The sequence below is a fragment of the Rhodopseudomonas pseudopalustris genome (genome assembly GCF_900110435.1).
GTDB lineage: Bacteria > Pseudomonadota > Alphaproteobacteria > Rhizobiales > Xanthobacteraceae > Rhodopseudomonas > Rhodopseudomonas pseudopalustris.
Genome location: NZ_FODT01000008.1, coordinates 54,648 through 225,579, shown reverse-complemented (window position 1 = coordinate 225,579; position 170,932 = coordinate 54,648). Strand labels below are relative to the sequence as shown.

General features: G+C 64.6%; 184 protein-coding genes, 3 tRNA genes and 2 pseudogenes (1 of these 189 running past the window's edge). 124 read left to right on the top strand and 65 right to left on the bottom strand.

Annotated features, from left to right (window positions below):
* Nucleotides 1-294 precede the first annotated feature (294 nt).
* Complete coding sequence (locus tag BMY71_RS17165; protein WP_092685352.1) at nt 295-1,080, bottom strand: SDR family NAD(P)-dependent oxidoreductase; 786 nt, start codon at nt 1,078-1,080, stop codon at nt 295-297.
* A gap of 153 nt (nt 1,081-1,233) precedes the next feature.
* On the opposite strand from BMY71_RS17165, the gene BMY71_RS17160 reads away from it, so the two are divergent.
* Together BMY71_RS17160 and BMY71_RS17155 are read left to right on the top strand one after the other, a co-directional pair.
* Entirely contained in the window at nt 1,234-1,989 is a 756-nt protein-coding gene (locus tag BMY71_RS17160; protein WP_092685323.1) for a histidine phosphatase family protein, read from the top strand.
* A 119-nt stretch (nt 1,990-2,108) separates the two neighbouring features.
* On the top strand, nt 2,109-2,876 hold the full coding sequence (locus tag BMY71_RS17155) for an SDR family NAD(P)-dependent oxidoreductase (protein ID WP_011503599.1): 768 nt from the start codon (nt 2,109-2,111) through the stop codon (nt 2,874-2,876).
* 155 nt (nt 2,877-3,031) lie between these two features.
* On the opposite strand, the gene BMY71_RS17150 is transcribed toward BMY71_RS17155, so the two are convergent.
* Nucleotides 3,032-4,255 carry a serine hydrolase domain-containing protein gene (locus tag BMY71_RS17150; protein ID WP_092685321.1) on the bottom strand — a complete coding sequence of 408 codons (1,224 nt, stop codon included), beginning with the start codon at nt 4,253-4,255 and terminating at the stop codon, nt 3,032-3,034.
* Between the two features lie 174 nt (nt 4,256-4,429).
* On the opposite strand from BMY71_RS17150, the gene tuf (BMY71_RS17145) reads away from it, so the two are divergent.
* The 14 genes from tuf (BMY71_RS17145) (at nt 4,430) to BMY71_RS17075 (ending at nt 26,272) form a co-directional block, all read left to right on the top strand.
* A complete protein-coding gene (gene tuf / locus BMY71_RS17145; protein WP_011503581.1) occupies nt 4,430-5,620 on the top strand; it encodes an elongation factor Tu in 1,191 nt (396 codons plus the stop codon).
* A gap of 399 nt (nt 5,621-6,019) precedes the next feature.
* Nucleotides 6,020-6,095 (top strand) — tRNA-Trp (locus BMY71_RS17135).
* A gap of 308 nt (nt 6,096-6,403) precedes the next feature.
* Nucleotides 6,404-6,592, top strand: coding sequence for a preprotein translocase subunit SecE (secE, locus tag BMY71_RS17130; protein ID WP_011503596.1), 189 nt, complete (start codon nt 6,404-6,406; stop codon nt 6,590-6,592).
* 16 nt (nt 6,593-6,608) lie between these two features.
* Entirely contained in the window at nt 6,609-7,139 is a 531-nt protein-coding gene (nusG, locus tag BMY71_RS17125) for a transcription termination/antitermination protein NusG (RefSeq protein ID WP_011503595.1), read from the top strand.
* Between the two features lie 262 nt (nt 7,140-7,401).
* A complete protein-coding gene (gene rplK / locus BMY71_RS17120) occupies nt 7,402-7,830 on the top strand; it encodes a 50S ribosomal protein L11 (RefSeq protein WP_092685317.1) in 429 nt (142 codons plus the stop codon).
* Nucleotides 7,831-7,835: 5 nt separating this feature from the next.
* A complete protein-coding gene (gene rplA, locus BMY71_RS17115) occupies nt 7,836-8,525 on the top strand; it encodes a 50S ribosomal protein L1 (protein WP_011503593.1) in 690 nt (229 codons plus the stop codon).
* A 114-nt stretch (nt 8,526-8,639) separates the two neighbouring features.
* Nucleotides 8,640-9,590: a 2-hydroxyacid dehydrogenase gene (locus tag BMY71_RS17110; RefSeq protein WP_092685316.1), complete on the top strand. Its 951-nt coding sequence runs from the start codon at nt 8,640-8,642 to the stop codon at nt 9,588-9,590.
* A gap of 718 nt (nt 9,591-10,308) precedes the next feature.
* Nucleotides 10,309-10,827, top strand: coding sequence for a 50S ribosomal protein L10 (rplJ, locus tag BMY71_RS17105; RefSeq protein ID WP_011503591.1), 519 nt, complete (start codon nt 10,309-10,311; stop codon nt 10,825-10,827).
* A gap of 55 nt (nt 10,828-10,882) precedes the next feature.
* Nucleotides 10,883-11,254 (top strand): 50S ribosomal protein L7/L12, encoded by a 372-nt coding sequence (rplL, locus tag BMY71_RS17100; protein ID WP_092685314.1) that lies wholly within the window; start codon nt 10,883-10,885, stop codon nt 11,252-11,254.
* A 473-nt stretch (nt 11,255-11,727) separates the two neighbouring features.
* Nucleotides 11,728-15,852, top strand: coding sequence for a DNA-directed RNA polymerase subunit beta (gene rpoB, locus BMY71_RS17095; RefSeq protein WP_092685312.1), 4,125 nt, complete (start codon nt 11,728-11,730; stop codon nt 15,850-15,852).
* Nucleotides 15,853-16,001: 149 nt separating this feature from the next.
* Entirely contained in the window at nt 16,002-20,204 is a 4,203-nt protein-coding gene (rpoC, locus tag BMY71_RS17090) for a DNA-directed RNA polymerase subunit beta' (RefSeq protein ID WP_092685310.1), read from the top strand.
* A 294-nt stretch (nt 20,205-20,498) separates the two neighbouring features.
* A complete protein-coding gene (locus BMY71_RS17085) occupies nt 20,499-22,568 on the top strand; it encodes an FAD-dependent oxidoreductase (protein WP_092685308.1) in 2,070 nt (689 codons plus the stop codon).
* A 213-nt stretch (nt 22,569-22,781) separates the two neighbouring features.
* The gene (locus BMY71_RS17080; RefSeq protein ID WP_175557699.1) at nt 22,782-24,896 is read left to right on the top strand and encodes an ABC transporter ATP-binding protein; all 2,115 of its coding nucleotides are present in this window, start codon (nt 22,782-22,784) and stop codon (nt 24,894-24,896) included.
* A 218-nt stretch (nt 24,897-25,114) separates the two neighbouring features.
* Nucleotides 25,115-26,272 (top strand): hypothetical protein, encoded by a 1,158-nt coding sequence (locus tag BMY71_RS17075; protein ID WP_244526087.1) that lies wholly within the window; start codon nt 25,115-25,117, stop codon nt 26,270-26,272.
* 135 nt (nt 26,273-26,407) lie between these two features.
* On the opposite strand, the gene BMY71_RS17070 is transcribed toward BMY71_RS17075, so the two are convergent.
* Nucleotides 26,408-27,259 carry a hypothetical protein gene (locus tag BMY71_RS17070; RefSeq protein WP_244526086.1) on the bottom strand — a complete coding sequence of 284 codons (852 nt, stop codon included), beginning with the start codon at nt 27,257-27,259 and terminating at the stop codon, nt 26,408-26,410.
* A gap of 1,155 nt (nt 27,260-28,414) precedes the next feature.
* Here BMY71_RS17070 and rpsL point away from each other — a divergent pair.
* From rpsL to rplQ, 31 genes are all read left to right on the top strand, one after another.
* Entirely contained in the window at nt 28,415-28,786 is a 372-nt protein-coding gene (rpsL, locus tag BMY71_RS17065; RefSeq protein ID WP_008969396.1) for a 30S ribosomal protein S12, read from the top strand.
* Nucleotides 28,787-28,801: 15 nt separating this feature from the next.
* On the top strand, nt 28,802-29,272 hold the full coding sequence (gene rpsG, locus BMY71_RS17060) for a 30S ribosomal protein S7 (protein ID WP_011503583.1): 471 nt from the start codon (nt 28,802-28,804) through the stop codon (nt 29,270-29,272).
* Nucleotides 29,273-29,302: 30 nt separating this feature from the next.
* On the top strand, nt 29,303-31,375 hold the full coding sequence (gene fusA, locus BMY71_RS17055; protein WP_092685302.1) for an elongation factor G: 2,073 nt from the start codon (nt 29,303-29,305) through the stop codon (nt 31,373-31,375).
* A gap of 39 nt (nt 31,376-31,414) precedes the next feature.
* Entirely contained in the window at nt 31,415-32,605 is a 1,191-nt protein-coding gene (tuf, locus tag BMY71_RS17050) for an elongation factor Tu (RefSeq protein WP_011503581.1), read from the top strand.
* A gap of 84 nt (nt 32,606-32,689) precedes the next feature.
* Nucleotides 32,690-32,998, top strand: coding sequence for a 30S ribosomal protein S10 (gene rpsJ, locus BMY71_RS17045; protein ID WP_002712302.1), 309 nt, complete (start codon nt 32,690-32,692; stop codon nt 32,996-32,998).
* Between the two features lie 49 nt (nt 32,999-33,047).
* Nucleotides 33,048-33,773 carry a 50S ribosomal protein L3 gene (gene rplC, locus BMY71_RS17040; protein WP_011503580.1) on the top strand — a complete coding sequence of 242 codons (726 nt, stop codon included), beginning with the start codon at nt 33,048-33,050 and terminating at the stop codon, nt 33,771-33,773.
* A 1-nt stretch (nt 33,774) separates the two neighbouring features.
* Nucleotides 33,775-34,395: a 50S ribosomal protein L4 gene (gene rplD / locus BMY71_RS17035; RefSeq protein ID WP_011503579.1), complete on the top strand. Its 621-nt coding sequence runs from the start codon at nt 33,775-33,777 to the stop codon at nt 34,393-34,395.
* The gene (locus tag BMY71_RS17030; protein WP_011503578.1) at nt 34,392-34,691 is read left to right on the top strand and encodes a 50S ribosomal protein L23; all 300 of its coding nucleotides are present in this window, start codon (nt 34,392-34,394) and stop codon (nt 34,689-34,691) included. The genes rplD and BMY71_RS17030 overlap by 4 nt, the downstream gene beginning before the upstream one ends.
* A 13-nt stretch (nt 34,692-34,704) precedes the next feature.
* On the top strand, nt 34,705-35,541 hold the full coding sequence (rplB, locus tag BMY71_RS17025) for a 50S ribosomal protein L2 (RefSeq protein WP_011503577.1): 837 nt from the start codon (nt 34,705-34,707) through the stop codon (nt 35,539-35,541).
* An 11-nt stretch (nt 35,542-35,552) separates the two neighbouring features.
* Nucleotides 35,553-35,831 carry a 30S ribosomal protein S19 gene (gene rpsS, locus BMY71_RS17020; protein ID WP_011503576.1) on the top strand — a complete coding sequence of 93 codons (279 nt, stop codon included), beginning with the start codon at nt 35,553-35,555 and terminating at the stop codon, nt 35,829-35,831.
* A 10-nt stretch (nt 35,832-35,841) separates the two neighbouring features.
* Nucleotides 35,842-36,228 (top strand): 50S ribosomal protein L22, encoded by a 387-nt coding sequence (rplV, locus tag BMY71_RS17015; RefSeq protein ID WP_011441190.1) that lies wholly within the window; start codon nt 35,842-35,844, stop codon nt 36,226-36,228.
* Nucleotides 36,229-36,251: 23 nt separating this feature from the next.
* The gene (gene rpsC, locus BMY71_RS17010; protein WP_011503575.1) at nt 36,252-36,950 is read left to right on the top strand and encodes a 30S ribosomal protein S3; all 699 of its coding nucleotides are present in this window, start codon (nt 36,252-36,254) and stop codon (nt 36,948-36,950) included.
* 33 nt (nt 36,951-36,983) lie between these two features.
* Nucleotides 36,984-37,397 carry a 50S ribosomal protein L16 gene (gene rplP / locus BMY71_RS17005; protein WP_011503574.1) on the top strand — a complete coding sequence of 138 codons (414 nt, stop codon included), beginning with the start codon at nt 36,984-36,986 and terminating at the stop codon, nt 37,395-37,397.
* 10 nt (nt 37,398-37,407) lie between these two features.
* Nucleotides 37,408-37,617, top strand: coding sequence for a 50S ribosomal protein L29 (gene rpmC / locus BMY71_RS17000; RefSeq protein WP_092685348.1), 210 nt, complete (start codon nt 37,408-37,410; stop codon nt 37,615-37,617).
* A gap of 11 nt (nt 37,618-37,628) precedes the next feature.
* Nucleotides 37,629-37,877, top strand: coding sequence for a 30S ribosomal protein S17 (rpsQ, locus tag BMY71_RS16995; protein ID WP_011441194.1), 249 nt, complete (start codon nt 37,629-37,631; stop codon nt 37,875-37,877).
* Between the two features lie 60 nt (nt 37,878-37,937).
* Nucleotides 37,938-38,306 carry a 50S ribosomal protein L14 gene (rplN, locus tag BMY71_RS16990; RefSeq protein WP_011441195.1) on the top strand — a complete coding sequence of 123 codons (369 nt, stop codon included), beginning with the start codon at nt 37,938-37,940 and terminating at the stop codon, nt 38,304-38,306.
* Nucleotides 38,306-38,620: a 50S ribosomal protein L24 gene (gene rplX, locus BMY71_RS16985; protein ID WP_011503572.1), complete on the top strand. Its 315-nt coding sequence runs from the start codon at nt 38,306-38,308 to the stop codon at nt 38,618-38,620. Before rplN ends, rplX begins: the two co-directional genes overlap by 1 nt.
* Nucleotides 38,613-39,170: a 50S ribosomal protein L5 gene (rplE, locus tag BMY71_RS16980; protein WP_011503571.1), complete on the top strand. Its 558-nt coding sequence runs from the start codon at nt 38,613-38,615 to the stop codon at nt 39,168-39,170. The genes rplX and rplE overlap by 8 nt, the downstream gene beginning before the upstream one ends.
* A 43-nt stretch (nt 39,171-39,213) precedes the next feature.
* Complete coding sequence (gene rpsN, locus BMY71_RS16975; protein WP_011503570.1) at nt 39,214-39,519, top strand: 30S ribosomal protein S14; 306 nt, start codon at nt 39,214-39,216, stop codon at nt 39,517-39,519.
* Between the two features lie 12 nt (nt 39,520-39,531).
* Nucleotides 39,532-39,930, top strand: a complete 399-nt coding sequence (gene rpsH / locus BMY71_RS16970; RefSeq protein WP_011441199.1) for a 30S ribosomal protein S8 — start codon at nt 39,532-39,534, stop codon at nt 39,928-39,930.
* A gap of 113 nt (nt 39,931-40,043) precedes the next feature.
* Complete coding sequence (rplF, locus tag BMY71_RS16965; protein WP_011503569.1) at nt 40,044-40,577, top strand: 50S ribosomal protein L6; 534 nt, start codon at nt 40,044-40,046, stop codon at nt 40,575-40,577.
* An 11-nt stretch (nt 40,578-40,588) separates the two neighbouring features.
* Nucleotides 40,589-40,951 carry a 50S ribosomal protein L18 gene (gene rplR, locus BMY71_RS16960; protein ID WP_011503568.1) on the top strand — a complete coding sequence of 121 codons (363 nt, stop codon included), beginning with the start codon at nt 40,589-40,591 and terminating at the stop codon, nt 40,949-40,951.
* A gap of 62 nt (nt 40,952-41,013) precedes the next feature.
* Complete coding sequence (gene rpsE, locus BMY71_RS16955) at nt 41,014-41,589, top strand: 30S ribosomal protein S5 (protein WP_011503567.1); 576 nt, start codon at nt 41,014-41,016, stop codon at nt 41,587-41,589.
* Between the two features lie 56 nt (nt 41,590-41,645).
* The gene (gene rpmD, locus BMY71_RS16950; RefSeq protein WP_011503566.1) at nt 41,646-41,840 is read left to right on the top strand and encodes a 50S ribosomal protein L30; all 195 of its coding nucleotides are present in this window, start codon (nt 41,646-41,648) and stop codon (nt 41,838-41,840) included.
* A gap of 12 nt (nt 41,841-41,852) precedes the next feature.
* On the top strand, nt 41,853-42,338 hold the full coding sequence (rplO, locus tag BMY71_RS16945) for a 50S ribosomal protein L15 (RefSeq protein WP_011503565.1): 486 nt from the start codon (nt 41,853-41,855) through the stop codon (nt 42,336-42,338).
* Nucleotides 42,339-42,487: 149 nt separating this feature from the next.
* Nucleotides 42,488-43,819, top strand: a complete 1,332-nt coding sequence (secY, locus tag BMY71_RS16940) for a preprotein translocase subunit SecY (protein ID WP_092685300.1) — start codon at nt 42,488-42,490, stop codon at nt 43,817-43,819.
* Nucleotides 43,816-44,901 (top strand): adenylate kinase, encoded by a 1,086-nt coding sequence (locus tag BMY71_RS16935; RefSeq protein WP_092685298.1) that lies wholly within the window; start codon nt 43,816-43,818, stop codon nt 44,899-44,901. Before secY ends, BMY71_RS16935 begins: the two co-directional genes overlap by 4 nt.
* Nucleotides 44,902-45,089: 188 nt before the next feature.
* Complete coding sequence (gene rpsM / locus BMY71_RS16930) at nt 45,090-45,458, top strand: 30S ribosomal protein S13 (RefSeq protein ID WP_011503562.1); 369 nt, start codon at nt 45,090-45,092, stop codon at nt 45,456-45,458.
* Nucleotides 45,459-45,580: 122 nt separating this feature from the next.
* Nucleotides 45,581-45,970, top strand: a complete 390-nt coding sequence (gene rpsK, locus BMY71_RS16925; RefSeq protein WP_011503561.1) for a 30S ribosomal protein S11 — start codon at nt 45,581-45,583, stop codon at nt 45,968-45,970.
* Nucleotides 45,971-46,105: 135 nt separating this feature from the next.
* A complete protein-coding gene (locus BMY71_RS16920) occupies nt 46,106-47,125 on the top strand; it encodes a DNA-directed RNA polymerase subunit alpha (protein ID WP_011503560.1) in 1,020 nt (339 codons plus the stop codon).
* A gap of 119 nt (nt 47,126-47,244) precedes the next feature.
* Nucleotides 47,245-47,658 (top strand): 50S ribosomal protein L17, encoded by a 414-nt coding sequence (rplQ, locus tag BMY71_RS16915; RefSeq protein WP_092685297.1) that lies wholly within the window; start codon nt 47,245-47,247, stop codon nt 47,656-47,658.
* A gap of 513 nt (nt 47,659-48,171) precedes the next feature.
* Here rplQ and BMY71_RS16910 read toward each other — a convergent pair.
* Nucleotides 48,172-49,188, bottom strand: coding sequence for a zinc-binding alcohol dehydrogenase family protein (locus tag BMY71_RS16910; protein WP_092685295.1), 1,017 nt, complete (start codon nt 49,186-49,188; stop codon nt 48,172-48,174).
* A 119-nt stretch (nt 49,189-49,307) separates the two neighbouring features.
* On the opposite strand from BMY71_RS16910, the gene BMY71_RS16905 reads away from it, so the two are divergent.
* The 3 genes from BMY71_RS16905 (at nt 49,308) to BMY71_RS16895 (ending at nt 52,716) form a co-directional block, all read left to right on the top strand.
* Complete coding sequence (locus tag BMY71_RS16905) at nt 49,308-49,700, top strand: winged helix-turn-helix transcriptional regulator (protein ID WP_011503557.1); 393 nt, start codon at nt 49,308-49,310, stop codon at nt 49,698-49,700.
* A 104-nt stretch (nt 49,701-49,804) separates the two neighbouring features.
* A complete protein-coding gene (locus BMY71_RS16900; RefSeq protein ID WP_092685293.1) occupies nt 49,805-51,199 on the top strand; it encodes a DegQ family serine endoprotease in 1,395 nt (464 codons plus the stop codon).
* Between the two features lie 185 nt (nt 51,200-51,384).
* Complete coding sequence (locus tag BMY71_RS16895) at nt 51,385-52,716, top strand: replication-associated recombination protein A (protein WP_092685291.1); 1,332 nt, start codon at nt 51,385-51,387, stop codon at nt 52,714-52,716.
* Between the two features lie 213 nt (nt 52,717-52,929).
* Here BMY71_RS16895 and BMY71_RS16890 read toward each other — a convergent pair whose 3' ends face one another.
* Nucleotides 52,930-53,607, bottom strand: a complete 678-nt coding sequence (locus BMY71_RS16890) for a nitroreductase (protein WP_092685289.1) — start codon at nt 53,605-53,607, stop codon at nt 52,930-52,932.
* 182 nt (nt 53,608-53,789) lie between these two features.
* Here BMY71_RS16890 and BMY71_RS16885 point away from each other — a divergent pair, with 182 nt between their 5' ends.
* Nucleotides 53,790-54,545, top strand: a complete 756-nt coding sequence (locus tag BMY71_RS16885; RefSeq protein ID WP_092685287.1) for a tetratricopeptide repeat protein — start codon at nt 53,790-53,792, stop codon at nt 54,543-54,545.
* 34 nt (nt 54,546-54,579) lie between these two features.
* Here BMY71_RS16885 and BMY71_RS16880 read toward each other — a convergent pair whose 3' ends face one another.
* From BMY71_RS16880 to BMY71_RS16860, 5 genes are all read right to left on the bottom strand, one after another.
* Nucleotides 54,580-55,404, bottom strand: coding sequence for a phosphodiesterase (locus BMY71_RS16880; RefSeq protein ID WP_092685285.1), 825 nt, complete (start codon nt 55,402-55,404; stop codon nt 54,580-54,582).
* Between the two features lie 153 nt (nt 55,405-55,557).
* Nucleotides 55,558-56,838: an ABC transporter substrate-binding protein gene (locus BMY71_RS16875; RefSeq protein ID WP_092685283.1), complete on the bottom strand. Its 1,281-nt coding sequence runs from the start codon at nt 56,836-56,838 to the stop codon at nt 55,558-55,560.
* A gap of 31 nt (nt 56,839-56,869) precedes the next feature.
* Nucleotides 56,870-57,706 (bottom strand): carbohydrate ABC transporter permease, encoded by an 837-nt coding sequence (locus tag BMY71_RS16870; RefSeq protein WP_175557698.1) that lies wholly within the window; start codon nt 57,704-57,706, stop codon nt 56,870-56,872.
* A complete protein-coding gene (locus BMY71_RS16865; protein ID WP_092685281.1) occupies nt 57,703-58,650 on the bottom strand; it encodes a carbohydrate ABC transporter permease in 948 nt (315 codons plus the stop codon). The genes BMY71_RS16870 and BMY71_RS16865 overlap by 4 nt, the downstream gene beginning before the upstream one ends.
* Nucleotides 58,643-59,797 carry an ABC transporter ATP-binding protein gene (locus tag BMY71_RS16860; RefSeq protein WP_092685279.1) on the bottom strand — a complete coding sequence of 385 codons (1,155 nt, stop codon included), beginning with the start codon at nt 59,795-59,797 and terminating at the stop codon, nt 58,643-58,645. Before BMY71_RS16860 ends, BMY71_RS16865 begins: the two co-directional genes overlap by 8 nt.
* A 169-nt stretch (nt 59,798-59,966) precedes the next feature.
* Here BMY71_RS16860 and BMY71_RS16855 point away from each other — a divergent pair, with 169 nt between their 5' ends.
* On the top strand, nt 59,967-60,839 hold the full coding sequence (locus BMY71_RS16855) for a LysR family transcriptional regulator (RefSeq protein WP_092685278.1): 873 nt from the start codon (nt 59,967-59,969) through the stop codon (nt 60,837-60,839).
* Between the two features lie 36 nt (nt 60,840-60,875).
* Here BMY71_RS16855 and BMY71_RS16850 read toward each other — a convergent pair whose 3' ends face one another.
* Together BMY71_RS16850 and BMY71_RS24955 are read right to left on the bottom strand one after the other, a co-directional pair.
* Nucleotides 60,876-61,352: a cupin domain-containing protein gene (locus BMY71_RS16850; protein WP_092685276.1), complete on the bottom strand. Its 477-nt coding sequence runs from the start codon at nt 61,350-61,352 to the stop codon at nt 60,876-60,878.
* Between the two features lie 187 nt (nt 61,353-61,539).
* Nucleotides 61,540-61,680, bottom strand: coding sequence for a hypothetical protein (locus BMY71_RS24955; protein WP_175557697.1), 141 nt, complete (start codon nt 61,678-61,680; stop codon nt 61,540-61,542).
* Between the two features lie 212 nt (nt 61,681-61,892).
* On the opposite strand from BMY71_RS24955, the gene BMY71_RS16845 reads away from it, so the two are divergent.
* Entirely contained in the window at nt 61,893-62,312 is a 420-nt protein-coding gene (locus BMY71_RS16845; RefSeq protein ID WP_092685274.1) for a secondary thiamine-phosphate synthase enzyme YjbQ, read from the top strand.
* Between the two features lie 115 nt (nt 62,313-62,427).
* Here BMY71_RS16845 and BMY71_RS16840 read toward each other — a convergent pair whose 3' ends face one another.
* Nucleotides 62,428-62,808, bottom strand: a complete 381-nt coding sequence (locus BMY71_RS16840; RefSeq protein ID WP_092685272.1) for a YybH family protein — start codon at nt 62,806-62,808, stop codon at nt 62,428-62,430.
* Between BMY71_RS16840 and BMY71_RS16835 the strand changes: the two genes are divergently transcribed.
* Entirely contained in the window at nt 62,801-63,229 is a 429-nt protein-coding gene (locus tag BMY71_RS16835; RefSeq protein WP_244526085.1) for a winged helix-turn-helix transcriptional regulator, read from the top strand. The genes BMY71_RS16840 and BMY71_RS16835 overlap by 8 nt on opposite strands.
* A 122-nt stretch (nt 63,230-63,351) precedes the next feature.
* Here BMY71_RS16835 and BMY71_RS16830 read toward each other — a convergent pair whose 3' ends face one another.
* Both BMY71_RS16830 and soxR read right to left on the bottom strand, forming a co-directional pair.
* Nucleotides 63,352-63,741, bottom strand: a complete 390-nt coding sequence (locus BMY71_RS16830) for a VOC family protein (RefSeq protein ID WP_092685268.1) — start codon at nt 63,739-63,741, stop codon at nt 63,352-63,354.
* A gap of 381 nt (nt 63,742-64,122) precedes the next feature.
* The gene (soxR, locus tag BMY71_RS16825) at nt 64,123-64,602 is read right to left on the bottom strand and encodes a redox-sensitive transcriptional activator SoxR (RefSeq protein WP_175557696.1); all 480 of its coding nucleotides are present in this window, start codon (nt 64,600-64,602) and stop codon (nt 64,123-64,125) included.
* 157 nt (nt 64,603-64,759) lie between these two features.
* Between soxR and BMY71_RS16820 the strand changes: the two genes are divergently transcribed.
* Together BMY71_RS16820 and BMY71_RS16815 are read left to right on the top strand one after the other, a co-directional pair.
* The gene (locus tag BMY71_RS16820) at nt 64,760-65,791 is read left to right on the top strand and encodes an efflux RND transporter periplasmic adaptor subunit (protein WP_244526084.1); all 1,032 of its coding nucleotides are present in this window, start codon (nt 64,760-64,762) and stop codon (nt 65,789-65,791) included.
* Nucleotides 65,791-68,829, top strand: a complete 3,039-nt coding sequence (locus tag BMY71_RS16815; protein ID WP_092685264.1) for an efflux RND transporter permease subunit — start codon at nt 65,791-65,793, stop codon at nt 68,827-68,829. The genes BMY71_RS16820 and BMY71_RS16815 overlap by 1 nt, the downstream gene beginning before the upstream one ends.
* A gap of 442 nt (nt 68,830-69,271) precedes the next feature.
* On the opposite strand, the pseudogene BMY71_RS16810 reads toward BMY71_RS16815, so the two are convergent.
* Nucleotides 69,272-69,693 (bottom strand): annotated as a pseudogene (locus BMY71_RS16810) (PIN domain-containing protein).
* Between the two features lie 13 nt (nt 69,694-69,706).
* Entirely contained in the window at nt 69,707-69,961 is a 255-nt protein-coding gene (locus BMY71_RS16805; protein WP_011503537.1) for a FitA-like ribbon-helix-helix domain-containing protein, read from the bottom strand.
* Between the two features lie 231 nt (nt 69,962-70,192).
* Here BMY71_RS16805 and BMY71_RS16800 point away from each other — a divergent pair, with 231 nt between their 5' ends.
* From BMY71_RS16800 to BMY71_RS16770, 7 genes are all read left to right on the top strand, one after another.
* Nucleotides 70,193-70,381 carry a hypothetical protein gene (locus BMY71_RS16800; RefSeq protein ID WP_092685262.1) on the top strand — a complete coding sequence of 63 codons (189 nt, stop codon included), beginning with the start codon at nt 70,193-70,195 and terminating at the stop codon, nt 70,379-70,381.
* 513 nt (nt 70,382-70,894) lie between these two features.
* Nucleotides 70,895-71,332 (top strand): HIT domain-containing protein, encoded by a 438-nt coding sequence (locus BMY71_RS16795; RefSeq protein WP_092685260.1) that lies wholly within the window; start codon nt 70,895-70,897, stop codon nt 71,330-71,332.
* A 372-nt stretch (nt 71,333-71,704) separates the two neighbouring features.
* Nucleotides 71,705-73,057 (top strand): substrate-binding protein, encoded by a 1,353-nt coding sequence (locus BMY71_RS16790; protein WP_092685259.1) that lies wholly within the window; start codon nt 71,705-71,707, stop codon nt 73,055-73,057.
* Between the two features lie 228 nt (nt 73,058-73,285).
* Nucleotides 73,286-74,293: a branched-chain amino acid ABC transporter permease gene (locus BMY71_RS16785; protein WP_011503534.1), complete on the top strand. Its 1,008-nt coding sequence runs from the start codon at nt 73,286-73,288 to the stop codon at nt 74,291-74,293.
* 4 nt (nt 74,294-74,297) lie between these two features.
* Nucleotides 74,298-75,533, top strand: coding sequence for a branched-chain amino acid ABC transporter permease (locus BMY71_RS16780; protein ID WP_092685257.1), 1,236 nt, complete (start codon nt 74,298-74,300; stop codon nt 75,531-75,533).
* Entirely contained in the window at nt 75,530-76,300 is a 771-nt protein-coding gene (locus BMY71_RS16775) for an ABC transporter ATP-binding protein (protein ID WP_011503532.1), read from the top strand. The genes BMY71_RS16780 and BMY71_RS16775 overlap by 4 nt, the downstream gene beginning before the upstream one ends.
* Nucleotides 76,297-77,049 (top strand): ABC transporter ATP-binding protein, encoded by a 753-nt coding sequence (locus BMY71_RS16770; RefSeq protein WP_011503531.1) that lies wholly within the window; start codon nt 76,297-76,299, stop codon nt 77,047-77,049. The genes BMY71_RS16775 and BMY71_RS16770 overlap by 4 nt, the downstream gene beginning before the upstream one ends.
* 101 nt (nt 77,050-77,150) lie before the next feature.
* On the opposite strand, the gene BMY71_RS16765 is transcribed toward BMY71_RS16770, so the two are convergent.
* The 33 genes from BMY71_RS16765 to BMY71_RS25575 form a co-directional block, all read right to left on the bottom strand.
* On the bottom strand, nt 77,151-77,693 hold the full coding sequence (locus BMY71_RS16765; protein WP_244526083.1) for an AAA family ATPase: 543 nt from the start codon (nt 77,691-77,693) through the stop codon (nt 77,151-77,153).
* 36 nt (nt 77,694-77,729) lie between these two features.
* Nucleotides 77,730-77,864 (bottom strand): hypothetical protein, encoded by a 135-nt coding sequence (locus BMY71_RS25315; protein ID WP_430715340.1) that lies wholly within the window; start codon nt 77,862-77,864, stop codon nt 77,730-77,732.
* 473 nt (nt 77,865-78,337) lie between these two features.
* Nucleotides 78,338-79,180: a DNA adenine methylase gene (locus BMY71_RS16760; RefSeq protein ID WP_092685255.1), complete on the bottom strand. Its 843-nt coding sequence runs from the start codon at nt 79,178-79,180 to the stop codon at nt 78,338-78,340.
* Nucleotides 79,181-79,362: 182 nt separating this feature from the next.
* Complete coding sequence (locus BMY71_RS16755; protein WP_092685253.1) at nt 79,363-80,130, bottom strand: phage head morphogenesis protein; 768 nt, start codon at nt 80,128-80,130, stop codon at nt 79,363-79,365.
* Nucleotides 80,123-81,757 (bottom strand): DUF935 domain-containing protein, encoded by a 1,635-nt coding sequence (locus BMY71_RS16750; RefSeq protein ID WP_092685251.1) that lies wholly within the window; start codon nt 81,755-81,757, stop codon nt 80,123-80,125. Before BMY71_RS16750 ends, BMY71_RS16755 begins: the two co-directional genes overlap by 8 nt.
* Before the next feature lie 239 nt (nt 81,758-81,996).
* Complete coding sequence (locus BMY71_RS16740; protein ID WP_092685247.1) at nt 81,997-83,622, bottom strand: hypothetical protein; 1,626 nt, start codon at nt 83,620-83,622, stop codon at nt 81,997-81,999.
* Nucleotides 83,619-84,206, bottom strand: coding sequence for an ASCH domain-containing protein (locus BMY71_RS16735; protein WP_175557695.1), 588 nt, complete (start codon nt 84,204-84,206; stop codon nt 83,619-83,621). The genes BMY71_RS16740 and BMY71_RS16735 overlap by 4 nt, the downstream gene beginning before the upstream one ends.
* Nucleotides 84,207-84,234: 28 nt before the next feature.
* Nucleotides 84,235-84,450, bottom strand: coding sequence for a hypothetical protein (locus tag BMY71_RS16730; protein WP_092685245.1), 216 nt, complete (start codon nt 84,448-84,450; stop codon nt 84,235-84,237).
* Between the two features lies 1 nt (nt 84,451).
* Nucleotides 84,452-85,081, bottom strand: a complete 630-nt coding sequence (locus BMY71_RS16725) for a phage protein Gp27 family protein (RefSeq protein WP_092685243.1) — start codon at nt 85,079-85,081, stop codon at nt 84,452-84,454.
* Nucleotides 85,082-85,085: 4 nt separating this feature from the next.
* A complete protein-coding gene (locus BMY71_RS16720) occupies nt 85,086-85,382 on the bottom strand; it encodes a VpaChn25_0724 family phage protein (RefSeq protein ID WP_092685241.1) in 297 nt (98 codons plus the stop codon).
* Nucleotides 85,379-85,759: a DUF2730 family protein gene (locus BMY71_RS16715; protein WP_092685239.1), complete on the bottom strand. Its 381-nt coding sequence runs from the start codon at nt 85,757-85,759 to the stop codon at nt 85,379-85,381. The genes BMY71_RS16720 and BMY71_RS16715 overlap by 4 nt, the downstream gene beginning before the upstream one ends.
* 4 nt (nt 85,760-85,763) lie before the next feature.
* Complete coding sequence (locus BMY71_RS16710; protein ID WP_092685237.1) at nt 85,764-85,946, bottom strand: hypothetical protein; 183 nt, start codon at nt 85,944-85,946, stop codon at nt 85,764-85,766.
* 7 nt (nt 85,947-85,953) lie between these two features.
* Nucleotides 85,954-86,502, bottom strand: a complete 549-nt coding sequence (locus BMY71_RS16705) for a hypothetical protein (RefSeq protein WP_092685235.1) — start codon at nt 86,500-86,502, stop codon at nt 85,954-85,956.
* Nucleotides 86,499-87,383, bottom strand: coding sequence for a glycoside hydrolase family 108 protein (locus BMY71_RS16700; RefSeq protein ID WP_139202664.1), 885 nt, complete (start codon nt 87,381-87,383; stop codon nt 86,499-86,501). The genes BMY71_RS16705 and BMY71_RS16700 overlap by 4 nt, the downstream gene beginning before the upstream one ends.
* Nucleotides 87,384-87,506: 123 nt before the next feature.
* Nucleotides 87,507-87,914: a hypothetical protein gene (locus tag BMY71_RS16695; protein ID WP_092685231.1), complete on the bottom strand. Its 408-nt coding sequence runs from the start codon at nt 87,912-87,914 to the stop codon at nt 87,507-87,509.
* Nucleotides 87,911-88,141 (bottom strand): hypothetical protein, encoded by a 231-nt coding sequence (locus BMY71_RS16690; protein ID WP_092685229.1) that lies wholly within the window; start codon nt 88,139-88,141, stop codon nt 87,911-87,913. Before BMY71_RS16690 ends, BMY71_RS16695 begins: the two co-directional genes overlap by 4 nt.
* Nucleotides 88,138-88,308 (bottom strand): hypothetical protein, encoded by a 171-nt coding sequence (locus BMY71_RS24950; RefSeq protein ID WP_175557694.1) that lies wholly within the window; start codon nt 88,306-88,308, stop codon nt 88,138-88,140. The genes BMY71_RS16690 and BMY71_RS24950 overlap by 4 nt, the downstream gene beginning before the upstream one ends.
* A gap of 5 nt (nt 88,309-88,313) precedes the next feature.
* Nucleotides 88,314-89,006, bottom strand: coding sequence for a regulatory protein GemA (locus BMY71_RS16680; RefSeq protein WP_092685225.1), 693 nt, complete (start codon nt 89,004-89,006; stop codon nt 88,314-88,316).
* Nucleotides 89,003-89,335, bottom strand: coding sequence for a LexA family protein (locus BMY71_RS16675; protein WP_092685223.1), 333 nt, complete (start codon nt 89,333-89,335; stop codon nt 89,003-89,005). The genes BMY71_RS16680 and BMY71_RS16675 overlap by 4 nt, the downstream gene beginning before the upstream one ends.
* On the bottom strand, nt 89,332-89,877 hold the full coding sequence (locus tag BMY71_RS16670; RefSeq protein WP_092685221.1) for a host-nuclease inhibitor Gam family protein: 546 nt from the start codon (nt 89,875-89,877) through the stop codon (nt 89,332-89,334). Before BMY71_RS16670 ends, BMY71_RS16675 begins: the two co-directional genes overlap by 4 nt.
* Before the next feature lie 2 nt (nt 89,878-89,879).
* Nucleotides 89,880-90,239 (bottom strand): hypothetical protein, encoded by a 360-nt coding sequence (locus tag BMY71_RS16665; protein WP_092685219.1) that lies wholly within the window; start codon nt 90,237-90,239, stop codon nt 89,880-89,882.
* A complete protein-coding gene (locus BMY71_RS16660) occupies nt 90,236-90,505 on the bottom strand; it encodes a hypothetical protein (protein WP_092685217.1) in 270 nt (89 codons plus the stop codon). The genes BMY71_RS16665 and BMY71_RS16660 overlap by 4 nt, the downstream gene beginning before the upstream one ends.
* A gap of 2 nt (nt 90,506-90,507) precedes the next feature.
* The gene (locus tag BMY71_RS16655; protein ID WP_092685215.1) at nt 90,508-90,891 is read right to left on the bottom strand and encodes a transcriptional regulator; all 384 of its coding nucleotides are present in this window, start codon (nt 90,889-90,891) and stop codon (nt 90,508-90,510) included.
* A complete protein-coding gene (locus BMY71_RS16650) occupies nt 90,888-91,490 on the bottom strand; it encodes a hypothetical protein (protein WP_092685213.1) in 603 nt (200 codons plus the stop codon). The genes BMY71_RS16655 and BMY71_RS16650 overlap by 4 nt, the downstream gene beginning before the upstream one ends.
* The gene (locus tag BMY71_RS16645; RefSeq protein ID WP_092685211.1) at nt 91,487-92,266 is read right to left on the bottom strand and encodes an AAA family ATPase; all 780 of its coding nucleotides are present in this window, start codon (nt 92,264-92,266) and stop codon (nt 91,487-91,489) included. Before BMY71_RS16645 ends, BMY71_RS16650 begins: the two co-directional genes overlap by 4 nt.
* 31 nt (nt 92,267-92,297) lie before the next feature.
* A complete protein-coding gene (locus BMY71_RS16640) occupies nt 92,298-94,463 on the bottom strand; it encodes a DNA-binding protein (protein ID WP_139202663.1) in 2,166 nt (721 codons plus the stop codon).
* Nucleotides 94,464-94,484: 21 nt separating this feature from the next.
* A complete protein-coding gene (locus BMY71_RS16635) occupies nt 94,485-94,685 on the bottom strand; it encodes a hypothetical protein (protein WP_092685207.1) in 201 nt (66 codons plus the stop codon).
* Entirely contained in the window at nt 94,682-95,005 is a 324-nt protein-coding gene (locus tag BMY71_RS16630; RefSeq protein WP_092685205.1) for a hypothetical protein, read from the bottom strand. Before BMY71_RS16630 ends, BMY71_RS16635 begins: the two co-directional genes overlap by 4 nt.
* A complete protein-coding gene (locus tag BMY71_RS24455) occupies nt 95,002-95,388 on the bottom strand; it encodes a hypothetical protein (protein WP_139202662.1) in 387 nt (128 codons plus the stop codon). Before BMY71_RS24455 ends, BMY71_RS16630 begins: the two co-directional genes overlap by 4 nt.
* Nucleotides 95,385-95,849, bottom strand: coding sequence for a hypothetical protein (locus tag BMY71_RS16625; RefSeq protein WP_430715339.1), 465 nt, complete (start codon nt 95,847-95,849; stop codon nt 95,385-95,387). Before BMY71_RS16625 ends, BMY71_RS24455 begins: the two co-directional genes overlap by 4 nt.
* Nucleotides 95,846-96,115 (bottom strand): hypothetical protein, encoded by a 270-nt coding sequence (locus BMY71_RS16620; RefSeq protein ID WP_139202661.1) that lies wholly within the window; start codon nt 96,113-96,115, stop codon nt 95,846-95,848. Before BMY71_RS16620 ends, BMY71_RS16625 begins: the two co-directional genes overlap by 4 nt.
* A complete protein-coding gene (locus BMY71_RS16615) occupies nt 96,112-96,402 on the bottom strand; it encodes a phage protein Gp27 family protein (protein ID WP_092685199.1) in 291 nt (96 codons plus the stop codon). The genes BMY71_RS16620 and BMY71_RS16615 overlap by 4 nt, the downstream gene beginning before the upstream one ends.
* Entirely contained in the window at nt 96,399-96,668 is a 270-nt protein-coding gene (locus tag BMY71_RS25575; RefSeq protein WP_430715342.1) for a helix-turn-helix domain-containing protein, read from the bottom strand. Before BMY71_RS25575 ends, BMY71_RS16615 begins: the two co-directional genes overlap by 4 nt.
* On the opposite strand from BMY71_RS25575, the gene BMY71_RS16605 reads away from it, so the two are divergent.
* The 37 genes from BMY71_RS16605 to BMY71_RS16425 all read left to right on the top strand — a co-directional run bounded on the left by BMY71_RS16605 (nt 96,550) and on the right by BMY71_RS16425 (nt 125,002).
* Nucleotides 96,550-97,620, top strand: coding sequence for a S24 family peptidase (locus tag BMY71_RS16605; RefSeq protein ID WP_430715341.1), 1,071 nt, complete (start codon nt 96,550-96,552; stop codon nt 97,618-97,620). The two genes, BMY71_RS25575 and BMY71_RS16605, sit on opposite strands and share 119 nt — an antisense overlap.
* A gap of 17 nt (nt 97,621-97,637) precedes the next feature.
* The gene (locus BMY71_RS16600; protein ID WP_092685193.1) at nt 97,638-98,219 is read left to right on the top strand and encodes a hypothetical protein; all 582 of its coding nucleotides are present in this window, start codon (nt 97,638-97,640) and stop codon (nt 98,217-98,219) included.
* Nucleotides 98,220-98,564: 345 nt separating this feature from the next.
* Nucleotides 98,565-99,635 (top strand): phage protease, encoded by a 1,071-nt coding sequence (locus BMY71_RS16595; RefSeq protein WP_092685191.1) that lies wholly within the window; start codon nt 98,565-98,567, stop codon nt 99,633-99,635.
* A gap of 198 nt (nt 99,636-99,833) precedes the next feature.
* Nucleotides 99,834-100,607 carry a hypothetical protein gene (locus tag BMY71_RS25310; RefSeq protein WP_244526081.1) on the top strand — a complete coding sequence of 258 codons (774 nt, stop codon included), beginning with the start codon at nt 99,834-99,836 and terminating at the stop codon, nt 100,605-100,607.
* A 37-nt stretch (nt 100,608-100,644) separates the two neighbouring features.
* On the top strand, nt 100,645-101,538 hold the full coding sequence (locus BMY71_RS16580; RefSeq protein ID WP_092685189.1) for a Mu-like prophage major head subunit gpT family protein: 894 nt from the start codon (nt 100,645-100,647) through the stop codon (nt 101,536-101,538).
* 8 nt (nt 101,539-101,546) lie between these two features.
* Nucleotides 101,547-102,008: an HI1506-related protein gene (locus BMY71_RS16575; protein ID WP_092685187.1), complete on the top strand. Its 462-nt coding sequence runs from the start codon at nt 101,547-101,549 to the stop codon at nt 102,006-102,008.
* Nucleotides 101,999-102,075, top strand: a tRNA-Met gene (locus BMY71_RS16570). The genes BMY71_RS16575 and BMY71_RS16570 overlap by 10 nt, the downstream gene beginning before the upstream one ends.
* A 129-nt stretch (nt 102,076-102,204) precedes the next feature.
* Entirely contained in the window at nt 102,205-102,537 is a 333-nt protein-coding gene (locus tag BMY71_RS16565) for a hypothetical protein (protein ID WP_092685185.1), read from the top strand.
* Complete coding sequence (locus BMY71_RS16560; protein WP_092685183.1) at nt 102,534-102,962, top strand: gp436 family protein; 429 nt, start codon at nt 102,534-102,536, stop codon at nt 102,960-102,962. Before BMY71_RS16565 ends, BMY71_RS16560 begins: the two co-directional genes overlap by 4 nt.
* Nucleotides 102,962-103,525 carry a phage virion morphogenesis protein gene (locus BMY71_RS16555; RefSeq protein ID WP_092685181.1) on the top strand — a complete coding sequence of 188 codons (564 nt, stop codon included), beginning with the start codon at nt 102,962-102,964 and terminating at the stop codon, nt 103,523-103,525. Before BMY71_RS16560 ends, BMY71_RS16555 begins: the two co-directional genes overlap by 1 nt.
* Complete coding sequence (locus BMY71_RS16550) at nt 103,522-103,968, top strand: phage tail terminator protein (protein WP_092685179.1); 447 nt, start codon at nt 103,522-103,524, stop codon at nt 103,966-103,968. The genes BMY71_RS16555 and BMY71_RS16550 overlap by 4 nt, the downstream gene beginning before the upstream one ends.
* Nucleotides 103,965-104,114 (top strand): hypothetical protein, encoded by a 150-nt coding sequence (locus BMY71_RS24945; RefSeq protein ID WP_175557692.1) that lies wholly within the window; start codon nt 103,965-103,967, stop codon nt 104,112-104,114. The genes BMY71_RS16550 and BMY71_RS24945 overlap by 4 nt, the downstream gene beginning before the upstream one ends.
* 2 nt (nt 104,115-104,116) lie before the next feature.
* A complete protein-coding gene (locus BMY71_RS16545) occupies nt 104,117-105,058 on the top strand; it encodes a phage tail tube protein (protein ID WP_092685177.1) in 942 nt (313 codons plus the stop codon).
* Nucleotides 105,059-105,068: 10 nt separating this feature from the next.
* Nucleotides 105,069-105,398 (top strand): hypothetical protein, encoded by a 330-nt coding sequence (locus BMY71_RS16540; RefSeq protein ID WP_092685175.1) that lies wholly within the window; start codon nt 105,069-105,071, stop codon nt 105,396-105,398.
* A 101-nt stretch (nt 105,399-105,499) separates the two neighbouring features.
* A complete protein-coding gene (locus tag BMY71_RS16535; RefSeq protein ID WP_092685173.1) occupies nt 105,500-105,838 on the top strand; it encodes a DUF1799 domain-containing protein in 339 nt (112 codons plus the stop codon).
* A 2-nt stretch (nt 105,839-105,840) separates the two neighbouring features.
* On the top strand, nt 105,841-107,880 hold the full coding sequence (locus BMY71_RS16530) for a hypothetical protein (protein WP_092685171.1): 2,040 nt from the start codon (nt 105,841-105,843) through the stop codon (nt 107,878-107,880).
* Nucleotides 107,880-108,503 (top strand): hypothetical protein, encoded by a 624-nt coding sequence (locus tag BMY71_RS16525; protein WP_139202660.1) that lies wholly within the window; start codon nt 107,880-107,882, stop codon nt 108,501-108,503. The genes BMY71_RS16530 and BMY71_RS16525 overlap by 1 nt, the downstream gene beginning before the upstream one ends.
* Entirely contained in the window at nt 108,500-109,174 is a 675-nt protein-coding gene (locus BMY71_RS16520) for a hypothetical protein (RefSeq protein WP_092685167.1), read from the top strand. The genes BMY71_RS16525 and BMY71_RS16520 overlap by 4 nt, the downstream gene beginning before the upstream one ends.
* On the top strand, nt 109,171-109,641 hold the full coding sequence (locus tag BMY71_RS16515) for a GNAT family N-acetyltransferase (RefSeq protein ID WP_092685165.1): 471 nt from the start codon (nt 109,171-109,173) through the stop codon (nt 109,639-109,641). The genes BMY71_RS16520 and BMY71_RS16515 overlap by 4 nt, the downstream gene beginning before the upstream one ends.
* Before the next feature lies 1 nt (nt 109,642).
* The gene (locus BMY71_RS16510; RefSeq protein ID WP_092685163.1) at nt 109,643-112,294 is read left to right on the top strand and encodes a phage tail protein; all 2,652 of its coding nucleotides are present in this window, start codon (nt 109,643-109,645) and stop codon (nt 112,292-112,294) included.
* Nucleotides 112,291-112,683: a hypothetical protein gene (locus BMY71_RS16505; protein WP_139202659.1), complete on the top strand. Its 393-nt coding sequence runs from the start codon at nt 112,291-112,293 to the stop codon at nt 112,681-112,683. Before BMY71_RS16510 ends, BMY71_RS16505 begins: the two co-directional genes overlap by 4 nt.
* Nucleotides 112,680-113,114 (top strand): hypothetical protein, encoded by a 435-nt coding sequence (locus BMY71_RS16500; RefSeq protein ID WP_139202658.1) that lies wholly within the window; start codon nt 112,680-112,682, stop codon nt 113,112-113,114. The genes BMY71_RS16505 and BMY71_RS16500 overlap by 4 nt, the downstream gene beginning before the upstream one ends.
* Complete coding sequence (locus tag BMY71_RS16495) at nt 113,111-113,545, top strand: hypothetical protein (RefSeq protein WP_092685157.1); 435 nt, start codon at nt 113,111-113,113, stop codon at nt 113,543-113,545. Before BMY71_RS16500 ends, BMY71_RS16495 begins: the two co-directional genes overlap by 4 nt.
* Before the next feature lie 4 nt (nt 113,546-113,549).
* On the top strand, nt 113,550-113,981 hold the full coding sequence (locus BMY71_RS16490) for a hypothetical protein (RefSeq protein ID WP_092685155.1): 432 nt from the start codon (nt 113,550-113,552) through the stop codon (nt 113,979-113,981).
* Nucleotides 113,978-114,325, top strand: coding sequence for a hypothetical protein (locus BMY71_RS16485; RefSeq protein WP_092685153.1), 348 nt, complete (start codon nt 113,978-113,980; stop codon nt 114,323-114,325). The genes BMY71_RS16490 and BMY71_RS16485 overlap by 4 nt, the downstream gene beginning before the upstream one ends.
* Nucleotides 114,318-115,292 (top strand): hypothetical protein, encoded by a 975-nt coding sequence (locus BMY71_RS16480; protein WP_092685151.1) that lies wholly within the window; start codon nt 114,318-114,320, stop codon nt 115,290-115,292. Before BMY71_RS16485 ends, BMY71_RS16480 begins: the two co-directional genes overlap by 8 nt.
* Nucleotides 115,293-115,307: 15 nt before the next feature.
* Entirely contained in the window at nt 115,308-115,751 is a 444-nt protein-coding gene (locus BMY71_RS16475; RefSeq protein ID WP_092685149.1) for a hypothetical protein, read from the top strand.
* Nucleotides 115,748-116,086, top strand: coding sequence for a hypothetical protein (locus BMY71_RS16470; RefSeq protein WP_092685147.1), 339 nt, complete (start codon nt 115,748-115,750; stop codon nt 116,084-116,086). Before BMY71_RS16475 ends, BMY71_RS16470 begins: the two co-directional genes overlap by 4 nt.
* Nucleotides 116,087-116,476: 390 nt before the next feature.
* Nucleotides 116,477-116,926, top strand: coding sequence for a hypothetical protein (locus tag BMY71_RS16465; protein WP_092685145.1), 450 nt, complete (start codon nt 116,477-116,479; stop codon nt 116,924-116,926).
* A 13-nt stretch (nt 116,927-116,939) separates the two neighbouring features.
* Nucleotides 116,940-118,271, top strand: a complete 1,332-nt coding sequence (locus tag BMY71_RS16460; protein ID WP_092685143.1) for a hypothetical protein — start codon at nt 116,940-116,942, stop codon at nt 118,269-118,271.
* Between the two features lie 4 nt (nt 118,272-118,275).
* The gene (locus BMY71_RS16455; RefSeq protein ID WP_139202657.1) at nt 118,276-118,662 is read left to right on the top strand and encodes a hypothetical protein; all 387 of its coding nucleotides are present in this window, start codon (nt 118,276-118,278) and stop codon (nt 118,660-118,662) included.
* Between the two features lie 790 nt (nt 118,663-119,452).
* Nucleotides 119,453-120,787: an RluA family pseudouridine synthase gene (locus tag BMY71_RS16450; protein ID WP_092685139.1), complete on the top strand. Its 1,335-nt coding sequence runs from the start codon at nt 119,453-119,455 to the stop codon at nt 120,785-120,787.
* Nucleotides 120,784-121,158 (top strand): hypothetical protein, encoded by a 375-nt coding sequence (locus tag BMY71_RS16445; RefSeq protein WP_011503528.1) that lies wholly within the window; start codon nt 120,784-120,786, stop codon nt 121,156-121,158. Before BMY71_RS16450 ends, BMY71_RS16445 begins: the two co-directional genes overlap by 4 nt.
* Nucleotides 121,159-121,230: 72 nt before the next feature.
* Nucleotides 121,231-122,016 (top strand): ATP12 family chaperone protein, encoded by a 786-nt coding sequence (locus BMY71_RS16440; RefSeq protein ID WP_092685137.1) that lies wholly within the window; start codon nt 121,231-121,233, stop codon nt 122,014-122,016.
* A 59-nt stretch (nt 122,017-122,075) separates the two neighbouring features.
* Nucleotides 122,076-123,857: a flagellar hook-length control protein FliK gene (fliK, locus tag BMY71_RS16435; protein ID WP_092685135.1), complete on the top strand. Its 1,782-nt coding sequence runs from the start codon at nt 122,076-122,078 to the stop codon at nt 123,855-123,857.
* The gene (locus BMY71_RS16430) at nt 123,854-124,120 is read left to right on the top strand and encodes an EscU/YscU/HrcU family type III secretion system export apparatus switch protein (RefSeq protein ID WP_092685133.1); all 267 of its coding nucleotides are present in this window, start codon (nt 123,854-123,856) and stop codon (nt 124,118-124,120) included. Before fliK ends, BMY71_RS16430 begins: the two co-directional genes overlap by 4 nt.
* Nucleotides 124,121-124,186: 66 nt before the next feature.
* A complete protein-coding gene (locus BMY71_RS16425) occupies nt 124,187-125,002 on the top strand; it encodes a penicillin-binding transpeptidase domain-containing protein (RefSeq protein WP_092685341.1) in 816 nt (271 codons plus the stop codon).
* Between the two features lie 6 nt (nt 125,003-125,008).
* Here BMY71_RS16425 and BMY71_RS16420 read toward each other — a convergent pair whose 3' ends face one another.
* Entirely contained in the window at nt 125,009-125,431 is a 423-nt protein-coding gene (locus BMY71_RS16420) for a DUF4260 domain-containing protein (RefSeq protein WP_092685339.1), read from the bottom strand.
* 299 nt (nt 125,432-125,730) lie between these two features.
* Here BMY71_RS16420 and BMY71_RS16415 point away from each other — a divergent pair, with 299 nt between their 5' ends.
* From BMY71_RS16415 to BMY71_RS16400, 4 genes are all read left to right on the top strand, one after another.
* On the top strand, nt 125,731-127,263 hold the full coding sequence (locus BMY71_RS16415; RefSeq protein WP_011503522.1) for an acyl-CoA carboxylase subunit beta: 1,533 nt from the start codon (nt 125,731-125,733) through the stop codon (nt 127,261-127,263).
* Nucleotides 127,264-127,548: 285 nt separating this feature from the next.
* The gene (locus BMY71_RS16410; protein WP_092685131.1) at nt 127,549-128,604 is read left to right on the top strand and encodes a Tle-like phospholipase domain-containing protein; all 1,056 of its coding nucleotides are present in this window, start codon (nt 127,549-127,551) and stop codon (nt 128,602-128,604) included.
* 149 nt (nt 128,605-128,753) lie between these two features.
* The gene (locus tag BMY71_RS16405; RefSeq protein WP_092685129.1) at nt 128,754-129,296 is read left to right on the top strand and encodes a hypothetical protein; all 543 of its coding nucleotides are present in this window, start codon (nt 128,754-128,756) and stop codon (nt 129,294-129,296) included.
* 167 nt (nt 129,297-129,463) lie between these two features.
* Nucleotides 129,464-130,273 (top strand): DUF1295 domain-containing protein, encoded by an 810-nt coding sequence (locus BMY71_RS16400; RefSeq protein WP_092685127.1) that lies wholly within the window; start codon nt 129,464-129,466, stop codon nt 130,271-130,273.
* A gap of 87 nt (nt 130,274-130,360) precedes the next feature.
* Here the strand turns inward: BMY71_RS16400 and BMY71_RS16395 are convergent, their stop codons facing one another.
* Together BMY71_RS16395 and BMY71_RS16390 are read right to left on the bottom strand one after the other, a co-directional pair.
* Nucleotides 130,361-130,639, bottom strand: coding sequence for a GCG_CRPN prefix-to-repeats domain-containing protein (locus BMY71_RS16395; protein ID WP_011503518.1), 279 nt, complete (start codon nt 130,637-130,639; stop codon nt 130,361-130,363).
* 235 nt (nt 130,640-130,874) lie between these two features.
* On the bottom strand, nt 130,875-131,306 hold the full coding sequence (locus BMY71_RS16390) for a RodZ family helix-turn-helix domain-containing protein (RefSeq protein WP_011503517.1): 432 nt from the start codon (nt 131,304-131,306) through the stop codon (nt 130,875-130,877).
* Between the two features lie 324 nt (nt 131,307-131,630).
* Here BMY71_RS16390 and BMY71_RS16385 point away from each other — a divergent pair, with 324 nt between their 5' ends.
* The 8 genes from BMY71_RS16385 (at nt 131,631) to BMY71_RS16350 (ending at nt 145,080) form a co-directional block, all read left to right on the top strand.
* Complete coding sequence (locus BMY71_RS16385; RefSeq protein WP_092685337.1) at nt 131,631-135,116, top strand: indolepyruvate ferredoxin oxidoreductase family protein; 3,486 nt, start codon at nt 131,631-131,633, stop codon at nt 135,114-135,116.
* A gap of 203 nt (nt 135,117-135,319) precedes the next feature.
* Nucleotides 135,320-136,468 carry a thiolase domain-containing protein gene (locus BMY71_RS16380; RefSeq protein WP_092685125.1) on the top strand — a complete coding sequence of 383 codons (1,149 nt, stop codon included), beginning with the start codon at nt 135,320-135,322 and terminating at the stop codon, nt 136,466-136,468.
* Nucleotides 136,468-136,860, top strand: coding sequence for a Zn-ribbon domain-containing OB-fold protein (locus tag BMY71_RS16375; RefSeq protein ID WP_011503514.1), 393 nt, complete (start codon nt 136,468-136,470; stop codon nt 136,858-136,860). The genes BMY71_RS16380 and BMY71_RS16375 overlap by 1 nt, the downstream gene beginning before the upstream one ends.
* A gap of 184 nt (nt 136,861-137,044) precedes the next feature.
* Nucleotides 137,045-137,905 (top strand): MaoC family dehydratase, encoded by an 861-nt coding sequence (locus BMY71_RS16370; protein WP_092685123.1) that lies wholly within the window; start codon nt 137,045-137,047, stop codon nt 137,903-137,905.
* Nucleotides 137,906-138,071: 166 nt separating this feature from the next.
* Nucleotides 138,072-139,025 (top strand): dihydrodipicolinate synthase family protein, encoded by a 954-nt coding sequence (locus BMY71_RS16365; RefSeq protein WP_092685121.1) that lies wholly within the window; start codon nt 138,072-138,074, stop codon nt 139,023-139,025.
* A 4-nt stretch (nt 139,026-139,029) separates the two neighbouring features.
* Entirely contained in the window at nt 139,030-139,824 is a 795-nt protein-coding gene (locus BMY71_RS16360) for an NUDIX hydrolase (RefSeq protein WP_092685119.1), read from the top strand.
* A 155-nt stretch (nt 139,825-139,979) separates the two neighbouring features.
* Entirely contained in the window at nt 139,980-142,160 is a 2,181-nt protein-coding gene (locus BMY71_RS16355; protein ID WP_092685117.1) for a PQQ-dependent dehydrogenase, methanol/ethanol family, read from the top strand.
* 214 nt (nt 142,161-142,374) lie between these two features.
* Nucleotides 142,375-145,080, top strand: a complete 2,706-nt coding sequence (locus BMY71_RS16350) for a PAS domain S-box protein (RefSeq protein WP_092685115.1) — start codon at nt 142,375-142,377, stop codon at nt 145,078-145,080.
* Between the two features lie 20 nt (nt 145,081-145,100).
* On the opposite strand, the gene BMY71_RS16345 is transcribed toward BMY71_RS16350, so the two are convergent.
* The 6 genes from BMY71_RS16345 to BMY71_RS16320 form a co-directional block, all read right to left on the bottom strand.
* Complete coding sequence (locus BMY71_RS16345) at nt 145,101-145,451, bottom strand: GrlR family regulatory protein (RefSeq protein WP_092685113.1); 351 nt, start codon at nt 145,449-145,451, stop codon at nt 145,101-145,103.
* Between the two features lie 182 nt (nt 145,452-145,633).
* Nucleotides 145,634-147,658 (bottom strand): methyl-accepting chemotaxis protein, encoded by a 2,025-nt coding sequence (locus tag BMY71_RS16340; RefSeq protein ID WP_092685111.1) that lies wholly within the window; start codon nt 147,656-147,658, stop codon nt 145,634-145,636.
* Nucleotides 147,659-148,341: 683 nt separating this feature from the next.
* Nucleotides 148,342-149,469 (bottom strand): acyl-CoA dehydrogenase family protein, encoded by a 1,128-nt coding sequence (locus BMY71_RS16335; RefSeq protein ID WP_011503506.1) that lies wholly within the window; start codon nt 149,467-149,469, stop codon nt 148,342-148,344.
* Nucleotides 149,470-149,484: 15 nt separating this feature from the next.
* Nucleotides 149,485-150,672, bottom strand: a complete 1,188-nt coding sequence (locus BMY71_RS16330; protein ID WP_092685109.1) for an acetyl-CoA C-acyltransferase — start codon at nt 150,670-150,672, stop codon at nt 149,485-149,487.
* 45 nt (nt 150,673-150,717) lie between these two features.
* Entirely contained in the window at nt 150,718-151,482 is a 765-nt protein-coding gene (locus BMY71_RS16325) for a 3-hydroxyacyl-CoA dehydrogenase (RefSeq protein ID WP_092685107.1), read from the bottom strand.
* A gap of 36 nt (nt 151,483-151,518) precedes the next feature.
* Nucleotides 151,519-153,207, bottom strand: coding sequence for an acyl-CoA synthetase (locus BMY71_RS16320; protein ID WP_011503503.1), 1,689 nt, complete (start codon nt 153,205-153,207; stop codon nt 151,519-151,521).
* Nucleotides 153,208-153,360: 153 nt separating this feature from the next.
* On the opposite strand from BMY71_RS16320, the gene BMY71_RS16315 reads away from it, so the two are divergent.
* Complete coding sequence (locus BMY71_RS16315; protein ID WP_011503502.1) at nt 153,361-154,353, top strand: AraC family transcriptional regulator; 993 nt, start codon at nt 153,361-153,363, stop codon at nt 154,351-154,353.
* Between the two features lie 226 nt (nt 154,354-154,579).
* Here the strand turns inward: BMY71_RS16315 and BMY71_RS16310 are convergent.
* Nucleotides 154,580-154,656, bottom strand: a tRNA-Arg gene (locus BMY71_RS16310).
* 213 nt (nt 154,657-154,869) lie between these two features.
* On the opposite strand from BMY71_RS16310, the gene BMY71_RS16305 reads away from it, so the two are divergent.
* On the top strand, nt 154,870-155,316 hold the full coding sequence (locus BMY71_RS16305) for a hypothetical protein (protein ID WP_011503501.1): 447 nt from the start codon (nt 154,870-154,872) through the stop codon (nt 155,314-155,316).
* Between the two features lie 86 nt (nt 155,317-155,402).
* The gene (locus BMY71_RS16300; RefSeq protein WP_092685105.1) at nt 155,403-156,278 is read left to right on the top strand and encodes a DMT family transporter; all 876 of its coding nucleotides are present in this window, start codon (nt 155,403-155,405) and stop codon (nt 156,276-156,278) included.
* A gap of 1,072 nt (nt 156,279-157,350) precedes the next feature.
* Here BMY71_RS16300 and BMY71_RS16295 read toward each other — a convergent pair.
* Together BMY71_RS16295 and BMY71_RS16290 are read right to left on the bottom strand one after the other, a co-directional pair.
* On the bottom strand, nt 157,351-157,749 hold the full coding sequence (locus BMY71_RS16295) for a hypothetical protein (RefSeq protein ID WP_092685103.1): 399 nt from the start codon (nt 157,747-157,749) through the stop codon (nt 157,351-157,353).
* Nucleotides 157,750-157,839: 90 nt separating this feature from the next.
* Nucleotides 157,840-159,303 carry a cryptochrome/photolyase family protein gene (locus BMY71_RS16290; RefSeq protein ID WP_092685101.1) on the bottom strand — a complete coding sequence of 488 codons (1,464 nt, stop codon included), beginning with the start codon at nt 159,301-159,303 and terminating at the stop codon, nt 157,840-157,842.
* Nucleotides 159,304-159,419: 116 nt separating this feature from the next.
* Between BMY71_RS16290 and BMY71_RS16285 the strand changes: the two genes are divergently transcribed.
* Both BMY71_RS16285 and BMY71_RS16280 read left to right on the top strand, forming a co-directional pair.
* Nucleotides 159,420-159,818 carry a DUF2177 family protein gene (locus BMY71_RS16285; RefSeq protein ID WP_092685099.1) on the top strand — a complete coding sequence of 133 codons (399 nt, stop codon included), beginning with the start codon at nt 159,420-159,422 and terminating at the stop codon, nt 159,816-159,818.
* Between the two features lie 345 nt (nt 159,819-160,163).
* Nucleotides 160,164-160,739, top strand: a complete 576-nt coding sequence (locus tag BMY71_RS16280) for a hypothetical protein (RefSeq protein ID WP_041806027.1) — start codon at nt 160,164-160,166, stop codon at nt 160,737-160,739.
* 106 nt (nt 160,740-160,845) lie between these two features.
* Here BMY71_RS16280 and BMY71_RS25305 read toward each other — a convergent pair.
* Nucleotides 160,846-161,385, bottom strand: a pseudogene (locus tag BMY71_RS25305) (alkaline phosphatase family protein); the annotation flags it as partial.
* A gap of 433 nt (nt 161,386-161,818) precedes the next feature.
* On the opposite strand from BMY71_RS25305, the gene BMY71_RS16270 reads away from it, so the two are divergent.
* From BMY71_RS16270 to BMY71_RS16240, 7 genes are all read left to right on the top strand, one after another.
* Complete coding sequence (locus BMY71_RS16270; RefSeq protein ID WP_092685097.1) at nt 161,819-163,834, top strand: acetyl-CoA carboxylase biotin carboxylase subunit; 2,016 nt, start codon at nt 161,819-161,821, stop codon at nt 163,832-163,834.
* A 6-nt stretch (nt 163,835-163,840) separates the two neighbouring features.
* Entirely contained in the window at nt 163,841-164,710 is an 870-nt protein-coding gene (locus BMY71_RS16265; protein WP_092685096.1) for an isocitrate lyase/PEP mutase family protein, read from the top strand.
* 7 nt (nt 164,711-164,717) lie between these two features.
* Entirely contained in the window at nt 164,718-165,017 is a 300-nt protein-coding gene (locus BMY71_RS16260) for an acylphosphatase (RefSeq protein WP_092685094.1), read from the top strand.
* A gap of 233 nt (nt 165,018-165,250) precedes the next feature.
* Nucleotides 165,251-165,793, top strand: a complete 543-nt coding sequence (locus tag BMY71_RS16255) for a MarR family winged helix-turn-helix transcriptional regulator (RefSeq protein WP_011503490.1) — start codon at nt 165,251-165,253, stop codon at nt 165,791-165,793.
* Complete coding sequence (locus BMY71_RS16250) at nt 165,790-166,236, top strand: hypothetical protein (RefSeq protein ID WP_092685092.1); 447 nt, start codon at nt 165,790-165,792, stop codon at nt 166,234-166,236. The genes BMY71_RS16255 and BMY71_RS16250 overlap by 4 nt, the downstream gene beginning before the upstream one ends.
* Before the next feature lie 69 nt (nt 166,237-166,305).
* Nucleotides 166,306-166,848 carry a cytochrome b gene (locus BMY71_RS16245; RefSeq protein ID WP_011503488.1) on the top strand — a complete coding sequence of 181 codons (543 nt, stop codon included), beginning with the start codon at nt 166,306-166,308 and terminating at the stop codon, nt 166,846-166,848.
* A gap of 327 nt (nt 166,849-167,175) precedes the next feature.
* A complete protein-coding gene (locus tag BMY71_RS16240) occupies nt 167,176-169,719 on the top strand; it encodes a PAS domain-containing hybrid sensor histidine kinase/response regulator (protein WP_244526080.1) in 2,544 nt (847 codons plus the stop codon).
* A gap of 16 nt (nt 169,720-169,735) precedes the next feature.
* Here BMY71_RS16240 and BMY71_RS16235 read toward each other — a convergent pair whose 3' ends face one another.
* Together BMY71_RS16235 and BMY71_RS16230 are read right to left on the bottom strand one after the other, a co-directional pair.
* Nucleotides 169,736-170,662 carry a cation diffusion facilitator family transporter gene (locus tag BMY71_RS16235; protein WP_011503486.1) on the bottom strand — a complete coding sequence of 309 codons (927 nt, stop codon included), beginning with the start codon at nt 170,660-170,662 and terminating at the stop codon, nt 169,736-169,738.
* Nucleotides 170,659-170,932, bottom strand: the 3' end of a protein-coding gene (locus tag BMY71_RS16230) for a TetR/AcrR family transcriptional regulator (RefSeq protein ID WP_092685090.1). The gene runs 398 nt beyond the window's last position; 274 of the gene's 672 nt are visible here — the last part of the coding sequence; the start codon falls outside the window, past its right edge; it ends in the stop codon at nt 170,659-170,661. Before BMY71_RS16230 ends, BMY71_RS16235 begins: the two co-directional genes overlap by 4 nt.

Genomic DNA, 170,932 nt, shown 5'->3' with positions numbered 1-170,932 from the left:
GCCGGGGAGAGCACGACATAAGCCGTTAACACCATCGCGTGCGGAACGCCGGACGATGTTCGGCGTGACCGTGGTGACTAACTCGTGTGCTTTTTTACTATGCACACGAGGCCGCGGACGCGTCGTGCGTCCGGCGTTCCGCACGCCCTCTTGTTCGAGAGGGCGGAACGAACCTCGCAAAGCCCGGGCGCAGATGCGCCGCGGAAACGCGATCCCATGTCTGCAATCACGGGGCTGTTTGAAATCTGAAGATCGTTTGCGCGCGAGCCGATCCGCAACGCGCGCGTTCGTCGCTCAGATCGGCTTGCCCGCATAGGGCATCGAGGCTGTCAGTCCGCCGTCGACCGGGAACGCCTGGCCGTGGACGTAGGAGGCCTCGTCGCTGAGCAGGAACAGGCCCATGGTGGCGAGCTCGTGCGGCTGGCCGGCGCGCTTCAGCGGGTTGAGCTGGCCGATCTTGTGGTCGGTGCCGCGGGCGCGGGCGCCGTCGAACACCGGTTTGGTCATGCCGGTCTCGATCAGGCCGGGACACACCGCGTTGATGCGCACGCCGGTGCCCGATAGCGAATAGGCGGTGGTCTGCACCAGGCTGATGACGCCGGCCTTGGAGGCCGCATAGGGGTGGCCGGACGCGCCGCTCTTCAGACCCGCGACGGAGGCCGTGCACAGAATGGCGCCATGGCCCTGTTTGATCAGGTGCGGCGTCGCATATTTGATCGCGAGGAACGGCCCGATCAGATTGATGCGCAGGATGTCCTGCCAGTGCTCGACGGTCTGGTCGGCGAGCGGCACCAGGCCGCCGCTGACGCCGGCATTGGCCCAGATCGCATCGAGCTTGCCGTAAGATGCGATCGCCTTCGCGATGAACGCCTTGACGTCATCCTCCGACCCCGCATCCGCCGTCACCGCTTCCGCCGTGCCGCCGGCCTTGCGCACCTGCTCGACGGTCTCGTGCACGCCGTCGGTGCGATCGACCGCGATCAGTCTTGCACCTTCCTGCGTGAACAGCAGCGAGGCCGCGCGGCCGATGCCGCTGCCGGCGCCGGTGATGATGACGGATTTGCCTGCGAGGCGGCCCATGCGTTGCTCCCTGATGATCGTGCGGCGTTTGCCGCTTGACGGAATTCGGCCGATCGATTGAACGGTCCGCATCGCGCACGGACACACAAGTGACTTGAGGCGATGCGAGCTCTGACGTACAGCGACTTGAAACGGGAATGAAGGATTTTCTGCATGTCGAACGCGCCGCCTTCCGCCGATGAAAAACCCTTCGTCGCCCAGCACTCCGTTCCTGCGGGCGTCGTCGCGACGCGATGGTGGTGGGTGCGGCACGCGCCGGTGCGCAGCGACGGCGGCAATATCTACGGCCAGAGCGATATCGACTGCGACTGCAGCGACAGAGTGGTGTTCGATGCTGTCAGCCGGGTGCTGCCGCGCAATGCGGTGTGGTACGCGAGCAAGCTGAAGCGCACGCATATGACCGCCGACGCGATCTTCGCAGCCGGCTTTCCGCGGCCGTCGACGATCACCCACGACGCCGACCTGAACGAGCAACATCTCGGCGACTGGCAGGGTGCCAACCGCGTTGCGTTCTTCGCCAATCTGCCGATCAATCTCTCGACCTTCTGGTTCGCGCCGATCGACGAGCGCTCGCCGAACGGTGAGAGCTTCATGGATCTCTACGAGCGCACCAAGCGGGCGATCGTGCGGATCACCGCGGCGCATCCCGGCCAGGATATCGTCGCGGTCGCGCATGGCGGCACGATCAAGGCGGCGATCGGCGTGGCGTTGCGCGATCAGCCGGAGCGCGGGCTCGCTTTCACCGTCGACAATTGTTCGATCACGCGGCTCGACCACATGGCCTCCGACGGCCAGGAGGGCTGGCGGATTCCGATGGTCAATCAGCAGCCGTGGATCGCCGACGCCTCGCACGCCGCGATGCATCAGCCGGCCGGACCCGAAGTCGCCACCCCGACCAAGCTCGCCTAGCCGTCATTGCGAGCCGCGAGGCGACGACGCACTCCGTCGACACCGCGCACGCCGCTCGGGATTGCTTCGCTCCGCTGGCAATGACGCACCATCAATCACCAACATATCGGGAGAAACACATGACGTTGTTCGATCTGACCGGAAAAGTCGCGGTGATCACCGGCTCGTCGCGCGGCATCGGCCGCGCCATCGCCGAGCGGATGGCCGAGCACGGCGCCAAGGTGGTGATCTCGTCGCGCAAGCAGGACGCCTGCGACGAGGTCGCCAAGGCGATCAACAATCAGCGCGGGGCAGGGACCGCGCTGGCGATCGCCGCCAACATCTCCAGCAAGACGGATCTCGAGCGCCTCGCCAATGAAGCGACGGCCGCGTTCGGCAGGATCGACGCGCTGGTCTGCAACGCGGCGTCGAACCCGTATTATGGACCGCAGGCGAACATCAGCGACGATCAGTTCCGCAAGATTCTCGACAACAACATCGTCGCCAATCATTGGCTGATCAGCGTCGTCGCGCCACAGATGATCGCGCGCAAGGACGGCTCGATCACCATCGTCTCCTCGATCGGCGGCCTGAAGGGCTCCACCGTGATCGGCGCCTATTGCATCTCCAAGGCCGCCGACATGCAGCTCGCGCGCAACCTCGCCTGCGAATACGGCCCGCACAACATCCGTGTGAACTGTATTGCGCCCGGCCTGATCAAGACCGATTTCGCCCGTGCGCTCTGGGAAAATCCCGAGACGCTGAAGGCCTCGACCGCGCGCTCGCCGCTGCAGCGGATCGGCGAACCCGACGAAATCGCCGGCGCCGCGGTGTTCCTCGCCTCCGCAGCGGGCAGCTTCACGACCGGCCAGACATTGGTGATCGACGGCGGCGCGACGATCAGCTGAGGCGTTCCTCCTCGCCACGCAACGTCATTCCGGGATGCGCGCCGCTGGCGCGCAGACCCGGAATCCCGAAGTTGTGGGGGGAGCGTCGCAGAACAGCTCGGGATTCCGGGTTCGCTCGCTTGCGCGAGCGCCCCGGAATGACGAACTCGTAGTAATCACTCCACCGCCGCGTACACCAGATTGCGGAGCAGCGTGCGAAAATACTCGCGCTGGCCCGGGCCCTGCGACATGAACACCGCGAACAGGTCCTCTGCCGGATCGATCCAGAAGAACGTCCCGGCGATGCCGCTCCAATAGAACTGGCCGACCGAGCCGGGGAACGGCGCAATGCCCGGCTCGGTGCGCACCGCAAAGCCGAGCCCGAAGCCGTGGCCCGGCGGCAGGATGTAGTTGTCCGGCGGAATGTGCGCGGCGAGGTGATTGCTCGCCATCAACTGCAGCGTCTTGCGACCGATGATGCGGGCGCCGTCGAGCGAGCCGCCACTCAGCAGCATCTGGCAGAATCGCGCGTAGTCCATCGTGGTCGATACCAGCCCGCCGCCGCCGGATTCCATCGCCGGCTTCTCCAGCATGTCGAACAGCGCCACCGGATCGCCGGTCCACGGATCGGTCGGGAAGGCTTGGGCGAGACGGCCCTTGTTCGCGGCGTCGGTGTGGAACGCCGTTTCGGCCATCTGCAGCGGCGCGAGAATCCGCTCGTTCAGGAACGCGCCGAGCGTCTTGCCGGAGATGACTTCGATGACGCGCCCGAGAATGTCGGTGGAGCGGCTGTAGTTCCACCCGGCGCCCGGCTGACACACCAGCGGCATCGCTGCAATCAGGCTGGCGTGCTCCTCGTTGGTGATCTTGCGGCTGCGGACCCGGGACTCGCGATACATCTTCTGGATCGGGCCGTCGCTGACGTGATCATAGGTGATGCCGGAGGTGTGGCGGAGCAAATCCTGAATGGTAATCGGCCGCACCAGCGGCACCAGATCGAGCTTTCCCTGCTCGACGACACCGACGTTGGTGTTTTCGAACTCCGGAATGAATTTCTGCAGCGGATCGTCGAGCTGCAGGTGGCCGTCCTCGACGAGCTGCATGATCCCGACCGAGACGATCGGCTTGGTCATCGAGAAGATCCGGAACAGGCTGTCCCGACGCATCGGCGCCTCCAGGCCGGGCGCCTGCCGGCCGAGCGCCTCGAACCAGCCGATATGACCGCGACGTGACACCAGCACCGTGACGCCGGGAATGCTGCCCTTGTCGATCTCGCGCTGGAAGGCGTCGGACATCGCCTGCAGGCGGGCGGAGGACAGCCCGATCGTCTCCGGCTTGGCCTGTGCGAGCGGCGGTGTCTGCGCGGCTGGGGCGGGTTTGGCGGCGGCGTGCGCGGTCATGGCGTCTCCCGATTGATCTTTGCGTACGAGGCCTTACATGGCTTCCATGCGGCCTTTCTCGAAACGGCGCAGCGAGATTGGACCAGAACTTCCAGCTTGAACAGGGTGCTTTTCCGCAGTAACCAGCCGCGGGCTTCGCCGCATAGTGTGCTGCGCCGACAAGGATGGACATCGATGGCCAAAGCAAAGTTTGAACGAAACAAGCCGCATTGCAACATCGGGACGATCGGTCACGTCGACCATGGCAAGACGTCGCTGACGGCGGCGATCACCAAGGTTCTGGCGGAGACGGGCGGCGCGACGTTCACGGCGTATGACCAGATCGACAAGGCGCCGGAAGAGAAGGCGCGTGGCATCACGATCTCGACGGCTCACGTCGAGTACGAGACGACCAATCGCCACTACGCGCATGTCGACTGCCCCGGCCACGCCGACTACGTGAAGAACATGATCACCGGTGCGGCGCAGATGGACGGCGCGATCCTGGTGGTTTCGGCGGCTGACGGCCCGATGCCGCAGACCCGCGAGCACATCCTTCTGGCGCGCCAGGTCGGCGTTCCTGCGCTGGTGGTGTTCCTGAACAAGTGCGACATGGTCGACGATCCGGAACTGCTCGAGCTGGTCGAGATGGAAGTCCGCGAGCTGCTGTCGAAGTACGACTTCCCGGGCGACGACATTCCGATCGTCAAGGGCTCGGCGCTCGCCGCGCTCGAGAACTCGGATGCGAAGCTCGGCCATGACGCGATCCTGGAGCTGATGAAGGCGGTCGACGCCTACATTCCGCAGCCGGAGCGTCCGATCGACCAGCCGTTCCTGATGCCGGTGGAAGACGTGTTCTCGATCTCGGGCCGCGGCACCGTGGTGACCGGTCGCGTCGAGCGCGGCATCGTCAAGGTCGGCGAGGAAATCGAGATCGTCGGCATCCGCGACACGCAGAAGACCACCTGCACCGGCGTCGAAATGTTCCGCAAGCTGCTCGATCAGGGCCAGGCCGGCGACAACATCGGCTGCCTGCTGCGCGGCACCAAGCGTGAGGACGTCGAGCGCGGCCAGGTGCTGTGCAAGCCGGGTTCGGTGAAGCCGCACACCAAGTTCAAGGCCGAGGCCTACATCCTGACCAAGGAGGAGGGCGGTCGTCATACTCCGTTCTTCACCAACTACCGTCCGCAGTTCTACTTCCGCACCACCGACGTGACCGGTGTGGTTCATCTGCCGGAAGGCACCGAGATGGTGATGCCGGGCGACAACATCGCGATGGAAGTGCACCTGATCGTGCCGATCGCGATGGAAGAGAAGCTGCGCTTCGCCATCCGCGAAGGCGGCCGCACCGTCGGCGCCGGCGTCGTCGCTTCGATCATCGAGTAAGATCCATCGCCACCGCAATGCGAGGGCCGCGAGCGCAAATTGTCGCGCTCGCGGCCCTTCTGCTTTTCGGGGCAGGGTTCGCGACGCCGGTCGCGGCGGCCTGTCTCGATCGGCCGCCGTGCAAGGGCTGCGGCTGCAAGGGCGGTCCGGGCTATCGCGGGCCGGAGGGGACCTGCGTCGGCTTCAGGGAACTGGATCGGGTCTGTGGAAAACCGCCGACGCGCTGCGTCTTCGAGAACGCGCCGGGCACGGGCGCCAACAAGGACTGCGCTTTGGTTCCGCGTGCGAGCCAAAAAGTGACCCAGCCGCTCCCATAGACCAAAGCCTTAGCGCGTATCCCACTTGCCAGCAGGGCACTGCTTATGCTTCAAACGCGCCAACCGACGGCGACGTCGGCGTAGGAGTGTAGCTCAATTGGTAGAGCACCGGTCTCCAAAACCGGGGGTCGCAGGTTCGAGCCCTGCCACTCCTGCCAGCCGACCCTCGATAGATCCCGCCAGCCGATTGTAATATCTTGGATTTCCGTCCGCGTCCCGGCGACGCGGAAGGTGTTTTCCGGGACGCCCCGGAGCCCGGCCAGCTTGACGTTTCAGCGGACTCGCCATAAAAGGCGTCACTCGCTGCCGGCCCGCTTCGACGGATTTCCGGCGCGGCTTTGATTTCCCGAAAACAGGGCCCGGTTGGCGGCTCATCCTTGGCGAAGGGGTTCCTTGGCACAGGTTGGGCGCAACAGGGCTGTTCGGATTTCTGAAACAACCACATTCGACTGATCTGGATCACACGATGGCTTTCAGCCCGTTCAAATTCCTGCAGGAAGTGCGGAGCGAAACCGCCAAGGTGACCTGGCCTTCGCGCCGCGAGGTCACCATCACCACGATCATGGTGTTCGTGATGGTGGCGCTCGCCTCGATCTTCTTCTTCGTCGCCGACCAGGTGATCAGGGTTCTGATCACCTTCGTGCTCGGCGTTTAATGGCAGGCCCCTCAACATGAGCATGCGCTGGTACATCGTCCACGCCTATTCGAACTTTGAAAAGAAGGTCTCCGAATCGATTCGGGAGCAGGCCAAGCAGCGCGGCCTGGAGGACCTGTTCGAGCAGGTGCTGGTGCCGACCGAGAAGGTCACCGAGGTCCGCCGCGGTCGCAAGGTCGACGCCGAGCGCAAATTCTTCCCGGGCTACGTCCTGGTGAAGATGAACCTCACCGACGAAGCGTTTCATCTGATCAAGAACACCCCGAAGGTCACCGGATTCCTCGGCGCCGAGAACAAGCCGATGCCGATCTCGGAATCCGAGGCGATGCGCATCCTGCATCAGGTGCAGGAAGGCGTTGAACGTCCGAAGCCCTCGGTGTCGTTCGAAATCGGCGAGAACGTCCGCGTCGCCGACGGCCCGTTCGCGTCGTTCTCCGGCGTGGTCGAGGAAATCGACGAGGCCCGTTCGCGCGTCAAGGTCGCGGTGTCGATCTTCGGCCGCGCAACGCCGGTGGAACTGGAATTCGGTCAGGTCGAGAAGGTCTGATCGGTTGTCGTCATTGCCGGGCATAGCCGTTCGAAGAACGGCGTTCTAAAGAACGCCTATGCCCCGGCAATCCATCCTCTTCGCAAACAGTCTTGCAAAGACGGATGGGTGCCCGGATCAAGTCCGGGCATGACGGAAGAGGGTGGGGCCAAGGCCTTGCTCAGAAGCGACGTGGGAGGCGTGCCGGTGATCGCCAGTCATCGGAATGCGCCCCACCACGAAACCTGAAACCGCCGGTATGCGCCGGCAACAGGAGTTGTAGATGGCAAAGAAAGTGACCGGATACCTGAAGTTGCAGGTGCCGGCCGGTGCGGCGAATCCTTCGCCCCCGATCGGTCCCGCGCTTGGTCAGCGCGGCCTCAACATCATGGAGTTCTGCAAGGCGTTCAACGCGCAGACTCAGAAGGAAGAGAAGAACACCCCGATTCCGGTGGTGATCACGATCTACGCCGATCGTTCGTTCACCTTCGAGTTGAAGACCCCTCCGATGTCCTTCTTCCTGAAGCAGGCGGCCAAGATCCAGTCCGGATCGAAGCTGCCGGGCCGCGATTCGGCCGGCAAGGTGACCTCGGCGCAGGTGCGCGAGATCGCCGAGAAGAAGATGAAGGATCTGAACTGCGACTCCATCGATTCGGCCATGCGTATGGTCGAGGGCTCCGCCCGTTCGATGGGCCTTCAGGTTGAGGGGTAACGGACATGGCAATCGGTAAGCGTTTGAAGAAGGCCCGCGAGGGTGTCGATCGCACCAAGCTGTATCCGCTCGACGAAGCGGTGAAGATGGTGAAGGAGCGCGCGACCTCGAAGTTCGACGAAACGATCGAAGTCGCGCTCAATCTCGGCGTTGATCCGCGTCACGCCGACCAGATGGTCCGCGGCGTGGTGATGCTGCCGAACGGCACCGGCCGTACCTTGCGGGTCGGCGTGTTCGCGCGCGGCGCCAAGGCCGACGAAGCCAAGGCGGCAGGCGCTGACGTCGTCGGCGCCGAGGACCTTGTCGAGCAGGTCCAGGGCGGCAACATCAACTTCGACCGCTGCATCGCCACCCCCGACATGATGCCGCTGGTCGGCCGTCTCGGTAAGGTGCTCGGTCCGCGCGGCATGATGCCGAACCCGAAGATCGGTACGGTGACGATGGACGTCGCCGGTGCGGTCAAGGGCGCCAAGGGCGGCTCGGTCGAGTTCCGCGTCGAGAAGGCCGGCATCGTGCAGGCCGGCGTCGGCAAGGCCTCGTTCACCGAGGAGAAGCTGGTCGAGAACATCAAGGCGCTCGCGGACGCGGTCACCAAGGCCAAGCCGACCGGCGCCAAGGGCACCTACATCCAGCGCGTCGCGGTGTCGTCGAGCATGGGCCCGGGCGTCAAGGTCGAGCCGGGCTCGATCCACTAAGCTCGTTGTCGCCTTGCGGAGACGTTGAGGCAAACCAGGGGCGGATGGGGCAAACCCGTCCGCCCCTTTGTTTTTGCTTCCAAAATCAAGAAACCAAAAAGGAAGGACCGCAGCATGGCGGACAAGGTTCTGGTGTTTTCGCGATTCGCGAAGTCGATGCTGGCGCGGTTCGCCGAAAAGTTCGAACTGCTCGAGACCGGCGGCAAGCCCGCGAACGAAGTCTTCAGTGCCGCCGAGCTCGCCGACGTCCGCGCGCTGCTCACCATGGGCGCTCAGCCGCTCGGCCGGGAAACGCTCGACGCGCTGCCGTCGCTCGGGGCCATCGTCTGCTACGGCACCGGCTATGACGGCGTCGATCTCGACGCCGCGGCCGAACGGAAGATCGCAATCGGCAACAGCCCGGCGGCGAACGCCTCCGCGGTCGCCGATCTGGCGATGACGCTGCTGCTCGGGCTGATGCGGCGGCTGTTGCCCGCCGACGCTTATCTGCGCGGCGGTGGATGGTCGGGCGCGCGGCCGTCGCCGCTGCTGCGGCCGCCGCGCGGACTGACCAATGCCCGGGTCGGCGTCTACGGCATGGGCGAGATCGGCCGCAAGATCGCGGCGCGCGTCGCCGCGTTCGAGACCGACGTCGCGTATCACAGCCGCAGCCGCCACGACGTGCCGTATCGCTATGTCGGCAGCTTGGGCGAACTGGTCGAGTGGTGCGACGTGCTGCTGATCGCGGTCCGCGCCGGTCCGGACACGGAGCGCATCATCGACGCGGCGATGCTGAAGCGGCTCGGCGCGGACGGCGTGCTGGTCAACATCTCGCGCGGCTCGGTGATCGATCAGCCGGCGCTGATCGCGGCGCTGGCCGACAAGACCATCGCAGGCGCAGGGCTCGACGTGTTCGAGCGGGAGCCCTATGCGCCGGACGCGCTCAGCGAGTTCCCCAACGTGGTGCTGACGCCGCATATCGGCGGCCACACTTTGGAAGCCCATGTGGCGATGCAGGATTGCGTGATCGCCAATCTGGCGGCGTTTTTTGCAGGCAAGCCGTTGCCATATCTGGTCAAGCGTTGAGGCGACTGGCTGCAGCCGAAACGCAACGCCCGGGACTGGGCAGAACGGGATTTCTTCCAGGGCGTCGCTATTCGCGCCGCTGGCTGCGTGGCTTGCTGCAGCCGGCAAGGCATAACTCGCGCCTTGCTCGGGTCTTACACCCGCCCTGCATAAAAGATGCCGGTTGGCCGAAAACGGCCTTGGCAAGCGCGGTAAGACTCGTTAAAGAGTTCCTTCCGGGCGTGCTGGCCGTAGCTAGCGCGCCTCTGCGCGCATTCCGATCACCGGTATCGATAGGAGACCAATCCTTCAAGTCGTCCATCTCAGGATCGCTCGAAGGAAAGGAAGACCGTCGTTTCGGGGAATGTGGGCGGGAGTCGCAGGATGGTTGTTCCGGTTCGCCGGGCTTCTTTCCGACCGACTTCGGTCCTGTCCAAGACTGCAGGCGCTGACGTTGAAACATCGTGTTTCTTCAGAGGCTTAATCGCATGGCCTGCATAGACGGGTGAAGACCGGATTTTGTGTCCTGCCGCTTGCGGTGGGCACGGATAGGGTTCGAACCTCGACACCCCGCGAGGGCAATGGCTTCGGCCGGCGTCCGCTCGGGAGGGCAGGCTGTTCAAGATCGTCTTGCCCTTGGTGTCTGAAGACTGTGTGTCTTGAGGTCAGGTAGGGGTAGGACGGTGGGTGCAACCCGGCGGTCCTGTTCGCAGAGACCGCCAACCGGAGAGAGCTTGCTGTGGAAAGAGCGGCAAAAAAAGAGGCGGTCGAATCGCTGAATGGTCTGTTCCAGACCACCAGCGTCGCGGTCGTCGCTCATTATTCCGGCCTCACCGTGGCCCAGATGCAGAAGCTGCGTTCGCAGATGAAGCAGGCGGGCGCCTCGGTGAAGGTCTCGAAAAACCGTCTCGCCAAAATTGCTCTTGAAGGCACCGACGTCGTTGCAATCGGCTCCCTGTTGAAGGGGCCGACCGTGATCGCGACTTCGAGCGATCCTGTGGCGGCGCCGAAAGTTGCCGTCGAATTCGCCAAGGCGAACGAGAAGTTCGTCATCCTCGGCGGTTCGATGGGCAAAACTGTCCTGAACGTCGACGGTGTGAAGGCTCTGGCCTCGCTGCCGTCGCTCGATGAACTGCGTGGCAAGCTGGTCGGCCTTCTGGTCGCGCCGGCCACCAAGATTGCGCAGCTCACCACAGCTCCCGCGGCCAAGGTCGCGCGCGTGGTTCAGGCCTATGCCTCCAAAAGCGAAGCGGCCTGACGCTTCAATCTCATTCAACCCTGGTTCGAACTGATACCCGTAAGGAACTGATTCAATGGCTGATCTGCAGAAGATTGTTGACGACCTCTCGAGCCTCACCGTGCTCGAAGCCGCCGAGCTCGCCAAGCTCCTCGAAGAAAAGTGGGGCGTGTCCGCCGCCGCCGCCGTGGCTGTTGCCGCTGCTCCGGGCGCCGCTGCCGCCGCCGTCGAGGAGAAGACCGAGTTCACCGTCGTGCTTGCCTCCGCCGGCGACAAGAAGATCGAAGTGATCAAGGAAGTGCGCGCGATCACCGGTCTGGGCCTCAAGGAAGCCAAGGACCTGGTCGAAGGCGCCCCGAAGCCGATCAAGGAAGGCGTCAACAAGGACGAGGCCGACAAGCTCAAGGCCCAGCTCGAGAAGGCTGGCGCCAAGGTCGAGCTCAAGTAAGCCGTCAGGCTTTCCCGAGCCCGGGTTCGCCCGGGTTCGGTGCGATGCGGTTGGGGCCGGTTCGCCGGCCCCGGTCGCGGCGGTGGGGGGCGATGGGATCCATCGGCCTTGGACGACCGTCACAGGATTGTGTGGGGAGGAGAGGGATAACCCCTCGAATCACCACATTGACGTCCCATATTGGTGCGGTAGCACGAAAGCGCAGGCGCGATGGACATGGTAACATTCCGCGCAGCCTTCAGGAGAATAAGCAATTTCGGGCTTTTTCGGTCTGTGACGAGATGGTTTTGACGGGCGGGTGCGTCTAGCGCCCCGCACGTCGTTTTGCGTTCGGAATTGGTGTTGTGCGGATTTAGGATTTAGTTCCTGACATTCGGCTTCTGAATTTCGGATGTGCGGTAATTCAACCCGGGGGCGATGCGGATCGCGCTTCGGAAGGTTCGCCCCGCCGGGCGACGACATGAGAGGCCACGATGGCGCAGCAGACGTTCACCGGTCGCAAACGCGTTCGCAAGTTCTTCGGTCACATTCGGGAAGTCGCCGAGATGCCGAACCTCATCGAGGTTCAAAAGGCGTCTTACGACCAGTTCCTGATGGTCGCCGAACCTCCCGGAGGTCGGGATGACGAGGGCTTGCAGGCGGTCTTCCGGTCGGTGTTTCCGATCTCGGACTTCTCCAACGCCTCGATGCTGGAATTCGTTCGTTACGAATTCGAGCCGCCGAAATACGACGTCGACGAGTGCCGCCAGCGCGGCATGACCTACGCCGCGCCGCTGAAGGTGACGCTGCGCCTCATCGTGTTCGATATCGACGAGGAAACCGGCGCCCGTTCGGTCAAGGACATCAAGGAGCAGGACGTCTACATGGGCGATATTCCGCTCATGACGATGAACGGCACCTTCGTGGTCAACGGCACCGAGCGCGTCATCGTCTCGCAGATGCACCGTTCGCCGGGCGTGTTCTTCGATCACGACAAGGGCAAGACCCATTCGTCGGGCAAGCTGCTGTTCGCCGCCCGCGTCATCCCCTATCGCGGCTCCTGGCTCGACATCGAGTTCGACGCCAAGGACATCGTGTTCGCGCGTATCGACCGTCGCCGCAAGATTCCGGTGACGTCGCTGATGTTCGCGCTCGGGCTCGACGGCGAAGAGATCCTGTCGACCTTCTACAAGAAGATTCTCTACAAGCGGATCAAGGAAGGCTGGCGCGTGCCGTTCGACGCCAACCGCTTCCGTGGCTACTCGACTGTCAACGACCTGATCGACGCCGACACCGGCAAGGTCGTGCTCGAGGCCGGCAAGAAGCTGACCGTGCGCGCGGCGCGCCAGTTGCAGGAAAAGGGCCTCAAGGCGCTGCGGCTGTCCGACGAGGAACTGGTCGGCAACTATCTCGCCGAAGATCTGGTCAACCCGAAGACCGGCGAGATCTATGCGGAAGCCGGTGAGGAAATCACCGAGAAGTCGCTGAAGGCGCTGAACGAAGAGGGCTACAAGGAGCTGCCGCTCCTCGACATCGACCACGTCAATATCGGTCCCTACATCCGCAACACGCTCTCCGCCGACAAGAACATGACGCGCGAGGATGCGCTGTTCGACATCTACCGGGTGATGCGCCCGGGCGAGCCGCCGACGCTCGACTCCGCGCAGAACATGTTCCAGTCGCTGTTCTTCGATAGCGAGCGCTACGACCTGTCCGCGGTCGGCCGCGTCAAGATGAACATGCGCCTCGACCTCGACGCGCCCGATACCCATCGCACGCTGCGCAAGGAAGACATCCTCGCCGTGATCAAGACCCTGGTCGGCCTGCGGGACGGCAAGGGCGAGATCGACGACATCGACCATCTCGGCAACCGCCGGGTGCGCTCGGTCGGCGAGCTGATGGAGAACCAGTACCGCATCGGCCTGCTCCGCATGGAGCGCGCGATCAAGGAGCGGATGTCGTCGGTCGATATCGACACGGTGATGCCGCAGGACCTGATCAACGCCAAGCCGGCGGCCGCTGCGGTGCGCGAGTTCTTCGGTTCGTCGCAGCTGTCGCAGTTCATGGACCAGACCAACCCGCTGTCGGAGATCACCCACAAGCGCCGTCTTTCGGCGCTTGGCCCGGGCGGTCTGACCCGCGAGCGCGCCGGCTTCGAAGTCCGCGACGTGCATCCGACCCACTACGGTCGGATCTGCCCGATCGAGACGCCGGAAGGCCCGAACATCGGTCTGATCAACTCGCTGGCGACCTTCGCCCGCGTCAACAAGTATGGCTTCGTCGAGACGCCCTACCGGAAGGTCAAAGAAGGCCACGTCACCGACGAGGTGGTCTACCTCTCGGCGATGGAAGAGGGTCGCTACGCGGTGGCCCAGGCCAACATCTCGCTCGACGCCAAGGGCCGCTTCACCGATGATCTCATCGTCTGCCGCGCTGGCGGCACGCGTGACGTCGTGCTGATCCCGGCCGACCAGGTCGACTACATGGACGTGTCGCCGAAGCAGCTCGTTTCGGTCGCCGCGGCGCTGATCCCGTTCCTCGAGAACGACGACGCCAACCGCGCGCTGATGGGCTCGAACATGCAGCGCCAGGCGGTGCCGCTGGTTCGCGCTGAGGCGCCGTTCGTCGGCACCGGCATGGAAGGCGTGGTCGCCCGCGACTCCGGCGCGGCGATCGCCGCGCGCCGCACCGGCGTGATCGACCAGATCGACGCCACGCGTATCGTCATCCGCGCTACCGAAGACCTCGATCCGACCAAGTCGGGCGTCGATATCTACCGGCTGATGAAGTACCAGCGCTCCAACCAGTCGACCTGCATCAACCAGCGCCCGCTGGTGAAGGTGGGCGACAGCGTCGCCAAGGGTGACATCATCGCGGACGGTCCGTCGACCGACCTCGGCGAACTCGCGCTCGGCCGCAACGTGCTGGTCGCGTTCATGCCGTGGAACGGCTACAACTTTGAAGACTCGATCCTGCTCTCCGAGCGGATCGTGAAGGAAGACGTCTTCACCTCGATCCACATCGAGGAATTCGAAGTGATGGCCCGCGACACCAAGCTGGGCCCTGAGGAAATCACCCGCGACATTCCGAACGTCTCGGAAGAAGCGCTGAAAAACCTCGACGAAGCCGGCATCGTCTATATCGGCGCCGAAGTCCGCGCCGGCGACATCCTGGTCGGCAAGATCACGCCGAAGGGCGAAAGCCCGATGACGCCGGAAGAAAAGCTTCTACGCGCCATCTTCGGCGAAAAGGCCTCGGACGTTCGCGACACCTCGCTGCGGGTGCCGCCCGGCGTGCAGGGCACCATCGTCGAAGTCCGCGTCTTCAACCGCCACGGCGTCGACAAGGACGAGCGTGCGCTGGCGATCGAGCGGGAAGAAATCGAACGCCTCGCCAAGGACCGCGACGACGAGCAGGCGATTCTGGACCGTAACGTCTACGGCCGTCTCGCCGACCTGCTCGATAACCGTCAGGGCGTCTCCGGCCCGAAGGGTTTCAAGAAGGACACCAAGATCACCCGCGCGGTGCTCGAGGAATATCCGAAGTCGCAGTGGTGGCTGTTCGCCGCGCCGAACGACAAGCTGATGGCCGAGATCGAGGCCATGCGGAAGCAGTACGACGAGTCGAAGAAGGGCCTCGAACAGCGCTTCCTCGACAAGGTCGAGAAGCTGCAGCGCGGCGACGAACTGCCGCCCGGCGTGATGAAGATGGTCAAGGTCTTCGTCGCGGTGAAGCGCAAGATCCAGCCGGGCGACAAGATGGCCGGCCGCCACGGCAACAAGGGCGTGGTGTCGAAGATCGTGCCGATCGAGGACATGCCGTTCCTCGAAGACGGCACCCATGCCGACATCGTGCTGAATCCGCTCGGCGTGCCGAGCCGCATGAACGTCGGTCAGATCCTCGAGACCCATCTCGGCTGGGCCTGCGCCGGCATGGGCAAGAAGATCGGCCAGACCATCGACGCCTATTATCAGAGGCAGGATCTCAAGCCGCTGCGCGAGACCCTGAAGAAGATCTACGGCGACGACGAGACCATCAAGTCGCTCAACGACGGCGAACTGATCGAGCTCGGCCGTAACCTCAGCCATGGTGTCCCGATCGCCACTCCGGTGTTCGACGGCGCCAAGGAAGCGGACATCGAGGAGATGCTGAAGCTCGCGGGCTTCGACGCCTCCGGCCAGTCGACCGTCTATGACGGCCGCACCGGCGACGAGTTCGATCGCAAGGTCACGGTCGGCTACATCTACATGCTGAAGCTGCATCACCTCGTGGACGACAAGATCCACGCCCGGTCGATCGGTCCGTACTCGCTCGTCACCCAGCAACCGCTGGGCGGCAAGGCGCAGTTCGGCGGCCAGCGCTTCGGCGAAATGGAAGTGTGGGCGCTCGAAGCCTACGGCGCCGCCTACACGCTGCAGGAAATGCTGACGGTGAAGTCCGACGACGTCGCCGGCCGCACCAAGGTGTACGAAGCGATCGTGCGCGGCGACGACACGTTCGAGGCCGGTATTCCGGAATCGTTCAACGTGCTCGTGAAGGAAATGCGCTCGCTCGGCCTCAACGTCGACCTGCACAACTCCAAGCTGGGCGTGCCGCCCCCGGCCGAGGCGGCCGAGTAACACCAAGCGTCATGCCCGGCGGGACGCGCGAATGATCTTCGCGCGACCCGGCCGGGCCCCCGCCGCGCAGGCGCGATGCGCGCGGACGGGAGCGACCCTGAGAAATTCGAATTTGCTGCCGGTGACGATCGGTACGCGAGGAGAAGACGATGAACCAAGAAATCATGAATCTGTTCAATCCGACGACGCCGGCTCAGGTCTTCGACCAGATCCGGATCTCGATCGCGTCGCCGGAGAAGATTCTGTCGTGGTCCTACGGCGAGATCAAGAAGCCGGAAACCATCAACTACCGCACCTTCAAGCCCGAGCGTGACGGCCTGTTCTGCGCCCGCATCTTCGGGCCGATCAAGGACTACGAGTGCTTGTGCGGCAAGTACAAGCGGATGAAGTACAAGGGCATCATCTGCGAGAAGTGCTCGGTCGAAGTGACGCTCTCCCGCGTCCGTCGCGAGCGCATGGGCCACATCGAGCTGGCCGCGCCGGTCGCCCACATCTGGTTCCTGAAGTCCTTGCCGTCGCGGATCGGGCAGTTGCTCGACATGACGCTGAAGGATCTCGAGCGGATTCTGTATTTCGAATACTACGTCGTGCTCGAGCCGGGCCTGACCGACCTCAAGGAGCGTCAGCTCCTGTCCGAGGAAGAGTATCTGCGCGCCCAGGACCAATACGGCCAGGACAGCTTCACCGCCATGATCGGCGCCGAAGCGATCCGCGAATTGCTGAAGGGGCTCGAGCTCGAAAAGATCGATGCGCAGCTGCGCGTCGAGATGGCCGAGACCGACAGCGACATCAAGCACAAGAAGCTCGCCAAGCGGCTGAAGATCGTCGAGGCGTTCCGCTACTCCGGCAACAAGCCGGAGTGGATGATCCTGACCGTGGTGCCGGTGATTCCGCCGGACCTGCGGCCGCTGGTGCCGCTCGACGGCGGCCGCTTCGCGACCTCCGATCTCAACGACCTGTACCGCCGCGTCATCAACCGTAACAACCGCTTGAAGCGGCTGATGGAGCTGCGCGCGCCGGACATCATCATCCGCAACGAAAAGCGTATGCTGCAGGAGGCCGTCGACGCGCTGTTCGACAACGGCCGCCGCGGCCGCGTCATCACCGGCGCCAACAAGCGTCCGCTGAAGTCGCTGGCCGACATGCTGAAGGGCAAGCAGGGCCGGTTCCGTCAGAACCTGCTCGGCAAGCGCGTCGACTATTCCGGCCGTTCGGTGATCGTGGTCGGTCCGGAGCTCAAGCTGCACCAGTGCGGCCTGCCGAAGAAGATGGCGCTCGAACTGTTCAAGCCGTTCATCTATTCGCGGCTCGACGCCAAGGGTCTGTCGACCACCGTGAAGCAGGCGAAGAAGCTGGTCGAGAAGGAGCGTCCCGAGGTCTGGGACATCCTCGACGAGGTGATCCGCGAGCATCCGGTGCTGCTCAACCGCGCGCCGACGCTGCATCGCCTGGGCATCCAGGCGTTCGAGCCGGTGCTGATCGAGGGCAAGGCGATCCAGCTTCACCCGCTGGTCTGCGCCGCGTTCAACGCCGACTTCGACGGCGACCAGATGGCCGTGCACGTCCCGCTGTCGCTCGAAGCGCAGCTGGAAGCGCGCGTGCTGATGATGTCGACCAACAACATCCTGCATCCCGCGAACGGCCAGCCGATCATCGTGCCGTCGCAGGACATCGTGCTCGGCCTGTACTATCTGTCGATCCTGCGGGAAGGGCTGCCGGGCGAGGGCAAGGTGTTCGGCGATCTCGCGGAGCTGGAACACGCGCTGCACGCCAAGGTCATCCACCTCCACACCAAGATCAAGTATCGCTGGGATTCCCTCGACGACGAGGGCAAGCCGTACAAGCGTCTGATCGAGACCACCGCGGGCCGCATCCTGCTCGGTCAGGTTCTGCCGAAGTCGGTGAAGCTGCCTTACGAGACCATCAACAAGCTGATGACGAAGCGCGAGATCTCGAGCGTCATCGATCAGGTCTATCGTCACTGCGGCCAGAAGGAGACGGTGATCTTCTGCGACCGCATCATGGCGCTCGGCTTCTTCAACGCTTTCAAGGCGGGCATTTCGTTCGGCAAGGACGACATGGTCGTGCCGGCCTCGAAGTGGAAGATCGTCGACACCACCCGTACGCTCGCGAAGGATTTCGAGCAGCAGTACAACGACGGTCTGATCACCCACGGCGAGAAGTACAACAAGGTGGTCGACGCCTGGTCGAAGGCCACCGAGGAAATCGCCAAGGAGATGATGAAGGAAATCTCCGCGGTCCGGAAGAGTGCTTCGGGCGCGGAGAGCCAGGTCAACTCGATCTACATGATGGCCCACTCCGGTGCGCGTGGTTCGCCGGCGCAGATGCGTCAGCTCGCCGGTATGCGCGGCCTGATGGCCAAGCCGTCGGGTGAGATCATCGAGACGCCGATCATCTCGAACTTCAAGGAAGGCCTCTCGGTTCTCGAATACTTCAACTCGACCCACGGCGCCCGTAAGGGTCTCGCCGACACCGCGTTGAAGACCGCGAACTCGGGTTACCTGACCCGCCGTCTGGTCGACGTGGCGCAGGACTGCATCATCACCCAGGATGATTGCGGCACCTCGCTCGGCATCAAGATGCGGGCGATCATCGACGCCGGCACCGTGGTGGCGTCGCTCGGCTCCCGCATCCTCGGCCGCACCGCGGGCGAAGACGTGCGCGATCCGCAGACCAACGAGGTGATCGTCAAGAAGGGCGAGCTGATGGAGGAGCGCGATATCGAAGCGATCCACCAGGCCGGCGTCCAGGAAGTGAAGATCCGCTCGGCGCTGACCTGCGAGCTGGTCAACGGCATCTGCGGAAAGTGCTATGGGCGCGATCTCGCCCGCGGCACGCCGGTCAACCACGGCGAGGCGGTCGGCGTCATCGCGGCGCAGTCGATCGGCGAGCCGGGCACGCAGCTCACGATGCGTACCTTCCACATCGGCGGTGCGGCGCAGATCAACGAGCAATCGGTGATCGAGTCGAACTTCGAGGGTAAGGTCGTCATCAAGAACAAGGCGATCGCCCGGAACGGCGAGAACCACAACGTGGCGATGGTCCGCAACATGGTCGTTGCGATCGTCGACCCGGATGGCACCGAGCGTGCGACCCATCGCATCCAGTACGGCGCGCGGATGCACGTCGACGAGGGCGATACGATCAAGCGCGGCCATCGCATCGCCGAGTGGGACCCGTACAGCCGACCGGTTCTGACCGAGGTCGAAGGTACGATCGATTTCGAGGATCTGATCGAAGATCAGTCGATCTCGGAAACGCTCGACGAATCCACCGGTATCGCCAAGCGTATCGTGATCGACTGGCGCTCGACCCGCGGCGGCGCGGATCTGCGTCCGGCGATCGTGATCAAGGGCAAGGACGGCAAGGTGCTGAAGCTGGCGCGCGGCGGCGACGCCCGCTACATGCTGTCGGTCGACGCCATCCTGTCGGTCGACGTCGGCGCCAAGGTGAAGCCGGGCGACATTCTCGCGCGTATCTCGACCGAGAGCGCGAAGACCCGCGACATCACCGGCGGTCTGCCGCGCGTTGCGGAACTGTTCGAGGCCCGCAAGCCGAAGGACGCCGCGATCATCGCCGAAATCGCCGGCACCATCCGGTTCGGACGCGACTACAAGAACAAGCGTCGGATCTCGATCGAGCCGATGGACAAGGAAGAAGAGGCGCGCGAGTACCTGATCCCGAAGGGCAAGCACATCCACCTTCAGGACGGCGACATCGTCGAAAAGGGCGACTTCATCGTCGAAGGCAACCCGGCGCCGCACGACATCCTGGCGATCAAGGGCATCGAGGAACTCGCTGCCTATCTGGTCAACGAAATCCAGGAGGTCTATCGACTCCAGGGCGTGTTGATCAACGACAAGCACATCGAGGTGATCGTTCGCCAGATGCTGCAGAAGGTCGAGATCACCGACCAGGGCGAGACCGACATGATCTCGGGCGAACAGATCGACAAGATCGAGTTCGACCAGCTCAACGTCAAAGCGAGGGACGAGGGCAAGAAGATCGCCACGGGAACGCCGGTTCTGCTCGGCATCACCAAAGCGAGCTTGCAGACCCGCTCGTTCTTCTCGGCGGCGTCGTTCCAGGAGACCACCCGCGTGCTCACCGAAGCCGCCGTCAACGGCAAGGTGGACCCGCTGGAAGGCCTCAAGGAAAACGTCATCGTCGGCCGGCTGATTCCGGCTGGCACCGGCGCCTCGATGGCCAAGATCCGCGAAGTCGCGATGAAGCGGGATCGCATGATCCTCGACGAGCGCGAGAAGCAGGCGACCATCGTACCGCCGGCCGCTCCGGAAGCCGAGCCGCTGGCGCTGCCGCCGGCCGAGTAACACCGCTTCTGCGAAGCAAACCTGAAAAGGCCGGCGAAAGCCGGCCTTTTTCATGCCAAATCGGCTTTTCGGCGCGCTTTGGCGCTCCGTTCATCTTCCCTTCAGGTGAAAAGCGCCTTGCTGTTCATGAATGATGCGATCCTTCGATCAGGAACCTCGATTCGACGTCAGAATCAGTTAAGCCATTGAACGAAAGCTGATTTTCGCAGAGAATCGATTGCCCGGGCGCCGGCGAAGCGGATCGGAACTTGGCAGCGCGGCCGAGCGGCTTGCGCCGAGCGTTGAAAGATTCAGATGTTTGACCTTGCAATCGTAGGTGGTGGCCCCGGCGGTCTGATGAGCGCCTGGTACCTGAAGAAGAAGCTCGGCCCGCTGTGCCGTGTCACGATCTTCGAGGCGTCCGACCGGCTCGGCGGCAAGATCGTCTCCCGAACCTTCGATACTGCGCCCGCGCTCTACGAAGCCGGCGTCGCCGAACTATACGATTACTCGATGACCGGGCCGGACCCGTTACGCGAACTGGTGCAGCATTTCGGGTTACAGACCATCCCGATGGACGCCGAGCAGGTTCAACTCGATGGCGAATTGCTCGGCGACGTTCCCGGGATGCGCAAGAAGTACGGCGACAAGACCGCCGACTCGATCCTCGCCTTCCGCCAGAAGTGCAGCGAGATGGTCTCGCCGCTGCACTATTACGAGGGCGTCGGCGCGCACGATAACGAGCATCCCTGGGCCTGGACCAGCTGCGAGCAGCTGCTCGACAAGGAGATCGACGATCCGATCGCCAAACGCTTCATCAAGGTGATGGCGAAGTCCGATATCGCGACCGAGAGCCACAACACCAACGGCCTCAACGCCCTGAAGAATTTCGTGATGGATATCGAAGGCTATATCGGCCTGTATTCGATCCAGAACGGCAACGAGCAGCTGATCGAGGGGCTGCGCTCCGAGGTCGACGCCGAGATCCAGCTCAACCACCGCATTCTCAAGGTCGGCAAGACCGAGAGCGGCCGCTACGCGCTGAACATGATGAACGGCAAGGGGCCGGAGACGCGAGACTTCGATCTCGTGCTGATGTGCCTGCCGCACAATTGGCTCGCCACCATCGGCTGGGGCGACGAGCAGCTGCGCAAGGCGATGGTCAAGCACGTCGCCTATTTCGACCGCCCGGCGCACTATCTGCGGATTTCGATCCTGTTCGACCAGCCTTTCTGGGGCGACCAGATCGAGGGCTCGTGGTTCATGTCCGAGGCGTTCGGCGGCTGCTGCGTCTACAACGAAGGCTCGCGCCACGACGTCGGCAAATATGGCGTGCTGAACTGGCTGGTGGCCGGCTCGGACGCGCTGGCGTTCTCGAATCTGAACGATCAGGAACTGATCGATCTGGCGCTGAAGTCGCTGCCGACCGCGTTCGGCGATGCGCGCGACCACTTCCTCGAGGGCAAGACCCATCGCTGGCTGTCTTCCGTGAACTGCATTCCCGGCGGCCTGCCGGTGCGCGACGTGATGACCAATCACCGGCCGGAACCGAAGAACCATCCGGGCTTCGTGGTGGTCGGTGACTATCTGTTCGACTCGACGCTGAACGGGCTGCTGGATTCGTCCGACGCCGCCACCGACATCATCGTCACCGAGACGATGAAGCTGCGCCGCGCCCGCTCGCTCGCGGGCAAGGCTTCTTCGGACAAGGCCTGGTCCGACAAGATCGACGCGTCGTATTTCGAGAATTATCGCAATCAGGGGCCTTATCGCGAGGTCTGGAACCGGTTCACCAATCCGGACTATCTGCTGGAGATGATCCAGACCGTCTGGGACAAGCCGCAGGGCAAGAAGCTGCTGGTCGCCGGCTCCGCCAGCGGCGAACTGGTCGGCGCGCTGCGCGAGCGCGGCATCGACGCCTACGGCGTCGAGAACAACCGCGGCATTCTCGCCAAGACGCCGGAGGCGCTGAAGCCGTTCAACACGTTCGGCTCGATCGCCGACTTGCCGTTCGCGGACGACGAATTCGACTTCGTGTTCGAGACCTGCCTGTGCCACGTCCCGGACAACCGCGTGGTCAAGGCGATCCGCGAACTGAACCGGGTGACCCGCACCGGATTGGTGTTCGGCTCGGTGACCAGCGACATGGATCCCGGCGTCATCGACCGCTACGACCTGCTGCGCGGCGTGAAGAAACTCGGCACCTGGTGGGAGTGGTCGGAACTGTTCTTCAACAACGGCTTCGATCTCGCTCTGCATCGCAACGACTGCAGCGACAGGCTGTGGGAAGCCACGCTGAAGGCCGGCAAGGGGCCGGGGCAGTGGTACGGCGACGCCGACAGCCTGCGCTATTCCTTTTTCGACAAGGTTGACGACGAAGACTAAGCGCTTTGCCGGCCCCGAGATGATAGCTCAGAACTCCGGTTCTGATAGAATCAGAACCAGAGCTCTAACTTTTTTCTGACGCGTTTTCTTCACGCGAACCGGTACCCACTTCGCGCGAAAACGCTATAGGATACGCCGTGGCTCGACGAGTCACGGCGTTCGTCATTGCGGTCGTGCTGGCCGTTCCCCACGGTTCGATCCACGGTTCGATAAATGGCCCGAAAGCCGCCTGCCAAGCCACCGACCGATCCGGCCGAGACGCCGGCCGCTGATCCCGCTGGTGCCGTCGTAAAGCCCGGGGAGGGCGATGCCGCGGCGTCGCCGCTCGACGAGAAGTTCGCGATGCCGGTCGGCAAGACCGCGGCCGTGATTCCCAGCACCAAGCCGCCGGTGAAGCCAGCGCTCGACAAGAAGGCCCCGCCGCCGAAACCGGCCGTCGATGACGACGACGATGAGGATGACGACGACGACGACAAGCTGGGCGACGATGACGACGATGAGGAACTCGTCGTCTTCACCGCGCGCGAGGCCGCCGGCGCGCTCGCCACCGTCGCTCGCTTTGTTCGGCCGATCCTGCCGAACTATCGGAAGATGATCGCGTTCGTGCTGTTCGGCGTCCTCGTCGAGACGCTGTTCAACGTGATCATGCCGCTCAGCCTCAAATTCCTGATCGACGACGCGCTCGGCGAGGAGGACTTTCAGGAACTGATCAAGATCCTGTCGGTGCTTGCGGTCGCCGGCATCTTCACCTCGATCGTCGCGGTCTGGTACGAGCGCTGGGATGCGCGGCTGTCGGCGTCGATCGTCGCCGATGTCCGCAACCGGCTGTTCGACCACGTCCAGCGGCTGCCGTCGTCGTATTTCGGCAAGACCAAGCGCGGCGAGATCCTGTCGCGGTTCTCGATCGACATGGCGGCGTTCGAAAGCGCCGTCCAGATCTTCGCCAACACCGCGCTGCTGCCGCTGCTCGAACTCGTCGCCGGCATCATCCTGATGCTGTTCTTGAACTGGCAGCTCGCGGTGGTCGCGCTGCTGATCTTCCCGATCACGCTGATCGGTCCGCGAATTCTGACGCCGAAGGCGGTTCAGGCGAACTACGAGCGCAAGGTGCAGGAAGCCGGACTGCTCGGCGTGGCGCAGGAGAACGTCGGCGCGCAGGCGGTGGTCAAGGCGTTCAGCCTGCAGCGCAAGATGTTCGGCTTCTTCACGCTGCGCAACGACGCCGCCCGCAACAAGACGGCGCAGGCGGTGTTTCTGTCGTCGATGGTGGAGCGTTCGGTCACCGTCTCGGTGCTGTTGCTGCATTTGGTCGTGCTGGCGATCGGCGCCTATCTGGCGACCAAGGGCCAGATCACCATCGGCACGTTCGTCACCTTCGAAAGCGCGTTCTGGGAGGTGTCCTACAACATCGCGCATCTGATGCATTTCATCCCGGTGGCGATCCAGGCCGCCGCCGCGGTGCGCCATATCGAGGAACTGCTCGACGAGCCGACCCCGGGCGCCGACCGGCCGGGCGCGGCGGAGCTGCCGCGCATCACCGACAACATCGCGTTCGAACGCGTGACCTTCTCCTATGAGGGCGCGCAGACGCCGGTGCTGGACAATCTCAGCCTCAAGCTCAAGGCCGGCAGAACGATCGCCATCGTCGGTCCCAGCGGGTCGGGCAAGAGCACGCTGCTCAATCTGATGCTGCGGCTGTACCAGCCGGACGACGGGCGGGTGTCGGTCGACGGCGTCGACGTCCGCAAGGTGACGATGGAGTCGCTGCGGAAGAGCATGGCGGTGGTGTTCCAGGAGAACATGCTGTTCAACATGTCGATCCGCGAAAACATCCGGCTCGGCAAGGAAGGCGCCACCGACGCCGAGGTCGAGCAGGCCGCCAAGAAGGCGGAGATCCACCGCTACATCATGAGCCTGCCGGCCAAATACGACACGCTGGTGGGCGAGCGCGGCGACACGCTGTCGGGCGGCCAGCGCCAGCGCATCGCGATCGCGCGCGCGATCGTGCGCGATCCCTCGGTGCTGCTGCTCGACGAGGCGACCTCGGCGCTCGACCAGACCACGGAGGCCGCGATCAACAAGACGCTGCTGAAGCTGGCGCGCGGCCGCACCATGATCTTCTCGACCCACCGGCTCGCCTCGGTGGTCGAGATGGACGAGATCATCGTCATCTCCAACGGCCAGGCGATCGAGCGCGGCTCCCACAAAGAACTGCTGGCCAAGGACGGCGTCTACCGCAAACTGTGGGACGACCAGACCCACAGCAACCGCGGCGGCCGTCACGATGACGACGACGATGATGATGAGGACGATGACGATGAGGAGTGATCGGGACGGATCGACTGATCCGACCCGGAGACACGCGCCGCATCATCGCCTCCCGAATTTCAATCGGCTCGGTCGAAGTAGGTAGACGCACGAGGAACCGAATCGGGCCTCGTCGATGTAAGGATGTGTGCCTTAGCGGCTGCGGCGAGGGGATCCGGCCGATGGCAGGGTGCCGGACTGACAGGTCCTCGGGCCAAACGATTTGTGGACGCGCGCCGGTGGTACTGGTGTCGGCGGTGTTGTCCGCGACGGCTGCGCTGCTGCTTCCGTCCGCGGTGCACGCCGAGGACCTGAAGGCCCTGGCGGCAGAGACGGCCACGACCGCTGATCCGCTGCGCGTTCGTCCGTTACGACCGGGTCAGCCGATCAATGGCCCGCGCTGGACGGTGTCGGCCGAAGCGCTGTTTCTCGGCCGCTCCGGCGCAGGCCGTCAGCCGCTGGTCTCGCTCGTTCCCGGCGACGTGCCGTGGTGGACGCCGGTCGGCCCGAACACCACCAACGTGGCTGGTGTGGAAGCCCTGAACAGCGGCCAGCTCGATCAGCGTCTCGCGGCCGGACAGAAGGTTGGACTCGCCTATCGCGATCCGTCCGGCGTCGGCGCCGAGCTGTCGTATTTCAGCGTTCTCGGGCTGAAGGCCGTCAAAGCCACGGGGCCCGAGAGCCCGGCGCAATGGCTGGTGATGAAAGCCCCCGGCACGTTCTGGCAGACCCAGGACTACGCCTATCAATCGATGGTGTGGCGGGACGACACAAGCCTGCACAGCATCGAAGCCAATGCGCGGGTGGAACTGTCGCCGCGAGTCACGCTGCTCGCGGGCGTCCGCTGGTTGCGGCTGCGCGACAGGCTGGAGGGCACGCTGGAACCGGCCGATCTCGGCCAGCCGCTGTGGAAGTTCAGAATTCCGAGCCGGCTGCCCGATGCGGTGCCGGTCCCCGGCAGTCCGGTCGTCGTCAATCCGCCGTTCTGGACGACCGAGACCACCAACAATCTCTACGGCATCCAGATCGGCGCCAGCGCGTCGCTGTGGGAGGCCGGCCGGTTCTCGCTCGGCGGATCGATCAAGGCGGGCGTTTACGACAATCGCGCCAGACAGCTCACGCTGGTGAGCATGCAGAAGCAGATCTACCCGGCAGAGGCCGCTACCAGCGCTGCGGCTTTCGTCGCCGAGAGCGGGCTGGTGGCGAAATATCGTCTCACCGAAGCGGCCTCCCTCAAGCTCGGTTACGAGGCGCTGTGGTTCGACGGCGTTGCGCTCGGTCCGCGGCAGATTCAGCAGATGTGGACGACTCCAAACACGGTCAGCGCGCGTGGCGTCGATCGCCGCTCCAGCACTCTATTTCAGGGGCTGACGTTCGGCCTGGAGTATTCGTTCTAGAGCCGGAGAAGCGATCAAAGCCGGCGTTGATGTCATTTCAAAAGCGTTGAAGCGACGAGGTGCGCGCGCTCTCGCGTCCGCGGAGACAGCGGCAACTCTGTTTGAAGATCGCCGTAAAACGGATTTTGTCACCGCTCAGTTCTTCGTCAGATACAGCGGCGTCCGCACGGTCAGCTGATAGGCCGGCTTCGGCGTCCAGGCGATCTGTGCGGTGACGCCGAACAGCCGGTTGTCGTTGTCGTCCATGCGATCGAGATCGAGCCGCAGGATCGGCTGGGTGAACGGCTCGATCGGCGCAAGTCTGAGAAGCTGCGCGCCGCCGAACGACTGCAGGCCGGCGCGGGCCGTTGCTTTCCAGTTGTTCTCCCACTGATAAAAGCCGCCGAGCCAGCCGACCCAGTTCGGCCGCAGTGACGCGAAATCCGAATCGACCGCGATCAGCGTGGACTGCACGCCGGCGAGAAATCCGCGGGTTTCGTCGGCGTCGAGCGCGTAGGTTGCCTCCAGGATCGTGTTCAGCGCCGTGGTGGCGAGCGGTCCGGACGGCACCACGCGGGTCAGCGTCGACTGCACGGTGAGCGTCGGGATCGCGCCGCCGTTCTGCTGATAGATATCGGCCTGGAGTCCGACGTTCCAGCTCGTGACCGCAAGCGCTGTCCAGTCGAAATCGCCTGCCTTGGAGGCGGTGGCGCTGAAGCCGCCATAGAGCGAAACCTGATCGTTCAGGTCGACGGTCAGCGGCACATCGAACCCGACGCCCTGGGTCGACGGCAGAGACCGAGAGTGCAGCGACGCTAATTGCGACAGTGCGCCCGGCGGATTGCTCAAGCCGATCGACAGCACGCCGGACGGCACCCGCGAATAATAGCTCCGCAGATCAAGATAGACCCGAGGCGCGCTCGGCTTGGCCGCGTCCTGGTCCTCGCCGTCGTCGCCATCCTTGCCGAATGCGAGGCCTGCTAGTTGAAGCGAAACAAGCGTCGCCAAAGCGAAACGCGCTGCAACGCCAATGCGCGGCGCGCGCGCGCCGGACGCTTGCTTCCTGCTGATCTGAACGCATCGCCACGCGTCCGCCACGGATTGTCCTGCCTTCCGACGGTCGGCACGTTACAGAGGCCGCCCGGCGCCGATCAGTAAGCACGGTGGCGCGATCGGCCGCAATGCCGCCGGTTCCAAATGATGCGCCGAGATCCGGCCGACCGGCGGGCGTCTTGGGCGCTTCCCGGCCTTCAGCGCGGTCGCCAGGCGCGTTCCTGGCCGAGCCGGGAACCAGGACCGCACCAGAGCGACGCGCGCCTGGCGAGGCTGTGTGACGTCGACAGCGCGCGCAGGTGGAAGGCGTCGTCTGCACTTCGGTCCCGGGCCTGGGAATCCTCGGTCCCGCGCGCGGGTCAGACCCTGGCGACGGGCGATTCGCGGTCGTACCAAGGGAATGGTGCAGATTTACCCGGGTAAAACCGCTCTTACCGAATCGTTAACCCGATTCGTGCTGCATCGCGGCGCCGAGTCGACCGCAGCGTGCCGCGATTCTGCCCAAACCGGTCGTTTTCGACTCGAATCCAGCGATCGCCGAACGTCGCAATGCAGCGATAGGTTCGGTTTTGTGGTTTCGCGTGACCTCACGAAAACCCGCTTATGGCGGGCATTTTGTATATTATAGGTCGGAGCGGGGGCGCGACGTCAGAACAACGCCATCGCCGCGGTTTTGCCTTGACTTGAGTGGGGCGCACCGATAAAAACCGCGCACTTCAAGACAGGCGGTGAGCTTCGCCAACGTCGGAACGGATCACCCGGATGTCCTCTTCGGATTTCGGGCACCAACCTCGACCCAAGACGCTCAAACGCTGTCTCTATAAGCCAGGCAATGCCAGGACGTTCAGCGTTCTCTTGAGCAGTTTGCTCCTGAGGACAGTTTTGGAAGCATGACCTCGGTACGGGTCGGTCAGCGAATGCTGTCCGGTTCACGCTGCGGTCCTCTGTTGCATGGAAGCGCTTTCCGCTCAGAAATGAGTGGCTGGCGCGATTTCGCTTTGCGTGGTCGGGCGTGCCTGATCGATGTGAGGCGGCCGCTGGGGCGGGTGCCCCGAACGAATTTTGCGAGGCCCGTCAGGGTTTCGCGCGAAGCTAAGGATGAAGGCGAAGATGCCGACGATCAACCAGCTGATCGCAAATCCGCGCGTTGTGCAGAAGTCGCGCAAGAAGGTTCCGGCGCTCCAGCAGTCGCCGCAGAAGCGCGGCGTCTGCACCCGCGTCTACACCACGACTCCGAAGAAGCCGAACTCGGCGCTCCGTAAGGTCGCCAAGGTTCGTCTGACCAACGGCTTCGAGGTGATCGGTTACATCCCGGGTGAAGGCCACAACCTTCAAGAGCACTCGGTGGTGATGATCCGCGGCGGCCGCGTCAAGGATTTGCCGGGCGTGCGCTACCACATTCTCCGCGGCGTCCTCGATACCCAGGGCGTCAAGAACCGTAAGCAGCGTCGTTCGAAGTACGGCGCGAAGCGTCCGAAGTAAGCGGGAAACTGAACCATGTCTCGTCGTCATGCGGCCGAAAAGCGCGAAGTTCTTCCGGATCCGAAGTTCGGAAACATCGTCGTAACCAAGTTCATGAATTCGGTGATGTACGCCGGCAAGAAGTCGGTCGCCGAGCGCATCGTCTATGGCGCGCTCGATCTGATCGAGGCCAAGACCAAGCAGCCGCCGCTGGGCGTGTTCGAGCAGGCGCTCGACAACGTCATGCCGGCCATCGAGGTCCGCTCCCGTCGCGTCGGCGGCGCCACCTATCAGGTGCCGGTCGAAGTGCGCAGCACCCGGCGTCAGGCGCTCGGCATTCGCTGGCTGATCACTGCGGCCCGCGGTCGTAACGAGAAGACCATGACCGAGCGGCTGTCTGCTGAGTTGCTCGATGCCTCGAACAATCGCGGCAACGCCGTGAAGAAGCGTGAAGACGTGCACAAGATGGCGGAAGCCAACCGTGCGTTCTCGCACTATCGCTGGTAACGGCGAAGCAACGGAATCAAGGAAGACGTCATGCCCCGCGTTCACGCCATCGAGGACTATCGCAATTTCGGCATCATGGCTCACATCGATGCTGGAAAGACCACGACGACCGAGCGCATCCTGTATTACACCGGCAAGAGCCACCGAATCGGCGAAGTGCACGAAGGTGCCGCGACGATGGATTGGATGGAGCAGGAGCAGGAGCGTGGCATCACGATCACGTCCGCTGCGACCACTGCGTTCTGGAACGGCAAGCGTCTGAACATCATCGACACCCCCGGCCACGTCGACTTCACCATCGAAGTCGAGCGTTCGCTGCGCGTGCTCGACGGCGCGGTGTGCGTGCTCGACTCCAACCAGGGCGTCGAACCGCAGACCGAGACCGTCTGGCGCCAGGGCGATAAGTACAAGGTTCCGCGGATCGTCTTCGCCAACAAGATGGACAAGACCGGCGCCGACTTCTTCAAGTGCCTGCAGGACATCATCGACCGCCTCGGCGCCAAGCCGGTTGCGATCCAGCTGCCGATCGGCTCGGAGAGCAACTTCAAGGGCTTGATCGATCTCGTCCGCATGAAGGCTGTGGTGTGGACCGATGAATCGCTCGGCGCCAAGTTCGAGGACGCCGAGATTCCGGATGACCTGCTCGAGCAGGCCAAGGAATATCGCGAGAAGATGATCGAGGCCGCAGTCGAGCTCGATGACGACGCGATGGCCGCGTATCTGGACGGCAACGAGCCGGAAGAGGCGACGCTGAAGCGGCTGATCCGCAAGGCGGTGCTGACCGGCGCGTTCTATCCCGTGCTGTGCGGCTCGGCCTTCAAGAACAAGGGCGTGCAGCCGCTGCTCGACGCCGTGGTCGATTACCTGCCGTCGCCGGTCGACGTGCCGGCGATCAAGGGCATCGACGATGACGGCAACGAAGTCGTGCGCCAGGCGGACGACAAGGAGCCGCTGGCTCTGCTCGCGTTCAAGATCATGGACGACCCGTTCGTCGGCACCATCACTTTCTGCCGCATTTACTCGGGCGTTCTGCAGAGCGGCACCGGCGTGGTGAACTCGACTCGCGAGAAGAAGGAGCGCATCGGCCGCATGTTGCTGATGCACGCCAACAACCGCGAAGACATCAAGGAAGCCTATGCCGGCGACATCGTCGCGCTGGCGGGCCTCAAGGAAGCCCGCACCGGCGACACGCTGTGCGATCCCGCGAAGCCGGTCATCCTCGAAAAGATGGAATTCCCGGAGCCGGTGATCGAGATCGCGATCGAGCCGAAGTCGAAGGCCGACCAGGAAAAGCTCGGCGTCGCGCTGGCGAAGCTCGCTGCGGAAGATCCGTCGTTCCGGGTGTCCACCGATATCGAGTCGGGTCAGACCATCCTCAAGGGGATGGGCGAACTGCATCTCGACATCAAGGTCGACATCTTGCGCCGGACCTACAAGGTCGATGCGAACATCGGTGCGCCGCAGGTGGCGTTCCGCGAGCGCATCACCAAGCGCGCTGAAGTCGACTACACCCATAAGAAGCAGACCGGCGGTACCGGTCAGTTCGCTGCGGTGAAGTTCATCGTCGAGCCGAACGAGCCCGGCAAGGGCTACGAGTTCGAGTCGAAGATCGTCGGCGGCGCGGTGCCGAAGGAATACATCCCCGGTGTCGAGAAGGGCATCGAGAGCGTGCTGTCGTCCGGCGTGGTCGCGGGCTTCCCCGTGGTCGACGTCAAGGTGTCGCTGATCGACGGCAAGTATCACGACGTCGACTCGTCGGCGCTGGCCTTCGAAATCGCCTCGCGTGCTGCGTTCCGTGAAGCTCTGCAGAAGGGCAAGTCGGTTCTTCTCGAGCCGATCATGAAGGTCGAGGTCGTGACGCCGGAAGACTACACCGGCTCGGTGATCGGCGACCTCAACTCGCGGCGTGGCCAGATCCAGGGTCAGGACATGCGCGGCAATGCCAACGTCATCAATGCGATGGTGCCGCTCATGAACATGTTCGGTTACGTGAACAACCTGCGCTCGATGAGCCAGGGTCGCGCGACCTTCACGATGCAGTTCGACCACTACGCGGAAGCCCCGGCCAATGTGTCGGCGGAAGTCCAGAAGAAGTTTGCCTGATTGTCGCCGGCGTAAGCTGCGACTGAACGGAGAAGAGCGATGGCCAAAGCAAAGTTTGAACGAAACAAGCCGCATTGCAACATCGGGACGATCGGTCACGTCGACCATGGCAAGACGTCGCTGACGGCGGCGATCACCAAGGTTCTGGCGGAGACGGGCGGCGCGACGTTCACGGCGTATGACCAGATCGACAAGGCGCCGGAAGAGAAGGCGCGTGGCATCACGATCTCGACGGCTCACGTCGAGTACGAGACGACCAATCGCCACTACGCGCATGTCGACTGCCCCGGCCACGCCGACTACGTGAAGAACATGATCACCGGTGCGGCGCAGATGGACGGCGCGATCCTGGTGGTTTCGGCGGCCGACGGCCCGATGCCGCAGACCCGCGAGCACATCCTTCTGGCGCGCCAGGTCGGCGTTCCGGCGCTGGTGGTGTTCCTGAACAAGTGCGACATGGTCGACGACCCGGAACTGCTCGAGCTGGTCGAGATGGAAGTCCGCGAGCTGCTGTCGAAGTACGACTTCCCGGGCGACGACATTCCGATCGTCAAGGGCTCGGCGCTCGCCGCGCTCGAGAACTCGGATGCGAAGCTCGGCCATGACGCGATCCTGGAGCTGATGAAGGCGGTCGACGCCTACATTCCGCAGCCGGAGCGTCCGATCGACCAGCCGTTCCTGATGCCGGTGGAAGACGTGTTCTCGATCTCGGGCCGCGGCACCGTGGTGACCGGTCGCGTCGAGCGCGGCATCGTCAAGGTCGGCGAGGAAATCGAGATCGTCGGCATCCGCGACACGCAGAAGACCACCTGCACCGGCGTCGAAATGTTCCGCAAGCTGCTCGATCAGGGCCAGGCCGGCGACAACATCGGCTGCCTGCTGCGCGGCACCAAGCGTGAGGACGTCGAGCGCGGCCAGGTGCTGTGCAAGCCGGGTTCGGTGAAGCCGCACACCAAGTTCAAGGCCGAGGCCTACATCCTGACCAAGGAAGAGGGCGGTCGTCACACTCCGTTCTTCACCAACTACCGTCCGCAGTTCTACTTCCGCACCACCGACGTGACCGGCGTGGTTCATCTGCCGGAAGGCACCGAGATGGTGATGCCGGGCGACAACATCGCGATGGAAGTGCACCTGATCGTGCCGATCGCGATGGAAGAGAAGCTGCGCTTCGCCATCCGCGAAGGCGGCCGCACCGTCGGCGCCGGCGTCGTCGCTTCGATCATCGAGTAAGGCGAATAGCGAATAGAGAGTGGCGGACGGAGGTTCGTTCGCCACTCACTACTCACCATTGGCTCACTGAAGAAAGATACGGCAATGAACGGCCAAAATATTCGCATTCGCCTCAAGGCGTTTGACCATCGGATTCTCGATACGTCGACGCGTGAGATCGTCAACACCGCGAAGCGAACCGGTGCGCAGGTGCGCGGGCCGATCCCGCTGCCGACCCGGATCGAGAAATTCACTGTCAACCGTTCGCCGCACGTCGATAAGAAGAGCCGCGAGCAGTTCGAGATGCGCACTCACAAGCGCCTTCTCGACATCGTCGACCCGACCCCGCAGACCGTCGATGCTTTGATGAAGCTCGACCTCGCTGCCGGCGTCGACGTCGAAATCAAGCTCTGAGATTGGACCGTCCGGTAGTTAACGGACAGAAAGAACAGGAAGCACGCCGATGCGCTCCGGAGTGATCGCACAGAAGGTCGGGATGACGCGGGTCTTTACAGAGGCCGGCGAACATATCCCCGTGACCGTGCTGAAGCTGGGCAACTGCCAGGTGGTTGCCCACCGCACCACTGAAAAGAACGGCTACGTTGCGCTGCAACTGGGCTCGGGTGCGCGCAAGACCGTTTATATGCCGAAGGCCGAGCGCGGCCAGTTCGCCGTCGCAAAGGTCGAACCGAAGCGCAAGGTTGCGGAATTCCGCGTGTCCGAGGACGCGCTGATCCCGGTCGGCGCCGAGATTCAGGCTGACCATTTCGTCGTCGGCCAGTTCGTCGACGTCACCGGCACTTCGACCGGTAAGGGTTTCGCCGGCGGCATGAAGCGCTGGAATTTCGGCGGTCTGCGCGCCACTCACGGCGTGTCGGTGTCGCATCGTTCGATCGGTTCGACCGGTGGCCGTCAGGACCCGGGCAAGACCTTCAAGAACAAGAAGATGCCCGGCCATATGGGTGTCGACCGCATCACCACGCTGAATCTGCGTGTGGTGCAGACCGACGTCGAGCGCGGCCTGATCCTCGTCGAGGGTGCCGTTCCCGGCAGCAAGGGCGGCTGGATCTCGGTCCGCGACGCCGTGAAGAAGGCGCTGCCGGCCGACGCGCCGAAGCCGGGCAAGTTCCGGCTCGCCAATGGCGGCGACGAAGTAGCGGCTCCGGCTGCCGAGCAGGAGGGCGCGTGAGATGGAACTGAAAGTCACCACTCTCGAAGGTAAGGAAGCTGGCTCGGTCCAGCTTTCCGACGCCATCTTCGGTCTCGAGCCGCGTCAGGACATTGTGCAGCGCTGCGTGATCTGGCAGCTCGCCAAGCGTCAGGCCGGCACTCACAAGGCCAAGGGCCGCGCCGAGATTTGGCGCACCGGCAAGAAGATGTACAAGCAGAAGGGCACCGGTGGCGCCCGTCACGGTTCGCAGCGCGTTCCGCAGTTCCGCGGCGGTGGCCGTGCGTTCGGTCCGGTGGTTCGTTCGCACGCCATCGACCTGCCGAAGAAGGTCCGGGCCCTGGCGCTGAGGCATGCGCTGTCGGCGAAGGCCAAGGGCGGCGGGCTGATCGTGATCGACAAGGCCGAACTCGAAGCGGCGAAGACCAAGGCTCTGGTCGGCGCTTTCTCGGGCCTCGGTCTGACCAACGCGCTGATCATTGACGGCGCCGAGGTCAATAACGGGTTCGCCACGGCGGCCCGCAACATCCCGAACATCGACGTGCTGCCTGTCCAGGGCATCAACGTCTACGATATCGTGCGCCGTCGGAAGTTGGTTCTGACGAAGGCCGCTCTCGATGCGTTGGAGGCGCGCTTCAAATGAAATCGATCGATCCGCGCCACTACGACGTGATCGTCTCGCCTGTCGTGACTGAAAAGGCCACGATGGCGTCCGAGCACAACAAGGTGGTGTTCAAGGTGCTGAGCGGCGCCACCAAGCCGCAGATCAAGGAAGCCGTCGAGAAGCTGTTCGACGTCAAGGTCAAGAGCGTGAACACGTTGGTACGTAAGGGCAAGTCGAAGTCCTTCCGCGGCACCTTCGGCACGCAGTCGGACGTCAAGCGCGCGGTCGTGACCCTGGAAGAGGGTCACCGCATCGACGTGACCACCGGACTGTAAGGCGGGACCGACCATGGCATTGAAGAAATACAATCCTACGACGCCGGGCCAGCGCCAGCTGGTGTTGGTCGATCGTTCGGCGCTCTACAAGGGCAAGCCGGTCAAGTCGCTCACCGAGGGCAAGATCTCGAACGGTGGTCGTAACAACACCGGTCGGATCACCGTGCGGTTTCGCGGCGGCGGTCACAAGCAGACCTATCGTATCGTCGACTTCAAGCGCACCAAGGTCGACGTTCCGGCCAAGGTCGAGCGGCTGGAGTACGATCCGAACCGCACCGCGTTCATCGCGCTGATCAAGTACGAGGACGGCGAGCAGGCCTACATCCTGGCTCCGCAGCGTCTGTCGGTCGGCGACAGCGTGATCGCCGGTTCGTACGTCGACGTGAAGCCGGGCAACGTGATGCCGCTCGGCAACATGCCGGTCGGCACCATCGTGCACAATATCGAGCTGAAGATCGGGAAGGGCGGCCAGATCGCCCGTTCCGCCGGCACTTACGCCCAGCTCGTCGGTCGCGACCATGACTACGTGATCGTTCGCCTGAATTCGGGCGAGCAGCGCCTGGTGCACGGCCGCTGCACCGCGACCATCGGTGCGGTGTCGAACCCGGACCACATGAACATCTCGATCGGCAAGGCTGGCCGTAAGCGCTGGCTCGGCCGTCGCCCGCACAACCGCGGCGTCGTGATGAACCCGATCGACCATCCGCACGGCGGTGGTGAAGGCCGCACCTCGGGCGGCCGCCACCCGGTTACTCCGTGGGGCAAGCCGACCAAGGGCAAGAAGACCCGCTCGAACAAGTCGACCGACAAGTTCATTCTCATCAGCCGCCACAAGCGGAAGAAGAAGTAAGGAAGCCGGACATGGTTCGCTCAGTCTGGAAGGGCCCGTTCGTCGAGGGCTCGCTGCTGAAGAAGGCGGATGTCGCTCGCGCGTCGGGCCGTCACGACGTGATCAAGATCTGGAGCCGTCGCTCCACCATTCTGCCGCAGTTCGTGGGGCTGACCTTCGGCGTCTACAACGGCCAGAAGCACGTCCCGGTGGCGATCAACGAGGAAATGGTGGGTCACAAGTTCGGCGAGTTCTCGCCGACCCGCACGTTCCACGGCCATTCCGGCGACAAGAAGTCGAAGAAGGGTTGAGGACGAAGTCATGAGCAAACCCAAGCGCGAACGGGTCCTCCCCGATAACGAGGCCAAGGCCGTCGCCCGGATGCTTCGCGTCAGCCCGCAGAAGCTCAATCTGGTCGCTCAGCTGATCCGCGGCCGCAAGGCTGCGGCGGCGCTCGCCGACCTGCAGTTCTCGCGCAAGCGGATCGCGGTCGACGTCAAGAAGTGCCTTGAATCGGCGATCGCCAACGCCGAGAACAACCATGACCTCGACGTCGACGCGCTCGTCGTGTCCGAGGCCCATGTCGGCAAGGGCATCGTGATGAAGCGTTTCTCTCCGCGCGGCCGCGGCCGCTCGGGCCGTATTCTTAAACCATTCGCGCAGCTGACGATCGTCGTTCGTCAGGTCGAAGCCGAAGCAAGCGCTTAACGCCAGGGCGCGGGAGACTATCGATGGGTCAAAAGATCAATCCGATCGGGCTGCGCCTGGGCATCAACCGGACGTGGGATTCCCGTTGGTTCGCCGGCAAGAACGAATACGGCAAGCTGCTGCATGAAGACGTCAAGATCCGCGCGATCCTGCACAAGGAATTGAAGCAGGCCGCGGTGGCGCGCATCGTGATCGAACGCCCGCACAAGAAGTGCCGGGTGACGATCCACTCCGCGCGGCCGGGCGTCGTGATCGGCAAGAAGGGCGCCGATATCGACAAGCTTCGCAAGAAGGTCGCCGACATCACTGCGTCGGACGTCGTCATCAACATCGTCGAAATCCGCAAGCCGGAGCTCGACGCGACGCTGGTCGCCGAGTCGATCGCGCAGCAGCTGGAGCGCCGCGTCGCGTTCCGCCGCGCGATGAAGCGGGCGGTCCAGTCGGCGATGCGTCTCGGTGCCGAAGGAATTCGTATCAATTGCTCGGGCCGCCTGGGCGGCGCCGAAATCGCGCGCATGGAGTGGTATCGCGAAGGTCGCGTGCCGTTGCATACGCTGCGCGCCGACATCGATTACGGCGTCGCGACCGCGTTCACCACCTTCGGCACCTGTGGCGTCAAGGTGTGGATCTTCAAGGGCGAGATCCTCGAGCACGATCCGATGGCGCAGGACAAGCGTATGGCCGAAGGCGATAACTCGCGTCCGCGCCGCGACGCGGCCTGATCTGCTGCAGAATAAGGTTTGAGGGCGTAAGCCATGATGCAACCAAAGAAGACCAAGTTCCGCAAGGCGCACAAGGGCCGCATCCACGGCGTTGCGTCGTCGGGCGCGACTCTGGCGTTCGGCCAGTTCGGGTTGAAGGCGATGGAGCCTGAGCGCGTCACCGCGCGTCAGATCGAAGCCGCCCGTCGTGCGCTGACCCGCCACATGAAGCGCGCCGGCCGCGTCTGGATCCGGATTTTCCCGGACGTTCCGGTGTCGAAGAAGCCGGCCGAAGTCCGCATGGGCTCCGGCAAGGGCGCGCCGGAATTGTGGGTCGCCCGTGTCAAGCCTGGCCGGGTGATGTTCGAGATCGACGGCGTCAACCAGCAGATCGCCCGCGAAGCGCTGACGCTGGCCGCCGCCAAGCTGCCGATCAAGACGCGCTTCGTCGCGCGCATCGCGGAATAGGAGGTCGATGATGGCTGAGATGAAACCCGGCGACATCCGCGCGATGAGCGACGACCAGATGGACGACGCGATTCTGAATTTGAAGAAGGAGCGCTTTAACCTGCGCTTCCAACGCGCTACGGGCCAGCTCGAGGATACCTCGCGTCTGCGCGAAGCCCGGCGTGACATCGCCCGGATCAAGACCATCGCCGCGCAGAAGCGCGCCGGCAAGACGAAGTAAGGACCTGAGACATGCCGAAGAGGACCCTGCAGGGCGTGGTCGTCAGCGACAAGCAAGCCAAGACCGTGGTGGTGCGCGTCGACCGTCGCTTCACCCACCCGATCTACAAGAAGACCATCCGGCGCTCGAAGAACTACCACGCGCACGATGAGAACGATCAGTTCCATCCGGGCGACATGGTGTGGATCGAGGAGAGCAAGCCGATCTCCAAGTTGAAGCGCTGGACGGTTGTCCGGGGCGAACCCAAGAAGACCGCCTAAGCGCATTCGCGCATCAGTTGAGAGCGCATCTGCGCATTAGAGAGAGGACGAGGTGCATCAATGATCCAGATGCAGACCAACCTCGACGTGGCCGATAATTCCGGCGCACGCCGTGTCATGTGCATCAAGGTACTTGGGGGCTCCAAGCGCCGCTATGCGACCGTTGGCGACGTCATCGTGGTGTCGATCAAGGAAGCGATTCCGCGCGGTAAGGTGAAGAAGGGCGACGTCATGAAGGCCGTGGTGGTCCGGGTCCGCAAGGACATCCGCCGCCCCGACGGCTCCGTGATCCGCTTCGACCGTAACGCCGCCGTGCTGATCAACAATCAGTCGGAGCCGGTCGGGACCCGTATCTTCGGGCCGGTGCCGCGCGAGCTGCGCGCGAAGAACCACATGAAGATTATTTCGCTGGCGCCGGAGGTGCTGTGATGGCCGCCAAGATTCGCAAGGGTGACAAGGTGATCGTGCTGAGCGGCCGTGATAAGGGCCGCACGGGCGAAGTGTTCGAGGTCCGTCCGGACGCCGATGTGGCGCTGGTTCGCGGCATCAACATGATCAAGCGACACCAGAAGCAGACCCAGACCCAGGAAGGCGGCATCATCTCGAAAGAGGCGCCGATCCACCTGTCCAATATCGCGATCGTCGGCAAGGACGGCAAACCGACCCGGGTCGGTTTCAAGGTTCTCGCGGACGGCAAGAAAGTTCGCATCGCCAAGAGCTCGGGAGCAGAGATCGATGGCTGAGACGGCATACGTTCCGCGCCTTCGCACGGAATACGACAAGAGCATCCGCACCCAGCTGACTGAAAAGTTCGGCTACGGCAACGTCATGCAGGTTCCGCGGCTCGACAAGGTCGTGCTGAACATGGGCATCGGCGAAGCGGTCAACGATCGCAAGAAGGCGGAGCAGGCGGCCGCCGACATGGCGCTGATCGCCGGTCAGAAGCCGATCATCACCTATTCGCGGGTGGCGATCTCGACCTTCAAGCTGCGCGAGAACCAGCCGATCGGCTGCAAGGTCACGCTGCGCAAGGCCAAGATGTACGAGTTCATCGACCGCCTGATCACGGTCGCGCTGCCGCGCGTCCGCGACTTCCGCGGCTTGAACCCCAAGAGCTTCGACGGCCGCGGCAATTACTCGCTCGGCATCAAGGAGCACATCATTTTCCCCGAAATCGACTTCGACAAGTCTGGCGAGTCGTGGGGCATGGACATCACCGTTTGCACGACCGCGCGCAGCGACGACGAAGCGCGCGCTCTGTTGACCGCATTCAATTTCCCGTTCCGGCAGTGAGAAGCTGAAAAGCCTCTCAAACGCGGAAACCCAGGAGCCTGGCATGGCAAAGAAGAGTTCGATCGAGAAGAACAATCGTCGGCGGAAGATGACCAAGAACGCGGCGCCCAAGCGCGCCCGTCTGAAGGCCATCATCGCCGACAAGGACCTCCCGATGGAGGAGCGTTTCGCGGCGACCTTGAAGCTCGCCGAGATGCCGCGCAATTCGTCGGCGACCCGGATTCGCAACCGTTGCGAAATCACCGGCCGTTCGCGCTCGGTCTACCGCCTGAACAAGCTGAGCCGTATCGCGATCCGCGATCTCGGTTCCAAGGGCTTGGTTCCGGGCCTCGTCAAGTCGAGCTGGTAAGGAGGGGCGGAGATGTCGACGCACGATCCGATCAGCGATCTCATCACCCGCATCCGCAATGCGCAGATGCGTTCGAAGTCCAAGGTTTCGACTCCCGGCTCGAGGATGCGCGCAAGCGTGCTCGAAGTGCTGAAGAGCGAAGGCTACATCCGCGGCTACGCCAGCGTCGAGCACCCCTCGGGGCGCAGCGAGCTGGAGATCGAGCTGAAGTATTTCGACGGCGAGCCTGTGATCCGCGAAATCGAGCGCGTGTCCCGTCCTGGTCGGCGGGTTTACGCTTCGGTGAAGAACTTGCCGCGCGTCAACAACGGCCTCGGCATTTCGGTGCTGTCGACCCCGAAGGGGATCATGGCCGATCACGATGCGCGCGACGCCAATGTCGGCGGCGAAGTTCTGTTCACGGTGTTCTAAGCGAGGTGCGCGAACGGCCGCACGAGGCGGCCGGGACGCGCAGATAGAACGGGAATTGGCGCATCTTCCGAGGCGGCTTACGCCGGAAGATGTTTGGTTAGGAAGGATCGACCATGTCACGCGTTGGCAAGAAGCCCGTCACGGTCCCGTCCGGCGTGACGGCGACCGTCGAGGGTCAGACCGTCAAGATGAAGGGACCGAAGGGTCAGCTTCAGTTCGTCGTGCACGACGACGTCGACGTCAAGTTCGAGGACGGCTCGGTGAAGGTTGCGCCGCGGTTCGAGACGAATCGTGCGCAGGCGTTGTATGGCACCGCTCGCGCACAGATCGCGAATCTGGTGGACGGCGTCACCAAGGGCTTCGAGAAGAAGCTCGAGATCACGGGCGTCGGCTACCGCGCGTCACTGCAGGGCAAGAAGCTGCAGCTCGCGCTCGGCTACAGCCACGACGTGATCTACGACATCCCGGAAGGGATCACCATCACGGTGCCGAAGCCGACCGAGATCAACGTCGTCGGCATCGACTCGCAGAAGGTGGGCCAGGTGGCTGCGGAGATCCGCGACTATCGTCCGCCGGAGCCCTACAAGGGCAAGGGTGTGCGCTACTCTGACGAGTTCATCTTCCGCAAGGAAGGCAAGAAGAAGTAACGGAGCCGGTCATGTCGAAGTTGAATGTCACGAATGCCCGGCGGAAGACTCGGGTCCGGATCGCGCTGCGGCGCACCGCCAACGGCCGTCCTCGGCTGTCGGTGTTCCGCTCGTCGAAGCATATTTACGCCCAGGTGATCGACGATCTGAAGGGCGAGACGCTCGCTTCGGCTTCGTCGCTGGAGAAGTCGCTGCGCGACGCCGGCAACACCGGCGCGAACATCGATGCGGCCAAGGCGGTCGGCAAGCTGCTCGCGGAGCGCGCGGTTCAGCAGGGCGTCAAGGAAGTCGTGTTCGATCGCGGCGGCTACCTGTATCACGGCCGCGTCAAGGCGCTGGCGGATGCGGCCCGCGAGAGCGGCCTGAGCTTCTGAGTTTTTGGAATTGAACGGATACCAGGATCGGGGCGAAAGCCTCGCAAAGATTGGAAAACACCATGGCAGCTGAACGCGAACGCGGTGGACGCGAACGGAGCAGGGATCGCGAGGAGCGCGACAGCGAGTTCGTCGACAAGCTCGTGCACATCAACCGTGTGGCGAAGGTCGTTAAGGGCGGTAAGCGTTTCGGTTTCGCAGCGCTGGTCGTGATCGGCGACCAGAAGGGCCGGGTCGGGTTCGGCCACGGCAAGGCGCGCGAAGTTCCGGAAGCGATCCGCAAGGCGACCGAAGCTGCGAAGCGCAACCTGACGCGCGTTGCTCTGCGCGAAGGCCGCACTCTGCATCACGACATCGCAGGCCGTCACGGCGCTGGCCGCGTCTATCTGCGCGCCGCTCCGGCGGGTACCGGCATCATCGCCGGCGGCCCGATGCGTGCGGTGTTCGAGACGCTCGGTATTCAGGACGTGGTTGCGAAGTCGATCGGCTCGTCGAACCCCTACAACATGGTTCGCGCCACCTTCGACGCGCTGAAGCACCTCGACTCGCCGCGTGCGGTCGCGGCGCGCCGCAATATCAAGGTCTCCACCCTGCAGTCCCGCCGTGTCGGCGGCGACGCGGAAGTGGTTGCCGAATAACGGCGTGATCGCGGGATCACGCTGACAGAGACAAGACGCGATCTGGAGTGAAGACGATGGCCAAGGCCGCAAACATCATCAAGGTCGAGCAGATCGGCAGCGCAATCCGCCGCCATCACTCGCAGCGTGCGACGCTGGTCGGCCTCAAGCTCAACAAGATCGGCCGAGTCACCGAGCTTCAGGATACGCCTGAGGTTCGCGGCATGATCGCCAAGGTTCAACACCTCGTTCGCGTCGTCGACGAGAAGTAAGAGGGCAGGGCGATGAAGCTCAGCGAGATTTCTGACAATCCCGGCGCGCGCAAGAAGCGTATGCGCATCGGCCGCGGCATCGGCTCCGGCAAAGGCAAGACCGGCGGCCGTGGCGGCAAGGGCCAGACCGCGCGCTCGGGCGTGCGCATCAAGGGCTTCGAAGGCGGCCAGATGCCGCTGCATCGGCGCCTGCCGAAGCGTGGCTTCAACAACATCTTCCGGCTCGAATTCTCCGAGATCAATCTCGACCGGCTGCAGGACGCGATCGATGCCAAGACGATCGACGCCAGCGCGGTGATCAACGCGGAGTCGCTGGTGGCGGCTGGCGTGTTGCGTCGTTCGCGCGACGGCGTGCGGCTGCTCGGCCGCGGCGAGCTCAAGTCGAAGCTCACCATCGAAGTGCACGGCGCGACCAAATCGGCGATCGAAGCGGTCGAAAAGGCCGGCGGTTCGGTGAAGATCCTCGCCCCGAAGGAAGACAAAGGCGAGGCTGCGTAACATTGCCGTCATCGCCCGCGAAAGCGGGCGCTGACCTTGACGGGTCAGTGGAATTTACGACAGTTGCGCACCAAATTGATGCCCGGCACTGACTCGGCCGCCCGCATCCTGCGGCACCACGGGACGAGTAGCGCGGGAGAAAGCCGGACATGGTCTCTGCAGCGGAACAATTAGCGGCAAACCTTAATTTTTCGGCGCTCGGCAAGGCCGAGGAGCTCAAGAAGCGGATCTGGTTCACGCTCGGCGCGCTGCTGGTCTATCGACTCGGCACGTACATCCCGCTGCCCGGTATCGATCCGACCGTCTGGGAACAGGTCTTCAAGTCGCAGGCCGGCGGCATTCTCGGCATGTTCAACATGTTCGCCGGCGGTGGCATTCACCGCATGGCGATCTTCGCGCTCAATATCATGCCGTACATCTCGGCATCGATCATCGTGCAGCTGCTGACCACGGTGTCGCCGCAGCTCGAGGCGCTGAAGAAAGAAGGCGAGTCCGGCCGCAAGACGCTGAACCAGTACACCCGCTATCTGACGGTGATCCTGGCTGCGTTCCAGTCCTACGGCATTGCCGTCGGCCTGCAGGGCGCCGGCAACGTGGTGTCGGAGCCCGGCGCCTTCTTCCTGCTGTCGACCGCGATCACGCTGACCGGCGGAACCATGTTCCTGATGTGGCTTGGTGAACAGATCACCTCGCGCGGCATCGGCAACGGTATCTCGCTGATCATCCTCGCCGGCATCGTCGCCGAGCTGCCCTCTGCGCTGGCCAACATGCTCGAGCTCGGCCGTCAGGGCGCGCTGTCGACCGGTCTGATCCTGGTCGTGCTGGTGATGGCCGTCGTCGTGATCGCCTTCATCGTGTTCATGGAGCGGGCGCAGCGTCGGCTGCTGATCCAGTATCCGAAGCGCCAGGTCGGCAACAAGATGTTCGAGGGCCAGTCCTCGCATCTGCCGCTGAAGCTGAACACCTCGGGCGTGATCCCGCCGATCTTCGCATCGTCGCTGCTGCTGCTGCCGACCACGATCGCGAGCTTCAATTCCGGCACCGGCCCGGATTGGTTCCAGTGGATCGTCACCCAGTTCGGGCACGGCCGTCCGCTGTTCCTGCTGTTCTACATCGCGATGATCGTGTTCTTCGCATTCTTCTACACCGCGATCGTGTTCAACCCGACCGAGACCGCGGACAATTTGAAGAAGCACGGCGGCTTCATTCCGGGCATCCGTCCCGGCGAGCGCACCGCCGAGTACATCGACTTCGTACTGTCGCGTATCACTGCGGTCGGCGCTATCTATCTGGCGATCGTCTGTCTTATTCCGGAAGTTCTCATCTCTTACGCCTCGGTGCCGTTCTACTTCGGCGGAACCTCGCTTCTGATCGTGGTCAGCGTCACGATGGATACTGTGGCCCAGGTCCAGGGCTATCTGTTGGCGCACCAGTATGAAGGCTTGATCCGGAAGTCGAAACTCAGGGGCCGCAAGAAATGAGACTGATCCTTCTCGGGCCGCCTGGAGCGGGCAAGGGGACGCAGGCGGCTCGTCTGGTTCAGCAGTACGGCATCGTTCAGCTCTCGACCGGTGACATGCTGCGGGCCGCCGTCGCTGCGGGAACGCCGGTCGGACTGAAGGCCAAGGACATCATGGCGAGCGGCGGCCTGGTGCCGGACGAGGTCGTGATCGGAATCATCTCGGATCGAATCGAGCAGTCTGACGCTGCCAACGGCTTCATCCTCGACGGCTTTCCGCGCACCGTGCCGCAGGCCGAGGCGCTGGATCGGCTGCTGAAGGACAAGCGGATCGGCCTCGACGCAGTGGTCGAACTGCGCGTCAACGAGAGCGCGCTGCTGGCCCGCGTCGAGACCCGCGTCGCCGAGATGCGGGAACGGGGCGAGGAGCCGCGCGCCGATGACAACGCCGAGGCGCTGTCGAAGCGACTCAGCGCCTACCGTGCCCAGACCGAACCGCTGGTCGAGTATTATTCGGAGAAGCGCAAGCTTCTGACTGTCGACGGCATGATGACGATCGACGAGGTCACCCGCGAGATCGGCCGCATCCTCGGCGCGCTCGGCCAGGCCAACGACAAAAAGGCCGCCAAGACCGCCGCCGCCAAGCGTTCGGTGAAGAAGAGCGTAAAGCAGCCGGCCGGCAAGGCATCAGCCAAAAAAACATCGAAGGATAAGTCGGTTAGCGACAAGACTTCGAGCAAGAAGGCATCTGCGAAGAAGGCTGCCAAGAAGGCTCCGGCCAAGGCCGTAACCGCCAAAAAGGCCGCCAAGAAGGCCGCGGCCGGTGTGAAGAAGCCGGCGAAAGTGACGAAAAAGACTGCTAAAAAGCCCGCTAAGGCGCCGACCAAAAAGGCGACTGGCAAGAAGGTGACTGGCAAGAAGGTGACTGGCAAGGCTCCGGCCAAGGCCAAATCTCAGGCCAAGGTTGATTTGAAGGCCAAGTCCAACGCGAAGGCCAAGGCTGCGACCCCGAAGGGCGGGGCCAAGGCCGGAAGCAAGTCAGGCAAGAAGGCAACCGTGCCCGTCGCGAAGAAGGCGAAGAAGGTCACGAAAAAGCGAGCTTGAAACTGGATTCGGTTGACGAAACGAAACGGAATCCTTTAATAGGGCCCGATATCCCGTCGGATAGGTTTCAGACGATGCCGGGCCCCAGAACGACCAAGGGGATGGCGTCGTGTTCGCGTTTGTGAACGCCAGCCCGAGATAGCAAAAGATCAGCCGGCCCGGTGCGGTCGGTGACAGGAGAGAAGTCTGTGGCCCGTATAGCCGGCGTGAATATCCCGACCAACAAGCGCGTGCTGATCGCGCTCCAGTACATCCATGGCATCGGCCAGAAGAATGCCGCTGACATCATCGAGAAGGTGAAGATCCCTGTGGATCGTCGCGTCAATCAGCTCAGCGACGCCGAGGTTCTTCAGATTCGCGAAGTCATCGACCGTGACTATCTGGTCGAGGGCGACCTTCGCCGCGAGACCGGCATGAACATCAAGCGTCTGATGGACCTCGGCTGCTATCGCGGCCTGCGTCATCGCCGCGGTCTGCCGGTGCGTGGTCAGCGCACCCATACCAACGCGCGCACCCGCAAGGGTCCGGCCAAGGCGATCGCCGGCAAGAAGAAGTAATTTTGCGAATAGCGGATGGTGCGTGGCGAATAGGGCTCTATTCGCGACGCACTTTTCGCCATTCGTTTTTTGGTGGAGCCGCTGGCGTTACGGCGGCGTTGAGATCACGGGAAAGGTAGACTATGGGCAAGGAAACCACACGCATTCGTCGTCGCGAACGTAAGAACATCGCGTCGGGAATCGCGCATGTGAACTCGTCGTTCAACAACACGACCATCACCATCACCGACGCGCAGGGCAATGCGATCGCCTGGTCGTCGGCCGGCACGATGGGTTTCAAGGGCTCGCGCAAGTCGACCCCTTACGCTGCGCAGGTCGCGGCGGAAGACGTCGCCAAGAAGGCTCAGGAGCACGGTATGCGCACCCTGGAAGTCGAGGTGGCGGGTCCGGGTTCTGGTCGTGAGTCGGCGCTGCGCGCGCTGCAGGCGGCGGGCTTCACGGTGACTTCGATCCGCGACGTCACCACCATCCCGCACAATGGCTGCCGGCCGCGCAAGCGCCGCCGGGTGTGATTTTTCCATCGCGGGTGGCCCCAGGCCGCCCGCGACGGCTTTCGATACTTTGGCGCGGATTGATCCGCAGTTTCCATCGCTAGTGACCGCGCCTGTAATTTTCGGCGGCGCTCGGCTGGCCAGGAAGGTGAGACAGTGACGATCCAGAAAAATTGGCAAGAACTGATTCGACCGAACAAGCTTCAGGTTTCGCCGGGCAGTGATGCGACGCGGTTCGCGACGCTGGTCGCCGAGCCGCTCGAGCGCGGCTTCGGCCAGACGCTGGGCAACGCGCTGCGGCGCGTGCTGCTGTCCTCGCTGCAGGGCGCTGCGGTGCAGTCGGTGCAGATCGACGGCGTGCTGCACGAGTTCTCCTCGATTGCCGGCGTGCGCGAGGACGTCACCGACATCGTGCTGAACATCAAGGACATCTCGCTGAAGATGCAGGGCGAAGGCCCGAAGCGGATGGTCGTCAAGAAGCAGGGTCCGGGCGTCGTCACCGCCGGCGACATCCAGACCGTCGGCGATATCGTCGTGCTGAACCCCGACCTGCAGATCTGCACCCTGGACGAGGGCGCGGAGATCCGCATGGAGTTCACCGTCAACACCGGCAAGGGCTACGTCGCCGCCGAGCGTAACCGTCCCGAGGACGCGCCGATCGGCCTGATCCCGGTCGACAGCCTGTATTCGCCGGTTCGCAAGGTGTCGTACAAGGTCGAGAACACCCGCGAGGGCCAGATCCTCGACTACGACAAGCTGACCATGACGGTCGAGACCAACGGCGCGCTGACGCCGGATGACGCGGTGGCGTTCGCCGCCCGCATTCTGCAGGATCAGCTCAACGTCTTCGTCAACTTCGAAGAGCCGCGCAAGGAAGTCACCCAGGAGATCATTCCGGATCTCGCCTTCAACCCGGCTTTCCTCAAGAAGGTGGACGAGCTCGAGCTGTCGGTGCGTTCGGCGAACTGCCTGAAGAACGACAACATCGTCTATATCGGCGATCTGGTGCAGAAGTCGGAAGCAGAGATGCTGCGCACTCCGAACTTCGGCCGCAAGTCGCTGAACGAGATCAAGGAAGTGCTGGCGCAGATGGGCCTGCATCTCGGCATGGAAGTGCCGGGCTGGCCGCCGGAGAACATCGACGAGCTCGCCAAGCGCTTCGAAGATCACTACTGAGAACGAAGAGGGGATGGCGAATAGCTGAGGCTGTTCGCCGTTCTCGCTTCCGGGCGAACGCAGGCTGCCCACCTGAGCTACTCCGACGAACCGTCGGGACAAACTGAAGGAAGTTCACAATGCGTCACGGCAAGGTTCATCGGAAGCTCAACCGCACCGCCGAACACCGCAAGGCGATGTTCGCCAATATGTGCGCCGCGCTGATCAAGCACGAGCAAATCGTCACCACGCTGCCGAAGGCCAAGGAATTGCGGCCGATCGTCGAGAAGCTGGTCACGCTCGGCAAGAAGGGCGGCCTCGACAAGCGCCGCCAGGCGATCAGCGAGATGCGCGACCTCGATCAGGTCAGGAAGCTGTTCGGCGTGCTGGCGCCCCGCTACAAGGATCGCAACGGCGGCTACACCCGCATCATCAAGGCGGGCTTCCGCTACGGCGACAACGCCCCGATGGCGGTGATTGAATTCGTCGACCGCGACGAAGACGCCAAGGGCAAGGACTCCGGTCCTGCGCAGGACGGCGCCGAAGCGGCATAAATCCAGCGACAACGTTTGAGTTTCAAAAGGCGGCGCCGCAAGCGCCGCCTTTTTTGTCGCTGGCGGCCGCCATCGAGATCGTCGCAGCCATAATGAGTGTAGCTTCGTAAGGCCGTGTGATCAGGACGGGGACGTCGTACCGTTCCAGCCGTCATCCCCGCGAAAGCGGGGACCCAGTATTCCAGAGCGCCGGAGATACTCACGATCGCTCTGGGATACAGGGGCGCCGGTCGAGCCGGGCGATGACGGTAGTTGTGTGTCGAGCTGCAGGTCCGGTTCTGATCGAATCAGAACCGGAGCTCTTAATTTTTGTTCTGACGCGTTTTCTTCACGCGAACCGGTCTCCACTTCGCTTGAAAACGCTCTAACCCCGTCATTGCGGGGCGCTCGCGAAAGCGAGCGAACCCGGAATCCCGAGGTGTTTTGCGTGGCGTGAGACACGTCGCGCAAGGAGGGAGATTCCGGGTTCGTGAGCTGCGCTCGCGCCCCCGAATGACTCGCGGAGTGCAGGGGCTACTCCCACCCCTCCAGCACGATCTTGCCGACCGATTTTCCGCTCTCGAGCAACGCGTGGGCGCGCTTGAGATTCGCTGCGTTGATGGCGCCGAAGGTCTGCTCCAGCGTGGTGCGCAGCACGCCGGCTTCGATCAGATCGGCGACTTCGTTCAGGAGATCGTGCTGCGCGATCATGTCGGCGGTCGTGAAGGTCGAGCGCACAAACATCGCCTCCCAATGCAGCGATGCGGATTTCAGCTTGAGCAGCATCGGATTCAGCGACGCCGGATCGTCGATCAATGCGATCTTGCCCTGCGGCGCGAGAATCTCCACCAGCGCCGGAAAGTGTTGCTCGGTGCCGATGAGGCTGGCGATCAGCGCCACCGGCGGCAGCTTCAGCGCGTCGATCTGCGGCTTCATCGGCTTGGAATGATCGATCACCGCATTGGCGCCGAGCGCGCGGCACCATGTCTCGGTCTCGGGCCGCGATGCGGTCGCGATCACGGTCAGCGACGTGAGTTTTCGCGCGAGTTGGATCAGGATCGAGCCGACGCCGCCGGCCCCGCCGGTGATCAGCAATGTGCGCGGATCGTAGGCCTTGCCCGGCCGCACGCCGAGCCGGTCGAACAGCAATTCCCACGCGGTGATCGAGGTCAGCGGCAGCGCCGCGGCCTGCGCGAACGAGAGGGTGGTCGGCTTGCGGCCGACGATGCGCTCGTCGACCAGATGAAATTCGGCATTGGTGCCGGGGCGCTGGATCGAGCCTGCGTAGAACACTTCGTCACCCGGCTTGAACAGCGAGACGTCGCTGCCGATCGCTTCGACCACGCCGGCGGCGTCGTAGCCGAGGATCTTGGTCTCGCCTGCCGGCGGTGCGGCCCGGTTGCGGACCTTGAAGTCGACCGGGTTGACCGAGATCGCCTTCACCGCGACGCGCAGATCGCGCGGGCCGGGCTCGGGCCGCGGCGTATCGAAATCGATCAGGGCATCAGCGTCGTCGATCGGAAGGGGTTTCGTATAGCCGATAGCTTTCATCGTTCGCTCCATTCTCTGTCAGCGCAGTCGCCACGGCTAAGTGTCTCCATGCAGTCGACATTGCAAGTACTGTCATTTCGGGGATATAGTCACCGATCGGATACTATTGGACGAAGCTCATGAAACGTCGCGATGTCAGCTGCGGACCCGGCTGCCCGGTGGAGGTCACGCTCGACCTGATCGACGGCAAATGGAAGGGCATCATCCTGTACCATCTGCAGGAGGGCCGGCTGCGGTTTGGCGAGTTGCGCAAGCGGATGCCGGGCATCACGCAGCGGATGTTGACCAAGCAATTGCGGGCGCTCGAGGAGGACGATCTGGTCACCCGCCAGGTGTTCGCCGAAGTGCCGCCGCGGGTCGAATACGCGCTGTCCGAGACCGGACTGCGGCTGCGGCCGGTGATCGACGCGCTGAAGCGCTGGGGCGAGGATCACCGCGCCCGGCAGCAACAGCTCACGGGGCAGCCGCCGTCGTCCGCAACCCAAGCCGCCGACCAGGCGACCACCGTCTGATCGCCTCGTGCCAGACAGGCTTTTGCCGGCCTTATCCTTCTCCTTTGCGGACATGCGGACTATATCTGCTGCGCCGCTGACGAGCCTCGAATGGATTCACAAACATGATCTCGATCCGAACGCTGACCGCACTTTGTTTGTCGATCGCGCTGGCGACGCCGGTCGCGGCGCAGGAGCGGCGGCTGCCGTCGTCGCTGGGCGAGGTCAAGCTGAGCTACGCGCCGATCGTCCAGCACGCCCAGCCGGCTGTGGTGAACGTCTACGCCGCCAAGGTGGTGCAGAACCGCAATCCGCTGCTCGAAGATCCGATCTTTCGCCGCTTCTTCGGCGGCGGCGGCCCGCAGCCGGAGCAGATCCAGCGCTCGCTCGGCTCTGGCGTGATGGTCGATCCGTCGGGTCTGGTCGTCACCAACAATCACGTCATCGACGGCGCCGATCAGGTCAAGGTGGCGCTCGCCGACAAGCGCGAGTTCGAAGCCGAGATCGTGCTGAAGGACAGCCGCACCGATCTGGCGGTGCTGCGGCTCAAGGACACCAAGGAAAAATTCGCGACACTCGAACTTTCGAATTCCGATGATCTGCTGGTCGGCGACCTCGTCCTCGCAATGGGCAATCCGTTCGGCGTCGGTCAGACCGTGACGCACGGCATCGTCTCGGCGCTGGCGCGCACGCAGGTCGGCATCACCGACTATCAGTTCTTCGTTCAGACCGACGCCGCGATCAATCCCGGCAATTCCGGCGGCGCGCTGGTCGATATGACCGGCAAGCTGGTCGGCATCAATACCGCGATCTTCTCGCGCTCCGGCGGCTCGCAGGGCATCGGCTTTGCGATCCCGGCCAACATGGTGCGCGTGGTGATCGCCTCGGCCAAGGGCGGCGGCAAGGCGGTGAAACGGCCATGGCTCGGCGCGCGGCTGCAGGCGGTGACGCCGGAGATCGCCGAGACGCTCGGCCTGAAGCGGCCGAGCGGCGCGCTGGTGGCGAGCGTCACCAAGGGAAGTCCCTCGGAGAAGGCCGGTTTGAAACTGTCCGATCTGATCGTCGCGGTCGACGGCTTCCCGATCGATGATCCGAATGCGTTCGACTATCGCTTCGCGACACGGCCGCTCGGCGGCACTGCGCTGATCGACGCGCAGCGCGCCGGCAAGCCGGTGAAGCTCACCATCGCGCTCGAAACCGCGCCGGACACCGGCCGCGACGAGATCGTGCTGACCGCGCGCTCGCCGTTCCAGGGCGCCAAGATCGCCAACATCTCGCCGGCGATCGCCGATGAGATGCGGCTCGACCCGAGCGTCGAAGGCGTGGTCGTCACCGAACTTGCCGACGACGCCACCGCCGCGAATGTCGGTTTCCAGAAGGGCGACATCATTGTCGCGGTCAACAACAAGCGGATCGGCAAAACCAGCGATCTCGATCGTATCACCAACGAATCCGCGCGACTGTGGCGCATCACGCTGGTTCGCGGCGGCCAGCAGATCAACGTCACGCTCGGCGGATGAGGAGGACCGCATGATCCCGAAAAGTGGTTAGCGGCTTTCGGAACAGATCATGCGCCTTCAAGGCACAACGTCATTCTGAGATGCGAGGGCGCAGCCCGAGCCTCGAAGGATGCTCACGATGCGCGGCCATCCTTCGAGGCTCGTTTTGCCGGGCGAGCACTTCAGGATGACGCCAGGACAAGCGGATGAGCCCGAAGCGCCCGACGCAGACCAGCAACCTGTTCGCCGCCGCCGGCCTCGAGCGCGACGCGCCGCGTCCGCTGCCGGACCGGTTGCGGCCGCGCGCGCTGGGCGATGTCGTCGGCCAGGATCACATCCTCGGCCCCGACGGCGCGCTGACCCGGATGCTGGCGACGCGCACGCTCGGCTCGCTGGTGTTCTGGGGGCCGCCCGGTACCGGCAAGACCACGGTCGCGCGGCTGTTGGCCGATGCCACCGAACTGCACTTCGAGCAGATCTCCGCGGTGTTCTCCGGCGTTGCCGACCTCAAGAAAGTGTTCGACGCCGCGCGGGCGCGCCGCGAGATGGGCACCGGCACGCTGCTGTTCGTCGACGAGGTACATCGTTTCAACAAGGCGCAGCAGGACTCGTTTCTGCCGGTGATGGAAGACGGCACCGTGGTGCTGGTCGGCGCCACCACCGAGAACCCGTCGTTCGAACTCAATGCCGCGCTGCTGTCGCGCGCGCGCGTGCTGGTGTTTCAGTCGCTCGATGCCGCGGCGATCGAGCAGCTGTTCGCGAATGCCGAGCGCGTCGAAGGTCGCGCGCTGCCGCTCGACGCCGAGGCGAGGGCGGTGCTCGTGCGGATGGCGGACGGCGACGGCCGCGCCTCGCTGACGCTCGCCGAAGAGGTCTGGCGTTCGGCCCGTGAAGGCGAAATCTTCAACGCCGCGCAGTTGCAGGAGATCCTGCAGCGCCGCGCGCCGATCTACGACAAATCCGCCGACGGCCACTACAACCTGATCTCGGCCTTGCACAAATCGGTGCGCGGCTCCGATCTGGATGCGGCGCTGTACTATCTGTGCCGGATGTTCGACGCCGGCGAGGACCCGCTGTTCCTCGCGCGCCGGGTGGTGCGGATGGCGGTCGAGGACATTGGCCTCGCCGATCCGCAGGCGCTGGTGATCTGCAACGCGGCGAAGGACGCCTATGATTTTCTCGGCAGCCCCGAAGGCGAACTCGCGATCGCGCAGGCGGTGATCTATCTCGCCACCGCGCCGAAATCCAACGCTGCCTACACCGCCTACAAAGCCGCGATGCGCGCCGCGAAGCAGGGCGGCTCGCTGCTGCCGCCCAAGCACATCCTCAACGCGCCGACCGGCCTGATGAAATCCGAAGGCTATGGCGGCGGTTATCAATACGACCACGACACGCCGGAAGGCTTCTCCGGCCAGGAGTACTTCCCGGACGCGCTCGGGCACCAGATCTTCTACGATCCGCCGGACCGCGGCTTCGAGCGCGAAATCCGCAAGCGGCTGGATTATTGGGCGAAGCTGCGCGCCATGAAAGACCTGTAGCTCGCATGAGCATAGCGACATGCGGGGAAGACCCCGGCTGTCGCTGCGCTCACCCGGGCTACGCGGCACTGTTCCATACACCGTCATTCCGGGGCGCATGCCGGCAGGCATGCGAACCCGGAATCTCGAGATTCCGGGTTCTACGATCACGCACCTGCGGTGCGTGCTGGCCGCCCCGGAATGACATTGCGTGTGGGAACCGTCCGTGCGCGATTAGGTCTCGAATCCGACGAACACCGCGGCTTCGTCGACCAACTTGCGTTCCGACACCACCGCGTTTGCGGGAAAATCGTCATCCGGCCAGCCCAGCGCGATGCTCTTCATGATGATCTGATCGTCGGCGATGCCGGCGTGTTCGCGCACCACCGGCGACTGCATGATGCCCTGGCTGTTGATCACGGCGCCCAGCCCGCGCGACCATGCGGCATTGACCAGCGCATTCGCCACCGCGCCGCAATCGAACGGCGTGTCGTCGCTGCCGTCCAGCACGCGGTCATAGGTCACGATCACGCAGACCGGCGCGTCGAATTGACGGAAGCCGCGCAGCACCCAGTCCTGCCGCGCATCCTTGTCGTCGCGCGCGATCCCCATGGCGGAGAATAATTGCTTGGCGACGCCGACCTGCCGGTCGCGGTGCTGGCCTGCAAACGGCTGCCCAATGCGGAATTCGCGCGACTGCGGGACGCCGGCCACCATCCGCTCGGTGTTGCCGGCGCGGATCCGATCCAGCGGTTCGCCGGTGACGACGTAGAAATTCCACGGCTGGCTGTTCATCGACGACGGCGCGCGCATCGCCAAAGTAATGATCTCCTCGATCAACGCCCTGGGGACCGGATCGGGTTTGTAACCGCGGATGCTGCGTCGACCGAGAATCACGTCATCAAACTGCATCTGTCTAAGCTTCCCCCGGATGGTTTCTGAATTGGCCCGGATATTCGCGGTTTCCCCATCGGCACGCAAGGCAGGCGTAACGCTGCTATTCCGCGTGACGGGAGCACTGCGCAGCGGCGCGCGCGCAGCCGACATGCTAGACTCGTGCGGGCATGACAGGCGCAATGGCCGGGACATCATCAATGCGACGCTTCTCCACGATACCGAACAACGCGTCGGCCACGCGCCGAAGTCAGCGGCTCGCCTCGGTCGCGGCAATCGCCTTCGTTGCAGCGGCATTGCTGATCGCCGCGCCGCCCGCGCGCGCCGACGCTGTCGAGGTCGCGCCGGGCGTGCAGGTGACGCGCAAGACCTATTCGGCGCCGGTCAATCAGCAGCCGTTCTTCGGCTTTGCCGCCAAGACGCCCGAGCAGCGCGCCGCCGACGAGAAATTCGTCAGCGCTCTCGTCGCGGCGACCGGCTCGCGGCAGAAGGCGTTCGAGGAGACCAGCCTGCGCGGTTGGCGCGCGATCAGCAAGGGCAATGCCTCCGAAGCCGCGCTCCGCTTCAACCAGGCCTATCTGCTGGCGCCGGACGAGAGCGCCGTCTATCACGGCTTCGCAATCGTCGCGATGATGCGCTTCAACGACATCGACTACGCCGACGAATTGTTCAAACGCGCGCGCAAGCAGCCGCATCCGCTGAAGCCGCTGCTGGCCGATCACGGCCGTGCGCTGCTGATCGCCAAGCGCCCGCAGGAGGCGCGCGCGGTGCTGGAGCAGGCGATCGCGGATACGCCCGATCTCGCCGACGCGTGGTCGAATCTCGGCTTCGCGCGGTTGCAGGCCGGCGATGCCGCCGCCGCCTGCGCCGCGGCCGATGAGGCCGGCAAGCGCAAGCCCTCCAGCAACGTCGCCAGCGATCTCGCGCTGCTGCGCAACACCGCGCAATGCAAGTAACGACGCCGGGGAACCCGGCCGTCGTTGTGAGGTTTCAGAACGCCGCGCGATCGAGTGCGGCCTTGTCGTGCAGCGAGAACAGCGGACCGTCGTAGAGAAAGGAGCGCTGGTGGATCACGATGCGGTCCGCCTCGACGCTGACATGCGAGTAGTCCGGCGCTTCGTGCGAGCCGGGGATATGGCCCTCGGCGACCAGATCGAACGCGACCTGATGCGCCAGCGCGCGCTGGATGTGGAACGGGATGCCGCGCCAGACGCCGGCGATCGGCCGGTGCAGATGGCCCATGAACAAATAGTCGGGCCGCCGCGTCCGGGCGATCACGTCCCATTCGGCCTCCGGATTGGCGAGCCGGATCGTGTCCATGTAGCGCAGCCCGGTGTCGAACGGCGGGTGATGCTGGAACAGCAGCAGCGGCCGGTCGGTCGGCGCCGAGCTCAGCGCGTGCGCGAGGAAATCCAGCCGGGCGTCGCACAGAAGCCCCTCGTGATTGGGCGCGGCTTCGTTCAGCGTGTCGAGCGTCACGATGGTGGCGGCGTCGAACACCTGCATGGTCTGGAAGAAGCCGCCGGCATCGTGCGCGGCGCCGGGGAAGTAACGCGAAAAACCGTCACGCTTGTCGTGATTGCCCATCAGCAGCAAGGTCGGCGCGCGCAATTCGCCGAGCACGGCGGCGAGCGCGTCATAGGCGGCGTCCTCGCCCCAATGCGCGAGATCGCCGGTGACGATCACGAATGCGATCTCGGGATGGTCACGGTTGATGCAGGCGATCGCCGCGCGCAACCGTTCGGCGGGATCGAGCCCGTAGATGCGGCGGCCGGCCGCGACGAAATGAGTGTCGGTCAGGATGACGAACTTCATCGGATCATGGTCTCCCGGTTCCAGGCTTTGTCGTCGGGCGAGCCTTCCACCCCGGCGTCGTCTGATGGATATCGCTGAGCTCGATCAGTTTCATGGCGTCCTCGTGAAATGAAAGCGGAGCGGGCTGGCCCGCTCCGCTCAAATCGTTGCGTGTCAGCGCGCGGCGCCGACCGATTTCGGCAGTAGTTTCTGGACGTCCTTCGTCATGTCGGCGAGCACCGCCTCGGGCTCCTTGGCCCGCGCGCCGTTGACGATCGAGTTGAGGTGGTCCTTGATCACGTCGGTGATCTTCAGGCCGTTGTCGCCGGGGAACGCGTACCATTTGGTCAACAGGGCGAGCTGGCTGACCGCGGTGTAGTTGTTCGGGTTCTTCGCGTAGAAGTCCGTCAGATAGACGTCGTTGGCGAGCTTGTTCGGCGGCATGTAGCCGGTGGTCTCCGCCATGATCGCGGCGCCCTTCGGCCCGGTCCAGAACTTCACGACTTCCCAGGCAGCGTCACGCTTGGCCTTGTCCTTGGCGGTGATCAGCACCACGTTGCCGCCGGCCGGCAGCCGGCCGTTCGGCGTCACCACGTCCGGGAAAGTGTGGGTCTTCAGCGCGAACTTGCCGGCGATCATCTGCGTGGTCTTGTTGAGATCGGAGGTCGAGGTGATGTGGATGCCGGTCTTGCCCGCCGCGAAGGTCGCGCGCATCGACGGCTGGTCGAGGTTCGGCATGCCGCCCTCGGTGACCAGGCGAGCGATCTGTTTCATCGCGAACTGGCCTTCCGGACCGTCGAACGCCACCCTGGTCTCGTCGGCGTTCAGCATGCTGCCGCCGCGGGAGAACACCGGCGCCTGCCACAGCCAGTTGCCGGTGATGTCCCAGGCATAGGTGATGCCATTGGTTTCCGGACCCAGCGCCTTGATCTTCTTGGCCAGATCGATCAGGCCGTCCCAGCTCGTCGGCAGATTGTTCGGATCGCCGCCGGCCTGTTTCACCAGATCGAGGTTGACGTAGACGATCGGCAGCGAGATCGCGAACGGCAGCGCGTAGACCTTTCCGCTGGCGGTGCCGATGTCGTACATCGCCTGATGGAAGCCCTGCTTGTCGAAGTCCTTTTCGGCGGCGATGTAGCCGTCGAGCTCGGCTGGAATGTTCTTGTCGACCAGCACGCGAACGCGGTTCAGGCCCTGGAAGGTGACGTCGGGGAGCTGATTGGTGACGGACTCGCGCAGAATCTTCTGGGTGCCTTCCTCGTAGGATTCATAGGGCGCGCGCAGCGTGACCTTGATCTCCGGGCGCATCTTGGCGAATTCGGCTGCGATCTGCTTGTGGGTCTCGGTGAACAGCTCGGGATAGGGATATTGCAGCACGACTTCGGTCTGCGTCTGCGCGTGGGCAACACCGGCGGCGAGCGAGAAGGCCGCCGCCACCATCCAGTTTCGTAGCATCGATAGATCTCCTTGTGTGAGAGGGACGTGGTTACTTGAGGCCGGTGAAGGTGATGCCTTCGATGAAGCGGCGCTGCGCGAGCAGAAAGGCGATCACCAGCGGGGTGATGATCACCAGCGCCGCCGCCATCAGCGGGCCGTAATTGGTTCCGGCCTCGGCGTTGCGGAAATGCGCCACCGCGAGCGGCGGTGTGTAGAATTGCTGGCTGTTGAGCACGATCAGCGGCCAGAAATAGTCGTTCCAGTGCGCCACCACCGAGAAGATGCCGAAGGCGGTGACCGCCGGCAGCGCGGTCGGCAGCATCACCCGCCAGACGATGCCGAATTCGGAGATGCCGTCCATCCGCGCCGCGTCGATCAGATCGTCGGGCACGGTCATGAAGAACTGCCGCATCAGGAAGATGCCGAACACCGAGATGGTGAAGGGCAGTACCAATGCTGCGTAGCTGTCGAGCGCGCCGATCTGGTGCAGTAGCAGGAACACCGGGATCGCGGTGGCCTGCGGCGGGATCAGGATGCCGAACAGCACCAGCGCGAACAGCGTCTTGCGACCGACGAAGCGCAGCTTGGCCAGCGCATAGGCCGCCGGCAGCGCGATCAGCAGCTGCAGCACGAAGATCGACACCGTGACGATCAGGCCGTTGAGCAGGAACCGGCCGAGATCGGCCTTGGCGAAGGCTTCACGCAGATTCTCCCACAGCGCGAAATGATGCGGGATCAGATGCACGTCGCTGGAGTAGATTTCCGACGGCGGCTTCGACGCGGTCGAGATCATCCAGATGAACGGCGTCAGCACGATCAGTGCTCCGCACAGCAGCACGGCATGGCGCAGCATCGCCCAGGGGTTCGGTCTGATGGAGGTGATCATGAGGTGTGGACCTGTCGGGCGGCGAGGCGGGCCTTGACCAGGGTCAGCGCCAGCACGAACACCAGGAACACCACGGTCAGCGCTGCGGCGTAGCCGGAGCGGAAGAACTCGAAGCCTTCCATGTACATGGTGTGGATGAGCACGTCGGTGGATTTCGACGGCCCGCCCTTGGTCAGGACGTGGACGGTGTCGAACACCTGAAACGAACGGATGCCGGTGATGACGACGACGAACACCGTGACCGGTCCGAGCAACGGCCACGTCACCAGCCGGAACCGCGACCACGCGCTGCCGGCGCCGTCGATCTCGGCGGCGTCGTAGAGCGATTTCGGGATCGATACCAGGCCGGCGAGGAACAGCACCATGTTGAAGCCGAGCGCCTGCCAGATCCCGATCACGCACAGCGACAACAGCGCCGTATCGCGATCCTGCAGCCAGCTATGCGCGGGCAGGCCGACGCTGCGCAGTAGCCCGTTCACCAGCCCGAACTGCGGATGCAGCATGAACTCCCAGACGATCGCCATCGCGATCAGCGTCGCCATCACCGGCAGGAAATACACGGTGCGATAGAAGCCGCGCAGCCCGTCGCCGCTCTGGATCAGCAACGCGACGCCGAGGCCGAGGCCGACCGCGCCCGGCACCACGATCACCACATAGGTCAGCGTGTTGGTCAGCGAGATCCAGAACACTTTGTCGGCGACCATCTCCTGATAGTTGGCGAGCCCGGTCCAGGCGAACGACGGCGCGCCGAGCTGATAGTCGGTGAACGACAGCGCGATCACGCCGGCGAGCGGCCCGAGCAGCATCAACAGCATCAGCACGAAAGCCGGCCCGACCAGCCCGTAGGCGGCGGCGTTGCGCAGTCGCGGCCGGTGGCGGGCGACGGCGGTCGGCGCGGGGCGGGCGAGCGTGATCGGGCCGAGCGTAGAGGCGACGTCAGACAACCGCCACCTCCCGCGCGCGCTGCGGCGCTGCCGTAAGCCGGGTCTCGATCCGCTTGCCGGCGGCGTCGAACAGCCGCACGGCGTCGGGCGCGAAGCCGAACCGCGCGCTGCTGCCGAGCGGCGGCAGTTGCCGGACATCGCCGATCCGCGCCAGCACCGGGGTCGCGAGGCCGTCGACGCCGAGATGCACGAAGGCCTCGGCGCCCATGTTCTCGACATGCACTACGGCGCCGCAGAATGCGCCGGCGCCGAGTTCGATCCGCTCGGGGCGGACGCCGGCGCGGCAGGGACGCGCGAGACCGGAGCCGGCGAGGCCGAGCGGGTACCCCAGCATTTCGACCTGACCATCGGCGCGGAGATGGCCCGGCAAAATGTTGATCTTCGGGCTGCCGACGAACTCGGCGACGCGGATGTCGCGCGGGTCGTCATAGACTTCGGCTGGACGGCCGACCTGCACCAATTCGCCGCCGATCATCACCGCAATCCGGCCGGACATCGTCATCGCCTCGGCCTGATCGTGGGTGACGTAGACGAAGGTGGTGCCGAGCCGGCGATGCAGCTGGGCGATTTCGGCGCGCATGTGCACGCGCAGCTTGGCGTCGAGATTCGACAGCGGCTCGTCGAACAGAAACGCCACCGGTTGGCGCACGATCGCGCGGCCGACCGCGACCCGCTGGCGCTGCCCGCCGGAGAGCTGCCCGGGCTTGCGCTTCAGAAAGGCCGACAGTTCGAGCTGGTCGGTGACGCGTTCGACTTCGCCGCGGATTTCGCGCTCAACGCGGTGGCGGTTCGGCAGCAGCCGGCCGAGCACCGGCATCCGCTCGAGCGTCGACAGCCGCTTCATCCGCAGCGGCACTGCGATGTTGTCGTAGACGCTGAGATGCGGATACAGCGCGTAGGATTGGAACACCATCGCGAGATTGCGCTGGCTCGGCCGCACGCCATCGACGGGCCGGCCGCCGATCCGCACTTCGCCGGTGCTCTGCTGTTCGAGTCCGGCAATGATCCGCAGTAACGTCGATTTGCCGCAGCCGGACGGCCCGACCAGCGAGACGAATTCGCCGTCCTCGATCGCCAGATCGACGCCCTTCAACACGTCCGTGGTGTCGAAAGATTTTCGGATCGCGTTGAGTTCGATCCTTGCCATGCCGCCGTGCTCCTCGATTGAGATCGATGTGCACGTGGCTAAGGCCGGCCTCTGACAGTCACATAACGGTCAACAGCTTCTCTTATGGTTCTCGCGAGATTTTCTTGCGAAGCTCGCGGCGTTGTCGCGGAGTCGATCGCAGGGCCGGAGAGGGCGGGGCGTTGCCGGCATGGCGCTGACATCGGCGCGGATGCGCGCAGTGAACGCGGTGTTCGAGACCGGCAGCTTCGCCGCGGCCGCGCGCCACATCGGCGTGTCGCAATCGGCGATCGCCCAATTGGTCCGCGAGCTGGAGGCCGAATTCGATGTGGCGCTGTTCGAACGCCACGGCGCCAGTCTGATCCCGACTGCATTGTGCCGCCAGCTCTACGGCGCCACCAGCAAGATACAGGCGGTCGAGGCCGACGCGTTGTCGATCCTGCAGCAGCGCGGCGAACCGGCGGGCGGCGAGCTCCGCGTCGGCCTCGGCAATTCGATGCCCGGCATGGCGCTGATCGCGGCGTTCAAGCGGCTGTATCCCAAGGTGCAGATCGCGATCGAGATCGGCAGCTGGTCGGCGATCGTCGCCGCGGTGGTCGAGCAGCGCGTCGATATCGGCGTGCTGCCCGAAGTGCCGGCGGACACCCGCTTCCGCCGCGAGATCTGTCTGCAGCAGCGCGTAGTCGCGCTGTGCCATCCCGGCCATCCGCTGCAGCGGCGCAAGCAGGTCGCGATCGCCGAACTAGCGCACTATCCGCTGGTGTTCCGGTCGCGCGATTCCTCGACGCAGCGCACCGTCGACCGCGCCTTTCGCGAGAAAGGCTTGCGTCCGGCGCCGTCGCTGATCGTCAACACCCGCGAAGGGATGCTCGAAGCCGTCGCCAATCAGCTCGGCATCGGTTTCATGTGGGAGCAGGGCTCCAGCCGGCGCGACGGCATCGCGCGAATCCCGGTGCCGGAGCTGGATGCGGAAGTGCCGGAATGCATCTTCGCGCTCGCCGGCAAGAAGGGCCGCCTGGTCGAACTGTTCTTCCTGGCGCGTGGCACGCCCGACATCGCGTGACCGGCGCGCGCCTCTGCGCTCAGTGTCTGTCCGATCTCAGTGTTTGTCGGACGCATGTTTCGGCTGCACCGACCATGCCGCCGGTTCGTCGTTGGTGTCGGCTTTAGCGGCTGCCGCCGTGGCCTGCACCTTGCCGGGCGCGTGGTGGGCAGGCGCATAGATCGTATAGACCTGCATCGGCGTCACCCCGATATTGGTGACGTTGTGCCACGTCCCTGCCGGAACGAGGACGCACCAACCATCCGAAACGTCCTTTTCAAAAGTCAGCCTGTCCTTCGCGGCGCCCATCTGCACGCGACCGTTACCGGCGTCGAGGCGCAGGAACTGATCGGTTTCCGGATGCGCTTCAAGGCCGATCTCCCCGCCGGGCGGGATCGACATCAGTGTCACTTGCAGATAGCGCCCGCTCCAGGCGACGGTGCGGTAGTTGTTATTGTCCTTGGTTGCTCGTTCAATGTCGAACGATTGCGGCTGTGGCCCAACGTCCTGGATTGTCTCGACAATGTTGCTCACGACGTGGCTCCTCGAGCTTCCCTGCGAGCACGTCTCGCACCGGTAGGACAGGGGCAAGCTATTGTGATGGGAACAGTTCCGCACCATCACGCCCGCGTCGTCGCATTTCGACGGTCCGGTCCATGGCGGTGTCGACCGCCTACGAGCGGACGCGGCGCATCCACGCGCCGTTGTCGCTAGCGTTCTGCTAACGGCCCATCTGGTTTCTCAGCGAGGTGAGGCCGAGGATCGCCTGCTGGGCGTTGTCGAGATAGCGCCCTTTGAAATAGACCGCATCGATCACTGCGCCGAGCGCAAACAGAAGTGCAAATACCACAAGGCCACGCATTTCAATCAATTCCAACCTCGCCGAAATGTCGCGAAAAATCGGCGCGCGGCGAATAGCGATAGACTACAACGTCGCGGGCGGGACGAAAAGCCGCGACTGTCTGCCCAGATTGTCGCACCGCGAGCGCACTTACCGTCAATGCCCGGGAGTTATTTGGGAGGCGCGGTGTCTCGCGATAGATCGGCTCTCGGAGATGGAGGAGAAGGTTAACGATGAAGTCGTTCCGCAAGGAGCTTTGGTTCGAAACTCCCGGCCGCCGAGCGTTCATCAACATCACCCGCGAGGTCGAGGCCGCGTTGAAGCAAAGCGGCGTGCGCGAAGGCTTGGTGCTGGTCAACGCCATGCACATCACCGCCTCGGTGTTCATCAATGACGACGAGAGTGGCCTGCATGCCGACTACGAGCTGTGGCTGGAAAGACTGGCGCCGCACGAACCGGTCTCCGGCTATCGTCACAACCGCACCGGCGAGGACAATGCCGACGCGCATATGAAACGTCAGGTGATGGGCCGCGAAGTCGTCGTCGCGATCACCGAGGGCAAGCTCGACTTCGGCCCGTGGGAGCAGATCTTCTACGGCGAGTTCGACGGCGGCCGCCGCAAGCGCGTGCTGGTCAAGATCATCGGCGAGTAGTTGCAGGGCGTCGGGCGCGGTGGCCGCAGGCGTCACACGCTGGCCGGCGGTGGATGAGTTGGCGGATGATGCTGCGCTGATCGGCTCTACGGCTATGAGCTACGGCAGGCTGGTCTCAAACCGACGGCAGGCTCGCGCCGGCTGCATGGTCGATCGCGTAGAGCCATGAACCGTCGGCCTGCCGGCGGATCACTTCGGCCGTGCTGCCCGATGCGATGATAGTTGCGCCGTCGCGCAAGACGAAATCGGCGCGCAGAAGCGCCATATCACCGAGAACGACGCAGAAATTATTCTTGGACACCATGGTTCCCGGCGCTTGCAGCAGCTTGGCGAGCTCGCGGCCGATCGCCTCGAGACCGGCGGCGCGTTCACCGCTTCCATCCACCAGCAGAATTGCATTCGGCTCGTACAGCGAAACGAGGTTTTCGAGTGTCCTGCTGTTGAACGCTCGCGCGAATGTCTCGTTCATCTCGCTCGGCGTGTAGACCTTGAACATTGCCATCTCCTGCACAATCGTTCATGAGCCTAATCACATGCCGTTTGTACTATCCAAATGGAAAGGATCGGGGATGTACCCGGATTCCGAAAGCGCTGTTCTCGACACGCCGTCGCCGCGTCACCCGACAGAGTGTCCGGTCGAGGATTGGCTGTCGTTCCTCGGCCATCGGTGGAACGCGCTGATTCTCTGGCACCTTTCGACAGGCGCGAAACGGTTCTCCGAGATCATGGCGCTGTTGCCCGGCATCACGCCCAAGGTGATGACCGACAGATTGGAGCTGCTGGTCGAGCGAGAGCTCGTCTCCCGCTCGTCACAGAATACATTCCCGCGCGTGACCGCCTACCAGCTGACAGAATCCGGAAACGCCATCGTGAGTATCCTCGACCAGATCGAGCGCTGGACGAAGAGAGACAAGTAGAGGCTGCGGCGCGCTCTCGCCGGGTTGTTCAGGGCCGAAGGAGCTGTCGCGATCCCGTTGGAGGGCGCTGAGTGCGGCCCGTAGGGCGGCGCGGCCGGTTCAGGCGATCCGGCCGACTGGTCTCAGCTGCAATACTGCTTGAACTCCGGCGCCGGTTCGCGGTCCGAATAGATGTAGAGCATGATTCCGTTCGGGTCGCTGATGGCGAAGCCGCGGTCCCCCCACGGATGATCCTCGATCGGCATCACCGGATCGACATTCAGCGCCGCCAGCCGGCGATACTCCTCATCGACATCGGCGACGCAGAAATTATAGGTCAGCCCCGCCGTCGCGCAGGTCGGCTGGTCGCCTTGCGGCTGCATGAATTGCAGCGTCACGCCGTCCGCCAATGCCAGATTGACATACCAGCCGCAATCGAAGGTGATCCGCGCGTTGAATATTGTTTGGTAGAACTCACGGGTTTCCGCGATGAGCTGGGTGGTGATGCAGGGGGATGCAGATTTCGGATGCACGATTGTCTCCGGCAGGATTGTTTGAGGTGTAGGCGGCGTGGATGGCGGTCGCAGGCTGCGGGCCGGGCCAGCGCGATGAGGTCTCTGGAGGGCGGCTCGCTGCTGCGGAGGTTATAGGCGAGGCCGGGTTGTTGTTACACATTTGTCGGTGTCGGAGCGGTCGCACGGCGAATGTCGCGTTTTCCGCGCGACGGGCTTTCGCGTTGCCGTGTGAGACGGATACCGGCTCGGACGAGGAAAGCGCACGTCAGATCGAGCGGCTGAGCTTCGGTTCGGAGGCGTTCACAACCGGAAAACCGCAATCTGGCACAACATGAGAAACAGCGAGGTGATCGGAGGTGCACCGTAAGATGGCGCGACGCATGTCAGCTGATTCGCGCTTTATGTCGACGACGACGATCCAACCTCGAGTTCAAGCAGAACAGCGCCAGTGCCCGTTGCCTCGAGTTTGTCGGCCGGGTTGCGCAACGGGCAGTCTGTCATCGACAGGCATCCACAGCCGATACAGCTATCCATTTGATCGCGCAGCTGAGTCAGGCGAACTATTCGCTCGTTGAGCATCTCGCGCCATTTGCTCGACAATAACTTCCAATCCTGCGCCGTCACCACGCGGTCGAGCGGTATATCCTTCAATGCAGTCGCAATCTCGGAGAGGGAAATACCCGCTCGTTGTGCGACTTTGATGATCGCCACCCGCCGCAGTGTGTCCCGTGTGTATCGTCGCTGGTTACCGGCGTTTCGCCAGCCTGCGATGAGTCCTTTGCCTTCGTAAAAGTGGATCGTCGATACCGCGACGCCGCTTCGTCTGGCGACCTCGCCAACCGTGAGCGGACGTTTAACATCGAGCATCTGAGGCGACATTATCTTCTTGACCTCAACTAAGGTTGAGGTTCTATAGCGCGTGTCGGCTTGCGCAAGCAAGTTCCTGGTTCGCGACCGCGGACGAGGCATCCCTGGTGGAGCCGACATGGCAATGACGATAGAGACCACCCGGCACCGGGTCGGTGCGGGCAGGCCCTTGGCGATCACCATCGTCGCGATCGGCGTGGGATTTGCGCTCATCTTTGCGTGGCGACTGATGCGCCAGCCTGCGGTCAGCACAGGCGCATCCGCCCCGATCTCGGCGCCCCTCATGACAGTCAGCACCGAGAATGTGCCGCAGTCGCTCGAGGCGGTCGGCACGCTCGAGGCTGTTCGGCAAGTGACTCTGGCGGCGGAAGTCTCCGGTCGCGTTGTGGCGCTGAGTTTCGACGCGGGGGAAACGGTGGCGGCCGGCCGCACTCTCATTCAGCTCTACGATGCGCCTGAGCGTGCTGATCTGGCTGCAGCGCAGGCACGGGTCGACTTTGCAAAGCATGAATTCGATCGTTCTCAGGCGTTAGCTCCGAGCGGCTCTGAGCCGGTACGGATCTTTCAGCAGCGCAGGGCTGAGCTCGCCCAAGCACGTGCGGCGACCGAACAAATTGAAGCGCGCATCGCGCAGAAGGCGGTGCGGGCACCGTTTGCGGGTGTGATCGGGCTGCGGAAGGTGAATCTCGGTCAGTACATCAATGCTGGGGATCGGCTTGCGACGATCACGGATCTCGATCTGCTGTATGTCAATTTCACCGTGCCGCAGCAGCGGCTGGGGGAACTGGCTGTGGGCGCTCGCGTCACACTCGTAAGCGATGCGGTGCCTGGCCGTGAATTCATTGCGCGCATGAACGCGATCGAGCCTCAGGTCGGTGTCGATACCCGCAATGTTCAGGCGCAGGCGATCCTCGACAACCGCGACCACGTCTTGCGACCGGGTCTCTACGGGACGGTGCGAATGACGCTCCCGGCGTTGTCGAATGCGATCACTGTGCCCACGACGGCCATCATCACATCGCCCTCGGGCGATACCGTCCTCGTCGTGCGTGACGACGTGGCGTACTCGGTGTCCGTGATCACGGGAGCGCGTATCGGCGACAGGGTCGTCGTCGCGCGCGGACTGGTCGCCGGCGACCGCGTGATCACCGCCGGCCAATTGCGCGTTCAACCCGGTGTCCGTGTGGCGGCGGCGCGCTGATGGCCTTCACCGACATCTTCATCCGGCGGCCGATTCTTTCGGTCGTCGTCAGCGCGCTGATTTTGCTGGCCGGGCTCGCCTCGGTCTTTTCGCTGCCCGTGCGCCAGTATCCGCGCCTCGAAAGCGCGACGATCATCGTCGATACGGGGTTTCCCGGCGCGACCCAGGACGTGATGCAGGGGTTTGTCACGACTCCCATCGCACAGGCGATCGCGACCGCGAGCGGGATCGAATATCTCACCTCCATTTCGACGCAGGGCCGCAGCCAGATCAAGGCGAAGCTGGTGCTGAACGCCAATGCCGATCGTGCGCTGACCGAGGTTCTCGCCAAGGTCCAGCAGGTCAAATATCGCCTGCCCACAGGCGTCAACGATCCCGTGATCACCAAGGTCACCGACGGCGCATCGGCGGTCCAGTATATCTCGTTCGCGAGCGACAGCCTGTCGGTGCCGCAGATCACCGACTTCGCGTCGCGCGTTGCCCAGCCGCTGCTGACCTCCGTGCCGGGCGTCGCGGCGGTCGATCTCACGGGCGGACAGACGCTCGCGATGCGCATCTGGATCGACCCGGTCCGCATCGCTGCGCGCGGCCTGACCGCCGGCGATGTCGCGGCGGCGCTCCGCGCCAACAATGTGCAGGCCGCGCCTGGTCAGCTTAAGGACGGAGACACAGTCACCAACATCACCGCGCAGACCGAGCTGAAGGACGTCGATGCCTTCCGCACCATGGTGGTGAAGACCGGCACCGATGGCATCGTCCGGCTTGGCGACATCGCAGAGGTGGAGGTGGGCGGACAAAACACAAATGCGATCTCACTTGCCGATGGCAAGCGCGCCGTCATTATTGGGATCTCGCCAACGCCCGACGGCAATCCCCTTGAAATCGTCAGGGCGGCGAACACGCTGATCCCGCAGATTCAACGGGTCGCTCCGCCGGGTTTGGAGGTCAAAAGCACCTTCGACGTCGCGACGTTCGTCAACGCCGCGATCGACGAAGTGCAACACGCCCTGCTGGAAGCCGCCCTCATCGTCGTGATCGTGATCTTCCTGTTCCTCGGCTCGCTCCGCGCCGTGGTCATCCCGATCGTTACAATCCCGCTCTCCTTGATCGGGACGGCCGCACTGATGTTGATGTTCGGCTTTTCGCTCAATTTGCTGACGTTGCTTGCGATGGTGCTGGCGATCGGTCTGGTGGTCGATGACGCGATCGTCGTCGTGGAGAACATTCACCGCCATATCGAGGAAGGGCTGCCTCCGATCCAGGCCGCCCTGGTCGGCGCGCGCGAGATCGTGCGACCGGTGCTGACGATGATGATCACGCTGGCGGCGGTCTATGCGCCGATCGGGCTGATGGGAGGCCTCACCGGCGCACTGTTCCGCGAGTTCGCGCTGACGCTGGCGGGATCGGTGGTGCTGTCGAGCATGGTGGCCTTGACGCTGTCGCCCATGATGAGCGCGCGGCTGCTGAACGCGAAGATCGGTGAAGGGCGGATCGCGCGCACGATCGAGCATCGGCTGAACCAGCTGTCCGATGCCTATGGGCGAACCTTGCAGCGTTCGCTTGAGATGCGGCCGGTGGTGTTGACGATCGCCGGTGCGGTCACGGCGGCGATCATTGTCCTGTTCTCCGGCGCGGCGCGCGAACTCGCGCCGCAGGAGGATCAGGGGTATGTCTATGTCGCAAGCCGAGCGCCGCAATATGCGAGCGTCGATTACACGGCTGCTGCAACCCAGAAGATCGAGCGGCTGTTCCGGACGCTGCCTGATTATGCGGGAAGCTTTTTCGCCAATGGCACCGACGGTCAGAACAACGCCTTCGGTGGCATCCTGCTGCGTGACTGGTCGAAGCGCACCGATACAGCCGACGCGGTTCAGGGGAAGCTCTATGCCGGCGGGGCAAACGTCACCGCGGTGTCGGTGTCGTCGTTCCAGCCCGCGCCGCTGCCGGCCTCCAGCGGCGGCCTGCCGTTCCAGCTCGTCCTGCGTTCGCCGGTGGATTTCGCATCGATCCACCAGCAGATGGAGGCGCTGAAGGCGGCGGCGCGCGACACCAGATTATTCGCGTTCGTCGATAGTGACCTCGCCTTCGACAGCCCCCAGGCGCGCATCAATATAGACCGCGCCAAAGCGGGTGAGGTCGGCGTCACGATGGACGCGATCGCGCAGACCTTGGCGGTTCTCGTGGGAGAGAACTACGTCAACCGCTTCAACTATTTCGACAGATCCTATGATGTGATCCCGCAGGTCCGGCAGCAGGACCGGCTGACTCCGGACGCGCTGGGGCGCTTCTACGTTCGCGCTCGAAACGGCGCGCTGATCCCGCTCGCGACGGTGGTATCGATCGACGTCCAGCCCGCCGCCAATCGGCTGCCCCAGTTCAACCAGACGAACGCGGCGACGATGTCCGGCGTGCTGGCGCCCGGCGTCACCATGGGGCAGGCGGTGAAGGCCATGGAGGGGCAGAAGCTGGCGCCCGGCACGAGGATCGACTGGCTTTCGGATAGTCGGCAATATGTCACCGAGGGCGATCGCCTCACGGTCTCATTCGGCTTCGCGCTGATCGTGATCTTTCTCGTGCTCGCGGCGCAGTTCGAAAGCTTGCGCGATCCCCTGGTGATCCTGGTGACGGTCCCGCTCGCGATCAGCGGCGCGCTGCTGCCGCTGTATCTCGGCTACGCGACACTCAACATCTATACCCAGATCGGTCTCGTCACGCTGATCGGGTTGATCTCGAAGCACGGCATCTTGATGGTGTCGTTCGCCAACGATATCCAGCGCGCAGAGGGTGTCGCGCGCGCGGAGGCGATATTGCGCTCGGCGAAGGTGCGGATGCGGCCGATCCTGATGACGACTGCGGCGATGGTCGCGGGGCTCGTGCCGTTGATCTTCGCCAGCGGCGCCGGCGCCGCCAGCCGATTCTCGATCGGCATCGTCGTTGTGACCGGCATGCTCGTCGGCACGATGTTCACTCTGTTCATCCTGCCAACGATTTACACGCTGATTGCAGACGACCATCGCGCCGACGAGCATGTCTCGTGAGGCAGTTTTTCCTCGCGTCGCTCATTCTGGCGCTTGCCTGTGGTGCCTGCACGGTCGGGCCCGATGACGGATGCCAACGATATCTCGCAAACTAACGGCGCCGTTCGTGTCGACGGCGCCGGGCGGGATCGCCGGACGACCCGTCGTTAAACCGCCGAGGGCGAAGTGCGGTGGACGAGTTGGCGGATGCCGCTGCGCTCTTCAGCCCTGCGGGCTTGGTGGCTACGCAACTCATGCTGGCCGATTCCACACGATCGGGGGAACGATTGTGCATTTCGCGCGGGTTGCACGATACGATGGGGCCTCGTGCGGAGGCGGGGCGGAGGACGGCCACCTCGATGGCTTGAAGCTGTGGCGGATCAGGCGCGCAGCCCTCGCCAATCTGCCCTTTGCGCTTATCGAACATGTGTTGTTTGGCAGATGGCCCAACGTGTGCCGCTTCTCAGTCGCTGGCGGTCCAGGGATCGATCACGGTCAGGCCTGCGGCGTTGAACGCACTCGCGTCGCGCGACGCCACGGCGAAGCCGTGCGCGGCGGCGATCGCGGCGATATAGCCGTCGGCGTGGGGAAGCCCTTTCCGGCCGCGCGCGCCTTGACGGCGAGATCGGCATAGTGCCGCGCCGCAGGCGTATCGAACGGCAGAATACGGGCGGCAAACAGGTCCAACACATCGTCGAGCGCAGCGCCCAAGGCGTTCTTGCGCTTTCCGGCCGGCAAGGCGCTAATGCCGAACAGAAGTTCGGCGACGGTGATGCTGGACAGGAACAACGTCTCGGCCGACTGGGCATCGAGCCATTCGCGCACCCGGGGGTGCGGTTCGCGCGTCATTGCTTCTGAGACGACGTTGGTGTCCAGCACGATCATTCGACGCGTCCGGTCATTCAAACTTCATAGGCTCGGCAGGACGCGTATCTCGGACCTGTTCGATGGCTTCGATATCAGCATTGGTGATGTCGTATTTCTGCCCGATCTCCCGCAAAGTCGTGCCGAGCAGCAAGCGGCCTTCGGGGCGGACAGCGGCCTCCAGAATGGCGCGCATCTCCGCTTCCGCGCTGCGATTATGCTGCGCCGCGCGGACCTTCAGGGCGCGATGCGCCTCCTCGGAGAGGTTGCGAATGGTGACGGCGACCATGATAGCGTCCTCCGTGAAATGACTGCGACGCTATCAAAATAGGAAAAATGATAGCGTTTTTCAATGGTGATGCCAGCCCTCCCGTCCGTGCCACCGAACCTCTTGGGCGGGATGCCGAGCTCTGTTCGCTTCGTCGGCGAGGTTGTCTAGGGCGCCGTTGCCGGGGCAGCCGCTCGGGCGGATTAGCCGAAGGCGGTACCGCCGATCGGTGAAAGCTTCGGGGCAATCGACATGACTTTCAAGAAGCTGTGGCTGGTCCGCAAGCCCGACAGGGGACAGATCAAGCTCCGCGAAGGCGGCTATTACATCTACACCGCGCCGAAGGCCGCGGGAGTGGATTCATTCCAATTGCGTGTCTGCGGGACTACCAATGCGCAGGATGGATACGCCGACCTGCAATTTTCCGTCCAGGTCGATTAGTTCGAGGTTGGGATCGTGGGTAGGCCGGAGGCGTAACCCGCCATTGTGACGCTTCGGCCGGTGCAGTGGATGAGTCGGCGGACACCGCTGCGGTGATCGCGGTATGCCGGTCGTTGATATCGGGGAAGAGTAAACGCACTGCCACGTCGACCACCCGGCGAATCGCGAAGTGGAGATCCATCGGATTGTTCGACTGCATCGCGCCGCCTCGATCGAGCGATCGGACTCACTCTTTATCGAGTTGGCAACGTCTTGATCCAGGTCAATGTCATTCCATTCCGAAGCGTTGAGTCTTGTATTCGGGTGATCTTGTTGATCACCTCCCTTTGACTTGTAGCCTTGGTCCTGATGTACCAAGGCTGTTTTTTGCCGTCAGCCAGGCGCCGAAAACAGGCGCGCTCGGCGTCGTCGACGACGATCATTCAACGAGAAAGCCACTATGCAGCTCCCGGCGGGAAGCGTGCATGGTTCAGCATGAGACGGAATAATCTACCGAAAGGGAGACGATGCGCCATGGACCCATATGATCACCAGAACCTCTTTGCCAAAATACTTCGTGGCGAGATTCCGTGTCACAAAATCTGTGAGGACGAGCAGACGCTGGCGTTTATGGACATCATGCCCCGCTCGCCAGGTCACGCCCTGGTTATTCCAAAATGTGCAGCGCGCGGAATCCTCGACATCAGTGCGGATGCCTTCGCCCAAGTGGCGCGTACGAGCAAGAGGGTCGCGATGGCGGCGGTGGCGGCCTTTGGCGCGGATGGAGTCGTAATCCAACAATTCAGCGAGCCGGCCAGCGGGCAGGTCATCCTCCACCTTCACATGCATGTCATGCCGGTAACGGCGGGAGTCGAGTTGCTTCCGGCGCAATCACGGCGAGAAGATAATACGATCCTTGAGGAGCATACCGCGCGGATGATCGTCGCGCTGGGGAGCGTGCCCGTCTCGTAACGCAACTGGTTTGCGGCCGAGGCACTTTGGCGCTCTGCGCATAATTCGCGCATGTGGAAGTCATTATCGCAAAAGTAATCTGACGTCACGTCGAGCTGACAGTGGAGGCAATGATGTCACGGTCATGGCCGAAGCCATTTGGGAAAATCATCTCATAGGCGCGATATATTGCGCCGCACCATCATGGCGGATACTTCAGCTAATCCGCTGCTAATTCACGAACTAGACAATGGTAGCGGTTGACCAGGCGGGCGTCCACTCCCAACGATCAGTTGGAAAATAAGAAAAATGCCTGACTGTCATGTGCCAAAAACATGGTGCAAGGCATCAGTGTTAAATCAGCCGTCACAAATGGGACGCCTAGGAGGAAATATGGCCGACAATAAGCTCATCTTCACTCGCAGAACCGCGCTCAAGACCGGGCTTGCCGGCGTCGCCGCGCTGGCGACGCCGACGTTCTTCATCCGCGACGCCTGGGCGGATGATTTCTGCAACATGCCGAAGGGCAAGGAAGTCACGTTCGGCTTCAACGTGCCGCAGTCCGGTGCCTATGCCGACGAAGGCATGGACGAACTCAAGGCCTATCAGCTCGCCGTCAAGCACCTCAATGGTGAGGGCGACGGTGGCATGCTCAAGACCATGAAGCCGCTGGCGCTGAAGGGCAACGGCGTGCTCGGCAAGAAGGTCGCCTACGTCTCCGGCGACACCCAGACCAAGGCCGATCAGGCGCGCGCCACCGCCAAGCGCATGATCGAGAAGGACGGCGCGATCATGATCACCGGCGGCTCCTCGTCCGCCGAAGCAGTCGCTGTGCAGTCGCTGTGCCAGGACGTCGGCGTGATCTTCATGGCCGGCTTGACCCATTCCAACGACACCACCGGCAAGGACAAGCGCGCCTACGGCTTCCGTCACTTCTTCAACGCCCACATGTCGGGCGTGGCGCTCGGTCCGGTGCTGGCCGAAGCCTATGGCAAGGACCGTGCGGCGTACCACCTGACCGCCGACTACACCTGGGGCTGGACCCAGGAAGAGTCGATGAAGGAGGCGACCGAAAAGCAGGGCTGGAAGACCGTCAAGGCCGTCCGCACCCCGCTCGGCGCTGCCGACTTCTCGCAGTACATCACCCCGGTGCTGAATTCCGGCGCCGACGTGCTGATCCTGAACCACTACGGCAAGGACATGATCAACTCCTTGACCCAGGCGGTGCAGTTCGGCCTGCGCGACAAGATGGCGAACGGCAAGAAGTTCGAAATCGTCGTGCCGCTGTTCTCCGAACTGATGGCGCAGGGCGCCGGCGATGCGATCAAGGGCATTTACGGCACCGCCAACTGGGACTGGAAGCTGGAAGACGCAGCTACCAGCGCCTTCACCAAGTCGTTCGGTGCGGCCTACGGCACGCCGCCGTCCCAGGCGGCTCAGACCTGCTACGTTCAGGCGCTCCTCTACGCCGACGCCTGCGAGCGGGCCGGCAGCTTCAACCCGTCTGCCGTGATCAAGGCGCTGGAAGGCTTCGAGTTCGACGGCATGGGCAACGGCAAGACGCTGTACCGCGCCGCCGACCATCAGTGCTTCAAGGACGTGCTGGTCGTGCAGGGCAAGGACAAGCCCAAGGACAAGTTCGACCTGCTCGAGGTCCGGAAGATCGTGCCTGCGTCGCAGGTCACCTACGATCCGAGCATCTTCGGCGGCGAGCTCGGCTCCAAGGACGCCAAGAAGTGCGGGTAATCTGACCTTGTCGGATTTGCCGCAAGCAATTCGGTAGGCCTGACTCCTATTCCGGTCGGTTGCGTCCCAGCGGCGCAGCCGGCCGGCTGTGTCTTGCGAGGGTTGCGGTCGTCACGACATGGCGGCGCTCGTACGGCAGGTACCTGTTTCGGGGTGACGAGATACTCGTCGCCGGACGATTTCGTGGACACGCGCCCCGCGCGTGGCTCGATGGGAGATTGACGACGCATGGACGCCATTTTTCTGCAGATCCTGAACGGCCTCGACAAAGGAGGAGCCTATGCGCTGATCGCGCTCGGGCTGACCCTCGCTTTCGGCACGCTCGGCGTGGTGAACTTCGCGCACGGCGCGCTGTTCATGCTCGGCGCGTTCTGCGCCGTGGTGTTCAACAAGCTGCTCACGCTGGAAATCATCCGCGTCGATCCGACCAAGATGACCCCCTGGGGGTCGCCGCTGGAGGTCAAAACGCCCTACGTCCAGGCGATGCTCGGCGACTGGGGCAAATTCCTGATCGACTACTCGGTGCCGGCGTCGATCCTGCTTGCGATTCCGGTGATGCTGCTGATCGGCATCATCATCGAGCGCGGCCTGATCCGGTTCTTCTACAAGCGCCCGCATGCCGACCAGATTCTCGTGACTTTCGGCCTCGCCATCGTGCTGCAGGAGATCGTCAAGCACTTCTTCGGCGCCAATCCGATCGCGCAGTCCGCGCCGCAAGTCTTCTCTGGCAGCCTGCAGTTGACCGAGGCGATCGTCTATCCGTACTGGCGCATCGTTTATCTGGCGTTCTCGCTGGCGGTGATCGCGATGGTGTTCGCCTTCCTGCAGCTCACCACCTTCGGCATGGTGGTGCGCGCCGGCATGCAGGACCGCGAGACGGTCGGCCTGCTCGGCATCAACATCGAGCGCCGTTTCACCATCGTGTTCGGTCTTGCGGCGGTGGTCGCGGGGCTCGCCGGGGTGATGTACACGCCGATCGTTCCGCCTGACTATCACATGGGAATGGATTTTCTGGTGCTGTCCTTCGTCGTCGTCGTGGTCGGCGGCATGGGATCGCTGCCCGGCGCGGTGCTGGCCGGCTTCATGCTCGGCATCCTGCAGTCCTTCGCCTCGATGAACGAGGTCAAGAGCCTGGTGCCCGGAATCGATCAGATCATCATCTATCTGGTCGCCGTCGTGATCTTGCTGGTGCGCCCGCGCGGTTTGCTGGGGCGCAAAGGCGTGATGGAAAGCTGATCAGATGAAGCACACCTCCAAACTCGCCGACATCGCCCTCCTGGTCGGCTTCGCAATCGTGGTGGCGCTCGGGCCGGTGATCTTCACCCCGATCGGCGCCGGCTATCCCGACCTGCTGCAGAAGTTCGCGATCTACGGCATCTTCGCGATCGGCTTCAACATCCTGTTCGGTCTCACCGGCTATCTGTCGTTCGGCCACGCCGCGTTTCTCGGCGTCGGCTCCTACGCCGCGGTGTGGTCGTTCAAGCTCTTGTCGATGGACCTGCTGCCGGCGGTAGCGTTCTCCGTCATCCTCGCAGGCTTGCTGGCGCTGGCGATCGGCTTCATCAGCCTGAGGCGTTCGGGTATCTACTTCTCGATCCTGACGCTGGCCTTCGCGCAGATGTGCTATAACATGGCCTATTCGGTGCTGACGCCGATCACCAATGGCGAGACCGGATTGCGCGTGCTGCGCCAGGATCCGCGCCATCTCGACGCCATGCTCGGTTACGTGTCGCCGACGCCGTCGCTGCTCGGCCTGCCGATCACCGGCTGGACCGGTTTCTACATTTGCGGCGCGGTGCTGGTGGCTGCGTTCGGCGTGTCGATCGCGATTTTCCGTTCGCCGTTCGGCATGACGCTGCGTGCGATCAAGTCGAACCAGAACCGGATGGGCTACACCGGCTATCATACGCGGCCGTATCTGCTGTCGGCCTTCGTGATTTCCGGCATGTTCGCCGGCCTGGCCGGCGCGTTGCTGGCAGCGACCGATCCGCTGGTGGGCGCCGAGCGCATGCAGTGGACCGCGTCGGGCGAGGTGGTGCTGATGACCATTCTCGGCGGCTCCGGCACGTTGCTCGGCCCGGTGCTCGGCACCGGCCTGATCAAGTATTTCGAGAACATCTTCTCGGCCTACAACGAGCAGCAGCTCCAGCTCATCTTTGCCTTCCTTCCCGACGCCGTCCGCGACGGCGTGGTGAAGACCGCCAGCCTGTTCGTCGGCGAAGGCTGGCAACTCACCCTCGGCCTGCTGTTCATGGCGGTGGTGTGCTTCCTGCCCGGCGGCATCATGGAAGGCATCAACCGGTTGCTCGGCCTCAAGCACACGCCGAAGGTCAAGTCGCTCGGCGACTCGCCGCAGCGCGACGGTCTCGGCGAAATGGTGATCGAGGAGATGCCGGCGAGTCACGGCGCGTCGGAGGCTGGAAAGAAGGCCGCTGAGAACAAGGCCGCCGAGAAGAAGAGGGCCGTTGCGCCATGACTGCGACCAACAACATCGTCCTGCACATCGACCACGTCCACAAGACCTTCGCGGGCCTGCATGCGCTGGCCGATGTGAACCTGGATATCCGCGAGGGCGAAACCCACGCCATCATCGGGCCCAACGGCGCCGGCAAGTCGACGCTGCTCAACGTCTGCGTCGGCGTGCTGCCGCCGACCCAGGGCAAGGTGATGTTCCACGGCACCGAGCTGACCGGGCTGCGCCCCTACGAGATCAACCAGCTCGGCGTGGCGCGGGTGTTCCAGACGCCGGAGATCTTCGGCGATCTCACCGTGCTCGAGAACGTGATGATGGCGATGCTGTCGCATCGCGACGGCGCATTCCGGCTCAAGCTGGTGTCGCGGTTCGACGAGCAGGGCGAGATCGGCCAGCGCGCCATCCAGGCGCTGCGTGAGCGCGGGCTGGGCGAGCATCTGTATCATCTCGGCGGTGCGCTTTCGCGCGGAGACAAGCGCCGGCTCGAGATGGTGATCGGGCTGGTGCAGAAGCCGAAGCTGTTGTTGCTCGACGAGCCGACCGCCGGCATGGCGCGCGCCGACACCAATGCAACCATCGATATCCTGCGGCAGATCAAGGATTCGGGGATGACCATCGTCATCATCGAGCACGACATGCACGTGGTGTTTTCGCTCGCCGACCGCATCACGGTGCTGGCCGGCGGACGCGTGATCGCGCAGGGCGTGCCCGACGAGATCAAGGGCAATCCCAAGGTGATCGAGGCCTATCTCGGCGAGGAACAGGTATGAGCACGAAGACAGTCGAGCGCTCCCACGCGGGCCATACCGAGGCCGAGCCGTTCTTTTCCTGCCGTGACCTCAATTCCTATTACGGCGACAGCTACATCGTGCAGAACGTCTCGTTCTCGCTCAACAAGGGCGAGATCCTGGCGCTGCTCGGCCGCAACGGCGCCGGCAAGACCTCGACGCTGCGCTCGATTGCGCGCGCCTCCTCGCCGGAGCTGCACTCGGGCGAGGTGATCCTCGACGGCGTCAAGCTGCATGGCAAGCCGAACTATTTCGCGGCGCAGGCCGGCATCCAGCTGGTGCAGGAAGATCGCCGCATCATTCCCGGCATGACGGTGGAGCAGAACCTGCAACTGGCGATCATATCGGGTAGCGTCGGCTGGCCGTTCGAGCGCATTTACGAGCTGTTTCCTCGGCTCGCCGAACGGCGCAAGCAGGAAGGCGTGACGATGTCGGGCGGCGAGCAGCAGATGCTGGCGATCGCCCGCGCGCTGGCGCGCGACCTCAAGCTGCTGCTGCTGGACGAGCCCTATGAAGGCCTCGCCCCGGTGGTGCGCCACGACATCGCCAAGGCGCTTCGGGAAGTGCGTGCCGCCGGCATCACCAGCATCATCGTCGAGCAGAACGCCGTCGCGGCGCTGGAATTGTCCGACCGCGCCGTGATCCTCGATACCGGCGAGGTCGTGTTCGACGGTGCCGCCAAGGAGGTCCTCGAAAGTGAGGATTTGCGCCACAGATATCTAGCCATCTAGGAGAAGTAAGAGACTCGTAGCCCGCATGAGCGCAGCGATATGCGGGGCGGCGTCGGATAGTGTGATCCCGGGTATCGCTTCGCTCACCCGGGCTACGCTTGCTAAATGGTGCCGCACGAGAGTGTCGACAGAACGAAATCGGCGCGAGCTATCGCCGAGGTTTTTGGCAAGGTGACGGCTTCGTATCCCAACGCCGGTATGGCCGTCGCAAGCCGTTGATACTCGACGAGGCTCGCCTCGAATTCGTGTTGGCGCTCGCCATCCGTTACATAAATTTCGGGCCAAGGCGGGGCCATGAAGACACGCCGATGATATCGATGGGCCGCGCAAAGCCTTTTCAGTGCATCATCGCCCGTCACGGCATCCAGCGCCGATGCCGCATCGATCAGCCCACGGTCGAAAAAGACCCAACCCGAAAGCGCTCGTGCCGCCTGTCTGTCAGCCAGCGTCATCTCGATCGCTCTCCGCGCGAACGCTGCCGGATCGACCCACGGGAGCGCCTTTTGGTCGCCTGCCAATTCCTCGCATACGATGCGCCGTCCGGGCTCTTCGACGACATGGTGTCCGCGCGCGCGTAGCTCGGCCAGCAGAGTGGACTTTCCGCCTCCCGAGCAGCCGGAAAGCAGAACGAAGTTATCGTGCAATGTAGATTCCTGCAGCTCGAGGACGAGAACGCCAAGCTAAGCGGATCGTCGCGGACCTAAATACGTCGCCTGGCTGATCCCCGCCTTCGGCATCTCCGCAATCGGCGTACCAACCTCCGCCTGCCGCAGAACGAAAGCGATCTGCACCTCGGCAAACTTCGATGCCTTCATCACTCCGCTCCTTCCCAGCCGGAGGAAGTCTAGCGGAAAAACTCTTGCCAGCAATGGTCCAGACTCGTAGCCCGCATGAGCGCGGCGTGTGACGCGCCAGTTCGTATGGCACTTACGGGATTGCCCAGAACTTCCCGGAAGAACATGAGATCGTCAGCACTTTCAATGGATTGAGCGCACTCTAGGCGAACCTACCGAGCGAGACGCCGCGCCAATTCGAATGGCACCGGCCGCCGGTGGTGATCCGAGAAAGGCCCGGTTTTCCGAGAAGTCGTCGGCGAACTGGGAAAGGAAACCCGCCCGGCGCCGGATCGATTCCCAGTTCGACGGATTTGCGGAAATGCCCGAACGGCGCGGACTTCCGGGATTCTCTCGAAACACCCCCGCGTCGAACTGGGAATCGGAACTGGGAATCGGGAAGGCCCCGCAATCCCGCATTCCAGCCGCCGCTTGAACCGCTGTTCCAGCGCCATTCAATGCCTCGCCGAGCGGCCCGCAACGGCCCGCTTTCGCCGCCCGGTGATGATCAATTCCCGGGCCGCGTGCGCCTTACCGTTGCCCGGCAGCGAATAGGACAAGGACACCGGCTTCAAGGCGAACCGAGCGAAGGCCTTTCGGATCTCCGGAACGTCGTTGATCGACAGAATGAACCGGCCTTGAAGCCCGCTTAAAACCTCCGCCATCCGCTCGTATTCAGCGCGTGCGAACAGGCCCCGACCATAATCGTCCTCGCTGCCAAAATACGGCGGATCGAGATAGAACAGCGTCGTCGGTCGATCGTAGCGCGCGATGAAGTCGGCCCATGGCAGGCACTCGATCGTCACGCCGGCGAGCCTCGCATGCAGATCGTCGAGCATCGGCGCCAGCTTGGCCACATTGAACCGAGCGGCGCGCACATCGACGCCGAAGTTGCGGCCCGAGACCTTGCCGCCGAAGGCCGTGCGCTGCAGATAGAGAAACCGCACCGCGCGTTCGAGATCCGTGAGCGTCGCCGGCGGCGAAGCCTTCAGCCGCTCGAACTCCTGCCGCCCGGTGAACTGCCAGCGCAGCATATCCATCAACGGCACGTAATGCCGTTGCAGCACGCGGAAGAACGTCGCGACATCGCCTGAGCGATCGTTGATCACCTCGGCCCGCGCGGCCAGGCGACGCCGCAGGAACACGCCGCCCATGCCGACGAACGGCTCGGCATAGGTCTCGTGCGGAATCCGCTCGATCTCGGCAATGATCGTCTTTGCCAATTGTTTCTTGCCACCGATGTATCCGGCCGCCGGGCGCGTCGGCGCCACGGGCCTGTAGACAACCTTCGAACTCATATCGTCAAACCGCTCCGGTCTGCCTACGGTCGCGCTGCTGTGCAGTCCCTGTGCAGCAGCGGCGGGTCGGCGAGAACGGTAGTCATCGTCGGGCGGGTCAGTCTGCCAGGATGGGCCCGCGGCACTCAGCGTTTGCGCGCTGTGTCCCCCGCCACTGACGGGAGACGAATCACGTCGATCGATCACTCCTCCTCTCCGGAAAAGTTTGGCATCTCGCCGGGCCGATAGGCGAAGCCGGGGTCGATTCCGTCAGGCACAAAGATCGTGCGGATGCTGCCGTCAGACTGCCGCACCTGCCGCTCGACCATCACGGTCTCGGGCGCCTGGTCGACGACGCTCCAGCCGTAGCGGCCGAGGTCGCTGTCCGAGACGCTCATCACTGTGCAATGGCAGAACCACCCGTTCGGCGGGTAGTGCGTGAGCCACCACGGATCGTCGACCGGCAGGATCAGCCCGTGCCAGGCCTGATGCTGCGGCCGCGGGTTCTGCTGCCCTTCGAGATGGACGTAGCGCAGATACGGCCGGGTGCGCTTGACGCGCTGGATCTGTTCCCAGCGGCCGGCCGCATAGGCGGTCGAGACGTTGGTGTCGAAGATCACGCGCGACCGCCAGCCGCGCGAGCCGTTGTAGTCCCAGCCGTGGTCCTCGACGATGCGGTCGAAGTCGCGGCGGAAATCCTCGATCGTCAGGCCGTCGTCGATGAAGCTCTGCACCGCCTCGTGGAAGTCCTTCACCAGCGCGTCGGTCTGCGCGCCGGCGACGGTGAAGGCGGCTGAATGCTCGGTTTCCCACAGATCGGTCCAGGTCGCGGTCGGAACGTTGACCTTGCGGCGGAGGAAGTCGATCGCCTCGACCGGGGCGAGCGAGAACGGCATCACCTTCGCTTGCAGCGAGGTGATGACGCCGCCGCAGCAACTACACGCGTTCGCGGTGCCGAATCCTCTAAGCATCGGGAATGCTGGCGCGGCCAGTCAGGTTCGCAATCACCCGCGCCATCCGCATCAGCCCGGCCATCTGCGCTTCGGCGGCGCCGGGCTTCAGCGCGCGCAGCTTGTCCTGCACCTGCTGCAGCGAGGTCGAGCTTTCGATCACCGCGCGCACCTCGTCGACCAGCGCGTCGCTGCCCGGCGCGCACAGCTTCGCCGCCTGGTCGGACAGCGTGGCGATCGGGTCGCGCACGTCGTGCAGCGCCATCTCGGCGGCTGCAAGCGCGCGCTGCTGCGGCGACGCCGAAGGAAACATCGATCCGAACGGCGACGCCGTCGCCGGCGCCGTGAGCAGCTCCGGCATGCGGCCGTCCTTGCTTGGGCTCGGCACCGGAACGCCGAGTAGATCGTTCATCCAGGACCGCTCGACCTGCATGCCCATCGGCACACCGCGGCTGATCCCGTCGAGAATCTGCGTGACGTTCTTGCTTTCCGGCCGGCCGATGCGCAGCCGCGGATAGGCCTTCTGCGGCCCGTGTTCGAGCTGGACCCACGTCTGCACGAGGTCGCGGTTGAGGATCGACGACAGCGCCTTGGCGTCGGCGCGCTCGATGTCCTCCTGCACCGAGCGATGCTCCTGGCCGACCGCGTGGCCGCCGGCAATCGCATCCGTGGTGGCGGTCTGTCCCAGAACCGCCTTTGACATCTGCTGATCGAGCCAGTCGACGCGCTTCACATAAAGATCGCCGGTAGCGTTGAAGCCCTCGTTGCGGACAAACTCGATCAGCATCGATTCCGGAATGATCGCCGCGCAGTCGCCAGCGATGTTGGCGACAGCGCGGAACAGCGTGTCCTTATCCTTTTCAGACGAGCCGGCCGGATATTTGCCGACGCGCATGGGCTGGCCGTAGACCTGCGCGAAGATCGCCCAGTCGCGCTGGGTGAAAGCTTTGAACATCCAGTGCCACGACGCCACCCGGCCGAGGCCGCTGCGCACCGGCAGCCCCGACTTGGCGCGGATCGCCGCGGTGATGAACTTGAAGGTTGGCAGCGGCGTGTAGCCGGCGCCGTTCGGTCCGGGCGGCGGGAGGCCTTGAGCGAACGTGTCCTGATTGGCGTCGACGCGCAGCAGCGGCGTGACGCCGTCGCGGATATCGGGCTTGAACCAGCGTTGATCGCGACGCTCCAGCCGCGTCGGCATCCACTGGCCTTCTGAGGTGTCCCAGATGATCTCGGTGAAGCTCCAGCCCTTTCCGATCGCATCCAGGATATCGAACAGCTCGCCCTGCAGCTCGTCGCGGCCGAGCCAGGACTCGATCATGTCGGCGTGCGCCTTCGCCTCGGGCGTATCGCTTGCGGCCTCGACCGTGATGTCGAGCTGCGCGACCGATCGCTTGCGGGTGCCGAGCACGCCGAGATAATGCGCATCGCGCTCCTCGATCTGCTCGCACAATTCGAAGTAGCGCACGGGATCGCCGGCGTCGGCCTCGCGCAGGATCGACGCCAGCCGGCGCGGATTGAGCCCGTCGGCCGGATAGTCCGAGAACGGCGAGCGCACGCCGGTGATCGTCGGCCCGGCGATCTCGGCCGTCAGCACCTCGCGCCGGATCGGCTGACCATCGGGACCGTAGAGGATCGGGGCGTCGGCCATTTATTTGCGTCCCTTCGATCGCCCGTGAAACTCGTCGACGAGTTGCTGCGTGAGGTCAGGCGCCAGCACCGCGCCGGCGGCGACAGCCGCGGAGTGCATGTTGTTACAAACCGGAAGCGTGCCCTTGACGCATGCGCACTTGCCCCCGGCATAGACGCGCTGACAGATCGCGATTGCGGCTTCGTCAAGCTTGGTCCGCTTCGCCGGCTTCGGTGCAGCGCTCTTTCGAACAGGCTTCTTCACAGTCCACCTCTCAGTCCGGCACCGAGCGGCTGCCGCCACCAGTCGCGCGCCTCGTCATCGTCGGACGGGCCGTCGTCGCGCGCGCCATCGGTGGACGGCGAGCGATAGCCGGCCTCCCAATAGTCCGCGCGCGACGCCGCATAGGCGAGAATGCCGGCGATCGCGGAGTCGCCGTGCCGCGGGAATCCGTCGGTGCCCTTGAACCGGTAGTTATCCGGAACCTTGATGACGCCGCCGACGTAGGACAGCGCCTGGTGATCGCGCAGCACATCGTCGTGTTTCGGCAGCAGCACGGTGCGGTCGCTGAATGCCTCGATATAGGGCGGCGAGTTGAGCCTGTACCATTCGGCCGATAGCTTCACCTCGACGACGCAGGCGCCGTAGCGCAGCGCCGCGGCTTCGGCGATGTAGGCGCCGTTGCCGGTGGCATCGAGCCGGCCGCCGCGCCGCGGCAGGCGGTCGATCACGTAGAACAGCACGTCGCGCTGCTGATCGAACGGAACGTTGCGCAGTTCCAGCAGCAGCACGGCGCGGCGCGTGAGGTCGCTGCCGATCTCCAACACCAGCGTGTCGGCCGCGTCGCCGGTGCGGGCGAAGTCCTCGCCGAAGACGTGGCGCAGGTTCGGATCGAGCTTCTCCAGAATCGGCTGCAGCTCGCGGTCGCAGAAATCCTTCGCCGCCGCCTTGCGGGCCTCTTCCGGCTCGTTCTTGAACGAATCCGGCAACACCCAGCGGACGATCGGAATATCCGCCGCCATGCAGGATTCGATTTGCACGCGGGTCAGCGCTGCGCCCTCGGACTCCGCGGGGATGCAGTCGAGTTCCTGCTGCATCGCCGAGGTGCGGACACCGTAGGACGAGCGGATCGTGCGCTCCCACTCGATCTCGCCGTCCTTCGTCCAGGTCTTGCGCTGCTGCAGGCAAACGCGGCGATACAAGCCGTTGTCGATCGCCTTTTGAAACGGGATGAAATGCAGCTTGAAGGGGACCTTGCCGGCCTTCGCTTCGAGGATCAGTTCGTTGAACGGGTTGAGCACGCCGTTGTGGGTCGAGATCACCACGATCTTGCCGCCCCAGATCAAGAGCGCGTTGACGGCGTCCAGCACTTCGCGGACGTTCTTGTGAAACGCCGCCTCGTCGATCACCACCTTGCCCTGAAGGCCGCGGATGTTTTCCGGCCGCGACGACAGCGCCTCGACCCTGAAACCGGATGCGAACTGCACCCGGAAGGCCGAGATCAGCCGGGTCGAGCCGTCCGCTTGCTGATCCTCGAACATGTACTCTTCGATCGACACCAGCTCGCCGCCGACGATGCGCGCGAAGTGAGCGACGTAGCCGACGAACTCGCGGCCCTTGTCCTTGGTGTCGCCGATGTAGAACACGTTCATGCCGCCCGCCGAGCGGGCCTTCGCGGCGAGCAGCGCATCGTCCAGCGCTTCGGCGAAGGTGATGCCGGTGCGCCGTCCTTTCTCGCCGAGCTTGAGATCGCTGTCGTCTTCGAGCCACTCCCGTTGATGCTTCATCAGGATGCCCTCGGCCAGCGGGTCGAGGTCGGGCGGCAGTTCGCCGCCGAACTGCAGCCCTTCCGGCAGGTGATCGGAGGTGGCGTCAGGCCCGATCATTGGACGGCCTTCTTCACGCAGGCGCATCGTTCCCAGCTACTGAGGGTCTTTCCCCAATACGGGTTGCCTTTACACGTTGGGCAGTCCGCTCGCGGATCGGGCCATATCATGTCGAACTGCAGCCCTTGCGGAAGGCGATCGGTCGCCGGCAGCATCCATCGCGCCGGCGGCGGCACGATCGAGGCGTCGGCCGGCTTCCATTTGAAATAGCCGAGCGCGCCGGCGGACGGGATGAAATCGCACGGCTGCGGATCTTCGATCACCAGCCCGCGCGGGCCGAAGAACCACGGGCTCTCGCTTCTGTTCACAACGCCAGTGATCATCACTGAACCGATGATGCCGCCGCGCTTGAGGTCGGCCGGCGCCGGGCACACAATGCCGAGTTCCGACGCCATGAAGTCGCGCGCCTCCTCGTATTTCTCGCGCGTCATGCCTTTCGAAGCATGGATCGCGCGCCGCCCGGTCAGCGGCACCATCCACTTGAGCGCGCCAGCCGAACGGTTCTCGTGGGTTTTGCCGGCGTGGATCAGCGCCCAGGCCCATGGCTGGCGCACTGAGATGGCGAGTTCGGGAAAATCGGGCACGGTCCTGACTCCGTATCGGTTGCTACTATTACGGAGCCTTGCTCGTCTTCGGCGCCTTCACTTCGCTGACCGAGATGAAGATCGACTTGGCGACGGTGTAGACGTCGCCGGGGTGTCCCGCGGCGAGTTCCTCCGCCCGAGCCTTAGCTTTGTCGAGATCAGTGAAGACCTCGGCACGATCCGCATTGTCGACGTTCGGGAACGAGGTGTTGTTCTCAGGATCGATCACGAAATATTCGGCCATCTCAGATCTCCTGCTTCGGTTTGGTGTCGATGCCGAGGATCTTCGCCTTGATGGCGTCGACGGTCTCGGCGGTGAGTCCCTTGGTCTTGGCGACCTGATCGATCGCCTTCGATGCCTTGCTGTTCAACTCGGCCTCGATCTTGCGGCGACCGTCGGAGCTGATGCGCTTCGCGGTCTCGGCAGCGGCGAGCGCGCGAGCGGTCATCATCAGCATCTCGGCGGTGTCGCCGTCGGCCTGCAGCTCGCCGGCGTTGCCGAGCATCTCGCTGATCAGGGTCTTCAGCGTCTCGGCCACCATCAGCGTCAGCGAGTTGTCACCGGCCTCGTCTAGCTTCGGCGCGATCACCGCGGCGATCTCGCGTGTCTCCTCCAGCCGGCGCGACAGCACGGCGATGCGGATTGCGGTGCGGTTGAACGCCGAACGCGAGATCACCGGCGGATCGGTGATGCCCTGTTCGAACGCCGCCACCTTCAAGCGGCCGTTGAAGCCGTCGAGAATGTCGAGCTGGGTGAGCTTGCGCTCTTTCAGCTGCTCGAACGCCCACAGCTTGGCCTCGTCGGCCCACTCCGGCAGCTTGTCGAGTTCGGACAGCCGGCCGCGCTTCGCTTTCGGTCCTCGCCCCGCCGCCATCGGATCAGCTCTCCGGCGGCGACGGCCGCTTCACGCCCTCGATCACGAGCCGGCGCTCGACATGCTCGACGCCCTTGGCGGTGAGCATGGCGACCACGACGCTGCCGGCCGACACCCGGGTGACGGCGCCGACGTTGTCGAGATAGCCGATCTCCTCGCGCACCCAGTCGCGCGACCGGGCGATGCCGAAGCTTTCCAGCACCTGCTGCAGCAGCGCATCGTTCAGCGCGTAGTTGGTCTGCGCGTGTAGCTCGCGCACCATGATCAGCCGCGCCTCCTCGCGAATAATGTCCCGGCTCATCGACTGATCTCCACCGATTCCAAAATCTTTTCCTGCAGCCGGTCGGCGATTGCCGCCACCGGCCTGATGCGTTCGGACAGCACGCCGACCTCGCCACTGAGCCGCCCGATCATGCCTTCGAGGTGCTGCACGGTCTGGTGATTGGGCAGGTGCTTCAGCTCGTTCTCGACGACGGTGACCTTGTCCTCGACAATATCGACCCTTGCCTGCAGCACCTGGACCGTTTCCTTCGAGGCCTTGCTCTCGATCCAGGTCTGGTGCTCCTTGAACTTCTCATCCGTCGCCTTCGAACGGCCCGAATAGATCGAGCGCCACAGCGCGGTGCCCGACAGCGCGATCGCGGCCCACGGCGCAAGCTCGGAAAGGTCAACCTGCATCGTGCTACTTCCCCTTGGCCAGGCGCTCGCGCTGGCCGGCCTGGCACGCGCGCGTCGCATCGAGGTTGCCGTTGGCCTCGCCGAGCGCGACGGCGTATTTGCCGATCACCCGCCACGGGTCGGGCTTCTTGCCGAGCGCGGGATCGTCGACATTGCGCGCCAGAGTCTCGCAGTCGCGGGTCAGCATCACGCCGTTACGCCCGGCCGGCGGCGGCGCCGCGCCGCTGGAGCTGACGCAACCACTCGAAATAGCCGGGAGGAGGAACGCACTTGCGCACGACGCGAACACCCTTCGCCGCCGCGACCTTGCGGTCGTCGCCGCAGCCGAATGTTTTGCAGTAGTCATCGAGCTTCCCCTTGGCCGCGGCGGTCTCCGCCTCGGCGCCCTTGCGCAAACGCTCCGCATCGGCCGCCGTGGCGGCCGCGCTTTCGAGCTGAAACGTCTTGAAGGTGAGTTCGTCCTTGACCCGCGCCAGTTCGGCGCGCTGATCGGCGACGCTGAAGCCGATCAGGAACATCAGGACGGCCGCCGCGACGATCTCCACGATGTCGGCGAACCGCTGATAGGTGTTCACCGCCGGCACCAGCCGGCCGATCAGCGGCAGATGCGCCACAAAAGCCGCGGCCAGCATTACGACGCCGAGCGCCACCAGCACCGGCGTCGAGGTGACGAAATTCCAGAACAGATCCGCGGTGACATTCTTGATCAGGTCGCCGACGTCGCTGAGAAAGCGCGTGATCATGCCGGCTGTCCTTCGGGCACGTCGGCCTTGAGGTCGCCGTCGATCGCGCGCTGCGCCCGCTTGGTCTTGTGCGCCGACCACAGCGCATAGCCGAAGGCGCCGACACCGACGACGACGGACAGCAGCGTGAGCGCGGTGAAGATCTTGCCCACCAGTTCGGACGAGCCGACCAGCGGAGCGAGCTGCTCCTTGGCGCCGTCGAGCACTGCGGCGATTGTGGTGCCGCCGAGCCCGCCCTTGACCGAATTGCCGGCGTCGACCGCGGGCTGCGCGACGTCGCTCGCATAGGCCTTGGCGTCGCCGCCGATCAGGTGCACGGCGGCCGGCTGCGGCCCGACCGAGCCGTCCGCCCAGGCCTGCGCGATCCTCTTGCAGCTCGCCACGCGCGCCGCCCAGCCTTCGCCGAAGGTGCCCCACGTGTTGAGCTGCTTCAGCATGCCGAGCCGGCGCGACGCCATGTCGGCGATCAGCGCGTCATGATCGGGGTGCGCATGCAGCGCCGCCATCGTGCCTTCGCCGAGGTGACCGTCGACGAGGTTGAGTTTCAAGGCGCGTTGAAGCCACTTCACGGCCTGGAACGGGCCGGAGTTGACGGCGGCGTCGAACAGGAAAAGATCGACGCCTTCGGGCAGCTCGTCGCCGCGGATCGCATTCCAGTATTGCAGCCGATAGATATCGTTGCGCTCGGCGATCCACTCCGGCGTGCGCCGCATGTCGGCGGTCAGCGGCCGCTGCGGCAGGCCCTTGCGCGCGCGATAGCCGTCATAGACGCGCTGAATGACGCCTTCGAGGGTGACGCCGCCGGGATCGCGTCGATGGTTGGAATAACCACCCTCGTAGCGGAGGATGATCGGCATGCATTTGGTGAAGTCGGGCTGCACGATTCGGCTCCGGGATGAAACCTGACAGATGTCAGTAGGCTTCCCGTGTGTGCCAAATTCTTCCCGAAATTGCTGACCCTGACAGCTGTCAGGCCGTTTCCCGTGAAACGGGACTAATCGCCGCTAGAACAACGATCCCTGATCGTCGTTCCCGCCGCCACGATGACGCCTGCGATGGCGGTGCACCGTGCGCTGTGTCAGTCCGAGCTTACCGGCAATTTGGCCGGACGACAAACCATCGCCGTCCAGCGCGTGCACGCGCTCGGAAATCGAGCGCAGAAACTGCCGGTAGGTGCCGCCGACATGAAGCGGGATCTCGATCCGCAGGCCGCATTTGCGGTCGGCGAAGTGAGCGCAAATCTTATTGGCCGCGTCCCAGCCGACGCATTCCACCAGCCAGTGCGCAGCGGGAGCCGGCGCGGCCGGAAAATACACGCGCTTGCCGCCATACTGCGCGGCGATCTTGAGGGCCGCGGCTTCGCCCGCGACCTCCGCAATCTCCTGCAGCACCGCGGGCAGCGCCTTGGTCATCGCTTCGGCGCCTCGGTGACGGTGACGAGCGTGTTGCCCGACACCACGTAGCGCAGGCCGTCCGACACGATGACGAAGTCCTTTTCGCCGATCAGCTCGGCCCGCTCGACCGAACGGGCGAGCGCCATGGCGACCGCCGCGCGCAGCGTTTCGACGTCGACGCCGCCGGCGTGCCGCAGGATGCGCAGCAGGGCGTGGTCGGAGATCCGGAGCCGGCGGCCGGTCATGACGTGGCCCTCCGCTGGTTGGCCTTCTCGAACTCCGACTTCACCGCCCAGGCGAAGCCGGAGCCGTACTGATCCGCCAGCGCGATCAGGCGCAGGCGGCGTTCGTATTCGGTGAGTGGCTTCAGCTCTTTCAGAAGCTTCTGCATCCTCGCGTCAGCGCCGGCCATTTGCGTCATCCCTCGGTGGAAGGTTGCTGTTGTTCGAGCGCGCGCCGCAGCTTGCGGCCGAGCGCCCCCTGCACCTCGTCGAGCTTGGGGGCGTCGAGGTAACACCAGCCGTTGGCGCCGCCGACCTTGAAGGCGTAGCTGTCGAGATCGGCGAGCGGCTGATCGGACCGGACCGGATGCACGGACTTCAGTGCGATCAGCCGCAGCCACTGCGCGGTCAGCACCGCGCGCTTGGCCGCGATCACGTCGCGGCGATCGGCCGGCCAGTCGACCTTCGCGGCCCGTGCCAGCCAGGCGCGCAGGCCGTCGATCGCGGATGCGCCGGCGCCGGCGTCTTTGAGAAAGCGGGTATGCGCGACGCCGGTCTGTCGCTCGAGGAAACCGAGCATCGCCCGATCGGAGCGGTCGCGCACCACACCGAGATCATGGCCGGCGATCCACAGCGCGCGAAGCTTGGCCCCGACCGCGCTGTCGAGGCCCGAGACCGCGCCGCGCGCCAGACCGGTCTCGCCGGTCAGTTCGCGCAGCCGGTCGATGACGCGGCCGGCTTGCGTCACGCTCAGATCCCTGGCGCTGCGCCGGCCGGTGTGCTGCATCAGCAAGGCGCGATAGTTGTCGTCGTCGAGGCCAGCCTTGGCCTTGAGGGTGTGGATGACGGCGATCATCGAACTGGTGGAATTGCGGGTCGAGAGTTTCATGGGCACAGCACGACGGCGTCGACGACGACGTCGCCCGGATCGTCGCCGGTCGACGCGCAGTAGCGGCGCAGCTTCGCTTCGATGTCGTCGGGCAATTTGCCCGGCGCCCTCGGCGTCAGCGTGATGGTGCGGCTGAGGCGCGGCTGAAAGCTGATATGGCCGCGCTGCTGCAGCGCCTGGACGATGACGCTGACCCGTCCCTTCGAGCTGAGGCCGAGCTGGATGCGCAGATCCTCGATCGAGGGCGAGCACTTCTGCTCGGCGATGTACGCCTCGATCGCCGCCAGACAATCGCGCATCCGCGGCGTCAGTCCCGCCGCGGCGCTCATTGCGCCGCCTCGGCCGGAAGGTCGTCCGGGATCTTGGCGCTGTCGGGCTTGATCTGGAACGTCTCGTAGCTATCGGCGATCTCGACACCGGGCAGCTTGGCGAGCTCATCCGGATGGCGCAGCACTTCGACCCGGTTGAGTTCGAACGTCGCACGGATGAATTTCTTGAGGTCGTCGTCTTCGGAGTGGCGGATGTAGTCGACGAGCGTCTCTTCCTTGCCGTTGATCACCACCTTCTTGGGCTGGATACGCCACTCAACCTTGCCGACGCCGAAGCTGACGGTTTTTGATTTGCGGCCCTTGGTGAGATCGTCGCGATTGGCCTCGCAATACGTCTGCAGGCCTTCTTCAAGTACATCCGCCTTCTGGCGCAGCGGCAACGCTCTGTCGAAGTAGTCCTTCTTGACCTCGGCGATCAGGCCATTCATCTCGATTTCGAGCTGATCGATCTCGCGCTCGATCGCGGCGAACTCGGCCAGCGCCTTGCTGGCCTGGGCGCGATCCTGCGGAACGGGGTTGGCTTTCGACTTCTTGGGGGCCATTTCTAAGACTCCTTTGGGGATGCTTCGGTGGTGGTGGAAGGCGCGGCGGCGTAGCCGAGTCGTTCGAGCTGGGCGGCGACGTCGCCGATGTGCTGCAGCGTGACGAGGCGCAGCTGATCGCGCTGCGCGGGAGCGACCTCGGCGGCGCCCTGGCACTGCGCGAGCATGTCGAAGGTGATCGCCGCCAGAGTTTCGAGAGCAAGCAGCCGGTGCGCCATCGCGACGGTTTCGACCGTCGAGACTCCGAGCGCGGCGCGGCGCGTGCCGCGCGTGACGATGCGTTGTGCGACCTCGATCGCTTCGACGGCCGCGACCTGGTCGGCGAAGCTCGGCCGCTGCAGCATGTCGGGGGCGGCGCTCATCGGGCGCTCCCGTTCGGCTCGGCCCGCCGCACGATGGGCTGCGCCGGAAAGGCGATCAGCTCGGCGCTCGGCAGAACATCCTCGATCGGCACGTCGGTATCGAACACATGCGGATCGACGCCGAGTTCGAGCAATGCCGCCTTGGCGGCGCCGTGTTTCAGCTTGCGTTCGAAGCCCTTCGCGGCCTCGATCGTGAAGGCGTCGCCATCGCCGCGAAGCCAGCCGGCGAAGGTTGTGTAAAGGTCGCGCAGGTCATGACTGAGCATGGTCACACCTTGGGTTTGAGACGGGAGTGTTCACAGCGACCACTGCGGCATTCGCGCGCGATGGCGGCCCGGATCGCGGAGGCCCCGGTGTTGCCGAGCTTCTGGTGTTCGAGGCACTGATCGCGGCCAATCTCGCCGATGACCGGGCAGACAACCGTGGAGCCCATCAGCGCGCCGCGTACCGCGGCCTCGACACTTTCGAGATCTCCCATGTAGGAGCGCGAGAGTACGAGACTCACAACCCCGGCAGAATAGCCAAGACGTTTGGCTATCTTCCCCCCGGTGATGCGGTTGGCCTCTTTTGCTAACTCCTCGATCCAGTCGGGCAGATGGTCGCCCCAGGCGGCGCGCGCTTTGGTGAGGTAATCGTCTTTTCGACGGCTCATATCCGCCCCTCCGAGAGTCGCGAATGGCCAACTACGACTCTGGCCTCAACGAGGTTGGCCGTGCAGGTATTGAGGTCGAACACGACATCTGAAAGTGCCACGATGGTCGGCGCCATCGGGCCGCTGTTCATGGCGGGCTTCAGTCGGTAGACCGCGACCGAGTTCGCTCCAACACGCCGCTTGTTTTGAACGACGTAGCCAGATGCAATCAGGCGATTGATGTAGTTTTCGGCGATGGCCGATGAAACGGAACAGTCCGGCGTGCTTGAATCGTAGGCAAGCTCTTCCGCCGTGAAGGATTGGACGGTCCGCATGGTGGTCCAAAGCTGTTGCAGCTCCGGATTGAACGGCGGCGCGGTGTCATCGCGGGTGATTACAAATTTGGTCCCGCGCGACGTGACTCTCGATACCATTCCCCTTTTGGCCAGCGTTCGCAGATAGTCACTGATGACTGTGCTCGCAGTCTCGCAGTACTTCGCGACGTCTTCCGCTGTGAATGTTTTCGATTGCGGATCGGCGACCTGACAGATCGCCCTCCAGATCTCGGGGCCAGAAAGCGGAATACGGAACACGAGGTTCGCGGTTCTTCGACCGTTCATGCCGACCTCGCGATATTTTCCTCGATCGCCTGCGCGCTCCTCGTCTTCGGCGCAGTGCCGGTATCGTAGGCGTGGAAGCCCCACGTCGCGCGATCAAGCGTTGCGACGTTGTTGTTGCGCGCGATCTCTTTCGCGTAACCGAGATTGTTGATGATCCTTCTGGCGCGCCCGCCGGACTTGCGTCGGATTTCATCCAGCAGATCATCTGTGAGGCTGACCGCCGGCGCAAAAGCGTTGGCGAGCTGGCGCGTATCGTCCAGGTCGCACGGCTGCGCCGTGAACCAATCAAGCACACGACTATAGACCCGTTCGACACGCGCCAGTTTATCCGGGAGATTTTCCTCGCCGATCAGAATGACCGGTACGCCCGAACACTCTTGCAGTTCGAGCACAAGCTCGATCATGCGCTTGTCGACAAGTCGATCGGCTTCATCGACGAACAGCGGCCGCCGGACATCTTCGCCGAGTGCGCGGATAGCCCGCGCGGAAAGATCGGGAATCGTATCGCCTTTCGACGGCTTGACCATCAATTCTTTGAGGATCGACGTCAGCAACGTCTTCCGCGTCCAACTATCACGGACCTCGATCCGGATTGCGCCCGTTCTGTTCTGAGCGAAGATCGAGGCTTTCGTTTTTCCGTAGCCGGAGAAGCCATGGCAGACGCCGAAACCGGACTCCTGTGGCTCGCGGTCGACTAACCGCATCGTGAGCTTCATGAAGGCGGCGACGTTTTTCAGTGCTACTGGGCCTTTCGTGGAGAGTTCGTTGGTGTTCATGATGTCCTGACCTTTGTGAGCGGGTTGATACTTAAACGCTGGCGAAGCCTTGCTCCTCGGCGTCGCCGTAAGTCATTCTGAAGCCGCGATACTCCGAACCTTCGCGGTAGCCGCCGAGCCAGACCGCATCGTCCGGCTCGACAAAACTGCCCGCGGCCATTTTCGCTTCGATCTCGCGCGCCCTGTTCCAGCGCTGGTGCGCAGTCTCAACGCTGCGCAACGGACGGACGTTGACGGGCCCGGCCTCGCGCGCTGCATCCTCGGCGCGCAGCCGCTCGGCGAGCGCGGCGACGGCGTCGGAATGCGCGCTGGTTACGCCGGCGGCGGCGACGCTGCGCGCGGCGGCGAGTGACGGCGTGTCGTGCGCACTGGTCGGCTTCGGAAATTCGATCAGCGTGCCGGCATCCTTCAGCGCCTGGCGGTGGATCGCGCCGGCGAAGTCGCTGGCCTTGATCTTGCGGGCAGCCCTCTTGGCGTCCGCGATGCTGTCGTCGACCATCTGCTTCTGTTCGGCGCGCACGGCGCGCGCGGCGGCAGCCGGGTCGATGCCGAGCAGCTCGGGGGAGATCGCCTCGCCCAGATAGGTCTCGCCGTCCTGGTCGAACACATAGGCGCGGCCCATGTCGGCTTCGTCCATGCGCACCAGCACGGTGCGGCCGATATCGAGGCCGAGAAATCCCGCGCTGTAGTACGTGTCGTGAATGCGCAGCCCGCTCTTGGTGACGGTGCGCAGGCCATTCTTGCCGGCGACCGGCGCGAGCAGCATGTCGAGCGCGCGCAGATCCTCGATCCGGCGGATCGTGATGCGGCTCATCGCCGCGACGGCGATCGGCGTCTGGCCCTTGAGACCGGCATGCGGCGCGTTGCCGTAGACGTCGGCGCACCAGGCGTCGAGGCGCTGCTGCAGATCGGCTGCCGTGAGCGCGACCTTGAACATGTCTTCTGCGGTCTCGCCGAGCCGAGCCGAGAATGCTTTCCGATTTTCGATCACCTTGCGGTCGGCGACGCTGTGACCGATGAAGCCTTCGAGCGTGCGCATCAGGCCGCGCTGCAGCGTGCCGATCGCGCGCTCGACATGCCCCTTCTGTTCGGGGCTGAACGGTGCGGACGTTTCGTGCTCGATGCCGAGCGCCGCGAACAGCCGCTGTGTGGTCCGGGCGACGAAGTCCGAGCCATTGTCCGTCTTGATCCGCTCCGGCACGCCCCAGATGACGATCGCCTTGCGGATCAACAGGCCGACCGCAGAGGCGCGCGGCGTCTTGCTGACGGTGGCGATCATCCGCCGCGAATAGACGTCGAGGCAGACATAGATGGTATGGCGGCCATCGATCAGCAGCACATCCGCCGGCGATGCGTCGATCTGCCAGACTTCGTTGAGGCGCTGCGCCGGCATCGCGACGCGCGCCGCAAAGCGCATTGTCGATTTGAAGCCGTCCGGGTTGCGGATCGATTCCAGCTCGACACGGTAGCTCGCCTTCCAGCTCTTCAAGGCGTTTTGAAATGTGCGGACCGGCGGCAGCGGCTGAACCCGACCACCGACCTGCACGGTCGGGAAGCGATCGGCCGCGAGCGCGCGGATGTGATGTGCGGTCAGTTGCGGCTGCTTGGCGAGCAGCGCCAGCACATAGGTGCGAACCTCGCCGCCATTTGCCCGATCGAGTACGCCGGTGCCGCGGCGGGCGGCGGCGCGATCGACTGCGAGCCGGGACTTGTGGCCGGCCTTGGCGAACGCGCGCCAGCGCGCCAGCGTGCGCGGCGTGATGCGCTTGACTGCGGCCTTGATCCAGCCGGCGACGTCGACCTGGCCGGCATTGTAGCAATCGCAGAAATAGGCGTCGGCGCGCTTGCGGCCGATGCCGGCCTGAGTGGCGATCGAATCCGACAGCGCCAGCACCGCGAGCCGCGCATCGCGCGCCTCGGCGGCCGGCGCGCCGAGGGTCGCGGCTTCGGGCTCGGCGGCGGCTTCGCGCGCCAGTGAGACGGGTAGTTCGATATCGTCGACGTGGTGGCCGAGATAGGCGACGCGGGCTTCGGGCGGCAGCGCGGCGACCGCGTATTCGACGCCGCCGCCCTTGCCGTTGCGCTCACGCGCCGCCCAGCCGGCGCGCTCGGCCGCGAAGGCGACACCGCGCTTCGTCGCCGGCAGGCCGGGCAGCGCGAGCGCTGCGATTTCGGCGGCTGAGAGATAGTCCTTCACGGCGTGCCCCAAAATGATCCGTCAGCTCGCGCGTGCTGCGCGATGCATGGCGGCGGCTTCCTGTTCGAGTTCGTCGGCGAGGCAAGCGAGTCCCGCCGCCGCGACCGCCACGGCAATCGCTTCGAGCTTGTTGGCGCTGAGCTGCAGCCGCGTGCGAAGCCTGACGATGCGGACAACCGGCGGGATGTTGGCGGCGCGGATCTTCGGAGCTGCATCGGTCATCGGCGCGGCTCCACGATGCGAGTTGCGGCGAGCGCGGCTTCGGCGGCCTCGCGCGCCGCGTTGACGCGCGCCGAATACATCGCGCCCGCGACGTCGGTTGCCGACAGTGCGTCGTCGAAGGCCGCGGTGAGTTCGGTGAGCGCGGCTCGAAGCTCCGGCGCGGCGACCGCGAGCTTGTGATCCTGCTTCGCTTGCGGATTGATCGCGTTGCTGTAGAGCACGCCGATCTGCCGGCCATCGGCAGCGACGATGATCTCGGCGCCGAACGCGCTGCAGCGTTCCAGAAATCCCCAGGGGACGAAGGTGGATGCGGCGTTCATCGGGCGGCTCCAGAGTTGAGTACCGCAGGCGCGGGCCAGACGTAGCGGGGCAGAAGCCAGCGCTCGGTATCGACGTCAGTAACTACGGAGACTTCTTCGGGGGCGGCACTCGAAATGCGGATGACCCAGCCACGCAGTGCAAGTGCTGCGACGTGTTGTGGCTGACGGGCTAGCCGAGCAGCCAGGACGCCTGGCACGTAAGGCGTTGTCTTGCTACGTGTTGCTTGGAGTTTGTTGCTAACAGCGTGATGCTCTGCGACACCGGAAATGAAACGTCGCAAAGTCTTCTCCGGGCCTGTCGCGATCACGATGGCGATCGATGGCGACGGAACTTCTTCTCCGAACTCGATCTGGCCATCTGGCCAGCAGAAGGTTTTGGTCATCGTCCAGCCCTCCATTCCGCATCAGCGGATTCGATCTCTTGATTGAGGCGTTCGCGCAGTTCCTTCGCGACCTCGCGCCGGATCAGCGCCTCGTGTTTGCGCGAGACCGCGATCGCGTCGGTGTCTGCGAGCAGCGCGTTGATCAGGCGGATGTCGCCGGTGACGGCGAACAGCGCGACCAGGCGGTGCGCCGGGATGTTGGAATTTTCATTCGCGCCCGAGGTGTACTGATCGAGGATCTGTGGTGAGACGCGCTCGCCGAGATAGGCGCTGATCTCCGCAGCGATGGTCTCGCGCGACCGGCCAGACTCGCGCATCGTCTCTTTCAAAGCCTGTTTGATCCGCGCAGCGGCGCTCGACGCCCGCACGCGCTCGGGCGAAAATCGCTCGACCACCGGCCGCGGCTGATACTCCGCGAAAAGCTCGGAGGTCGCGGGCTCGCTGTCGGGGCGGCGGCTCACAGCCATTCCTCCGGCAGCGGCATCACGATCCAGTTCCGGCGGCGGGTGCCCGCGCCGGCGCTGTCGAGAAAATCCAGAAAGTCGACCATCAACTCGGCGACGGCGCGGCTGTCATAAGCGCGGGCCTTGTCCGGCTCCGCCGTGATCAGCGGCGATGCGAGCCCGAGCGGCGATACGGCGTCGCTGAAGCCGACGAAGAACCGCGGCTGGCCGCCGATCATCCGCGCAACGGCAAAAGTTTCGGGAGGAGTTGCCACGTCGGTCATGACAACACCCGCGTTGCGAGCGGCTGGCCGCAGGTCGGGCAGCAGCGTCCTGCCGGCGCCGACGGCGTGCGGACGGCGGCGAAGCCGTATTCGAGGCCGTCCTTCGCCCAGCGGCCGAATGCCGAATGAGAGATTTCGCGCAGGCCAAGCTGTGCCAGTTCGCGGTTGAGCCTGTTCCAGACGTCGAGCTGGCTGAAGCGGCCCGATTGCAGCGCCTCGATCGCCCACGCCCGGATCGCATCCGCCCGCGGCGGCAGCAGGTCGACGCTGTTGCGGCGGCGGGTCATGCCCGCACCCGATTCAGTTTTCGGCTGCGTTTCTGACTCGACGCCTTCTGGCGGTCCGGCCTAGCGTCCCGTGCGATCAGGTTCCCGGTGCGGTCGAACCAGCGGGGCCACAATACATGCAGGGGGACTTCGAGGAAATTGGCGATGATCCTGTTCGAAGGGGAGCGCGGTCGGGTCAGAGCGGCGCGCAGAGCTGAGTCGCAGAGTTCATGTTTGCGCGCGACTTCCGCGAGCGAGGTGCCGCGCTTGCGAAAAGCCGCTACAATGTCTGCGCGATGCCAACCGGAAGAGGTCATGGTGTCCCGAGAGAGTAGTCGCCCCGGCAAGGACGGCTATTTTTTCTGGTCATCTGTGTCACGAACGAGACCAAGATACCCGCAAATGTCTAAAAATCAACCCCACAACGGCGAGGGATCGGATCACAGAGGGGGAAATCTGCGTAAAAACACGTCGCGACGTCTAAAATATACCGACGTGAAGGCCCGGCTCGACGATTTGAGGGATGTTCCGCTCGGCGGGGAGTTGCCGGACTGGAGCGCACTGACGATCGGCAACCGATTCGCGGTGGCTCTTCGGCTGATCCCGAAGGAACTTCGTGAAAGCGCCTTGCAGAGGAGCGGAAAACAGATCGATCGCTACGAGTCGGCGGACACCGACGATCCGAAAGCGCCGAAGATTCCCGACCAGGTGCTTGCGGCGCTGGCGGCTCACGCAAAGCTGCCGGCCTCTTGGCTGGCCGACGGCCAGGCTGTCGACCGGATGCCGCCGGTGACCTCTGGGACGACAGACGAATTGCTTGCCCCGGACGGCGACGTGCCGCTGCAAAAGCTCGCCTTCAAGGTCAGCGCCGGACACGGCGCGCTGACGATCGACGAGTCGTCGCACTACGTTCGATTTCCGCGCGCGATCCTCGATCACATCGGCGTCAAGGCGGCGAATGCACGATTGATGGAGTCGAGCGGGCTGAGCATGTGGCCCACGATCGACGACGGCGACATGATGGTCGTCGATGTTTCCGATACCGCCGTGGCTGACGGACGCATCTATGTGTTTTCGAACGGCGGTGAGACCTTCGTGAAGCGGCTCTTGCGGAACAGCAGTGGCGTCGTGATGATGCGTTCCGATAATCGCGATCTATTTCCGAACGACGCGCCGGTTGATAGTAACGGCGACTTCCGCATTTTCGGGAGGGTGAGATGGACTGGTCGAAGTTTGTAGGCGCAATCTCTGCGGCGTTGCTCGCCACGGCGGCGCATGCGAGCGCTGAGAAGCCGTTCGGTCTTGCGATGGATCAACAGGTATCCGGCCTCGACATCCTGAAGCGCGAGCAGCGCTTCGTCGTACTGCGCGCCGCGCCGGCTCCTGCTGCGCCTTTCACCCACTACCTCGTTGCGGAGAACGGTCGCGGTGAGGTTTGCAGAGTGATCGCGATCGCGGAGTTCAAGTCGGTCGCGGATGCGGATAGATCTCTCGACCCGATCGTCGGCGGTCTGTCGGCCTCGTATTCGCGCCCGGAGGTAGGCGCGGACGCGATCCTGCATTTCGAGAAAGGGGCCGCACTGGTCTGGCGGCCGCTCGGTTCCTGTAGCCGCGACGATCTAGCGTCCGAAGCCGAGATCAAGATTTGCAGGTCGGCATTTCCGGCTGGGGCTGATACGGGCGTTCGCAAGGTGACGCTGGTCCGGCACGATCTCGAAAGGCCGGTCATCGTGGTCCGGTACGATTTCGTCAACCGGAATGGCTGCCCCCCAGATCCGGTTGTTCTTGCTCCATCCGAAGTGACGCTGAAGCGCCGCGGACAACCCAATTCCGAGTGACGAGCAGCCCCGTCCGTGACGGACCCTGACAGGTTTCCGGCCCGGCGGGCGCTGGGGCGCGTTCCGGCCCCTGGACCCTGCGAAGGGAGCGGGAATTTTTTAAAGATTAAATTAAAGCTCCTGAGCCCCGGCGCGGGCCTATCCGGACCGGCTGACACCCTGCGATTCCCGGCCGGAGCCGGATGGGGGTTGTTTTTCGCCAAAATCGGGTAGGATCGGCGGCGGTCGGCCCGTGCTTCGCGCGGGCGCCTGCCGCCGCCGTCGATTTGGCCCCCGTCCGGCCCGCCCGCGGCTCTGACAGATGTCAGTCTTACCGATCCCGGTTTGCGCCGCCAGTGTGGCTGCATGTCGGGACAAGCAAATCCAGTTTTGAATGTGGCGCGCGGCGTCGGGCAGCCGATCGCGCTGAATGCCGATGGCTCCGCGCCGGAGTGGATCATGCTGATCCCCGCCGGCGACGGCGGCCTGATCGGCACCGTCGACGGCCGCGGCCCGTATCGCGTCGCCAGCCCGGCGACGCTGGCGGCGCAGAGCGTCGCCGTCGCCGGCGGTCGGCTCGTGCTCGACGAAAGCCACTCTACCGATCTCGCCGCGCCGAAGGGCGAGCCGGCGCCGGCGCGCGGCTGGATCGTCGATGTCGCATCTCGTGACGGTGGCATCTGGGGCCGCGTCGAGTGGAATCCCTCCGGCGCCGCGCTGATGGCCGACAAGGCCTACCGCTTCATCTCGCCGGTGTTCACGCACGACGCGGCCGGCAACGTGCTCACGCTGCTGCGCGCGTCGCTGACCAATACGCCGAACCTGCGCGGCATGGCCGCGCTTCACCAAGTGGAGAATACCATGGACCTCCTTGCTCAGTTGCGCGCGCTGCTCGGCCTCGACGACACCGCCGATGAGGCCGCGGTGATCGCCAAGATCAAGGACCTGAAAGGCGGCGATGCGACCGCGCTGAACGCGGCGTTGTCGCCGATCGCCACCGCGATCGGGCTCGCCGCCAATGCGGACGCGGCGACGATCGTCACCAAGGTCAAGACGTTTGCCACCGACCGGATCGACGGCAGCGCCATCGTGGCGCTGCAGAGCGAACTCAGGGACGTCACCACCCAGCTCAACGCGCTGCGCGCTGACAAGTCGACGGATGCGGCCACCGCCTTCGTCGACCGCGCGATCCGCGACGGCGTCGTCGGCGTCAAGCCGCTGCGCGATCACTACATCGCCCGTCACGCCGCCGATCCGGCCGGTGTCGAGAAGGAGATCAACTCGTTTCCGCGTATCGGCGCGTCCGGCGCGCTGCAGACGGCGCCCGCCGCCGACGGCAAGGTGTCGCTCAACGCCGAGCAGCTCAACGTCGCGAAAATCCTCGGCATCAAGCCCGAGGACTACGCCAGGACGCTCGCCGCCGAACAGGCGGGCTGATCTGCGGCTCAGATCGTGGAGGTCGCCGGTTCAAGTCCGGCTCGGCGTAGCCGGTAGCTCAGTTCGGTAGAGCGCCACACAAGCGGAGGTCGCTGGTTCAAATCCAGCCCAGCGCAAGCTGGTAGCTCAGCCCGGTAGAGCGCCGCACGTTTTCGAAGTCGAACGTTGTGCTGATCGTAGCACCAGGAGAAGACGAACATGACGGCACTAACCGCCGACCGCAATACGCCCCGGTTCGAAGGCGACCTCCGCGTGGGGGCCGCCGCCGCGGTGAAGATCTTCGCCGGCTCGCTAGTGATGCGCGATGCTGCCGGGTACATCACCAAGGGGCAGACCGCGCTCGGTCTGCGCGGCGTCGGCCGCGCCGAAGAGTTCGTCGACAACTCCGCCGGCAGCGCCGGCGATCAGGTGATCAAGTATCGCGGCGGCGCGTTCCGCTTCGCCAACTCCGGATCGACCGACGAAATCACGCGGGCCGAGATCGGCAAGTTCTGCTACGCGGTCGACGATCAGACCGTCGCAAAGACCAGCGGCGCGAATACGCGTTCGGTCGCCGGCGTCGTCGCCGGCGTCGACAGCCTCGGCGTCGTGGTGTGTTTCGACGAGGACGGTCTCGCCGCCTATCTGGCCAATCGCCGGGTGTTCGTGCCACTGCGCGTCGCAACCCTGGTCGGCACCGGCGTCTATCGCACGCTTGCGCCGGTCGTCGGCCGCGTCGTCAAGGTCTGGTCGATTACCGAAGGCGTGCTGACCACCGGCGACGCCACGCTGACCGCCAAGATCAACGGCGCGGCGATCACCGGCGGCGTCATCACCATCGCGCAATCCGGTTCGGCCGCGGGCGACAAGGACTCGGCGACGCCGACCGCCGCCAACGTCACCGCAGTCGGCGACGAACTCTCGCTCACCGTCGGCGGCAGCAACGCCACCGCCAGCGCGGCGAACGCGGTGTTCGAGATCGAGACCGACTAAGCGCCCCCGCAACGCAACGCCTCAAGGAACGCAAGCCATGCTGATCAATCGCGCCAACCTCAATTCGCTCCGGGTCGGCTTCCAGACGACTTTCCAGGCGGGCCTCGGCCAGGCGCCGTCGATGTACCCGCGCGTCGCCACCGTGGTGCCGTCCAGCGTCCGCGAGGAGAAGTACGGCTGGCTCGGCAAGATCCCGAGCGTCCGCGAATGGATCGGCCCGCGCGTCGTGCAGAACATCTCGGAATACGACTACGCGATCAAGAACAAGTCGTGGGAGCTGACGATCGGCGTCGATCGCGACGACATCGACGACGACAATCTCGGCATGTACGCGCCGCTGTTCACCGAGATGGGCCTGTCGACCGGCTCGCACACCGACCAGTTGGTGTTCTCGCTGCTCAAGGCCGGCTTCACCACGGCCTGCTACGACGGTCAGTATTTCTTCGACGCCGACCATCCGGTGCTCGACGCCGGCGGCGCGCCGCAGTCGGTCGCCAACACCGACGGCGGCTCCGGCACACCGTGGTTCCTGCTGTGCCTCAATCGCGCGATCAAGCCGGTGATCTTCCAGAAGCGTAAGGACTGGCAGTTCGTCTCGCGCGACAAGCTCGACGACGACAGTGTGTTCAACAACAAGGAGTTCCAGTACGGCGCCGACGCCCGTGGCAATGTCGGCTTCGGCCTGTGGCAGCTCGCCTGGGGCTCGAAACAGACGCTCGACGCCACGCACTACAAGGCGGCGCTGTCCGCGCTCGAAGGCATGAAGGGCGATTTCGACCGGCCGCTCGGCCTGTCCAACTTCACCCTCGTGGTGCCGCCGTCGCTGCGCGAAAATGGCCAGAAGCTGATTGTCTCCGAATACGCTTCGGGCGGCGAGAGCAACCCGTGGAAAGGCACCGCCGAGCTGCTCGTCGTGCCGTGGCTGGCGTGAGGTCGGCGATGGCGAAGAAACCGAAAGCAGACGCCGTCGCCGACGCGGCCGCCAAGGCCGAAGCCGATCGGCTCGCGGCCGAGGCGCAGGCCCAAGCCGCCGCGCAAGCGGAGGCCGCGCGGATCGCCGCCGCGCAGGCCGAGGCGGATGCCAAGCTGCAGGCCGACGCCGATCGGATCGCCGCCGAAGCGGCGGCGGATGGTTCCACCCATGCGGTTGTTACCACGATTGGCGATCAGACCGCCGGAGTGCTTGTGACCAAAGCGGCGGCGAAGGCCGGCGCCGAGTTCGGCCCGCCCGCCATCTGGGTCAAGTCGAAGTCCGAACGCGGCCGGCGCCGCGCCGGCTTCGCCTTCACCCGCGAGCCGACGCTGATCTTTCTCGAAAATCTGCACGGGCCCGGAGAGCTTGAGGCGATCCTCAGCGATCCGGAACTGATCGTCACCAAGGCAAACGACACGGCGGGATAGCGCAGCCCGGTAGCGCGGCGGGCTCATAACCCGCAGGTCGGTGGTTCGAATCCACCTCCCGCAACCAACTTTGAATCCTGCGCGCCGCAAGCGTCCTGACCGCGGCTCGCACGATCGGTCGCCTCGCGCGGCCCCTTCCTGCCGCGGCGCTCGTCCGCCGCGGCAGGAGTCTCCGGATCAACCGAGGGGTGCCGACATGGCCAAACAACCGCCTTTCAAGATCGACGACGAATCCTATCGCGCGGGCCGCGACGCGTTTACCTGCGGCTGCAGCCTGCGCTCGATCGTCGAGCAGCTCGCCGCGTTCGGCGCCGACCAAGTCGAGGATCAGAAAGCCTTCAGTGGCGTGCTCGGCTTTTTCGACGCGCTGCTCGATCAGCTGCGGCCCAGGCCGCAGCTTGAACCGCGCGCCGTCGTCGAACACCCGGATGGAACGGTGACGCCGTTGAGCAGCTACCCGCTGAACGGGGTCATCCGCGGCGAACGCGCAGGCGATATCTTTAGTCGGGAACTCGGATCGCCGCGATGACCTACGCGTCGCAATCTGACCTGGTCGACCGCTTCGGTGCGCCGATGCTGGTCGATCTCACCGACCGCGCCGAGGTCGCGACCGGCGCGATCGACGCCGCGGTGATCGCGCGTGCGCTGGCCGACGCGGACGCGGCGATCGACGGCTATCTCAAGGGCCGCTATGCGCTGCCGCTGCCGACGACGCCGCCGCTGCTGCGCGACATCGCGATCGCGATCGCGGGCTACAAGCTGCACCGCGACGCGGTGTCCGAGAAGATTCGGCAGGACTATGTCGACGCCGAGAAGAAGCTGCTGCTGATCGCCGGTGGCTCGATCCGGCTCGATATCGCGGGCGTCGAGCCGGAATCGTCCGGCTCCACCGGCGTCCGGTTCACCGATCGCGAACGGCCGCTCACCGCCGACAGTCTCAAGGGCTACATCTGATGACCGGCGCGCTGATCGCGGTTTCGCTGAAAGACGCCGATGACGCGCTGGCGCCGCTCGCTGGTTACATCGCGCGCGCGGGCGATAAGCGCGGGCTGTTCGAAAACATCGGCGCGTCGGTGCAGACCTCGACGATGCACCGGTTCGAGACCTCGAAGGCGCCGGACGGCTCGCTGTGGCCGCCGTCGCTGCGCGTCAAGCAGCATGGCGGCATCACGCTGCGGCTCACCGCGCGGCTGATGCGCTCGATCACCTATCAGGCCGACAGCGACAGCGTGCAGATCGGCACCAACGTCGTCTATGCGGCGATCCATCAGTTCGGCGGCCTGATCCAGCAGGCTGCCCGCACCGCGGTGCTGCATTTCAAGACCAACAAAAAGACCGGCCAGTCGCGCTTCGCCAAGCCCGGCAAGGCCGATCGCGCGCAGAAGGCGGCGATCGGCGCGCACACGATCACGATGCCGGCGCGGCCGTTCCTCGGCCTCGACGATGACGACGAGCGCGAGATCCTGTCGATCGCCGAGCAATGGGTCGCCGGCGAACAGGGAGGCGCTCCGGCATGAGTCTGATCGTGGACGTCAAGGAACGGCTCGAGATCGAGGTGCAGGACCTCGCCGGCAAGCTCGACTATGTCGCCGAGCTGGCGGCGCTGACCAATGCGGGCGCGCCGCCGCAGCGCGAGGTCTCGGCCTTCGTGATCCCGCTCGGCCTCGACGATCGCGGCGGCTCCGGCGCGTCGGCCGCCGGGCTGCATACCCAGATCGTCGGCGAGACCGTCGGCGTGATCCTCTGTGTCAAGGCGCTGGGCGATGCGAAGGCGCGCAAGGCGCTGCCGACGATCGACACGCTGACCGATGCGGTGATCGACGCGCTCGCCGGCTGGGGGCCAGAGGACGCGGTCGGCGTGCTGATGTTCGTGCGCGGCCGGCTCGTTTCGGTCACCTCCGGCCTCGTCGTCTATCAGCTCGAATTTGCGCTCACCGATCAACTGAGGATCGCCCGATGAAACACCCTCACAAAGGCGGCAGCTATCGCCGCGACCCCGATGGCTCACTGACCAGATTGGCCGACGAAGTCGCGATCGCCACCACGCCCGCGAACGAACCGCCCGCCGACACCAAGCCGGCGCGCAAATCCCGGATGGAGAAGTAACGATGTTCGACCAGGTCTTCTTCCGGAAGATGGTGCTGCTGGCGAAACTCGAATCCGCCTATGCGGTCGACCCGACGCTGACCGGCGCGGCGAATGCCATCCTTGCAACCGATATCGCGCTGCGGCCGATGGAAGGACAGGATGTCCCGCGCGGCCTGATCCGCAATTATCTGTCGGGCGAAGCCACGGTCCCGGCCGGGCTGCACACGGTGATCGAGCTGTCGACCGAGCTGGCCGGATCCGGCACGGCCGGCGTCGCGCCCGGCTGGGGACCTCTGATGCGCGGCGCGGGCTGCGCCGAAGTGATTGTCGCCAACACGTCGGTGACGTATTCGCCGATCAGCGAGGATATGGAAAGCCTCTACATCAAGTTCTGGCTCGGCAACACGCTGCACGCGCTGAAGGGCGCGCGCGGCGACGCCACCATCGGCATCGACGCCCAGGGCATCCCGCGAATTCGCTGGACCTATACGGGGCTCTGGGTCGCGCCCTCCGAGGTCAGTCGCCCGGTCCCGACGCTGACAGGCTTCGCGAAGCCGAAGATCGCCGCCGCCGCCAACACGCCGACCTTCAACCTCAACAGCGTCGAACTCGCGCTGCGCAGCTGGAGCCTGAAGCTCGGCAACAAGGTCGAGCAGCGATTCCTGGTCAACACCGAGAAGGTGATCATCTCCGATCGCGCCGAGACGCTCGACCTGACCGTCGAGGTGACGCCGCTCACCGACTTCGATCCGTTCGCGCTCGCCGAGGCGCAGACGCGGATGCCGGCCGAGATCGTGCACGGCACCACGCCCGGCAACATCGTCACCATCGCCGCGCCGAGCTGCCAGCTGAAGCGGCCGGGCGCCGCCACCAACAATCAGGGCGTCGCCGAACGCCCGCTCAATCTCACACCGCTGCCGAGCGATGCCGGCGACGACCAGTTCTCGCTCACGCTCACGTAAAGGGACGCCGATGTTCAAGATTGTTTCAAACCCGACCTTCACCCACACCGTCACGGTGATGATGCCTGTCGACAGCGGCCATGCCGAAGAGACGCTGCTGGTGACCTACAACTATCTCGATACGGCCGAGGTAGAACAATTCGATCTCAAGAGTACGGATGGCACGTCGTCATTCCTGTCCACGCTGATCCGCAAGATCGACGGACTGACCGACTCCACCGGGCAGCCCGTCGCCTGCACGCTGGAGCTGCGCGAGAAGCTGCTGCGGATGGCCAATGTGCGCCTTGCGTTGCTGCGGCACTATTTCGACGCCGTCACCAAGGTCCGTGAGGGAAACTGACATGGGCCGCCCGGCAATGGGCGCGCGGCGCGCAGCCGGCGTCCCTGGACCAAGCGGCCCGCGACGATGCGAAGGCGCTCGCCGATGCGCGCGGCTTCGGCATGGACGAGGCGTCGATCGCCGAGCTTGCGGCCGCGCTGCGCGCGCCGGCGCCGGCCGAGACCGACTATGCGGGCGTCTGGCTGCAGCACGCGGAGACGGTCCGCGCCTTTCTGGCGGTGGCGTCGCAATGGCGGGTGGCTGCGATCGGCGGCGGCGGCTTTGCGATGATGGGCGGCGCGGCAATCGCGCCGCTGCGCCTGGTCTATGTCGCGCTCGACTACGGCGCGGTGCGAGCCGGGCTGGACGCCGAAGCGATCGCGGTCACGCCGGAGTTGTGGCGCGGCCTCCGCATCATGGAAGCCGCGGCCTGCGCGGCGCTGAACGAAAGTAGTTCCTGACGATGCGGGTCTCTCTGGTCATCGATGGCGACAGCAAGGGAGCGGTGGAAGCCGCGACCGACGCGCAGCGTGCGGTGACCGACCTCGGCAAGACCGCGACCGAGGCGTCAAAGGGCCTTGAAGAAGGTTTCAAAAAGGCCAGCGGCGCGGCCGGCGGGATGAAGGGTGGCGCGGAAGCCGCCGGCGCGGCGAACGACAATCTGATTTCGTCGACGACGACGCTGCTTTCGAAGTTCGGCGAGCTGGCGGCGAAGGCCAAAGGCTCCAGCGATGCGTTGGCGATCAACGCCAGCAGCGCGAGCAGCTTGGCGGCAAGCCTGGGCGCTCTGTCACGATCGGTCGGCGTCGTCGGTTTTCTGACCGGAGCGATCGGCCTCGCGACCGCGGCGCTCTCGGCCTACAACGAGCTTTCGGCGCGTAGCAGCCGCGAGATCGATCGCCAGCTCACAGAGCAAGCGCGCCTCATCAATGTCGTGAGGCGCGCGTATCAGAACGCCAAGACGGCGGCTGGTGATTTCTACGAGCAGAGTAAAGAGCTAACTCTGTTGCAGTCTCGACAGAGCCAGGTCGATCTGCAGAAGACGTTGCAGTCGCAGGTCGGCTCGTTCATCGGCGGTGTCACTACGTTCGGCGGCATCGCCGACGTCCTCAGCAAGACCCGGGAGGTCCGCGAAGAATTGCTGCCGTTCGAGGATGCAATCTTCAAGCTCAACGACGGGTTCAAGCAAGGCACGCCTGACGTTAAGGCATTTGTCGACGAGGTGGTGCGGATCGGACTGCTCGATCCATCGCTGCAAAAGGCAGCTAACGATCTGGTCAAGAAGATCGAGGACGCGACTAAAACCGCGAAATCGCTACTCGACAATAAATCGTCTCAATCTGTCCTCGAAGGAAAGGATACCCCGAAAGATCGCCAACGGTTAGGTCTCGATCGCGATGTCCAGGACTCCGCGGGTCAGTTCGAGCGGCTCGCGAAGTCGATGGACCGACAGGCGGCGAGCGCGGAGGCCGAGGCCGCGGCCACCGGCAAGTCGGCCGGCGCGATCGCGAAGCTGCGGATCGAGGCGGTGCTCACCGAGGCGGCGCAGCAGGCCGGCGGCGGGACGGCGGAGAAATATGCCGACCGCATCAAACAGATCGGCGACCGCGCCGGCGACGCCGCGCAGAAGCTGGCGCTGGCCCGGGTGCAGTCGGACATCGCTTTCCAGCGCAGCACTCTGGGGCTGTCGGCCGACGACGCGGCGATCGCCGAGCAGCTGCGCACCGCCTATGGCAACGACGTCTCGGCCGCGCTCGACAGCGGCGCCGGATCTGCGCTGAAGTTCAACCAAACCATGCAGCAGCTGAAGAGCACCACGCTCGACGTCAGCAGGGGCGCGTTCGCGGATTTCCGCAGCCAGATCCAGCAGGGCATTCCGGCGATGGAAGCGCTCGGCAATGCCGGCGTCAACGCGATCGGCCGGATCGCCGACAAGATTGCGAGTACGCAGCTCGACAATCTGGTGTCCGGCCTGTTCGGCGCATTCACCGGCGGCGGCGGCAGCAGCGGCGGATGGCTGTCGTCGCTGCTCGGCGGCAGCGGCAGCGCGAGTTTCGCGACCGACGGCATCGGCGGCTATGGGCCGACCTTCAAGGCGGCGGCCGGCGGCACTTTCGGTCCCGGCTGGGGCGTGGTCGGCGAGGAAGGCGCGGAGCTGATCAAGGTGCACGCCGGCGGCGTGACGGTTTTTCCGCATCACGTGTCGAAGCCCTATCTGCCGGGCTTCGCCGATGGCGGCTCGCTCGACAGCCTCGGCAATATCGCGCGGCTGCCGAGCGTTGCCGCGCCGGACCTCCCGTCGAGTACTGCCGGCGCGCAGCAGAGCCTGCATATCACCGTCGGCGTCGATGTCGACGACGGCGGCAATCTCAAAGCCTTTGTCAAGAACGTCGCGCAGACGACGGCGGCGGACGGCATCAACCGCGCCTTCAAGAGCCCGCAATTCGTCGACCACGTCGCCAGTGCGAGCAACACCGGGCGTGCGCAGTGGAAGATGCGATGATGATCAGTTTCCCCCGCATCGGCATGCTCGACGGCATCGGCTTCTCCGGCGATCCGCTGGTGCTGGTGCAGCAGCAGGAGTTGAGCCGGATGGCGAGCGGCATCGCGATCGGCAAGGATCTCGGGCCGGCGATCTGGCAAGCGAGCTTCGTCACCGAGCCGTTGCCGAATGCGCGCGCGCTCGAACTCGAAGCCGATCTCGGCACGCTCGACGGTGTTATCAATCCGTTCGAGGCCTATGACCTGCGCAGGCCCGCGCCGCGCTACCACGCCGACGGTTCGGCGCTCGACGGCGTGCTGGCATCGGTCGCGTCGAACAAGGTGATCGGGCTCACTGGTCTCGCGGCCGGACAGCTGATCGCCAAGGGCGACTATTTGTCGTTCGACTTCGCGGGCGGCCGCCGCGCGCTGCATCGCGTCTCGTCCGACACCGTCGCCGCCAATGGCGCCGGCGCCGCCACGATCGAGGTGCGGCCGCATCTGCGCCAGGGCTGGACGCTCGGGCTCGCGATCAATCTGCGCGCGCCGCGCGGCCTGTTCATCCTCAAGCCCGGGTCGGTCGCGCCCAAACAGTACAACGGCACGCAATGCGTGGTGTCGTTCGCGGCGGTGCAGATCCCATGACCCGCAGCATTTCCGAGCAGGCCTACAACGCGCTGCGCAGCGGCAGCCTGGTCGACCGCGACTTCCTCTGGTTCCAGGTGCGCCGCTATAGCGACGGCTCGCCGGTGTATGACGGGATGTGGTCCGACGTCGGCGACTACACCGCGCAGGTGATCGACCCCGACACCGGCGGCATCGCGACGCGCAGCTATGTCGGCACGTTCACGCTCGTGCGGATCTCCGACATCGCGCTGGTGTCGAACCTCACGGTGCAGACCATCACGATCGACCTCGCGCAATGCTCCGGCCGGGTCAACGACCTGCTGCGCGGCTACGATTGCAAGCAGGGCATCGTGCAGATCCATCGCGGGCTGTTCGACCCCGCCACCCGTGAGCAGGCCGGGCCGGCGTTATCCCGGTTCTATGGCCTCATCGACGACATCAAGATTCCGACGCCGAAGGCCGGCGAGGACGGCCCGGTCGAGATCATTTGCACCTCGCACACTCAGGAACTGACCCGTGCGTCGTCGGACACGCGCTCGGACGCATCGCAGCGGCGACGCGGCGCCACCGACAAATTCTATCAGGATGTCGCGAACGTCGGTGACCGCCAGCATTTCTGGGGGCGCACGAGCGGCGCGGTCGGTAGCTCGACCCGCAGCGTCACCGCCGGCGGTGGGGGCATCGGATGAAGAGCTTGCGCCGCGCCACCATCGCCGATCTGCCGCGCGCGATCGAGCTGCTGTTCGACTCCCATGTCGGCGCTGGATTCGATCGCGAAGACGGGCCGACCGGTTTTGCGGTGCCGTTCGTGGCATCCTATGCGGACCGGCTGTTTCGCACGCATATCGCCGCACCACGGATGCTGTGCCTGGCGCTCGACCTCGACGGCCAGGCGCAGGGCGTGCTGATGGCGGCGGCCTACGAGCATCGCTTCGGGCCGGTATGGCTCGCGTCCGAGACGGTGTGGTGGATCGACCCGGCGCATCGTGGCGGCAGCGCCGCGCCGCGGATGCTCGACGCCTATGAGGCCTGGGCACGGCAGCTCGGCTGCAAATTCGCCGGCATGGCCGGGATGGGCGACGATCCGCTGGTTGCGAAGCTGTATCTGCGTCGCGGCTATCGCGTCGCCGAGCGGCACTTCTTGAAGGTGCTTTGAGATGGCGATTTTCACGGCGTTCTTCGGCGCAGTCGCCTCCGTCATCGGGCTCACCGGGTTCTTCGCCACCGCCTTCGTCGCGGTGGGCACGCTCGCGGCCACGGTCGGCATCTCGTATCTTCTGAAGCAGAAAAACGACGCCGCGACGCAATCGGCCGAGAGTCATTTCTCGGCGCAGGGGCAATTGCAAGCCGCCGGCGATGTGCCGCGCAGCTTCATCGTCGGCTACAGCGTCACCGGCGGCTCGCTGGTCTACGCGAATGAATGGGGCTACGACGGCGAGACGCCGAACGCCTACCACGTCCAGGTGATCTCGCTCGCGGATCTGCCGTCCGGCCCGCTGCGTGAAGTGTGGGTCAACGGCGAGCAGTGCACGCTGCTGACCGGCGAGCCGCACGCGGAGTTCGGCGTCCCGCTCGCCGAATACAGGAAGGACGGCAAGGATCACCTCTGGGTCAAATACTACGACGGCCGCCAGACTGCCGCCGATCCGTATCTCGTCAACCGGGTGGGCTCGGCGGACTATCCCTACGAAGCGACCCGCGTCGGCTTCGGCGTCGCTTATGTGATTTGCACCGCGCTCGTCGAGGACACGCTGTTCGCGGGCTTCCCGACCTACAAATTCGTGCCGGGCGGGATCGCGCTTTACGACCCGTCGCGGGACTCCTCGGCCGGCGGCGTCGGACCGCAGCGCTGGAGTGATCCGTCGAGCTGGGGCGGCGACGGCGACGATCTGCCGGTGGTGCAGGTCTACAACATCCTGCGCGGCATCCGCTACGATTGCGAATGGGTCTACGGCCTCCAACAAATGACCGCAGCGCGGCTGCCGGCCGTGAACTGGGTAACGCAGATCGACAAATGCCGCGCCACCGTGCAGGGCGAATCCGGCGTCGAGGCGTTGTATCGGTCGGGCGGCCAGATCTCGGTCGACCAGCCGCCGCTCGCGGTGATCGAGAAGCTCAACGCCTCCTGCCAGGGCCGGCTATCGGAGATCGGCGGCTTCTATAAGTATCGCGCCGGCGCGCCGGACAGCCCGACCTTCGCTTGGACCGACGGCGACCTGCTCTCGACCGAGGAACATACTCACCGGCCGTTCTTCACGCTCGGCAAGACAATCAACGGCGTCCAGGCGCGCCATCCCGACCCTGCGCAGAACTGGGCGGTCGCGACTGCGCCGGCCTATTATAGGCCTGACTTGGAAGTCAGCGCCGGCGGCCGGCGGTTGATGGCGACGCCTATGCTCGACTTCGTGCCGTATCCCGCGCAGGTCCAGCGTCTGCAGAAGAGCGCGATCGACGAGGCGCAACGCGCCCGCACGCACGAGCTGGCGTTTCCGCCGGTGTTCTGGCTGGTCGAGCCCGGCGACGTCGGGCAATGGACGAGCGTGCGCAACGGCTACGACGCCAAGCTGTTCCGCGTCGACATGATGGTCGACCACGCCAATCTCGACGTCACCATGGCGGTGACCGAAGTCGATCCGGGCGACTACCAGTGGGATCACAACGTCGACTATCAGGGCGTGACCACAGGGCCGACCGTGATCGTGCGGCCGGCGCCGCAGGCGATCCTCGACTGGCACGCCGAGCCCTACACCATCCGCGACGCGAGCGGGCTGGAAAGGCGGCCGGCCATCCGTCTGTCGTGGGACGGCACCTTGCCGGGAATATCCGGCGTGTCGTTCCGGGTGCGCGAAGCCGAAACCGAAGACATCGTCCACAGCAACCAGACATCCTTCTACGCTGAAGGCGTGATCGTCATCTCGCAGAGCCTGCTGCCGATGACGGACTACGAGGTCGAGGGCCGACTGATCCCGAGCGCGCCGCGCGACGTCATCCCGTCGGACTGGCTCCCGGTGACGACGCCGGACGTGCGGCTGACGGCTGAGGATATATCCGCCGGTATCCGCTATCAGATCACGACGCTTCAAAACCAGTTGAAGCAAGGGTTTCAAGAGTTCGAGGCACGCTCGCTGGAGTTGATCGCTCAGGTCGCGGCGCGCGGCGTGCTCGACAAGGAGATTTTCCATCAGGAAACGGCGGACGGCCGCGCGCAGGTCACCGAGCTGGCGGGGACCGTCTCCGACCTCGATCACTCCCTGGCCTCCTACCAGCTCACCGTATCGGCTGCGTTCGGCGAGGTGAGGTCTAGCGTCCAAGCTCAGGCCGATGCGCTCTCCACCCTCAACAGCTCATTTTCTAGCTACAAGACAACGGTAAGCGCTGCGCTCGGCGCGGTCAGTGCGTCGGTCGAAACCAATTCGACGGCGATCGCCAATGTCACCGGTTATGTCGCGTCAAATTGGACCGTAAAGACCAATGCCGCTGGCGCTGTCGCCGGCCTGCAGCTCTACAACAGCGGGCCTGGAACATCGGGCTTCGTCATCCAGGCCGACAAGTGGGGATGGCAGCAACCAGGCGTGAACGGTGGAGCGCCGACGCCGATCATGTCGGCCGGGTTCGTCAACGGCGTCGCGAGCTGGGGATTCACCGGCAATATGTTCATCGACGGTTCGATCAATGTCACCGCCCTCAACACGGGGACACTGACCGCCTGGATCGCCAACCTGACCTACATCAACTCCAGCTATCAGACCTCGCCGAGCGGCAAGATGGTCGCGGTGTGGTCGGAATCCAGATTGGAGTTCTACCGGTGACGGATCGCAGCGCAGTCCTTGGACGTTGGCCCGACGGAACGTTGCGACTGCGCACGTCGCTGATCGGCTTCGACGCCTATACCGGGCCTGACGAAGGCATGTCGTTCGATTCTGAATGGGACGACATCTTGAAGGTCCACGCGATTGGCATCGCGACGCTGGGGGACTCGACTGTCGGATACCGGGATGACGTCTATTTCCCGGACCTCGGCTACTCGCCCTTCGTGGAGATACGGAAGGTCTCCGGCAACATCGTCTACGATGATTATGTCAGCGACACTCAATACGGCATCGGCGCATCGATCTTCAGCAATCGCTTCACCGCCGGCCTTCCGTTGGGTGGGTCTGTCATTTATGTGGTGTTCAAAATTCCGGTGCCGGCGCCATGAGCGATCGAAACATTGTCGCTGGCGTGCGGGCCAATGCTGATTGTGGGCTCTTTGTGGCGCCGCCCGGCGTCGACGCCTATTATGCTGCCGACGATCAGTTGCGACTGAATGTGTCGAGCCGGATATCGCAGCTGATCATGCTGGCATGGGTCTCCTCACCGCAAGTGGTCGCGCTTGGGCTGTCTAGGTCGCCTTACGTGCTTCTGTTCAGTCGCGAGCCGCTGGCCAACACCATCCTCGGCCCCGGCGGGTTAGAAGGCGCGATCCGGCCGTCGCCGTCTGGTCTGAAGAGTAGTAGCAATCAAGACGGCGGCGTGTCCTTCATCTACTATCCGCCATCCAGCGCGACGATCAATGGCGACGGCGCGTCGATGACGATCGATACGACACGCCCGACCTGCTATGCCGTCTACAACAAGGCGTTCACATGAGCCGCGGCGTGGTCTTCCAGGGTGGAGGGACCGGGTTGAAGATCGGCTCGGTCGAGCAGGATGCGGCCAGCGCAGACGTGTTCGACCTGCTGTTCAGCTCCGACATCCAGCCGCTTCGGTTGATGGGGACCGGTTATGTCGCGGTGCCTTCGCTGCGAGCCTATAATTGGTCGCCAGTATGGGCGGAAAAGAGCAGCGCGCTGATCACAACTCCGTCCGGAACCTATCCGCTGTTCATCGTCGCTGGAAAGCAATCGGGATATGGCGGCACGGGCTCGCTACAAACACCGATACACACTGGCAGCCTTGGGTTTGGCGCCGTCATTACGAGCAACCGCGAATTGTGGGGCCTCAACTTCAGCAGGGACATCGGCGAGCGGTGGCAGAATGACGCCATCGTGAACTACTGCATTCTCAAGAACTACGGGTGATCAGATGGCCCTTTACGCGATCCACAACGAGATCGGGGAAATCAAGCAGGCGAACAAGATTTTCGCGCCGACCGCAGCCTATGAACAGCAGCTCCGCGACCTGGGTCAGTCGTTCGCGGTCGACCCGACCGCGATGCTGCTATCGCCTGACGATTGGTATGTGGACGTTGCGGGCGGCGCGCTGACCGAGCGCCCGACGCTTCCGGTCGTCGCGGTGCGGACCAGGATCAAGGCCGGCGGCGGCGACAGAGGCGTGCTGATCGGTGTGCCGAAGGCCGGAAAGGTGACGATCACCACGGGCGGGATGTTGTTGTTTCAGGATACTCCCGGAGCGACCGAACTTGAGATCCCAATCCCGGTGCCGTGCGTCTATCGCGTCGCGATCGAGCTGTGGCCGTACCGGACCTATGTCGCCGAGATCGAGGCATTCGCATGACCGTGTTCACTTTTCAGATCGACCCGATGCCGGCGCTGCGTGATGCCGCCAAGGCTCGCGTTGATCGCTCCTTCAACACCGAGGCAGCTGCGATGGCGCATCAGGACGCCGCCTATGCCGCAAAACGCGATCTCGCAGCGCGGGCGCTGGCCGGAGATTTGAGCGAGCTGATGCTGGTCGAAGCCGAATTGCGCGGTGTGTCCGTCGCGGACCTCGCCAGCGACATTCTGACCAAACCCGAGACCGTCGCTGCTCGCGAGATGCGACGACAGACCGTGCTCGCCGCGATCCGCAATGCAGCGACGCCTGCCGAACTCGAGCAAGTGACGAAAATCTATGGCTGATAACCTGATCTACAATATCGGCAAGGTGAGCGTCGCTCACGGCTCGACCGCCGTCACCTTCTCGGACGGCCCGCTGCTGATGTCGAGCGCAAAGGCGTGGGACCGGCTCACGGTTGTCGGACACTATCCGGTTGAGATCGCCTCGGTCGACAGCGACAGCGCGCTGACACTGGCCGCGCCATGGCCGGCCGCCGACGTCGTCTCCGGCGACTACATCATCACCAACACCGGCCTCAACAGCTTCGCCGCTCCGCAGGTGGCGCGGGACGTTGTCGCCATTTCGCAAGCGCTGAATTCGGAAGGATATTATCGCCACGTTCGTGACGGGCTGGATGCGCCAGACCCACGAAAGGGCGACGACGGCGATTTCGCGCGGCAGTCGAGCACCAGCAAAGAATGGTACAAGGAAGGCGGCGTCTGGAAGTTCGTCGGCGTCTACGGCAACTTTGCGTTTGCCACAGACCCGTGGTCGAGCGTGACAGCCTACAGCGCGCGCACCGTTGTCCCGCACCAGGGAAAGCTGTGGGTCAGCAAGCGCGCCAGCACCGGCGTTCCGCCCGGCTCCAGCGCTGCCGACTGGTCGGTGTTCTATCCGTTTCCGACGCAATCGAGTCTGACGATTGTCTTCGACGCTGGCGGGAGCGAGATCGCAGCCGGCTCCGCGTTCGATATCGCAGTCGGCGTGCGCAGCATCATCCGGCGAATCCGGATGCGCGCCGACGGGATCGGCTCGCTCGTGCTGGATATCCGCAAGCGGGCCTTCGTCGATGGGATTCCTGCGCCGTCGGACAGCATCTGCGGAGCGGCAAAGCCGAGGCTGATCAGCAGCCGCGACTATGTCGACGCGACGCTGACCGGGTGGGCGCCGGAGATCGATGACGACGACGCACTCCGCATCGTTGTCGAATCCTGCACCGGGCTCACCAGGCTTTCAGTGACGCTCTACACCGACCGCATCTTCACCTAAGCGAGGACTACTCCCATGGCAGTCGAGTTTGACCACTTCTACAAAGCGATCGGGCATCAGGGCGCTGGCCGGATCAATCTGGAGACCGACACCTTCAAGGCCGTGTTGACCAACACGGCGCTGAATCTCGCCACGAACGAGGTGCTGGCCGATATCACTCAGATCGCCAACGGTAACGGCTATGCGACAGGCGGTGTCACACTGACGTCGGTCGTGTGGAGCGATCCGACAGCCGATGGCAAGTGGCGGTTCACATCGGCGCAGTTCAAGTGGATCGCGTCCGGCGGAGCGATCGGGCCTTTCCGCTACATCGTGATCTATTCGGATACGTCTGCGAGCGACAAGGTCGTCGGCCGCTTTGACTTCGGGAGCGCAATCACCATCCCGGATGGTTCGGAGTTCGGCATCACTCCCGGCACGGACGGAATCTTCCGCACCGGCAAGGGGACGTTGGTATGACGATCGCGGACATCAAGCAGCAGATCGACGGCCCGTCGGCGGCAAACGCCGCGGCCGTCGTGCGCAAGGCGCGCGAGGAACTCAACCAGCGTCGGCTGGCGCTCGTTGAAGAAGCGGCGGACCTCACCAAGCAGCTCGCAGAGGCCGAGGGCGCGGATCGGCCGAACGTCAAAGCGGCAACGAATATCCGGGCACTTCGGGAGGCAATACACGCGGATTGTCAGGCTGTGCAAGAAGCGGCGTGCGAAATGAACTTGCTGCTGTTGTCGATCGAGGGTGAGCCTCAACCGGCTTCGTCGGTTAAGCCCGAGTGGTCGATCAAGGAAGCGAACTAAATGGCGTGCGGGCGCATTGCTTGCGGCCGCGGTGCGTGCGGCCGCTCGGCGGTTGGCGGGGAATCGCTTTTCCTGACGCCGCCAGCGGTTGCGATCGTCATTGCGCCGGGCAGCGGTGTGCGTCCGGCGGTTGATCTCGCACCAGCGGCCGAAAGTGTAGCCATCGCCGGCGCTCCGCCTCAGGCCCTGCTCACATCTAGCGCAAGCGGGCGCGTTGCGTTTCAAGGAAGCTCGGCTTCGATCGTAGTGTCATTGGCGCCGGACTCGGGACGGCTTGCGGCTGCGGCCGTCGCGCCGCAGGCTCTTCTCTCGTCGAGCGCATCTGGCAGAACGGCATTTCAATCACCGCAGATCGCCGCCAGAGTTTCGGTTGCGGCGAGGTCTGCCACCGTGGCGATCGGACCTCGACCGGTCCGCGCGTCGGTCGACGCCTCGATTGGCTCGTCGAACCTTGTCCTGAAACCGTCGATCAACGTTGCAGCCGGCATCCCCGGCAACTTCGCGGCGGAAACCGTTGCGGTCCGTGGCGGTACGCTGCACGCGGTCATCACCGCCGTGCCGGGAGAGCGTTATCTTCTCCTGTCAGACCGGGCCTGCGGACGCGGCGCGTGCGGCCGATCGCCCACGCTCATTCTGACATTTCAGCCTTCGCGGACGGTGGCTGTCGACGTCGGCGTGGTGGTGCCGAACGTCACTGTTCGACCCAAGACGGGTGAGATGGCGCGCCGGGCCGCCACCGTCCGGGGTAGTGCGGCCGTTGTGCCGTCCCCGGAAGTCATTGCGATCGCCGCGGGCCGCTTCCCCGTCCGTCCGCGCGTCGCTCTTTTCACCTTCGATTGAAAGGCTCATAGAGATGGCCAGGAAGCTCTTTGACAACGTCCGCCACCTGATCTCGACGCCTGGAGGCGGCCAGATCACCCTCGGCACTGTACCTGCGACGTGGCAAGGATTCGCCGCCGCAGGTGCCGTCGATGGCGACAATCCGCCCTATGAGTTGGTCGACGGCAACGATCGCGAGAACGGATACCTCACGCTGGGCAACGGCGTGACTACTGCAGCGCGCGCAGTGATAACCTCGACCAATGGCAACGCGCCGATCAACCTCAGTGGCAGCGCCGTTCTGACCTGCACGCCGATCGCTAACACGTTCAACAAAGACCTATTGTCGGTCGCATCGATCCAGATTCTCTCGCCAACCGAGAAAGGGATCGGCCTCGACAATCTCGGCGCAACGACTGTCGGCAAAGCGCTCTTTGTTGCTGCCGATCAGGCGACGGCGCGGAAAAATCTTTCAGTTCTATCCCCTCCACAGGGTAGGCTGACGCTGCAAAGCGGCGTCCCCGTGATGTCGATGACGCAAGCCGCAAAAACGACGATCTACTACACGCCATATCTGGGCAATCAGATCCCGATTTACGACGGCGCATCGATGGTCATGACCGCGTTTTCAGAGCTTTCGGCAGCCACGACCGACACGACGAAAAGCCCTGCCGCCATCGGCGCGTCGAAGGTCAACGACTGGTTTATCTGGCACGACGCTGGGACGCTCCGCCTGTCGCATGGGCCGGATTGGACCAACGACACGACCCGATCGGCCGGGACGGCTCTGACGATGGTCGGTGGAATCTATCTCAACAACGCAGCGATTACCAACGGGCCTGCTGCTTCGCGCGGCACCTATGTCGGCACGACGCGCAGCAACAGTTCGTCGCAACTTGATTTCATTGTCGGAGCGTCAGGCACGGCCGGGTGGGTCGGGATCTGGAATGCCTATAATCGCAGGCCTTGCGTAATGACCGTTTCTGATGCTGCGTCCAATTGGACCTACTCGACGGGCGTGCCCCGAGCATCAAACAATGGCATTGTATCGCGTGTCAGCTTTGTCTGTGGCCTGCAGGAGGACGCGGTCGATGCGTCGTTCAATACCCGCGTTACGATCGGCGGAACTAACGGATATACGCTTCAAGGACTCGCGCTCGATTCGACGTCGACATTCTCCGCGCGGAGCCTTGTCGGCGGCACCGGCACCGCGACGAACGCATACGTCAGCCATGCCGTGCGGAGCAGCTTCAGTCCTCTGCTTGGCTATCACTACATCGCGTCGATAGAGGAAGGGGATGGGGTCACGCCGAATCTGGTGCATGGTTATGGCTACGCCAACCTCACCGTGAAGATCTGGAGCTAGGACGATGCCGCTCGCTTGTGAACTGCATATCAGGATTGCCGCCGTATGCCCCATTCACGGGGTGTCGATCGGCGCCGAAGACGATCGAGCAACGTGGACCGTGTCATTCGACGGCGCGGCAACCGACGCTCAGAAGTCCGCGGCATACGGAATCATCGCGGCCTTTGAGTCGACCGAACAGATCGAGCCTCGGCTCGTGCCGAAGCGCTACATCATCGACCGCTTGCACACGGCCGGAAAACTCGACGCGGCGATGGCCGCGCTCGCGGCGGCGGATACCTATACGCAGCAGCGCTGGATAACGCGGGACAGCGTCTATTTTAACGACCCGACATGCCTTGCCGTGCTCGCTGCAATCGGCGCGGACCCTGCGGTGATTATGGCCCCGTAGGAGGCTGCGCCTCAGGGGGTGACATTTGAAATTGCGCGCTGTGCCATTTGAAATTGCGCGCTACACGGCGATATATGCGGGGCAGCGTCGCATCCGCGAACCCGGGTATCGCTCCGCTCACTCAGGCTTCGCCCGCTTCGTGAATTCGCATTGAATCGAGGGGCGGAGTCTTGACAAAATTCCCATAGGATCATATACCCATAACCGTCCCGTCCGCGAGGGGCGCTTCATGAGGCGTCTTGGAGTGGGGCGGGGTGTGGCGCCTGCGGGTGGGGGAGGACGTATCCCCGCGCCTCCGGGAGGCTGAGGGCTACCGTCCGCCGCTAATACGAGCGGCCGCCGCTTTCGTGGCTGGACGGGGGCAGCAGAGGCGGGACGAAATCCCCGATACTCCCTGCACCCGGAAGAACGGTCCGAAGCCACAAGTCGCCACGGTGGAGCGCCGGAAGGCGTTTCCGCGGCCTCTGGGCGTCGGCGATCGGTGCTCATGCTGCGGCAACCACTCAAAGGTGCGCCTTTCGGCGCTCCGCCGCCCCTCATCGTGCGAGGGGCGGGACGTCCGCAGAGCTCGGGCGCCGCACGCGCCGCGAGAGCCTGTTTGCTTGCGCGGCCGGGGCGATGGCGAGGCGCGGGACGTCGTTGCCCGCTTGCGCGCAGCGATATGCGGGATGGTGCGCGCGGTCCCGGATTTCGCTGCGCTCATCCGGGCTACAGGCCACAGGCCTCGATTTCACGGTGACCCGATCCGGCTTTTGCGCTAGGCACAGCCTCAACCCCGGAGCGTCCCCATATGAGCCGTCGTACCAAGAAACCTCTCGCCAAGCGCGGCCCCGGCGGCGATCGCCCCAAAGCCGGCAGCCGGCCGGCCGCGAAGGCGGGTCCGGTGCGCGGCAATCGCAGCGAGGACGGGCGTCCGATCTCGGCGCGGCCCCAGCGCGAGCCGCGTGGCGAGCGCGCCGAGCGGCCTGCCGCAAAGCGCCCCGCCGCTGAACGTCCCGCCGCTGATCGGCCGCAGAGCGCGCGGCCCGGCCGACCGCCGGCGCGATCTGCGTCGTCATCGCGCCCGCCGCGCGCGCAACGCCCGGAGCCTGCGCACGAGCCGGAAAAGATCGTCCCCGAGCCGGCGCTGCTGCCGACCAAGGTCGAGACCGTCGTCGTCACCGCCGACGAGAACAACATGCGGGTCGACCGCTTCCTCGAGGCGCGGTTTCCGGGTCTGTCGTTCTCCCACATCCAGCGCATCGTCCGCAAAGGTGAGCTGCGCGTCAACGGCAAGCGCGCCGACAGCAAGGATCGGCTGGAGGAGGGCCAGAGCGTGCGGATTCCGCCGCTCAAGCTCGATACGCCGAAGCTGCCCGGGCATCTGTCCGAAGCCGAGCAGAAGACCCTGCAGGCGTTGAAGGAGATGACGCTGTACGAGGACGCCGACGTGCTGGTGCTGAACAAGCCGTTGGGGCTTGCAGTGCAGGGCGGCAGCGGCACCACGCGGCACATCGATCTGATGCTCGAGGTGATGCGCGACAGCAAGGGCCAGAAGCCGCGCCTGGTGCATCGCATCGACAAGGAGACCGCCGGCTGCCTCCTGGTCGCCAAGACCCGCTTCGCCGCCACCGCGTTGACTGGATCATTTCGCTCGCGCTCGGCGCGAAAAATCTACTGGGCGCTGGTCGCCGGCGTGCCGAAGCCGAAGCAGGGCCGGATCTCGACCTATCTGGCCAAGGACGAGAGCGAGGACGACAGCATCATGCGGGTCGCCGCCCATGGCGACGACGGCGCCAGCCATGCGGTGACCTACTACGCGGTGGTCGAGACCTCGGCGACCAAGCTCGCCTGGGTGTCGCTGAAGCCGGTGACGGGCCGCACCCATCAGCTCCGCGCCCATATGGCGCATATCGGCCACGCCATTATCGGCGATCCGAAGTACTTCAACATCGAGAACTGGAAGCTGCCCGGCGGCCTGCAGAACCGGCTGCATCTGTTGGCGCGGCGGATCGTGATTCCGCATCCGCGCGGCGGCGTGATCGACGTCTCGGCGCCGCTGCCGCCGCATATGCTGCAGTCGTGGAACCTGCTCGGGCTGGAGCACGACCGGTTCGATCCGATCGAGCATGCGCCGGAAGAATGAGCGAGCAACGAGCGCAAGCGCGGCTTGCGATTCTGCGGCGCGATGCCGACATGGGCATGATGAAACCGATCCTGACCTTGCTGCTCGCCGCGGCGCTTGTCGTCCCGCTCGGCGGCGCGGCGCTGGCGCAGTTTTCGCCGGGGGCGCTGCCATCATCGCTGCCGCCGCCCCCGCCACCTCCGCCGCCGCCTCAGGTCTATGTGCCGGTGGTGCCGAAACTCGACGCCCCCCAGCCCACCCCCCGGGCGCAACTGCCGAACCAGCGCCGCTCGTTCGGCGACCGCATCACCGATTGCCTCACCGACGGCAATGCGGCGCGGCTGTCGCCCAACGATCGCGCGGCGTATTCGCGCGGCTGCGCCAATCAGTAGGGTTTTCGAGCGGTGGGCACGATCGCGTGAAGAAGACACGTCAGTCAGATAGTGCAATCAACGGACCAGGCGATGCGTGAATTGTTCGAAGACGTCGCAGGAAAATCCCTGCTCGATCCGGAGGAAGCGGTGCGGCGCACGACGCGCACCGCGCTGCCGAAGCGGTTCTACACCGAGGCTGGTATCACCGAAGCAGCCGACGGCTTTGCGATCACGCTCGATGGTCGCGGCGTCAAGACGCCGTCGCGAAATGCACTCACCGCGCCGACGCGCGAATTGGCCGAGGCGATCGCCGCCGAATGGCAGGCGCAGCAGGAACTGATCGATCCGACCACGATGCCGCTGACGCGGCTCGCCAACAGCGTGATCGACGGCGTCGTGGGGCGCGTCGACGCGGTCCGTGACGACGTCGCCAAGTATTTCGGCTCAGACCTGTTGTTCTATCGCGCCAGCCATCCCGAGGAACTGATCGCACTGGAAGCGCAGCACTGGGACCCGGTGCTGTTCTGGGCGGCGGATGAGTTCGGCGCGCATTTCATTCTCGCCGAGGGCGTCGTGCATGTGAGCCAGCCCGAGCCCGCGATCGCGGCCGCGCGCGGGGCGATGCCGCAAGACCCCTGGTCGGTCGGCGCCTTCCATGTGGTGACCACCATCACCGGCTCGGCGCTGCTGGCGCTGGCGCTGGTCAGGGGGCTGCGCGATCCCGATCAGGTTTGGACCGCCGCCCATGTCGACGAGGACTGGAACATCGCGCGCTGGGGTCTCGATGAGGAAGTCGCGGCGCGGCGCGCTGCGCGCGAGATCGAGTTCAAGGCTGCAGCTCAGGTGCTGGCCGCCTTGACCCGGCGCGGAAGTTAACGAGGGGTTTACGGCCGTCGGTTAACATCGTCGGGATTTTCGCGCGCGACGTGGTCCTCATGGCGATTTCGGTCAATCCGAACCTTTCCGTCGTCGCCCTGCAGGGCGTGACCGCCGACGTCGTGCTGCAGCCCGGCACGGTGGTCCAGGCCAAGGTGCTGTCGGTCCTCGACAACAATCAGGTGCGCATCGCGATCGCCGGCCAGACCATCGACGCGACCGCGCAGATCCCGCTGCAGGCCGGCCAGATTTTGCAGGTTGCGGTCTCCCAGACCGATCAGGGCATCCGGCTCGCGATCGTGAATCAGCCGGCGACGACTCAGGTTCCGGCCAATCTCGCCACCGCTGGCGCCGCGCTCGATACGGTCACGCTCGCTCCCCAGGCGATCGTGCTGACGGCTCAATCCGCGCCGAGCATCGTTCCCGCCGCCAATGCGCTGACCCCGCAGCAGGCCGCGGCGCTCACCATGGCGGCGCAGGTCGCGGCCACCCAGCAGACCGGGCTGTCGACGCTGTTCGCCAATCTCGATGCCGTCACCGACCTCGCCAGCCTGCCGCAGGCGGTGCGCCAGGCCGTGACTCAGGTGCTGGCGCAGCGCTCCAGTCTCACACCGGCGCTGACCGGCGCGGACATCCAGCGCGCGTTCCAGAGTTCAGGGATCCTGCTCGAAGCGTCGCTCGCGACCGGCGCGCAGCCCGCGACCGCCGGTACCGATCTGAAGGCCGCGCTGATCGTGTTGCGTCAGGTGCTGACCACAGCGCTCGGCGGCAGTAACATGACGACGTCGCCACAGTCGGCAATCACCAATCCGCCGACGCCGTTGCTGCAGGGCGGGCAGGGGACGCAGTTACTTGCGCAAACCGCGCTGCTCGCCGCCCAGACCGAGTTGCTCAACGCGACCGGTGCAACGGCGACGCCGCTCGCGACAGCGACATCACCGGCGCTCGCGTCGCTGACGGCTTCGACAGCTGCGATGGCGGGGCTTGCGACCGACGCCCCCGAGCAGGCGCTGATCCAGAGCGTGATCAATCAGCTCACCAATGTCAACGCGTCCACGTCGAGTTCGACGCCGGCCGCGTCGCCCGCGACCACCGCCGCGACGCTGAGTGCGTTGCAGGAAGCCCTGCAGGCCAATCCCCAGACCGCTGTCGCGCTCGCCAAAGCGGGCTTCGACAACGCGCTGCTGCTGTCGCTGCTGCCGGCGACCAGCGGCGCGCGGGTCGGCAAGACCGACGACAACGCGATTGCCCGCACCAACACGCCGCCGCCGCCGATCGGCGGTGCGCTGCCGGCAGCGCAGCCGGTGATGCCGGCCAACCTCAATCCCCATGCCCCGCTCGACGCCGCGCTGCGCCGGATCCTCGCGGAGACCGAAGGGTCGCTGGCGCGGCAGACGCTGCTGCAGGTCGCCTCGCTGCCGGACCGCGCCGATGTCGGATCGCAGCGGCTCGATGCGACGCAGCCGCGCTGGAGCTTCGAAATCCCGTTCGCCACGCCGCACGGCACCGCAGTCGCGCAATTCGAAATCTCACGGGACGGCGGCGATCAGTCGGCGCAGTCCGGCGCGGCCGCGAGTCGGGTCTGGCGCGCGCGGTTCTCGCTCGATGTCGAGCCGGCCGGGCCGGTGCACGCGCTGATCTCGCTGCAGGGCGAGAAGACCTCGGTGCGGATGTGGGCCGAGCGGCCATCCACCGCGGCGCAGTTGCGCGCCGGCGCCTCGCAGCTCAGCGTCGCGCTGAGCCGGGCCGAACTTACGCCCGGCGACATCATCATCCGCGACGGATCGCCGACGCCGCCGCCGCCCGCGCCCGCCGGCCATTTTCTGGATCGCGCGCTGTGAGCGTCGAGGTCAAAAACCAGATCGCCGTCGCGCTGCATTACGACCGCGCAGGTGCGCCGCGCGTTGTCGCCAAAGGCAAGGGGACGATCGGCGCCAAGATCATCGAGGTCGCCAAACAGCACGACATTCCGATCGAGGAGAACGAGGTTCTGGCTGGCGCGCTGTCGCATGTCGAACTCGGCGAGGAGATCCCCGAGGAACTGTACAAGGCGGTCGCCGAAGTGCTGGCCTTCGTGCTGAAATTGTCCGGCCGCGGTCGTTGAGACCGGCCATTGTTTCACCACGAAGCGTCGCGCATGGTTCGAGCCTATCAATCGCATGGTGACATCGTGATTACTCGCCGTTCCGCACTCGGCCTTTGCGCCGCCGCACTGCTACCCGCCCGCGCTTTCGCCGAGGTCGCGCCGCCACGCAGTGAAATCCGCACCAGCCTCGCCAAGCGCTTCGCCGATGAAGGCACCGCGGGCACTTTCGTCGGCTACAAGACCGACGATTATCTGATCATCGCCAGCGATGCGCAGCGATCGGGCGATCCGTTCCTGCCGGCCTCGACGTTCAAAGTGCCGAACTCGTTGATCGCGCTCGAGACCGGCGTCGTCGCCGATCCCGACAAGGACATTTTCAAATGGGACGGCGTGACGCGTAGCATCGAGGCGTGGAATCGCGATCACACGCTCCGTTCCGCGATCGCGACCTCCGCGGTGCCCGTGTATCAGGAGATCGCGCGCCGGATCGGACCGGAGCGGATGCAGAAATATGTCGATCTGTTCGAATACGGCAACCGCAACATCGGCGGCGGCATCGATCAGTTCTGGCTGACGGGCGATCTGCGGATCGACTGCATCCAGCAGATCGACTTCATCGACCGTCTACGCCGCCGCGTCCTGCCGATCTCAAAGCGCAGCCAGGATCTGGTCGCCGACATCCTGCCGGTGACCAAAGTGGGCGAGGCCGTCATCCGCGCCAAGACCGGGTTGCTCGGAGCGGAGAAGGGGCAGCCTTCGCTCGGCTGGCTTGTCGGCTGGGCAGAGAAGGGTCAGGAGCAGACGGTGTTCGCGCTCAACCTGGATGCTCGCGAGCCGCGCCACGCGGCCGCCCGGATCACGCTGGCGCAGCAACTGCTGTCGGACATCGGCGCGATCTGAGCGCGCTCAGCTGGCTTCGGCGGGTTTGCGCCGGCCGATCCGGCCGAGATGGGTGAGGCGGAAGCCCGACCCGTATTTCAGGCCGAAGCCGAGCATCCGGTCGAAGCCGATATGGGCGAACCAGATCAACGCCAGCGTGCCGGCCATCGGCCACAGCACGACCATGCCGCCGATCGCCAGCAGCAGCGGCGCGACCGTCGTGTGCAGCGCGTTGTAGACGAAAGCGCCGGTGCGGGGCCCGGCCAGATAGCCGAGGAAGCCGAGATCGGGCGCGAAGAACAGCAGCGCATAAAGCTCCCAGGGCGAGTCGGAGATCAGATAGAACAGCGACGTGCCCACGAACAGGGCCGCGCCCTCGACCCGCAACAGCGCCTGAACTTGACCGTTCACCGCGCCGTCGGGGTTTGTGTCGGTCGTGCGCTCGATCATGCGAACCTCCTGCCGGGGGCACGCGATATAGGGCGGTTTGGGCTGCGGCGCCATCGCGCTTTCGCATTCAGCCGATGCAGTTTTGGATGCGGTGGTGGGTTGCCGGCGGCCCGGAGTCCGCAGATCGGCTCTGCGGACGGCCAAAACGCCTCCGAAAGGGGGTATCCGGAGCACGCCAAGGCGGTTTCCACCCTCGAAAACCCCGTGCTAGAAGGCCTTGATTGTTGCAGCGATCCGGGGGCAAAAGCTCGGCACGCCCTGCGGCGGGACATCGACATCAAGAAGCGCGGCTGAACCTCATGAAACATATCCTTGAAGCACTCGACGATCGCCGGGCAGCGGCCAAACTCGGCGGCGGCGAGAAGCGCATCGACGCGCAGCATGCGCGCGGTCGGCTCACCGCGCGGGAGCGGATCGACCTCTTGCTCGACAAGCATTCGTTCGAGGAAATGGACATGTTCGTCCAGCACCGCTCGACCGAATTCGGGATGGAGAAGACGAAAATTCCGGGTGACGGCGTCGTCACCGGCTGGGGCACCGTCAACGGCCGCAAGACCTTCGTGTTCGCCAAGGACTTCACCGTGTTCGGCGGCTCGCTGTCGGAAACCCACGCCGCCAAGATCACCAAGATCCAGGACATGGCGCTGAAGGCGCGGGCGCCGATCATCGGCCTGTACGATGCCGGCGGCGCGCGCATCCAGGAAGGCGTCGCGGCGCTGGCGGGTTATTCCTACGTGTTCCGCCGCGTGGTGCAGGCTTCCGGCGTGATCCCGCAGATCAGCGTCATCATGGGCCCGTGCGCCGGCGGCGACGTCTATGCGCCGGCGATGACCGACTTCATCTTCATGGTGAAGAACACCAGCTACATGTTCGTCACCGGCCCCGACGTGGTGAAGACCGTGACCAACGAGGTCGTGACGCCGGAGGAACTCGGCGGCGCCAGCGTGCACGCGACCCGCTCCTCGATCGCCGACGGCGCGTTCGAGAACGACGTCGAGACGCTGCTGCAGATGCGCCGACTGCTCGATTTCCTGCCCGCCAACAATGTCGGCGGCGTGCCGGAATGGCCGAGCTTCGACGACATCGAGCGCGAGGATTTCTCGCTCGACACGCTGATTCCGGACAATCCGAACAAGCCCTACGACATGAAGGAACTGATCCTGAAGGTCGTCGACGAGGGCGATTTCTTCGAATTGTCGGATGCCTTCGCCAAGAACATCATCACCGGCTTCGGCCGCATCGCCGGCCGAACCGTCGGCTTCGTCGCCAACCAGCCGATGGTGCTGGCCGGCGTGCTCGATAGCGACGCCTCGCGCAAGGCGGCGCGGTTCGTGCGGTTCTGCGACTCGTTCAACATTCCGATCGTCACCTTCGTCGACGTGCCGGGCTTCCTGCCGGGCACCGCGCAAGAATATGGCGGGCTGATCAAGCACGGCGCGAAGCTGCTGTTCGCGTTCTCGCAATGCACCGTGCCGCTGGTCACGGTCATTACCCGCAAGGCCTATGGCGGCGCCTTCGACGTGATGGCCTCCAAGGAAATCGGCGCCGACGTCAACTACGCCTGGCCGAGCGCGCAGATCGCGGTGATGGGCGCCAAGGGCGCGGTCGAGATCATCTTCCGTCAGGATATGAACGACCCGGACAAGATCGCGGCGCGGACCAAGGAATACGAGGACCGCTTCCTGTCCCCGTTCATTGCCGCCGAGCGCGGCTATATCGACGACGTCATCATGCCGCACGCCACCCGCCGCCGCATCGCCCGCGCGCTGGCGATGCTGCGCGACAAGCACGTCGACCTGCCGCCGAAGAAGCACGACAACATGCCGCTGTAACAGGCCGTCCTACGATCCGCCGGGACCACCGGGCGGATTGATCGGCTGTTTCTTGATGATCCGACCCACACGCGCCCTGCGTTTTCCGCAGCGGCGCGTGTGGTATTTCTGGGGTGTTGTTCGTTAGTTGTAGTGCGGTCCGTTCATCATCGCTGGAGTTAGCCCGCGAACAGGAACAAGATCGTCGCGCGAGAGCAACGCCTCCGCGGCGCCTGTCATCGCGGTCGACTGGGCGGGGTGCTCGATTTTGAGACGGGACTGATTGCTGATCCAGGAGGGCTGACCATGCGTGCCCTGGTGACATTCCTATTGATCGCGGCGGCGGCCTTCGCCGGCTGGCTCTATTTCCACGGCTCGTTCGACAGCTACCGGCAGAAGAGCGGTGAGACCTTCATCCGCGTCGGCGACTATCGCGCGGCGCATCTGCCGTCGCAGCGTATGGCTGGCCACTATCTGCCCTATGCGATGTTCGCGCTGTGGGCCTATGACGGCGATGGCAGCGGTACGCCGAGGCTCGACGAGTTGCTGAAGCGGCCGCCGCCGGATGACGCGGCGTTGGTGCGGGTCACCGCCGGGCTGCGCGACGCCTGGCTCGGCGGCTGGACCGTGATCGAGCAGGGCGAGGGGCCGCTGCCGTGTCCGGACGGCGAAGGGCAGTGCGGCGGCACGGCGCTGGGCGGGCTTGGCTACAAGGTGTTCAGCTCAATGACGCGCAACGAGATCGTCGTCGCGTTCCGCGGCACCGACTTCAAGGAAGCGGACGATTGGATCGCCAATCTGCGCTGGGTGACGCGGTTTCTGCCGTATTATGATCAGTACGCGCAGGTGCAGCGGCACATCGGGCCGATCCTCGACCGCGCGCTGGCCGCGCACAAACAGGCCGATCCGAAGATCGTCGCCACCGGGCATTCGCTCGGCGGCGGGCTGGCGCAGCAGGCGGCCTACAAGGACGGCCGAATTCGCTCCGTCTTCGCGTTCGATCCATCGACCGTCACCGGCTATTACGACCCCGGGGTTCCGAGTAGAGAGAACGCAGCCGGGCTGCTGATCGATCGCGTGTATCAGCGCGGCGAGGTGCTGGCCTTTCTGCGGTTCCTGATGACCCAGCTCTATCCGGTGTCGGCGTTCAATCCGCAGATCAGGACAGTGCGGTTCTCTTTCGGCGCGCATGGCAGCGGCGTCGCCAAACACAGTATGGCGGACCTCGCCGCGGGCTTGCTGGAGACCGCCGGAACGCCGGAGGCGTGGGCCGCGCGCGCCGCGCCGTTGCCCGACGCACCCGGCAGCGACCCCGGCGAGAACTGGGTTGAACGCCTGACTGCGTGGATCAACCGCAAGTAATTGAACCGGTCCGCCTCTGGCGGCGACCAAGGCGAACGCAGCATCCCGAGGGCAGACTGCTGTCCTTTCGCGGCCGGGCCGGTGCGCGATATTGAATCCCGCAGGGTTCTCGGGCACTGTTTCGGCGTCCTTCCGTAGAGTTCTTGCTCATGAAACGAGTTTTAGTCGTCGCTTTGGTCGCAACGCTGTCGCAATCAGCGCTGGCCCGCGCCGAAGAGCAACTTCTGTTGAAGCCGCCGAAGGGCTACAAGATTGTCGCCGAGTCCAAGACCGACACGACGAAAGCGGCCGTGATGGTCCCGGACGGCCAGAGCGTGGCGAACTGGACCGAGAAGCTCACTACCCAGGTCTTGTTGAATCGAGCCGAACAGTCGCCCGCCGACTATCGGGCGCGTTCCGAGAAGGCCGCTTTGGCGGAGTGCCCCGGCGCGCGCTTCGAGAAGCTGAAGGACGGCACTGAGAATCTGTACCCGATGGTCGCATGGATCGAGAAGTGTCCCCAGGCCAAGGAGAGCGGCAAGCCCGAGATCACCTGGTCGAAAGCCGTTCAGGGCCGCGAGAATTTCTATGTGATGCAGAAAGCGCATCGATTCGAGCCCAACGCGAAGCAGCTCAAGGTGCTCACCAGCCTGTTCGACGCGACGCGGGTGTGCGACACCCGGGTGCCGGGCCAGCGCTGCAAGCTGAAATGAGGCGTCTGTAGCGCACGCCCGATCTCCCGAGCGGCGGCGCCGGCGCGTGAAGCGAACGAATCCGCCTCGTCAATTGCTTGTCCGGGATTCAGACATAGAGGATGCACGAGGCCGGGCTATAACAGGCGTTGCTGACGGCTCTCATCGCATTCACGGGGCGAGGCGATATGACGATTCCATGGTATCTTGTCGGGCTTGCTTTCCTCGTCTGCCTGGCCGTGTCTGCGCCGGGCTTTCGGCGCGTCTATTACTTCGTCAGCCTGTGCTATGCCGGCGCGATCGCAGCGCAGAGCCTGGTGTTCTGGCTGGTGTTTCGCGACACGATCGGGGGATGGGCGCTGCTGCAGCTTCTGCTGCTGCTTGCCTATGGCATCCGGCTCGGCGCCTTCCTCGCGATCCGTGAGCGTAATCCCGGCTACGCCAAGGAACTCGCCGGCGCGGAGAGGCGCACCTCCGAGGTGAAGCTGTGGCAGAAGATCGTGATCTGGCTCGGCGTCAGTCTGCTCTACACGCTGCTGTTCCTGCCAGCGTTGTTGACCCTCTCGCTGCAAGCGCAAGGCGTATGGCCCGCCTCGGCACCGCTCGGTGTGCTGGTGATGATCGCGGGGCTCGCGATCGAGAGCATCGCGGATTGGCAGAAATACAATTACAAGAAGACGCATCCGTCGCATTATTGCGATGTCGGGCTGTACCGCATGGTGCGCTGTCCGAATTATTTCGGCGAGATGCTGTTCTGGTTCGGAGTCTGGCTGTCCGGTCTGTCCGCCTATACGACGGTCGCGGCCTGGCTGCTGGCGACGCTGGGGATGTTGTATATCGAGGCGCTGATGACCGCGGCGGCCGCCGGCCTCGAACGCAAGCAGGATGATCGCTACGGCGCACAGCCTGACTATCAGGACTATGTCCGGACCGTTCCGATCCTGTTTCCGGCGACGGCGATCTACTCGCTGCGCAAATTGCGGCTGGCGTTCCGCTAGCGTGGCGTGCCCGGCGATCGATGCTCGGCGTCGCAAACGAAAAAGCCCCGCGCGAGCGGGGCTTTCGTCGATGCCGGGTCGATCCGATCAGTAGCGGCGGATGCAGCGGCCGGCACGCCAGAAATAGCCGGGCGGGCAGACGCGCGGCGCGACGACGCGCGGCGGTACGACGACCACCGGCGGCCGGCGATACATCGGACGGCAGCGGCCCATCGGACCGCGCGCCCAACCCGGACCGCAGCCCTGCGCGACCTGAATGATGTCCGCCGAATTGCTCGAACCCAGCGGCGCCAGTGGCATCGCGCCGGCGGCACCGGCGCCGACGAGGGTGGCTGCTAACACGGTGGCTGCGAGTATCATCTTCATGGCTTTTCCCTCATTCGGCCGCGGTGCGGCATTGTTCGATAGTCGGCGTTCGATAGTCGGCGGGCCGGCGATGCGCTCGCTTGCCCCGGCGTTGAATCCCGCTTAGCCGATTCGTCGTGAACATGTCATGAACGCCATATGCCGCTGGATTCGCAACGGAGCGCGGGGCGCGCAACAAAGCAGCGGGTGCATTGCTGCACCCGCTGTTCGCCGATCCGCCGATCCTGATGGTGTGTTACTTGCCGGCGCCGCTCGGCGCTGCGGTGCTGCCAGTGGGCGCCGACACCGGCGGCGCCGCATTGCCGCGCGACGGCGCTGCACCGGTGGTCGTGCCAGGCTCAGCATTATTGCGGGGCGTGATGTCACGAGCGCCGGGTGCAGTCGGCGGCGAGCTCTGGGCCGTCTGGTTGGCTGCATTGTCCGGGCTGTTCTGGGTGGTGGAAATTGCCGGAGCCCCGGGGTCGGTGGAGGTCGAGTTCATTCCGTAGAACACGGCGCCGAACACCAGGATGATGGCGACAGCGAACGCCGCGATCCGCCCACCGGTCATCGGACCCGCGCGCCGTTCGGGATCTGCCTGAAGGTCGGAATCGAGCCGCGGCGCAGCGCGCGGATCATCCATCGGCATACGGGACTGATAGGGATCGTTCAGATTGCTTTGCGCCATGAGATGCTCCTTTCGACGATGGTCGCGGAGTCAATCCACCGCGCCTTGATCCGTTCCAGCAATCGCAGCGTGCTTGCGAGGTTCCCGGCTGCTGCCATCGGACGTGCTGCAGCGCGACAGACACGATCGTTCGCCGGAGGGTGGTTTCGAGACGTTATCTGCAAGCAGACGCCGCGCCGGCGGGAATGAAACTGCGAAGATCAGGACGCTGCGAAACTGCCGCTTTTTGTGATGCGCCAACGGCATGAACCGGCATAGACTGATTCCAAGAAAGACCGCACCAGCGGCCAAATGGTTGCGCGGTCCAACGCCTATGAGGGCCGTATGGGAATCGACCAGGGACCGATCAGTCTCGACCAGAAATACACCCAGCATTCCGGACACATCTTTCTCACCGGCATCCAGGCGCTGGTGCGGCTGCCGATGGCGCAGGTCCGGCGCGACCGCGCCGCGGGGCTGAACACCGCCGGCTTTGTCACCGGCTATCGCGGCTCGCCGCTCGGCGGCTACGACCAGCAGCTCGTCGCGGCGCGGCGTCATCTGGAGCAGTACAACGTCAAGTTTCAGCCCGGCGTGAACGAGGATCTCGCGGCCACCGCAATCTGGGGCTCGCAACAACTCAACCTTTCGCCCGGTGCGCAGTACGACGGCGTCACCGGGATCTGGTACGGCAAGGGACCTGGCGTCGATCGCTGCGGCGACGTGTTCCGCCACGGCAACGCCGCGGGTTCGGCCAAGAACGGCGGCGTGCTGTGTCTGGCCGGCGACGATCACGGCGCCAAATCCTCGACGGTGCCGCATCAGTCCGACCACGCCTTCATCGCGGCGCTGATGCCGTATCTGTATCCGTCGTCGATCCACGAAATCATCGAGATGGGCCTGCTCGGCATTGCGATGTCGCGCTATTCCGGCTGCTGGGTCGGCATGAAGGTGATCACCGAGACGGTGGAGACGACCGCCGAGATCAATCTCGCCGACGAGATGACGCCGTTCGTCCTCCCGACCGATTTCGAGATGCCGCCCGGCGGGCTCAATCTGCGCTGGCCCGACGATCGCTACGATCAGGACCGCCGGCTGCAGGACTACAAGGGCTTCGCGGCGATCGCTTTTGCCCGCGCCAACAAGGTCAACCGCATCACGATGGATTCGCCGAATGCGCGGTTCGGCATCATGGCGTCCGGCAAGAGCTATGAGGACGTGCGCCAGGCGCTGCGCGAACTCGGCATCGACGAGCTGGTCGCCGCGCGCATTGGTCTTCGGCTGTACAAAATCGGCATGCCGTGGCCGCTGGAGCCGGAAGGCGTGCGCAACTTCGCGCACGGCCTCGAGGAGATCTTCGTCGTCGAGGAACGCCGCGAGATCGTCGAGAACCAGCTCAAGCAGCAACTGTTCAGCACGCGCGACCGGCCGCGCGTGATCGGCAAGATGGACGAGCACGAGCATCGCTTCCTGCCGTTCGCGCAGGAACTCAGTGTTGCAAAGGTCGCGACCTCGTTGGTCGACCGCTTGCTGGCGATGGAGATCGACCCGACGATCGCCGAGATGCTGCGCGCCAAGGCCGACTGGTTTCACGGCCGCGACGCCTCACAGGTGCAGAACGTCGTGCCGATCGCGCGCACGCCGTATTTCTGCTCGGGCTGTCCGCACAACACCTCGACCAAGGTGCCGGAAGGCAGCCGCGCGCTGGGCGGCATCGGCTGTCACTTCATGTCGCTGTGGATGGACCGCAACACCGAGACCTTCACCCATATGGGCGGCGAGGGCGTGCCGTGGGTCGGCATCGCGCCGTTCACGGACGAGAAGCACATCTTCGCCAATCTCGGCGACGGCACGTATTTCCATTCCGGCTCGCTGGCGATCCGCCAGTCGGTCGCCTCGAAGGCCAACATCACCTACAAGATCCTCTACAACGACGCGGTGGCGATGACCGGCGGCCAGCGTCACGACGGCGATCTGTCGCCGCAGCAGATCACCTATCAGCTTCACGCCGAAGGCATCCGCGCGATCTATCTGGTGTCGGAAACGCCCGGCGCCTATCCGGCCGACAGCATCGCGCCGGGCACGCATCTGCGCCATCGTGACGAACTCGATTCGGTGATGAAGGAATGCCGGCAGATCGAGGGCGCATCCGCGATCGTGTTCGTGCAGACCTGCGCCGCCGAGAAGCGCCGTCGCCGCAAGCGCGGCACGCTGGAAGATCCGCCGCGCCGCGTGGTGATCAACGCCGCAGTGTGCGAGGGTTGCGGCGACTGTTCGGTGCAGTCGAACTGCATCTCGGTCGAGCCGCTGGAGACCGAACTCGGCCGCAAGCGGACGATCAACCAGTCGACCTGCAACAAGGATTATTCCTGCCTCAAAGGCTTCTGCCCGTCCTTTGTCACGATCGACGGCGGCAAGCTGCGCAAGCGCGCGCCGGTCGATCTCGGCGGCTTCAGCGATCTGCCCGAGCCATTGAGTCGGCCCGGTCTCGACAAGCCCTACAACATCGCCATCGGCGGCGTCGGCGGCACCGGCGTGCTGACGATCGGCGCGCTGCTCGGGATGGCGGCGCATATCGAGGGCAAGGCCTCGATGATTCTCGACATGTCGGGGCTCGCGCAGAAGGGTGGCGCGGTGCTCAGCCATGTCCGGCTGTCCGAGAAGCCCGAGGACGTCACCTGTTCGCGGATCGTCACCGGCACCGCGGACGTGCTGATCGTCGCCGACGAAGTGATGGCGATTTCCAAGGAGACGATCTCGCTGTGCGAGCCGGCCCGTACCCACGGCGTCGTCAATACGCATCTGATCCCGATCGCCGACTTCATCCGCAATCGCGATTTCGATTTCCAGACCCGCAAGGTCAACAGTGTTCTGAAAAGCGCGCTGCGCAAGGATTCGGCGTTTCTCGATTTCACCAAGGCGGCGGAAACGCTGCTCGGGGATTCGATCGCAACCAACATGATGATGATGGGCTATGCCTATCAGCAAGGGCTGCTGCCGGTGAAGGCGGCGTCGATCGAACAGGCGATCGAACTGAACGGCGTGTCGATCAAGATGAACACCCAGGCGTTCAATCTCGGCCGGCTCGCCGCCGCCGATCCGGCGCGGCTGGCGTCGCTGCTCGAGGGCGCCGACGCGACGGTGGCGCCGAAGACCCAGGGCGAGATGTCGCTCGACGAGATCATCGCGCATCGCGGCACGATGCTTACGGATTATCAGGGCAATCGACTCGCCACGCGCTACCGTGAACTGGTGGCAAAAGTACGCGCCGCTGCAGAGGCCGGTGGCTATGGCGATGAGCTGCCGCGGGCGGTGGCGATCAACTACGCCAAGCTGCTTGCTTACAAGGACGAGTACGAGGTCGCCCGGCTGCTGACGCAGCCGGCCTTCGAACAGCAGATTCGCGACCAGTTCGACGGCGACTACAAGGTCAGCTTCAACCTCGCGCCGCCGATACTGCCGGGCGTCGACGTCACCGGTCGGCCGAAGAAGCGGCAATTCGGCGAGGGCATGCGGCCGGTGTTCCGGATGTTGTCGAAACTCAGCTTCTTGCGCGGCACGCCGCTCGATCTGTTCGGCTATCATCCGGAGCGCAAGCTCGAACGCGAGTTGATCGCGAACTACGAGGCGGATGTCGCCAGCGTGGTTTCGCATCTGTCGCCGAGCACGCTCGACACCGCGGTCGAACTGCTGTCGCTGCCCGACCGCATCCGCGGTTACGGCCCGATCAAGCAGAAATCGGTCGACGACACCGCGCCGCGCTTCGCCGAATTGCGCGCGAATTTGCGCGATCCCCGGCCTGCGCCGCCGCGTCAGATGGCGGCGGAGTAGTCGATCCACGAATGATAACGTCGTTGCGCGCGAAGCAATCCAGAGCCGAGTGATGCGGCCTCTGGATTGCTTCGTTGCCTCGCTCCTCGCAATGACGGAAAGACATTCCACGTGACGGGAATCCGCTGCGTGCGAAGGCGCTTGCCAAGGTCGTCTTGAAAGGTCAGAAAAATCATCCGACCAAACGCCAGCGGAGAACTGCGTTGACAATAAGGGGCAAGGCCTACGTTGCCGGAATTTACGAACACCCGACGCGCTACGCGCCCGACAAATCCATCGCGCAACTCCATGCCGAAGTCGCCAAGGGCGCGCTGCAGGATGCCGGCCTGACCAAGGACGATGTCGACGGCTATTTCTGCGCGGGAGATGCACCGGGCGGCGTGATGGCGATGGTGGACTATCTCGGGCTGAAGGTCCGCCACCTTGATTCCACCGACACTGGCGGTTGTTCCTATCTGATCCATCTCGGCCACGCCGCAGAAGCGATCGCCGCGGGCCGTTGTTCGGTCGCGCTGATCACCCTGGCCGGCAAGCCGCGCACCGGCGCGCTGCCGCCGCGGCCTGTCGGGGCCGAGGGCGACTTCGAACTGGCCTATGGCGCGACGACCCACAACGTCTACGGCATGTGCGCGATGCGCCACATGCACGACTACGGCACCACCAGCGAACAGCTCGCCTGGATCAAGGTGGCGGCCTCGCATCACGCGCAATACAACGAGCACGCGATGCTGCGCGACGTCGTCACCGTCGAGGACGTGCTGAACTCGCCGTTGATCTCCGATCCGTTGCACCGGATGGATTGCTGCGTCGTCACCGACGGCGGCGGCGCGCTGATCGTCACCACCGAGGAGATCGCGCGCAGCCTCAAGAAGCCGCTGGTGCGGATGATCGGCGCCGGCGAGGCGATCAAGGGGCCGCGCGGTGGCCACAAGCTGGATCTGACATACTCGGCGGGCGTGTGGTCTGCGCCGCCGGCGTTCGAGATGGCCGGCGTGACGCCGAAGGACATCAAATACGCGTCGATCTATGACAGCTTCACCATCACCGTGCTGATGCAGCTCGAAGACCTCGGCTTCTGCGAGAAAGGCCAGGGCGGCAAGTTCGTGGCGGACGGCAATCTGATCTCGGGCGTCGGCAAGCTGCCGTTCAACACCGACGGCGGTGGGCTGTGCAGCAATCATCCGGTCAATCGCGGCGGCATGACCAAGCTGCTCGAAGCCGTGCGGCAATTGCGCGGCGAGGCGCATCCCAAGGTGCAGGTGCCGAACTGCGATCTGGCGCTGGCGCATGGGACCGGCGGCTTGCTCGGCATTCGCCATGCCGCATCGACCTGCATTCTGGAGCGCGTGTGATGAGCAATCCTGTGAAATATCCCGCGCCGCAGGGCAATCCCGAGACCAAGGCGTTCTGGGACGCGGCGACTGAAGGCAAACTTCTGATCAAGCGCTGCAACGGCTGCGGCGAGGCGCATTATTTTCCGCGCGCGCTGTGTCCGTTCTGTTTCTCCGACCAGACCGTGTGGGAGGAAAGCGCCGGCGAGGGCGAAATCTACAGCTACAGCCTGATGCGCAAATCCGCGACCGGGCCCTATGCGATCGGCTACGTCACGTTGAAGGAAGGCCCGTCGGTGCTGACCAATTTCGTCGATTGCGATTTCTCGGCACTGAAGATCGGACAGAAGGTCAAGGTGGTGTTCAAACCCAGCGACGGCGGCGCGCCGCTGCCGTTCTTCACGGTGGCTTAAGAACCTTCCCTTCTCCCCTTGTGGGAGAGGGTGCCGGTGCGCAGCACCGGCGGGTGAGGGGTTATGCAGTCGATGCAGCATCCCCTCACCACATCGAATGTGGGGCAACGTGCGTGGAGCCCTCTTCCACAAGGGGAGAGGGCGCAATTATCAACGCCGAAATAACAAGAAACGGGAGAATTCCATGTCGGCGCGCTACGACGAACTGATGGCTTTGAAAAGCACCGGCCAGAACTACGCCTACACCGATCGTGATGTGATGCTCTACGCTTACGGCATCGGCCTGGGGGCCGATCCGATGGACGAGCAGGAACTCGCCTTCGTCAACGAGGCGACCTACGCCGAGCGGCCGTTGAAAGTGATGCCGACCTTCGCCTCGGTCGCGGCGTGGGGCGCGGGCCCGGGCGAGATGAATCTCTATCGCCTGCTGGTCGTCGATGGCGAGCGCGATATCACCTTCCACCGGCCGATGCCGGCGGAAGCGAACATCACCGCCGATTCCAGCGTGCTTGCGGTCTATGACAAGGGCAAGGACAAGGGCGTCGTGATCCGTCACCAGACCATCCTGCGCAATGAGGCCGGCGAGGAGCTGGCGACCTTGCTGGCGTCGCGCTTCGCCCGCGGCGACGGCGGCTTCGGCGGCCCGGCGCTGGAGCAACCCGAGCCGCACAAGATGCCGAGCCGCGCCCCGGATCGCTCGGTTGATATCTCGACTCGGCCGGACCAGGCGCTGATCTACCGGCTGTGCGGCGATCGCAATCCGCTGCATTCCGATCCGGAGTTCGCCAGGAAGGCCGGCTTCCCGCGCCCGATCCTGCACGGCATGTGCACCTACGGCCTCACGTGTCGCGGCGTACTGCAAACCTATGCCGATTACGACGCCTCGGCGTTCAGGCAGCATGCGGTGCGGTTTTCGTCGCCGGTGTATCCAGGCGAGACCGTCACCATGGATCTTTGGAAGGATGGCAATGTGATTTCATTCGAGGCCAGGGTGAAGGCGCGGGACGTCACGGTGATCAAGAGCGGCAGGACCGTGCTGGGTTAGCGCTTTTTTCCAAAGCGGTTCGTCGGTGGAACCGGCACGAGGTCCGGGGTTTCGCGACGGCCCCCGCGTTGCAGCGTTATGAAGAATGCAGCGCTCGATCCGGGACATGACGGGCCTTTCGGGTTATGAACGTGCCGATTTTTGGACTTGGCCACCAGGAGACCCCATGAAACTGACCCCCGATGCCGCCGGCACCTTCGCCATCGCGCCGACGCCGTTCCATGAGGACGGCCGGATCGACGAATCGTCGATCGATCGGTTGTCCGACTTCTACGCCGAGGTCGGCTGCGAGGGCGTCACCGTGCTCGGCATTCTCGGCGAGGCGCCGAAGCTCGATGCGTCGGAGGCGGAAGCGGTGGCGACGCGTTTCGTCAAGCGTGCGAAGGCGCTGCAGGTGATCGTCGGTGTTTCGGCCCCGGGCTTCGCGACGATGCGCGCGCTGGCGCGGGCCTCGATGGATGCCGGCGCGGCCGGCGTGATGATCGCGCCGCCGCCGTCGCTGCGGACCGATGAGCAGATCACCGGCTATTTCCGGCAGGCCGTCGAGGCGATCGGCGACGACATTCCCTGGGTGCTGCAGGACTATCCGCTGACGTTGTCGGTGGTGATGACGCCCAACGTGATCCGGCAGATCGTGATGGACAGCCCGTCTTGCGTGATGCTCAAGCACGAGGATTGGCCCGGGCTGGAGAAAATCACCAAGCTGCGCGCCTTCCAGAAGGACGGCTCGCTGCGGCCGCTGTCGATCCTCACCGGAAATGGCGGGCTGTTCCTCGATTTCGAGATGGAGCGCGGCGCCGATGGCGCGATGACCGGCTATTGCTTCCCGGACATGCTGGTCGACGTCGTCAAGCTGTCCAAGGCCGGCCAGCGCGACCTCGCGCACAATCTGTTCGACGCGCATCTGCCGCTGATCCGCTACGAGCAGCAGCCGGGCGTCGGCCTGGCCGTGCGCAAATACGTGCTCAAGAAGCGCGGCATCATCGCGTCGAGTGCGCAGCGCAAGCCGGGCTCGAGCTTGAGCGAGACGGCGCGCGAGGAGGTCGACTATCTGCTGTCGCGGCTCGCGCGCGTGGACGAGCGGGCCGATTTCGAGCCTCGTTCGAAGGCGGCGGAGTAAAGCGATGTCGAGCGAACCGTCTGCCGCGCGCCCTGCATCCACCATCCTGCTGCTGCGCGACGGTGCAGACGGCTTCGACGTCTTCATGATGGTCCGGCACTATCAGATCGAGTTTGCGTCCGGGGCGCTGGTGTTTCCCGGCGGCAGCGTCGACGCCGCGGATGGCGACATCATCGCCCGGCCGGAGCTGTTCGCCAGCGCGGCGGCGGATTGTGAGCCTGCGCTGGAGTTCCGGATCGCGGCGATCCGCGAGACGTTCGAGGAAAGCGGCATCCTTCTGGCGCGGCCTCGTGGCAGCGATCAGCTCGTCGCCGCATCGCGCGCTGCCGAGATCGAGGCTTCGCACCGAACCGCATTGTGCGAAGGCAAGATTTCGTTTGCCGAGATCCTGGCGGACAACCAACTGGTCATGGCGCTTGATTTGCTCGTGCCCTATGCGCGCTGGATCACGCCGGAAAAACTGCCGAAGCGGTTCGACACCTGGTTCTTTCTCGCCGAAGCGCCGCCGGAGCAGCTCGGGATGCATGACGGCAAGGAATCCACCGATTCAATCTGGCTGTCGCCGAATGAGGCGATCGAAGGCGGCGAAAGCGGTCGCTTCACTCTGCCGTTTCCGACCACCCGCAACTTGATCCGTCTCGGCAAGCAACCGAGCGTCCGGCAAGCCCTCGAGGCGTCGCGGGGCCAACCGATCGTGACGGTGATGCCGATCCTGAGCCGGGACGGCGACAAGCGAACGCTGCGGATTCCAGCCGAAGCCGGCTATGACGGCGAGGTGTTCGAGTTCACGGGCAGTTAGTTCGCACCTGCGGCGTTGCGCTGCGGTGCGAACAACGCTGCGGCGCGGTAGCAGCTTTACAAATACAAGTCGCGCACTCTCTCAGGTTGACGCTTCTTCGAACGCGCGCAAAACTCCTGGTCAGGCCCGTTAGAGGCCGACCAGGGAGTGAACGCATGAAACAGCCTGCCGAGCCGGTGTGGTTTGCGCACCGATTCCTCCGTGACAGCACGCAAAAGCGATCCGCCAGCAGAGACCTGAGCGCCGGCGTGGCGGTCGCCGTCGTCGCGGTTCTGTTGCATGGAAGCGCTCTGGCGCAGGGCGCCAAGGGCTCCGCCGAACACATCCGCGCGGTCACCGGCGCGATCGACAGCGCGGCAATCGTCGCCAATGCCAAGACCACCAACGATTGGCCGAGCTACGGGCTCGATTACGCCGAGACCCGATTCAGCAAGCTCGATCAGATCAATGCCGACAACGTCAAGTCGCTCGGCCTGCAATGGAGCTACAGTCTCGGATCGGACCGCGGTGTCGAGGCGACGCCGGTGGTGGTCGACGGCATCATGTATGTGACCGCGTCGTGGAGCGTCGTCCATGCGGTCGACACGCGAACCGGCAAGAAGCTCTGGACCTACGACCCCGGCGTCGACCGGTCGAAGGGTTATCGCGGCTGCTGCGACGTCGTGAATCGCGGCGTTGCGCTCTACAAGGGCAAGGTCTTCGTCGGCGCCTATGATGGCCGCCTGGTTGCGCTCGATGCTGCGACCGGCGCGAAGGTCTGGGAGAAGGATACGCTGATCGACCACGAGCATTCCTACACGATCACCGGCGCGCCGCGGGTGTTCAACGGCAAGGTGGTGATCGGCAATGGCGGCGCCGAATATGGCGTGCGCGGCTATGTCACCGCTTACGACGCCGAGACCGGCAACCAGGCCTGGCGCTGGTTCACCGTTCCGGGCGATCCATCAAAGCCGTTCGAGGACGCCTCGATGGAAGCGGCGGCGAAGACCTGGGATCCGGCCGGCAAATGGTGGATCAACGGCGGCGGCGGCACGGCGTGGGACACCATCACCTTCGATCCCGACCTCAACATGGTCTACATCGGCACTGGCAACGGATCGCCCTGGAACAGGAGCTTGCGCAGCCCGGCCGGCGGCGACAACCTCTATCTCGGCTCGATTGTCGCGCTCAATGCCGACACCGGCAAATATGTCTGGCACTATCAGGAGACGCCCGGCGACAATTGGGACTACACATCCACCCAGCCGATGATCCTCGCCGACCTCACGATCGACGGTCAGCCGCGCAAGGTGGTGCTGCACGCGCCGAAGAACGGCTTCTTCTTCGTGATCGACCGCACCAACGGCAAGTTCATCTCGGCGAAGAATTTCGTCGATGTGAACTGGGCCACCGGCTACGACGCGGGCGGCAGGCCGATCGAGGCGCCGGAGGCGCGCTCGCCGGACAAATCCTTCGACAGCATTCCGGGGCCGTACGGCGCGCATAACTGGCACCCGATGTCGTTCAATCCGCAGACCGGCCTCGTCTATCTGCCGGCGCAAGGCGTGCCCATCAACCTGACCGGTGAAAAGGCGCTGACCCAGAACAAGATGGAGCCGTTCAAATTCGGCAGCACCACCGGCTGGAACGTCGGTTTTGCGCTGAATGCGACGCCGCCGAAGAACCTGCCGTTCGGCCGGCTGCTGGCCTGGGATCCGGTTCAGCAGAAGGAGGTCTGGCGCGCGGAGTATGTCGCGCCCTGGAACGGCGGCACCCTGACCACCGCAGGCAATCTCGTATTCCAGGGCACGGCGGACGGCCGCTTCGTCGCGTACAACGCCAAGACCGGCGAGAAATTGTGGCAAAGTCCGCTCGGCACCGGCGCGGTCGCAGCGCCGGCCACCTACATGGTCGACGGCGTGCAATATGTCTCGATCGCGGTCGGCTGGGGCGGCGTGTTCGGCATCAGCCAACGCGCGACCGAAACCGAAGCGCCGGGCACGGTCTACACTTTCGCGGTGGGCGGCAAGGCGCCGATGCCGGAATTCGCCAAGTATCAGATGGGCAATCTGCTGACCGGCATCGAATACGATCCGAAGGATGTCCCGGAGGGCACCGCGATCTATGTCGCGGCCTGCGCCACCTGCCACGGCGTGCCCGGAGTCGACCGTGGCGGCAACGTCAAGAACCTCGGCTACAGCACCACCGAAAAGATCGGGCACCTGAAGGACATCGTGTTCAAGGGGCCATTCCGCGACAAGGGGATGCCGGACTTCACCGGCAAGCTCACCGAGGCGGATGTGGTGAAGATCCAGGCCTTTATCCAGGGCACCGCAGACGCGATCCGGCCGAAATAGCGGCCGGCCGTCTGCACCGGGCTTCGCCAAACCTCCCGGTCAGGAACAAACTTGGTCGGAAAGAGCGGGCCTTCGCGGTTCGTGAGTCGTCCATCGGTGGTGCTGTCGCGGCAGCCTTGCCGATGGGCGTTGTTGCCGATCGTCGGACGCTATACCCTTCGCGGCGTATTTGTGGGAAGATAGTCGTCACGACGGGAGCAGCGGTTTCGCCGGTATGCCAAACGTAGTCGCAGCGTTCATCCAGAGCGTGAGGTCGCGCACGCTCTCGATCGGGCAGATGACGTTCGGCAGCTTCCTGCTGCTTCTCACCATCATTGCCATGACCAGCATCGGCAGCGTGGTCGCGATCCGCCATATCGACAGCACCTTCGCCGAGCTGCAGCGCTTGCATAGCGTCGGCGATCTCGCCGAAGAGATCGAACGGCGGATGAGCGATCTGCGTTCCACGGCGCGGCAGGTTGTCAGCGAGCCGAGCGGCCAGCCGGCCGGCAAGGTGTTCGAAGTCGCCTCGACACTGACCGCGCTTCTGAAAAAGACCCGTCTGGAAATCGATTCCGATCAGCAGGAGATGATCGACGGCGTCGCCGCACGCTTGAGCAACTATCGCGATGGACTGGAGCGCATCACTGCGCTGATGCCGCGGCGGGCAGAGATGGTCGCGAGCGTGCCGCCGATCAGCGAGGCGTTCGAGGCCGCCGTCGACGGGCTGCAGGACCGCACGCTCGCGACGACGCTGCACGCCGAACACAACAAGATCGCGGCCGCGCTGCTGTCGCGAGATCTCGGCGGCGCCGGCGCGGCTGCGCAGAGGATGCGCGCCATCCAGATCGGCGATCCGGCCGCTGCGATCGCCGTGCGCGACTACGCCGACGTGATCATATCGACCGCGGCGGTGGAGCAGGAGATCGCCCAGCTCGACCGCGATGTGCTCGGCGCCGAAGGCCGGCTGATCGCGCGGGTCACCGAATTGTTGCGCGACGTCAGCGCGCGGCGGGGCAGGGTGCTGTCGCGCGATCTTGCCCGGACGCTTGCGGAGGACAAGTGGCAGAGCATCGTTCTCGGCTCCGCCGGCGTGCTGGTCGGATTGATGGCGGCGGCGTTCGTCGTGCGGCGCACCGTCGGCCCGCTGGCTGCGATCACCGCGGCGATCCGTTCGCTTGCCGCCGGCCAGCAATACACCGCGATCCCGGCGACCGACGTCAAGAACGAGATCGGCGATATCGCCCGCGCCGCCGAGGTGTTCCGCCGGACATTGGTCGAGGCCGACAGCGCGCGGGAAGCCGCGGTGAGGGCGCTCGCCGAGCAGCGCCTCGCCGAGGAGAGCTATCGCAAGCTGTTCGAAGGCTCGATCGACGGCATCTACGTCACCACGCCCGAGGGCGCGTTGCTGAACGCCAATCCGGCGCTGGCGCGGATGATGGGTTACGAGAGCACGGCGGAGCTGATGCGGGAGACCGGCGAGGTTTCGCAGAAGATCTATGTCGACCCGCGCAAACGCGACGAATATCGCGCGCTGATGGAGCGCGACGGCATGGTGCGCGAATTCGAGTATCAGGCGTTCAAGCGCAATGGCGACGTGCTCTGGCTGTCCGACAGCGCCAGCGCGGTGCGCGACGAGACCGGCGCGGTGATCCGCTACGAAGGCGCGGTTCGTGACATCACCGACCAGAAGCGCGCGGAGAGTGCGATCGCCGAAGCACGCCGTCTGCTGCAGCAGGTGATCGACACCGTGCCCGCGGTGATCAACGTCAAGGACACCGAGCTGCGCTACGTGCTGATGAATCGCTACATGGCGAGCATCTTCGGCATTCATCCGAAGGACGCGATCGGCCGAACGACGGCCGAATTGATGTCGCGCTACGGCTCGCACAAGACCGATGCCAACGACAAGCGCGTGCTCGCGACAGGCGAGGGGCTCGGATTCTACGAGGAGGAATATCAGGACGCTACGGGTGCGATGCGACAGTGGCTGGTCAACAAGATGCCGCTGAAGGATTCCGGGCAGCGAATTGAGCGGATCGTGACGGTCGCCCTCGATATCGGCGAGCGCAAGCGCGGCGAACTCGAGATGCGCAAGGCGAAGGACGCAGCCGAGGCGGCGCTGCGCAATCTGCGCGAGACCCAGCAATCGCTGATCGAGGCCGAGAAGCTGGCCGCGCTCGGGCGTCTGGTCGCCGGCGTTGCGCACGAGGTCAACAACCCCGTCGGCATCAGTCTCACGGTCGCCTCGGCGCTCGAGCGCAAGACCGCGGTGTTCGCCTCCGAAGTCGGGCGCGGCGACCTGAAACGCTCCCGGCTCAACGAATTCCTCGACACCAGTCGCGATGCGTCCTCCCAGCTCGTCGCCAATCTCAACCGTGCCGCCGAACTGATCCAGTCGTTCAAACAGGTCGCGGCCGATCGCAACTACTCGGACCAGCGGGCGTTTGATCTCGGCGATCTGACCGAGCAGGTGGTGATGAGTCTGCGTCCGGGTCTGCGCAAGCATAATCTGACGCTGGACGTCGAATGCCAGCCCGGGCTGACGATGAATTCCTATCCCGGGCCTTATGGTCAGGTGCTGACCAACCTGTTCCTGAATTCGGTGGCGCATGCCTTTCCGAACGGCCGCGCCGGCACAGTCGAAATCAAGGTCCGCGCGTCCGGTCCGAACGATGTCGAGATCGTCTATGCGGACGACGGCTGCGGCATGAGCCTCGATGTGCGGAGGCGGGCGTTCGATCCGTTCTTCACCACGCGCCGCGATCAGGGCGGCACCGGACTCGGGCTGCACATCGTCTACAGCATCGTCACCAATCGCTTAGGCGGGCGGCTCGATCTCGACTCCGAGCCTGGCGGCGGCACGCGGATCAAGATGATCCTGCCGCGCGTCGCGCCGCGGGACCTGGTGGATCCGCCGGTCGCCAGCGCGCAAGCCTGATTGCGCGACGTTTGCGCGGTTCAGTCGGCTTCCGCCAGCCAGCGCAGCGTCGCCTTGAAGAGCTGGCTGGATTTTCCGACCAGGGCGGTGCCGTGCATCACCGCGGACGTATTCGTCCAGGTGCCGGAGACGCCGATTCCGACAGGCTCCCTCTGACCGCCGAATAGCGGGTTGGCATCGGGGCTGGGCGTATGCTGGCTGACGGTGACTTCGCCCTTGAAGGTGTCGCCGGTCGTCACGTAACTGCCGGTGTAGAACAGATAGGCGTCGCCACCCAGGATCTTGCCGTTCCTGAACAACGCAACGCCGCTGCCCTTGCCGGAGCGGCCGTCCAGCAGATCGGCGTGGATCGAATACAGCCCGTTTCTCATGTTGCCCCCGGGGCCTGCCCGCGTCGCAGTCCCTGTTCGGCGCGATCACCCCCGCTACTTTATGCAAAGCGTTGCGAATGGCGTCAACGCCGCAGGATCGCCGCCGGACGCTTTGGTCCGGACGACGATCCGAGAACGCGACGCAGTGGGGACCCGGCTCGATCAGGAGCCGGGTCCGATCGTTACGCGGCGCGGACGGTGCTGAGGAACTTGCCTACTTCGAGCTTCAGTCGTCGGCTGTCGCTCGACAGCGACTTTGCCGCCGACAGAACCTGCGTCGAGGCCGAGCCGGTCTCGTTGGCGCCGCGCTGGACGTCGTTGATATTGGAGGAGACCTGCTGCGTTCCTATCGCGGCCTGCTGCACGTTGCGGGAAATCTCCTGGGTCGCCGCGCCCTGTTCTTCGACCGCCGAAGCGATGGTCGAGGCGATCTCGGACAGTTTCTCGATGGTGCCGCTGATGTCCCTGATCGAGCCGACCGATTCCTGGGTCGCGGTCTGGATGCTGGAGATCTGCTGACTGATGTCGCCGGTCGCCTTGGCGGTCTGTTCGGCCAGAGCTTTCACTTCCGACGCCACCACAGCGAAGCCGCGCCCCGCCTCGCCGGCGCGCGCCGCCTCGATGGTGGCGTTGAGCGCCAGCAGATTGGTCTGGCCCGCGATGGTGTTGATCAGTTCGACGACATCGCCGATACGGGCCGCCGCCTTCGACAGTTCGCTGACGCGGTCGTTGGTCGCGCGCGCCTGATCGACGGCGTCATTGGCCATCCGGGCGGAACTCTGCACCTGACGGCTGATCTCGTTGACCGACGATGACAGTTCTTCGGTCGCCGAGGCCACCGATTGCACATTCGTGGTCGCTTCCTCGGAAGCGGCCGCGACCATGGTGGTGAGTTCCTGCGACCGTTCAGCCGTTGACGTCAGCTTCGTGGCGGAGGCTTCGAGTTCGGTCGAAGCCGACGAAACCGTTTCGACGATATCGCCGACGGCGGCTTCGAAGCTGTCGGCAAGCTGCATCATGTCGGCTTTGCGGCGCTGGGCGGCGGCGTGTTCCATCCTGGACTGTGTCTCGGCTTCTTCGCGGGCCTTCTGCTCCGCATTCCGGCTGATCACCACCACGGTCTTGGCGATGTCGCCGACCTCGTCGCCACGATTGGCGCCGGGAATCTCGGTATTGAGCTGACCGGCCGCAATTCTGCCGAGCGCGCCGTTCAGGCGGGTCAGCGGACGGCTGACGCCGACGAAAGAGAAGATCACGCTGCCGATCAGAGCGAGCATCACAGCGGCTGCGGCGATGAAGCTGATGCGATTGGCTTGAGACAGCTCCAAGGCGGCGCTGGCGTTCGCCTCGTGAGCGGCCTTGCCCGCAACGTCCACCGCTTCTCGCATCAATTGCGCGGATTGCGTGGCGATCGTCAGAGCCTGGGCTGATTGCTCCGTCTTCAATGCCTCCGCCTTGACAGATGCTGCGGACAGAGCGTGGAATGAATTGACTATGGTCAGAAACTTTTCGGTCGTCGCCAGGACATTTCGATCTGTCGAGGCGTTGTGCAGCAGCGCCAAGGCGGCGTTCAGATCGACCGACCGGCGCTCGATCGTCTTCAACTGGCCTTCCTCGCCCGTAGAGTAGTATCGCCAGCGCGCCGCGCGAATCGCATTGAAGTGCGTGTCGACCTCGTACATCGCCCGTTCGATTTCGATCCGGTTGCTCGCCGTTGATAGCGCAGACGAAGTCTTCAGAGCCTCAAAGGCCTTGCTCCATTCGGAGGACACATTGTCCCGCTTGCCGGCAGTGTCGAAGATTTCCAGAACCGTCTTGATCTGTTCGGATGCCTTCTTGTCGTAGGCATCCATGAGCGCAGCAATTTTCACCAGCCGTTCCCTGTTTTCCGGCTTTACGGTGCGCGGCGTCGCCAGCCCGAGCTGCTTGAGCGTGAGTGTGTGCATGTCCGACAGGGCGCTTGCAGCCTTCTCGACCTCCGAAGCGGTGCGCGCCAGCCTGACGTCACGCAAGGCGATCTGCATCCGCCGCAGCGCGACGTTCGCCTCCAGCGTGCGGTCGCTGATGAACTGCTGATTGTCAGCGAAGGTGTTGGCCGCCTGGATATCGCGCTCGGCGATCATCTGGTTGATCAGCATTCCTCCGCTCAGGACAACTCCCAGGAGTCCTACGAGGCCAAGTTTGTTACCAATCCGATTCAGACTCATGATGACGCTACTCCGAGCGAACCAATCACTGGTTGCGATTTGACGTTGCCACACCATCGTGTGATCACGATTAGCAAAACCTGAATTTTTGGTTTCGTAGGAATACCGGGCTGCTACGCTGGGCGGCCGACAGTGCGCTTTTCGATGAGTTGCGGGAAGTCACGACGGCGGCAAAACAATGCAGGGGCCCGGCCGGGTTGGGCCGTCCGCGATGCGCGCCGTTGAAGCGACTGCCTGACAGCCGCATTGAGACAAAAGGACGCAGAGTGGTTGGCGGGTCATGCGGGGCTTGGCGCGCCGGTCAGAACAAAACTACGAACTCATATGCAATTGATATTATGTTATAATTCTATCAACTCTCCACCGGCCTCATCTTTTCGTGCGGTCTGGTCGGGCGCATGAGGCAATAGGAACAGACCGCAGTCGAATGACGACCGGACATCTGCCGACGAGTATGTCGGCTGCTCGTGACCCCAAGCGGACGAGGCTATCCAATTACTTCCTTGCAAATCTCGGATGCCCGGACGCGCTCTCCTGCGTCCGGGTAGGCGGTCATTGCATCTCCGGCCCGGTTCGGAACAACGCCAGATCGACGTCAGGACTTACCGGGCCTGTCCATCTCTGATGCGTGTGGGGGCCGGATTGACGCTATTGGAACGGTCGAATGTTGGGATCGTTTCGGATCACAAATTCCGGGCAATCACGATGCGCTGCACGTCACTGGTGCCCTCATAGATCTGACAAACCCTGACATCGCGGTAGATTCGTTCGAGCGGGAAGTCGTTCAAATAGCCGTAGCCTCCCAGCGTTTGGATCGCCGCCGAGCACACCGCTTCGGCGGCTTCCGATGCCAACAGCTTGGCCATTGAAGCCTCGGTGAGGCAGGGCAACCCGGCCTCGCGCAGGCTGGCGGCGTGCAGTACCATCTGCCGCGCGGCCGCGATCCGAGTGGCCATATCGGCGAGGCGAAATGCCACCGCCTGATGCTCGATGATTGGCTTGCCGAAGGTAATGCGCTCGCGGGCGTAGTCGCGCGCAACCTCGAACGCGGCGCGCGCCATGCCGACCGCCTGCGACGCGATGCCGATGCGCCCGCCCTCCAGATTGGACAGCGCGATCTTTAGCCCTTCCCCCTCGGCGCCGAGCCTGAGGTCGGCGGGCAGGCGCATGTCGTTGAAGGCGAGCTGGCAAGTGTCGGAGGAATGCTGGCCGAGCTTGTGCTCCACCCGCACCACCTCGAAGCCCGGCGTATCGGTCGGCACGATGAAGGCCGTGATGCCCTTCTTTCCCGCTGCGGGATCGGTGACGGCGAACACGATGATGAGCTGACCATTCTTGCCCGAGGTGATGAACTGTTTTGCGCCGTTGATCACGTAGTGGTCGCCGTCGCGCCGCGCCGTGGTGCGCAGGTTCGAGGCGTCGGAGCCGGCCTGCGGCTCGGTCAGCGCGAAGCCGCCGATCCATTCGCCGCTGGCGAGCTTGGGCAGAAAGCGCTGCTTCTGCTCTTCGGTGCCGAATTTCAGGATCGGCATGCAGCCCACGGAGGAATGCACGCTGACGATCGTGGAGCAGGCGCCGTCACCGGCGGCGATCTCCTCCAAGGCGAGCGTATAGGCCACCATGCCGGTGTCGGAGCCGCCGTAGGCTTCCGGCACCAACATGCCGAGAAAGCCGAGCTGGCCCATCTCGGTCAGTTCGGCCCTTGGGAAGGAGTGAGCGGCATCGCGCGCCGCAGCGGTGGGCGCCAGCCGCTCGCGGGCGAAGTCGCGAGCAGCGTCGCGGATCTGGGTCTGGAGTTCGTCGAGGATCATTGTGTGCTCGCTGAGTTAGGATAACCGTTCCACGGCGACGGCGGTGGCCTCGCCGCCGCCGATGCACAACGAGGCGATGCCGCGCTTGAGGTCGTATTTTTCGAGCGCCGCCAGCAGCGTCACCAGCACGCGGGCGCCGGAGGCGCCGATCGGATGGCCGAGCGCGCAGGCCCCGCCATGGACGTTGACCTTGTCGTGCGGCAGGCCAAGGTCGTGCATCGCCGCCAGCGCCACCACCGCGAACGCCTCGTTGATTTCGAACAGGTCGACATCGGCGAGGTTCCAGCCGGTGCGCTCGGCGAGCTTCCGTATCGCGCCGATCGGCGCAGTGGCAAACAGATTGGGCTCATGGGCATGGGTGGCGTGGCCGGCGATAGCGGCAAGCGGGGTCAACCCGCGCCGATCGGCCTCCGAGCGACGCATCAGCACCAGAGCGGCGGCGCCGTCGGAGATCGACGAGGAGTTGGCCGCTGTCACCGTGCCGCCGTCGCGGAACGCCGGCTTCAGCGTCGGGATCTTGTCGAGTTTCGCTTTCAGCGGCTGTTCGTCGGTAGTCACGGTGATCTCGGACCTGCCGGACTTCACCGTCACCGGCGTTACCTCGCCGGCGAACGAGCCGTCCTTGATCGCGGTCTGTGCCCGGGTCAGCGAGGTGATGGCGAAATTGTCCTGCAGCTCACGGCTGAACTGGTAGTTCTGGGCACAGTCCTCGGCGAAGGTGCCCATCAGCCGTCCCTTGTCATAGGCGTCCTCGAGCCCATCGAGGAACATGTGGTCGAGCACACGGCCGTGGCCCATGCGATAGCCGCCGCGGGCACGGTCGAGCAGATAGGGCGCGTTGGTCATGCTCTCCATGCCGCCGGCGACCGCGATTGTCGCGCTTCCGGCGATCAGAAGATCATTGGCCAGCATCGCCGCCTTCATGCCCGAGCCGCACATCTTGTTGATGGTCGTGGCGCCGGTCGACAGCGGCAGCCCGGCGCCGAGCGCGGCCTGCCGCGCCGGGGCCTGGCCCTGACCGGCCGGCAGCACGCAGCCGAACACCACCTCGTCGATCGCGTCCGGTTTCAGCCCGGCGCGCGCGACCGCGGCTGCGATGGCGGCGGAGCCGAGCTGGGACGCAGTGGCGTCCTTCAGCTCGCCCTGGAAACCGCCCATCGGCGTGCGTGCGGAGCCGACGATAACGATGGGATCGTGGGACATGGAAATCCTCCCGGAGATGTGAGTTGTTCTGTTGTCAGCAGGATATCAGCGCGGAGCCATGCGCAGCGCGCCGTCGAGGCGGATCACCTCGCCATTCAACATGGTATTGGCGATGATGTGCTGCACCAGATCGGCATATTCCGACGGCCGGCCGAGGCGCGGCGGGAACGGCACGCTCTTGCCGAGCGCATCCTGCACCTCCTGCGGCATTCCCGCCATCATCGGCGTCTCGAAAATGCCCGGCGCGATGGTGACGACGCGGATGCCGTGCTGCGCCAGTTCGCGCGCCACCGGCAGCGTCATCGCCGCAACGCCGCCCTTGGAGGCGGAGTAGGCGGCCTGGCCGATCTGGCCGTCGAACGCCGCTACCGAGGCGGTGTTGATGATCACGCCGCGTTCGCCCTGATCATTCGCCGGCTGCTGGATCATCGCCTCGGCGGCGAGCCGGATCATGTTGAAGGTGCCGACCAGATTGATCGAGATGGCGCGGGCGAAGCTGGCGAGCTGATGCGGGCCCTTGCGGCCGACCACCTTTTCGCCGGGGGCGACGCCGGCGCAATTGACCAGGCCGGAAAGCTGGCCGAGCTCCTGCGCCAGCTTCACCGCCGCCTGGCCGTCTTCTTCCTTGGTGACGTCGGTGGTGAGGAAGCGAAAGCTGCCGCCGAGGTCGGCTTCGAGCACGGCGCCGGCGGCGGCATTGAGGTCGAGGCCGACCACCTTGGCGCCCGCGGCGACGAGGCTGCGGGCGGTGGCGGCGCCGAGGCCGGAGGCGGCGCCGGTGACCAGGACGACGCGATTGGTGATGTTCATTGTTCTGTCCGGTTTCTTGAATGCGTTGTTGCGGGTTCAGTGCGCCGACGGGGCCGGCGCATCCTTGCTCTGGTCGACATCGCGCTTGCGCAAAATGAACCGCTGCAGTTTGCCGCTCGGTGTCTTCGGCAACTGCTCCAGGAATTCGATCTCGCGCGGATAGGCGTGGGCGGAGAGCCGCTTCTTGACGTATTGGCGCAGCTCCTCGGCAAGTTGGTCGGTGGGTTCGACGTCATTGGCCAGCACCACATAGGCTTTGACGATTTCGGTGCGCTCGGCGTCAGGCTTACCGATCACCGCCGCCTCGATCACCGCCGGGTGTTCGATCAGCGCGCTTTCGACGTCGAATGGACCGATCCGGTAGCCCGACGAAGTGATGACGTCGTCGGAGCGGCCGACGAAACTGATCGAGCCATCGGGTTCCATCTCCACGGTGTCGCCGGTGCGGTAATAGCCGTTGGCGATGGCGGGAGTGTCCTGCTGCCAATAGCCAGAGAACCACATCAGCGGCGAGCGGGCGAGATCGACGCTGAGAATGCCCGGCACGTTAGCCGGCAGTTCGCGACTGTCGTCGTCGAGCACCGCGACGCGGAAGCCGGGCATGGCAAGACCCGCCGAGCCTGGATGCACGGTATGGCGCAGGCGATGGTGATTGTTGACCACCATGCCGAGCTCGGTCTGGCCGTAATGATCGTGGATCGGCGCGCCGAGATGTTCGGCGAACCAGCGAATCACTTCCGGGTTCAGCGGCTCGCCGGCGCTGCTGACGACGCGAAGCTGGCCCTTCACCGGAGCTGCCATCGCCGGACCCGCCGCAATCAGCAGTCGGTAGGCGGTGGGGGCGCCGGCGAGATTGGTGATGCCGCGGCGCTTGATCAGGCCGTAGGTGCTCTCGGCCGTGAACGGCCCGTCGAAAAAGGTGGTCGCGTGGCCGAGCAGCAAGGGACCGGTGACGGCGTAGTACAGCCCGTAGGCCCAGCCGGGATCGGCAATGTTCCAGAAGATGTCGTCCGGGCGCAGGTCGACCGCGTCGCGCATGTAGGAATAGAACGCCGGCAGCGCGTCGATCGGCACCGGCACGCCCTTGGGAAGGCCGGTGGTGCCCGACGTCGACATCATCAGGAACAGGTCACTGCCTTTGCGCAGCACCGGCTCGAACTGTGTGGATTTCGAAGCGATCTCGGCGTGGAAATCGAGGTCGCCGAGCGGGGCGCTTTCACCTGGGCGCGTGACGATCGCGACGGTCGGGCAGTCGACGACGTCGGCCAGCTTGGCCCGGTTGGCGAGGTCGGTGACCACCAGCTTGGCGGCGCTCATTTTGAGGCGGTGCTCGATCGCCTTGGGTCCGAAGGCGGTGAACAGCGGCTGATAGACGGCGCCGGCGCGCCAGGTGCCGAGGATCAAGGCAAGTAATTCGGGCGTCCGCGGCAACATGCCGGCGACCACGTCGCCGGGTTTGACGCCCTGCGCCACCAGCAGGTTGGCGACGCGGGCGGCATAGTCCTTCATCTCGGCGAAAGTGAAGGAGGCGGTGCGGCCGTCCTGGCTTTCCCAATCGAGCGCAATGCCGCCGCCTTCGACGTGGCGATCGCAGCATTCGACGCAGACGTTGAGGCCGGTTGCGAAATTGCCGTCGAAGAGGGCCTCGAGGTCGTCGCGGCGAAACCGCGCAAGGACGTCGGCATAATCTTCGGGGGCGGCGGCCGGACGAGGAGTGTTGCTCATGGTGCTTCTTCCCTTGCCCTCGTTGTTGGCACGAGGGGCTGACGCGAATGGATTCACAGGGGCGGATTAAGCGGCGGAACGCTGTGGCTTTCTAGGACCAAACTGACCTAAGTTTGTGATCGGTTTTGCCATATCAGCGGAAAGGCCGGTCCGATGGAGCGGCGGACAATTTCACCTCTGTTCGTAGAAGAAGTTTCGGATTGCCTGCGCCGCGCCGGCATTTCGCCTGGGCCGGTGCTGGCCTCCGCGGGCCTGCCCCAGATCGTTCGCGAGCGGGTGTCGGCCGCGCGATTTGGCGCGCTGTGGCTAGCGGTGGCGGCGGCGATGAACGACGAGTTCTTCGGCCTCGGCGGGCGACCGATGCGACCGGGCTCGTTCACGCTGCTCTGTCATGCCGTGCTCAATGCCCCGACGCTGGAGCAGGCGCTCAACCGGGCACTCCGATTCCTGAAGGTGGCGCTGGACGATCCTTGCGGCGTGCTGCAGGTCGAAGGCGACATCGCCCGCATCGTGTTGAAAGACAAGGGCGCGCCGCGCTCGGCGTTTGCCTATCGCACTTTCTGGATCGTGGTGCATGGCCTCGCCTGCTGGCTGGTGGGCCGGCGCCTGCCGCTGCGGCGGGTCGATTTCGCCTGCCGGCCGCCGGAGTTCGCGGCGGACTATCGGCTGTTTTTCGGGGCGTCGGTCAGGTTCGGCCAGCCAGAGAGCGCGCTGGCGTTCGACGCCGCCTATCTCAAACTCCGCCCCAACCGCACAGAACGGGCGCTGAAGGAATTTTTGCGGCGGGCACCGGCCAACATCCTGGTGCGCTACCGCCACGACGCCACCCTCACTGCGGCAATCCGAAATACGCTGCGGGCGCGACCGCCGACGGCGTGGCCGAACTTCGAGACGCTGGCGAAACAAATGAAGATACCAGCCTCCAGTTTGCGCCGCCGGCTGCGCGCAGAGGGACAAACCTACCAGACCATCAAGGATGAGATACGCCGGGTTCTCGCCATTCGATGGCTGGCGGAGAACGAGAAGCCGGTGGGCGACATCGCCGCTGACCTCGGCTTTGCCGAGCCCAGCGCTTTCCACCGCGCCTTCCGAAAGTGGATGGCGAAAAGCCCAGGCGCCTTCCGCCGCGAGGCGCTGGTTGGGTGAAGGCTGGTTGGGTGAAGGCTGGTTGGGTGAAGGCTGGTTGGGTGAAGGCTGGTTGGGTGAAGCCTTGGCAGCTTTTCGGCCGCAGCAACCATTCTGAAGCTCTTATCGAACCCCGATTTGTAGCGTGCACAAGACCTGCGTTATCTGAACGCGCCATGGATCAGGCACGAAGACATCGCGCTGGTCAGGTGCAATGTTCGCTGTCTCGTTCTGAATGGTGACGAAATGGCGCGCTCGGAAGGATTCGAACCTCCGGCCCTCGGAATCGAAATCCGATGCTCTATCCAGCTGAGCTACGAGCGCCTTGCCAATGTGCCTGACCGCGGCGAAGCAGTCGGACATTGGCCGATTACCGCATTTTTGCCGGGATTTACAAGGGGGTGCGGAGAAATGCCCATCTTTTCGCCGGAATGCGATGCTTAACGAAATCCAAACAAAGTGAAGCCAGATTAAGGGCTTGACGGTGTCGTCGCGCCGTTGTCCTGTCCTTTCAGCCCATCCGGTTGCCGATCGCCCATGCCAAGATTGCTTGCCTCGCTGCTGCTCCCCTTGATGCTGATGGTGTCGCCGGCGCGCGCCGATCTGCACATCACACGTGATCACGGCGGCTACGTCACCGAATACAAGGCCAAGTACGAGCGGATCCGCGACCGCCGCGAGCGCGTGATCATCGACGGCATCTGCAATTCGGCCTGCACCATGGTGTTCGGCATCGTGCCGCTGAACAAGATCTGCGTCACGCCGCGCGCCAGCCTCGGCTTCCATCTCGCTTATTACGACAAGTCCTTCACCTTCGGCATCAAGGTCACCAGCCTCGAGGGCACCTCCGAACTGATGGGCTATTACCCGCAGCCGGTGAAGGACTGGATCAACCGGAACGGCGGCCTCACCAACGACATGAAGAAGATCAAGAACGGCGCCGAGCTGTGGAAGATCGTCGATCCGTGCCCGGAAGAATTCTGATCGACCTGGGTCGCTGAAACCACCCGGGTTGCGCCGCGCATTTCGCGGTTGCCGCCTGCCTGCCGATCGGGCACTCAAGCCGCGCGATGACAAAATCCACCGACCATCTGGCCGCGCGCGCGGCGCCTGCGATCTTCGTGGTGCTGTGGAGCACCGGTTTCGTCGGCACCAAATATGCGCTGACCGGCGCCGAGCCGCTGACCTATCTGTCGATCCGGATGGTGCTGGTGGTGGCGCTGATGGCGATCATCGTGGCGATCAGCCGGCCACGCTGGCCAAATCTCGCCGGCATCGGCCACAGCATCGTCGCCGGCATTCTGGTGCACGGCATCTATCTGGCCGGCACGGCGATTGCGATCGCCCATTCGGTGCCGGCGGGGCTGTCGGCTCTGATCCCCGGCCTGCAGCCGATCCTGACCTCGACGCTGGCGAACCGCTGGCTCGGCGAGCGCGTCACCGCGCAGCAATGGGCGGGGCTGGCGCTGGGCCTCGGCGGGGTGCTGATGATCATGCACAATCGCACGATCAGCGGCGACGCCGGGTGGGGCTGGTTGGCGTCGGGATGTTCGCTGGTCGGCATCACCGTCGGCACGCTGTATCAGAAGCGGTTCTGCGGCGGCGTCGACTGGCGCTCCGGCAACATCGTGCAGTATCTCGCCGCCCTGGCGTTCTTCGCCGCGGGCGCATTTCTGTTTGAAGCCCGGGTGGTGAACTGGACCACCGAGTTCGTACTGGCGCTGACCTGGCTCGCAGTGGTGCTGTCGATCGGCACGATCGGCCTGCTGTACTGGCTGATCCGTCGCTCGGCCGCGACCTCGGTGGCGAGCCTGTTCTACCTGGTGCCGGCCGTGACGGCCTTGATGGCCTATGTGCTGTTCGACGAGCAGCTCGATGCGGTGGCGATCGCCGGCATGGCGACCTGTGCCGCCGCGGTGTTTCTGGTCAATCGCGCCAAGGCGTAGTTGCTTTTCACCTTCGCTCGTCTCGGTCCCTGTTCTGCGAAGCGGCATAGCGCCCGCGACACGGCAGGAGAGCGGTCCTCCATGAAGCGCAAAGCGGCGCCCCACATCATCGCCGTCATCCCCCGCGAAAGCGGGGGACACAGTATCGCAGAGCGTGCCTATGCAGGCACTGCGCGAACACCTCGATTGCTCTGGGATACTGGGTCGCCCCGTCGGAGCCGGGCGATGACGGGTGTGAGTGATGGACGCGCTGTGTCCCATCACGATCTCCGATGCAGAATATCAAACAGCCACGGCAATTCCCTCTCGCGGCTCATCGAGCCCGAGCTGTGCACCCGTCGCTGTCACAGCGAGGGGTGGGGGCGCGCCGGTCGGCGCAAAGGTGGTGAGTGTCGCGATGGCTTGCGCACCATCGCGCAACGCCTCGTCAGCGCGCCCACCGCGGCGGTTTTGGGCGTCGGGACCGTTCTTCCGGGGGCAGGGAGATTTCGGGGATTTCCCCCGCCTCTGCTGCGCCCGTCCAGCCACGAAAGCGGCAGCCGCTCATAGTAGCGGCGGACGGTGACCCTCTGCCTCCCGGACGCGTGCTTGCGAGGCACAGCGCGCAGGACGCCGCGTCCAGCCGACATCGCCAGCAAGCTGGCCACGCCGGGTTATCATGGAGGCCAGTCGCCCGGCCTTCGTGATCTGTCCCGCAATCCGACGCCTCATGATGCGCCCCTCACGGACAGGACGGTGCGGACTATATTCATAATAGGAATATTGTCAAGGGGCGGGAGGGTGGGGCTCGCTCCGCTCCGCTCAGCCCATCCTGCGGCCGCCACCCTCGCGGTCGTCATTCCGGGCGCGCGACGGAGCGAACCGGAATCCATAACCACCGGCGTCAGCGGTCCGAAACGGAGTTCGCAACGGTGGACCTGAACGTGAGCGCAGGGCGTATGGATTCCGGGTTCGCTGACTTCGTGAGCGCCCCGGAATGACGAACGCGAGTCCGGGGAGATCGCCCGACCGCACAGCAAAAAGCCTCCGGTGATGATCCGGAGGCTTCCGCTTGCCGACGCTGGCGAGAGGCTCAGCGCTTCGACTTCTTGGCCTTCTTGGCGGCCTTCTTGCCGGCCTTCTTGGCAACTTTCTTGTCGGCCTTCTTATCGGCCTTCTTAGCTGCCTTCTTGGTGGTCTTCTTGACCGCCTTCGCAGCCTTCTTGGCGGTCTTCTTCGCCTTCTTGGCCGCGCCCTTCGCCGCCTTCTTTGCCGTCTTCACGGCCTTCTTGGCGGTGGACTTCTTGGCTGCGGCCTTCTTGGCGGGGGCCTTCTTGGCTTTCTTCGCCTTCTTGCCCGTCACCTTCTTGGCGACCTTCTTCGCCGCCTTGGTGGCGGCCTTGCGGGCCTTCTTCACCGCCTTCTTGGCTTCGTCAGCGGCGTTGCTGATGGCGTCAGTCACCTGATCGAAAATCGGCTTGTCGTCGTCCATGTCGTCCCCCAGGGGTTTTGCAGACGGTTTACAGATGGAATCGACGATAGCCGATTCGCGAGTGTTAGTAGTGGCGCTAAGCGAAGTTGTTCAATGCTGACGCGTTTTGGCGTAAGCCGCAAGCGCGCGCTCGCGTCCGACCCGGTGATCGACGATCGGCTCCGGATAATTGCCGCCGAGTGTGACGCCCGCCGCTGCGAGTTCGAACGGCGTCGCAGTCCATGGCTGGTGGATGAATTTAGCGGGAAGCGAGGCGAGTTCAGGCACCCAGCGACGCACATAGTCGCCGGCCGGGTCGAATTTTTCTCCCTGCAGGATGGGATTGAACACGCGAAAATACGGCGCGGCATCGGCGCCGGAGCCCGCGACCCACTGCCAATTGGCCGGATTGCTGCCGGCATCGGCGTCGACCAGCGTGTCCCAGAACCATTGCTCGCCGCAGCGCCAGTCGATCAGCAGATGCTTCACCAGGAACGACGCCACCACCATGCGGACGCGATTGTGCATCACGCCGGTGTGCCAGAGCTCGCGCATTCCCGCATCGACGATCGGATAACCGGTGCCGCCGCGCTGCCAGGCGTGCAGCGCGGCGGCGTCGGTGATCCAGGGAAAGGCGTCGAATGAGGCCTGCAGATTGCGCTCGGCGAGATCGGGATGATCGTGCAGCAAATGCCGGCAGAACTCGCGCCAGCCGAGTTCGCTCAGGAACTTGTCGATGTCGCCGGCGATCGCGGGCCGCTCCGCCGCGGCGAACCGCGCCGCGTACCAGACCTGACGCGGGCTGATCTCGCCGAACCGCAGATGCGGCGACAGCCGCGACGTCGCAGCGCAGTCGGGCCGGTCGCGGCCTTCGGTGTAGCCGGGCAGGCCGTCGAGGAATGCGGTGAGGTTGTGGTGCGCGGCGCCTTCGCCGGGCGTCCAGCTTTCGCGCAGGCCGCCGGCCCAGTCCGGTTTGGTTGGCTCGAGCATCCAGCTATCAAGCTGATCGCCGGACAGACCTTGCGTGGCGCTCAGGGTTTTCGGCGCCGGCAGCAGCTTCGGCGGATCGCCAAGGCCGAGCACACGCCGCCAGAACGGCGTGAACACGCGCAGTCCGCGGCCTTCTTTGGTGCGCACCTGCGCCGGTGTAGCGAGCAGATCGCCGCGATGGCGGTGGTGATCGATCCCGGCGACGCTCAACGCTTCGGCGAGGTCGTCGGCGACAGCGCGATGCGGCGCGATCTCGATCTCGTTCCAGTGCACCGCGCTGGCGTCGACCTGGCGCGCCAGCTCGGCGATGATCGCGGCGGCCGGTCCGCGGCGCAGGATCAGCCGCGCGCCGCGCTTCTCCAAACTGGCAGCGAGCGCGCGCAGCGATTGCGCCAGCCACCAGCGCGATGCGCCGCCGAGCGGCCGGGCCTGCGGCGAGCGGAGCTGCGCGCTGTCTTCGTCGAAGACGTAGATGCAGATCAGCGGGCCGCCGGATGCGGCAGCTTGATGCAGGGCAGGGTGATCGGACAGCCGCAGATCGTCGCGAAACCAAACGATGACGGGGCGGGGCGTGTTGTTGGGCATCAGGACAGTGCAATCCTGCGAGAGGGATTTTGATCCGCGGCGCGCGCGACGGGCTTGCAACCCGCGAGGAAGTAAAGCGTATTGCGGACCCTGCGGACTGAATTGAGGAGGTTGAGTTGAAGCGGTATGGCGTTCTCTATCTGGCGACGTTCATTGTCCTGATCCCGCTGGATTTCCTGTTTCTCGGCTTCATTGCGAAGGACTTCTTCGCCAGCCAGGTTGGCGAAATGCTCGGCCCGGTCCGGCTGCTGCCGGCGGTGATATTCTATTCGCTCTACGTCGTCGGCATCATGGTTTTCGTCAACGGATCGGCGACGGCGACCTTTCGGTCCTCGCTGCTGCTCGGGGCGCTGTTCGGACTGTTCTGCTATTCGACCTTCGAGCTCACTGCGCTTTCGGTGTTGAAGCATTGGACCTGGCCGATGGTCATCGCCGACATCTCGTGGGGGACCTTCGTCACGGCGATATCCGGCTCGCTGGGCTTGTTGATCGCCGATCGGCTGTCGCCGCGCTGATTGGCGACTGACGGCAACCAGCCGACCGACCATCTTCGAGCGGCCGCCTGCTGAAGGGCGGCCGCCGCCGCGTTGTCGGCATTCTGGTGCTCGGGCACCTTTCAGCATCCCGCGACATTTTGGTAGACCCTTTGCCTCGATAAAGCCGCTGCTGCGCCGCAACGCTGCCGGAGCGACTTGCGATCTGACCGTCCGTGACCGCGGTCACTGCGACAAATCCGTAACCCTCCTCATCAAAGAATCAGGAGTGAGGACGGAACCTCGCGAGCGCGAATGAAGGCTTAACCAAGCGTTTACGCCGGCGTGGAAATGCTGGTCGACAACCAACATGAAGAGCAAGGAACCATGACTGCCGCTGCCCTGGCCGATGAAATCGGCATCCAACCAACCCGTATTTCGGATCGCTACACTGCCGCTCAGGCGCTCGGAATCGTGCGCGACGGCGTGATCACCGGAGAGGGCCCGACGACCCGGGGCAGAGTCCACTTCTCACGGACGCTGGACGCCGCCGACGCTGCCTGGTGCGTCCGTATTCTCACTGCGGATGCGGTCGACAACCAGCCGGTGAGCCGCGCCGAATGCGAAGCGCTGTTCGAGATCAACGCCGCCGCTGCCGAGCGTCACGACAACGGCCGTTTCGACGACCTGTTCGCCAAGGCGGTGGTGCACCATGCGGCGGCCGCCTCGGGCCTGCCGGTGCCGCCGCGCAGCGTCGCGCTGTCGCCCGACACTGAGATCGAATCCTGGGCGCCGACCCGCGCCGTCGGCGTCGACACCGATGTCCTGGAGTGGATCGCGCGGCAGATGCGCGGCAGTGCGCGCCCGAACAATCGCACGTTGATGCGGATGGTCGCGACCCTCGTCGGCGTCGCAACCCTGCCGCTGATTCAAATGCCGAGCATGTTCGATCTGGGGATGTAACCAGGCCCGTGTCGTCATCCGCAGGTGCGCGCGCCGCGCGAAAGCGCGGCTCGACGTGCACCTCAAGATGACGCTGGAGAGTGATCGATCGGTGAGGCGGCGGGGATTACTTCCCCGCCGTTTTCTTTTTGCCTTCCTCGTCCGCGAGGCGGAGCGTGCGGCCCGGAAATCCCGCGGCGTCGTATCGCTGAGCAGGCGTCAACCCGAGGAGGTGCGCCGCGGTGAAGCCGACATCGGCATTGCTGACGGGCAGGGGATCGGCGAAGCCGGCTTTGAAGTCGGGGCCGACCGCCGCCATGAAGTTCATGGTGTCGCCGCGGCTGAACGAGCCGTGCATGCCCTGACCCTGGCGCAGTACGGTGTCGGCGACCTGGACCGAGCAGGTTGTCGGCTCGGCGCAGCCCGACGCATATGATCGGAAGTTGACGACGATCGCCGGCGTCGGCGTCACCGCCTTGCCCTTGAGGCCGAGCGCGGACATCGGCAGCGTGCCGGGGAAGCGGCCGAGATCGTCATCGACGAACAGTCCGCTGATATAGTCCTGTTCGAGCAGCGCCTTGATGGTGCGGGCGGCGAGCTTCCGGTCCCTGTTCGGCAGATAAATCAGGTCCGAGCCGCCATTGGTGGCGACGATCCATCGAGGTTCGCCCTCTATTGCCGGGCGTGATGCTGTTCAGGCTGTCGCCGTGGTTGTGCTGCCTGCCGTCCGGATCGCGCGACCAGAATACCAGGACGAACGGCTAAGTTCACGCCCTGGTCCCGCAGCGCGGCCGTCGCCGGCGCGGTCTCCGGGGTGACCGTCAGCGCCCGCAGCCCGTCCGGAATGAACAAAATCAGGTTGCGGGGCTGCGCATTCTGGGCGAAAGCGGTGCCTGCCGACAGGAGGGCGAGGCCCGCGATGAGCGGTGCGAGAGGGTGCGACGCATGGATGACCCTTTGCAGGAAAAGGGGGCCTGCGGGGCACCCCTTCGCAATATCTAGTTTTCCTCGGCGACAGAATTGTTACAAGCACACGCGCAATGCCGATTGCCGTCCCGGCCGGGAGGGCAGAACCACCCCAAGGTCGCAAGAACAAGAACATGTTCAAACGTATTCTGATCGCCAATCGCGGCGAGATCGCCTGCCGGGTCATCAAGACCGCCCGTTTGATGGGTATCGAGACGGTCGCCGTCTATTCCGAGGCGGATCGCGACGCTCTGCACGTCGAAATGGCCGATGAAGCGGTCCTGATCGGGCCTGCGGCGGCGTCCGAGAGCTATCTGGTGATCGAGAAGATCATCGAGGCCTGCAAGAAGACAGGGGCCGAGGCGGTGCATCCCGGCTACGGCTTCCTGTCGGAACGCGAGGCGTTCGCGCGCGCGCTGGCGGATGCCGGCATCGTCTTCATCGGTCCCAACCCCGGCGCGATCGCCGCGATGGGCGACAAGATCGAATCCAAGAAGGCGGCCGCCAAGGCCAAGGTCTCGACCGTGCCGGGCTTCCTCGGCGTGATCGAGGACGAGAAGCACGCGGTGAAGATCGCCGACGAGATCGGCTATCCGGTGATGATCAAGGCGTCGGCCGGCGGCGGCGGCAAGGGCATGCGCATCGCGCACTCGACCGCCGAGGTCGCCGAAGGCTTCGGCCTCGCCAAGGCCGAAGCGAAAGCCTCGTTCGGCGACGACCGCGTTTTCATCGAGAAGTTCATCGTCGATCCGCGCCATATCGAAATCCAGGTGCTCGGCGACAAGCACGGCAACGTCATCTATCTCGGCGAGCGCGAATGCTCGATCCAGCGCCGCAACCAGAAGGTGATCGAGGAAGCGCCGTCGCCGCTGCTCGACGAAGGCACCCGCCGCAAGATGGGCGAGCAGGCCGTCGCGCTGGCCAAGGCGGTGAACTACGACTCCGCCGGCACCGTCGAATTCGTCGCCGGCCAGGACAAGAGCTTCTACTTCCTGGAAATGAACACCCGCCTGCAGGTCGAACATCCGGTCACCGAGATGGTCACCGGCATCGATCTGGTCGAGCAGATGATCCGCGTCGCCGCCGGCGAGAAGCTGGCGCTGGCCCAGAAGGACGTGACGCTGAAGGGCTGGGCGGTGGAAAGCCGCGTCTATGCCGAAGATCCGTTCCGCAACTTCCTGCCGTCGATCGGCCGCCTCGTGAAGTATCGGCCGCCGGCCGAGAGCTCCGTCTCCGGCGTCACCGTGCGCAACGACACCGGCGTGCAGGAAGGCGGGGAAATCTCGATCTTCTACGATCCGATGATCGCCAAGCTGGTGACCCACGCGCCGTCCCGCGCCGCGGCGATCGAGGCGCAGGCCCATGCGCTGGACGCGTTCTATGTCGACGGCATCCGCCACAACATTCCGTTCCTGTCGGCGCTGATGACGCATCCGCGCTGGCGCGAGGGCAATCTGTCGACCGGCTTCATCGCCGAGGAATTCCCGCAGGGCTTCGCGGCGCGTCTGCCGGAGGGCGATGTCGCCCGCCGCATCGCCGCGGTCGGCGCCGCGATCGACCGTGTGATCGGCGAGCGCAAGCGCAAGATCTCCGGCCAGATGATCGGCCGGGCGGTGATCCGCGAACGGCGCCGCAGCGTCTGGCTGGAGCGCAGCGAGATTCCGCTCGACGTGATCCGCGAGGGCGACGGCTTCGTGGTGCGCTTCGTCGAAGCCGAAGGATCGCTGGGGCAGCCGCATCAATTGCTGTCGTCGTGGCTTCCCGGCGATCCGGTATGGCAGGGCACGATCGACGGCCACCCGCTGGCGGTGCAGGTCCGCTCGGTCCCGAACGGATTCCGGCTCGCCCATCACGGCTACGAGGTGGCGGTCAACGTCTTCACCGAGCGCGAGGCCTCGGCGGCGCGCTGGATGCTGGAAGGCAACAAGGCCGACACCGGCAAGAAGGTGCTGTGCCCGATGCCGGGCCTGGTGATCTCGATCGCGGTGATCGAGGGCCAGGAGGTCAAGGCCGGCGAGACGCTGGCGGTGGTCGAGGCGATGAAGATGCAGAACGTGCTGCGCGCCGAGCGCGACGGGCAGGTGAAGAAGATTCACGCTGCGCCCGGCGCCACGCTGGCGGTCGACGCGCTGATCCTCGAGTTCGCGTAGCCTGCGATGGCCTGGCGCAACCGCCGCGGCGCGCTGCGGGCGATCCTGTCGGGATCGGCCTGCGTGCGGCCGGCGTCGGTGTATGACGCGATCTCGATCCGGATCGCCGACGATCTCGGCTTTCCGCTCGGGATGTTCGGTGGCTCGGTGGCGTCGCTGGCGATCCTCGGCGATCCTGATATCGCGCTGATCACGCTGACCGAGCTTGCCGAGCAGATGCGGCGGATGGCGCGCGCCGCCGCGCTGCCGGTGCTGGTCGACGCCGACCACGGCTACGGCAACGCGCTCAACGTCCGCCGCACCGTGCAGGAATTGGAAGCGGCCGGCGCCGCCGGTCTCACCATCGAGGACACACTGCTGCCGCAGGCCTATGGCGAGGCCAGCCCGCAACTGATCTCGCGCGAGGAGGGGCTCGGCAAGATCAAGGCCGCGCTCGATGCAAGGCTCGATCCGTCGCTGGTGATCGTCGGCCGCACCGGCGCCTGCGCGATCACTTCGCTCGACGACGCGATCGATCGCGCGGTGGCCTATCAAGCCGCCGGCGTCGACGCACTGTTCTTCACCGGCGTGAAGACGCGGCCGCAACTCGATGCGATCGCTGCTGCGACGACGCTGCCGATCGTGCTGGGTAGTCCGCCTGCGGAGCTCACCGATTGGGACTATCTCGCCGCGCAGCGGGTGCGGATCGCGGTGCAGGGCCACGCGCCGATCGCCGCCGCGACCGAGGCGGTGTTCAACACGCTGTCGGCGATCAGGAACGGCGCAACGCCGAAGCAATTGACCGGGCTGGCGAGCGCGGAGCTGATGGATCAGGTCACGCGCGCCGATGTCGTGGCCGAGCGCGGCGCGCATTTCCTCGGCCTGAAGCGGTCATGAGCCGGCCATGAGTGAACTGATCCGCCAGCTCACGATCCACGGTCGCGTGCAGGGCGTCGGCTATCGCGCCTGGCTCGCGATGACCGCCGAGGCGCAGGGCCTCGAAGGCTGGGTCCGCAATCGCCGCGACGGCAACGTCGAGGCGTTGTTGGCAGGGCGCGAGACGGTGGTGGCCGAGATGATCTCCCGATGCCGCACTGGCCCGTCGGCGGCCCATGTCGACGAGGTGATCGTCGAGGAGGCGGGGCAGGACGCCTTGAACCTGCGCTATGAGGGCGAGCGATTCTCGATCCTATCGACGCTGTAAGGCGAACGCTCGCCGCCGCGCAAGTTCAGAGTCGCTTGCCCGCGCGGCGCTGGTCTCCCGCCTTCCTCTCGGATTGATCGCATCGATCGAACTGACGCGCAGTAACGCGAAGACGCGATTGCTCGACGCACTGATGCAGCCACGCGATCACGACCGACCCATCCGAGCGCGTATTTCGGCATCCTGAAATTTCATCTGACGCAGCCCGAAAGCGGAATGGCCGAGGTGTCGCCATGCCCGCAACGACTTCGGTCGCCACCAGCGATATTGACAGCATACTGCCAATATGGCAGTATGCTGTCATGATAGATTCATACGACGATCCGTTCGACAACGACGTCAACGCCCTGGTGCTGGAGATCTTCCGGCTCAATGGCGCGCTGGTCCGGTTCGGCGACACGCTCGTGAAGCCGCTCGGTCTCACCAGCGCGCGTTGGCAGGTGCTGGGATCGATTGCGCACGGCCGGGGCACGTTCTCGGTCGCTCGCCTGGCCGACAATATGGGCCTTGCCCGCCAATCGGTGCAGCGGATCGTCGACGAATTGGCCGAGGCGGGGCTGGTCGGCTTCGAGCCCAATCCGGCGCACAAACGGGCGAAGCTGGTGGTGATGACGTCGCGGGGCGAGCGGGTGTTCGAACGCGCCTCGCAGGCGTGGCGGCCGATCGCCGAGACCTTGGCGGCGCAGATGCCCGCCCGCCAACTTCGAAAGACCACCGAAAACCTGGCCGCATTGCGCGGCCAGTTGGAAGTTCAAAGTGACAGGAGTTCAGAATGATCAAGAAGCTGCATCCGATCGCCGGAATCGTCGCCTTTCTCACCATCCTCGGCTTCTGGGTTTCGACCGTAGCCGTCGAACTCGGCGGCGACGACGCCGGAATTGCGACCGTCAAGCTCGGCATTCTGTGGGGGTTGCTGCTGCTGATTCCGTCGATCGCGATCGCCGGCGCCAGCGGCTTCAAGCTCGGCGGCAAGTCACAGAATCCCAATGTGGTGAGCAAGCGGAAGCGGATGCCGTTGATCGTTTTCAACGGCATCGCAGTGCTCGTGCCCTGCGCGATCTTCCTGCAGCAACGGGCGAGTGCGGGGCTGTTCGACCAGACCTTCACCGTCGTGCAGGCGATCGAACTGATTGCCGGCGCGGTCAACCTCACTCTGCTCGGCCTCAACATCCGCGACGGCTTCAGATTGACCAGGCGAGTCGGCGTGGCGACCACCTGACGCAGGCCCAGCCAAGGTCGCCGGATGAGTGGACGCTGAGCCGGTGCGACCGATATCGAGGACATCGCGATGACGATGACATTGAAGAGTACGCCTGATCGTTACGGCATGGTGGCGATCACGATCCATTGGGTCAGCGCCGCTCTGATCCTGATCCTGCTGATCACCGGCTTTCGCGCTGCGGGCGCCGAGGATGCCGCGGGGAAGGCGGCTTGGCTGCGGATTCATCTGCCCGTCGCGGTGCTGGTGCTGATGCTGACGCTGTTCCGCATCGTCTGGTGGCTGGCGATCGACCGCAAGCCGGATCTGATTGCCGGTTCCCCGCCATCGCAGGAGCGCGTCGCCCGGGCGGTGCATCTGGTGCTGTATATCGTGGTGCTCGGCATGTTCAGCAGCGGCGTCGGCATGACGCTGGCGAGCGGCGCGGCGCCGATCATCTTCGGCGCAGAAGGCTCTGCGCTGCCCGACTTCTGGCGCTATCCGCCACGCGTGCCGCATGGCCTTGGCGCAAGGCTATTGGTCAGCCTGCTGATATTTCACGTCGCAGCCGCGCTCTTTCACCACTACGTTCGCAATGATCGCCTGCTTCGGCGCATCTGGTACGCCGACTGAGATCAAACTGCCGAAGCGCCGTCGATCAGACCGGCGCTTCGGGTGAACATGCACGCACCGACCGGTCTCATGGCTGCGACAGCGCGTCGAGGTGACAGCTCCGCTCGACAGGGCTGATGCCGGTCGCTGCGGTGTTTTGACAAACGCATATGGTTGATGACAAATGCAGCGGTGTCATTCGTGGCTCGCCGGCGGGCGGGCCGCGTCGGAAAGTTCCAGGTGCAGCCCTGGGCGCTTACTGTCAGCCAACGCTTGCCATCTCGATGCTCATGATGCCAGACGCCGGCCGTGCCTGAACCTCAACGTGGTCCGTCCGATCAGGTCGCGATGCGTGCAGCCGTACAGGCGCACGACTGGGCGTCGACTCCGCTGGGTCCCTCCGATCATTGGCCGGCGCCGCTGCGCGTGACCGTGGCGACGATGCTCGCGACAGCGGTCCCGTCCTTCATCGTTTGGGGGCCGGAGCAGACGTTGATCTACAACGACGGCTATATCGAATTGCTGGCGAAGCGGCATCCCGCCGCGCTGGGGCGTTCGTTCCGCGACGTGTGGCCGGAAATCTGGTCCGACCTGGAGCCGCTGGTGCGTCGCGCCTATGACGGCGAAGCGCTGTCGCAGCAGAACCTGCCTTTGCTGATGGAGCGCAGAGGTTACGTCGAGGAGACCTGGTTCACGTATTTCTATACGCCGATCAGTCTCGACGACGGCAGCATCGGCGGTTTTCTCTGCGGCTGCATCGAGAACACCGAGCCGATGCGCTCCGGCAAGGCGCTCGAGGAAGCCAACGCCAAACTGCAGCAGGCGATCACCGAACAGCGCGCTGCGCACGATGCCGTCGGACGCAGCGAGGCGCGCTATCGCGCGCTGTTCGAGGCGATCGACGACGGGTTCTGCATCATCGAGTTCTTCGACGGGCCGCACGGTCCGTTGAGCGACTACGTCCATGTCGAAGCCAATGCCGGCTACGAGCGGCAGACCGGAATCCCCGACATCGTCGGCAGAACCGTCCGCGATCTGGTCCCGGACGAAGCGGATGGATGGGTCGAACTGTATCGCGACGTTCTCTTCACCGGGCGGGCCATCCACTTCGAGCGCGACTTCGTCGCGGTGAACCGCATCATCGAGGTGTCGGCCTCGCGGATCGAGCCGGAGAGCCGCCGGCAGGTCTCGGTGCTGTTCCGGGATATCACCGCGCGAAAGCAGTCCGAGGCGGCGCTCCGCGCCAGCGAAACGCTCGCCCGGGAAAACGTGCAGCGCGTCAAGCTCGCGCTGGCGGCCGGTGCGATCATCGGCACATGGCTCTGGGATCTGCCCAACGACCGCTTCACGGTCGACGAGGCTTTCGCCCGCGCGTTCGGGCTGGACCCCGCCAAGGGCCGCGAAGGCCTCAGCCTTGCGCAAATCGTCGAGACCGTTCACCCGGACGATCAGGCGGGCTTGGCCGCGGCGATCAACGAGGCCGTCAAGCGGGGCGGGTCCTACGCGCATCAGTATCGGGTGCGGCGTGCGGACGGGAAATACTATTGGCTGGAGGCCAATGGACGTGTCGACCACGGGCCGGACGGCACGCCGTTGAGTTTTCCCGGCGTGCTGATCGACGTCGAGGACCGCCGCGCTTTGGTGGACGAGCGCGACCGCGCGATCTCGGCGCTGCGTTCGCTCAACGAAACCCTGGAGCAGCGCATTGCCGAAAGCCGGGCCGAACTGCTGCGGTCCGAGGAGCAGTTGCGGCAATCGCAGAAGATGGAAGCGGTCGGTCAGTTGACCGGTGGCCTCGCGCACGACTTCAACAACCTGCTGGCCGGCATCTCGGGCAGTCTCGAACTGATGACCACACGGATCAGCCAGGGTCGGCTCAAGGATGTCGACAAATATCTGGTGGCCGCGCAGGGGGCTGTGAAGCGCGCCGCATCTCTCACGCACCGCCTGCTGGCATTCGCGCGCCGCCAGACCCTCACGCCGACGGCGGCGAACGTCAACAAACTCGTCAGCGGCATGCTGGACTTGATCCAGCGCACGGTCGGCCCCGGTATCGAGGTTCAGCACGTCGGCGCCACCGGCCTGTGGGCCGTGCTGGTGGACGTGCCGCAGCTCGAGAGCGCATTGCTCAATCTGTGCATCAACGCGCGCGACGCCATGCCCAGCGGCGGCAAGATCACGATCGAGACCGGCAATCGCTGGATCGATCGCGTCCAGTCCAGAATCTACGACATTCCGACCGGGCAATACGTGTCGCTGTGCGTCTCCGACACCGGCACCGGCATGACGCGCGACGTGATCGCCAAGGCGTTCGACCCGTTCTTCACCACCAAGCCGATCGGCCAGGGTACGGGGCTCGGCCTGTCGATGATCTACGGCTTCGCCCAGCAGTCCGGCGGGCAGGTGCGGATCTATTCCGAAGTCGGCGAAGGCGCGATGGTCTGCATCTATCTTCCGCCCCATCGCGGCAACGCGGCGGAGGATGAGCGCAGCCCGGACTCGACTGTCATTCCGTTCGCTGAGGCGGGCGAGACCGTGCTTGTCGTCGACGACGAGCCGACGGTGCGGATGCTGGTCGCCGACGTGCTGGAAGATCTCGGCTACACCGCGCTCGAGGCGGCCGACAGCGTCGGCGGCTTGAGGATCCTGCAATCGGAGGCGCGGATCGACCTGCTGGTGACGGATGTCGGCTTGCCGGGCGGGATGAACGGGCGGCAATTGGCCGACGCGGCGCGCGAGAGCCGGCCCAATCTCAATGTCCTGTTCATCACCGGCTTCGCCGAAAACGCGCTGCTCAACAACGGCCAGCTCGAGCCGGGCATGGCGGTTCTCACCAAGCCGTTCGCGGTCGACACGCTGGCCGCGCGCATCCGCGAGCTGATCGCCAAGTAAGCCGACGAGCTACGGCTCAATCCGCCCATTCCGGATCGGCGGTGAAGACGATGGTCAGCCAGCGGTCCGGACTGTCGCCGCCGATCAATTCGCCGATCTCGTCGCTGATCTTGTCCCATTCTTCGAGGCGCTTGGCCGGCCAGCCTTTTGGGACGATGAAATACAGCTCGATCTGACGGCCGCGGCCGACCCGCGCCACATAGGCGCGATAGGAGAGGAAGCCGTATTGCTCGACGATCTGCTGCGCGACCTGGTCGACATGCTGTTTGAGGTCGGCGGGCGTCACCAGCATGATATCGGCCAGCGCCTGCCGGATGGTGTTGACCGGCACCGGGATCATCGCAATGCAGACCAGCGCCAGCACCACCGGGTCGATATAGGGTGACACCCAGGCGTAGCGGGTGCCCTGGATCGCATAGCCGAAGACGAAGGCGGCGAGCAGCGCCGCGGTCAGGGCGGCGGACATCAGCCAGGCCTTGGCGTCCAGCGCCAGGAAGCTGGATTTGATTGTCCGGTTGGCCCGCATTCCATAGATCGCCATCGCGATCTCGGCGACGACGGCGAATGCCGCGTAGATGATCGCCTGGTCGAAGGCGAGGGCCCGGCCGCCGGTCAGCAGGCTGCCGATCGCGTTGATCAGCGCGTAGATCGCCGACCCCATCAGCAGCGTGCCGTTCAGCCCGAGCACGAACGGCTCGAGATGCCAGAAGCCCATGGTGAAACGTTCGTCGAGCTTGCTCTTGACCGGGCCGGCGGCGGTCGACGCCGCGATCAGGTTCGACACCAGCAGCGCCAGCACGGTCATCGAGGCGTCGGTCAGCGAGTAGAAGCCGTCGAACACGATCGATGCCGAGCCGGACAGCAAGCCGAACAGAATGCCGAGGATCGCCAGGACGAATGTCACGGCGATCGATACCCGCAGGACTTTCTGTTCGGTCGTCATGCTGTCGCCCTCGGCTGCGCCCGTCTTCGCGTCGCAGCGCTGTCGAGGCCGTCGAGCACCACCTCGACCATCAGTCGGTAGCTGCGCTCGGAGCTCAGACTTCGAAACGCCGGCACCAGCCGTCTCACCGTGGCGAATGACGGCTCCGGGAGCTGGGTGATCTCGCGGGCTTCCAGGTCGCAGGCGACCCGCAGGAAGCCCCTGGCCTCGGCGGCGGCGAGACCGATCACGGTCGCGTACCAGCCGATCCCGACCTCGGCCAGGTCCTGG

Excerpts from the sequence above, each read along its gene's own strand:
- BMY71_RS17165 (WP_092685352.1), bottom strand. The coding sequence starts at position 1,080 with ATGGGCCGCCTCGCAGGCAAATCCGTCATCATCACCGGCGCCGGCAGC.
- BMY71_RS17160 (WP_092685323.1), top strand. The coding sequence starts at position 1,234 with ATGTCGAACGCGCCGCCTTCCGCCGATGAAAAACCCTTCGTCGCCCAG.
- BMY71_RS17155 (WP_011503599.1), top strand. The coding sequence starts at position 2,109 with ATGACGTTGTTCGATCTGACCGGAAAAGTCGCGGTGATCACCGGCTCG.
- BMY71_RS17150 (WP_092685321.1), bottom strand. The coding sequence starts at position 4,255 with ATGACCGCGCACGCCGCCGCCAAACCCGCCCCAGCCGCGCAGACACCG.
- tuf (WP_011503581.1), top strand. The coding sequence starts at position 4,430 with ATGGCCAAAGCAAAGTTTGAACGAAACAAGCCGCATTGCAACATCGGG.
- secE (WP_011503596.1), top strand. The coding sequence starts at position 6,404 with ATGGCTTTCAGCCCGTTCAAATTCCTGCAGGAAGTGCGGAGCGAAACC.
- nusG (WP_011503595.1), top strand. The coding sequence starts at position 6,609 with ATGAGCATGCGCTGGTACATCGTCCACGCCTATTCGAACTTTGAAAAG.
- rplK (WP_092685317.1), top strand. The coding sequence starts at position 7,402 with ATGGCAAAGAAAGTGACCGGATACCTGAAGTTGCAGGTGCCGGCCGGT.
- rplA (WP_011503593.1), top strand. The coding sequence starts at position 7,836 with ATGGCAATCGGTAAGCGTTTGAAGAAGGCCCGCGAGGGTGTCGATCGC.
- BMY71_RS17110 (WP_092685316.1), top strand. The coding sequence starts at position 8,640 with ATGGCGGACAAGGTTCTGGTGTTTTCGCGATTCGCGAAGTCGATGCTG.
- rplL (WP_092685314.1), top strand. The coding sequence starts at position 10,883 with ATGGCTGATCTGCAGAAGATTGTTGACGACCTCTCGAGCCTCACCGTG.
- rpoB (WP_092685312.1), top strand. The coding sequence starts at position 11,728 with ATGGCGCAGCAGACGTTCACCGGTCGCAAACGCGTTCGCAAGTTCTTC.
- rpoC (WP_092685310.1), top strand. The coding sequence starts at position 16,002 with ATGAACCAAGAAATCATGAATCTGTTCAATCCGACGACGCCGGCTCAG.
- BMY71_RS17085 (WP_092685308.1), top strand. The coding sequence starts at position 20,499 with ATGTTTGACCTTGCAATCGTAGGTGGTGGCCCCGGCGGTCTGATGAGC.
- BMY71_RS17080 (WP_175557699.1), top strand. The coding sequence starts at position 22,782 with ATGGCCCGAAAGCCGCCTGCCAAGCCACCGACCGATCCGGCCGAGACG.
- rpsL (WP_008969396.1), top strand. The coding sequence starts at position 28,415 with ATGCCGACGATCAACCAGCTGATCGCAAATCCGCGCGTTGTGCAGAAG.
- rpsG (WP_011503583.1), top strand. The coding sequence starts at position 28,802 with ATGTCTCGTCGTCATGCGGCCGAAAAGCGCGAAGTTCTTCCGGATCCG.
- fusA (WP_092685302.1), top strand. The coding sequence starts at position 29,303 with ATGCCCCGCGTTCACGCCATCGAGGACTATCGCAATTTCGGCATCATG.
- tuf (WP_011503581.1), top strand. The coding sequence starts at position 31,415 with ATGGCCAAAGCAAAGTTTGAACGAAACAAGCCGCATTGCAACATCGGG.
- rpsJ (WP_002712302.1), top strand. The coding sequence starts at position 32,690 with ATGAACGGCCAAAATATTCGCATTCGCCTCAAGGCGTTTGACCATCGG.
- rplC (WP_011503580.1), top strand. The coding sequence starts at position 33,048 with ATGCGCTCCGGAGTGATCGCACAGAAGGTCGGGATGACGCGGGTCTTT.
- rplD (WP_011503579.1), top strand. The coding sequence starts at position 33,775 with ATGGAACTGAAAGTCACCACTCTCGAAGGTAAGGAAGCTGGCTCGGTC.
- BMY71_RS17030 (WP_011503578.1), top strand. The coding sequence starts at position 34,392 with ATGAAATCGATCGATCCGCGCCACTACGACGTGATCGTCTCGCCTGTC.
- rplB (WP_011503577.1), top strand. The coding sequence starts at position 34,705 with ATGGCATTGAAGAAATACAATCCTACGACGCCGGGCCAGCGCCAGCTG.
- rpsS (WP_011503576.1), top strand. The coding sequence starts at position 35,553 with ATGGTTCGCTCAGTCTGGAAGGGCCCGTTCGTCGAGGGCTCGCTGCTG.
- rplV (WP_011441190.1), top strand. The coding sequence starts at position 35,842 with ATGAGCAAACCCAAGCGCGAACGGGTCCTCCCCGATAACGAGGCCAAG.
- rpsC (WP_011503575.1), top strand. The coding sequence starts at position 36,252 with ATGGGTCAAAAGATCAATCCGATCGGGCTGCGCCTGGGCATCAACCGG.
- rplP (WP_011503574.1), top strand. The coding sequence starts at position 36,984 with ATGATGCAACCAAAGAAGACCAAGTTCCGCAAGGCGCACAAGGGCCGC.
- rpmC (WP_092685348.1), top strand. The coding sequence starts at position 37,408 with ATGGCTGAGATGAAACCCGGCGACATCCGCGCGATGAGCGACGACCAG.
- rpsQ (WP_011441194.1), top strand. The coding sequence starts at position 37,629 with ATGCCGAAGAGGACCCTGCAGGGCGTGGTCGTCAGCGACAAGCAAGCC.
- rplN (WP_011441195.1), top strand. The coding sequence starts at position 37,938 with ATGATCCAGATGCAGACCAACCTCGACGTGGCCGATAATTCCGGCGCA.
- rplX (WP_011503572.1), top strand. The coding sequence starts at position 38,306 with ATGGCCGCCAAGATTCGCAAGGGTGACAAGGTGATCGTGCTGAGCGGC.
- rplE (WP_011503571.1), top strand. The coding sequence starts at position 38,613 with ATGGCTGAGACGGCATACGTTCCGCGCCTTCGCACGGAATACGACAAG.
- rpsN (WP_011503570.1), top strand. The coding sequence starts at position 39,214 with ATGGCAAAGAAGAGTTCGATCGAGAAGAACAATCGTCGGCGGAAGATG.
- rpsH (WP_011441199.1), top strand. The coding sequence starts at position 39,532 with ATGTCGACGCACGATCCGATCAGCGATCTCATCACCCGCATCCGCAAT.
- rplF (WP_011503569.1), top strand. The coding sequence starts at position 40,044 with ATGTCACGCGTTGGCAAGAAGCCCGTCACGGTCCCGTCCGGCGTGACG.
- rplR (WP_011503568.1), top strand. The coding sequence starts at position 40,589 with ATGTCGAAGTTGAATGTCACGAATGCCCGGCGGAAGACTCGGGTCCGG.
- rpsE (WP_011503567.1), top strand. The coding sequence starts at position 41,014 with ATGGCAGCTGAACGCGAACGCGGTGGACGCGAACGGAGCAGGGATCGC.
- rpmD (WP_011503566.1), top strand. The coding sequence starts at position 41,646 with ATGGCCAAGGCCGCAAACATCATCAAGGTCGAGCAGATCGGCAGCGCA.
- rplO (WP_011503565.1), top strand. The coding sequence starts at position 41,853 with ATGAAGCTCAGCGAGATTTCTGACAATCCCGGCGCGCGCAAGAAGCGT.
- secY (WP_092685300.1), top strand. The coding sequence starts at position 42,488 with ATGGTCTCTGCAGCGGAACAATTAGCGGCAAACCTTAATTTTTCGGCG.
- BMY71_RS16935 (WP_092685298.1), top strand. The coding sequence starts at position 43,816 with ATGAGACTGATCCTTCTCGGGCCGCCTGGAGCGGGCAAGGGGACGCAG.
- rpsK (WP_011503561.1), top strand. The coding sequence starts at position 45,581 with ATGGGCAAGGAAACCACACGCATTCGTCGTCGCGAACGTAAGAACATC.
- rplQ (WP_092685297.1), top strand. The coding sequence starts at position 47,245 with ATGCGTCACGGCAAGGTTCATCGGAAGCTCAACCGCACCGCCGAACAC.
- BMY71_RS16910 (WP_092685295.1), bottom strand. The coding sequence starts at position 49,188 with ATGAAAGCTATCGGCTATACGAAACCCCTTCCGATCGACGACGCTGAT.
- BMY71_RS16905 (WP_011503557.1), top strand. The coding sequence starts at position 49,308 with ATGAAACGTCGCGATGTCAGCTGCGGACCCGGCTGCCCGGTGGAGGTC.
- BMY71_RS16900 (WP_092685293.1), top strand. The coding sequence starts at position 49,805 with ATGATCTCGATCCGAACGCTGACCGCACTTTGTTTGTCGATCGCGCTG.
- BMY71_RS16895 (WP_092685291.1), top strand. The coding sequence starts at position 51,385 with ATGAGCCCGAAGCGCCCGACGCAGACCAGCAACCTGTTCGCCGCCGCC.
- BMY71_RS16890 (WP_092685289.1), bottom strand. The coding sequence starts at position 53,607 with ATGCAGTTTGATGACGTGATTCTCGGTCGACGCAGCATCCGCGGTTAC.
- BMY71_RS16885 (WP_092685287.1), top strand. The coding sequence starts at position 53,790 with ATGCGACGCTTCTCCACGATACCGAACAACGCGTCGGCCACGCGCCGA.
- BMY71_RS16880 (WP_092685285.1), bottom strand. The coding sequence starts at position 55,404 with ATGAAGTTCGTCATCCTGACCGACACTCATTTCGTCGCGGCCGGCCGC.
- BMY71_RS16875 (WP_092685283.1), bottom strand. The coding sequence starts at position 56,838 with ATGCTACGAAACTGGATGGTGGCGGCGGCCTTCTCGCTCGCCGCCGGT.
- BMY71_RS16870 (WP_175557698.1), bottom strand. The coding sequence starts at position 57,706 with ATGATCACCTCCATCAGACCGAACCCCTGGGCGATGCTGCGCCATGCC.
- BMY71_RS16860 (WP_092685279.1), bottom strand. The coding sequence starts at position 59,797 with ATGGCAAGGATCGAACTCAACGCGATCCGAAAATCTTTCGACACCACG.
- BMY71_RS16855 (WP_092685278.1), top strand. The coding sequence starts at position 59,967 with ATGGCGCTGACATCGGCGCGGATGCGCGCAGTGAACGCGGTGTTCGAG.
- BMY71_RS24955 (WP_175557697.1), bottom strand. The coding sequence starts at position 61,680 with ATGCGTGGCCTTGTGGTATTTGCACTTCTGTTTGCGCTCGGCGCAGTG.
- BMY71_RS16845 (WP_092685274.1), top strand. The coding sequence starts at position 61,893 with ATGAAGTCGTTCCGCAAGGAGCTTTGGTTCGAAACTCCCGGCCGCCGA.
- BMY71_RS16840 (WP_092685272.1), bottom strand. The coding sequence starts at position 62,808 with ATGTTCAAGGTCTACACGCCGAGCGAGATGAACGAGACATTCGCGCGA.
- soxR (WP_175557696.1), bottom strand. The coding sequence starts at position 64,602 with ATGTCGCCTCAGATGCTCGATGTTAAACGTCCGCTCACGGTTGGCGAG.
- BMY71_RS16815 (WP_092685264.1), top strand. The coding sequence starts at position 65,791 with ATGGCCTTCACCGACATCTTCATCCGGCGGCCGATTCTTTCGGTCGTC.
- BMY71_RS16805 (WP_011503537.1), bottom strand. The coding sequence starts at position 69,961 with ATGGTCGCCGTCACCATTCGCAACCTCTCCGAGGAGGCGCATCGCGCC.
- BMY71_RS16800 (WP_092685262.1), top strand. The coding sequence starts at position 70,193 with ATGACTTTCAAGAAGCTGTGGCTGGTCCGCAAGCCCGACAGGGGACAG.
- BMY71_RS16795 (WP_092685260.1), top strand. The coding sequence starts at position 70,895 with ATGGACCCATATGATCACCAGAACCTCTTTGCCAAAATACTTCGTGGC.
- BMY71_RS16790 (WP_092685259.1), top strand. The coding sequence starts at position 71,705 with ATGGCCGACAATAAGCTCATCTTCACTCGCAGAACCGCGCTCAAGACC.
- BMY71_RS16785 (WP_011503534.1), top strand. The coding sequence starts at position 73,286 with ATGGACGCCATTTTTCTGCAGATCCTGAACGGCCTCGACAAAGGAGGA.
- BMY71_RS16780 (WP_092685257.1), top strand. The coding sequence starts at position 74,298 with ATGAAGCACACCTCCAAACTCGCCGACATCGCCCTCCTGGTCGGCTTC.
- BMY71_RS16775 (WP_011503532.1), top strand. The coding sequence starts at position 75,530 with ATGACTGCGACCAACAACATCGTCCTGCACATCGACCACGTCCACAAG.
- BMY71_RS16770 (WP_011503531.1), top strand. The coding sequence starts at position 76,297 with ATGAGCACGAAGACAGTCGAGCGCTCCCACGCGGGCCATACCGAGGCC.
- BMY71_RS25315 (WP_430715340.1), bottom strand. The coding sequence starts at position 77,864 with ATGAAGGCATCGAAGTTTGCCGAGGTGCAGATCGCTTTCGTTCTGCGG.
- BMY71_RS16760 (WP_092685255.1), bottom strand. The coding sequence starts at position 79,180 with ATGAGTTCGAAGGTTGTCTACAGGCCCGTGGCGCCGACGCGCCCGGCG.
- BMY71_RS16755 (WP_092685253.1), bottom strand. The coding sequence starts at position 80,130 with ATGCTTAGAGGATTCGGCACCGCGAACGCGTGTAGTTGCTGCGGCGGC.
- BMY71_RS16750 (WP_092685251.1), bottom strand. The coding sequence starts at position 81,757 with ATGGCCGACGCCCCGATCCTCTACGGTCCCGATGGTCAGCCGATCCGG.
- BMY71_RS16740 (WP_092685247.1), bottom strand. The coding sequence starts at position 83,622 with ATGATCGGGCCTGACGCCACCTCCGATCACCTGCCGGAAGGGCTGCAG.
- BMY71_RS16730 (WP_092685245.1), bottom strand. The coding sequence starts at position 84,450 with ATGGCCGAATATTTCGTGATCGATCCTGAGAACAACACCTCGTTCCCG.
- BMY71_RS16725 (WP_092685243.1), bottom strand. The coding sequence starts at position 85,081 with ATGGCGGCGGGGCGAGGACCGAAAGCGAAGCGCGGCCGGCTGTCCGAA.
- BMY71_RS16720 (WP_092685241.1), bottom strand. The coding sequence starts at position 85,382 with ATGAGCCGGGACATTATTCGCGAGGAGGCGCGGCTGATCATGGTGCGC.
- BMY71_RS16715 (WP_092685239.1), bottom strand. The coding sequence starts at position 85,759 with ATGCAGGTTGACCTTTCCGAGCTTGCGCCGTGGGCCGCGATCGCGCTG.
- BMY71_RS16710 (WP_092685237.1), bottom strand. The coding sequence starts at position 85,946 with ATGCTGACCCGCGACTGCGAGACTCTGGCGCGCAATGTCGACGATCCC.
- BMY71_RS16705 (WP_092685235.1), bottom strand. The coding sequence starts at position 86,502 with ATGATCACGCGCTTTCTCAGCGACGTCGGCGACCTGATCAAGAATGTC.
- BMY71_RS16695 (WP_092685231.1), bottom strand. The coding sequence starts at position 87,914 with ATGACCAAGGCGCTGCCCGCGGTGCTGCAGGAGATTGCGGAGGTCGCG.
- BMY71_RS16690 (WP_092685229.1), bottom strand. The coding sequence starts at position 88,141 with ATGACCGGCCGCCGGCTCCGGATCTCCGACCACGCCCTGCTGCGCATC.
- BMY71_RS24950 (WP_175557694.1), bottom strand. The coding sequence starts at position 88,308 with ATGGCCGGCGCTGACGCGAGGATGCAGAAGCTTCTGAAAGAGCTGAAG.
- BMY71_RS16680 (WP_092685225.1), bottom strand. The coding sequence starts at position 89,006 with ATGAAACTCTCGACCCGCAATTCCACCAGTTCGATGATCGCCGTCATC.
- BMY71_RS16675 (WP_092685223.1), bottom strand. The coding sequence starts at position 89,335 with ATGAGCGCCGCGGCGGGACTGACGCCGCGGATGCGCGATTGTCTGGCG.
- BMY71_RS16670 (WP_092685221.1), bottom strand. The coding sequence starts at position 89,877 with ATGGCCCCCAAGAAGTCGAAAGCCAACCCCGTTCCGCAGGATCGCGCC.
- BMY71_RS16665 (WP_092685219.1), bottom strand. The coding sequence starts at position 90,239 with ATGAGCGCCGCCCCCGACATGCTGCAGCGGCCGAGCTTCGCCGACCAG.
- BMY71_RS16660 (WP_092685217.1), bottom strand. The coding sequence starts at position 90,505 with ATGCTCAGTCATGACCTGCGCGACCTTTACACAACCTTCGCCGGCTGG.
- BMY71_RS16655 (WP_092685215.1), bottom strand. The coding sequence starts at position 90,891 with ATGAGCCGTCGAAAAGACGATTACCTCACCAAAGCGCGCGCCGCCTGG.
- BMY71_RS16650 (WP_092685213.1), bottom strand. The coding sequence starts at position 91,490 with ATGAACGGTCGAAGAACCGCGAACCTCGTGTTCCGTATTCCGCTTTCT.
- BMY71_RS16645 (WP_092685211.1), bottom strand. The coding sequence starts at position 92,266 with ATGAACACCAACGAACTCTCCACGAAAGGCCCAGTAGCACTGAAAAAC.
- BMY71_RS16635 (WP_092685207.1), bottom strand. The coding sequence starts at position 94,685 with ATGACCGATGCAGCTCCGAAGATCCGCGCCGCCAACATCCCGCCGGTT.
- BMY71_RS16630 (WP_092685205.1), bottom strand. The coding sequence starts at position 95,005 with ATGAACGCCGCATCCACCTTCGTCCCCTGGGGATTTCTGGAACGCTGC.
- BMY71_RS24455 (WP_139202662.1), bottom strand. The coding sequence starts at position 95,388 with ATGACCAAAACCTTCTGCTGGCCAGATGGCCAGATCGAGTTCGGAGAA.
- BMY71_RS16620 (WP_139202661.1), bottom strand. The coding sequence starts at position 96,115 with ATGACCGACGTGGCAACTCCTCCCGAAACTTTTGCCGTTGCGCGGATG.
- BMY71_RS16615 (WP_092685199.1), bottom strand. The coding sequence starts at position 96,402 with ATGACCCGCCGCCGCAACAGCGTCGACCTGCTGCCGCCGCGGGCGGAT.
- BMY71_RS16595 (WP_092685191.1), top strand. The coding sequence starts at position 98,565 with ATGTCGGGACAAGCAAATCCAGTTTTGAATGTGGCGCGCGGCGTCGGG.
- BMY71_RS25310 (WP_244526081.1), top strand. The coding sequence starts at position 99,834 with ATGACGGCACTAACCGCCGACCGCAATACGCCCCGGTTCGAAGGCGAC.
- BMY71_RS16580 (WP_092685189.1), top strand. The coding sequence starts at position 100,645 with ATGCTGATCAATCGCGCCAACCTCAATTCGCTCCGGGTCGGCTTCCAG.
- BMY71_RS16575 (WP_092685187.1), top strand. The coding sequence starts at position 101,547 with ATGGCGAAGAAACCGAAAGCAGACGCCGTCGCCGACGCGGCCGCCAAG.
- BMY71_RS16565 (WP_092685185.1), top strand. The coding sequence starts at position 102,205 with ATGGCCAAACAACCGCCTTTCAAGATCGACGACGAATCCTATCGCGCG.
- BMY71_RS16560 (WP_092685183.1), top strand. The coding sequence starts at position 102,534 with ATGACCTACGCGTCGCAATCTGACCTGGTCGACCGCTTCGGTGCGCCG.
- BMY71_RS16555 (WP_092685181.1), top strand. The coding sequence starts at position 102,962 with ATGACCGGCGCGCTGATCGCGGTTTCGCTGAAAGACGCCGATGACGCG.
- BMY71_RS16550 (WP_092685179.1), top strand. The coding sequence starts at position 103,522 with ATGAGTCTGATCGTGGACGTCAAGGAACGGCTCGAGATCGAGGTGCAG.
- BMY71_RS24945 (WP_175557692.1), top strand. The coding sequence starts at position 103,965 with ATGAAACACCCTCACAAAGGCGGCAGCTATCGCCGCGACCCCGATGGC.
- BMY71_RS16545 (WP_092685177.1), top strand. The coding sequence starts at position 104,117 with ATGTTCGACCAGGTCTTCTTCCGGAAGATGGTGCTGCTGGCGAAACTC.
- BMY71_RS16540 (WP_092685175.1), top strand. The coding sequence starts at position 105,069 with ATGTTCAAGATTGTTTCAAACCCGACCTTCACCCACACCGTCACGGTG.
- BMY71_RS16535 (WP_092685173.1), top strand. The coding sequence starts at position 105,500 with ATGGACGAGGCGTCGATCGCCGAGCTTGCGGCCGCGCTGCGCGCGCCG.
- BMY71_RS16530 (WP_092685171.1), top strand. The coding sequence starts at position 105,841 with ATGCGGGTCTCTCTGGTCATCGATGGCGACAGCAAGGGAGCGGTGGAA.
- BMY71_RS16525 (WP_139202660.1), top strand. The coding sequence starts at position 107,880 with ATGATCAGTTTCCCCCGCATCGGCATGCTCGACGGCATCGGCTTCTCC.
- BMY71_RS16520 (WP_092685167.1), top strand. The coding sequence starts at position 108,500 with ATGACCCGCAGCATTTCCGAGCAGGCCTACAACGCGCTGCGCAGCGGC.
- BMY71_RS16515 (WP_092685165.1), top strand. The coding sequence starts at position 109,171 with ATGAAGAGCTTGCGCCGCGCCACCATCGCCGATCTGCCGCGCGCGATC.
- BMY71_RS16510 (WP_092685163.1), top strand. The coding sequence starts at position 109,643 with ATGGCGATTTTCACGGCGTTCTTCGGCGCAGTCGCCTCCGTCATCGGG.
- BMY71_RS16500 (WP_139202658.1), top strand. The coding sequence starts at position 112,680 with ATGAGCGATCGAAACATTGTCGCTGGCGTGCGGGCCAATGCTGATTGT.
- BMY71_RS16495 (WP_092685157.1), top strand. The coding sequence starts at position 113,111 with ATGAGCCGCGGCGTGGTCTTCCAGGGTGGAGGGACCGGGTTGAAGATC.
- BMY71_RS16490 (WP_092685155.1), top strand. The coding sequence starts at position 113,550 with ATGGCCCTTTACGCGATCCACAACGAGATCGGGGAAATCAAGCAGGCG.
- BMY71_RS16485 (WP_092685153.1), top strand. The coding sequence starts at position 113,978 with ATGACCGTGTTCACTTTTCAGATCGACCCGATGCCGGCGCTGCGTGAT.
- BMY71_RS16480 (WP_092685151.1), top strand. The coding sequence starts at position 114,318 with ATGGCTGATAACCTGATCTACAATATCGGCAAGGTGAGCGTCGCTCAC.
- BMY71_RS16475 (WP_092685149.1), top strand. The coding sequence starts at position 115,308 with ATGGCAGTCGAGTTTGACCACTTCTACAAAGCGATCGGGCATCAGGGC.
- BMY71_RS16470 (WP_092685147.1), top strand. The coding sequence starts at position 115,748 with ATGACGATCGCGGACATCAAGCAGCAGATCGACGGCCCGTCGGCGGCA.
- BMY71_RS16460 (WP_092685143.1), top strand. The coding sequence starts at position 116,940 with ATGGCCAGGAAGCTCTTTGACAACGTCCGCCACCTGATCTCGACGCCT.
- BMY71_RS16455 (WP_139202657.1), top strand. The coding sequence starts at position 118,276 with ATGCCGCTCGCTTGTGAACTGCATATCAGGATTGCCGCCGTATGCCCC.
- BMY71_RS16450 (WP_092685139.1), top strand. The coding sequence starts at position 119,453 with ATGAGCCGTCGTACCAAGAAACCTCTCGCCAAGCGCGGCCCCGGCGGC.
- BMY71_RS16445 (WP_011503528.1), top strand. The coding sequence starts at position 120,784 with ATGAGCGAGCAACGAGCGCAAGCGCGGCTTGCGATTCTGCGGCGCGAT.
- BMY71_RS16440 (WP_092685137.1), top strand. The coding sequence starts at position 121,231 with ATGCGTGAATTGTTCGAAGACGTCGCAGGAAAATCCCTGCTCGATCCG.
- fliK (WP_092685135.1), top strand. The coding sequence starts at position 122,076 with ATGGCGATTTCGGTCAATCCGAACCTTTCCGTCGTCGCCCTGCAGGGC.
- BMY71_RS16420 (WP_092685339.1), bottom strand. The coding sequence starts at position 125,431 with ATGATCGAGCGCACGACCGACACAAACCCCGACGGCGCGGTGAACGGT.
- BMY71_RS16415 (WP_011503522.1), top strand. The coding sequence starts at position 125,731 with ATGAAACATATCCTTGAAGCACTCGACGATCGCCGGGCAGCGGCCAAA.
- BMY71_RS16410 (WP_092685131.1), top strand. The coding sequence starts at position 127,549 with ATGCGTGCCCTGGTGACATTCCTATTGATCGCGGCGGCGGCCTTCGCC.
- BMY71_RS16405 (WP_092685129.1), top strand. The coding sequence starts at position 128,754 with ATGAAACGAGTTTTAGTCGTCGCTTTGGTCGCAACGCTGTCGCAATCA.
- BMY71_RS16400 (WP_092685127.1), top strand. The coding sequence starts at position 129,464 with ATGACGATTCCATGGTATCTTGTCGGGCTTGCTTTCCTCGTCTGCCTG.
- BMY71_RS16395 (WP_011503518.1), bottom strand. The coding sequence starts at position 130,639 with ATGAAGATGATACTCGCAGCCACCGTGTTAGCAGCCACCCTCGTCGGC.
- BMY71_RS16390 (WP_011503517.1), bottom strand. The coding sequence starts at position 131,306 with ATGGCGCAAAGCAATCTGAACGATCCCTATCAGTCCCGTATGCCGATG.
- BMY71_RS16385 (WP_092685337.1), top strand. The coding sequence starts at position 131,631 with ATGGGAATCGACCAGGGACCGATCAGTCTCGACCAGAAATACACCCAG.
- BMY71_RS16375 (WP_011503514.1), top strand. The coding sequence starts at position 136,468 with ATGAGCAATCCTGTGAAATATCCCGCGCCGCAGGGCAATCCCGAGACC.
- BMY71_RS16370 (WP_092685123.1), top strand. The coding sequence starts at position 137,045 with ATGTCGGCGCGCTACGACGAACTGATGGCTTTGAAAAGCACCGGCCAG.
- BMY71_RS16365 (WP_092685121.1), top strand. The coding sequence starts at position 138,072 with ATGAAACTGACCCCCGATGCCGCCGGCACCTTCGCCATCGCGCCGACG.
- BMY71_RS16360 (WP_092685119.1), top strand. The coding sequence starts at position 139,030 with ATGTCGAGCGAACCGTCTGCCGCGCGCCCTGCATCCACCATCCTGCTG.
- BMY71_RS16355 (WP_092685117.1), top strand. The coding sequence starts at position 139,980 with ATGAAACAGCCTGCCGAGCCGGTGTGGTTTGCGCACCGATTCCTCCGT.
- BMY71_RS16350 (WP_092685115.1), top strand. The coding sequence starts at position 142,375 with ATGCCAAACGTAGTCGCAGCGTTCATCCAGAGCGTGAGGTCGCGCACG.
- BMY71_RS16345 (WP_092685113.1), bottom strand. The coding sequence starts at position 145,451 with ATGAGAAACGGGCTGTATTCGATCCACGCCGATCTGCTGGACGGCCGC.
- BMY71_RS16340 (WP_092685111.1), bottom strand. The coding sequence starts at position 147,658 with ATGAGTCTGAATCGGATTGGTAACAAACTTGGCCTCGTAGGACTCCTG.
- BMY71_RS16335 (WP_011503506.1), bottom strand. The coding sequence starts at position 149,469 with ATGATCCTCGACGAACTCCAGACCCAGATCCGCGACGCTGCTCGCGAC.
- BMY71_RS16330 (WP_092685109.1), bottom strand. The coding sequence starts at position 150,672 with ATGTCCCACGATCCCATCGTTATCGTCGGCTCCGCACGCACGCCGATG.
- BMY71_RS16325 (WP_092685107.1), bottom strand. The coding sequence starts at position 151,482 with ATGAACATCACCAATCGCGTCGTCCTGGTCACCGGCGCCGCCTCCGGC.
- BMY71_RS16320 (WP_011503503.1), bottom strand. The coding sequence starts at position 153,207 with ATGAGCAACACTCCTCGTCCGGCCGCCGCCCCCGAAGATTATGCCGAC.
- BMY71_RS16315 (WP_011503502.1), top strand. The coding sequence starts at position 153,361 with ATGGAGCGGCGGACAATTTCACCTCTGTTCGTAGAAGAAGTTTCGGAT.
- BMY71_RS16305 (WP_011503501.1), top strand. The coding sequence starts at position 154,870 with ATGCCAAGATTGCTTGCCTCGCTGCTGCTCCCCTTGATGCTGATGGTG.
- BMY71_RS16300 (WP_092685105.1), top strand. The coding sequence starts at position 155,403 with ATGACAAAATCCACCGACCATCTGGCCGCGCGCGCGGCGCCTGCGATC.
- BMY71_RS16295 (WP_092685103.1), bottom strand. The coding sequence starts at position 157,749 with ATGGACGACGACAAGCCGATTTTCGATCAGGTGACTGACGCCATCAGC.
- BMY71_RS16290 (WP_092685101.1), bottom strand. The coding sequence starts at position 159,303 with ATGCCCAACAACACGCCCCGCCCCGTCATCGTTTGGTTTCGCGACGAT.
- BMY71_RS16280 (WP_041806027.1), top strand. The coding sequence starts at position 160,164 with ATGACTGCCGCTGCCCTGGCCGATGAAATCGGCATCCAACCAACCCGT.
- BMY71_RS16270 (WP_092685097.1), top strand. The coding sequence starts at position 161,819 with ATGTTCAAACGTATTCTGATCGCCAATCGCGGCGAGATCGCCTGCCGG.
- BMY71_RS16265 (WP_092685096.1), top strand. The coding sequence starts at position 163,841 with ATGGCCTGGCGCAACCGCCGCGGCGCGCTGCGGGCGATCCTGTCGGGA.
- BMY71_RS16260 (WP_092685094.1), top strand. The coding sequence starts at position 164,718 with ATGAGTGAACTGATCCGCCAGCTCACGATCCACGGTCGCGTGCAGGGC.
- BMY71_RS16255 (WP_011503490.1), top strand. The coding sequence starts at position 165,251 with ATGCCCGCAACGACTTCGGTCGCCACCAGCGATATTGACAGCATACTG.
- BMY71_RS16250 (WP_092685092.1), top strand. The coding sequence starts at position 165,790 with ATGATCAAGAAGCTGCATCCGATCGCCGGAATCGTCGCCTTTCTCACC.
- BMY71_RS16245 (WP_011503488.1), top strand. The coding sequence starts at position 166,306 with ATGACGATGACATTGAAGAGTACGCCTGATCGTTACGGCATGGTGGCG.
- BMY71_RS16240 (WP_244526080.1), top strand. The coding sequence starts at position 167,176 with ATGCGTGCAGCCGTACAGGCGCACGACTGGGCGTCGACTCCGCTGGGT.
- BMY71_RS16235 (WP_011503486.1), bottom strand. The coding sequence starts at position 170,662 with ATGACGACCGAACAGAAAGTCCTGCGGGTATCGATCGCCGTGACATTC.